Here is a 228,384-nt window from a genome sequence, read left to right as displayed (position 1 = left end):
TTCAGGGCCTGCTGGATCACGACGGCGATCACCGCGGCGAGCACGAGGAGTCCGCCGAGCGTGAGGAGCGTGACGGTCGTGAGGATCTGGCCGATCGTCGAGACGAGCTCCGAGGTCGGCATCCCGACGGCGTACGGCACGCTGGACGGCCCGCCGGGGACGCGGATGCGGTAATCGCCGACGCCCTCCACGGTCGCGTCGCCCCAGCCCTCGCGGTCGACGGTGTTCCCGATGCTCGTCAGCACGTCGCGCACCTCGTCGTCGGTGAGCGCGATCGCGGTGTCGTCGTTGCCGACGTAGGCGCCGGTCATGCCCGAGAAGTTGTTCAGGATGAGGAGCGTCCCGACTTCCTGGCGCCCTTCGTTGAGCACGTCGGAGGCGGTGCCGGTGGGGCTCAGGTGCACACGCTCGGCCGCCGAGGTGACCTGTGCGTCGAGGTTCTCGAGCATGATCGAGCGGAGGATCGTGCCGGTCGCGAAGCCGATCGCGACGAGGATGAGCGCGACCAGCGAGACGACGGCCACGATCAGGCGGGTCTGCAGGCTCCAGCGGCTTCGCGCCCGAATCGGGGGAGCGGCGGCGGCCGGTGCGTGGGTCTCCGAGGTCATCACTGGGGGGCTTTGATCATGTAGCCGACGCCCCTCACCGTGTGGATGAGGGGATCGCGCCCGGCGTCGATCTTCTTCCGGAGGTAGGAGATGTAGAGCTCGACGACGCTGGAGCGCCCGCCGAAGTCGTAGTTCCACACCCGGTCGAGGATCTGCGCCTTCGACACGACGCGTCGCTGGTTGCGCATGAGGAAGCGGAGCAGCTCGAACTCGGTCGCCGTCAGCTCGATCTGCGCGTCGCCCCGCTCGACCTCGTGGGAGTCCTCGTTGAGGGTCAGATCGCCCACGCGCAGGATCGGATCGGCGCCGCCTGCCGTCGCGGCCCCCGCGCGCCTCATCAGGCCGCGCAGACGCGCTACGACCTCTTCCAGGCTGAACGGCTTGGTGACGTAGTCGTCGCCGCCCGCCGTGAGCCCGGCGACGCGGTCAGCCACGGCATCCTTCGCCGTGAGGAAGAGGACGGGCACGTCGTTGCCCGCGTGCCGCAGCCGCTGGAGCACCGACATGCCGTCGAGGTCGGGCATCATGATGTCCAGCACCAGCGCGTCGGGGTCGAAGTCACGCGTGACCGCGAGGGCGTCGTAGCCCGAGCCGGCGGTGCGCACGTCCCACCCCTCCATCCGCAGCGCCATCGACAGCAGGTCGGTGAGCATCTGCTCGTCGTCGACGACGAGCACGCGCAGGGGGGAGCCGTCGGGGCGGCGCAGAGCGGGAGTGGCGGCAGGAGCGGTCATGGCATCCATTGTGGACCCGCAGCTATGCGGTTCCTATGGGGTGAGCTATGCGTGCTCTGTGAAAACGGGCCGGTACCGACGGGCCGCGCGACATGAGCGGCCGGTGGACGCTCATAGCGTCTCCATAACGCAGCCCGAACTCTCTCAGAAGCGTCGTCCCTAGCGTCGGGATGCCGGCGACCGCCCCAGACCACGGAAATCCATCCCGCGGGCGCGACGCCGAGAAGGAGACCCATGTATTGGACGTATCTGCGCCGCGAGCTCTCGGGGCGCAAGAAGCAGACGGCGATCGTCGCGACGGGCTTGGCCATCGCGATCGCGCTCGTCATCATCGTGAACGCGCTCTCGGCGGGCGTGCGCGACGCACAGGCGCAGGCGCTGGAGTCGGTGTACGGCGTCGGCACCGACCTCACGGTGTCGGGCGCGCAGACCGAGCCCGGGGAGGGCGGCGGCCGCGGCGGCCCGCAGTTCGACTTCGGCGACGACGACGGGGCGACCGACGACGACGGCACGACGAGCCTCAGCCAGTCGCGGCTGATGACCGACTTCCTCCGCGGCACGATCGACGCGGCGACCCTCGAGACGGTGACCTCGATCGACGGTGTCGCGGCTGCTTCGGGCGCGCTCAGCCTCACCAACACGACGTTCGACGGGGAACTGCCGCAGCGGCCGACGGACTCGGGTGACACCGGGACGGATGCCGGTGCCGCCGACGGCGGCCAGATGCCGGGGCAGGGTGGAGAGGGCGGCGGCTTCGGCGGCGGCTCGTTCAACGTCGACTCCTTCAGTGTTCTCGGCGTCGAGGCCGCCGACACCACGGTGGGTCCGCTGTCGGCCGTCTCGGTCACCGAGGGTCGCGCACTGGCCGACACCGACGCCGGTGCCTTCGTCGCCGTGCTCGACGCGTCGTATGCGTCCAGCGCGGAGCTCGCCGTGGGTGACACGATCGACGTGGGCGGCACGGCGTTCGAGGTGATCGGAGTCGTCGCGTCCACGTCGGCGGAGGCCGACACCGCCGCGAACGTCTACATCCCCCTCGATGTCGCGCAGGACCTCTCCGGCGCCGGCGACGTCGTCTCGACGGTGTACGTGCAGGCCGCGTCGAGCGATCAGATCGGTGCGGTGCAGGCGGCGCTGGAAGACGCCCTTCCGGACGCGACGGTGAGCTCTCAGTCCGATCTGGCCTCGTCGGTCTCGGGGTCGCTTGCCAGCGCCTCGTCGCTCATCACGAGCCTCGGCACGTGGCTGTCGATCATCGTGCTGGCGGTCGCCGTGGCCCTCGCGGTGCTCTTCACGATCTCCGGCATCTCCCGCCGCACCCGCGAGATCGGCACGCTGAAGGCGATCGGCTGGTCCAACGGCCGCGTCGTCGGGCAGGTCGCCGGCGAGTCCGTCGTGCAGGCGCTCCTCGGCGGCGTCATCGGCGTCGCCCTCGGTCTTGCCGGCGTGCTCGCCGTCAACCTCATCTCGCCGACGATCTCCTCCGCTCCGGCGAGCGACGTGACGACCGGCCCCGGTGGTGGCGGACGCGGCGGCATGGGGGGTTTCGGCGCCCAGCTCGCCCAGTCCACCACGGATGTGGTCCTCAGCGCTCCGCTGTCGGTGTGGATCGTGCTGCTCGCGCTTCTGCTCGCCGTCGCCGGCGGCCTCGTCGCGGGTGCCTTCGGCGGCTGGCGCGCCGCCCGACTCAGCCCGGCCGAGGCCCTCCGTGCCGTCGGCTGACCGGCCCTACCCGACCTCACTCACCCAAGGAGAGACAGACATGACCATCGTGGAGCAGAACACCCCGGATGCCGTTCCGGCCGAGACCGTTCCCGCCTACCGGCTCACCGGGATCACCAAGACGTACACGCAGAAGGGGCGCGTGGTGCAGGCGCTCAAGGGCGTCGACGTCGAGATCGACGCGGGTGACTTCGTGACGATCCAGGGACCGACGGGAGGGGGGAAGTCGACCCTGCTACAGCTGCTGGGCGCGCTCGACAAGCCCACCGAGGGTCATCTGATGATCGGCGACACCGACCTCGCGCAGGGGTCGTCCGCCGATCTCGAGCGGGTGCGGGCGCGGGAGATCGGATTCGTGTTCCAGGCGTTCAACCTCATTCCGACCCTCACGGCAGCGGAGAACGTCGACATGGGCCTGGAACCGCTCGGGCTCCCTCGCGCCGAACGCGACGTGCGCGTGACCGATGCGCTGGAGCGGGTGGGACTCGCCGAGCGCGCCGATCACCGCCCGGGCGAGCTGTCGGGAGGTCAGCAGCAGCGCGTCGCGATCGCCCGCGCGATCGCGAAGCGCCCGCGCGTGCTCCTGGCCGACGAGCCGACCGGCAACCTCGACGAGTCGATGCGCGATGACATCCTCGCGGTGCTCGAAGAGCTGAATGCCGAGGGACTCACGCTCATCGTCGTGACACACGACTCGGCGGTGGCCCACCGCGCGCGCCGTCGCCTGCGACTGGACAAGGGCACGATCCGCGACATCACCCGCTGACGCCGCGGGAGGACGCGCCCCCGGTGATCAGCGCCGGGGGCGCGACGGCGCCAGCAGGAAAGCCAGCAGCAGCATGAGCAGCATCCCGACGATCGCGCCGAGCGTGTTCGCGGCGAGGTCGCGGACGTCGGCGACCCGCGAGTCGAGGAACAGTGCCTGTGCGGCTTCGATCACGCCGCTGGCGAGGAGGCCCAGCAGCGGGGCGGTCCACCAGCCGCGCACGCCGAACCACAGCACCGCGAACACGCCGAGCGGCACGAACATCGCCACGTTCGCGGCGAACTCCACCCGGTCGAACGTGATCCAGGCGGTCGACGGGCGCTCCGCGAACCACGCCAGAAGGCGATCGAGGGCGTAGGAGATGTCGGAGCCGTAGGGTCGCACACGCAACGTCATCCACGCGACCGCCCAGAGGTACACGCCCGAAAGGACGGCCAGCACGACGCGTGCCGCCGTGCGGTGCACGCGCAGCGCGGCCGACTCTCGCGACGCCGGCGCGACGTCGGAGCTCAGTGCGTGTCCTCGGCCTCGACCTCGCTGCGATCGCCCGACCACAGCGTGTGGAACGTGCCGGCCTTGTCGGTGCGACGGTAGGTGTGGGCGCCGAAGAAGTCGCGCTGACCCTGGATGAGGGCGGCGGGCAGACGCTCCGCACGCAGGCCGTCGTAGTAGGCGAGCGACGACGAGAAAGCGGGGGCGGGGATGCCGGCACCCGCGGAGATCTGGACGATCTCGCGCCACGCGTCCTGGGCGCGTCCGAGCGCCTCGACGAAGTAGGGCGCCGTGAGGAGCACGGGGAGCTCGGGCGCGGCGTCGTAGGCGTCGGCGATGCGGTTCAGGAACTGCGCGCGGATGATGCACCCGCCACGCCAGATCTTCGAGACGGCGCCGAGGTCGATGTTCCAGCCGTACTGGGCCGCGCCCGCACGGATCTCGTCGAAGCCCTGCGAGTAGGCGACGATCTTGGAGGCGTAGAGCGCCAGGCGCACCTGCTCGATGAAGGCATCCACGTCGGCGACGGTGAAGTCGTCGGAGGACGGACCGGGAAGTGCGCCGGATACGTCGCGCTGCTCGCGGTGGCTCGAGAGCGAGCGGGCGAAGGTCGCCTCCGCGATGCCCGAGACCGGGACGCCGAGGTCGAGCGCGGTCTGCACGGTCCACGCGCCGGTGCCCTTCGCGCCCGCCTCGTCGACGATGACATCGACGAGCGGGAGGCCGGTCGCGGCATCCGTCTGGCGGAGCACCTCGGCGGTGATCTCGATGAGGTACGACTCCAGCTCGCCGCGGTTCCACTCGGCGAAGATGTCGGCGATCTCGGCGGGCGACTTGCCCGTGCCGCGACGGATGAGGTCGTACGCCTCGGCGATCAGCTGCATGTCGGCGTACTCGATGCCGTTGTGGACCATCTTCACGAAGTGGCCGGCGCCGTCGTGACCGACGTGCGTGACGCACGGCTCACCCTCGGCGACGGCGGCGATCGACTTCAGGATCGGGCCGAGGGTGACCCAGGCCGCGTCGGGTCCGCCGGGCATGAGCGAGGGGCCGAGGAGGGCACCTTCCTCACCGCCCGAGACTCCCATGCCGACGAAGTTGAAGCCGGCTTCTCCGACGGCCTTCTCGCGACGGATCGTGTCGGTGAACAGCGAGTTGCCGCCGTCGATGATGATGTCGCCCGGCTCGAAGACGGACATGAGCGAGTCGATCACCGCGTCGGTGGGGCCGCCGGCCTTCACCATGATGATCGCGGTGCGCGGCTTCTGCAGCGACGCCGCGAATTCCTCATACGAGAAGGCCGGGACGAACTCCGCTTCGGGGTGCGCGGCGATCAGCTCGTCGGTCTTGGATCGACTGCGGTTGAACACCGCCACGGTGTTGCCCTCGCGGGAGGCGAGGTTGCGGGCGAGGTTCGACCCCATGACGGCGAGTCCCACGACTCCGATGTTGGCTGCGGGCTGCACGGCTTCTGACACAGGGGACTCCTCGGAGAAACGGGGGAGGGGATTTCACCTCCCAGCGTAGTCCGATGCGGCGCGTGGCGTCGCCGCGTGACGACGACCGCCATAGGGTCGAAACGGATGCCGCCGCCGGCGGCGCAGGACGGAGCGGCCGTGAGCAGGATCGTGGTGATGGGCCCGAGCGGATCGGGCAAGTCGCTCGTGGGGGCGGCGCTGGCCGCCCGGCTGCGCTCGCACTTCATCGACGGCGACGACCTGCACCCGCGCGCCAATGTCGCGAAGATGGCCGCGGGCACGCCTCTGACGGACGAGGACCGTGCGCCCTGGCTCGATGCCGTCGCCCATGCCCTCGTGCACCAGGCACCCGTCGTCGTGGCGTGCTCGGCGCTGCGTCGCGGGTACCGCGACCGCATCCGCGCATCCTGCGCCGACGCCTGGTTCGTCGAACTCGTCGTGCCGCAGACCGAACTGCGCGAGCGGATGTCGCGTCGCGACCACTTCATGCCCGCGTCGCTGCTGGATTCACAGCTCGCGACGCTCGAGCCGCTCGCGACCGACGAGGCCGGCATCCGCGTCGCCAACGACGCCCATCTGGAGTCCGTGGTCGCGCGGATCGCGGGAGTGCGGGACGCTCAGTCCCTGCGGTAGCCGGCGCGCCCGAGCGACCACAGCGCTCCGACGGCGCCGAGGGTCGCGCCCACCGACATGAGACCGATCAGCCACAGGAGTGCGTGCGACATCCAGCCGTAGTCCATGGGTCCTCCTCGTTCGGGGAAAGGGCGCGTCACCATGCTACCGGTGGCGCTGGTAGACTCGGGCACGTACTTCGGCGAGGGATGCTCCCGGCATCCGTGATCGACGCGGTGATACGGCTCCGAGATTCTGCCTGGCGGCTTCCGCCGGTGGTCCGTGGCTTTCCTCACGCGCCGGCGTTCGAGTCGAATCCACAGACCCCACACCCGAGCCCCTCCGGGCTCTTCGCAAGGAGAATCATCATGTCGACCGAAATCGACTCCAAGGTCATCGCCGAGGCGCGCGAGAACTTCGGCAAGGGCTTCGCCCGCCGTCTGCGCGCTGCGGGCAAGATCCCCGCCGTGCTCTACGGTCACGGCACCACGCCCGTGCACGTCGCGCTCCCGGGCCACCAGGTCTCGCTGCTCGTCCGCCGCGCCAACGCGCTGCTCGAGCTGCAGATCGACGGCAAGGAGCAGCTCGCACTGGTCAAGGACGTCCAGAAGGACCCGGTGCACCAGATCATCGAGCACATCGACCTCCTCGTCGTGAAGAAGGGCGAGAAGATCCAGGTCGACGTCCCCGTTCTCGTCGAGGGCGAGCCGTTCCCCGGCACGATCGTCAACCTCGACAGCACCACCGTGTCGCTCGAGGTCGAGGCCACCCACATCCCGCAGCACGTCGTCGTCGACGTCGAGGGTCTCGAGGAGGGCACGCACATCACGGCCGCCGACCTCACGCTCCCCAAGGGCGCGTCGCTGGTCACCGAGGGCGACGTGCTCATCGTCGCGATCTCCGTGCCGGCGGCGACCATCGCCGAGGTCGACGAGATCGAGGCCGCTGACGAGGCTGTCGCCGAGGAGCAGGCCGAGGCGACCGAAGAGTCCGAGTAAGACTCGCGACCGCGCGCACGTCGCCGGTCTGTGAACACTCAACGCGACGCCCGTCGCCGCCGATACTGGTGGTGGCGGGCATCGTCGTCGGAAGGGACACCCATGGCAGAGACCTGGCTGGTGGTCGGCCTCGGCAACCCCGGGCCGCGCTACGAGGCGACGCGGCACAACGTCGGTCAGATGGTGATCGCCGAGCTCGCCGCGCGGCGGTCGGAGAGCCTGCGCGCCCACAAGGCGAATGCGCGCGTCGCGGAGGCCTGGCTGCGACCGGGTGGGCCGAAGCTCGTGCTGGCGACGCCGAACTCGTTCATGAACGTGTCGGGTGGCCCGGTGTCGTCCCTCGCCCGCTTCTACGACGTGCCGGCCGAGCGCGTCGTGATCGTGCACGACGAGCTCGACATCCCCTTCGACACCGTCAAGCTGAAGACCGGAGGCGGTCACGGCGGCCACAACGGCGTCCGCGACGTCGCGAAGGCGTTGAACACCCCCGACTTCCCGCGCGTGCGCGTCGGCATCGGCCGTCCGCCGGGCCGTCAAGACCCGGCCGACTGGGTGCTCGACCCGTTCTCGGCCGCCGAGCGAACGACCCTGCCGAGCCTCATCGGAGACGCTGCGGATGCCGTCGAGCTGCTCGTCGGCGAAGGTCTCCTCGCCGCGCAGCAGCGCTGGCACGCACCGCGCGGCTAGCGGGCCGGCGGCGTCAGGGGCGGACGGCGATGCGCGTCGCCCCCGCAGCGGGCGCGTCGAGCGCGCGCGGCGCATCGGCGAACGCCAGCGTCGGGCCGACGAGTCCCGCGAGCAGGTCGTGGTCGGCGCGTTCGAGGAAGCGCACGGCATCCACGAGGTGTTCGGGCCGATAGCCGTCGACACCGCGGATCGTCACGAGGCGTTCCGCGAGCGACTCGGCCGAGACCGGCACCGGCGCGGCATCGGCTGCGCCACCCGTCACGATGACGACGCCGCCCGTGCCGGCAGAGGCGACGATGCTGCCCACCGCGTCCGTTTCGCCCGACAGCTCCAGCCCGACGCGGAACCCGCTCGGCGCGCGCCCGGGCGGGTGGGCGGCGGTGGCGCCGAAGGTGCGCGCGAGGTCGCGGCGACCCGGGTCGGCGTCGACCGCCACGACGCGCGCCCCGCGCTCGCTCGCCATCGCGATCGCGGTGAGGCCGAGCACGCCGCACCCCGACACGAGGACGGTCTCGACGGCGAGCGGACGGATGCCTTCAGCGGCGTCGATCACCGCTGCCGCGGTCGCCGTCGCACCTGACGCGGGGGCGAGGACGGCCGCCGGGATCCAGTCGCGCGCGCGGAGGATCGTCGTGCGGGCGAGCAGGTGGACGTGCGTCGCGAGACCGCCGGAGAGCTCCCACCCGCGCCGGACGCGTTCGTGGCCGTACCGCTGGGCGCGCTCGCACTTCTGCGGCAGCCCTTCCAGGCAGAGCGCGCATTCCCCGCAGTCGACCGTGGCCCCCCAGACGATGCGGTCGCCCACCGTGAGAGGGAGTCCGTCGTAGGTCATCGCGTGAGCGCCGGGGCCCTGCGCGACGATGCGCCCGACCTGTTCGTGGCCGAGGACGTGGGGCAGCTGAGCCCGATGCCCGAACGACGTGCGGAGGTCGCTCTCGCTCACGGTCGTGAGTTCCACCTCGACGAGAAGCTCGCCTTCGCGCAGGGTGACCTCCGTGACCGCGATGCACTGCACGGGCAGGTCGGCGCCGACGAACGCCCACGCCTCCGCGGCCGGGGCCAGGGCCACGCGGACACCCGCTGCGGTCTCGGTCATGGTTCGACGGCTCATGGGTGCGGGCTCTCGGTGGGAGGGGATGCGACGTGCAGGCCGCCGCGCCGCGCAGACCGCCACGGTAAACAGCGTGCGTGACCGCGCGGTGAACGCCGAGCGGATGCCGGGTGTCGCCCCGGGGACGACTGCACCGACCGCCCCGGCCGTAGACTGGACGGATGACAGTCGCCGGGATCGTTCGCGCCCTCGCACCGTCCGAACCCTTCGCTGCGGCCCTCCGCGGCAGTCGCCGCGACACCGACTTCTCGGTCGTCACGGGACTCGACGCCCCCCTCCTTGCCGGGCTCCTCGATGCGCGCCGCGCGCACGGGTCGCCGGAGTCGCTGCTCGTGGTGGCCCCGACGGGTCGTCGAGCCGAGAGCGTGGGCGCCGCGCTCGAATGCCTCATCCCCGACGCGGTCGTCGTGCAGTTCCCCGCGTGGGAGACGCTGCCGCACGAGCGGCTCAGTCCGAGCCCGGAGACGGTGGGTCGGCGCCTCGAGGTGCTGCGCCGCGCCGCCGCGTGGGACGGCTCGGCTCCGCTCGTGGTCGTCGCATCGGTGCGTGCCGCGCTGCAGCCGATTGCGGCAGGCCTGACCGATGCGGGGAGCGTCGAGCTCGTCGCGGGGGAGCGCGGACACGATCTGGATGCCGTTGTGCAACGACTCGTCGAGCTGGCCTATCACCGGGTCGACATGGTGTCGCGTCGCGGCGAGTTCGCGGTGCGCGGCGGCATCCTCGACGTCTTCCCGCCGGCGGCCGACCACCCGGTGCGCGTCGAGTTCTTCGGCGACGAGGTGGATCAGATCCGCGCCTTCTCCGTCGCCGACCAGCGCTCCCTGCCGGGCGAGGTGCGCGGGGTCACCCTGATCCCCAGCCGCGAGCTGCTGCTGACCCCCGACGTGCGGGAGCGCGCCGCCGCGCTCCGCGACCGGTTCCCGGGCCTGCGGGGCATGCTCGAGAAGATGAGCGAAGGCATCCCCGTCGAGGGGATGGAGTCGCTCCTTCCGGTGGTGGCAGACGGCGTCGTGCCGCTCGTGGACTACCTGCCCCGCGGCACCGCCACCGCGCTGCTCGACCCCGAGCGCGCCGTCACGCGCGCCATGACGCTGGGCGAGACCAACCAGGAGTTCCTCGAAGCCGCGTGGAGCGCGGCGACGGCGGGCGCCGACACGCCCGTCGACCTGGGCGCCGGCGACTTCCTGACCCTTCCGCAGCTGCACGAGGCGACCGCCGATCGTGACGGCGTGTGGTGGACCCTGAGTGCGTTCGACCCCGGGTTCCACGCCGCCGACGCCGACGTGTCCGACCTCGTGGAGGCGGCGGGCGTCGTGCGGGTCGAGGCCTCGCCGGTTCCCTCGTTCCACGGCAACGTCGACGGTGCGACGGGGCACGTCGCCGACCTCCTCGCAGGCGGCTGGCGCGTCGTCGTCGCCGCCGGCGGGGCGGGTCTCGTCGACCGGGCGCGCGACGTCCTCGCCGAACGGGGCCTCGCCGCGCGCACCGCCGACGGGCTCGACGACGCACCCGAACCGGGTGTCGCCGTCGCGGTCGTCGCGACCCTGGAGGCCGGATTCGAGGACGAGGCGGCGAAGCTCGCCGTCCTCACCGAGTCCGAGTTCTACGGTCGCACCATCGGCTCGGACTCCCGCGTCGTGAAGAAGCTCGCCTCACGCCGCCGCAACGTCGTCGATCCCCTGCAGCTCAAGCCGGGCGACGTCGTCGTGCATGCCACGCACGGCATCGGACGCTTCGTCGAGCTCGTGCAGCGCGAGGTGTCCACGGGCGGGCGGAACGCCGTGAAGACCCAGCGGGAGTACCTCGTGCTGGAGTACGCGCCCTCCAAGCGCGGCTACCCCGGCGACAAGCTCTTCGTCCCCACCGATCAGCTCGACCAGCTGTCCCGCTACGTCGGCGGCGAGGCGCCGACGCTGTCGAAGATGGGCGGAAGCGACTGGGCCGCAGCCAAGGGCAAGGCGCGCAAGGCGGTGCGCGACATCGCCGTCGAACTCGTCAAGCTGTACTCCGCCCGGATGGCGTCGAAGGGGTACGCCTTCGGCCCCGACACGCCGTGGCAGCGTGAGCTCGAAGAGGCGTTCCCGTTCGCCGAGACCCTCGACCAGTTGCAGACCGTCGAGGAGATCAAGGCCGACATGGAGCGGCCGATCCCGATGGACAGGCTCCTCAGCGGCGACGTGGGCTTCGGGAAGACCGAGGTCGCCGTGCGTGCGGCCTTCAAGGCCATCCAGGACGGCAAGCAGGTCGCGATGCTCGTTCCGACGACGCTCCTCGTCAAGCAGCACCTCGAGACGTTCACCGAGCGTTTCGCCGGCTTCCCCGTGAAGGTGCGGCCCCTGTCGCGGTTCCAGACCGACAAGCAGGCTCGCGACACGATCGCGGGCCTCCTCGACGGCACCGTCGACATGGTGATCGGCACCCATCGCATCCTCACCGAGAAGGTGATCTTCAAAGACCTCGGCCTCATGATCATCGACGAGGAGCAGCGCTTCGGCGTCGAGCACAAGGACCAGCTCAAGAAGCTCAAGACCAACGTCGACATCCTCGCGATGAGCGCGACCCCGATCCCGCGCACACTCGAGATGGCGGTCACCGGCATCCGCGAGATGTCGACGCTGCAGACGCCGCCGGAAGACCGGCATCCCATCCTCACGTACGTCGGTCCGCGCGGCGACAAGCAGGTCGCGGCCGCCATCCGACGCGAGCTCCTGCGCGAGGGCCAGGTGTTCTACGTCCACAACCGCGTGCAGTCGATCCAGCGCGTCGCGGCTCAACTGGCCGAGCTCGTCCCCGAGGCGCGCATCGCCGTCGCGCACGGTCAGATGGGGGAGCACGCCCTCGAAGAAGTCGTCGACGGCTTCTGGGAGCGACGGTTCGACGTGCTCGTCTCGACGACGATCATCGAGACCGGCCTCGACATCTCCAATGCGAACACGATCATCATCGATCGTGCCGACAAGTACGGCCTGAGCCAGCTGCACCAGCTGCGCGGTCGCGTCGGGCGCGGGCGCGAGCGCGCGTACGCCTACTTCCTGTACGACGAGATGAAGCCGCTGAGCGAGACTGCCGCCGACCGGCTGGAGACGATCGCGGTCAACAACGACCTCGGATCGGGGATGCAGGTCGCCCTCAAAGACCTCGAGCTCCGCGGCGCCGGCAACCTGCTCGGCGCGGAACAGGCCGGCCACATCGCCGGCGTCGGGTTCGATCTCTACCTCCGCATGATCGGTGAAGCCGTTGCGACCTTCCGCGGTGAAGAGACGGAAGGGCCCGCCGAACTGCGGCTCGAGCTGCCCGTCGACGCGCGCATCCCCGAGACGTACATCGACAGTGAGCGGCTGCGACTGGAGGCGTACCAGAAGCTGTCGGCCGCGGCATCCGTCACGGCGTCCGACGATGCCATCGACCTCGTGGCCGAGGAGCTCCACGACCGCTACGGCACGCCCCCGGCCGACGTCGAAGGGCTCTTCGCCGTGGCGAGGCTCCGCCGACGCGCGGCGCAGTCGGGCCTCACCGACGTCGTCGCCATGGGACCGAACCTGCGCGTCGCGCCCGCCCGACTCCCCGACTCGCTGCGGGTGCGACTGCAGCGGCTCTACCCGAAGTCGAAGGTCCTCTCCGGCGGCGAGGCGATGATCGTGCCGCTGCCCACGGCGGGTGGGGAGCCGGTCGCCGACGCCGACCTCCTGGCGTGGACCCGTCAGCTGCTCGATCAGCTGTTCCCGCTCCCCGAGAAGGCTGCTCCGGTCGACGCCTGACCCGGACGGGCCGTGGGGATACGCTGACGGCATGCGATTCGAGCACCTCGGGGCGCAGCCCCGCATCCACCCCGACGCCGTCGTCGCCGAGACGGCGGTCGTGTCGGGCGACGTGACGATCGGCGCCGGATGCCAGGTGCTCCACGGCGCGGTGATCACGGCCGACGGCGGGGCGGTCACCCTCGGCGAGCACGTCATCGTGATGGAGAACGCGCTCATCCGCGGGGCCGCGGCCCATCCCGTCCACATCGGATCGCACGTGCTCGTGGGTCCGATGGCGAGCATCTCCGGCGCGACGATCGACGACGAGGTGTTCCTCGCCACCGGCGTGCGCATCTTCAACGGCGCGCGGATCGGCACCCAAAGCGAAGTGCGCATCAACGCCGTCGTGCACCTGCGGACGGTGCTTCCGCCCGAAACCGTCGTCCCGATCGGCTGGGTCGCCGTCGGCGCTCCGGCGCAAGTGCTGGCCCCCGATCGTCACGACGAGATCTGGGCGCTGCAGCACGACCTCGACTTCCCGGGCTACGTGTTCGGGCTCGACCGCGCGACGCCCGACCTCATGGTGCAGCTCACCGAGCGGTACGGGTCGTCGCTGGCCCGCCACGCCGACGATCGACGCGTGGACTGACGCGCCGGTCGCTCAGCCCGTGTTCTGCAGGCCGGCCGCGACGCCGGACACCGAGAGCAGGAGCAGTCGCTGCCACTCCGGCGCCGAGGTCTCCTCCGAGCGCAGCACCCGAAGGGCGCGCAGCTGCAGGAGTGAGAGCGCATCGACGTAGGGGTCGCGCATCTTCACCGCGCGCTGCAACACGGGACGGTTCGACAGCAGCTCGTCGCCGCCCGTGATGCGGACCACCCACGAACGGGTGAGCTCCATCTCGGTCATGACCAGTTCGGCGAGGTCGTCCCGGTCGCCGAGGTCGAGATAGCGGCGGGCGATCCGGGTGTCCGCCTTCGCCAGGCTCATGCCGACGTTGTCGATCACGGTGCGCAGCAGCGGCCACTCCTCGTAGGCCTGCCGGAGCAGGTCGACGTCGCCGACGGCATCCAGTGCCGTCCCCAGCCCGAACCAGCCGGCGAGGTTGATGCGCGCCTGCGACCATGCGAACACCCACGGGATCGCGCGGAGGTCTTCCAGAGACTCCACCGACAGCCCGCGGCGGGCGGGACGTGACCCGAGCGCGAGCAGTCCGATCTCCTCCATGGGGGTGACCGTCGCGAACCACGGGGCGAAGCCGGGCGCCTTCACGAGGGAGAAGAAGCGCTCGCGCGACGCGGTGTCCATCGTCGCCGCGACGCCCGCGAAGCGTTCCGCGGCGTCGCTGTTGCGTCGCTCGATCGACGGGGCCGAGGCCAGCAGCACGGCGGCGGCGACCTGATCGATGTGGCGCATGGCGATCGCCGCGTCGCCGTAGCGGGCGAAGATGACCTCGCCCTGCTCCGTGAGCTTGAAGCGACCGTCCACCGAGTGCGGCGGCTGGGCGAGGATGGCGGAGTTGGCGGGACCGCCGCCGCGGCCGAGGGCGCCGCCACGACCGTGGAACAGCGTGAGACGGATGCCGACCTCCTGCGCCCACGCGGCGATCTCCGCCTGCGCTTCGTAGAGGGCGAGGTTGGCGGCGACGGGGCCGACGTCCTTCGACGAGTCGGAGTAGCCGAGCATGACTTCCAGGCGTCGGCCGGTGGCCTCCAGTCGTGCCGCGAACTCGGGCTGCTGGACGACTTCCGCCATGATCCCCGGTGCGGCCTGAAGGTCGGCGAACGTCTCGAACAGTGGGATGACGTCGAGCACCGGTGGGGTGCCCGACGGGCCGACGGCGTACCGCGCGAGGCGGTGCACCGCGGCGAGATCGGCGGTGGACTGCGTGAACGAGACGATGTACCGTCCCGCCGCGCGCGGACCGTAGCGCTCCTGCACGTGCGCGATCGTGCGGAACACTTCGAGCACCTCTTCGGCCTGCGTGCTCAGCGCCCCGCCGGACTCGCCGCTTTGGCCCGCTGCCTCGCACTCGGCGAGCACCTTCGCGTGCACGGCGGAGTGCTGCCGCACCTCCAGTTCGGCCAGGTGGAATCCGAACGTCTCGACCTGCCAGATGAGCTGCTGCAGGTGGCCATAGGCCTGGCGGGCGGCGTGGGCCGCGACGAGGGAGTCCTGGACGGTGCGCAGATCGGCCAGCAGGTGCTCGGGGTCCCGGTAGGCGAGGTCGGCATCGCGGCGGCGCGTCGCGACGAGGCGCCGCGTGATGAGCAGCATCGCCCGCTTGTGCGGTTCGCCGGTCGCGCGCTTGACGGCATCCGTCGCGCCCTCCTCGTCGGCGGCGGCCAGACGCTGGAGGAGTGCCTGAAGTGCCGGGCTCGGCGGCGTGGTGTCGGCGGCGAGGGTGAGACTGCGGGCGATGCGCTCGGCCGTGCGCTCGAGTCCGAGGAGGATGTGCTCGGCGGCGATGGCGGCCGCCTTCTTGGTGACGGATGCCGTGACGAACGGGTTGCCGTCGCGGTCGCCGCCGACCCAGGTACCCAAGCGCACGAAGGGGCGCACGACAGGCGCGCGGCTGCCGGCTCCCGGTCCCTGCAGCGCATCGTCGACGCGGCGGTACACGTGCGGCACGGCGGTGTAGAGGGTCTCGTCGAAGACGGCCATGATGGCGCGCACCTCGTCGACGGGGGTGGGCTTCTCCGCGCGCAGCGGTGCGGTGCGCCAGAGCGTGTCGACCTCTTCGATCATCCGGCGCTCGGCGCGACGTTCGTCGGCACCACCGCGGAGTGCGTCGTCGTGCTCGCCCAGCAGCGCGGCCAGGCGCCGGATGCTCGACGACACGGCGCGGCGTCGGGCTTCGGTCGGGTGAGCCGTGAAGACGGGGTGGAAGCGCATGTTCTGGAGGCGCTCGAGCGCCGTGTCGTCGCCCACTTCGGCGGCGAGGCGCACGAAGGCGGCGGCGACCGAATCGGTGACCTCCTCCTTTTCGGGACGCCCGTCGCGCTCCTTCAGCACCCGCACCCGCTGGTGCTCCTCGGCGAGGTTCACGAGGTGGAAGTAGACCGTGAAGGCGCGCGCGACCTCGTCGGCGCGCTCGACGGAGAACGACTCGGCGATGGCGGCGGCGCGCTCGAACGCCTCGGGGGAGTCGTCGGTGTAGGCGGCGATGGTCGCGAGGCGCAACCGCTCGACGTCTTCGAAGAGGCCCGGCGAACCGCTCTCGCGCAGCACCTGGCCGAGGAGTCCGCCGAGCAGGCGGACGTCGGCGCGCATCCGCTCGGGGAGTTCCTGTTCGGCCTCGCCACGTCCGACGAGGTCGATCGCTTCGGTCCGGGTGAGTTCACGCATGCATCCACGGTAACGGCACCACGTTTCGTGCTCGTCACGCGTTACGCTGGGAGAAGGTGTGCCGGGAAGTCTGGTCGGCTTCTGACCGTCGACCCCGAAGGAAGCTCTATGCGCCTGCTGCGTTCCGCCCGGTTCCCCGCCCTCCTGCTGCTCGTGGCCGCTGTGGTCGGTCTCGTGCTCGCGAATTCTCCGTGGGGGGATGCCGCGCAAGCGGTGAAGGGCACGTACCTCACGATTCCCGGTGTCGTCGAACTCTCCGTCGGTCACTGGATCTCCGACGGGCTGCTCGCGATCTTCTTCTTCGTCGCGGCTGTCGAACTGCAGTACGAACTCACGAGCGGCCGGCTGAACTCCCCGCGCACCGCCCTCCAGCCGGCGATCGCCGCCGCCGGCGGTGTGCTCGTCCCCATCGGGGTCTATCTGCTCGTGGCGGGCGGCACCGAGGCGGCGCGTGGCTGGCCGATCCCCACGGCCACCGACATCGCGTTCGCGCTCGGCGTGCTGGCGGTGTTCGGCAAGGGGCTCCCGGCCGGACTGCGCGTCTTCCTCCTCGCTCTCGCGATCCTCGACGACATCGTCGGCATCGTCTTCATCGCGGTGCTGTTCACCTCCGACGTGGATCTGCTGCGCCTCGTGCTCGCCGCCGTGGGGCTCGTGGTCTTCCGCCTCCTCAGCCGGGTCCTCGACACCTCGACCCGGCCCCTCCTCATCGTCGCCCTCGTGGTCGTCGCGATCCTCGTGTGGTGGCTCGTGCTCACGTCCGGTGTGCACGCGACCATCGCGGGCGTGGCCCTCGGCCTCGTGATGGCGCAGCAGCCCGCGCTGCGCGCGCGGCACGCGATCGAGCCCTGGGTGAACGCGATCGTGCTGCCCGTGTTCGCGCTGTCCGCCGCTCTCGTCGCCATCCCGGCGGTCTCGCCGACGCAGCTCTCGCCCGCCTTCTGGGCCGTGCTGCTCGCGCTGCCGGTCGGGAAGATCGTCGGCATCGCTCTCGCGGGTGCGATGGCCCAGCGCGTCGCGCACGTGCCAGGGGCGCCCCGACTCGCGTTCGGCGACCTCCTCGCCGCCGGAGCCCTCGGCGGCATCGGCTTCACGGTGTCGCTCCTGCTCTCCGAACTCTCGTTCGCGGGCGACGCCGCGGTGCGCGATCAGGCGACCCTCGGCGTGCTCGCCGGGTCGCTCGTGTCGCTCGTCCTCGCCGCGATCCTCGTATCGTGGCGGGCATGGCATCATCGTCGACTTTCGATCACGACCGTCTGAGCCCTGCCGATCCGCTGCGTGAAGCGGCCGAGACGATGCGCGCGGTGCGGGAGCGCTGCGTGTGGAGCGCGCGGATCACGCACGACGACCTCGTGCCGTACCTCGTCGAGGAGTCGGCCGAGCTGATCGACGCGGTGGAGGCCGGCTCGAGGGCCGACCTCCGCGAGGAGCTCGGCGACCTGCTGTGGCAGGTGCTGTTCCACGCGGCCGTGGCCTCTCAGGCCGAGGAGGAGCCGTTCGACATCGACGATGTCGCCCGCGGTCTCACCGAGAAGATGGTGCGACGGCATCCGCACGTCTTCGGGGATGCCGTGGCCACCACGCCCGAAGAGGTGCTCGTGCACTGGAACGCGGCCAAGGCGGCCGAGAAGCGCACGCGCACGAGCGTGCTCGACGGCGTGTCTTCGCACATGCCGTCGCTCGCCCTCGCCCAGAAGCTGCTGGGCCGGTCCGCCGCGGTGATCGAGCCGCCGGCGGCGCCGGTGGGCCCGCCGGCGTCGGAGGAGGAGCTCGGCGATGCCCTGCTCGGGCTCGTCGCCCAGGCGCGCGCGCAGGGATGGGACGCCGAACGGGCTCTGCGGCGGCGCCTGCGGGAGCTCGAGTCGGCGGTGCGCGCCGCCGAGGCCGATGCTCCCGGTCGGTAACTCCTTCGATATCGACGTTCCCGGCCCGAGAACGCCGCTTCCGGCGCCGTCCGCTTCCGTTTCGAAGGAGTTCGCCCCGCGCGTTCCCGGCGCCGACGATCCGGAACCCGGCATCGGACCTGGAACAATGGTCGGGTGGCATCCGTGAACCCGCCGCGCGGCATGCGCGACTTCCTTCCCGCCGACAAGGCTCGTCGCGAGCGTGTGCTCGCCGTCATCCGCGAGCGCTACCGCGCCCACGGCTTCGACGAGATCGAGACGCCCGTCGTCGAGGAGTATGCGCGGCTCCACGCCGGCATCGGCGGCGATAACGAGAAGCTCGCGTTCACCGTGCTCAAGCGAGGACTGGATGCCGACGGCATCCGCGCCGCCGCCGACGACCCCGCAGCGCTGTCCGATCTGGGGCTGCGGTACGACCTGACGGTTCCGCTCGCGCGCTTCTACGCGAGCCACCGCGCGGAGCTGCCGACGGTCTTCCGAGCCATCCAGATCGCCCCCGTGTGGCGCGCGGAGCGCCCGCAGAAGGGCCGCTACCGGCAGTTCGTCCAGTGCGACATCGACATCATCGGCGACGCGTCGGCGCGCGCGGAGGCCGAGCTCGTGACCGCGAGCCTCGACACCCTCGATGCGCTCGGGCTCGAGGGCGGGTGGCTGCGAATCAACGACCGGCGCCTGCTGGACTGGATGCTCGATTCCTTCGGTTTCACGGCGGAGGAGCGTCCCGGCGTTCTCATCACGATCGACAAGCTCGACAAGATCGGTCCCGAGGGGGTTGCTGAGGAGCTTCGTTCACGTGGCGCCGCCGACTCCGCCGTCGATGCGTTCGCGGCGTTCCTGCGGCGCCCCCGCACGCTGCAGCACCTGCCGTTCGGCGAGGCGCACGTGCGCGCCGAGCTGCCCGAGGGGGCGCCCGACGAGGTCGTCGCCCACCTCGTTGGCATCGGCGCCGCCGTGGCGGCAGCCCGTCACTCAGACGAGAAGGACGCCGCCGATGTCCCCTTGCGCTACGACCCGTTCCTCGTCCGCGGCATGGGCTACTACACGGGCACCATCTTCGAGCTCGCGCACCCGTCGGTCGACTACTCGCTCGGCGGCGGAGGGCGCTACGACGGCATGATCGGGCGCTTCCTCGGCCAGGAGGTTCCCGCGGTCGGCTTCTCGTTCGGCTTCGAGCGCTTGGTCGAGCTCGTGGACCTGCCGACGGATGCCGCGGCATCCGCCGTCGTCCTCGTTCACGATCGCGATGTGCCGGTCGTCGAGCTCCTCGCCCTGAAGGCGGACCTGCTGGCGGAGGGGTCGCGCGTGCGCCTCGAGCAGCGCACCAAGAACCTCAAGGCGCTCCTGGAGCGCTCGGCGGCCGACGGGTACACCGCGTTCGCGACGGTGGCCGCCGGTCAGGCGCGCGACGCCCTGGAGCTCAAGCCGCTGTCGTAGGCGGCGCCGCGGCCGCCGCGTGGACCCACCGAACGGTCGGTCCTTGACGGATGCCGCGCGCCTCGGAACGCTGGGGGGATGACCCACCGTGATCCCACGCCCGAGGCCTGGCGCGCCGTCGACCGCTACTTCACCGAGACCCTCGTGGGCCACGACGCGGCTCTCGACGCTGCCGTCGCCGATCAGGGAGCGGCTGGGCTCCCGGCGATCGAGGTGGCGCCCGTCAACGGGAAGCTCCTGCACCTGCTGGCGCGCATCAGCGGGGCACGGCGCGTGCTCGAGGTCGGCACGCTCGGGGGGTACTCCACGATCTGGCTGGCTCGCGGCATCCCCGACGGCGGCCGGGTGGTGACGATCGAGGCGGAGCCCGCCAACGCCGCGGTCGCGCGGGCCAACATCGACCGCGCCGGGGTGGGGGAGAAGGTCGACATCCGCGTGGGTCGCGGTGAGGACGTGCTTCCCGCGCTCACCGGCGAGAAGCCGTTCGATCTGGTCTTCATCGACGCCGACAAGGAGTCCAACACGCTGTACCTCGACTGGGCCGCTCGTCTCGGACGCGAGGGCACGGTGGTGGTCGTCGACAACGTCGGACGCGGCGGCGAGGTGGCCGATCGGGGAACGACGTCGTCGCAGGTGATCGGCACGCAGCGCGGGCTCGCGATGCTCGGCGACGATCCCCGGTTCGACGCGACGGCGCTCCAGACCCTGGATGCCAAGGGGTGGGACGGCGTCGCGCTCGCGGTGGTCGTGCGTCCGGGGGAGCGATGACCCGGCCCCGCAGGCGCTCGGCACGCTTTGATCCGGTGCCCCCCGTATGGCGGGGGTCTCGGCGTCACTAGACTCGGGAGCGGACCGACGACGCTCCGAGATCCATCTTCCACAAACAAGGAGTCCCCTGTGGCACTGATCGAGGCTGTAGGCGCACGCGAGATCCTGGATTCGCGTGGCAACCCGACCGTCGAGGTGGAGGTGCTGCTCGACGACGGGATCGTCCAGCGCGCCGCCGTCCCCTCCGGCGCATCCACCGGCGCCTTCGAGGCGTACGAACTGCGCGACGGCGACAAGAGCCGGTACAGCGGCAAGGGCGTGCTCAAGGCCGTCGCCGCCGTCATCGACGAGCTCGGCCCCGCCATCGAGGGTGTCGAGGCCAGCGAGCAGCGCATCGTCGACGAGATCCTCATCGAGACCGACGGCACCGAGAACAAGTCGCGCACGGGCGCGAACGCGATCCTCGGCGTGTCCCTCGCCGTCGCGAAGGCGGCCGCCGACAGCGCCGACCTTCCCCTCTTCCGCTACATCGGCGGCCCGAACGCGCACGTTCTGCCCGTGCCGCTCTTCAACGTCATCAACGGCGGCGAGCACGCCGACAACGGCATCGACTTCCAGGAGTACTTCCTCGCCCCGATCGGAGCGGACACCTACGCGGAGTCGCTGCGCTGGGGCACCGAGGTGTACCACGTCCTCAAGGGCGAGCTGAAGGCCGCCGGGTTCGCGACGGGTCTCGGCGACGAGGGCGGTTTCGCCCCCGACCTCCCGTCCAACCGCGAGGGTCTCGACTTCCTCATGAAGGCGATCGAGAAGGCCGGGTTCACCCCGGGCACGGACATCGCCGTCGGCCTCGACGTGGCCGCGACCGAGTTCTTCGACAACGGCGTGTACACCGTCGAGGGCAAGGCCTGGTCGGCCGACCAGCTCACCGAGTACTTCGCCGACCTCGTCGCGAACTACCCGATCGTCACGATCGAGGACGCGCTCGCCGAGGACGACTGGGACGCGTGGAAGAACCTCACCGACGCGCTCGGCTCGAAGGTGCAGCTCGTCGGCGACGATCTCTTCGTCACCAACCCCACCCGTCTGCAGAAGGGCATCGACCTCGGCGTCGGCAACGCGCTGCTGGTCAAGGTGAACCAGATCGGCACGCTGTCGGAGACGCTCGACGCGATCGCCGTGGCGACGCAGAACGGCTACCGCTCGATGCTGTCGCACCGTTCGGGTGAGACCGAGGACACCACGATCGCCGACCTCGCGGTGGCGGTCAACGCGGGTCAGATCAAGACCGGCGCACCGGCGCGCAGCGAGCGCGTCGCGAAGTACAACCAGCTCCTGCGCATCGAGGAGGAGCTCGGCGACGCCGCGGTCTTCGCCGGTCGCGGCGCCTTCCCGCGCTTCAAGGGCTGATCGCGACGGAGTGCCTGCCGTCGTCCGCGCACGCGCGACGTAGGCTGAACGCATGACGACAGAGGGAGCCGGACGCAGCACTGCGCCGGCTCCCTCTTCGCGTCGTGTCGACGTGCGCGATTGGGTCGGCGGTGTGCGCCTGTCTGCGTTCACGGGGATCATGCTGGGTCTCGTCGTGCTCGCGGCCTTCGTGCTCGTGCCGAGCGTCGGCACCTACCTCGATCAGCGCAATCAGATCGCCGCGCTGGAGCGCTCGGTGCAGGTCACGAAGGAAGAGGTCGTGGCGCTCGAGGCGGAGCGGGAGCGGTGGGCCGACCCCGCCTACATCACGTCGCAGGCCCGGGAGCGGCTGTACTACGTGCGTCCGGGCGAGGTGGTGTACCTCGTCGACGACGATCTTCCGGACAGCGCCATCCCGCCCGAGCAGGCTGCGGTCAGCGACGAGGTCCAGGAGACCCGCAACGACTGGATGTCGCAGCTGCTCCGGTCGGTCACCGGCGCGGGACTCGCGCAGACGGCGACGTCCGGCGATTGAGCCACCGCCGGACGTCTTCGGCGCCCGGCTCTTCTCGCCGGCCCGCGCCGACGCCTTCCGCGGGTGCGTCAGGGGTCGCCCAGCCGACTGCCGGTAGCCTGGTCGGGTGCCGCTGACTCCCGCAACCGACGCCGACCTCGCCACGATGCGCGAGCAGCTCGGCCGTCCCATGCGCGGTGTCCTCGGTATCGCGGCGCGCTGCGTCTGCGGCAATCCCACCGTCGTGGCGACCGAGCCGCGGTTGCCCGACGGCACACCGTTCCCGACCTTCTACTACCTCACGCACCCCGGCGCGACGGCGGCGATGAGCGCCCTCGAGGCCACGCAGGTGATGCGCGAGCTCTCCGAGATCCTCGCCGACGACGAAGACGTGGCATCCGCGTACGCCGCCGCCCACGCGGCGTACCTCGCCGACCGTTCGGTCTATGGCGACGTCGCCGAGATCGAAGGCATCTCGGCGGGCGGGATGCCGACCCGCGTGAAGTGTCTGCACGCCCTCGCGGCGCACGCCCTCGCGGCCGGGCCGGGGGTCAACCCCATCGGTGATCTCGCCCTCGAGCGAGGGGACTGGTCGCCGGCGGTGTGCACGTGCGCGGTGCCGGGGACGGCGGCATGAGCGCGAGCCCGACGAGCGAACCGACGGCGGGCAGCGCGTCGCCTCGGCGGACGCACGCGACGCGCACGGCTGCCGTCGTCGTCGCGATCGGGCTGATCATGCTCGGTTCGCCCGCAACGGCCGGAGCCGCCGTCCTCGAACACTCGGCGTCCGCTCCGCTACGTGCGACGTCTGCCCCGCGCGCGCCGGAGGACGTCCCCGCCGCGGAAGACGAGCCCGACCCCGCGCAGGATGCCGAGTACTGGCTCGACGACTACGGCATCCGCGAGGCCTGGAAGACGACGCGCGGCAAGGGTGTGACGATCGCCGTGATCGACACGGGTATCGGCAAGGGCCCGGTCGAGTTCGAGGGCGCGGTCGTCGGCGGAGCGGACTTCTCGGGCACCGGCACGCCCGACGGACGCAGTCCCGTCGGTGCGGTCGATTCGAACCACGGCAGCTGGGTGGGCTCCCTCGCTGCTTCCCGGGGGACCGGCGACGGCAAGGGCATGCTGGGGGTGGCCCCCGAGGCATCCCTCCTCTCGATCTCGGTCGGTTTCGGTGCGTCGGCGGCCGTGCCGTTCGTCGATCAGGTCGCTGACGCGATGAGGTGGGCCGTCGACAACGGCGCGGACGTCATCAACCTCTCCTTCACGACCAACACCCTCGAGTGGGATGCCAGCTGGGACAGCGCGTTCCTCTACGCGTTCGAGCACGACGTCGTCGTCGTCGTCGCCGCGGGCAACAAGGGGAGCGGCACCGACGAGGTCGGCGCACCCGCGACGATCCCCGGCGTGCTCACGGTCGGCGGCGTCGACCGCAGCGGCACAGCGAGCGTGGAGGCATCGACGCAGGGCATCGCGATCGGGATCATGGCGCCCAGCGAGCAGCTCCTCGGCGTCTCCGCCGACGGGCAGCTCATGATTTGGAACGGCACGAGCGGCGCAGCGCCCATCGTCGCTGGCGTGGCTGCGCTCGTGCGTGCGGCGCACCCCGAGTTGGATGCCGACAACGTGATCAACCGGCTGATCTCCACCGCCCGGTCCACCCCGGCGTCGCGAGCCCAGCCTGAGCTCTACGGGTACGGACTGATGGATGCCGCGGCGGCCGTCACCGAGGACGTGCCGCGCGTATCGGAGAACCCGATGGGGAGTCTTGCGGAGTGGATCCGCCTGTACCGTCGCGCCGAGGCCACCCCGCAGCCGACGCCCACGATCGCCCCGGCGGAGATCACGCCGCTGCCGGCGCCGGATGCCGCGACGAAGCCGGGGTCGCCGCTGCTGCCCAGTGCGGACACCCTCCGTTACGGCACCGTGCCGCTCGTGGGGGCCACACTGGCCGCTATACTGGTGGGGCTCGGCGTCACTGCTGCTGCCCGGCGAGTTAAATCTGCACGCACCCCTCGCGTGCCGAGCCGTTGATTCAAGGAGCATTCCTTCCTGTGACCAGCATTGCGACCAGCCCTGCGTCCAGCGCACCCTCCGAGACCGAGGGTGGTGGTGTGCCGAAGATCCTCATCGTCGGCGGCGGCTACGCCGGGTTCTACACCGCGTGGAAGCTCGAGAAGCACCTGCGCAAGGGCGAGGCCGAGGTCACCATGGTCGACCCGCTGCCCTACATGACCTACCAGCCGTTCCTTCCCGAGGTCGCCGCAGGCGAGATCGAGGCGCGCCACGTCATCGTCGGCCACCGCCGTCACCTCAAGAAGACGCGCGTCATCACCGCCAAGGTCACGGGCATCGACCACGCCAACCGCACCGCGACGATCACCCCCGCCGTGGGCGAGCCGTGGCAGGAGACCTACGACCAGATCGTGGTCACCGCCGGCGCGGTCTCTCGCACGTTCCCGATCCCGGGCATCGCCGACAACGCGATCGGCCTGAAGACGATCGAGGAGGCCGTCGCGATCCGCGACCGCATCCTCACCAACTTCGACCGCGCGGCGAACCTGCCCCCGGGGCCGGAGCGCGACCGCCTCCTCACCGTCGTCGTCGTCGGTGGCGGCTTCGCGGGCATCGAGGTGTTCGCCGAGACGCGCGCCCTGGCATCCTCGCTCCTGAAGGACTACCCGCAGCTGCGCTTCGAGGACACGCACTTCCACCTCATCGAGGCGATGGGTCGGATCATGCCCGAGGTGTCGCTCAAGACGAGCGAGTGGGTGCTGAAGGATCTCGCCAAGCGCGGCGCGAACGTTCACCTCGACACGCAGCTCACCGGTGCCGTCGACGGAAACGTCGAGCTGTCGACCGGTGAGGTCATTCCGACCGACCTCATCATCTGGACCGCCGGGGTCATGGCCAACCCCACGGTCGTGCGGGGCAGCGACCTCCTCGTGGAGGAGCGCGGCCGCATCCAGACCCGTCCCGATCTCCGCGTCGGCACCGCCGACGAGATCATCGACGGTGCCTGGGCCGCGGGCGATGTGTCGGCCGTCCCCGACCTCACGGGCAAGGGCGTCGGCGGCTACTGCGTTCCCAACGCGCAGCACGCCGTCCGTCAGGCGAAGCTGCTCGCGAAGAACCTGGTCGCGGTGCTCCGCGGCGAGGTGCCCCGCGAGTACATCCACCACAACCTGGGCGCGGTGGCCGGTCTCGGCCTCTACAACGGCGTCTTCCAGTCGGGCAACATCGCCCTCAAGGGGTTCGTGGCCTGGGTCGCGCACCGCGGCTACCACGGTATGGCGATGCCTTCGTGGGAGCGCAAGTGGCGCGTCATCGGCGACTGGTGGCACAACTTCTGGCTCAACCGCGACAACGTGACGCTGCAGGCGGTGCAGAACCCGCGGTACGTCTTCGAGGAGTTCGCGGCGCGTCCGCGTCCGGCGGTGACCGAGGCTCCGGCGTCGGCCCCGATCGACCCGAAGAGCATCGCCGCGGAGAAGAAGCCGGTGGCCGAGAAGCCGGTGGCCGAGAAGCCGGTGGCCGAGAAGAAGCCGGCCGCGAAGAAGCCGGCCGCGAAGAAGCCCGCCGCCAAGAAGGCCACGGCGACCGAGTCCGCCGCGGGCTGACGCCCCGGCTATCGTGGGTTCGGGTGATGCACCCGAGCCCCCGTAGCCCAATGGCAGAGGCAGGCGACTTAAAATCGCTTCAGTCTGGGTTCGAGTCCCAGCGGGGGTACCGCCGAAGCGGCACCTCAAGGCATCCTGGACGCCATGACGCCGCGCGATGACGACACCGAGTGGTTCCGCTCTTCCACGTGGAACGATCAGGTGGCCGCGGCGTTCGAGGTCAAGCTTCGTCGCGCCCGGGCGGGGAGCCGCGCCCAGTACCTCCACATCCAAGGCCTGCACCTCGTCGATCAGGACGACGAGTCTGCCCAGACTGTTGGCCTGGCGCTGCTTCGACGTGTCATCGACGAGCACGGCGCATCCGATCCGATGCGGGCCCTGTGGGCCCGCCAAGATCTCGCCCTGTCGCTGGTGCGGCGAGGGCGATCCGATGAAGCGGAGCCGCTTCTGAGAGATCTGCTCGAGGACCGTCATTCGAACCCCGACGGCTGGCGGGGCGATTACGGAGTCCTGGAGTTGGCGCTGGCGGAACTGCTCCAGCACCGGGGTACCGCCGATGAACTCGAGGAGGCGGAGGCATGGCTCGATCTCGGCGAAGCAGACATCGCTGCGAGCGGGTTCCTCCGCGATCTCGTCCTGAGATTCCTGGTCGCGAGGGCACGCGTCGCCCGGGATCGCGGCGATCTCGATCGCGCGGGGGTGTTCGCCGCTGAGGCCCTCGCGGTCGGCGACGAGTCGTCCCCGCCGCTCTCACGGCATCCAGCCGTCGGCCGGGTTGAGCTGCACGCGGACCTCCGCCGCGAATTGGAGTCGATTCGCCCCGTATGACGGTGCGGCGATCTCCGCCCGGAATCGATTCCGAGTCTCACGCGGGGGAACACTCGGTCTCGCTCTAGGCTGGGGGCAGCGTTGCGAAGGAGCCCGGATGACCCTCGATCTGCTCGACATTCCCGCGCCGGCCGGTAGACCCTGGACGGACGCCGCGGCCTACTGGTCCGCGCGCACGGAAGCCATCGCGTCCGTGTCGGGGCCGGTCGCCTCCATCGACCTCAGCGCGCTGCGCTTCAACGCTCTCGACCTCGTCGTCCGGTCGAGCGGCGTGCCGATCCGGGTCGCGAGCAAGTCGATACGTGTGCGCGAAGTGCTCGACGCCTCCCTCGCCCTGGCGGGCTACCGCGGCATCCTCGCCTTCACGCTGCCGGAGGCGCTGTGGCTCGCCGAGACGCGTGACGACGTCGTCCTCGGCTATCCCACGGCCGACCGCGATGCCCTCGCTCGGCTCCTGGCCGACGAGGAGGCGGCCGCGCGCATCACGCTCATGGTCGACGACCTCGCTCAGCTCGACCTCGTCGACGCCGTTGCGCGTCCGGGGTCGCGTCCGCCAGTGCGGGTCGCGATCGACGCGGATGCCTCGTGGCGGGCCCCCCTCCTCGGTCACATCGGCGTCCGCCGCTCCCCGGTGCATGAGCCCGCCGAGGTGGAGCGGCTCGCGCGCGGCATCGTCTCCCGCGACGGCTTCCGGCTCGTGGGACTCATGATGTACGAGGCGCAGATCGCCGGTCAGCCCGACGACACGGGATCGGGGGATGCCGTCATCCGCTGGATGCAGTCGCGCAGTCGTGAAGAGCTCGCCGAGCGTCGCGGCCGCATCGTCGCCGCCGTGGGACGGGTCGCTGAGCTCGAATTCGTCAACGGGGGAGGGACGGGCTCGCTGGAGTTCACCGCGAGCGACCTGTCGGTCACCGAGACCACAGCCGGCAGCGGACTGCTCGCCGGGCATCTCTTCGACGGCTACCGCGCGTTCGAGCCCGCACCCGCCGCGGCGTTCGCGCTCGAAGTCGTCCGCAAGCCGACCGCCGACATCGCGACGGTGCTCGGCGGGGGATGGGTGGCATCCGGTCCGCCCCTGGCGTCCCGTCAAGCGCGGCCGGTCTGGCCGGAAGGACTGCTCACCCTCGACCGCGAGGGCACAGGCGAGGTGCAGACTCCGCTCCAGGGTGCGGCGGCGAAGTCGTTGCGCGTCGGTGACCGCGTGTGGTTCCGGCATGCGAAGAGCGGTGAGCTCGCCGAACGTGTCGATCGCTACCTGCTGACCTCCGGCGCAGAGCTCGTCGGCGACACCCCCACGTATCGAGGCGAAGGGAAGAGCTTCCTGTGACCCGACCCGGCGGCCTCTGGCAGAACTGGTCCCGCACCGAGCGCGTGCGTCCGCAACGCGTCGAGTACCCGCCCACGGTGGCCGCCGTCCGCCGCTCGGTGGCGGCAGCCGCAGCGCGCGGCCTTCCGATCAAGGCGGTGGGCGCGGGCCACAGTTTCACCGGCATCGCGGTCTCGCCGGGGGTGCTCCTCGAACTCGACGATCTGTCCGGTCTCGTCTCGGTCGATCGCGAGCGGTCGCGGGTGCGGATTCTCGCGGGGACACGACTCCACCGCATCCCCGCGCTCCTCGCGCCGTACGGGCTTGCGATGGAGAACCTCGGCGACATCGACCGGCAGTCCATCGCCGGTGCGATCTCGACCGGCACCCACGGAACGGGCAGCCGCTTCGGCGGCATCGCGACGCAGATCGTCGGGGCCACGCTGGTGACCGCCGACGGTGACCTGCTGACGGTCGATGACGAGGAGAACCCGGAGCTCCTGCCGGCGGTGGCGCTGGGGCTCGGGGCGCTCGGCATCCTCGTCGACGTCACGATCCAGTGCGTGCCGGCGTTCGTCGTGCAGGCGGTGGAGCGGCCGGAGCCTCTCGACGACGTGCTCGCGCACCTCGAACGGCGTTTCGCGGACGCCGATCACTTCGAGTTCTACTGGTTCCCGCACACCGATGTCGCGCTCACCAAGACGAACACCCGACTCCCCGCCGACACCGTCACCGCTCCGCAGCCGCTCCTGGCGCGCTGGGTCGATGACATCCTCGTGGGCAACGGCGTCCATCAGGCTGTCTGCTCGGTCGGTCGCACCGCTCCGGCCGCGGTGCCCGCGATCAATCGGCTCTCCGCGAAGGTGTGGGGCGACCGCTCGTTCTCCGATGCCTCGCACCGCGTCTTCGCGACCGCGCGCGGTGTGCGCTTCCGCGAGATGGAGTACGCGGTGCCTGTCGAGAGGCTGGGCGACGCGTTCCGCGGCCTCCAGCGCGTCGTGGAGGAGCACGGCCGGCCCATCGAGTTCCCCGTCGAGGTCCGCACCGCGGCCGCGGACGATCGCTGGATGTCGACGGCCTACGGCCGGGCGAGCGGCTACATCGCCGTGCACAGGTACTGGCGAGCCGACCCGACCGCGTACTTCGCCGCCGTCGAAGAGGTCATGCGCGCTCACGGGGGTCGGCCTCACTGGGGGAAGATGCACACACAGGATGCCGCGAGCCTCCGCGCGCTGTATCCGCGCTTCGACGACTTCGTCGCGCTCCGCGACCGCCTCGATCCGCAGCGTCGGTTCCGCAACGCCTATCTCGACCGAGTGCTCGGTGGGTAAGGCCTGGGAGTGGGGTCCACGCGCGCCGGAGGCCCTCGCGACCCCGGCTAGGATGAGCACACACTGATGGGAGCCGTATGGAAATCCTGATCCCCGTATTGATCGTCGTCGGTCTCGCCGTGATCGTCGGGATCTACCTCTGGGCCACGTACAACTCGCTCGTCGCGCTCAATGTGCGCGTCGACGAGGCCTGGAGCGACATCACGGTGCAGCTGAAGCGGCGCGCAGATCTCCTGCCCAACCTCATCGAGGCGGTCAAGGGGTACGCGGCGCACGAGAAGGCGGTCTTCGAGAACGTCACGCGGGCTCGAGCCGAGACGATCACGGCGTCGACGCCGGTGGATGCCGGTGTCGCCGAAGGACACATGCAGCAGGCGCTGAAGTCGCTGTTCGCGGTCGCCGAGGCATACCCGCAACTGCAGGCGAGCCAGAACTTCCTGCAGTTGCAGCAGTCTGTCGTCGACACCGAGGACAAGATCCAGGCTTCCCGCCGGTTCTACAACGGCGGCGTGCGCGAGTTGAACACGAAGATCAAGGTGTTCCCCAACAACCTGTTCGCGCGGAACCTGGGCTTCTCGGAGCGCGAGTTCTTCGAGGTCGTCGACGGTGCGGCCATCGCCGAACCGCCGCGCATCCAGTTCTGAGACCCCTCGCGACGTCGCCCGGGTGCCGGTCTCTCTCCGTGCCCTCTCGGGCATACAGCGGGTCGTAGACTGACGAGATGACCGATCCGAAGCCGCGCGGGTCCCTCCTCGATTCGCTCCGCTCACGGACCGTGTCGACGGAGATCGGCGGTTCGTTGCCCCGAGGGCTGCGAGTCGCGACGGCATATGCGTGGCGCTTCGTCGTGATCGCGGCGGCGGCCGCGATCTTCATCTGGATCGTCATCCAGCTGAAGCTGCTCGTCATTCCGCTGCTGATCGCCCTGCTCGTCACGGCCCTCGTGTGGCCGGCGTTCACGTGGATGCTGCGGCGCCGCTTTCCGCGATGGCTCGCGCTCATCGTGAGCGTGGTGGGCACGATAGCCGTCGTGTCAGGCCTCCTGTACCTCGCGATCTGGCAGATCACCCGGGAGTGGGCGTCGGTGCGATCGCGCACGGTCGAGTCGGTGGCGCAGCTGCGCCAGTACCTCATCGACGGACCGTTGCACCTCACGGCCGAGCAGATCGACGGCCTGCTCGCTCAAGGCTGGACTCTCGTGCAGCAGCAGGCGGAGCTCCTGCTGTCGGGGGCGCTCGTGATTGGTTCCACCCTGGGTCACGTCGTGACGGGTGCGCTGCTCACGCTGTTCATCCTGCTGTGCACGCTGGCCGACGGCGGCGGCATCTGGCGGTGGGTCGTGCGGCTCTTCCCGTCGCGTGCCCGCACCGCTGTCGACGGGGCCGGCCGCTCCGGGTGGGTCACGGTCGTCACCTACGCGCGCACGCAGTTGTTCGTCGCGACGATCGACGCGATCGGTATCGGACTCGGCGCCTTCCTCCTCGGCGTGCCGCTCGCCATCCCCGTGGCGGTGCTCGTCTTCCTCGGATCGTTCATCCCCTTCGTCGGTGCTGTCGTGACCGGGGCTCTCGCGGTCTTCCTCGCCCTCGTCTACAACGGCCCGTGGGTGGCGCTGTGGATGCTGTTCGTCGTCCTCGGCGTCCAGCAGCTCGAAGGCCACGTCCTGCAGCCGCTCATGATGGGCGCCGCGGTGAAGGTGCACCCTCTCGCTGTCGTCCTCGTGGTCGCGGGCGGTGCGATGATCGCCGGCATCCCCGGAGCCCTCTTCGCTGTGCCGCTCGCCGCATTCATCAACGTCGTCGCCCTGTATCTGTCGCGACGGCAATGGGAGACCGGCGGCATGCCCGGACCCGAAGATCTCATCTGGAGCACCGTGCCCCGCCCGAGGAGGACGCCCGCGTGATGGAGTCGACGCAGCTCACCCACCCCACCCTGACGGAGTTCGAGGATGCCGCCGCCTTCCTGCGGGACGTCGCCGTGCGCACGCCGATCGACCTCTCTGAGCATCTGAGTGATGTGCTGGGTACGACGGTCCACCTGAAGCTCGAGAACCTCCAGCGCACAGGATCTTTCAAGATCCGCGGTGCCGCGTATCGCTTGTCACGCCTCACGGCGGAGGAGCGGGCACGGGGAGTCGTCGCGGCTTCGGCGGGCAACCACGCGCAGGGAGTGGCCCGCGCCGCGCAGAAGCTCGGCATCGCGGCGACCATCTTCATGCCGCTCGGCGTTCCCGTGCCCAAGCTCCTCGCCACCCGCGGTTACGGCGCAGATGTGATCCTCGAGGGCGAGACGGTGGAGACGCCGCTGCGCTTGGCGGCTGAGTTCGCCGCCCGCACCGGCGCCGTGCTCATCCACCCCTTCGACCACCGTGACGTCATCATCGGTCAGGGCACGCTGGGGCTGGAGATCTACGACGACGTGCCCGACCTCGACACCGTCGTGCTCGGCATCGGCGGCGGGGGCCTCATCGCCGGTGTCGCCGCCGCGGTCAAGGCTCGAGCAGCCGCCGATGGCCGCACCGTTCGGGTGATCGGCGTGCAGGCCGCCAATTCGGCCGCGTATCCGTCGTCGCTCGCGGCAGGGCAACCGCTGACGGTCGAGACCACGCCCACGATCGCCGACGGCATCGCCGTGGCCCGGCCGGGCGATGTGCCGTTCGAAGTGATCCGCGACCTCGTCGACGAGGTGGTGACGGTCACGGACGACGACATCGCACGCGCGCTCCTCGTGCTGCTCGAACGCGCGAAGCAGGTCGTCGAGCCTGCAGGAGCCGTCGGAGTCGCAGCGATCCTCGCCGGGAAGGTTGCCGCGACCGGGACCACCGTGGCCGTCCTCTCCGGCGGAAACATCGACCCGCTCCTGCTTCAGCGCGTGGTCGCACACGGGCTCGCGGCATCCGGTCGCTACATGACGCTACAGATCCCGCTGCCCGACCGGCCGGGCCAGTTGGCGCGCGTGTCCGAGCTCCTGTCCATCGCCGGTGCGAACGTCACCGAGGTGCTGCACACGCGGCACGGTCAGGGCCTTCAGATCAGCGAGGTGATCCTGCAGCTGAGCGTCGAGACGAGGGGCGAGGAGCACCGCGCCCACGTCATCTCGGTGCTCGAGGGCGCGGGCTTCCAGCCGCGGGTCATGCCCGACTGACGCGACCAGATCTCCGGCTCACTGGCCCGCGTAGGTCTCGACCTTCACGACCTCGACAGCGATCTCCCGGCCGTTCGGCGCGGTGTACGAGGTCTTCTCGCCCTCACGGAGGCCGAGGATCGCGGAGCCCAGCGGAGAAGCTTCGCTGTAGACGTCGAGTTCGGAGTTGGCGGCGATCTCCCGGTTGCCGAGGAGGAAGACCTCTTCGCCGCCCGCGACGATCGCGGTGACGACCGTGCCGGACTGCACGGTGCCGTCGGACTCGGGTGCTTCGCCCACCTGCGCGTCCTTCAGGAGATGCTGGAGGGTGCGGATGCGCGCCTCCTGCTTGCCCTGCTCGTCCTTCGCGGCGTGGTAGCCGCCGTTCTCCTTGAGGTCGCCCTCTTCGCGGGCGGCCTCGATGCGCTTGGCGATCTCCTCGCGTCCCGTCGTGGAGAGGTGCTCGAGCTCGGCGACGAGCCGGTCGTAGGCGTCTTGGGTGAGGAAGGTCACGGTGCTGTCGCTGGACACGTCGACTCCTTGGTGTTCGTGTTCGGTGGTAAACCGAACGCCCCGGCGAACGTGCCGGGGCGTGAAAGGTGTCGGATCAGACTACGGGATCCAGCAGGAGGTCACCAAACCGGTGGTGGCCAGCGCCGTCGTGGGGATCGTCTCGCTGAAGCGGCGTGTGTGGGCCGGGTCGGCGGGGTACTCGACGATCCGCCAGCCGACGATCCCGTGTTCGGTGTCCTGCGCCTCCAGCGCACAGGCGACTGGCTCTCCCGCGCGCAGCGTCACCTGGAAGTCCACGGCGATGCCGTGTGGGTCGACGGAGTGGAATCCGGTGGTGTCGACGTCGACCGAATCCATGGTGCGTGCGACAGTCGTCCAACCGAAGTACCCGATCACGGCGGCCGCCAGCACGCCACCCACGATCCAGCGTGTGCGACGGACTCGCGGCGACACGCGGCCGTACCGATCGTCGAGCAAGGAGGTGGTTTCGGGGGAGGTCATCTCGGCATCCGTGACGTTCTAGGCTGGACTTCCAGGCTATGCGCTCTGCGCGCGGAACGAGGACAGATGCAGCCGCTCACGTGGATAGCGACCAACACTCCTTTCGTGCCGTCGCCGTCACCGTCTGTGAACCCCGACAACGTGACACCGGGTGTGGCGGGCTTCATCGCAATCGCCGTCATCGCGCTGGCCGTGGTCTTCCTGCTCATCGACATGATCCGCCGCATCCGCCGCGGCCGGTATCGCGCGGAGATCGCGGAACAGCTCGACGCGGAAGAGGCCGAGGAGGCCGCCGCACGTGCCGCGGAGGAGGCCGCCGCTGTCGACGGCGACGCGACCGGCGACGACGTCACCCCGGAAGACCCAGCGAAGGGCTGAACGGCCCCAGCGCGATCAGCAGGCACGCCGTCCAGTGGCAGAGGAACGCCAGGACCGTGCAGACGTGGAAGATCTCGTGGAACCCGAAGTGGCCCGGCCACGGATTGGGACGCTTGAGCGCGTAGACGATCGCGCCGCCGGTGTACAGGAGACCGCCGACGATGACGAGCACCATCATCGCGGCGTTGGCGTTCAGCAGGTCCACGAGGTACATCACCGCCGCCCACCCGAGCAGCAGGTAGAGCGCGACGTAGAGCCAGCGCGGCGCGTGGATCCAGAAGACCCGGAACAGGATGCCGACCAGCGCCCCCGACCACACCAGGATCAGGAGCAGCGTGCCCTTCTCCGGAACGAGCGCGAGCACGGCCAGGGGGGTGTAGGTGCCCGCGATCAGCAAGAGGATGTTGGCGTGGTCGATCCGCTTCAGGACGGCTTTGGTCCTCGGCCCCCAGTCGAACCGGTGGTACAGCGCCGAGTTGCCGAACAGGAGGAGAGAGGTCGCCATGAAGACGGCGCTCGCCCACTTCGCGGTCGCGCCCTCGGCCACGACGATCAGCACGATCCCGGCAGCGATCGCCACGGGGAACGTGGCCGCGTGGATCCAGCCCCGCCAGGTCGGCTTCAACTCGACGTGGGCACTCGCGGAGGCCGCGTCGATCAGAGGGAGCTGGGGCATCTCGGCCCCGTCATCGGTGGCGGTCACGCCTTCGAGCCTACGCCGCGCGGTATGCCGCGTCTCACATACGGGACAGAGGTTGCGAGCGGTAGCGTAGAGCCGTGACGGCGAACCGCGCGGGTGAGGGCAAAGGGCTGCTCTACCGTCTCTACAGTTCGCGTCTCCGACGGCGACTCACACCCCAGACGGTGCCGCATCATGTCGCGATGATGATCGACGGCAATCGCCGGTGGGCCCGGCAGGCCGGGTACGCGACGGTCGCCCACGGACACCGCGCGGGCGCCGCGAAGATGCGGGAGTTCCTTCGATGGTGTGACGATCTCGGCATCCGCGTCGTGTCGCTCTACCTCCTGTCGACCGACAATCTCTCCAAGCGCGACTCGGAAGAGCTCGCCGATCTCATCGAGATCATCGCCGAGCTCGCCGACGCGATCTCCCACGAACCCGACTGGCGTGTCCAGCACGTGGGCCGCGCCGAGATGCTGCCCGCGGATCTGGCGCGCGCGCTGCGCACCGCGGAGGAACGGACGGCCGGGAACACGGGTCTGCACGTCAACCTCGCGGTCGCGTACGGCGGCCGGAGCGAGATCGTGGATGCCGTCCGCCGCATCATCGGCAAGCATCAGGAACGCGGCGGTTCCCTCGAGGAACTCGCGGCGAGTCTCACCCCCGAGCAGATCGGTGAGCACCTGTACACCGGCGGTCAAGCCGATCCGGACCTCGTCATCCGGACGTCGGGGGAGCAGCGGCTCAGCGACTTCCTGCTGTGGCAGTCGGCGCACTCGGAGTTCTACTTCGTGGAGGCGCTCGGGCCCGACCTGCGCGAGGTGGACTTCCTCCGGGCGATCCGCGACTTCGCGTCGCGAGACCGCCGATTCGGCAGCTGACCGGACCCGCGGTGCAGCTGACACCTCCATGACAGACTGGAGGGGTGATCGAGTTGGAGTCGTACCTCGAGACGTTCGACGAGGAGCCGGGGTATCTCGACTGGGCGGCGTTCGGACCCCTGTCGCCCGCGGTGCAGGTGGAGGCTGCCGCCGATGCGGAACTCCTCGCCACGGGACGTCGATCGGGCATCGGTCTCGTGAACGGCCGTGTCGACGAGGCGCGGACGCTCGTCGCCGAACTCCTCGACGCGGCGGTCGACGAGGTCACCCTCCAGCCCTCCACCTCGATCGGCCTCCTGCACGCCTTCTTCGGGCTCACCGGAGACGTCCTCGTGTCGCCCGCGGAGTTCCCCGCTCTCACCGTCGCGGCGCGTCGGGCGCAGGACGCACTCGGGAAGCTGCGGGTGTGCGACCTGCCCGCCGATTTCGTGACGCCGGAAACCGTGCGCGACGCGCTCTCCGACGAAGTGACCGCCGTCGCGCTGAGCCTGGTCGACTACCGCACGGGGCACGTGGCCGACCTCACCGCGATCCGCGACGTCATCGGTGACCGCCTGCTCATCGTCGACGCCATTCAGGGGTTCGGGGTCACGGAAGCCGACTACGCGGCGGCCGACGTCGTCTGCGGACACGGGTACAAGTGGCTGCGGGCCGGGCGAGGGACCGGGTTCGCCCGCTTCTCGGCTCGGGCACGCGAGCGGATCGCTCCCGTACTGTCGGGCATCTCCGGATCGGACGACGACATCGGAGCACCAGGAACGCCGGTACCGGCGGCGGGTTCCGGTGCCTACGAGATCTCCCGCGCCGATCCGCTCGCGGCATCCCGGCTCGCGGCTGCCCTGCGCGAGATTCGTGACGTCGGCGTCACGGACATCGCCGCCACCGTGCGCGATCGAGCGCGGCACATGATGGCGCTCGCCGACCGCTACGGCGTGCCGGTGCTCACCCCGCGTGACAGCCACGCGGGGATCGTCTCCCTCGTTCCCGAGGGCCCGGATGCCAGCGCGATCGCCGCGGCACTGGCCAATCACGGGGTGACCGCGACGGCGCGCGGCGGGATCGTCCGCGTGAGCGCCCACGCGGGCACCGTCTCCGACACGCTGCGGCTCTTCGGCGACGCGCTGGCCGATGTTGCAGGACACCGCCTGACGCCCACCGCCCTCGCGGTCGTCGAGAGTTAACGCATCGGACACATCGCGCGGCGTGTCGCGGACCGTACGCGACACAGCGGCGACGTACGGTCATCACATCGGGCAAGGCGCCCGTTCGAGTCGGCCATCCACGACTCGTGGCCCCTGGTCGACTCGTGACAGCCGGGTGAACACCACCCGGGGCGGGAGTGGGTTGTGACCACACGAGCACCAGAGCAGCAGCGCCGCGTCAGCACCGGCGGGAACACCGCCGCCGAACAGGATCTGAGGACCTACATCCTCGACACTTCCGTCCTGCTGAGCGACCCGCGTGCGTTCTTCCGATTCGCGGAGCACTCCGTCGTCGTCCCCGTGGTGGTCATCACGGAACTCGAGGGCAAGCGCCACGATCCCGAGCTCGGCTACTTCGCCCGTCAGGCGCTCCGGCACCTCGACGAGTTGCGCATCGAGCACGGCCGACTCGACTTCCCGGTCGCGGTCGGAGACGGCGGAACTCTTCGCGTCGAGCTGACCAACACCGACCCCACGATCCTGCCGGCCGGCATGCGCCTGGGCGACAACGACACCCGCATCCTCGCAGTCGCGATGCACCTCGCGCAGGAGGGTCACGAGGTGACCGTCGTTTCGAAGGATCTTCCGATGCGCGTCAAGGCCGCCTCCCTCGGCATCTACGCCGAGGAGTACCTGGCCGAGCAGGCGATCGACTCCGGCTGGACCGGGATCGCGTCGATCGACGTGTCCGGAGACGACGTCAGCGACCTCTACGAGAGCGAGGTGGCCCTCAGCGAGGACGTGCGCGGGCTTCCCGTCAACACGGGCCTCGTCATCCACTCCGAGCGAGGCTCTGCGCTGGGCCGCGTGACCGGCGACGGCGAGTTCCGGCTCGTGCGCGGGGACCGCGACGTGTTCGGGTTGCACGGCCGTTCGGCCGAGCAGCGCATCGCCATCGACCTCCTGCTCGACCCCGAGGTGGGGATCGTGTCGCTCGGCGGGCGGGCCGGCACCGGCAAGTCGGCGCTCGCGCTGTGCGCGGGCCTCGAGTCGGTGCTCGAGCGTCAGCAGCAAAAGAAGATCATCGTGTTCCGGCCGCTGTTCGCCGTCGGCGGCCAGGAACTCGGCTACCTTCCCGGAGACCAGTCCGAGAAGATGAACCCCTGGGGCCAGGCGGTCTTCGACACCCTCGGTTCGGTCGTCTCCGGCAACGTTCTCGAGGAGGTCGTCGAGCGAGGGATGCTCGAGGTGCTGCCGCTGACGCACATCCGTGGCCGGTCGCTGCACGACGCCTTCGTGATCGTGGACGAGGCCCAGTCGCTCGAACGCAACGTGCTGCTGACGGTTCTCAGCCGCATGGGGCAGAACTCCCGCGTGGTCCTCACCCATGACGTCGGACAGCGTGACAACCTCCGCGTCGGACGCCACGACGGGGTGGCGAGCGTCATCGAGACGCTCAAGGGACACGATCTCTTCGGGCACGTGACCCTCATGCGCTCCGAGCGCTCGGCGATCGCCGCTCTCGTCACCGATCTGCTGGAACAGGGCGAACTCAGCTGAGAAACGAAACGGCCCGGCGGCATCGGTGGCAACCGACACCGCCGGGCCGTCGTTCGCAGGGAGGACGGTGTAAGTCCCGCGCGCGTCAGTGCAAATCGCGAAGAGTGACCCGCGTGACCATCTCGAGTTCCAGGCCGCCCTCGACCTCGTTCGTGCGGAGCTCGACGGCGACGGCCTCGATCTCCGCGAGAGAGGCGAGGTGCGTGCCCCCGCACGGGATGGACACGTCGCCGTCGGGGAGAGCGCATACCCAGGTGCGGCGCGCGGACAGGTCCTCGGCCGCGCGATCGATGCGCACGGCGCCACCGTGTCCGATCCAGACCGCCAACTGCGCATCGACCTTTGCGGCGATCGGCGCGAGGTCCGCGAGCACGCTCGGGTCGAATCCCTTCCGGCGCAGCGACTTGCCGATCCGGTAGGTGTCCACCGAGCCGCCCGTCACGATGCGGGAGCGCTGGATGGCCAACTGATCGAACGCGGGCACCCCTCTCGCGTCGAGCGGTGGTGACTTCGTCCACGCTCCCGCCAAGGCGGCATCCAGCGCGAGGGATGCCAGATGGCATCCGGTGTGCCCGGCCGACAGCGCGCGGCGGTGGGCGGCGTCGACCTCGACCGTGACGACACGGCCGACATCGGGAGCGTCGCCCTCGACGACGTGGGCGACGACGAACGTCCACCCCTCCGTTCCGCCGCGGACGGGGAGGTCGGCGCCGACATGGAGCGCCTCGTCATGGATGCCGCCCGTGAGGCCGTCGAGGACGGGCCAGACGTCGTCACCGTCGCGGAGGACGCCGCGGTCGGTGGGCTGATCGGGCCAGGCCGTGTCGACGGGATGGAACGCCGTGCGGTCGAGGAGGACGGCGGAACGTCCCTCGCCGAGGCTCTCGACGTGGACCACGGTGCCCGTCGAGGTCGTGGCTCCATCGGGGTAGGTCACGAGGGTGTCGTGTCGGGGGAGCGTCACCGGTTCAATCCCAGCGGTAGCCCTCGCCACGTACGGTGACGATGTTGTCGGGCCCCAGCTTGGCGCGCAGATAGCGCACGTACACGTCGACGACATTGGAGCCCGGGTCGAAGTCCATGCCCCATACGCGGCTCAGCAGCACCTCGCGCGTGAGCACCTCGCCCGGATGCCGGAGGAACTGCTCCGCCAGCGCGAACTCCCGGGCCGACAGGTCGACCTCGCGGTCGGCGACCGTCACGCGGCGGGCGAGGACGTCGAGCGAGACGTCGCCCCGCGTCAGCAGGACGGGAGCCGTCGAGGACTCCCGCAAGCGCGAACGCACGCGGGCGAGGAGCTCGGCGACCGCGAAGGGCTTCGCCACGTAGTCGCTCGCCCCGGCATCCAGGCCTTCGATCGTGTCGCTCGTGCCGCTGCGCGCCGTGAGCATGATCACGGGGATCGCACTGCCGCGGGCGCGCAGGTGACGGAGCACCTCGAAGCCGTCCATGGAGGGGAGTCCCACGTCGAGGACGACGAGGGCGATGTCGGGCTCGAGAGCGCGCTCCAACGCCTCCGCACCGTCTTCCGCGACGACGGTCTCGTAGCCGTCGGCGTGCAGACTGCGCGTGACGAGGGAGACGATGTGGGGTTCGTCGTCGACGACGAGGATGCGTGTCATCCGGTGGCCTCTCGTTGCATCAGGACATCGCCGGCGCGCACCGGCGAGGGAACAGGGGCCTTGGTGCCGACCGGGATCTCCAGGGTGAACGTCGCGCCGCCGCCGGGGGTGTCGGCGATCGCGCAGTGGCCGCGGTGCGCTTTCGCGATCGCATCGACGATCGCGAGGCCCAGGCCCGAACCCCCGACCGAGCGTTTGCCCGTCCCGCGATCGAAGCGACGGAAGATGCGATGGCGAAGGGCGGGAGGGATGCCGGGGCCGTGATCGCGCACCCACAGCTGCACGCCGCCCGCGTGGACGGCGCTCCCCACCTCGATCGCGCTTCCCGCCGGCGTGTACTTCGCCGCGTTGTCGGCCAATTGCAGCCACGCCTGGAGGAGGCGGTCGCCATCGCCGCGGATCACGGCATCCGCGGTCTGCTCGACACTCCACGCGTGGTCGGGGATGACCGTCACGAGCTCGCCGACGCGCTGCGTGAGCTGGGCGAGGTCGACCTCGGACATCGTGAACTTGTCGGTCTCCACCGCCGCGAGCAGGTCGATGTCGCCGATGAGCCGCGTCATGCGGTCGAGTTCGGCCATACCGAGATCGCGGATCGCTGCGGCATCGGCCGGATCGTTCGGGTCCATCACCTCGAGGTGGCCTCGAACGATCGTGATCGGGGTCTTCAGCTCGTGCCGCACGTCGTCCAGGAGCCGTCGTTGCGCTTCGTAGGCCGTCTCGTCGCGGTCGCTCGAGAGGTGCTCGGCAGGGACGGTCGGGAGGATGGTCCAGCCGACGATGCCGATCACGAGAAGCGTGGCGACCGAGACCGTCGCGTAGACGGGGATGGCCGCCCACGGGAGCGGCTGAGCGGTGACGACGTGCACGAGCACGACGCCGAGGGCGGCCAGGGCGAACCCGGCCGCGACGACGGCGACCAAGAGTCCGAGGGTGCGCGTACGGCGGGAGTGCACGCTAGTCGCCCGATTCACTCTCCGATTATCAACCCGCGTGGGTCATCGACAGGAGATCGAGTTTCTCGTCGAGCTGCGCTTCGGTCAGCTCACCGCGCTCCACGTATCCCAGGTCGATGACGGCCTCGCGCACCGTGATGCCCTTGGCGACGGAGTGCTTGGCGATCTTTGCCGCCGCCTCGTAGCCGATGAGCTTGTTGAGCGGCGTCACGATCGACGGCGACATACCGGCGTAGGCTGCCGCGCGTTCCGTGTTGGCCTGCAGGCCGTCGATCGTCTTGTCGGCCAGCACGCGCATGGCGTTCGACAGCAGGCGGATCGATTCCAGCAGCGCCGTTCCCATGACCGGGATCGCCACGTTGAGCTCGAACGAGCCGGAGGCGCCCGCCCACGCGACCGTCGCGTCGTTTCCGATGACCCGCGCGCACACCATGAGCGTGGCTTCGGGGACGACGGGGTTGACCTTGCCCGGCATGATCGAGGACCCGGGCTGGAGATCGGGGATGTGCAGTTCGGCGAGGCCGGTGTTGGGCCCGGAGCCCATCCATCGGATGTCGTTGTTGATCTTGGTGAGCGACACCGCGATCGTGCGCAGGGCCCCGGATGCCTCGACGAGGCCGTCGCGGTTGGCCTGGGCCTCGAAGTGGTCCTTGGCCTCCGTGATGGGAAGCTCCGTCTCGGCCTGGAGCAGCGCGATGACCTTCTGCGGGAAGCCCAGCGGCGTGTTGATGCCCGTGCCGACAGCTGTGCCGCCGAGCGGCACCTCGCCCACGCGGGGGAGGACGGCCTGCACCCGTTCGATGCCGAGACGCATCTGCCGGGCGTAGCCGCCGAACTCCTGGCCGAGCGTGACGGGCGTGGCGTCCATCAAGTGGGTGCGACCCGACTTGACGGCGTCCTTCCAGAGCTCCGCCTTGGCCTCCAGGGCGACCGCGAGGTGGTCGAGCGCGGGGATGAGATCGTCGATGAGCGCCTGGGTCACCGCGATGTGCACCGAGGTCGGGAACACGTCGTTGGACGACTGCGACGCGTTGACGTGGTCGTTGGGGTGCACCGGCGCGCCGAGGTGACGCGTCGCGAGGGTGGCGAGCACCTCGTTCATGTTCATGTTCGATGACGTGCCGGAGCCGGTCTGATACGTGTCGACGGGGAATTCGCCGTCGTACCGCCCCGTGATGACCTCATCGGCGGCCCAGGCGATCGCTTCGGCGATGGCTCCGTCGAGCGTGCCCAGCTCCTTGTTCGCCAGTGCCGCAGCCTTCTTGATGCGGGCGAGCGCGGCGATCTGCGTCGACTCCAGTCCGCTCCCCGAGATCGGGAAGTTCTCGACGGCACGCTGCGTCTGCGCGGCGTACAGCGCGTCTTTCGGCACGCGGACCTCGCCCATCGTGTCGTGCTCGATGCGGTACTCGGTGTCGGTCATGGCGGTCACGTCCTCGTTTCCTGTGGCTGTCGCTGAGTTGTCGGTGGAGATCAGTCGTCGAGTCCGACGCTGACCTGCGGCACGGCGGTTCCCTCGCCGAGTCGGTAGTTCGCCCCGACGATCGCGAGCCGCCCCTCGGCCACGGCGTCGGCGATGAGGCGGGAGGATGCCAGGAGCTCGTCGACCGTGCCGCGCAGGTGCTCGGCGCCGACGGCCTCGGCATCCACCGTCTCCGCCGTCGCGTCGGGCGCGGTGCGCAGGACGCGCTTGACGGCCGGGACGATCTTGGCGATGAGGCGCCAGATGTGCGGCGGCAGTTCCGGGGCGTCGAGAGCGGTGGAGTCGATGGCGGCGCGGACCGCCCCGCACTGGTCGTGGGCGAGCACGATGATGAGGGAGACGTCGAGCACCGCGACGGCGTATTCGATACTGGCGATCGCCGAGTCCGACACGACCTGGCCGGCGTTGCGGACGACGAACAGATCACCAAGGCCCTTGTCGAAGATGATCTCGGCCGCGAGGCGCGAGTCCGAGCAGCCGAAGAGCACCGCGCGCGGCTTCTGGGCGCTCGCGAGCTCGTGGCGCCGCTCGACGTCCTGGCGGGGATGACGCGGCTCGCCGGCGACGAAGCGCGCGTTGCCGCGGCGCATCTCGTCCCAGACGGTCGTCGGAGTGGGTCGTTCGTCGCTCACGGTGTCTCCTCCCGAAGGGTGCGGATCTGGTCGGCCAGCCCGGCGGCGGCCGCTTTGGCGGTCTCCGCCGACATGGAACCGTAGACGGCCACCGTGTCGGCACCGGCATCCGTCACGAGCGCGTAGCGGATGCCCGCGTCGCCGGGGAGGTCGTAGACGTCCCAGGTGATGCCGTCGACGGTCGTCGTGCCCGTCGGCGCGTAGCCGCCCAGCAGTGTCGTCGGCCAGTCCTCGGCGGCATCGAAGCCCTGCGCGATGCGCACGAATCCCTTCGGCGGCGCGTAGACGACCGTCCAGGCGCCGTCCTCGACGCGTGCCGCGTTCGCACGCCAGGATGCCGGTACCTCCGGCTCGACGACGGTACGGCCCCGATCGCTCGACACGACGGAGGCCGCGGCCGAGACATCGACGGGCTCGGGGGCGGGCGGAGTGCCGCGAGGGACGCCGAAGTAGACGACGGCGACGACGGCGACCGTGGCGATGAGCGCCGCGATGAGATTGCGGAAGGTCTGACTCGATCGGTAGACGCGCGAGGACTCCGCCTTGCGGGCGGCGGTCTCGTCGGGGGTCTCGGGGCGACCCAGCTCGGCGACGATCCGAGGACCGGATGCCATCACGACTCCGTGTCGGCGGAGCGGGCCGCGTCGAGGCGGCGCTTGGCGCCCAGCAGCCACTCCTCGCACCGCGCCGCGAGCGCCTCGCCCCGCGTCCAGAGGGTCAGCGAGTCTTCGAGCGTAGGAGCGCCCTGTTCGAGCTCGGCGACGACTCGCACGAGCTCGTCGCGCGCCTGCTCGAACGACAGGTTCGCGACGTCGGTGGCGCTGTCGCTCGTCATGATTCCATCCTACGGTCCTGCGGTGTCGTCTCCGGGGTCGCTGCGGCCCGCTCTGTGCCAGGGTCGGCGGCCAGCTCGCCGTCGGAGCGCGTCGTGAACGATCCACGGGAGACCGTGACGACGACCTCGGTGCCGGCCGGTGCCTGCGCCGCGTCGCGCACGATCACGCCCTCGCCGACGTGAGCGATGGCGTATCCCCGCGCCAGGGTCGCTCCGGGTGAGAGCGCGCGAAGGCCGGCGCGCAGCTCGGCGGTGGCGGTGGCGGCGGCATCCATCCGGCGGCGCACGAGTTCCCGCCCGCGCGACTGGAGGGTCCAGACGTCCTGCGCCCTGCCGGTGAGAAGCGACTCGGGATCGCGCAGCACCGGGCGTGAGCGCAGCTGTTCGAGCTGGGCGACGTCGTGGGAGACGCGCTGGGTGAGCCGGGTGCGCGCGCGGCTGCGCAGCTGCTGGACGAGGGCCCGTTGCTCGGCGACGTCGGGCACCACCCGTTTCGCCGCGTCGGTGGGGGTGGACGCGCGGAGATCGGCGACGTCGTCGAGAAGAGGGTGGTCGTTCTCGTGGCCGATGGCGGAGACGACGGGAGTCGTGGCAGCCGCCACAGCGCGCAGCAGGCGTTCGTCACTGAAGCCCAGGAGCGTCTGCGGGTCGCCGCCGCCGCGCGCGATGACGATGACATCGACGTCGGGATCCGCGTCGAGCGCCTTCAGCGCCGCAATCGTCTCGGGCACGCAGCGGTCGCCCTGCACGGCGGCATGGATCGTCCGGAACCTCACCTGCGGCCAGCGGAGCTCCGCGTTGCGGTGGACGTCCTTCTCGGCGTCGCTGCGCTCACCGGTGATCAGGCCGATGACGTGGGGGAGGAAGGGCACCGCGCGCTTGCGCGCCGCGTCGAACAGCCCCTCTGCCCGCAGTTGTGCGCGCAGGCGTTCGAGCCGCTCCAACTGGTCGCCAAGGCCCGTGTGCCGCATCGAAGAGACGGTGAACGTGAAGTCGCCGCTCTTGACGAAGTAGTCGGGTTTGACGCACGCGACCACGCGGTCGCCGACCTGCATCTGTTCGGGCAGGCGCTGAAGCGTCGAAGACCAGAGTCGGAACGAGATGGCGGCGTCGCCCGAGGCATCCTTCAATCGTCCGAAGACGTGACCGCCGCGCACATTCCAGGAAGTCACCTCGCCCTCCACCCAGACCGAGTTCCACCGCTGCACGAAGTCGCGGATGGTCTCGTTCAGCCGGGAGACGGACGTCGGGACCTGCGCCGAGGAGTCCCGCGGATGCACCGAATCGGGCGGCGGTGTCTGGCCCTCGGCCGGCTCGAACGACGTCACACACTCTCCTTCGGCGGGCGCTCAGGCCGCTGCCATCCAGCGCCTCGTAGAATCGGAGGGTGAGTGCCTCCGTCGTGTCCCTGCCCCTGCCCCGCATACCGGGGCCGCGTGGGCGGCTCCAGGATAACCCGGTGTCCGGACAGAAGCGGGTGCTCCTCGCATCCCCGCGCGGCTACTGCGCCGGTGTCGACCGCGCCGTGATCGCTGTGGAGAAGGCGCTGGAGCGCTACGGCGCCCCCGTGTACGTGCGCAAGCAGATCGTGCACAACATCCACGTCGTGACCGAGCTCGAGGCGCAGGGTGCGATCTTCGTCGAGGAGGTCGACGAAGTCCCCGAGGGGGCGAACGTCGTCTTCAGCGCGCACGGCGTCTCGCCCGCGGTGGTCTCGGCCGCGGCGGATCGCGGACTGCACGCGATCGACGCGACGTGCCCCCTCGTGACCAAGGTGCACCGCGAGGCGGTGCGCTTCGCTCGCAGCGACCACGAGATCCTCCTCATCGGCCACGAAGGGCACGAAGAGGTCGAAGGCACGGCGGGGGAGGCTCCCGACCACGTCACGGTCGTGAACTCTCCGGAGGAAGCCGACACCGTCGTCGTGAAGGACCCCTCGCGCGTCGTCTGGCTCTCGCAGACCACGCTCTCGGTCGACGAGACGATGGAGACCGTGCGCCGGCTCCGCGAGCGCTTCCCGCAGTTGCAGGACCCGCCCTCCGACGACATCTGCTACGCCACGCAGAACCGACAGGTGGCGATCAAGAAGGTCGCGAAGGATGCCGATCTGGTCATCGTCGTGGGCTCGGCCAACTCGTCCAACAGCGTGCGTCTCGTGGAGGTGGCGCTCGAGTACGGCGCCAAGGCCGCGTATCGCGTCGATTACGCGCACGAGATCGAGCAGTCCTGGCTCGACGACGTCGAGACGGTCGGGGTGACCTCGGGTGCGTCGGTGCCGGAGGTGCTCGTCCAGGAGGTGCTCTCCGAGCTGGCCGGTGCCGGCTACCGCGACGTCGAGCAGGTGCGCACGGCCGAGGAAGACCTCATGTTCTCGCTGCCCAAGGAGCTGCGCCAGGATGCCAGCGGGCGTCGCGACGATCGTGCCCTCGGCGGTCGGTCGAGCTCGTGACAGGGGAGCCTCGCCCGGCACCGCAGTACGGCGAGTACGCGACGCCGGAGGAGCAGCAGGAGATCATCCGACGCTCGGGCGGCACACCTGTTCTCCCGGTCGCGCCGACGCCTGAGCCGGTCGCGACTCCCACGGCATCCGCCTCTGCCGTGCCGGACGCCGCCACGCCGACCCGACGCCGGGACCGCTTCATCACCGTCGCGCTCCTCGCGTACGGTCTGTTCACCGTCGTGACGACCATCCCGCAACTGATCGACTACTCCTCGTTCGCCGACATGTGGCTGCAGATGGCGGGGATCGACGCGTCGTTCACGGCGACCGCCGTGGGGCGCGCGTGGGGCACGGCGGCCGCGCTCATCTTCGCGGCGGGCTGGATCGCCTCCGCCCTGCTCTCGTGGTGGGCCATCGTGCGAGGCGCCCTGTCCTGGTGGATCCCGCTCGCCGGCGCTGTCGTGACGTTCACCCTGGTGAGCCTGTGCCTGAGCGTTCCCCTGCTGAGTGACCCCGCGGTCATGGAGGGCGTGCTCCGAGCGGGTTGACGCCGGTTGCCCTTTCGGCGACGTGGTCGAATCACATTCGTCTCGGCACGTCACTTCAGTCACTTCAGTCACATCTGGTACCGTGACGCTGCGCCTGCGGCGCGCCCCCGACACCCCCCGGGAGGGAGCCAGTGATGCCACGTGCCCTCCCTCGGCGTGCCGTGGCGGTGCTGACCGGGATCGCCCTGGTGATCGCCGGCGCGGTCGCCGTCTCGCCCGCGACAGCGGCGCCACGACCGCAGAGTGCGGTGAGCCCGTCACCGACCGCTACCCCGACTCCGACACCCTCTCCCGCGCCGACGAAGTCGTTCACCACGGTAGGAAAGCCCACCGTGTCGGGGTCGCCGACGGTCGGCCGCACCCTCACCGCGGCGCCCGGCAGTTGGGCGCCCACACCCTCATCCGTCCGCTATCAGTGGCTCCGTGCGGGTGTCGCGATCACCGGCGCGACCTCGGTCACCTACGTGGCGACGAGTGACGACATCGATCAGGAAGTGGCGGTGCGCGTCACCGCGACGCGATCGGGCTACACGACCACCCGGGCCACGAGCTCCGCCGTCATCGTGCTGCGAGGCTTCGCGTCGGCGCCGACCCCTTCGATCAGCGGGACTATCGCCGTGGGGCGGACCGTCACGGCCGCCCATGAGTCGTGGGCGCCCACGCCGACGACCCTCTCCTACCAGTGGTATCGCGGCAGCAAGGCCATCACCGGAGCGACCAGCCGCACCTACAAGCTGACGTCGACGGACGCCGGCGCCTCCGTCACGGTGAGAGTCACGGCGGCCAAGGCCGGCTACACGACGACCAGGAGGACGAGCCCGGCGGTGAAGGTGCCGCGTGTGCTCACCGTTCCGTCCCGCGTGGCTATCAGCGGAACTCCCACCGTCGGCTCCACCTTGACGGCGTCTCCGGGAACCTGGGGACCGTCGCCGGTGACCCTGCGCTACCAGTGGCTGCGCGACGGGGTCGCGATCACGGGCGCGACCGCCAAGACCCGCACCCTCGTGACGGCCGACGCGGGCCATGAGATCTCCGTCCGCGTGTCGGGGTCGAAGTCCGGATACACATCGGTCGTTCGGACCAGCACCGCCGTGGATGCCAAGTACGGCTTCACGTCGGCGCCGACCCCGACGGTGAGCGGAAGCGTCGCGGCCGGACGCACACTCACGGCCGTCATCGGCACGTGGGCTCCGACCCCCAAGCTCGCTTACCAGTGGCGCGTCGACGGCGCGGTCGTGGCAGGCGCCACCGCGGCGACGTGGAAGGTGCCGGAGTGGGCGGCCGGTCGGACGATCACCGTCACCGTCACCGCGACCCGCAGCGGCTACCTGACCGTCACTCGCACGTCGCCCAAGCGCACGGCATCCTGGTCCCTCGGTTCGACCCTCCGGCCCGGGGTGCCGATGCGCACCGGTACCTACCTGGCCTCACCGAACGGTGTCTACCGCTTCACGGTGCAGGGCGACGGGAACGTCGTGCTCAGCAAGAACGGTGTGCCCCAGCGCACGACGCGCACGACGGGAACCATCGACTCGATCCTTCTGCTCCGCGAAGACGGTGCACTGGGCGTGTACTCGTCGGGGAGGACGACGCCGGAGTGGAGCGCGGGTACCGCCGGATACGCGGTGGTCGCTCTGACGCTCGACAACGCGGGTGCGCTGCGGCTCGTCGAGGTCGACGGGGTGTCCACCTGGACCGGGAAGAAGCTCGCCGCGTTCTCCGACACGTCGGCGGCGACGGCGAGTGTGCCGGGCAAGTACGGGTGGGCGTTCCCCATCCGTCCGTCGGCGAGCATGACGACCTATTCCGGCCACAGCGGCGACGACTTCGCCGCGCGCACCGGCACACCGGTGTACGCCATGCGCGGTGGCAAGGTCACCGTGCAGGAGATCTGGATCACGTCAGGCTGCCCGTCGTGGGCGCCGAACAACACGCGCCAGAAGCAGGTGCTCGTCGAGACGAAGATCGACGGCACCACGTTCGTGCTCACCTACGCCCACCTGAGTGCGTTCTCCGTGAAGAACGGACAGACGGTGAAAGCCGGCCAAAAGATCGGCGAGGTCGGGTCCACGGGATGTTCCACGGGCCCGCACCTGCATCTGGCGATGAAGGTCGACGGGGTCGCGAAACTGCTCTACCCGCGCGACGTGCTGCTCGGCGCGACGTACTGAACCAGGGCACCGAGCCGGGCGCGACGGGCAGGGCCGCAAGGACTTCGCTCGCTCAACAGCACGGCGCCCCGTGTCGTCGCGGGGACGAGACGGGGCGCCGTGGTGAAGCTCAGGACTGCGACTTGCCGTGCGAGCCGAGCTGCTTGGTCGCCTCGACCACGCGGGCGGCCATCGCCGACTCGGCGATCTTGCCCCAGGCGCGCGGGTCGTAGGCCTTCTTGTTGCCGACCTCGCCGTCGACCTTGAGCACGCCGTCGTAGTTCTGGAACATGAAGCCCGCCACCGAGCGGGTGAACGCATACTGCGTGTCGGTGTCGATGTTCATCTTGACGACGCCGTTGGCGACCGCGAGGGCGATCTCCTCGTCGGTCGAGCCCGAGCCGCCGTGGAAGACGAGGTCGAGGGGCTTGGGGCCGGTGCCGAACTGCGACGCGATGCCCTCCTGGATCTCGCCGAGGAGTTCCGGACGGAGCTTGACGTTGCCCGGCTTGTACACGCCGTGGACGTTGCCGAAGGTGAGTGCGGCGATCCAGCGGCCCTGGTCGCCCAGGCCGAGAGCCTCGACGGCCTTCGCCACGTCGGCGGTCGTCGTGTACAGCGCGTCGTTGGAGCCTTCGTGCTTGACCCCGTCCTCCTCGCCGCCGACGACGCCGATCTCCACCTCGAGGATGGCGTTGATCGCCTTGATGCGGGGGAGGAGTTCCTTGGCGATGTCGATGTTCTCGTCGAGCGGCACGGCCGAGCCGTCCCACATGTGCGACTGGAAGATGGGCTGTCCGCCATCGGCGACGACCGCCTCGGAAGCCGCGATCAGGGGAAGCACGAAGTCTTCGAGAGCGGGCTTCGGGCAGTGGTCGGTGTGGAGCGCGACCGTGATGGGGTAGCTCATGGCAACCTCGTGCACGTACGCGGCGAAGGCGAGGGCGCCGGTCGCGCGGGCCTTGACCGTGTGTCCTGCGAAGTAGTCGGCACCTCCCGTGGTGACCTGCAGGATGCCGTCGGAACCGGCTTCGGTGAGACCTTGCAGGACGGCGTTGACCGACTGCGAGCTGGCGGCGTTGATCGCCGGGTAGGCGAATCCACCGGCCTTCGCGCGATCCAGCATTTCTGCGTACTGCTCAGGGGTGGCGACGGGCATGACAGCTCCTAGCGATGTGTCTGTTCGGCGGTGATTCCATCGGCCACTTTATCGAAGCGAGGCGGGAGGGGTGCGGTCGGTGACCGGGAAAAGGCGTGGGGGCACCATGCCCTTCCGCTGTGGCAAGAATCGCGTTTCCTTCGCCCCGGAAGGCCCGAAAGTCGCGGCGGCGGTCGGCATCCGCGCGTAGTCTGGCGACATGGTGAGTCTGACCGCGGATATGAGCCCGCTGCATCCCGATCGCAACCTGGCCCTCGAGCTCGTCCGCGCCACCGAGGCGGCGGCGATCCGCTCGGTGCCCTTCATCGGACGGGGCCAGAAGGAGCTCGCCGACGGGGCGGCCGTCGATGCGATGCGCGCGTTTCTCTCGACGGTGAACTTCGACGGCGTCATCGTCATCGGGGAGGGCGAGAAGGACAACGCCCCCATGCTGTTCAACGGCGAGCATGTGGGCACGGGGCGCGGGCCGCAGTGCGACATCGCGGTCGATCCCATCGACGGCACGACGCTGACAGCGGAGGGGCGCAACAACGCGCTGTCCGTGCTCGCCGTGGCCGACCGCGGCGCGATGCTCGACGCGTCGTCGGTGTTCTACATGGACAAGATCGTCACTGGTCCTGCCGGGGTCGGCGTCGTCGACATCCGGCTGCCCGTCGCCGAGAACATCCGGCGCCTTGCGTCTGCGCTCGGCAAGCCGGTCGACGAGCTCGTCGTGTCGGTGCTCAACCGCCCGCGCCACGCCCGGCTGATCGAGGAGATCCGCGAGGCCGGAGCAGGGACGCGCCTCATGAGCGACGGCGATGTGGCCGGGGGCATCAACGCGGCGCGCCACAACGCCCGCACGGACATGTGTATCGGCATCGGCGGCAGTCCCGAGGGCATCGTCACGGCGTGCGCCATCAAGGCGCTGGGCGGGCACATCCAGGGGCGGCTCTGGCCGCGCGACGACGAGGAGAAGCAGCGCGGACTCGACGCGGGCCTCAAGGTCGACGATCACGTGTACGAGGCCGACGACATGGTGAAGGGCAAGAATACGATTTTCGTGGCCACCGGCGTCACCAACGGCGAGCTCGTGGCCGGAGTCCGACGAGACGGCGACTTCATCTACACCGAGTCGGTGGTGCTGCGAGGTGCATCCGGAACGCTGCGACGGATCTCGTCGGAGCACCTGACGTCCAAGTGGCTGTGATTCGCGGGGCGTGACCTGATCGAGACGGTCTCCTGCGTGGCGACACCTTCGAAGTGTGACCGCATCTGGCAGAATGGACCGCGGTGTCACCGGCGACACGTCGCCGTCTACACAGCCCAGGAGTCGTGATGTCCGCAGCAACGAACAGTCCGAAGACCGGTCAGATCGCGGTTCCCATCGACCCTGCTCGTCGGCCCGACGTGCTGCTTCGTCGTCGTGCGCCGGAAGGGCATCAGGTGAGCGCCTGGTGGATGATCGGCGCCTTCGTCGCCGTGTCGCTCGCCGTCGTCAGCGCGATGAGCCTCCTTCCTGGCGGTTGACCCTTCGCTTCACCGCGTCTACAGCCGATCTCGGAGGTCTCCGACGTCGGCGCCGAGCTCCGGGCTGAGGAACTCTGTCGCCGTGAGCGGACGCGGTGCACTCTCGATGACCTGCGGAGGAGCAACCGCGTCGAGCTTCGTCTCGTCGATACCGGGGAATCGTCGCGCGCTGACGAGCACTCGGGATTCGAGCGCACCGGCGAAGCGGTTGTAACTCGCGACCGTGCGCTCGATCGCCCGCCGAAGATCATCGGTGTGCCGCGCGAGCCCACCGAGGCGGTGATACAGCTCGTTCCCCAACTCGAACAGCGTGCGAGCCTCGTCGGAGACGTCCTGCTGCGTCCAGGTGTAGGCCACGGTCTTCAGTACCGCCCACAGGTTCACCGGTGACGCGAGAGCCACCCGCCGACCGAACGCATAGTCCAGCAGGGAAGGGTCTTCCTCGAGCGCCGCGGCCAGCAGAGACTCGCTCGGGATGAAACAGACAACGAACTCGGGACTGGCGCTCAGGCCGGCCCAGTACGACTTCTTGGCCAACGCGTCGACGTGCGCACGCACGGCCTTGACGTGGCGGTCCAGGAGCAGCTTGCGCCGCGCGCCCTCCTCGCCCGTGGCGGTCACGGGGATGGCACTGGCCTCCAGATACGCATCGAGCGGCACTTTCGCGTCTACGGCGAGAGCCTTGTCTCCCGGCAGTCGGACGACGAGATCCGGTCGGCCGGCCCCGGCATCCGACACCACGGAGGTCTGCGTGTCGAAGTCGACATAGCGCGTGAGGCCCGCCGATTCCACGATGCGCCGCAACTGTGTCTCGCCCCACACGCCGCGAGCAGAGTTGGAGCGGAGGGCCCCTGCGAGCGCCTCGGTCGTCGAACGCAACGACTCGCTCTGCGTGTGCGCCTGGCGCAGCTGCTCGGCGATGGTGCCGTATTGCTGGCGGCGGTCGCGCTCCAGTTCGTCGACCTTGGCCTGCATCGCCTGCAGTGAGTCCTGCACGGGTGCCAGCGCGCGCAGCACCTGTTGCTCGCGTCGCTCTCGTTCGTCGCGGAGCGCCTGGTCGTTACGCGCCTGCGCGGCCATTTCTCGCGTCAGCGTGCGCTGTTGCTCCAGCTGGGCGGCCAGCGCGGCACCCTCGGCCTCCGCGGCCGCCAGTCGCGCTCCGAGCGCCGCTCGCGCAGCCGACGCTCTTTCCGCGGTGCGCGCGGCGGCGGCGAACCAGCCGGCGAGCAGCCCGGCGAACAGACACGCGACTGCGGTCGCGGTGACGAAGAGGAGATCCATGCCGTCAGGATGCCGGTGACCACCGACATCGGCGGACCGAGCGCGCTCAGGCGACGGCGACCGCCTCGATGACAGGGGCGGGCAGCGGTACCTGCGGGATGCGAAGCCCCAGCAGCATGGCGAGCTCGACGGCATCCTGGGCGCCGTGGCGGGCGGCCGCATCGATGACGATGTGCGCGCAGGCCAGCGCGTCGGCGGATGCGTCGTGATGCGCGAAGTCGAGATGCCCGACCGCGGCGGCCACCACGGGCAGCCGGTACGACTCCAGGTCGTAGGTCTTGCGCGCGACCTGCAGACTGCACAGGTACCGGTACGACGGGTAGGCGTCGCCGGTCACCTCGCACGCGCGGCGAAGCACCGTCATGTCGAATCCGGCGTTGTGCGCGACGAGGATGTCGTCTCCCGCGAAGGCGAAGAGGTCGGCGAGCTGCGCCGACCAGCCGGCCGCGTGCGCCACGTCGTCCTCCCGGATGCCGTGGATGCCGACGTTGAGCTCGAAGAACCGGTCGTGACCCGCGGGCGGGCGGATCAGCCATCCCGCCGTGGCGACGACCTTGCCATCGCGGACGCGGGCGAGGCCGACGGCGCACGCGGACGCGCTCGAGGAGTTCGCCGTTTCGAAGTCGATCGCGGTGAAGTCCAGGGGCACGTCCTCAGACTCACCCGGAGGGTGGTGACGGTTGCGGAGGCGCGCCGCACACCGGCGAAGGCGCGGGCGTAGGGTCGGATCATGGTCGATGCGCAGAAGCTCTCCCGATCGTTCGGTCGCGCCGCCGCCGTCTACGAGGCCGGCCGCCCGGGTTACCCCGAGGAAGCGGTGAGGTGGCTGCTGGAGCCGGTCTCGCGTGCCATGGGCGTTCGCGTCGCCGATGTCGGCGCCGGCACGGGGAAGCTGACACACGCGCTTCTGGCCGTCGGCGCCGAGACGGTTGCCGTCGATCCCGATCCCGACATGCTGAGGGCCCTCCACGCGACCCTTCCCGCGGTTCCGACGTTCGTCGGCACGGCGGAGGATCTGCCGTTGCCCTCCGCCGCCCTCGACGCGGTCGTCCTCGGCCAGGCCTGGCACTGGGTCGATCCGGAATCGGGCTCTGCGGAGGCGGCGCGCGTACTGCGACCCGGCGGGATGCTCGGACTGGTCTGGAACCTCCGTGACGAATCCGTGCCGTGGGTCGCCCGGCTCACGAGCGCGATGAAGGGCAGCCACGCGGAGAAGATGCTCGCGGAGGACGGCCCCGACGTGCGGGCGCCGTTCGGGGCGCTCGAGGAGCGGCGATGGAGATGGGAACGTCCCGTCACGCGCGAGACGCTCACCGCGATGGTCCACTCTCGCAGCTACGTCATCACCGCCGATGCCGTCGAGCGCGCCCGCATCGAGGAGGAGACCGCCGCGCTCTTCGACGAGATCGGGGCCGTGGGGGATGCCGAGGTGAGTCTGCCGTACATCACTCGCGCCTATCGAACAGTGAGGCCCTGACATGCGGACCCTGACGGTCTGCAACTTCACCACGGTCGACGGCGTCTACGAGGACGATGCCCACGACATCGGCTCGTTGTTCGAGTATTGGCACCCCGACTATCACGGCAGCGACACGTTCGACTTCCTCAACACCGAGCTGCTCCAGGCTTCCGGCACGCTGCTCCTCGCGGGCAAGCGCTCCTTCCTGGGCCAGGTCGCGTACTGGTCGAGCGTGCGCGGGAACCCGGATGCCACGGCGATCCGCCGCGCGTTCGCGGAGCGGTTCTTCGAGATCGACAAGGTCGTCGTGTCCGACACGCTCCACGAGAGCGACCTCGTGGATGCTCCCCGCACCCGGATCGTGCGGCTCGCGGACAGCCGCGAGGTCGTCCGCGAGCTCAAGGCGCAGAGCGGCGGTGGCGTCCTGGTCATCGCGGGGAGGCTCCTGTGGAACGACCTCATGCACGCGGGCCTCGTGGACGAGCTCATCCTCGTCACCTTCCCGCTCATCGGCGGTCGAGGAGTGCGACTGTTCGACGAGCGTCCGCCGGTCGCCCTCAAGCTTCTCGCCACGCGGGTCTGGGAGGAGTCCGGGCACGTCATGATGCGCTGGCGCGTGGACCCGGTGTGACGGGGTGTGCGTGATCACGATTAGGTGACTACACCGTGTGGTCGTGGCCAGGGCTCGACTTCGGGAGCATGGTCGAGACGCCCGAGGGCAAGTCTCGTGCGGAATACAACGCTCCGGCGTGGGTGAGGTTCTCGGCCAATGAGGTGGGGGCGTGGACGTGATCGCAGAGTTCGACCTCGCCATCGGAATGAGCGTTGACGAGGTACGGGCGTCCGGTCCCGACGAAGAGTTCGCGTCGCCCTATGAGAACGGCCCGCGGTTCATCTTCGCCGACGACCGCTCCTTCACCTCGGAGGACGACCCGCAGCCGCAACAGGTCAGTGTCATCGTCGACGCCGACGACGATGCCGGAGTCGTCACGATCGCGTACCAGTACGCCTCGAAGCTCTGAGGACCCGTCGCCGCGTGACGAGGCGGCGGGCGCGGCGGGCCACGTAGACTGACATCCCGTGGCTCTTACCATCGGAATCGTCGGTCTCCCCAACGTCGGCAAGTCGACGCTCTTCAACGCGCTGACCAAGAATCAGGTGCTCGCGGCGAACTATCCCTTCGCGACGATCGAACCGAACGTCGGCGTCGTGAACCTCCCCGACCCGCGTCTCCACACGCTCGCGGAGATCTTCCACTCCGAGCGCATCCTCCCGGCCGCGGTGTCGTTCGTCGACATCGCCGGCATCGTCCGCGGCGCCAGCGAAGGCGAAGGCCTCGGCAATAAGTTCCTCGCTAACATCCGCGAGGCCGACGCGATCGCCCAGGTCGTCCGCGGCTTCGCCGACGGTGACGTCGTCCACGTCGACGGCAAGGTCGATCCCGCCTCCGACATGGAGACCATCAACGCCGAGCTGCAGCTCGCCGACCTCGAGACGCTCGAGAAGGCGATCACCCGCTACGAGAAGGAGGTGCGTGGCAAGAAGCTCGACCCCGCCGTGCTCTCGACCGCCGAAGCCGCCCGCGACGCTCTCCAGCGCGGGGAGCTGCTCTCCGCATCCGCCATCGATCTCTCGCCCATCAAGGAGCTCGGCCTGCTGACGGCAAAGCCGTTCATCTTCGTCTTCAACGTCGACGAGGCCGTACTCACCGATGCGGCGAAGAAGGCGGAGCTCGAGGCGCTCGTCGCGCCCGCCAAGGCCGTCTTCCTCGACGCAAAGATCGAGTCCGAACTGATCGATCTCGACCCCGAGGATGCCGCGGAGCTCCTCGCCTCGACCGGCCAGGAGGAATCGGGACTCGACCAGCTCGCCCGGATCGGCTTCGACACCCTCGGGCTGCAGACCTACCTCACGGCGGGGCCCAAGGAGGCCCGGGCGTGGACGATCGGCAAGGGATGGAAGGCGCCTCAGGCGGCCGGTGTGATCCACACCGACTTCGAGAAGGGCTTCATCAAGGCCGAGGTGATCTCCTTCGACGACCTTGTTGCCACCGGCTCCGTCATCGAGGCCCGCGCGAAGGGCAAGGCCCGCCTCGAAGGCAAGGACTACGTCATGCAGGATGGCGACGTCGTGGAGTTCCGCTTCAACAACTGACCGATCGCGGCGCTGCGCTCATCGACGCCCGCGGTGACGTGAACAGGGCGAACGGTCGCGAGGGCGTCTCGACGCAGGCTGCGGGCCTGATTCCCCTGTTTCCGTCACCGGATTCCTCGCGTCACCGGCTCCGTCGCGTCAGGTGGTCTGCTCCGAGTGGGGGCCTTCGGCGATCTCCTCGACCACCTTCGCGTTGAACGCCGGCAGATCGTCGGGCGTGCGGCTCGAGACGAGCCCGGCATCCACCACGACCTCCGTATCGACCCACGTGGCGCCCGCATTGCGCAGATCGGTCTGCAGGCTGGGGTAGCTCGTCAGCGTGCGGCCGTCGAGCACGTCGGCCTCGGCGAGGATCCAGGCCGCATGGCAGATCGCTGCGACGGGCTTGTGCTGTGCGAAGAAGTCGCGCGTGAAGTCCACCGCGGCCGTGTCCATACGCAGGTGGTCGGCATTGACGACGCCACCCGGAAGGACCAGGGCGTCGAAGTCCGAGGCGTCGACGGCATCCGTCGTGGCGTCGACCGACTGCTCGTGCCCGTTCTTGCCCGTGATGGCCTCCGACGACGGTGCGATCATGATCGCTGTCGCACCGGCCTCCGTCACCGCCTGCCAGGGCGACGTGAGCTCGCTGTCTTCGAATCCATCGGTCGCGAGGAACGCGATCTTCTTTCCCGTGAGAGTAGCCATGAAGTGAGGCTACGGATCGTCGATGCCGACACGGAGGGGGTTGACAGCCCCGCTGCGAACAGGCGGCGTAGGATGCTGTCATGGCCACCTCGAACCTCCCGACCCCGCAGCTGCAGCCCGTCTCCGACGACAAGAACCTCATCGAGGTCGTCTCGGAAGGCGCCTCCTGCTGCGGCGGCGGCTGCTGCAGCTGACGCTCGCGCACCCTCACTTCTTCACACAGCCACACGGTCGACCTAGGTCACGCATAGTCGCGCCGCCTTCAGTAGAGGGATGTCGTCCCTCAGAACCCGCACAGTCCGCTCGCTCCTGATCGCCGGTGTAGCCATCGGTGCTCTCACCGGCTGCGCTGTCGTCTCCGCGTCGACTCCGACCGCGACGTCATCCACCGCGGCCGCTGCATCGGAAGCAGACGCCGCGTCGTCCCTGTGGGACTCTTCCTCGGTGCACGACATCTCCGTCGACTATGAGCAGAGCGAATACGACGCGGCGATAGCCGAGTATCTCGACTCGGGCGAGAAGGTGTGGATCTCCGCGACCGTGACGATCGACGGCGACACCTTCGAGAATGTCGGCCTCAAGCTGAAGGGGAACTCCTCGTTGCGGTCGCTGTCGGCTTCCGACGACGCGGCGGATCTGCCCTGGATCATCCGCCTGGACAAGTACGTCGACGGTCAGAACCTCGACGGCACGACGGAACTCGTCGTCCGGGGCAACAGTTCGCAGACCTCGCTCAACGAAGCGCTCGCCCTCGATCTCCTCGATGCGTCTGGTCTCGCCGCGGAGCAGGCGGTCGCGGTACGTTTCAGCGCTGGAGGCTCGGAGCCGACGCTGCGGCTGGTCGTGGAGAATCCGGGCGACGAATGGGCGGAGCGCGAGCTCGGAGATGTGCTGTTGTACAAGGCGGAGGCCGGCGGCGACTACAGCTATCGAGGCGATGAGGAGGCTGCGTACACCGATGTGTTCGACCAGGAGGCGGGGGAGGATGACCTGACGCCGCTCATCGGATTCTTGGAATGGATCAACGAGTCGGACGACGAGACGTTCGCGGTCGAACTCGACGAGCATCTCGACGTCGACGCCTTCGCGACCTACCTCGCTTTCCAAGAGGTCGTCGACAACTTCGACGACATCGACGGGCCCGGCAACAACTCCTACCTCTCCTACGATCCGACGACGGGACTCATGACCGTCGTCACGTGGGATCTCAACCTCGCATTCGGGGCGAGCCCGACGGGCGGGGGAGGTGGTCGGGCTGGGGGAGGCGGCGGGGAGCGCCCCGACCAGCCGAGGGATGCCGAGACGACGGATGCCGGATCGACCGATGCCGCAGGGACAGCGGGAACTCAGGATGTGGCGGTTCGCGGCGGAGGTGGTCCGGGCGGCTCGAACATCCTCGCGGAGCGCTTCCTCGCCGTCGATGCCTTCGCGGATCTTTACGAGTCAGAGATCACGCGTCTCCGCGCGGAGCTCATCGAGTCGGGCGAAGCGGCATCCCTTCTGGACGCGTGGTCGGAGGTGTTGTCGTCGCAGGCGAGCGACCTCGTCTCGGCCGCGACGATCACAGAGGAGGCCGAGGCGCTCGCGGGCAAGCTGGACGGCTGATCACGGCCGCGGGGCCTCGTTCCGTCAGTCGTTCAGGGGTGACAGGAGCGCCTCGCGCAGTCGCGGCGACAATCCGACGAGTTCTGTCTCGACCGGCACCGCGAGCGCTTGCAGCGCGCGACTGAAGTAGTTGCGCGCCGCCGCCGCCAGCGTGATGTCGACGATCTGCCGGTCGTCGAACCCGACATCGCGCAGCGCCTGACTGTCGGCGTCGGTCATCGCGTACGCGGCCGTGGACACCTTCCGCGCGTGTCGCATCACCGCTCGGTCGGCATCGGACAGACCGGCGATGTCGACCCGCTCCCCGGCCCGGGCGACCGCCTCGAGCTGATCCTCGTCGAGGGCTCCGGCCCGCAGCGCCTTGCGCCCGTGGGCCAGCAGACAGTGGGGCGACTGCAGGGCGGCGGCAGCAGCCAGCGTCGCGAGCTCGTAGGTGCGGACGCCTATCGAGGGCACGATGGCATGGATGAGCGCCTCGAAGGCGGCGAGGGCCTCGGGGTTCGCCGCCATGGCGCGCGTGTGGCTGAAGACGAAACCGTCGTCTTCGAGGTCGCCGCGATAGAGCTCTGCGACGTAGCCCTCGGCAGACTGCGGATCGGGGGTCTGGATGATCATGCGGTGCCCTCCTGGTGCCGGCTGCTACCGGCCTACTCCCAGGAGGGCCGCCGCGCCACCCCAGATACCTCGCTAGTGGCCCGCGGGCATCCCTTCGCCCGCAGGTGCGTCGGCGGGCTTCTTGATGAGGAACGCGCCGATCAGCAGCGGAAGCGAGATGATCGCGGCCAGCAGGAACGCCGAATGGGCGCCCTGCGCTTCCGCCACCGCTTCCGTCGCGCCGCCGTCTTGAGCGGATGCGGAGACCGCCGACATGATCGCGATCATCACCGCGATGCCCGCGGCGCCGGCCACCTGCTGCACGGTGCCGAGGACCGCGGACCCGTAGGAGTAGAACCGCGGCTGGAGAGAGCCCAGCGAGGCGGTGAACAGCGGTGTGAAGGAGAGCGCGAGGCCCAGCGACAGGAAGACCTGCGCGATGACGATGAACCACAGCGGGGTGTCGATGGTGAACGTTGCTGAGAATAGCCACAGCACCGAGACGGCGAGAATGGCGCCCGGCACCAGGAGCACGCGCGTACCGCGAGCGTCGTAGATGCGCCCGATGAAGGGCCCCGCGAGCCCCATGAGGAGCGATCCCGGCAGCACGGCGAGGCCCGTCTCGAGGGCGGTGTGACCGAGAGCGCGCTGCATGTAGAGCGGCAGGACGGTGATCGTTCCGAAGAACGCGAGCGACAGCAGCGCCATCTGGCCGATCGCGAGCGAGAAGTTGCGGTCGCGGAAGACGCGCAGGTCGAGCAGGGCGTCGTCAGCCTTCTGCAGGCGAACCTGACGCCAGAGGAAGAGACCGAGAGCGACGAGACCGACCACGAACGACACGACGAGCGCGACGGTCGAACTGCTCTGCGCCGCCGAGTCCGCGGCAGTGGTGCCGTGGGCCGCCGCCCCGCCGATCTGACTCAGCCCGTACACGATGCCGCCGAACCCGAAGGCCGACAGGACGATCGACAGCACATCGATGGGCGCGCGGGTGGATTCGCCGATGTTGTGGATCCACCGGGCTCCCATACCGAGGGCGAGGAGAGCGATCGGCAGGACGATCCCGAAGATCCATCGCCAGTTCAGTGTTTCGAGGAGAACCCCCGAAAGGGTCGGTCCGATCGCGGGGGCCAGCGACATGACGATGGAGACACGACCCATCATCCGGCCGCGCGACTGCGGGGGGACGATCGTCATGAGCGTCGTCATGAGCAACGGCATCATGATCGCCGTGCCCATCGCCTGGACGACCCGGGCCACCAGCAGCACGGAGAATCCCGGCGCGAGCAGAGCGATGAGCGTCCCGAGCGAGAACAGGCTCATCGCGGTGATGAAGACCTGCCTGGTGGTGAACCGACGCAGCAGGAACCCGGTGATCGGGATGACGACCGCCATCGTGAGCATGAAGGCGGTCGTGAGCCACTGCGCCGAGAGGGCCGTGATGCCGAGGTCGTCGATGAGGTGCGGGATCGCGACGCCCATCGTCGTCTCGTTGAGGATCGCGACGAACGCGGCTGCCAGCAGGAGCCAGACGATGCGGCTCTCGGCGGGACCCAACAGCGGGGCGGCGGTGCGCGTGGTCGTCGCAGACGTCATGGGGCTCCTCGAGGAAGGGAAGGGGCATGGAAGGCGGAAGCGCCCGCACGAGGGGGCGCTTGCTCGACTGTAACCACGTCCCCCGACACGGCATTCCTGATCCGTGGAACGATATCGCTCATGGCCACCCCGCACCACACCCGCGCCCGAGTGCGTGAAGCGGCGGCGGTGCTCTCCGGAGCCCTCGTCGCAGCGGTGGCGACGGCGCCGCTCGGACTGGCCGGCGGGCTCTTGGCCGGGTGGGCCGCGCTCGCGCTCGTAGACGTCGTGTGGGTGCTCTCGGTGATCTGGCGGATGGATGCCGCGCAGACGCGAGCGCACGCCCTCATCGAGGATCCCGGTCGCCCCGTGGCGCGGATCGTCGCGGTTTTGGGAAGTGTCGCGAGCCTCGGCGCCGTCGCGGTCGTCCTTCTTCAGACGAGGGATGCCGATGAGCTGACGGCCTTCGTCTTGGCGGGGGTGGCGGTGGTGGCGGTAGCGTCGTCGTGGGCCCTCATCCAGGTGGACTACCTGCTGCGCTATGCGCGGCTGTACTACACGGAGCCGCAGGGCGGGATCGACTTCAACCAGTCCGAGCCCCCCGTGTACACGGACTTCGCTTACTTCTCGCTCGGGCTCGGAATGACCTATCAAGTTGCCGATACGAATGTCACCCGGGGCGAGGTGCGCCGGGTGGTGATCGCCCAGACGCTCCTGGCCTACCTGTTCGGAGCGGTCATCCTCGCGACCGTCATCAACCTCGTCACCTCCCTCGGCTGACACCCCGGGTTGTCTCCCCCCAGCCGACCCCGGTGTCCACGCGCGTGGTTAGGCTGAGCGGATGAGCATGGGCGGCATGGGCGGCCGCGGCGGGTTCCGCGGGGTCGACGAGGAAGCCCAGCGACGGCTCAACGCCGAAGCGCCGCACGTACGCGATCTCGGGCGTCGCGTCGTGGCGCTGTTCCGTCCCTACCGCGGGCGTATCGCCGTGACCGGCATCCTCGTCGTGCTCGGTGCCGCGATCGCGGTGATCCCGCCACTGCTCGTGCAGCGCGTCTTCGACGACGCGCTGTTCCCCGTCGACGGCTCCGGGCCTGACCTCTCGCTGCTGGGCGTCCTCGTCGGGGGCATGATCGGCCTCTTCCTGCTGTCGGCCGCTCTGGGCGTGCTGCAGACCTGGCTCACGTCGACCGTCGGCAACGAGGTCACGGGCGACTTGCGCGTGCGCCTCTTCGAGCATCTGCAATCGATGGAGCTGGGCTTCTTCACGCGCACCAAGACCGGCGTGATCCAGTCGCGCCTGCAGAACGACGTCGGAGGCGTCTCGGGTGTCCTGACGAACACGGTGACGAGCATCCTCGGCAACGCGGTGACGGTCGTCTCCGCACTCGTGGCGATGATCCTCATCGATTGGCGTCTCACGGTCATCGCCGTCGTCCTCATGCCGATCCTCGTGGTCGTCCAGCGCCGCGTCGGCCAGGTGAGGGCCCGTATCGCCGGGCAGACGCAGGAGTCGCTCTCCGAGTTGACGTCGATCACCCAGGAGACGCTGTCGGTGTCCGGCATCCTCCTGTCGAAGGCGTTCAACCGGCAGCGCACCGAGTCGTCGAGGTATCAGGAGGAGAACCGCAACCAGGTCGTGCTGCAGGTGCGCCGCGCGATGAGCGGGCAGGGGTTCTTCGCCGTCGTCCAGGTGCTCATGGCATCCGTCCCCGCGGTCATCTACCTGGTGTCCGGCTACCTCATCGCGGGCCAGGCGGGCGTGCTCACGGCCGGTACCGTCGTCGCCTTCACGACGGTGCAGGCGCGCCTTCTTCAGCCCCTCATGGGTCTCATGCGCGTCGCCCTCGACCTGCAGACCTCGCGTGCCCTCTTCGCGCGCATCTTCGAGTACCTCGACCTCACTCCGGCCATCGTCGACGCACCGGGCGCGCGCGATGTCGCCGATGCCCCGGGGCCCATCGGACGCATCGAGTTCCGCGACGTGGTCTTCCGCTACCCCGACGCGGCATCCGACAGCCGCCCGACGCTCGGCGGGGTGAGCTTCGTCGCCGAACCCGGTCGCCACGTCGCGTTCGTCGGACCCTCCGGCGCGGGCAAGACGACCATCCTCTACCTCGCTCCGCGCCTGTACGAGGCGTCGGAGGGCACCGTCCTGTTCGCGGGGGAGGACGTGCGGCACCTCACGCAGGAGTCGATCGTCGATCGAGTGGGGATCGTGTCGCAGGAGACCTACCTGTTCCACGCGACCATCCGCGAGAACCTGCGGTACGCCAAACCCGACGCGACCGATGCCGAGCTGGAGGCCGCGTGCACGGCCGCGAACATCCACCACATCATCACGGGCTTCGAGCGCGGATACGACACCGTGGTGGGGGAGCGCGGCTATCGGCTGTCGGGCGGGGAGAAGCAGCGCATCGCGATCGCGCGGGTGCTGCTGAAAGACCCGCCGATCCTCCTGCTCGACGAGGCGACCTCGGCACTGGACACCGTGTCGGAGCGGGTCGTGCAGGAGGCGCTGGACAACGTGGCGAAGGGACGCACCACCCTCACGATCGCCCATCGCCTGTCGACGATCATCGGCGCCGACGTCATCCACGTGCTCGACGGCGGACTCATCACCGAATCGGGCACGCACGCCGAGCTCATCGCCGGCGGCGGGCTCTACGCGGAGCTGGCCGCGCAGCAGATGGCGGCGGCCCGCATCGAAGGCATCGACGAGGACCAGCCGCCCGCCGATCACCCGGAACGCCGAGCCGACCGATCGCCCTGAGCCCGACACGGCGCCCGGGCTGCGACGTCACCAGAGCTTCGCGGCGGCGAGCAGGGACGCGGATGCCGGGTCGAGGCGGATGCCGTCGGCCTCCGCGCGCGCCGTGAACTCGCGGACGAACTCTCCGAGCGCGCGCCGGTACGCGTCGTCGGGGTGCTCCTGCGCGATTCTGACGAGGGGAGGCGTGTCCATGTCCAGCACGAGCCGTACCCGCGCGCTCGCCGCCTGGCGCTGCGAGGCCGCGTCGAGAACGGCGACGCCGCCCCGCAGGGCATCGAGGTAGTCGGTGAGCACCGGGACGGCATCCTTGTGCTGCGTGATCGACGACCCGTCGGCTCGTTCCCGCCAGCGCACGATGACGTCGGGGACGACGTCGATCGCCCGCGCGAGGGCGTACATCCGCTGCGCGACGACCTGGTCCTCGTAGAGCTTCCCTTCGGGGAAGCGGAGGCCGTGCCGGCGCCACAGCTCGATGCGGCTCACCTTGGACCACGCGACGATGTTGCCCGACACCTCGGGGTGCTCGGCCAGCGAGGTGCCGCGTCGTTCCGGATCGGTGGCGGCGGCGACCCACGGCTGGACGATGCCCTCCGTGTAGGTCACGCTGCCGTCGGCGCCGCGCTCGGGGCGCAGGCGTACGTAGGCGCCGACGACGAGATCGCTCCCGGTGGCATCGATCGTGCCCACCAGCCGAGCCAGGGCATCGGGGGTCAGCTCGTCGTCGGCATCGAGGAATCCGACGAGCGGTGTCTCGACGAGGTCGAGCGCCGTGTTGCGCGCCGCGCCCAGACCCCGTGACTGCGCGTGCCGGATCACCGTGAAGCGCGCGTCGTCGGCTGCCGCGCGATGGAAGATGTCGGTCGTCGCGTCGGTCGAGCCGTCGTCGACGAGGATGGCCCGCCAGTGTGGAAGCGACTGCGCGCGGAGCGAGTCGAGCGCCTGCTCGGCGTAGGGCGCCACATCGCGGCCGGGGACGATGACGGTGACGACGGGCGTGCTCACTCGCCCGATCGTACCGCCGCGAAGGATGCCGCGACCGCCTCGGCCACGGCGAGAAGATCCGCATCGACGGCGTGGCCGAAGGTGAACCTCACCGATGTACCCGCGATCTCCGGCGCGATGCCGAGCGCGATCAGCACGTGCGAGGGTTCGTCGCTGCCCGCGGCGCACGCCGATCCGCTGGAGGAGACCACCCCGCGTCGCTCGAGTTCGAGCAGGATCGCCTCTCCGGAGACTCCCTCGAACGTGAAGCTCGCCGTTCCGGGGAGTCGATGAATCGGGTCGCCCGTCAGCCGTGCGGCGGGCACGAGGTCGAGGACGCGTGCGATGAAGGCGTCGCGAAGAGCAGTGACACGTTCGGCGGTGGCGCTCCGCTCCGTCTCGGCGAGTTCCAGCGCCAGCGCGAAGCCGACGGCGCCGGCGACGTTCTCGGTGCCGCTGCGACGGTCGCGCTCCTGCCCGCCGCCGTGCAGGAGGGGCTCGAGCGGCAGCCGGCCGCGGACGGCGAGCACCCCGGTGCCCTGCGGGGCGCCGACCTTGTGCCCGGCGATCGAGATCGCGTCGGCGCCGGTTCCCGCAAGCGCGAGCCAGCCCGCGGCCTGCACCGCGTCGAGGTGGAGGGGAACGCCGGCGGCGGCGCAGGTCGCCGCGATCGACGCGGCATCCTGGACCGTGCCGATCTCGTTGTTCGCGTAGCCGACGGTCACGAGAGCGGGAGCCGGTGCGTCGCCGCCGTCTGCGTTGCCGGCGAGCACGTGGGCCAGTTCCTCGGGGTCGAGGAGACCCGTGGGCGAGACCGGCATGCGGGTCACGGCGAACCCGTGCACGCGTTCGAGGTAGTCGCACGAGGCGAGGATCGACTCGTGCTCGATCTGCGTCGTGACGACGCGGACCGGCTCGCCGCGGCGAAGCGACGCGCCGAGGGCGAGACCCTTGACCGCCAGATTGTTGGCCTCGGTGCCGCCCGAGGTGAACACGATGTCGGAGGCGCGCATGCCGACGATCGCGGCGACGCGACGCCGCGCGTCGTCGAGCACCCGCGCCGCGTCTTCGCCGACCGTGTGATGGCTGGACGGATTGCCGAAGCGCGCGCCCAGGTGGGGGAGCATCGCCTCGACGACTTCGGGACGCACGGGGGTGGTCGCGGCGTGATCGAGGTAGAGCACGTCAGCGACCCGCCGTGGGCGCGTCGCCCGCGGGAGCGGCGTCGTGCGTGATGCGGACATCGAGTCCGAGATCGAGTGCGGGCGCCGAGTGGGTCAGGGCGCCCACCGAGATGACGTCCACCCCGGTCTCCGCGATCGCCCGCACGGTCGTCAGGTTCACGCCGCCGGAGGCTTCGACCGTCGCCGCGCCGGCGATCCGCGCGACGCCGGCGCGGAGGTCGTCGAGCGAGAAGTTGTCGAGCATGATGGTGCCCACCCCCGCAGCCAGGACCGCGTCGATCTGGTCCAGCCGGTCGACCTCGACCTCGACGTGCGTCGTGTGCGGCAGGCGCGCGATCGCGGCACGAAGAGCGTCGGTGACCGGCATCCCCGAGGTCTGTCCGGCCGTGAGCACGGCGAGATGGTTGTCCTTGGCCATGACGGCGTCCGACAGGGAGAACCGATGATTGTGGCCGCCGCCGCTGCGCACCGCGTGCCGCTCGAACGCCCGCAGCCCCGGGGTCGTCTTCCGGGTGTCGGCGATCCGCGCGCCGGTGTGCGCGACCTCGGCGACGTAGCGGGACGTCAGCGTGGCGATGCCGGTCATGCGCTGGACGAAGTTCAGACCGATCCGCTCCGCCGTGAGCACCCCGCGCGCGGGGCCCGAGACCGTCGCCAACCGCGCACCCGCAGCGAAGGCCTCGCCGTCCGACGCGAGGACGGCGACCTCGATGCGGGGGTCGGTGAGGCGGAAGGCGGCCGCGAACACGTCGCCGCCGCTGAAGACACCCGCTTCGCGCGCGACGAGATCCGCCGTCGCCACCGCCGACGCGGGGAGCAGGTATTCGCTCGTGAGATCGCCCCAGGGCGCGTCCTCCTCGAGAGCGGCCGAGACGACACGGTCGATGTGAGCGGAGGAGAGCATCAGGCGGGGACCTTCCGGGAACCGTCGGCGGCACCGCGACGAGCGGAGGTGCCGGAGGGGAAAGCGACGCGGTGGTCGATGGTGTGCGACGCGTGAGACGCCGGTGAAGCGGCAGTCACCCCGACGGCATCCGACCCAACGGCATCCAAGCGGTAATGCGCGCCGACGGAGTCCCGACGGGCCAGGGCGGCCGCCACGAGGTGACGGGCCACCAGCAGCAGGTTCGCATCCTCGATCTCGGAGGCGGTCACCGCCGGCCTGCTCGCCGCGCTCCACGCGGACAGCACGGAGGCCGCCGCCGTGAGGCCGTCCCCGTCGCGCACGAGCCCCGCATGCGTCCACAGAAGGTCTTGGAGGGCGCGGCGGCTGAACGGCGGTGCCGCAGGCTCGGCGGCGACGTCCGGAAGCGAAGGCGCGGATGCCGTGGGCCGCACGGGCCAATCGCCACGGCCGACGTCGGCCCGAATCGTCGCTCCCACCCGGGCGCCGAAGACCGCCCCCTCCAGCAGCGAGTTCGACGCGAGGCGGTTGGCGCCGTGGGCACCGGTGCGCGCGGTCTCGCCGGCGGCGTACAGCCTCGGGAGGGTCGATCGACCGGAAAGGTCGGTGGTGACCCCGCCCATCAGATAGTGCGCGGCGGGGGTGACCGGGATCGACCGGCGGGACCAGTCCAGCCCGCGCTCGCGGACCGTGCGGTCGATCGTGGGGAAGCGGTCGGTGAGGAAGGCGGCGGTGTTCGGCGCGCCGAGCCCGGTTGCATCCAACAGCACCGGCCGGCCACCGTCCCGCGCCATCTGCACGGCGATCGCGCGTGCGACGACATCGCGCGGTGCGAGTTCGCCGTCCGGGTGCACACCGGGCATGAACCGGTGGCCTGCGGCATCCCGCAGCACGGCCCCCTCGCCCCGCACGGCCTCGGACACCAGGAAGGAGGCGTGCTCCCCGTCTGCCGGCAGCACCGTCGGATGGAACTGGAAGAACTCCAGGTCGCGCACGTCGGCACCGGCGCGCAGTGCCGCAGCGATGCCGTCGCCGGTCGCGACCGTGGGATTGGTCGTATGGGCGAACAGCTGGCCGGCGCCGCCGGTCGCGAGGACGACGGCATCGGCCGACAACCGCGTGCGCTCCCCGCTCGCGGAGTCGCCGCGCAGGATGTCGACACCGCACACGACGCCGCCGCGGACCACGAGCTCGAGCAGGAGCGTGTGTTCAAGGACGACGGCGTCCGTGCGGCGGAGCTGCCGCACGAGCGCCTCCTCGATCGCAGCCCCGGTCGCGTCGCCACCGGCATGCAGGACGCGGGGGAAGGAGTGCGCCGCTTCCAGTCCGCGGCGGAGATTACCGCTCTCGTCGCGGTCGAACGCGACCCCGAGGTCGATCAGGTCGCGGATGCGGTCGGGACCCTCGCCGACGAGGACGTCGACGGCATCCGGGTCGGACAGCCCCGCACCGGCCGTGAGGGTGTCGCGCGCGTGGTCGGCGACGTCGTCCTCGTCGAACATCACCCCCGCGATGCCGCCCTGCGCGTACCGCGTGTTGGATTCGGGGAGGGCGGACTTCGTGACGAGGGTGACGCGGCATCCGTCCTCGATCGCGTGTCGCGCGGCGGTGAGGCCGGCGATGCCGGAGCCGACGATGACGACGTGGACCCGGTCCTCGGTCACGGGCGTGCCGCCAGCATGCGCTCGAGCGCGACCCGGGCGGGCTCGGCGACGTCGGGGGAGACCGTGATGCGGTTGCGCACCTCGCCCGCGACGAGCCCTTCGAGCACCCACGCGAGGTAGCCCGGGTGGATGCGGTACATGGTGGAGCAGGGGCAGACGACCGGATCGAGGCAGAAGATCTCGTGCTGCGGGTTCTCGGCGGCGAGCCGCTGGACGAGGTTGATCTCCGTGCCGATCGCGAACGTCGTCGGTTCGGTCGCGCCCTGGATGGCTTTGCGGATGAGGTCGGTCGACCCGGCCTCGTCGGCTGCATCGACGACGTCCATGGGGCACTCGGGGTGGACGATCACACGCACCCCGGGGTAGTCGGCCCGTGCCTGCTCGATCTGCGCCACGGTGAAGCGACGGTGGACGGAGCAGAACCCGTGCCACAGCACGACCCGGGCGTCGCGGAGCTCGTCCTCGGTCGAGCCGCCGAGGGGTCGGCGCGGGTTCCACATCGGCATCTGCTCCAGGGGCACCCCCATGGCCTTGGCGGTGTTGCGCCCCAGGTGCTGGTCGGGGAAGAACAGCACGCGACGGCCGCGCGCGAAGGCCCACTCCAGTACGGTGCGGGCGTTCGAGGACGTGCAGACGATGCCCTGGTGGCGTCCGACGAAGCCCTTGATGGCAGCGGAGGAGTTCATGTACGTGACCGGGATCACGGGGAGGAGGCCCTCGGCATCCGGGGTGTCGAGATCGCCGTAGACCTCCGCGAGCTGCTCCCAGCACTCCTCGACCTGGTCGATGTCGGCCATGTCGGCCATCGAGCACCCTGCCGCGAGGTTCGGGAGGATCACCGACTGCTCCGGGCGTGACAGGAGATCGGCGGTCTCGGCCATGAAGTGGACGCCGCAGAACACGATCGCCTCGGCGTCGGGGTGGGCCAGTGCCGCATTGGCGAGCTGGAACGAGTCGCCGACGTAGTCCGCGTGCGTCACGACCTCTTCCCGCTGGTAGAAGTGCCCGAGCACCACGACACGATCCCCGAGTGTCGCCTTGGCGGCGCGGATGCGGTCCGCCAGCTCCGACTCGGATGCCGTCCGGTACTCCTCGGGCAACTCCCCCTGCCGCGGCGCGCCGGTGGGGATGACGTCGCCCATCGACGAGCCGGGACCGTAGCCCGGCCGGCTGTCGAAGGTCCAGGGGGCGGCGGCGAGATCAGTGTTGCAGGTCTCCGCCGCCAGCTCACCCGACACGATCGCCTGGATCTCGTGATCGACGCTGGGATCGATGCCGGTGGGGCGGACGGGGATCGTGAGAAGCGTGGCAGCCATACGTCAGTCCTTCGCTGTTCGGCGCTGGGGGAGCGGGCCGCGATCGGCGAGCTCCACCTCGTGGTTGTAGTGGTAGAGCCGCGCGGGCCGGTGACTGCCGGTGCGGAACTCGTCGGTCGGGATGAGGGTGTCGGAGTTCTCGACCTGGCGTCGGAAGTTCGCGGGGTCGAGCCGGCGTCCGAGGATCGCTTCGTACACCTCGCGCAGTTCGGCGAGCGTGAAGGCCTCGGGGAGGAGGCCGTGGGCGATGCGGCTGTAGCCCACCTTGTTGCGCAGCCGCCACAGGGCGTAGTCGATGATGTGGGCGTGGTCGAAGGCGAGCGCCGGCAGATTCTCCGTGTCGAACCAGGCGACGTTGTGTTGCTCCGAGCCGAGGGAGACGTCTTCGCGGACGAGGGCCCAGTACACGATGGAGACCACGCGGCTGGGTGAGCGGTCGACATCGCCGAAGGCGTAGAGCTGCTCCAGGTAGCTCGGCGCCAGGGTCGTCGTCTCGGCCAGCGTGCGCGACGCGGCCTCCTCGAGGTTCTCGTCTTCGTCGAGCCACCCGCCCGGAAGCGCCCACAATCCCTCGTACGGATCGCGGGTGCGTCGGACGAGGGGAAGGACGACGCGCGGGCGCTCGCCGTCGACGCCCCGGCGGAGACTGAAGATCACCGTCGAGACGGCGACGCGGAGCGCGTCGCCGGGGGTGCGTGTTCTTGTCATGATGACCATAACCTCACCTGCATCTTATAGTCGCCCTGACCCGAAGGGCAAACCGCGCGGGCCGGGCAATCAGGGATGCCGCAGCCGCACCAGGTAGCGTGGCCCGTCGGGAGGTCGTCATGCCGATCGTCGACATCATCGCCGTCGTCGCGCTGCTGGGCGCCTTCATCACCGGCATCGCGCGCGGATTCTTCGCGAGTCTCGGCACCATCGTCGGCATGGTCGCCGGCGCCTTCCTCGCGCTGTGGCTCGTGCCGGTGGTCACCCCCGCGATCTCCTCCGTCATCCCCGTCGGGCTCTGGCGGAGCGTCGCGCTCGCCGCCGTTGCGATCGGCATCCTGCTGGCCGTGACGGCGCTCGGCACCGCGATCGGGGCGTGGGTGCGCAGCGGCGTCGACCGCACGCGACTGCGATGGGTGGAACGCCTCCTGGGTGGGCTGGTCAGCACCGCGGCGACCGCGCTCGTGCTCCTCATGGTCGCCGCCGGCGTGACGGCATCCGGCACTCCCGTCGTGTCCTCCGCCGTCGCGTCCTCACAGGTCCTGCTGGCGCTCGACCGCCTCACACCGGCTCCGCTCGACGACGCCCTCGCCCAGGTGCGCGGCTTCGTCGTGACCGACACGCTGCCGCGCCTGGGCACCGTGATCGGCACCGTCGTCACGCCCACAGGCCCTCCGGTCGAGCTGGACGATCCCGAGCTCCAGGCGGCATCGGCATCCGTCGCACGCATCAGCGGCACCGCGTACTCGTGCGGCGTGTCGATGACGGGGTCCGGGTTCGTCGCCGGGGAAGACCTCGTCGTGACGAATGCGCACGTGGTGGCGGGAGTCGATGCGCCGGTCGTGGAGCTCCCGGGCGGCCGGGTCCGCGAGGGCAGGATCGTGTACCTCGACCCCGAAGACGACCTCGCGGTGATCGCGGTCGACGGGCTGGACGGTGCGCCGCTTGTGATCGCCGACCCGGTCGATCCGGGCACGCAGGCCGCGGTCCAGGGCTATCCGCTCGGCGGTCCGTTCACGAGTTCGACCGCCGCCGTCGTCTCGGTAGGAGAGGTTCCCGTGCCGGACATCTACGAGTCGTCGACCCACCTGCGCGACGTGTACGCCCTCGACGCTGACGTGCGGCCAGGCAACTCCGGCGGTCCGCTCCTCGACGAGGACGGGCGCGTCATCGGCGTCGTCTTCGCCCGGGGCGCCGACGGCGAAGGCCGCGGTTACGCCATGACCACCCGTGAGCTGCGTCCCGTGCTCGACGCGGTGGGCGCCGACGACGCCACCGTCTCGTCGGGTCGATGCGCCGCCTGAACCGAAGCCCGCCGCGGGCCGCGCTATGCTGGCCCTGCAACTGAAGACAGGCCGCATGACGTGTGCGGGAGAGCTCCGGGCGGCGACGTCCGGGCACCGAAGGAGCAAGCCTCCCCGCCAATCTCTCAGGTCCGCGTACCGCTCGCGTCCGGCCGCTCTGGAAAACGTCCCTCGACGGGGCGTGCCGACGGTGAAAACCCGCCGAGCGCCTCGGCGCCGCGGGTGAAACTCTCAGGCCAATGACAGAGGGGGAGTTCACGGATGCCGGGTCCCCGGCATCCGCCTGCCCGAGCACGGGAGAACTCATGACCGATCCTGCCCTTCCCCGCGGATCCGCGGTGCCCCGCGAGACGCCCCTCGCCGCGCGACACCGCGCGCTCGGCGCCTCGTTCACCGACTTCGGCGGATGGTCGATGCCGGTGCGCTACACGTCGGACCTCGCCGAGCACCACGCGGTCCGCACGGCGGCCGGCCTCTTCGACATCTCGCATATGGCCGAGTTCACGGTCGTCGGCGCGGACGCAGGAGCCTTCCTCGATCATGCGCTGGCCGGCCGGCTCTCGACGCTCCCGGTCGGGAAGGCGAAGTACAGCCTCCTGCTCGCGGAGTCCGGCGGTATCGTCGACGACCTGATCGTGTACCGCCTCGGCGACGAGGAGTTCTTCGTGGTCGCCAACGCGGGCAACCGCGGCCCGGTGTCGGCGGCGCTCTTCGAGCGGGCAGAAGGCTTCGAGGTCACGGTCACCGACGACACCGACGCGTTCGCGCTCATCGCGGTGCAAGGCCCGGTCGCGCGCAGCGTGCTCGGCGCGACGCACGGTCTCGGCGAGGAGGAGCGGCCTCTGGAGGAGCTGCCGTACTACGCCGCGACGCGCGCGCGGTTCGACGGCGCACCCGTGCTCATCGCCCGCACCGGGTACACCGGCGAAGACGGATACGAGCTGTACGTCGGCAACGATCGCGCCGACGATCTGTGGGAAGCGCTCACGGCGGCCGGCGCGCCGCTCGGGCTCGTTCCCGCCGGCCTCGCCGCGCGGGACACGCTGCGTCTGGAGGCGGGGATGCCGCTGTACGGACACGAGCTCTCCCTCGACATCGTGCCGGCGCAGGCGGGCCTCGGCCGCGTCGTCGCCGTCGACAAGGACGACTTCGTCGGCAAGGCGGCGCTGGAGTCGGTCGTCGCGACCGAGGCGCCCGTGCTCGTCGGACTCGTCTCCGAAGGGCGTCGTGCCGGTCGTGCCGGCTATGCCGTGCTCGGTCCCGACGGCGAGGTCGTGGGGGAGGTCACGAGCGGCGCGCTGAGCCCCACGCTGGGCCACCCCATCGCTCTGGCCTTCGTCGCCCCCGCTCTTTCCGCCGTCGGCACCGAGCTCGCGCTCGATGTCCGCGGCACCCGCATTCCCGCAACCGTGAGCCCGCTGCCTTTCTACCGGAGGACGAAGTGACCGATCTCGACAGCCTGAAGTACACCGACGAGCACGAGTGGATCGCCCTGGAGGGCGACGTCGCCACCGTCGGCATCACCGACTACGCCGCCGACAAGCTGGGCGACGTCGTCTACGTCGACCTCCCCGCCGTCGGCTCGACCGTCAGCGCGGGCGATGTCTGCGGCGAGATCGAGTCCACCAAGTCGGTGGGTGAGCTGTACGCGCCCCTGACGGGCGAGGTGCTCGAGGTGAACGAGGATGTCGTCGCGGATCCCTCGCTCGTGAATGCCGACGCTTTCGCCGGATGGCTCGTGCGCCTGCGGGTGACGGCATCCGACGTCGACGGCCTGCTCGACCGTGCCGCGTACGTGGCGCTCACGGGCGGCGAGGAGTGAGCGTCCCGTTCACCCAGCGCCACATCGGCACCGACGCGTCGGCCCAGGAGCGGATGCTCGGCGTCCTCGGGTACGACAGTGTCGACGCGCTCGTCGAACGGGCCGTGCCGGCCTCGATCCACGCCGCGCCGCTCGGCGACGCATCGGTCATCCCGCCCGCGGCGACCGAGGCGGAGACCCTCGCCGAACTGCGCGACCTCGCGGCGCAGAACCGTACGGCCCGGTCGTTCATCGGCCTCGGCTATTACGACACGCTGACGCCCTCGGTCATCGCGCGGAACGTGCTCGAGAACCCGTCGTGGTACACCGCGTACACGCCGTACCAGCCGGAGATCTCGCAGGGGCGCCTCGAAGCGCTCATCAACTTCCAGACGATGGTCACCGACCTGACGGGCTTGCAGACGGCCAATGCGTCGATGCTCGACGAGTCGACCGCCGTCGTCGAGGGCATGCTCGTCGCTCGCCGGGCCTCACGCAGCCGCTCCCAGGTGTTCCTCGTGGATGCCGATGCGCTCCCGCAGACCAAGGCCCTCCTCGCGCATCGTGCCGCCGCGCTCGGCATCGAGATTCACGAGACGGCCTACGACGTGTCGCCGCCGTCCGACCTCGATGTCTTCGGGGCGTTCGTCCAGTACCCCGGCGCGTCGGGTCGGGTCTGGGACCCCTCCGAGGTCATCGGTGCGGTGCAGGCCCAGGGCGGCCTCGTCGTCGTCGCCGCCGACCTCCTCGCCCTGACGCTGCTGCGATCGCCCGGCTCCCTCGGGGCGGACATCGCGGTCGGCACGACCCAGCGCTTCGGCGTACCGATGGGCTTCGGCGGGCCCCACGCCGGGTACATGGCTGTACGCGCGGGCCTTGAGCGACAGCTTCCGGGGCGCCTCGTCGGCGTGTCGCAGGATGCCGTCGGCCACCCGGCCTATCGCCTGTCCCTTCAGACGCGCGAGCAGCACATCCGGCGAGAGAAGGCCACGAGCAACATCTGCACCGCGCAGGTGCTGCTGGCGGTCATGGCATCCATGTATGCCGTCTACCACGGGCCGGACGGGTTGTCGCGGATCGCGACGACCGTCGCGGGTCAGGCGGCACTGCTGCGCGACTGGATCGTCGAGGCCGGGGCCGAAGTTCTCCACGAGCACTTCTTCGACACCCTGGTGGTCCGCACGCCCGGCCGGGCGGAGGAGATCGTGGCCGCGGCGCGCGCCCGGGGGATGCAGCTGTGGTTCCGCGACACCGACTCGGTGGGCGTCTCCGTCGACGAGACGACGACCGTCTCCGAGCTGCATGCGCTCGCGCAGGTGTTCGGCGGACCGGAGAGCCGCGCGTTCGCCTTCGTGCCGCGCGGGCTCGGTGCGCAGGTGCCGGAGTCGCTCGTGCGGGAGGACGAGTTCCTCACGCATCCGGTCTTCCACACGCACCGCTCCGAGACGGCGATGATGCGCTACCTCAAGCAGCTGGCCGACCGCGACTACGCGCTCGATCGGGGCATGATCCCGCTCGGCTCGTGCACGATGAAGCTGAACGCGGCGACGGAGATGGCCGCCGTGTCGTGGCCCGAGTTCGCCCGCGTGCACCCGTTCGCGCCCGCCGACGACGTCGCCGGGTACCTCGTGCTGATCGACCAGCTCGAGGCGTGGCTGGCGGAAGTCACCGGGTACGACGCGGTGTCCCTGCAGCCCAACGCAGGTTCGCAGGGCGAGCTCGCCGGTCTCCTCGCGATCCGCGGCTACCACCACGCCAACGGCGACGTCCACCGCGACGTCTGCCTCATCCCGTCGTCGGCACACGGCACGAACGCCGCCTCCGCCGTCCTCGCCGGCATGAAGGTCGTCGTCGTCGCGTGCGACGAGGCGGGCAACGTCGACCTCGACGACCTGCGCGCCAAGATCGCCGCCCACGCCGACGCCCTCGCGGCGCTCATGATCACCTACCCCTCGACGCACGGCGTGTACGAGCACGACGTGGTCGAGATCACGGATGCCGTGCACGCCGCCGGCGGTCAGGTGTACGTCGACGGCGCCAACCTGAATGCGCTCCTGGGCTTCGCCCGGTTCGGCGACCTCGGTGGCGACGTGTCGCATCTGAACCTCCACAAGACGTTCGCCATTCCGCACGGCGGTGGCGGTCCGGGTGTAGGTCCGGTCGCGGCGAAGGCGCACCTCGCGCCGTTCCTGCCCTCGCACCCGCTCGCGCAGCGTGCCGAGCACGCCGGCGGGTTCGTCTTCGACGGCGGGCCGATCTCGGCGGCGCCGTACGGTTCGGCATCCATCCTCCCCATCTCGTGGGCCTACGTCCGCATGATGGGCGCCCAGGGCCTGCGGGAGGCTACGGGGGCCGCGGTCCTCGCGGCGAACTACGTCGCGCACCGCCTCAAGGATCACTATCCGGTGCTCTACGCCGGGGAGGGCGGGCTCGTCGCCCACGAGTGCATCCTCGATCTGCGTCCCCTGAAGGAGGAGACGGGCATCTCCGTCGACGACGTCGCGAAGCGGCTCATCGACTACGGCTTCCACGCGCCGACGATGTCGTTCCCGGTCGCGGGCACCCTCATGGTCGAGCCGACCGAGTCGGAGGACATCGGCGAGCTCGATCGGTTCGTGGAGGCGATGATCGCCATCCGCGCCGAGGCGGCTCGCGTGCAGGCCGGTGATTGGCCGGCATCCGACAACCCGCTCGTGAACGCGCCGCACTCCGCGGAGGCCGTCGTCGTGGGGGAGTGGGAGCACTCCTACACGCGGGAGGAGGCCGTGTACCCGGTGCGCAGCCTCGTCCGCACGAAGTACTGGCCGCCGGTGCGTCGTATCGACAACGCCTTCGGCGACCGCAACCTCGTGTGCGCCTGCCCGCCCGTGGAGGCCTTCGCCTAGAACAGTCTTCGCGCTAGAACAGGTCCGGCCACCACGCGGCGGCGAGCGGGTATCCGACGAACGCGATCACGTCGATCACGACGTGGGCGATGACGAGCGGCATGACGCGTCCCCACCGGTGGTAGACCCACCCGAACACGAGGCCCATCGCGACGTTGCCGACGATCGATCCGAAGCCCTGGTACGCGTGGTACGCGCCGCGGAGCGCTGCCGTGGAGAGGATGATCGTCCACGTGCTCCAGCCGAGGCGGCGCAGGCGGTCGAAGAGGTACCCGAGGAAGATGACCTCCTCCGTGAGCCCCGCGCGAAGCGCCGCGAGCAGGAGGAGCGGGATCGTCCACCACGAGGAGTCCAGCGGCGCGGCGTCCACCTGCACCGTGATCCCGAGCGCGCGCCCCGCGGCGTAGAGGCCGAGACCCGGGATGCCGATGACCGCCACGAGCAGCAGTCCTGCGCCGACGTCGCGCCCGAACATCCGGAAGTCGAGACCGATCCGGCGGAACGCGGAGCGCCCGGGTTCCCACAGGAAGTAGATCGCGAGGGCGACGGGTACGAGAGCGAAGAACTGGGAAAGGAATTGGTACAGCACGTCCCAGAACTGCTGCGCGTTCGCACCGGGGTTGAGCGAGGTCGTCTGGTCGCCGAGTGCCTCCTCGCGAGTCAGCGCCTGGAGGAGCGACAGCACGGAGTACAGCGCAGAGCGCCCGACCGACAGCGCGAGCACCAACGCGATCTCCCACCACAATCGCGCGGACGAGTGAGCAGAACTGGGCGAAAATTCAGCGCGTGTGTCGGTCACGTTGTCAGATTGTCACAGGCATGTTGATTTCAGTAAAGGATCTGTAACGGTTCCCCGAGTCGGTTTGTCCGGTGCCGGGGCGCGTGCTTATGGTGTGTCGTATCCGTGCCCAGGGCTTTCTCAGGCTGGGCACATCACCTTTGCACAGGAGGAAATGTGAAGATCGCACGTCTCGCGGCGGGCGTGGGCGTTGTAGCGGTAGGAGCACTCGTGCTCTCCGGCTGCGGCAACCCGTACCAGTCGGACGTTCAGGAAGGCACCGAGATCTTCGTTGCCTACAACGAGGGCTTCATGGCCTTCAACTCGAGCAGCAGCGCGGGCAACAACACCGCCAACTCGAACGTGAAGTACATCACCGACTCGGCGTCGTCGTGGGGCTACTACGACAACACGCCGAAGTGGGTCCGCAACACGGACTTCGGTACGTACGAGAAGACGAGCGACGACCCGCTGACCGTCGACTACAAGATCACGGCCGACGCTGTCTGGTCCGACGGCGTGCCGATCGACGAGGCCGACATGCTCATGGCATGGGCCGCGCTCTCGGGCAACGTCGAGGGTGGCTGGGCTCCGGCCGCCACCACCGGCTACGCGCTGATCACCAAGACGCCCGTCACCGGTGAGAAGGAGATCACCCTCCAGTACGACGAGCCCTACGTGGACTGGGAGCTCATCCAGCCTCTCACCGTCTCGGCTCACGGCACGTACGCCCTCGCGTACCCCGACGAGTACGCAGACGTCCAGGCGGCGTGGGACACCTACAAGTCCGACGACTCCGACGACAACTTCACGAAGTACACCGACGCGGCGAAGAAGTTCGCCGAGGGCGCCAAGGAGAAGGTCATCTCGGCCATCACCGACGGCGACACCGAGGTGCTCACGGCGCTGGCGACCGCGTGGAACGACGCGTACGTCTACACCGAGATGCCCGACAGCCCCGCTGCGTTCCTGACCGCCGGTCAGTACAACCTGCTGGACACGAAGGAAGACGAGTACACCACGCTCGTCGCCAACCCGCTGTTCACGTGGGGCGAGTCGCCGCAGTACGAGAAGATCACGATCCGCGCGATCGCCGACTCGACCACGGCGCTGCAGGCCCTCCAGTCGGGTGAGCTCGACATCTGGACCGGTCAGCCGACGTCCGACATCCTCGAGCTCGCCAACGGCATCGAGAACGCGAACGTGCAGACCGGTGTCCAGGCCTCGCACGAGCACGTCGACCTGACGTTCAACAACGGTGGTCCCTTCGACCCCGCCACGTACGACGGAGACGCGGACAAGGCGCTCAAGGTTCGCCAGGCGTTCCTGAAGACCATCCCGCGCCAGGAGATCGTCGACAAGATCATCAAGCCGCTGAACCCGGACGCCACCGTCCGCAACACGCACCTGGTGAGCGCGTCCGACACGGTCCGCTACCCGATCCTCTCGGAGTCCAACGGCTCGGCCGACTACGCCGAGGTGGACATCGACGGTGCGAAGGCTCTCCTCGAAGAGGCCGGCGTGACCGGTGAGGTCGAGGTCGGCTTCTGGTACCCCGAGGGCAACGTCCGTCGTGCCCAGGAGTTCGAGCTGATCGCCGCGTCGGCCGCGAAGGCGGGCTTCAAGCTCGTCGACGAGAGCGAGCCGAACTGGGTCTTCACCGACCCGTCGCAGGAGCCCATCAACCCGCACGACGCGACGATCTTCGCCTGGTCGCAGACCTCGCTCGCCGTGGGTGGCTCGGACCAGATCTACGCCTGCTACGACGACCCGATGGCCAAGGGTGGAAACTACAACGGTTTCTGCAACGACGCCACGACCGAGGCGCTCAAGACGCTCAACACGACGTCTGACGCCGACCAGCAGACCGAGCTCCTGAAGACGGCCGAGGCCGGCATCTGGGCCGACGCTGCGTCCATCCCGATCTACCAGTTCCCCGGCCTGCTCGTCTCGAGCGACCGCGTGACCGGTGTCAAGATCATGCCGCTGAGCCCCGACTACTTCTGGAACTTCTGGGAGTGGGCGCCGGCCGGCGCTGCATCGGAGTGATCTCGAGCTCCGGGTGGGCGGCAAGCCCGCCCACCCGGAGCCTCCGCTCTGACAGATGACTGTGGGTGCCGAGGTGACCCCTCGGCACCCACAGTCGTGTCGGCGCCCGGGCACGTCGATCGTGTCCTCCGCACCGACGCGTAGTACTTTTGAGGCTTACCCGCCTCGTTGCGAATGGAATTACCCATGTCCTCAGCCACCCCACTGAGAGGCTGCACGTGCTGACCTTCATCCTGCGTCGGCTCGGCGCCATCCTGTTGGTTCTGCTCGTCGCCTCGTTCATCGTCTACACCCTGACGTCGATCGGGTCCGATCCGCTCAGCGATCTGCGCGGTAGCAATGCGCCGAACCGCGAAGAGCAGATCGCTCAGCGGATCGAGAAGCTCAGCCTCAACACGCCGGTCGTCATCCGCTACTTCCTGTGGCTCGGCGGAGCGTCGAAGTGCCTCATCGGGCAGTGCGACCTCGGCATCGCGTTCAGCCGCAGCGACCAGCCGGTCACCGAGGCCGTGGCCAACGCCGCCAACTCGACGATCCAGCTCGTCACCGCCGCGACGATCATCGCGATCATCGTGGGTCTCACGATCGGCATCCTGACGGCCCTTCGGCAGTACAGCGGTTTCGACTACACCGTGACGTTCCTCACATTCATCGTGTACTCGCTCCCCATCTTCTGGATCGCGGTGCTCCTCAAGGAGTTCGGCGCCATCCAGTTCAACCAGTTCCTGGCGAATCCTAATATCCCGATACCCGTGATGCTCGTCACGGGCCTGGTCGTGGGCTTCATCTTCATGAGCATCCTCGGAGGAGGCGCAAGGAAGCGTCTCATCACCTTCGGTTCGGCCTTCGCCGCGACCGCGCTGCTCCTGGCCTTCCTCCAGATCACGAACTGGTTCGCCTCCCCGTCGATCGGCATCGTCGGCGTCATCATCACGGGCCTCGCCGCGGCCGTCGGTGTGACCGCGATCTCGACGGGCCTCGCGAACCGTCGCACCCTGTACTCCGCCCTGATCGTCGTGGCCGTGTGGGCCGCGCTCTACCAGCCGCTGCAGTACCTCTTCTTCTTCGTCCCGCAGGGCTGGATGCTCCTGGCGCTCTACGTCGTCGCGATCGGCGTCGGCGTCGGCGTGGGCCTCCTCGTGGGTGGCGATGGAAAGAAGGAGGCCGCGCGGACGGCGGCGATCGTGAGCTTCATCACCGTCTTCACGATGGTGATCGACCGCACGATGCTCGTCTACGAGGACTACCTCCGGAAGATCCCGCAGTCCGGCGCGATCGCGACGATCGGTTCGCAGACCCCGAACCTCTCGGGCGACATGTGGTTCCAGATCATGGACGGCTTCACGCACCTGCTTCTGCCGACGATCGCGCTCGCGCTCGTCTCGATCGCGGCGTACACCCGCTACGCGCGATCGAGCCTCCTGGAGGTCATGAACCAGGACTACGTGCGCACGGCGCGCGCGAAGGGCCTCAGCGAGCGCACGGTCATCGTGCGCCACGCCCTCCGGAACGCTCTGATCCCCATCGCGACGATCATCGCGTTCGACATCGGCGCCCTCATCGGCGGCGCGGTCATCACCGAGACGATCTTCGCCTGGAAGGGCATGGGCTCGCTCTTCGTGGACGGCCTGCGTCGGGGTGACGTCAACCTCGTCATGGGATTCTTCCTCGTCACCGGCGTTCTCGCCGTCGTCTTCAACCTCGTCGCGGACCTCTTGTACTCCGCCCTCGACCCCCGGATTCGGGTGAGCTGACATGTCGACCACACCACTTCCCACCGACGCTCCTCAGGACCGCGGCTCGGAGCAGTCCCTCGAGCAGAAGGCCCTCGCCGGCCTCAGCCAGGGGCAGCTCGTCCGCCGGCGGTTCTTCCGTCACAAGGGCGCGATGATCGCGCTCGTCGTGCTGATCCTCACGATCCTCCTCGCGTTCACGTCCGTCGGCACCGTCGTCGGCGGAACGGGGAACCTGGAGGCAGGTCCGGACGGCGCCCTCCGGGTCAACGGATTCCGTATCGCCGGCTGGTGGCCGCGGGACTGGTTCACGACGTACCCCATCGTCAACGGCGGCCTGCCGACGCTGAACCTCTTCCCGTTCTCGATCGGGGAGCACCCCTTCGGACAGGACACGCTCGGCAAGGACGTGTTCGCGCAGGTCATGCGCGGCACGCAGCAGTCCATCACGGTCATGTTCATCGTCGGCATCGTCTCGCTCGTGCTCGGCGTGCTGATCGGTGCTCTCTCGGGATTCTTCCGCGGGTGGGTCGACGCCCTCCTCATGCGGTTCACCGACGTCGTGATCATCATCCCGATCATCGTTCTCGGATCGATCATCGGAAAGCTGCTCGGCGGCGCGAACGCCTGGGTGTTCGGGCTCTTCCTCGGCATCCTGAGCTGGACGGGTCTCGCACGACTCGTGCGCGGCGAGTTCCTCGCCCTCCGCGAGCGCGAGTTCGTCGATGCGGCCCGGGTCGCGGGCGCCTCCAACGGGCGCGTGATCTTCCGGCACATCCTGCCCAACGCGGTCGGCATCATCATCGTCAACACGACGCTGCTCATGAGCGCCGCCGTGCTGACCGAAGCCGCTCTCGCGTTCATCGGCTTCGGCATCCAGTACCCCGACGTGTCGCTGGGTCAGATCATCTCGGAGTACCGAGAGGCCTTCCGCACGCGTCCGTGGCTGTTCTGGTGGCCGGGTCTGTTCATCATCATCCTGGCGCTGTGCATCAACTTCATCGGCGACGGACTGCGTGATGCGTTCGACCCGCGGCAGCAGTCGAAGGTCAGCAAGCGCAAGGCGGCCCGCGCCGTGGCGGCGATCCCGTCGGCTCAGGCTCCGATCTTCGTCGAGGGTCCGACGAGTGCCGACGACCCCGAGGGCGTGGCATCCGACGATCCGGCCGCCGCGGCCCGCGAGCGGGGCGATCAGCCGTGAGCGACCGCTTGCGCCAGACTCACGACGGCCGCCGCGACCAGCGCGACGGTCACGAGGAGCGGAACGATCGCCCACGTCGACACGGTGCCGCCGGGAAGGTGCGGCGCGCCACTGCGGCGGTACTGCTCCAGCCCACGGAGCACGAGCGCGGTCGCGTCACCCGAATCGGTGCCCTCGGCATCCGACGGTCGGTGCGTCTCGCCCTCGCCGGGAGCGCGGCGCACGTCTTCGCGACGGGTGCTGAGCGCCTGACGGGCACCCGGTGCGGGAGCGGCCCACGCCCGGACGGTGCGCTTGTCGTGGGTGGTGACGGTGAGCGCGTAGCGCGACTCGACGTCGAACACATCGCCCCACGGCACACGGTGCGTGCGCACGGGATTGACGACCTCGATGAATCCGTCGGTGAGCGTGACGCTCGGGCGGATGTACAGCAACCAGGCGAGCCACGCGATCGCGATGACCGGCCAGCCCCAGGCCAGCAGGCCCAGCATGCCGTCGGTCACGACGATCGAGACGAGCACCGCGAGGCACAGGACGATAGCGACGACGGCGAGAATCACGCCGCCGCGCGGACGGAAGACAACCGGGTGGGGCATCTGCCCATCCTGACACGGGAGGCACGGCGATGACTGCCGAAGACAACCCTCAGACGGCGCCGACGACCGGCTCCATCGCCCACGGGCGCAACTCGCTGCGCACCTACGTCCCGGGTGAGAAGTACGACGGGCCCGCCCTGTCGGTGTCCGACCTGAACGTCGAGTTCTGGGTCGGCGCGAAGTGGGCCGCCGCGGCGAAGCACGTGTCGTACGACCTTCACCCGGGCAAGGTGCTCGCGATCGTCGGCGAGTCGGGCTCCGGCAAGAGCACGAGCTCGATGGCGATCATGGGCTTGCTCCCGCAGAACGCGCGGGTCACCGGCAGCGCGCGGCTGGCGGGCCACGAGCTCATCGGCACATCGCCCGAGCAGCTGCGTCGTGTGCGCGGCGAGGGGATCGCGGCGATCTTCCAGGAGCCGATGACGGCGCTCAACCCCGTCTACACGATCGGGTTCCAGATCGGCGAGACGCTGCAGACGCACCGTCCCGGCATGACGCGCAAGCAGGCCAAGGCGCGGGCGATCGAGCTTCTCGGCCTGGTCGAGATGCCCGACCCCGTCAAGGCGCACAACTCCTACCCGCACCAGCTGTCGGGCGGTCAGCGCCAGCGCGCGATGATCGCGCAGGCGATCGCTCTCGACCCGCGCGTGCTCATCGCCGACGAGCCGACGACCGCGCTCGACGTGACCGTGCAGGCGGAGATCCTCGACCTGCTGCGCAACCTGCACCAGAAGCTCGACTCGGCGATCATCCTCATCACGCACGATATGGGCGTCGTGGCCGACATGGCCGACGACGTCATGGTGATGAAGGACGGCGACGTCGTCGAGCACGGACCGGTCGCACAGATCTTCGGGGGAGCGAAGCACCCCTACACGCAGGCGCTGATGGCATCCGTGCCGCACCTCGGACTCGGCGAGGCGACGCCCGACATCGACCGCATCAGCGAGGACGCCACGGCGGCGCTCTTCCTCGACGGCGTGTCGATCGAGTACCCGAAGCGGGGCCGCGTCCCCGCCTTCAAGGCCGTCGAGAACGCGTCGATCAAGATCCAGCCCGGTGAGGTGCTGGGACTGGTGGGCGAGTCGGGCTCGGGCAAGACGACGATCGCCCGCGCGATCGTCGGACTCGTCCCGATCTCCGAGGGCGCGTTGCGTGTCGCCGGCCAGGAGATGGTGGGAGTGGATGCCAAGCAGCTGCGCGCCGTGCGCCGCAAGCTCGGCATCGTCTTCCAGGATCCCGGTTCCTCGCTGAACCCGCGGTGGCCCGTCGGCATCTCGATCGGTGAGCCCCTCGAGCTTGCCGGCTGGGAACGCAGCAAGATCGGCAAGCGCGTCGAGGAGCTGCTCGACATGGTCGAGCTGCCCCGCGAGTTCCGCAACCGCTACCCGCACGAGCTCTCCGGTGGTCAGCGTCAGCGCATCGGCATCGCCCGCGCGCTCGCCCTCGATCCCGAGGTGCTCGTCGCCGACGAGCCCACGAGCGCGCTCGACGTGTCGGTGCAGGCGCGCGTGCTGGAGCTGCTGCAGAACATCCAGAAGGAGAAGCAGTTCGCGACGCTGTTCGTGACGCACGACCTCGCCGTCGTCGACCTGCTCGCCGACCGGATCGCGGTCATGCAGCACGGCAAGATCGTCGAACAGGGCTCGAAGGAGCAGATCCTCCGCAACCCGCAGGACCCGTACACGCAGCGACTCATCGCGGCCGTGCCCGTGCCGGATCCGGGCGAGCAGCGCCAGCGCCGCGAGGCGCGCGCGGCGCTCCTGGCGACCCAGGAGAAGTACCGTCCGGCCAGCTGAGACCGCCCCGGACGCGGTTCACAGCCGCGGCTTGTAGAATGGGATGCACCCGACTCCGGGTGCATCCCCTTCTTCTTTCAAGGAATCCCATGGCGCGCGCCCTTCGTCCCGACCTCCGAAACGTCGCGATCGTCGCGCACGTCGACCACGGCAAGACCACGCTGGTCGATGCGATGCTGCGGCAGACGGGCTCGTTCGGCGAGCACGCGCACGTCGAAGAGCGCGCGATGGACTCGAACGACCTCGAGCGTGAGAAGGGCATCACGATCCTCGCGAAGAACACCGCGATCACCTACAACGGCGCCCACACCGACGTTCCGGTGACGATCAACGTCATCGACACCCCCGGCCACGCCGACTTCGGCGGCGAAGTCGAGCGCGGTCTGTCCATGGTCGACGGCGTTGTGCTGCTCGTCGACGCGAGCGAGGGGCCCCTCCCGCAGACGCGCTTCGTGCTGCGCAAGGCCCTCGAGGCGAAGCTGCCCGTCATCCTGCTCGTCAACAAGACCGACCGTCCCGACGCGCGCATCGTCGAGGTCGAGGAGGAGGCCCACGACCTGCTGCTGGGCCTGGCATCCGACCTCGTCGACGACGTGCCCGACCTCGACGTCGACGCCCTGCTCGACGTTCCGGTCGTCTACGCGTCCGGTCGCGCCGGCGCCGCGTCGCGCACGCGGCCCGACAACGGCTCGCTGCCCGACAACGACGACCTCGAGCCGCTTTTCGAGGCGATCCTCCAGCACGTTCCCGCGCCGTCCTACGACGACGAGGCGCCGCTGCAGGCCTGGGTCACCAACCTCGACTCGTCCCCCTTCCTCGGCCGCCTCGCGCTGCTCCGCGTCTTCAACGGCACCCTCAAGAAGGGCCAGACGGTCGCGTGGGTGCGTCACGACGGAACGCACAGCAACGCGCGCATCACCGAGCTGCTCAAGACGCGCGCGCTGGAGCGCTACCCGGCCGAGTCGGCGGGCCCCGGCGACATCGTCGCGATCGCCGGCATCGAGGAGATCACGATCGGCGAGACGATCGCCGACCCCGAAGACGTGCGCCCGCTCCCGGCGATCACGGTCGACGACCCCGCCATCTCGATGACCATCGGCACGAACACGTCGCCTCTCATGGGCAAGGTGAAGGGCCACAAGCTGACAGCGCGCATGGTGAAGGACCGCCTCGACCGCGAGCTCATCGGCAACGTGTCGCTGAAAGTCGTCGACATCGGGCGCCCCGACGCGTGGGAGGTGCAGGGCCGCGGTGAGCTGGCCCTCGCGATCCTCGTCGAGAACATGCGCCGCGAAGGCTTCGAGCTGACCGTCGGCAAGCCGCAGGTCGTCACGAAGAAGGTCGACGGCAAGACGTACGAGCCGTTCGAGCACCTCACGATCGACGCGCCCGAAGAGTACCTCGGCGCCATCACACAGCTGCTCGCGTCCCGCAAGGGCCGCATGGAGACGATGACCAACCACGGCACCGGATGGGTGCGCATGGAGTTCGTCGTGCCGTCGCGCGGCCTGATCGGCTTCCGCACCGAGTTCCTGACCACCACGCGCGGCACGGGCATCGCCAACGCGATCTCGCACGGCTACGAGCCCTGGGCGGGGCACATCACGACGCGTCAGAACGGTTCGATCGTCGCCGACCGCTCGGGTGTCGTGACGCCCTTCGCGATCATCGCGCTCCAGGAGCGGATGTCGTTCTTCGTGCAGCCCACGGAAGAGGTCTACGAGGGCATGGTGATCGGTGAGAACTCGCGCGCCGACGACATGGACGTGAACATCACCAAGGAGAAGAAGCTCACCAACATGCGCTCTTCCACCTCGGACTCGTTCGAGTCGATGACGCCGCCGCGCACCCTGTCGCTGGAGGAGTCGCTGGAATTCGCCCGCGACGACGAATGCGTCGAGGTCACGCCGGAGAAGGTTCGCATCCGCAAGGTCGTGCTCGACGCGACCGAGCGAGGCCGCGCGACTGCTCGCCTGAAGCGCCAGGACGCCAACGGCTGACGGCTTCCGCGTCGTCAGGAGCGGAGGATCTTCTCCATCGCTTTGCCGCGGGCCAGTTCGTCGACGAGCTTGTCGAGGTAGCGGACCCTGCGCAGGAAGGGGTCCTCGATCTCCTCGACACGGATGCCGCAGATGACACCCGTGATCAGCGAGGCATTCTCATGGAGCTCGGCCCCCGCGAAGAAGTCCTCGAAGGTCGTCCCGGCATCCAGGTGTCGCCGTAGTTCTTCGGCCTCGTAGCCGGTGAGCCACGTGATGACGGTGTCGACCTCGGCTTGCGAGCGCCCTTTGCGCTCCGCTTTCTGTACGTACAGCGGGTAGACCGACGAGAACGGCATGCGCGCGATCCGGCTCATGCCGGCAGGCTATCGCGTCAGCGCACCTCTGACACGAGCACCGCGGCGGTGTCGGGTTCGAGGGCCTCGAACACGTGCGGCGCGTCGCCGGCGTAGCGGAGGTAGTCGCCCGGCGTCAGCTCGTACGGTTCGTCCAACGGACCGACGATTGCACGCCCGGTGACGAGGACGACGTGTTCGACCGTGCCCGCCAGGTGGGGGAGCGAACGTCGGGGCTCGCCCGGCTCAGCACGCAGGAGGTAGAGATCGCTCCGCGCCTGCGGCGCGCCGGCCGCGAGCAGCAGCGCTTCGTACGGCGACTCGGCGGAGCGGATGCCGCTGCGGTCGGTGGCGCGGATGAGCTGCGGGCCTTCGCGGCGGTCCTCCACGAAGACGGAGAACGGCACATCCAGCGCGGTCGCGATGGCCCACAGCGTCTCGACGCTCGGATTGCCGCTCCCTGACTCGAGCTGCGACACGGTCGCCTTGGAGACCCCGGCCCGGCGTGCGAGCTCCGACGCGCCCAGTCCCGCGCGTTCGCGCTCGCGGCGCAGGGCGACGGCGATTCGCGGTCCGAGTGCATCCATGTGGTTCATTGTTTCAAACGTGCGGCCGATTTGACGAACGCGCGCGACATCGTTCATCATTTCGACCATGCGTTCATCGAATCAGCCAGCTGCCGATTCCGATGACCGGGACATGCGCCGCGCCTGGCGCGACGGCGTCGGGGTGACGCTCGCGACGAGTGCCTACGGCGTGTCGTTCGGGGCGCTCTCCGTGGCATCCGGGCTCGATGTGTGGCAGACCTGCGTGCTGAGCCTCCTCATGTTCACGGGTGGATCGCAGTTCGCCTTCGTGGGGGTCATCGGCGCCGGCGGTATCGCCGCCGCGCCGGCGGCCATCGCCTCTGCGGGCCTCCTCGGCGCGCGCAACGTCGCGTACGGGCTGCGCGTCTCGCCGATGATCGGTGCCGGCGGGTGGCGGCGTGCGGCGGCGGCCCACTTCACGATCGACGAGTCGACGGCGGTCGGGCTGGCCCAGGCGACGCCACGCGCCCGACGAGTGGGCTTCTGGGTCACGGGCGTCGGCATCTGGATCGGCTGGAACATCACGACGCTGGCCGGTGCGCTCCTGGGCGACGTGCTCGGGGATCCGAGAGCATATGGACTGGATGCCGCGGCGGCTGCCGCCTTCCTCGCGCTGCTGTGGCCCCGACTGCGTCGTCGCCAGGCGATCGCCGTCGGCGCGGGCGCGGCAGTGGTCGCGACCGTGCTCACTCCCACGCTGATGCCCGGCATTCCCGTGCTCGTCGCGGCGCTCGTCGCCGTCGTCGTCGGCTGGACGAACTGGTTCGGCGCTCGCACGTTGGAGGAGGCCTCGTGAACCTTTGGAACGCCGTGCTCATCGCCTCGATCGTGTGCGTGGGGCTCAAGGGGCTCGGCTACCTGATCCCGCCGCGATGGTTCGATGCGCCGACGCCATCGCGCATCACTGACCTCCTGACCGTCGCGCTGTTGGCGGCCCTCGTCGCCGTTCAGACGCTGGGGGCCGGCCAGAATGTGGTCGTCGATGCCCGCGTCCCGGCACTGCTCGTGGCGGCGGGACTCCTCCTGATCCGCGCGCCCTTCCTCGTCGTCGTGGTCGCCGCGGCCGCCGTTGCCGCGCTGCTGCGGCTGGCGGGTATCGCCGCGTGACCTCTCGGCGTTCGCTCTGCGCTGCGGCCTCCACCGCGGCCTAGACTGACGCGGTGAGTATGACGCTTTCCCGGGCCGGCACCTGGTTCGTCGCGCTGATCATCGGATTCGTCTTCGGGGTAGCCGGCACCGTGGGCCAGTCGGCGACGTGGGGATGGTTCCCGGTCGGTCTCCTCGTCGCGATCGTCGGGGCCGCGGCGATCGTCCTCGCGGTCCGGCTCCTGACGGCCGACCGCTGGGCGTCGCTGTCGACGGCGCTCGGCGTCATGATCGCGACGCTGCTCTTCTCGGGACGCGGTCCGGGTGGTTCGGTCATCGTCCCCGCTCCCGACGACGGCCAGATCTCGACGGGGCTGGTGTGGACGGTCGTGGTCCCGCTCGTCGCGGCGATCATCGTCGCGTGGCCCAGCGTGACGCGTCCGGCATCCGCCGCGCCCGACTCCGCCGCGCCGGAATCCGCCGAGCCGACTGCGCCCGTCGGCGGACCTCACGCGGAGTGACGAACTAGACTCGAAGGCGTGACGTATGTGATCGCCCTGCCCTGTGTGGATGTGAAGGACCGTGCGTGCATCGACGAGTGCCCCGTCGACTGCATCTACGAGGGTGAGCGCTCCCTGTACATCCACCCCGACGAGTGCGTCGACTGCGGGGCGTGCGAACCGGTCTGCCCCGTCGAGGCGATCTACTACGAAGACGACCTCCCGGACGAGTGGCAGGACTACTACTCCGCGAACGTCGAGTTCTTCGACGACATCGGCTCGCCCGGTGGCGCCGCCAAGATCGGTGTCCTCGCGAAGGATCACCCGCTGATCGCCGCCCTGCCTCCGCAGTCGCACTGATGGGCGTCAGCGACCTCGCCGACTACCCCTGGGATGCGGTGGCCCCGTTCGCGGCCACCGCTCGTGCGCACCCCGGCGGCATCGTCGACCTCTCCATCGGATCGCCCGTCGATCCCACTCCCGACGTCGTCGCCGACGCGCTGCGTGAGGCGACCGACGCACACGCCTACCCGCAGACGGTCGGCTCTCCGCTCCTTCGAGAAGCCATCGTCGAGTGGTACGCCCGCCGGCGGGGAGTAGCAGGCCTCACCGTCGACCAGGTACTCCCGACGGTCGGCTCCAAGGAGTTGGTGGCCCTGCTGCCGCTCCTGCTCGACGTGCGACCCGGCGATGTCGTCGTGCATCCGCGGGCCGCCTACCCGACGTACGAGGTCGGTGCCCGGCTCGTCGGCGCGACGCCGCTGGCCGCCGACGACCCCGACGCGTGGCCGGAGGGCACTCGTCTGGTGTGGATCAACTCGCCGGGGAACCCCGACGGCCGCGTGCTCGACGTCACCGCACTCCGCCGCGCGGTCGCGCGCGCCCGTGAGCTCGGTGCCGTGCTGGCATCCGACGAGTGCTACGCGGAACTCGGCTGGGACGGCGCATGGGCGGCCGAGCCCGTCCCGAGCGTGCTGGATCCACGCGTCACCGAGGGCGACCTTGAGGGACTGCTGTCCGTCTACTCGCTGAGCAAGCAGTCCAATCTCGCGGGTTACCGCGCCGCCTTCCTGGCCGGAGACGCCTCGATCGTCGCGCGATTGCTGACGGCCCGCAAACACCTCGGTCTCATGCTTCCCTCACCGGTCCAGGCGGCCATGGTCGCCGCTCTCGGCGACGACGCGCATGTCGCGGCGCAACGCGAGCTGTACCGCGCGCGGCGCGCCGTGCTGAAGCCGGCTCTGGAGCGCGCGGGCTTCCGCATCGACCACAGCGAGGGCGGCCTCTATCTGTGGGCGACGGCGGGGGAGGACGCGTGGGAGACGATGCGTCGACTGGCAGACCTCGGCATCCTGGCCGGTCCGGGACACTTCTACGGGACGCACTTCCCGCAGCACGTCCGCTTCTCCCTGACGGCGACCGACGAACGCATCGCGGCAGCGGCGGATCGCCTCACAGTGGTCCAAGAGTCGCGCAAGCTCTCGTAGACTTCCTCCTACGGATGCCGTGATCCTTTGGCGCCGATCGGAGTAGGCCGTGAGGGCCAGTAGGCTGTAGAGACCGCCTAGATCGACCGCAAGGAGGCTTCGTGAGCGAGTCGGGCACCCCCCAGCAGGCCACCGTCACCGTCGGAGACCGGACGGCGCAGCTGCCGATCCTCACCGGCACCGAAGGTATCCCCGCCGTCGATTTCTCGACGTTCACGAAGCAGACGGGCCACACGGCGCTCGACTACGGCTTCGTCAACACGGCCGCCACGAAGTCCGCGATCACCTACATCGACGGCGACGAGGGCATCCTTCGCTATCGGGGCTACCCGATCGAGCAGCTCGCGACGAACAGCACCTACCTCGAGGTCGCGTGGCTGCTCCTGTACGGCGACCTGCCGACCGCAGATCAGCTGGGCGAGTGGGACGACAAGATCCGTCGCCACACGCTGCTGCACGAAGACCTCAAGCGCTTCTTCTCCGCCCTGCCGCACACGGCGCACCCGATGTCGATGCTCTCTGCCGCCACGGCGGCGCTGTCGACGTACTACGAGGGTCAGTCCGATCCCAACAATCCCGATCACGTCGAGCTCAACACGATCCGGCTGCTCGCGAAGCTGCCCGTCATCGCGGCGTACGCGCACAAGAAGAGCATCGGACAGGCCTTCCTCTACCCGGACAACTCGCTGAGCTTCGTCGACAACTTCCTGAAGCTCAACTTCGGGGTCCTCGCTGAGCTCTACGAGGTGAATCCCGTGACCTCGCGCGCACTGGAGCGGCTCCTCATCCTTCACGAAGACCACGAGCAGAACGCGTCGACGTCCACGGTCCGCCTGGTCGGGTCGACCGGCGCGAACCAGTTCTCCTCCATCTCCGCGGGCATCAACGCGCTCTACGGGCCGCTCCACGGCGGGGCGAACGAGGCCGTCCTCGACATGCTGGCGCGGATCCGCGATTCGGGTGAGACCGTGCAGCGTTTCGTCGAGCGCGTCAAGAACAAGGAAGACGGCGTGAAGCTCATGGGCTTCGGTCACCGCGTCTACAAGAACTACGACCCCCGCGCCAAGCTCGTGAAGGAGTCCGCCGACGAGGTGCTGGAGGAGTTGGGCGTGCACGATCCGCTCCTCGACCTCGCCAAGGAGCTCGAGGACATCGCGCTGAACGACGACTATTTCAAGGAGCGTCGTCTCTACCCGAACGTCGACTTCTACACGGGCGTCATCTACAAGGCGATGGGCTTCCCGACCCGCATGTTCACGCCCCTGTTCGCGATCGGCCGTCTTCCGGGCTGGCTCGCGCACTGGCGCGAGATGCAGCTCGACCCGCAGACGAAGATCGGGCGGCCTCAGCAGCTCTACACCGGGTCGCCGCAGCGGGACTACCCCGGCATCTGACCCCGACTCCGCCAGCGCTCTCCGGCATCCCCGCGGGTCGTCGCACACCCCGATAAGGTCGAGGGATGCCACGACTTCTCGTCCGTCGACCCTCCTCCCACCTGGCCTACGGCGAGCTCACGCATCTCGAACGCGTGCCCGTTGACGTCGAGCTCGCGCGCACCCAGTGGGAGGGCTATGTGGACGCCTTCCGGAGGCGCGGCTGGGAGATCGTGGAGGTCCCCGCGGACGATGCTCAGCCCGACGGCGTGTTCGTCGAGGACGCGCTCATCGTCTTCGGTGACCTGATCGTGCTCGCCCGCGCGGGCGCCGAGGCTCGACGCGGCGAGGCGCCGACCGCGCGGGCGGCGGCGGAGCGGCTCGGGCTGGAGGTGGTGTCGGTGGACGCCCCTGGCACGCTCGACGGCGGCGACGTGCTCAAGGTGGACCGCACCGTCTACGTCGGCGCGTCGTCGCGGACGAACGCGGCCGGGATCCTTCAGTTGCGTGGCCTGCTGGAGCCCCGTGGGTGGGATGTCGTCGAGGTTCCGGTGACCCGCGTGCTGCACCTCAAATCGGGGGTCACCGCGCTGCCGGACGGGACCGTCGTCGGGTATGCGCCACTGGTCGACGACCCCGACGCCTTTCCCGCCTTCCTCCCCGTACCGGAGGAGCACGGCACCGCGGTCGTCGTGCTCGATCCCGGCACCGTACTCATGTCGGCCGACGCGCCGGCGACGGCCGCGCTGTACCGCGACAGAGGGCTGGAGGTCGTCACGGTGCCGGTGACGGAGTTCGAGAAGCTCGAGGGGTGCGTCACCTGCCTGTCGGTGCGCGTCCGCGACTGATCTCACCCGTAACGTCGCGTTGTCGACGGCAATGCGGACGACCCGCTACGCATGTGGACATGCGCGCTACGCTGTGGACATGCGCGCCGCGGAGTTGATCGACGACATCATCATCGAGCCGGTCGACCCGACCATGGGCGCCTCAGCGAGCTTCGCGGGCTTCTTCGGCGTGGTCATCTTCCTCATGGTGATCGGGCTGATCTTCAGCGCCGTCATCGGTTACCGGAAGTACCGCATCCTGAGGGATGCGGGAACCGACCCGTTCACCGTCGATGCCGCCGTGGCCGCGAAGGTGCTCAAGAGCGACGTCCTCGCCGCACCCGCTCCCGCCCGTTCGATGGAGGAGCGGCTGCGCGAACTCGACGATCTGCTCGCGCGCGGGGTGATCACCGCCGACGAGCATCGTGAGGCGCGAGCCGCCGCGCTCCGGGACTGAGGCCCGCTTCTCGAATCAGGCGTGCAGCGCCTCGTTGAGCGTGACGCCGACGCCGCGTCGGCGCACGGCTTCGATCGCGCCGGTGAGCGAGTTGCGGCGGAACAGGATGCCGTCGCGCCCCGACAGCTCGGCACCCTTGACCGACGGCCGGGAGCCGTCGGCACGCGTGGGCTCGTCGGCCAGCACGATCTTCGACCCCGCCGTGACGTACAGACCCGCCTCCACGACGCAATCGTCACCCAGGGAGATGCCGATTCCCGCGTTGGCCCCGAGGAGGGTGCGGGAGCCGATCGACACTCGGTGGCTGCCGCCACCCGACAGCGTGCCCATGATCGAGGCGCCACCGCCGATGTCGCTGCCGTCGCCGACCACGACGCCCTGCGAGATGCGTCCCTCGACCATCGATGCGCCGAGGGTGCCCGCGTTGAAGTTCACGAAGCCCTCGTGCATGACCGTCGTTCCCGGCGCGAGGTGCGCACCGAGGCGCACGCGCGAGGCGTCGGCGATCCGCACCCCGGGCGGGGCGACGTAGTCGAGCAGCCGCGGGAACTTGTCGAGACCCTGCACCTGGATGCCGGCGCGCTGCAGGCGCGGACGGAGGCGGGTCAGCGCGTCGGGGTGCACCGGACCGGCGTTCGTCCACGCCACGTTCGGGAGGTGGGCGAAAATGCCGGTCAGATCGAGTTCGTTCGGGGCGACGAGGCGGTGCGAGAGCGCATGCAGCCGGAGATAGGCATCGGAGGTGCTGGCGGGGGCGGCATCCAGATCGATCTCGACGACGACGGACTCGATGGTCACGTCGCGACGCTCGTCCTCTCCGACTCCGTCGGCGACGAGCGCAAGGTCCGGCCGCTCGGGGGCGCGCCCGTGTGCAGGTGCGGGAAACCACGTGTCGAGGACGACGCCGCCGTTATCCACCGTCGCCAGCCCGACACCCCATACCCACCGCTGCTCGCTCATACCCCCAGGCTATCCGGCCGGCCGCGGCCCTCTGAACGCGGTGGTCATCCTGCGTCTCGGTAGAATCGGCCTCATGCCCACGCTCGATCTGACCGTCTCCGCGCTCGAGCTCACGCGTGCGATCTGCGACATCCCCAGCGTCTCCGATGACGAGACGACACTCGCCGACGCCATCCACGCGGCCGTCAGCGCCTACCCTCATCTCCATGTCGAGCGCGACGGTGACACGATCATCGCCCGCACACGTCTCGGGCGGGCGCAGCGCGTGGCGATCGCGGGGCATATCGACACGGTGCCGATCAACGAGAACCTGCCCACGCGGGACATCGAGATCGACGGCGAGCCCTATCTGTGGGGGCGCGGCACCGTCGACATGAAGGCCGGTGTCGCGGTGCAGTTGAAGCTCGCCGCCGAGCTCGTCGAACCGCGCGTCGACCTCACCTGGATCTGGTACGACCACGAAGAGGTGGATTCCGATCGCAACGCGCTCACGCGGCTCGTCGCGACCCGTCCCGATATCTTCGAGGCCGACTTCGCCATTCTCGGCGAGCCGTCGAACGGGCAGGTCGAGGGCGGGTGCAACGGCACGCTGCGCGCTGTCGTGCGCACCCACGGGGTCCGTGCCCACAGCGCCCGTTCGTGGATCGGCGAGAACGCGATCCACAAGGCGGCCCCGATTCTCGCGCGTCTGGCGGAGTACCGCACGCGCGACCTCGAAGTCGACGGCCTGGTGTACCGCGAGGGACTGAACGCGGTGGGCGTCCGTGGCGGCATCGCCGGGAACGTCATCCCCGATGTCTGCGAGGTGGAGGTGAACTACCGGTTCGCACCTCGCCGAAGCGGCGAGGAAGCCGCGGCGCACGTACGCGATGTCTTCGCCGGCTTCGAGGTCGAGATTCTCGACGTCGCACCCGGAGCGCGGCCGGGGCTTGACGCGCCGCTCGCGCAGGAGTTCCTGGCGGCCGTGGGCGCCGAGCCGCGCCCGAAGTACGGCTGGACCGACGTGGCCCGCTTCTCCGAGCTGGGTGTTCCCGCCGTCAACTACGGGCCCGGCGACCCTCACCTCGCCCACCATGACGAGGAACGCGTCGCGGTCGCCCAGATCGACGACGTCGAGCGGGGCCTTCGGGCGTGGCTGACGGCGCCCTGACGCGCCCGCACGCGCAGTCGGTCCTCTCCCGCCTGTCGCCGGCGCTGCAGATCGCGATCGTCTATGTGCTGGCCCGGGCGGTCACGACCGTCTTCCTGCTCATCGCGGCGGAGCTGTCCGGCGAGGGCTCCCGCTTCGGGCCCGACGCCACCATCGGTTCGTTCGTGATGGGCTGGGATGCCGAGTGGTACTCGTTCATCGCGGGTTTCGGCTATCCGAGCGATCTGCCGCGCGACGAGACCGGCGAGGTCACCACCAACCAGTGGGCGTTCATGCCGCTCTACCCCGTGCTCGCCACGCTCGTCGGCTTCGGCAACTACGGCCTCGGCGCGTTGATCGTCTCCCTCGTCGCCGGATACCTGTCTGCGCTGGTGCTCTACCGGCTGCTTCGCGACCGCATAGATGCGTCCGCCGCGATGTGGGCGGTGGTCTTCTTCGTGAGCGGACCGCTCGCGGCGTTGTTCCAGATCGGATACGCCGAGGCGCTGTTCCTCCTGTGGCTGTTCTGCGCACTGTGGTGCGTGCAGCGCCGCCGGTTCGTGCCGTTGTACCTCCTCATCCCGCTCATGGGCTACACGCGACCGGGGGTGCTGGCGTTCTCGCTGTTCCTCGCGCTCTACGGGATCTGGCGCTGGTTCCGCCGTGAGAATGATCCGCTGTCGGCACGCGAGGTGGTTCACATCGTGGTCCTGGGGCTGTGGGCCGCCGCCGTCGGGTTCTCCTGGCAGATCATCGCGGGTCTGGTCACCGGCGACCCGTCGGGCTACCTCGAGACCGAGCTCAGCTGGCGTCGGTCGTGGACCGGAGAAGCGGGCGTGTTCGTACCCTTCGACGGCTTCGTGCAGGCCGCCGCCATCTGGTTCCGGCTATGGGGTCTCGACCCGGTCTGGGGATATGTGGCGCTGGGCGTAGGGGTCGTGGCGGCTGCCGCCGTCCTCCTCTTCGTGCCGCAGGTGCGCCGGCTCGGGGCGGAGGTGCGACTGTGGTCGGCGAGCTACCTCGTCTACTTGCTGGCCGTGTTCTTCCCGCAGTCCAGTCTCTTCCGGCTGCTCGTGCCTCTCGCACCGTTGTCGGGCGCGCTCGCTCTCCCGCGATCGCTCGCCTGGCGCGTCGGGGTGCTCGCAGCATGCCTCGTCGGCCAATGGGTGTGGATCCTCAACATGTTCGCCCTCGCGAGCACGTACTACCAGATTCCCTGAGGGTGTCGTCGGCGTGTGTTGCGCTTCGTTCCGGTGCCTGCGGAACGCGCTATCCGCGCAGACGGGTAAACTTGTCGGGTACTCAACGAAAAGGAGCCGCAATGGCAGCCATGAAGCCGCGAACCGGTGACGGACCGATGGAGGCCGTGAAGGAGGGACGCCTCATCATCGTGCGCGTGCCTCTCGAAGGCGGCGGCCGTCTGGTCGTCTCGGTGAACGACGACGAGGCCAAGGAACTCCACAGCGTTCTGGGCGAGGTCGTCGGCGCCGCCTGACCTCACGACAGACGAGGGGCCGGTCTTCGGACCGGCCCCTCGTCGTATGCTCGCGACGAGGACGTCAGCGTCCGTCGCTCTGCGTCGTCGTGAGCTGGAGCAGTCCCTCTCCGACGATGGAGAGGGCGCCGAGGACGGCGGGGGAGGACTGCGTCTCCTGGATGAGCGAACGATAGGCGCTCGTCACGGCATTCCGCTTCACCGGATCGGCGACGGCGCCGCCGGCCAGCACGCGAGGAACCAGAACCGTGCCGCCCGCACGCACCAGGCGCAGGCCGTGTTCGACGTATTCGATGGCGCCCTCGGCGTCGGCGTCGACGAGCACGATGTCGTAGGACGCCTCGTTCATCCGGGGGAGCACATCGGCTGCCCGCCCCGCGATGAAGCGGGCGCGCGCCGGGGGGATCTTCGCTTCGGCGAAGGCACCGCGCGCGGCGGCGAGGTGTTCGGGCTCGACGTCGATGGTCGTGAGGGTCGCGCGGGGGGAGCCGCGGAGCAGCCACAGGCCCGAGACGCCCCCACCCGTGCCGATCTCGACGATGTTCAATGCCGCGGTCGCCGCGGCGATGACGGCGCACTGCGCCCCGACGGGTGCGCTGACCGGATCGGCGCCCAGTTCGAGCGCGTGCGCCCGGGCGCGAGCGATCGCCTCCGGTTCGACCGTCGCCTCATCCGCGAACCGGCGGATCGCCTCGAAATCGCGGTTGGACTCGTTGTCACGCATGTGCTGGACCTCCTCTGCCAGCGTAGGCCGCGCGGGCGCCGTGGACACCGAGGCGCACGGGTAACCTTGAGCCATGTTCTTCGGGATCGACATGGAGAAGATCGTCATCATCCTCGTGGTGGCGGCGCTTCTGCTCGGCCCGGAGAAGCTGCCGCACTACGCGGAGCTGCTGGCGAAGTTCACCGTTCGCGCACGCGACTGGCTCCAGGGGGCGCGCTCGCGCGTCAAGGACGAGATGGGCGAGGACTTCGACGACATCGAGTGGCGCAAGCTCGATCCCCGACAATACGACCCGCGTCGGATCATCCGCGATGCGCTGCTGGACGACACTCCGCCGCCGGCACGCGCCGCCGCCATCGCACCGGCGATCGTGGCTCCCGTGGCATCCGCTGCGGAGGCTGTCGAGAGCGAGAGCGAGAGCGAGAGCGGGAGCCCGAAGGCGCCTCGACGGCGCGCCGCCGACGAGCCCGTGCCGTTCGACTCCGAAGCGACCTGACCGTCTCAGGCAGGCGCGAAGGGGAGGGAACGGCCCGACAGCCCGCGCGGCCTCGCCGCAAGCGCGGCGGCGATCTCGGTGAGCATCCGTGCGGCCGGGTCGTCCGGATCGGCGATCACGACGGGCACGCCCTGATCCGCACTCGTGCGCAGCGGCGCGCTCAACGGAATGGAGCCCAGCAGCGGCACCGTGGTGTCGGCGCTGAGGGCCGCCGCGACGGCTTCGCCGCCACCGCTGCCGAACAGGTCGAGGGTCGTGCCGTCGGGAAGCGTGAGAGCCGCCATGTTCTCGATGACGCCGGTCACCCGCTGCCCCGTCTGACGGGCGACGAGGCCGCTGCGCACAGCCACCTCGGCCGCCGCCGCCTGGGGCGTAGTGACCACCAGCACCTCGGCATGCGGGAGGAGCTGCCCCACGGAGATCGCGATGTCTCCCGTTCCGGGCGGCATGTCCAGCAGCAGCACATCGAGGTCGCCGAAGTAGACGTCCGTGAGGAACTGCTGCACGGTGCGATGCAGCATCGGCCCGCGCCAGGCCACGGCGCCCGCGGTGGGGGAGTCGCGCGGGAGGAACATGCCGATCGAGATCGTCTTCACGTCATACGCGACCGGCGGGAGCATGAGGTCGTCGACTCGTGTCGGCGCCGGCGGGAGCCCATCGGGGCCGACGAGACCCAGCAGGCCGGGGATGGAGAATCCGTGGACGTCGGCGTCGATCAGCCCGACGGCGAGGCCCTGCTGGGCCAACGCGACGGCGAGGTTCGCGGTGACGGTGGACTTGCCGACGCCCCCCTTGCCGCTCGTGACGGCGATGACGCGGGTGAGCGAGTCGGGACCGAACGGCATCCGTCGTGGTCCGCCCCGCAGGCGCCCGGTCAGCGCCGATCGCTCGGCGGGCGTCATGACACCCACTGAGACGACGACGTCGTTCACGCCGGGAACGGATGCCGCGGCCTCTCGCACGTCACGTACGATGCGGTCGGCGGCCGGGCAGCCGACGATCGTCAGCGCGATCGAGACACGGGCCTGCTCGCCCTCGACGACGATGTCGCGCACCATGTCGAGTTCGCCGATCGGACGGCGCAGTTCAGGATCGGCGACGCCCGAGACCGCGCGGCGCACGGCGTCTGTGATCGATGCGTCGCTCACAGGCGGGCGTCGTCGGTCGCCGCTGCGTCGCGCGCGTCGAGCTGTTCCACGACGCGGGTGAGTTCCTGACGCAGCGTCTCTCTCGTGACCAGCTCTCCCGTGAGGTCGGTGAGAGCCATCCGCAGCGCCACGACCTCGCGCGCGAGGTACTCGGTGTCGGCGAGGTTGCGCTCGGCCCGCTGACGGTCCTGCTCGATCTGCACCCGGTCGCGGTCGTCCTGACGGTTCTGCGCCAACAGGATGAGCGGGGCGGCATACGACGCCTGCAACGACAGGACGAGGGTGAGGACGGTGAACCCGTACTCCTGGGAGTCGAACCGCAGCCACTCGGGCATGAGTGTGTTCCACGAGATCCAGCCGACGCAGAACAGCGACAGGATGAGCAGGAACATCGGCGTGCCCATGGCCCGCGCGATCCACTCGGTGAAGCGACCGAACCGATCACGCGACGGCTGCGGAGCGCGTCGCGTCGTGCGGCCGAGGGGTGCGTCGAGCGACGCCTGACGGGTCGTGCGCGCCATCATCGCCTCCTCGCCGTGAAGGTCGGGGCTGCCTGCCGCGGGGCGGGAGCGTCGTCACCGTCGTCATGGGAGCGCCAGTCCTCCGGCAGGAGGTAGTCCAGCACGTCGTCGACGCTCACGACGCCCACGAGCCGGTGTGCGGCGTCGACGACGGGCAGGGAGACGAGGTTGTAGCTCGCGAGCAGTCGCGCGACCTCGGCGGCGGAGCCCGTGACCGGAACCGCATCGACGGTGTCGTCGATGATGGCACCCAGCCGCTCGTGCGGTGGGTAGCGCAGCATACGCTGGAAATGGACGGTACCCAGGAGGCGCCCGGTCGGGGTCTCGTACGGGGGCAGGGTGACGAAGACGGCCGCCGCCAGTGCGGGATGGAGTTCGTGGCGACGAATGAGCGCCAGTGCCTCCGCGACGGTCGCGTCGGCCGACAGCACGATGGGCTCGCTCGTCATCAGACCACCGGCCGTGTCGGAGCCGTACTTGAGCAGCTCTCGTACGTCCTCGGCCTCTTCGGGCTCCATGAGCTCCAGCAGTTCTTCACGCTGCTGTTCGGGAAGCTGGGCGAGGACGTCCGCGGCGTCGTCGGGCTCCATCTGGTCCAGGATGTCGGCCGCGCGCTCATCGCCGAGCGCCTCGAGAATGTGGACCTGCTCGTCTTCGGGCATCTCTTCGAGAGCGTCGGCGAGACGGTCGTCCGGCAGTTCCTCGGCGACCTCCAGCAGGCGCTCCTCGGGGAGGTCGAGCAGGGTGTTCGCCAGGTCGGCGGCCTTCAGCTCGGAGTAGCTCGCCACGAGCTGCTCGGCGGATTGCGCCTCACCGGGGGTGGACTGCTCACGTACATCGCTCCACTGGGCGAACGTCGTCGGCCCCTTGGCGAAGGGAGACGCGCTCGTCTTGGGCTTGCGCAGGAAGAGCTGCCCGATATCCCACTCGCCGAGGCGATTGCGCTCGATCGCGGCATCCTCGATGACCGCCTCGCCCGATCCGTCACGAAAGAAGATGCGGCGTCCGAGCAGTTCAGCCATGACGCGCACTTCACCGCCGCGCTGCTGGAAGCGACGGACGTTGATGAGGCCCGTCGTGATGACCTGTCCCGTCGCGATCGATGTGACACGCCCGATCGAGAGGAACACGTGACGGCGGCCGGGAATCTCCACCACGAGTCCCACGACGCGCGGCGGATCGTCTTTTCGGAAGATGACGACGACATCCCGGACCCTGCCGAGCCGGTCGCCGGCGGGGTCGAAGACGGCGCACCCGACCAGGCGCGCGACGAAAACCCGCTGCGTACTCACTCGTCCAGCGTAGTCCGCGACCGCCGCGAAAGCGGTGACCGCACCGGCTACTCCGGAGCCGGGCATGACAAGATGGAGAACGTGAGCATGATGGGCGGCACTCCGCAGGAGCACGGCGAGACGATCGCCGAGTACTCGTCGTACGAGGGCGCCCAGAAGACGGTGTCGCGCCTCATCGCCGCAGAGATCCCGGCGAAGGACATCGCGATCGTCGGTCGCGGACTGCGATCGGTCGAGACCGTCACGGGCCGGCTGGGGTACGCCGCCGCCGCGCGCTCGGGTGCCATCAACGGCATCCTGTTGGGTCTTCTCTTCTCCGCCATCTTCGTGCTCGGCACCCCGAATGCGGCCATCCAGCTCTTCGTGGGAGTGATGCTCGTGGGCATCGCGATCGGCATGCTGATGAGCATCATCACCTACTCGGTGCTGCGCCGTCGCCGTGACTACACCTCGATCACACAGCTCATCGCCGACCACTACGACGTGACCGTCCTGCCGAGGTCGCTCGCACGTGCACGGGAGATCGCCGGCGTCGCGACAGCCCCGGCCGCGCCGGCGACGCCGATCATCGACTCCCGCGTTCCGCCTCAGTACGGGGAGCGCATCGATCCGGCCCCCGAACAGACGCCGGAGACGCGTCCCGCCGACCCGGACTCGCCGACGGCGGAGACTCCCTCGGGGTCGTGACCGGCTTCGAGGTCGACCTGCCGGCGGGATCTACCCGCGTCTCTGCCCTCGTCCAAGCGCCGGCCGACCCGGTCGCGGTCATCCTCCTCGCGCACGGTGCGGGCGCCGGCATGGGCCACCCGTTCCTCACCGGTCTCGCCGATGCGCTGGTGCAGGCACGCTTCGCGGTCGAGCGCTTCGTCTTCCCCTATCTCGAGGCCGGTCGACGGATGCCGGGTCCTGCGGCCCACGCCATGGCGACGTGGACTGCGGCGATGCGGGATGCCGAGCAACGCTTCCCCGGGGTGCCGGTGATCGCGGCCGGGAAGTCGTACGGCGGACGCATGGCGTCGATGGCGGCCGCCGAGGGGCTGATCGCGCCCGCGGGGCTCGTCTACCTGGGGTACCCGCTGCATCCCCCGGGCGCCCCCGAGAAGCTCCGCGCGGCACACCTCCCCGCGATCACCGCGCCGCAGCTGTTCGTCGAGGGCACGCGCGACCCCTTCATCCAGCCTCTGGAGCAGTTCGCCGAGGTCGTTGCGACCTGTCAGCGCGCCGAGGTGGCGTGGGTCGACGGAGGCGGACACTCCTTCGACGTCGCGGGAACGAAGCGTCCTGCCCACGAGGTCGGAGCGTCGTTGGCCGACCCCGTTGCGGAGTGGGTGGCACGCCGGGGCATCACCTCGTCAGCGTCCGGCGGCGTACCCGGACATTCCTCGGGCGTTCGCCGCGGCCCACAGGACCGGGGCTCCTGAGGCCAGGAGCCGTCGGCGATCGATGCCGACCGCCGACAGTCTGCCGAGCGTCCAGTCGCCCGCGCGCAGCACGTCGTGACCGCGTTCGACGAGCCCGGCGATGATGTCGTCCCCGAGGCGATCCTCCGCGACCACTCCGGCCGGATTCCACGTGCGCGGCCAGAACGAGTCGATGAGCGCGGTGGTGTGCAGGGTCGGTGCGTCGATCGCCTCCTGCGCGGTATAGCCGCCGACGAGCATCCGCAGCAGCAGGGGGAGCTGCCACTGATCCTGCTGATCGCCTCCGGGAGTGCCGAGGGCGGCGACGGGGAGCCCGTCTTCCAGGAGGAGCGTCGGAGTGAGCGTCGTCCGCGGGCGCGCGCCGGGCCGCAGCGCGGAGGGCGAATCCGGGTCGAGCCAGCACATCTGCAGGCGCGTGCCCAGGCAGAAGCCGAGTTCGGGAACTGTCGGCGACGACTGGAGCCACCCGCCCGAGGGTGTGACGGCGACGATGTTCCCCCAGCGGTCCACGACGTCGATGTGACAGGTGTCGCCCCGGGTCTGGCCGCTCGCCGACACCGTGGGCTCACCCGTGCCCGAGTCGGCAGCGGATGCCGTGAACAGCGGCGGGCGGTGAGGCGGCTCACCCGTGGGGGAGCCGGGACGCCACTCCCGTGAGGCCCGTGCTCCGAGGAGACCGCGCCGACCGTCCACATACGCATCGTCGAGCAGCGGGCTCGGGTCGACGCCGTCGCCGAAGTGCGCGTCTCGATCGGCCAGCGCGAGCTTGAGCACTTCGATGATGGTGTGGGCGCCCTCGACGGTGGACGGGTCGAGGCGGTCGTCGGGCATCGGCTCCAGGAGGCGCAGCGCTTGCAGCAGCGCCGGACCCTGCGTCCACGTCCCCGCCTTCGCGATCGTGCGGCCGCGGAAGGTCGCCGTGACCGCCGGCTCGTACGAGGCGGCGAGGGAGTCGACGTCCGCATCGGCGAGGACGGCGGCGTGATCGGTCCCGGTGGAGTGCCGATGGGGGTGCGCGAGGAAGGCGACGGCGGCGTGCAGGATCCTCTGCCAGCGCGCGCGGGCGGCGTCGATGCGAGCAGCCCGATCGCCCCCTGCCTCCGCGGACGCGTGGACGAGGTCCTGCAGGACGTCGGCGTAAGCGGGGTTGCGCACGAGGTCGCCGCCGCGGGGCGCGGTGCCTTCCGGCATCCACAGCGCAGCGGAGGTCGGCCAGTGCGCACGGAAGAGATCGGCCACCCGTCCGATGGTCGCCGCCGCTGCCGGGAGGAGCGGGTGCCCCTCGCGTGCGTAGGTGATCGCGGCGCCCAGCACGTCGTCGAGGTCGAGGGTGCCGTGGTCGCGCAGAAGCAGGAGCCACGCGTCGACGGCGAGCGGAACGGCGGCCGCGAGGCCACCCGCGCCGGGCACGAGCTCGAGGCCCTGCGCGCGGAAGTGCGCGATCGTCGCACCGCGGGGAGCGGGGCCTTGACCCATGAGGACCGTCGGAGCGGTCGCGCCGGCAGTCTGGAAGATTCCGACCAGATCCCCGCCGGGTCCGTTGAGGTGCGGCTCCACGACGTGCAGCACGAACCCGCCCGCCACGACCGCGTCGAACGCGTTCCCGCCGCGTTCGAGCACCGCCTGTGCTGCACCGGTGGCGAGCCAGTGCGTCGAAGCGGCGAAGCCGTGGACGCCCTCCAGCTGAGGGCGCGTCGTCGTCGACGGCGGAGGGGTGTAGGTCACGCGGTGAGCCGCGCGATCCAGGCCTCGACCTCGTCGGCGGTGCGAGGGATGCCGGCGGAGAGGTTCTCGGGGCCGTCGGCCGTCATGAGGATGTCGTCCTCGATGCGCACCCCGATTCCGCGGAACTCCTCGGGGACGGTCAGGTCGTCGATCTGGAAGTAGAGACCGGGCTCGATCGTGAACACCATGCCCGCTTCCAGGATGCCGTCGTAGTACATCTCCCGGCGGGCCTGGGCGCAGTCGTGCACGTCGATCCCGAGGTGGTGGCTCGTGCCGTGCACCATGTAGCGACGGTGCTGGCCGCCGTTATCGGCATCCAACGCCTCTTCGGCCGTGACGGGGAGCAGACCCCATTCCGCGACGCGTGCCGCGATCACGCGCATGGCCGCCTCGTGGACCGAACGGAAGGTCACGCCGGGGCGCGCGGCCGCGAACGCGGCGTCTGCGGCCTCCCGGACCGCTTCGTAGATCTTCCGCTGGGTCGGCGTGAACGTGCCCGACACCGGGAGTGTGCGGGTGATGTCGGCGGTGTAGAGGCTGTCGACCTCGGCGCCGGCGTCGATGAGGATCAGGTCTCCGGCGACGACGGGACCGTCGTTGCGCGTCCAGTGCAGGTAGCACGCGTGCGGTCCGGAGGCGGCGATCGTGTCGTATCCCTCGCCGTTGCCCTCGACCCGTGCCCGGTGGTGGAAGATTCCCTCGACGGCACGCTCGCCGCGCGGTGTCTGGGCGATGCGCGGAAGGTCGGCGACGATGTCGTCGAATCCTCGCGCGGTCACCGCGACGGCCTGCCGCATCTGCTCGATCTCGTACGCGTCCTTCACGAGCCGCAGCTCCGAGACATACCGGGTGAGATCCGCGTCGGCATCCAGCACGACATCGCCCGGGGCCGGTGCGAAATCGGCGAGGTGCGCCGTCGCGATGCCGAGGTCGGCTGCCACGCCGGCCAGCGCCGGACGCGGGCCGATCCAGAACTCGCCGACCGTGGCATCCGCGTAGAACTCGGCCGTCGTGCGGTCCGCGCGCTCACGCAGGTACACCGTCGCGGTGTGACCGTCGTCGAAGGGGTCGAAGACGAGGACCGAGTCGGGGACGGCGTCGGACCCCCAGCCCGTGAGGTGGGCGAACGCGGAGTGCGCACGGAACGGATAGTCCGTGTCGTTGGAGCGCTGCTTGAGCGAGCCGGCAGGGATCACGAGGCGCCGACCCGGGAACGCCGCCGAGACGGCGCGACGGCGCGCGGCGGCGAAAGAAGCCTGCGCGCGCTCCACCGGCGCGGCGTCGGGCCGCTCGGCCCATCCCGTCGAGATCGTGTCGAGGAAGCCCTTCGGGAAGGGCTGCTTGCGGTTCGCGTTCTCCTGCGGCTCTGCCGTGGCGGGGGTGTCGGCGATCGTGTCGCTGTCGCTCGTGCTCATGGCATCCAGTCTCGCACTTCGCCGTCGGTCAGTCACCGCCGACGCGTTCGAACTGCACGATGACCGGGCGATGGTCGCTTCCGGCGTCGTCGAGGGTGCCGAGGACGACGGATGCCACGGGCTTCCACCGGTCGGTCGCCATGACGTGATCGATCGGCGTCCCCAGCAATGCGGGCCACGCCGTCGACCAGGTGCCGATTGCTCCGCTGCCGGTCGCACTGGTCGCATCGTGGCACCTGCCGAGCGTTCCTCCGTCGGTGCCCAGGCGATCCATGTGGTCGACGGTGGCGTTGAAGTCGCCGGCGAGGATGACATCGTCGGCCGCACACTGGTCGGCGATCCACTGGAGATCGCCACGCCACGCATCCATCGCGTCCTGCCGGGGAGCGACGGCGTGCACGGCGACGACGATCGGACCGTCGCCTTCCACGGGCATCGCGACGACGCTCGGGACGGCGGACGTGTTGCTCGTGCCGTCGGAGGAGGACTCGACCACCGCGTAATCGCCGAGATCCGGCGAGATGAGCAGCGTCGTCGAGTTGGCATCCCAGTCGGGGTAGTCCTCGCGGTCGCCGAAGTCCTCGTGGTGCGCCCACATCGGGTGCCCCATCTCTCGCATCGCGACGGCGACGTCCTCACCGGTCTCGATCGTCGTCTCCGGCAGCGCGACGATGTCGGCCTGCATGGCCACGGCGGTTCGGGCGATGATCGCCGGGTCGGTCGCCGCGCCCGCCGTGTTCCAGGTCATGACGCGCAGCGACGCCTCCGTCTTGTCCGGGAGCGTGGCCGAGCCGGTGCCGCGCGTCACCATGATCGCCGCGTTCGCGCCGGACGCGACGAGCGCCACGATCAACACCGACACGGCGAATCCTCGCGCCGTGCGCGCCAGGCACAGGAGCAGCGCGAGCAGGCCGATGATGCCGAAAGCGAGCACGAGGGGCCCGCGCAGCGACACGATCTGGGCGAACGGGAAGGCGCGCTCGAGGCGGAAGAACTGGGGCCAGGTGACGATTGCGGCAGAGATCGCGAAAACCACCGTCACGAGGATCCCGAGCAACCGCAGCACGGCCCCGACTCTAGGACAGCAGGCTGGGAGTTCCCGCCATCGCGCTACGCTCGTGGTCATGTCGGAAAGCGGTGAACCCCGGGTCGATGCGGCCCGCGCGCACCGCCGCTTCGCCGGCCCGAGCGATCTGCACCTGCACTCCGATCACTCCGACGGAACGGAGCCGCCGGCCACCGTCATGGCCGCCGCTCACCGCCACGGCCTTCGCACCGTGGCCCTGACCGACCACGACACGACATCCGGGTGGGCCGAGGCGGCCGAGGCGACGGCATCGCTCGGGATGACCTTCCTGCCGGGTATGGAGCTCTCCGCGAGGCACGAGTGGCGCAGCGTGCACGTGCTGGCCTACCTGTTCGACCCCGACGATCCGACCCTTCGGGCACTCACCGAACGCATCCGCGACTCGCGGCTGACGCGGGCGCGGGGAATGGCCGACCGCATCTCACGCGACTACGACCTGCACTGGGACGACATCGTCGCTCAGACCGCGACCGGGGCCACCGTCGGGCGGCCGCACATCGCGGACGCCCTCGTGGCGAAAGGACTCGCTCGTGATCGCGGCGACGCCTTCGCCGGCATCCTGCATCCCGCCAGCGACTATTACATCGCCCTGTATGCGCCCGATCCGGTCACGGCGGTCTCTGCGGTGACCCGAGCCGGGGGAGTCGCGATCATCGCCCACCCGGCAGGTCGCGCCGGACTTCTGCCTGCGCGACTCACACGAGACATGCTCGACGCGGGTCTCGCCGGATACGAGCTCGGGCATCGGGAGAACCAGGAGCCCGCGCTGGCGCGGCTGCGCTCCCTCGTCGCCGAACGCGACCTGATCGTCACCGGCTCCAGTGACTACCACGGATTGGGCAAGCCCAACCTGCCGGGGGAGAACACGACCTCCGACGACATGGTCGCAAGGATCGTGGACCTCGGCTCGGGTAGCGACCCGGTCTACCCCTGACGGGGCAGGCGTCAGGCGCCGGCGACGGCCGCGCCGCCACCGGATCCGCCCCGACGCCGGCGCCGACGCCGGGCGGCGGCGGGCTTGCCGTCGTGGTGCTCCTTGCCGGACCCGTCATGCGTTCCCGCGCCGTCGGCGTCGCGCCCGCTGCCTGCATCGACGGCGACCGAGGCCTCGTTGCGTGAGGATGATGCCGCTTCTTCCGCGAAGGTGGAGCCGACGCGCGACTGGTCGGAGCCGGCGCGGCGGCGACGGCGACGGCGCGTTCCCCCCTCGCTGGTGCCCTCGGCTGCGGCCTCCGCGGCCCGCGCGGGCTGCGTCGTGCGGATCGTCTGGGTCTTCGGCGCGGTCGCGATGCGGCCCTTCGTACCCGCGGGGATGTCGAGCTCCTCGAACAGGTGCGGGCTCGACGAGTACGTCTCGACGGGCTCGGGCTGCCCGAACTCGAGGGCACGGTTGATGAGGGCCCACTTGTGCAGGTCCTCCCAGTCCACGAACGTCACCGCGATGCCGGTCTTTCCAGCGCGGCCGGTGCGTCCGGCGCGGTGGAGGTAGGTCTTCTCGTCGTCGGGGATCGTGTGGTTGATGACGTGCGTGACGTCGTCCACGTCGATCCCGCGCGCGGCCACATCGGTCGCGATGAGGATGTCCTTCTTGCCGGCCTTGAAGGCCGCCATCGAGCGCTCGCGGGACTCCTGGCTCATGTCGCCGTGCACGGCGCCGGCGTTGAACCCGCGGTCGTTGAGTTCGTCGACGAGACGCTGAGCGGCGCGCTTGGTGCGGGTGAAGACGACGGTCTTGCCACGGCCTTCGGCCTGAAGGATGCGGGCGATGACCTCGTCCTTGTCGAGCGAGTGGGCCCGGTACACGAGGTGGCGGATGTTGGCCTGCGTGAGGCCCTCGTCGGGATCGGTCGCCCGGATGTGGATGGGGTTCGACATGAACCGGCGGGCGAGTGCGACGATCGGACCGGGCATCGTGGCCGAGAACAGCTGCGTGTGCCGGACGGGAGCGACCTTCGAGAAGATCTTCTCGATGTCGGGCAGGAATCCGAGGTCGAGCATCTTGTCGGCCTCGTCGAGCACGACTTCGGTCGCATTCGAGAGGTCGAGGAGCCGCTGGTTGTTGAGGTCGATGAGGCGGCCCGGCGTGCCGACGACGATCTGCGCCCCCGCCTTCAGCTGGTCGATCTGACCTTCGTAGGCCTTGCCTCCGTAGATGGCGACGACGCTGGTGGCCCGGTTGGACGTCAGCATGTCCATGTCTTCGTAGACCTGAACCGCGAGTTCGCGCGTGGGGACGACGATCAGCGCCTTGACGCCCGGCGCGGGGTCGATGCCCAGGCGCTGCACGACGGGGATGCCGAAGCCGAAGGTCTTGCCGGTACCGGTCTTCGCCTGCCCGATGATGTCCTGGCCGGGGAGGCCGAGCGGGATCGTCTGCTCCTGGATGGGGAACGCGTCAACGATCCCCTTGGCGGAGAGGGCATCCACGATGTCCTGGTCGACGCCGAGTTCGACGAATGTCGTCACTTTTCCGTGCCTGTCTGGCGGTGAGAAGCCGCCGGGTGATGAGGTCCACGCCCTTCACTCAGCCACAGGCGCGGGGGTCCCGATCCGACGCCGGGACCAGCCCAGCCTATCCCAGGGGGTCGCCGCCTCACGCGGGCGCCTCCCGCGTGGCGCGTGGCTTCGGCCTAGGCTGTACCCGTGGTGAGGTGGTTCTGGCAGCGCGGGCACGCCCCCGAGCGCACGCTGCGCGTGCGTTCGCGCGGCGATCACGGTGACGTGTCCCGCGTCGACTTCGAGGAGCTCGCCCCCGACGTCGACACCTTCCTCGGGCAGGCCGCGTACCTGCAGCTGGGGTACTTCGAGACCCTGAGCGAGCTCATCGCGCCGACCCCCGACCTCACTCACAAGGAGTCGCTCTCTCTCGCGGCGGGGTCGGCCCTGCTGAAGCACCGGGCACTCGTGGAGGTCATCCGCGACCGCGGCGACGATCCGCTGGATCTGATGCTGCCCTTCCGCGAGCCGCTCGACGCGTTCCGTCGGGCCACGCACGGGGCCCGTCCGCTGGAGACGATGCTCTCCGTGCACATCACGGCGGGGATGCTCGACGACTTCTACCGCTCGCTGTCGGCCAGTTACGCCTCGACGGGGCGCCGCGTGGCGGACATCCTCGATCGCGACGACGACCGTGACGCGCTCGTCCAGATCATCACGGCTGCGATCGCCGCCGATGCAGAGTGGAAGTCCCTGCTCGCGCTGTGGGGGCGACGGCTGGTCGGCGACACGCTGCTCATCGCGCGCGGTGCACTGCGTCCGCAGGCGCTCGATGCGGCCGAGGAGAAGCGCGTGGAGCCCGTCTTCACGGAGCTGCTGGGTGCGCACTCGCGCCGCATGGCGCACATGGGCTTGGACGCCTGACGGCATCCCTCGCGATCAAGCGATACCGAGGCGCACGCGCTCCCGGGCATCGTGCGCGGCGCGCGCACGCGTGAGCAGGAGCAGCGTGAGCGGCACGACGACGAGGGGTGCGGCGAACGACACGAGCCACAGCCACGGACTCAGCGTCGTCACGCCGGCCCAGGTGAGGACGAGCCAGACCAGGCCGCCGGTGAGGGCCCCCAGCAACGGTGCCAGGGCGACGCCGCGCGCATCGCGCCCCGACTGCACGAAGTGCAGCAGGCCGCCGACCGCCGCGCCGAAGACCAGCGCGATGATGATCTGCATGTCAGGCGACGAAGCCGACGCGACGGGACTGGTCGGTGCCGACCTCGACGAAGGTGATCGCGGCCGTCGGCACGACGAAGGAGTTGCCCTTCGAGTCGGTGAAGGAGAGGTGGCTCGTTCCCGCCTCGAGCGCGTCGGTCACGGCGCTCTTGACGGCGTCCGCCGACTCGTCGGACTCGAAGCTGAGCTCTCGCGGGGTGTTCGCGAGGCCGATGCGGATCTCCACGGTGACTGCCTTTCCGGCACGTGATCTCACGCGCCACTTCGACTCTACGACACCGCCGAGTGTCGGGCGCTGCGGCTAGCGTGGATGCCATGCCGCTCCTCTCCGTCCGGGCCGTCGACGACGCCCAGCGCACGGTCGTGGAGCTGCCGCCCGAGGCCTCCGGTGTCGTGGCGGGGGCGGCGGGCGCCGGGAAGACGTCGACGATCCTCACGCGCACGGCGCATCTGATCTCCGAGGGAGTCGTCACGCCCGAGGAGCTCGTCGTGCTGACCCCGACCCGCCCCGCGGCGACGGCGCTGCGCGACGATCTGGCGCTCGCGGTGGGCGTCGCGACGGCGGGACCGTTGGCGAAGTCGGTGGCGGCCCTCGCCTTCCAGATCGTCCGATCGGTGCTCGTCGCCGCCGACGCCGACCCGCCCCAGCTGCTCACCGGTCCCGACGAAGACCGGATCGTGCAGGACCTGCTCGCGGGCGACGCCGAAGACGAGGCGACCGGGCCCTCGCGATGGCCGTCGTGGCTCCCCGCCGAGGTGCGCGCGACGCGTGGATTCCGGGCCGAAGTGCGTGCGTTCCTCGCGGAGATGACGACGCTGGGAATCGACGCGCCCGCGCTTGCGCGGCGCGCCGCTGACGACGACGTCGAGATCTGGCGCTCGCTGGCCGGCTTCGCCGCCGAGTACCACGACGTACGCGCGCGGATGCGCGGCGCGCACCGGGATGCCGCGGGCCTCCTGCGTGAGGCGGTCCGGCTCCTGCGTTCGCTGCCGTCCGATGCGCGGGAGCTCGGCGCCGTGTCGCGGCTGCGGGTCGTTCTCGTCGACGATGCGCAGGAGCTGACCAGGGGGGGCGTAGAGCTTCTCGAGGCGCTGCGCGATCGGGGGGCGAGCGTGCTCGCCTTCGGCGACCCCGACATCAGCTCGGGGTCTTTCCGCGGGGCCTCGCCCGAGAACTTCGCGCGCCTCGCCGCGGCGCTTCCGGTGCACGTTCTGCGGAAGGTGCACCGCGGTACGGGCGTGCATCGCGACCTCGTGGCGGAGGTGACCTCTCGCATCGGTGCCGGCGGCATCGTCTCGCATCGGCGCCCGCCCAGCGGGGAGGATCACTCCACCGACGAGCGTGCGTCGGTCCGTGTCCACGCGCTGCGTTCGACGGCCGAGGAGTACGACACGATCGCGCGCCTGCTGCGCGAACGCCACGTGCACGAGGGTGTCCCGTGGGCGCAGTGCGCCGTCATCGCGCACGACGCACGTCAGGTCGCCGCGCTCGAGGACGAACTGGCCGCGCGCGACGTGCCGACCGGTGCGACGGGTCCCACACGCACGCTCGCGTCCTCGGCCGCCGTGCGCGACCTGCTCGTCCTCGTCGAGCTCGCCGCCGTCGATCCCGACGCGTGGGAGCCCGACGACGTCGTCGACGTTCTGCGCGCTTCGGGGCTGGACACGGTCGAGCTGCGTCGGCTGCGCACGGCGCTGCGACACGACGCACTGCGACGGGACGACCCCGACGAGTCGGCGCCGCGGGAGCTGCTGCTGGCGGCGATGCGGCATCCGCTCGAGTTCGAGCTCCTCGACACGCGGGAGGGGCGTCGCGCGGCTCGCGCGGCCGAGACGCTCGGACTGGTCCGCGCGCAGATCGCCGAGGGCGCCACGGCCCACGAGCTGCTGTGGACGGTGTGGGAGCGTTCGGGCCGCGAGCGCGCGTGGCACGAGATGTCGCGCGGGCACGGCCCGCTCGCCGAGCAGGCGGGTCGCGACCTGGATGCCGTCGTCGCGCTCTTCCAGGCCGCGAAGCGGCACGGCGAGCGTGAAGACGGCACGTCGCCCCTGGACTTCCTGCGCGGCGTGCGCGACTCGGACGTCGCGGAAGACCGTTTGAGTGCGCCTCTGCCGCCCCACGCGGTGCGTGTCATGACCCCCGCCGGCGCTCTCGGCGCGGAGTTCGACACCGTCGTGGTGGCGGGAGTGCAGGAAGGCGTCTGGCCCAACCTGCGCGTGCGGGGGAGCCTCCTGGAGACATGGCGGCTCGGGCTCGCGGCCGGCATCGACCCTGCCACCGTGGACCGTCGACGCGGTGTGCTCCACGACGAGCTGAGACTCTTCGCCCGTGCGGTGTCGCGGGCACGGTCCCTGCTGATCGTGACCGCGGTCGACGACGACGACACCGGACCGAGCGCCCTGTTCGAGCTTCTTCCGCCCGCGTTGCCGGCTCCGGCATCCGCGGAGCATCCGCTCTCGTTGCGAGGGCTCGTCGCCCAGCATCGCCGCGCGCTCACGGCCGACGGCGTGCCGCCCGCGATCCGGCGCGACGCGGCCGGTCAGCTCGCCCTCCTGGCTGACGCCGGGGTGCCGGGCGCGCCGCCGGAGCACTGGTACGGACTCGCTCCGCCGTCGACGAACACACCGCTCTACGACCTCGAGACGGAGCCTGCGCGCATCTCGCCGTCGAAGCTCGAGGCGATCGACGAGTGCCAGCTCAATTGGGTGATCAGCGACCTCGGCGGCGACGGTGCGAGCGTCACCGCTGGTCTCGGCACGTTGATCCACGCGGCGTTGGAGCACGCCGAAGGCGGCGACGACGCGGCGCTCTGGGCGCTCGTGGAGGAGCGGTGGAGCGAGCTGGAGTTCGAGGCGGCCTGGATCGAACGCGCCGAACGCGCCCGCGCCCGTGACCTCATCTCGCGGCTGGCCCGCTATCTGCGTGACCGAGAGGCCGACGGCACCCGTCTCCTGGGCGCCGAGCCCCACTTCGAGCTCGAGGTGCCCGTCGAGGGTGCGGCGATGCCGGCGGTCATCAGTGGGACGGTCGACCGGGTCGAGCTCACGCCGTCAGGCACGGTCGTCATCGTCGACCTGAAGACCGGGCGCACGCAGGCGACCGGCCCAGGAGCCGCGGCAACCCATCCCCAGTTGAGCGCCTACCAGCTCGCTCAGGAGCGGGGCGCGATCGCGGCGGCGGCGGGGATGCCTGCGGGCGGCGCGAAACTCCTGGTGCTCCGGCAGACCCGCAGCACGCCCTACGCCACGCCCACGCAGCCGCCGTTCGACGACGAGACCCGCGAGGCCTTCCTCGCCCGCATCCGCGATGCGGTCCAGGTGATCGGCGCGCGCGAGTTCCTCGCGCCCTACGAAGCCCACTGCCGTGACGATCACACCCGCGGCCTGTGCCGCATCCACACCGTCGGGGCGGTGAGCGCGACGTGACGGCATCCGCGCCCCTCCTCTCTCCGCGCGTCATCGCCGCGGCACTCGGACAGTTCCCGCCGACCGACGAGCAGGCTGCCGTGATCGCGGCGCCTCTCACGCCCGCGCTCGTCGTGGCCGGTGCGGGCAGCGGCAAGACCGAGACGATGGCGGGCCGCGTCGTCTGGCTCGTCGCCAACGGTCTCGTGCGTCGCGATCAGGTGCTGGGTCTGACGTTCACGCGGAAGGCGGCGGGCGAGTTGGCCGAGCGCATCCATCGCCGGCTTCAGCGGTTGGCGGAGTTCGAGCAGCGCGGCATGCTGTCGATGCTTCCGGAGCTCCACGCCGAAGGCCGCCTGGACGTGTTCGCGCAGATCGAGCGTGCGGGAGCGGGGGATGCCGCGCGTCGGGCGGCGCTCGAAGCCCTCGCGCCGGGTCTCGCCGTCGAGCCGGATCCCGATGCGCTCCTGCACCGGCCGACCGTCGCGACCTACAACAGCTTCGCCGACGCCATCGTGCGCGAGAACGCCGTGCGCGTGGGCCGCGATGCGGAGGCCGTCGTCCTCAGCGAATCCGCCGCCTGGCTTCTCATGCGTCGTGTCGTGCACGATGCCGACGATCCGCGCCTGGACGGGATCGAGTACCGACCCTCGACCATCATCGATGCCGCTCTGCGCATCGCTCGCGACGCGGCCGACAATCTCGTCGATCTCAACGAGCTCGCCGAGTTCCCGGTGGGACTCGCCGAGGTCCGCGACCGGCCGTCGGCGCGCCGTGGCCAGGGGGTGTACGCCGAGGTGGAGAAGGCCCTCGGCGCGATAGGCGGACTGGGCGCGCTCACGGGGCTCGCCCGCGAGTATGCGCGTCAGAAGCAGCGTCGCGGGGTGATCGACTTCTCGGATCAGGTCGCGGGAGCGCTCGAGATCGCTCAGGGGCACCCCGCCGTGGTGACGGACCTGCGCGATAGGTTCCGGGTCGTGCTCCTCGACGAGTATCAGGACACGTCCGTCGTGCAGAGCGATCTCCTCGCGACGCTGTTCGCTGGCACCGCGGTCATGGCCGTCGGCGACCCTCACCAGTCGATCTACGGCTGGCGTGGCGCGAGTGCGGGGAATCTCGGTGGCTTCCGGGCCGCGTTCGCCGCGGAAGGGGAGTCGTCGGAGTACTCGCTACTGACGAGCTGGCGCAACAGCGAGGCGGTGCTGGTCGCGGCGAACGCCGTGCTGTCCCCCTTGTCCGAGCGGTCGCCCATACGGGTCGACGCGCTCCGCGCACGTCCCGAGGCTCCCGCCGGGCAGGTCGAGGTCGCGTTCGAGGAGGATGTCGACGCGGAGGCGGAGCGCGTCGCGGCGTGGTTCGAGAACCTCCGGTCGACCCGATCGCAGACGGGGCGTGCGACGACGGGGGCCGTGCTGTTCCGCGCCAAGAAGCACATGGTGCGCTTCGCGGACGCCCTTGCGCGTCGGGGGATTCCCCATCGCATCCTCGGGCTCGGTGGTCTGCTGTCCACTCCCGAAGTGGTCGACGTGGTCTCGGCCCTCCGCGTGATCAGTGACCCGACGGCCGGCTCGGCGCTGATCCGACTGCTCTCGGGGCCACGGTGGGCGATCGGGCTCGCCGATCTACGGGCCCTCGCGAGCCTTGCCCGGCGGCTCGTCCGGCACGACACCGCTCTGCAGCCCCTCGACGCCGAGGTCGCGTCGCTCATGCGTGGCACGGATGCCGCGTCTCTCGTCGACGCACTCGACTGGATCGTTCGGCAGCCGGCCGGTCACGGCTGGCTCAACGGGTTCAGCGATGAGGGCGTCGAGCGTCTGCGCGACGCCGGCGCTGTGTTCGCAGGACTGCGGCGAGCGATCGGAGTACCGGTGCCCGATCTCGTGCGACTGATCGAGATCGAACTGCGTCTGGACATCGAGCTGGCCGCCAACGAAGCGCGCGGCCCGGCGCGGATCGCCAGCGACCAACTGCGCGCCTTCGTCGACGAACTGCACGGGTTCCTCGCCACCGATGACTCCGGCTCACTGTCCGCGTTGCTTGCCTGGCTCGATCGGGCGGAGCGACTGGACGAGTTCGCACCACGCACGGAGCCGCCCGAAGAAGACGTGGTCCAGCTGCTCACGATCCACGGTTCGAAGGGATTGGAGTGGGATGCCGTGGCGGTCGTCCGATGCGTCGAGGAGGAACTGCCCGCGAAGGCACGAGACGGCTTGGGCTGGCTCAGATTCGGTGTGCTGCCCTACCCTTTCCGTGGCGACCGCGCCTGGCTCCCGCGCCTGCGGTGGTCCCTCGACGATGCGCCGACGCAGCAGGACGTGCGCGACGAGCTCTCCGCGTTCCGCGCGGAACTCGAAGAGCGGCGCCAAGACGAGGAGCGACGGCTCGCGTACGTCGCGGCGACGCGAGCTCGCGATCATCTCCTCCTGACGGGCGCCTCGTGGTCGGGCACCCGCTCGGCGCGCGGCGCCAGCCGCTATCTGATCGAGATCGCCGATGCGCTCGACCTCCCGCTGGAGCTGCCCGAAGACACGGGTGAGAACCCCTACCTCGACCAGCGGCGTCTGCTCGCCTGGCCGATGGACCCGCTGGGCTCGCGGCGGCCCCGAGTGCAGGCCGCCGCGGATGCGGTCGCCCGTGTCCAGGCAGGTCCGCGCCCTGCCCCTTCGCGTGATCTGTCACTCCTGCTGGCGGAGCGCGAGGCGCGGCGGGTCGGTGCGACCCCGTCCGCGCCGACACGAATTCCGGCGTCGCGCTTCAAGGACTTCGTCGGCGACTACGCGGCCGCCGCGGCGGCTGCTGCGCGTCCGCTGCCGGAGCGCCCCTACCGGCAGACGCGTCTGGGCACCCTGTTCCACGCCTGGGTGGAACAGCGCTCGGGCATCAGCGGTGCCGGTCCGTCCGACGACGACGGCCTGTGGGAGCAGGACGACGATGCGGTGATCGGCTCCTCCGCCGATCACCGCGCTCTCGCCGACTTGAAGGAACGGTTCCTGGCATCCGAGTGGGCGGACCTGCAACCGATCGAGGTGGAGACCGAGATCGACTTCACCGCCGACGATCTGCTCGACGACGGTGCTCCGCACGTCGTGATCTGCAAGCTCGACGCGGTGTACGAGCGCGACGGTCGCATCGAGATCGTGGACTGGAAGACGGGTCGCCCACCTCGCACGGCAGCCGAGCGCGCTGAGCGCATGGTGCAGCTGGAGCTGTACCGCCGGGCCTATCACGCAAAGCACGGAATCGCGCTCTCCGATATCGACGTCGTCCTCTACTACGTGGCCGACGACCTCATTCTGCGCGGCTAGCGCGCGGTATCAGGCCGTCTCGGTCCAGCGGCGCAGGGCGTTGCGGGCCGCCGCTTCGGGGTCGTCGTCGTCCGCGCGCACGTCCGTGACGTCGTCGCCGGGGGGCTCGGGCCGCATCCAGTCCGATAGCTCGAGGGGAGCGGTCTCGTCTTCCGTCGGCGTCGATGACACGGTCTCGTCCGTCGTGTACTCGGAGAGCGCGTCGGCGTCGTACGTGTCGGTCTGCATCGACGTGTCGACGGCGGCGGCCTGCGGTACGCGCCCAATGGCGGCGAACGCGTCGTCGATCGTCACGGAGTCTTGCGCGAGCGGGGGAGCGTCCCGGACGCTCTCATCGAGCGCCTCGAGCAGGGCGACGGCGTCGGCGACGACGCTTTCCGAACCTGCCGCGTGGCCGTGCACGAGCCAGGACGCGAACTCGAGTTCGGCATGGAGTCGCGCGCGCTCGGACAGCGCTCCGTCAACGGCGCGGGGGGAGGAGGCGGCGTAGGCGTCGAGCACGTCGGTGCGTGCATCCGGAGCGGAGGCGAGCCACCGGAGATCGACGGCGGGGTCGCCGACCGACAGTCCGCCCCACTGCAGAAGGCCCGTGATGCGGGGCACGTCGTCGGCATCGTCTTCGAACAGGAAGGATGCCGGGTCGACGCCGCCGAGGACGACGGTGGTCTCGAATCGCCAGAGGTCGTCGGCGGCGACCGCAGCGCTCCAACGTCGCAACAGGCCGAACGGGAGCGACCCGGTGGCCTCGGCGCGGTCGAGCAGTCGCTCGGCCTCCGCACGCACCTGGGCGGCATCGAGCGCCGGCAGCCCGCTGTCGCGGACGACCGAGGTGGGCAGGGCGTGCACGGCGGCGATGGCGGCAGCGAGTTCCGTTGCGACTCCGGGGCCGGAGGGCACGTGGCCCGCGTCGACGCGGTAGCCGGGCAGCCACGAATGCACGACCACCGGACGCGCGTCGAGCACCGTGTCGCCCAGGATGACGGGCGCGGCCAGCGGCAGCACCGCGCGCACCCCCGCGGTGAGAGCCTGCAGCGCGCGCGCCTCCCCGCGGAGGTCGCGGTCGGCGTCGGCATCGGTGGGCACACGGACGACAACCTGGCGACCGTCGTCGAGCGTGACCAGCGCGCTGTCGTACCGCCCGGCGGCGTTCTCGGAGAGGGCGGCGGCGCTCACGACGCCCGCCCGAGGCAGAGCGGACGTCACCGACGCGGCTAGAGTGAGAGGTGAGCGTGCCATGCCCCCCAGGGTAGGCGGGGCACGTCTCGGCGCCTCCGCGCCACGCCCGCAAGAGAGGTCCTCGATGTCGCCGAAGGACACCCCGCACACGCCTCCGTTGGCGCGCGCACCGCATGATCGTGCCGCCGACGAGCGCCTGGTTCCCGATCTCGTGCCGACGCTGCGCGCGGATTCGGCGAGCCGCGTGCTGGTGGTGTGGGGGGACCGGGCCCCGCTCTCGCCCACCGGGTCGCTCGCGTTCGTCGCGCCCGATGCCGTTGCGGGAGACGCGGGGTGGGCCTTTCTCGGCAGGGATGCCGGGGGCTCCGCTCTGCTCGTCGCCGCGTTCGACGCCGACGCCGACGCTCCCCTCCCGGCACCGGAGTGGGGGGCGTTGCGCGCGGTGGGCGGCGACCTGCCGCCGGAAGAGGCATCCGTATTCGTGAGCGCGTTGGCGCTCGGCCGATGGCTGCTCGACTCGCGGTACTGCCCGCGATGCGGCGGAAGCACGGAGCTGCGAGCGGCGGGATGGTCGCGTCGTTGCACGGTGTGCGGGCGTGAGCATTTCCCCCGCACCGACCCCGCCGTGATCGTGGCCGTCACCGATGCGTCCGGCGATCGCCTGCTTCTCGGCAAGAATGCCCGCTGGGCGCAGCGCAACGTGTACTCCGCCTTCGCCGGCTTCGTGGAGGCGGGCGAGTCGCTCGAGTCCGCTATCGTGCGCGAGATCGCCGAGGAATCGGGGGTGGCCGTGCGCGGCATCCGCTACCGCGGCTCGCAGGCATGGCCCTATCCTCGTTCGCTCATGCTCGGGTTCCACGCGGTCGCCGCCGATCCGGATGCCGCCCGGCCGGACGGCGAGGAGATCGTCGACGTGCGGTGGTTCACCCGTTCCGAGCTGCGCGCGGCGTTCGCTGGCGACGGCGATGTACACCTGCCGGGCGCGGCCTCGATCGCTCACCGCTTGATCCGCGACTGGATCGACGGCGACGAGGATCGGCCGTGACGACGGATCCGCTCGACGGACTCGACGACGCGCAGCGGGAGGCGGCGTCGACATTGCGCGGGCCCGTGTGCGTGCTGGCAGGTGCCGGTACCGGCAAGACACGCGTCATCACGCATCGCATCGCTCACGGGGTCGACACCGGCGCTTACTCCCCGACGCGGGTGATGGCGGTCACGTTCACGGCGAAGGCCGCGGGCGAGATGCGCGGGAGGCTGCGCGCTCTGGGCGTGGCGGGTGTCGCGGCGCGGACGTTCCACGCGGCGGCGTTGGCCCAGCTCAATCACTTCTGGCCACAGGTCGCCGGTGACGTCGCCCCCACGATCCTGTCGGGCAAGGTGAAGATGCTCGGTCAGGCAGCGGATGGCTTGGGCCTCCGTCTCGACGGCGCGACGCTGCGCGATGTCGCCGCGCGGATCGAGTGGCGAAAGGTCACGCTCAGGTCGATCGAGCAGGCGGCGCGCGATCGACCCGACGCAGTCGGTGGGGTCGGCATCCAGGCGCTCGTCGACCTTCAGCACGCGTACGAGAAGCTCAAGGACGAGCGACGCCAGCTCGACTTCGAAGACGTTCTGCTCGCCTGTGCGGGGATGCTGGAGGCCGAGCCGCGCGTGGCGGCGCAGGTGCGCGAGCAGTATCGGCACTTCACGGTGGACGAGTACCAGGACGTTTCGCCCCTGCAGAACCGATTGCTCGAGCTGTGGCTCGGCGACCGACGCGACCTGTGCGTGGTCGGCGATGCGAGCCAGACCATCTACTCCTTCGCGGGAGCCGACCCGCGGTATCTGCTCGGCTTCGGCGACCGCTACGCCGACGCCACCGTCGTGCGACTCGAGCGCAACTACCGCTCCGATCCCGGCATCCTCGATGTCGCGAACGAGCTCATGCGCGGGCGGCCCGGCGCGTTGCGACTGCACTCGGATGCCGAGCCCACGGCGGCTCCCGAGGTCACCGCCTACCCCGACGACGTCGCAGAGGCCCGCGGCGTGGCGGCGCGGATCGCCGGGCTCCTCGCAGCCGGCGAGGATCCCGGAGACATCGCGGTCCTGTATCGGGCGAACGCTCAGTCTGCGGAACTTCTCGCCGCGCTCGCGGCCCGTGGCATCCCGGCTTCCGTCCTCGGCGGAACCCGCTTCTTCGACCTCCCCGAGGTGCGCCAGGCGCTACTGGCGCTGCGCGGAGCGTCGGTCGCGCCCACCGAGGGGGGATTCGTCGCGGCGGTGAGGGACGTGCTGCGCTCGCTCGGACTGACCGACGAACCCCCGGCCGCGGGGGGTGCGCTGCGGGAGGCGTGGGAAGCCCGCTCGGCGCTGCTGCGCCTGGCCGAGGAGGCTCCGGAGGGGATGACACTCCGTCGGTTCACCGACGGCTTGCAGGCCCGTGCCAAGGATCAGCACGAGCCGACGCTGCGCACGGTCACCCTGGCGACGTTGCACGCCGCGAAGGGACTGGAGTGGCCGCACGTCCATCTCGTCGGGTTGTCGGAGGGGCTCCTGCCGATCTCCTACGCGACGACGTTCGAAGCGGTCGACGAGGAGAGGCGACTCGCCTACGTCGGGATCACGCGGGCTGCGCGAACGCTGTCGCTGTCGTGGGCTCAGGCGGCGGGGCATCGAGAGCGGCAGCGCTCGCGGTTCCTTCAGGAGATCGGCACAAGCACTCTGCGTGCGGGCGATGCGAGCGCCAGGTCCGGCGCACGCTCGAAGACGACACGCTGACCGAGTGCGACACGTCGTGCGGTAGTCCGTCGGGCGGCCCGACCAGTGACCCGCCCCGCAGCATCCGGGCGGCGAGGAGAGCCGACTCCTGGAGCAGCGCGGGATCGGTGGGTGTCGGGGTGCGCGACAGGAGCTGCGCCGCGATGACCGGCCACCGGGAGTCGGCGTCGCGCCGGTGCGCATGCCGACACGCTTCGCACGCTGTGCGACCGGGCACGACGAGCGGACCGACAGTGATCCGGTCGCCCGAGAGCTCGACGGGCAGGTGCACGATGTCGGCACGGATGAGCTGGGCTGCTCGGCGGGGGTCGAGCAGGCGGTGGGCAACGACGACGACGGGGAGGCGGTCGTCGTCATGCGGCCAACGGCGCACGTCGACGTCGAACCCGGCGGCGACCAGCGCCCCCGCGAACGTCGTCCCCTCGCCGTGGCTCAGCTTCTCCGGCAGTTCGAGCGCCACCCGCTCCGGGCGGTGTGAGCCGACGAGCGCGGGGCGGATCTGATCCAGGAAGTGCTCGACCGCTCCGCGCTCGGCGCCGAGGTTCTCAGCGAGCGGAGCGACCATCGCGTCGGGGATGCCGTCGACGAGCGCGTCGAGGAGGTGTTCCTGCCACGGGGCGATGTCATCTACGTGAACGACGGCATCGACGCCGAACTGCACCGAGGTGGGCGATCGCCACAGGGGCACGTAAGAGGGAGCGAGCCGCAGCATCCAACGATTGTCGACGCACCCGGGCGTGCGCTGCGGGAACTGTCCACAGACGAGCGTCGGCGTGACGCGGGGCTCAGACGGGGCGCGGACCTTCCGGGCCGTCGTCGTCGGCGGAGTCGCCCGGCGCGGCGCCGTCTGCGCCCTGCTCGGCCTCCGCGAGCAGCGCGTCGAGCGCATCGTCCATCGCGTCGCGGGCGGGAGCATCGCCGCGGGCATGAGCGCGCAGCCGCTCCACGAGCACGGCGGGGTCGTCGATGTCTTCGGCGGACGGCATGAGGTCGGGGTAGTCCCACAGCGCGTCGCGCTCGGCCGTGCCCACGGCGTCGGTCACTGCGCGCCACATGGCGGCGGCCTCGCGCAAGCGCCTCGGACGCAGCTCGAGTCCGACCAGCGACCCCATGGCCCGCTCGGCCGGCCCGCCCACGGCACGGCGGCGCCGCACCGCCTCGGCGATACGGTCGGCGGCGGGGAGGCGGTTCGTGGCATCCGCCGTCACGACATCGACCCATCCTTCGATCGTCGCCAGGAGGTTCTCCAGCCGCGCGAGCGCAGCGGTCTGAGCCTCGGAACGCGCGGGGAGGAGCGCACCGGACTCGAGAGCCTGGCGCAGCTCTTCCGGCGCCGAGGGGTCGAAGCGCGACGCGAGCTCCTCGAGAGCGTCGGTGTCGACGTGCAGTCCACGCGCGAACTCGGTCACCTGCGAGATGACGTGGAGTCGCAACCAGCGCGCGTGGCGGAAGAGGCGGGCGTGCGCCAGTTCACGGGTTGCCAGGTACAGCGCGAGCTGATCGTCGTCGATCTCGAGATCACGCCCGAAGTCCGCGAAGTTCTGCGGCAGGATGGCGGCTTGCCCGTCGGGCATCACCGGGATGCCGACATCGCCCCCCGACACCACCTCCTGTGACAGGCCGCCGATCACCGCCCCGAGCTGTGCGGCGAAGAGCGAGCCGCCGACCGTGCGCATGAGGCGGCCGGCCCCGGCCGCGACGTCACGCATCTCCTCCGGAAGCTGCGTGCCGATGGCCTCGGTCATCGCATCCGCGATGGAGGTGGCCACCGGCTCGGCGAGCTCCTGCCACACGGGAAGGGTCGCCTCGACCCACTGTCCGCGGGTGAGCGCCCGAGCGGGCGTCGGCAGATCGGAGATAGCCGTCGCCTCACTGAGCCACAGGGTCGCGAGGCCGAACGCCTGATCGAAGTCCTGACGGTCGCCGGTCGTGATCCCCAGCCCGTCCTTGTTGGCCAGGTGCAGCGCCTGCGTGCGCGCCGACGCCCAGTCGATCCCGCCGTCGCCGCCGGCGGCGAAAGCTCCCTGGAGCTGACGCATCATCTGCTGGGCCATCGCCGGGTCGATCCCCAACCCGCGCAGCTGCTCGAGCTGCTCGGGGTCGAACCCGCCCTGCCCGCCGAGGAGATTGCGGAGGATCTCCGCGAAGTCGTCGGGGTCGGGTCGCTCGTCGTCGGTCATGTCAGGCGCCTTTCAGCAGGATGATGACATCGCGTTCTACGCTAGTCGCACGTGTTCGCGGCCCGTCCGGCTCGGACCCGTCTCGTGTACGCCGGCGGCGAACGTCCGGCCAGGAAGGTCAGACGTGGCACTGTTCGATGAACGCGACGACATCGTGCGCGCCCCTCGCCGGCGGATGCCGCGCACCACGATCGCGGGCATCTGGGCGGTCACCGTCGCCCTCGTCGCCCTTCTCGCTCTCACCGTCCTGCCCACGTCGTTCGTCGTCCAGCAGCCCGGCCCCGTCTTCAACACGCTCGGGACGGCGGAGGGACCCGACGGCACCCAGGTGCCGCTGATCTCGGTGGCCGGCGCCGACACCTTCGAGACGAGCGGTTCGCTCGACCTCCTCACAGTGCAGGTCGTCGGCAACCGCGATCGCACGCCGTCGTGGTTCGAACTCGCGCTGGCGTGGTTCGACCCTTCCCGCGCGGTCCTTCCCCTCGACGACATCTTCCCGGCCGATCAGACCACCGAGGAGCGCAACGAGCAGAGTGCGGCCATGATGGTCGACTCGCAGAAGGAGGCGACGGCCGCAGCGCTCACCGAGCTCGGCTACGACGTGAAGCCGATGGTCCGCGTCTACTCGCTCACCGAGGACTCCGCGGCGACCGGCATCCTCGAGCCCGACGACATCATCCGTGCCGTCGACGGCACCGCCGTCACCGATACCGGCGCGCTCCGCGATCTCATCAATGCGGCCGACGGCGCGCCCGTCCGGCTGACGATCGAGCGCGGCGACAAGACGGAGGACGTCGAGATCCAACCCCGGCGCACCGACATCGACGGCGAGCAGCTCTGGCTCATCGGCGTGACGACGCTGCACGACTACGTCTTCCCCATCGACGTGACCATTCAGCTCGACAACGTCGGCGGCCCGAGTGCCGGGATGATGTTCGCGCTCGGAATCATCGACACCCTCAGCGAGGGGGAGCTCAACGGAGGCCTCGACGTCGCGGGAACCGGAACGATCGACTCGGCGGGGACGGTCGGTCCGATCGGCGGCATCCGTCAGAAGCTCTACGGCGCCGCGGGTGCGGGCGCGGACTTCTTCCTCGCTCCCGAGAGCAATTGCAACGAGGTCGTGGGTCATGTGCCCGCCGGACTCCGTGTCTTCTCGGTCACCACTCTGGACGATGCGCTCGACGTGCTGTCGACGCTGCGAGACGGGGGCGACCTCGACTCGCTCCCCACCTGTCGCTGACTCGCGCGCGCACCGCCCTCGGTGGCGACGCGGCGCTGGGAGAAGTCGAGGAATCCCCACGGCATCCACCCAGAATGCACGCGCCTAGGATGGAGGGGTGACCACGACCTCAGCGCCGAACCAGGCCACGCCCAGTCCGCTCCGCCGCGCCGTCGGCATCACCCTCGCGGTGATCGCCGCCCTCGTGGTGGCGTTCTTCACCTTCGCGAGCCTCTTCGCCGACTGGCTGTGGTACGAGCAGCTCGGGTTCGACAGCGTCCTCGTGACGCAGTGGACCGCGCGCGTGACCATGTTCGTCATCGGCTTCGCAGCCATGGCGATCCCCGTCTTCGTGGCCATCCAGCTCGCCTATCGACTGCGGCCCGTGTACGCACGGCTCACCTCGCAGCTCGACCACTACCAGGAGGTCGTGGAGCCGCTGCGCAGGCTCGCGATGTGGGGAATCCCCGTGTTCTTTGGGTTCTTCTCCGGCTTCGCGGCGGCGGCCCAGTGGGAGACGGTGTGGCTGTGGCTGAACCGGGTCCCCACGGGGGAGGCCGACCCGCAATTCGGTCTGGACACCGGCTTCTATCTCTTCGAGCTCCCGTTCTACAGCTCCGTTCTCGGCTTCGCGTCCGCTGTCCTGCTCGTGTGTCTGGCGGTCACCGCCGTCGTCGCCTACCTCTACGGTGCCGTGCGCATCGGCCAGCGGGAGCTTCGGATCTCGAAGTCTGCGCGTATCCAGCTCGCCGTGCTGGCGGGTCTCTATCTCGCCGTGCAGGCGGTGAGCATCTGGCTCGACCGCTATAAGACGCTCCTTGCCCAGAACGATCGCATCACCGGTGCCGGATACACCGACGTGAACGCGATCATCCCCGGACTGGCCATCCTCTCGATCGTCGCGGCCATCGTCGCCGCGCTGTTCTTCGTGACGGCGATCATCGGTCGCTGGCGCTTCCCGCTCATCGCGACCGGTCTTCTCATCGTGTCGTCGCTCGTCGTGGGCGTCGCGTACCCGTGGTTCGTCAACCAGTTCCAGGTGATCCCCAACCAGGAGCGCCTCGAGAGCACCTACTACCAGCGCAACATCGACGCGACGAAGGCCGCCTACGGCATCGATGGCCTTGAGAAGAGGGACTACACCGCGCGCACCACGGTGGAGTCCGGCCAGTTGCGCCAGGACGCCGAGACCACCTCGTCGATCCGCATCATGGACCCGGCGATCATTCCGCCGACGGTGCGGCAGCTGGAGCAGTACCGCTCGTACTACCAGTTCCCCGAGGCGCTCGACGTCGACCGGTACGAGATCGACGGGAAGTCGCAGGACACGGTCATGGCCGTGCGTGAGCTCAACCTCTCCCAGCTCGGTCAGGCGGCATCGTGGTACAACACGACGCTCGTCTACACCCACGGCTACGGCATGGTCGCGGCCAAGGGCAACGACCGCACGCCTGACGGCGACCCCGTCTTCCTCGAGCGCGGAATTCCGGCCTCGGGCGTGCTGACGTCGCAGGAGAAGTACGAGCCGCGCATCTACTTCGGCGAGTACTCGCCCACGTACTCGATCGTCGGTGCGCCCGAGGGCACGGACGACATCGAGCTGGACTACCCGCGTGGCACGGACGAGGGCGCGGCGCAGACGAAGACGACGTTCTCGGGCGACGGTGGCCCGGAGATCGGTGGCATCTTCAACCGGCTCATCTACTCCCTCAAGTTCCAGTCGACCGACATCCTCTTCTCGGATGCCGTCAACGAGAAGTCGCAGATCCTCTACGACCGCGACCCGCTGACGCGCGTGCAGAAGGCGGCACCGTACCTCGAGCTCGACAACGACCCGTACCCGTCGATCGTGGACGGCCGGATCGTCTGGATCGTCGACGGGTACACGCTGAGCGCGAACTACCCCTACTCGTCGATCGTGAGCCTCCGTCAGGCGATCAGCGACACGACGACCAACGCCGCGCGCGTCGCACTCGACGACATCAACTACATCCGCAACTCCGTGAAGGCGACCGTCGATGCGTACGACGGTTCCGTGACGCTCTATGCGTGGGACGAGACCGACCCGCTCCTCAAGGCGTGGCAGAAGGTCTATCCGAACACACTCAAGCCCATCTCGGAGATGTCCGGCGACCTGATGAGCCACGTGCGCTACCCGAGCGATCTCTTCAAGGTGCAGCGCGCCATGCTCGGCACGTACCATGTCGACGATGCCGCGTCGTTCTACGCGCGTGACAACGCCTGGAAGACGCCGAACGACCCGGTGTCCAACCGCGACGTGCTCCAGCCTCCGTACTACCTCACGATGCAGATGCCGGGGCAGGACGCACCGTCGTACTCGATGTTCTCGTCGTTCATCCCCGCCTCGGAGGGCGAGGGATCGAGGAACGTGCTGATGGGCTACTTGGCCGTCGATGCGAACGCCGGGTCGGAGAAGGGCGTGAAGAGCGAGGGGTACGGAAAGCTGCGGATGCTGGAGATCAGCGCCGACGTGAGCGTGCCGGGCCCGGGTCAGGTGCAGAACACCTTCAACTCGAACCAGGAGATCTCCTCGCAGGTGAACCTGCTGAAGCAGGGACAGTCCGAGGTGCTCAACGGCAACCTGCTGACGCTGCCGGTCGGCGGTGGCCTGCTGTACGTGCAGCCCGTCTTCGTGCAGGCCTCCAGCGGGACCCAGCTGCCGGCGCTCCGGAAGATCCTCGTCGCCTTCGGTGACAAGGTCGCGTTCGAAGACACTCTGCAGGAGGCGCTGGACGAGATCTTCGGCGGAGATTCCGGTGCCAGCACCGGTGACGGAGACGTGACGCCCACGCCGACGCCGACCCCGTCGCCGAGCGAAACGCCGGGCACCGATCCCGGCACCGGCGGCCAGAACGGCGACTCGCTCGAGCAGGCACTGGCCGACGCCCGTACAGCGATGGAGGCGCGCGATGCGGCCCTGAAGGCCGGAGACCTCACCGCCTTCGCCGAGGCCGACAAGAAACTCACGGATGCCGTCGAGCGGCTGCTCGACCTGAGCGGCGACTGACGCTCCACCACGATCCGACGGGCGGTTTCCTCCACGGGAACCCGCCCGTCGGCGTCTGTGCCGCTACGGCGTCAGTGCCGCTACGGCGTCATGCGACGAACCACCACCAGATGAGCAGGAGGGTCACTCCGAAGCCCGTCAGCTGATTGATCCACAGGAAGCGGCGCCACCCCGTCGTCGCCTCAGCGCAGTCCTCGTCGGCGAGATGACGGTACGGCCACACGGCCACGAGGTAGGGGATCACCAGCAGGGCCGCGAACGGGCCGGGCCACGCCGCGCCGAGGACGACGAGCCCGGCGGCGGCGTAGCATCCGAGCGCGAGTCGAACGGTCGGTCGTGCCCCGAGGACCGTGGCGATCGAGGCGATGCCCGCCTCCCGGTCGGCGACGATGTCCTGCACCGCACCGAACGCGTGGGATGCCACACCCCACAGCGCGAAAGCGGCGATCACCGCAACGAGCGGCCAGGTCCAGGTCGCGTCGGCGAGCACGAGGGCGTAGACGGCGGGGGAGAAGAAGTGGATGCTGCTCGTGATCGAGTCGGCTACGGGACGCTCTTTGAGCCGCAACGGGGGAGCGGAGTAGAACACGACGAAGAACAGGCTGAGTGCGAGGACGAGCCACGACAGCGGTGAGCCGACGACGGCGAGGAAGACGACGAACGGCAAGGACGCGATCGCAGAGGCCCACAGGGTGACGCGATGGAAGCGACGGTCAAGAACCGACCCTTGTGCGCCACCCTTGCGGGGGTTGCGGAGATCGGATTCGTAGTCGAACACGTCGTTGATGCCGTACATCGCGAGGTTGTAGGGCACGAGGAAGAAGAGCGTGCCCACGACGAGCGTGACGTCGATCTCTCGGGTGGTGAGCAGGTACGCCGCCGCGAACGGATACGCGGTGTTGATCCAGCTGACAGGCCTCGATGCGAGGAGGAGCTGCCGCAGGGTTCCGGTCATGAGACGCGCCGCCGTTCGAGGAGAGTACGCACCGCGGGCACGAGGAACGCGGCGCAGAGCGGGTAGGAGAAGTCTTCGATGGGTGCGAGGCCGATGCGCACCCCGCTGATGAGATGCTCCGGGTAGGTGAAGAGGCCTGCCGCGATCATCACATTGTCGAAGACGGCGGTGAGTATCAGCAGCACGGCCGCAGCGATCCCGGACGCCGCCATGCGAGCGGGGAAGTGGGGCATCCGCAGGGTGGCGAGGGTTACGGCGATCGTCACCGCGACGAACGGCAGCACAATGAGGCCGTACATCACGCGTTCTCGTCCGCGACCCGCGTCCGCTCCTGACGACGGCTCACGGCCCCGTGCACGAGGAGGGCCAGATAGCAGAGGAACGCCAGGAAGACCGGTTCCTCCACCGGAAGGTGAGCGGCGAGATCCCAACCGAGCAGGAGAGGGCTGTCGCCCTTGACGAACACGCCTGTGGCGATGCCGACGGCATCCCAGGCGAGGAAGAAGGCCGTTCCGAGGGCGATCGCCACCGCCGCGCGCCCGGCGCCCGCCGACCACAGTACGAGCCGGAAGCGCGCGTCGAGCAGCGCGAGCCCGGTGGCCGACAGCAGCAGGCACGCCAGGTACAGTCCGGGCACGTCAGTCCTCCGCCCGAGCCGGCACGGGAAGCCGGCCGGCTCCGCGGTCGCCGCGGAGGCGCTTGACCACGAGTTCCGCCGAGATGAGGCACATCGGAAGCCCGATGCCGGGCAGCACCGTCGAGCCGGCGTAGTACAGATCGGCGACCTTCGGCGACGCGTTGCGCGGGCGGAAGATCGCGCTCTGGGTGAGCGTGTGCGACAGTCCGAGAGCCCCGCCGCGCCACGCATGCAGATCCTGCTCGAAGTCGGCGGGCATGATCGTGCGACGCACGCGGACGCGGGCGGCGAGATCGGGGATGCCGGTCCACTGCGCGATCTGGTCGATCACCCGATCGGCCATCTCCTCCACGCGCGCGTCGCCGCCACGATCGACGCCGCCGTGACCGAGAGCGGGGTCGGCGGGAATCGGAACGAGGACGAACAGATTCTCCGATCCCGAAGGTGCCACGGTGTCGTCGGTCGCCGACGGACGGCACACGTACAGGGATGCCGGTTCGGGAATACGCGTCTGCGCACCGTAGATGTCGCCGAAGTTCGTCTCCCAGTCGCGGGCGAACAACAACGTGTGGTGTTCCAGCTCCGGGAGGCTCCCGTCGACGCCGAGAAGGAGCAGCAGGGCGCCGGGGCCGGGCTTGCGGCGTCGCCACCACCGTTCGGGGTAGGCGCGGTGCGCAGCGGGCAGGAGGGCCGTCTCGGTGTGGTGGAGGTCGGCGCCCGAGACGACGATGTCGGAGAGGTGCACGTACCCGTCGGCGAGCCTGACCCCCGTCGCCGTACCGTTCTCGACGAGGATCTCGTCGACTGCGGCGTTCGTGCGGATGTCGACACCGCGGGCGCGAGCCAACCGCTCAATCGCCGCGATCACCTCCGTGAAGCCACCGCGAGGGTACTGCACGCCGTCATCGAGATCGAGGTGCGACATCAGGTGGTAGAGACTCGGCGCGTCGAACGGCGAGGCACCCAGGAAGACCGCCGGGTAGCCCAGGATCTGGCGCAGCACGGGGTCGGAGAAGAACCGAGCGACGTGCGACGCGAGGGGACGCAGCAGCAGCGGTGCGAGGCGCCCCAACTGCGAGAGCACCCGCCGATCGCGCAGGCCCTCGGTAGATGCGTAGGTGTCGTAGAGGAACTGCGACACCGCCAGCTCGTAGGCATCCGCCGCGGAGTCGAGATACGCGTCCAGACGCGGACCCGACCCCGGCTCGCGGGCCTCGAACAGCTCGCGTACGGCATCCCTGCCCGTGACGACGTCGACGCGGTCGCCTGGGCCTTCGCCGTCGGGCTGCGCGTACACGCGGTATGCGGGGGTCAGGGGCACGAGATCGAGCTCGGCCTCCGAGCTCGTGCCCAGCAGGGCGAAGAAGTGATCGAACACCTCGGGCATGAGGTACCAGCTCGGGCCGGTGTCGAAGCGGAATCCATCGCGCGTCCAGCTGCCCGCGCGCCCGCCGACCTCGTCGCGGGCCTCGAAGAGCGTGACCGACCAGCCGTCCTCCGCGAGAAGGGCGGCGGTCGCGAGCCCCGCGATTCCACCGCCGATGATCGTCGCTGTGCGGCTCATGGGGTAGACCTCCGGGGTGCGCGGCCCGCGATCGCCTGAGCGGCGATCCGTGCCTTGACGGTGCGGGGAACGCTGACGCGCACGTTCTCGTCGGAGTTCCGGAGACGTACCGCGAGTTCCCGGAACAGGCCGTGCGCCGTCGTGACGGCACGTCGGCAGTCCCGCGGGAGATCGGGGATCACGGCGGCCGCGGCGTCGAGGTCGCGATCGATGCGCTCCAGGACGGTGGCTCGGTCGGTGGCCCCGCCGATCCCGAGGTAATCCCGCCCCAGCCGCTCGGAGTCGTCCGCCTGGTCACGCAGGAAGTTGATGTCCTGGAAGGCGGCTCCCAGTCGTCTGGCGCCTTCGACGAGACGTGCATCGGGGATGCGCGGTGCCGGATGGCCGGCGTTGACGAACACCTGCAGACACATGAGACCGACCACTTCGGCGGAGCCGTAGACGTAGGACTCGTGGGATGCCGCGTCGTGCGCGGCGAGGTCGAGATCGGTGCGCATGGACGCGAAGAACGGGCGGATGAGGTCTTCGCCGATGCCGCATGCGCGAGCCGTCGTGGCGAACGCGTGCACGATGAGGTCGACACTGAATCCGCGGTCGATGGCCGCGAGAGTCTCGATCTCCAGGGAGTCCAGGAGCACGCGTTGCTGGTCGCGGTCGAGCCCGGCGGCCTCAGCGGCACCGTCGACGATCTCGTCGGCCACGCGGACCAGAGCGTAGATCTCGCGCACCTGGGGTCGGACGCGCGGTCCGAGGAGCCGTGTCGCGAGTGCGAAGGACGTCGAGTAGTTCGCGATGACGGCCGCGGCGGCATCGCGCGCACAGCGGTCGTACAGCTCGCCCCCCGTCACGGGATACGCCGCTCGATGGCATCCGCGATCCCCGCGAGGAGCATGACGGCGGGGGGCGGCAGCTCGGGGGAGGCCGCGTGGGCCCGGGCCCGGCGGAGGTTGGCGCGCACGAGCTCTTCGACTCCCGCACGTGCGCCGCTCGCCTCGATCTCGCGCTGCGCGCGGCGCACGGCGATCGGTCCCGTATGGGCCTCGGCCAGAGCGTCGCTCACGCGGGACCACGACTCGCTCTGCCGTGCCAGCGCGATCAGCGGCGTGCGCTTGGCCTCGCGCAGATCGGCGCCGGGGTCTCGCCCGGCTTGGCTGCGGGAGCCGAAGGTGCCGATCAGGTCGTCGACGAGCTGGAACGCGAGCCCGAGCGCCGCCGCCGCGTCGGCGAGGGCGGGGTGCGAGGCGGCGCCGGCGAGGATGGCGCCGGCGCGCAGCGGTGCACGGAAGGAGTACACGGCCGTCTTGTCGTGTGCCGCGGTCAGCAGCGCTTCGGCGTCGGGCAGATCGGCCCGAGCCGCGTGCTCGGCGTCGGCCAGTTCGCCGACCGCCGACACGAGGAGCGCTTCGTCGAGCACCGCGAACAGCTGGTCGCGCTCGACGTCGGTGAGCGCGGCCGTCGCGACCAGACGCGTGGCCTCGAACAGCAGGAGATCCCCGGCGAGCACCGCCGCGGCATCCGCGACGACGGCGGTCCCGTGCGCATCGGCTCCGAAGCTCTGGGCCCGTGCGCGGAATCGCCCCGAGACGTTGGGGATGCCGCGACGCTCGTCGTCGCGGTCGATCAGGTCGTCGTGGACCAGGAGTGCCGTGTGGAGGATCTCGAAAGCGGCGGCGACGTCCCACAGTGCCGGGACGGCATCCGTGTCTCCGCCGTATGCCGTGAAGGCGGCGACGACCAGTGCCGGACGCAGCCGTTTGCCGTCGGACGCCGCAGCGTGAACAGCCGAGGTGAGTGCTTGGGCCGACTCGCCGTGGGGCTGAGCCCGTGCGGCCAGTCGGGTCAGGGCGCGATCGATGGCACCGTCGACGCTCTCGCGGTGCTCGGGAGCGAGCTCGATCACGAAGCTCTCCGCTCCTGCCCGTTGGAGAGCACGTCGAGCTGTTCTGCCTGGAGGACGAGCCACGGGCTGAAGGCCCACGGGGTCACACGCAGGCCGGTGGCCAGTTCCATCGGATCGACCCAGCGCGCCTCGGCGACCTCACGCGGATTGAGATCGGGCTCGTCGTCGGTCACCGCGATGTAGACGGGGCACACTTCGTGCTCCACGATGCCGCTGGCGTCGACGGCGCGGTAGCGGAAGAGGGGGAGGGCGAGGCGTACGTCACGCAGGGTGATCCCCAGCTCGTGCTCGGCGCGCCGGTGGACGGCGTCGATGACGGGCTCAGCGGGACGCGGGTGGCCGCAGAAGGAATTGCTCCACACACCGGGCCAGGTGCCCTTGTCGAGCGCGCGCCGCGTGACGAGGGTCTCGCCCCGTGCGTTGTACACGTGGCAGGAGAATGCGAGGTGCAGCGCCGTGTCGGTCCCGTGCACACTGGCCTTCGGGGCCGTGCCGATCTCCCGTCCGTCGTCATCGAGTAGGACGACGAGCTCTGTCGGCGACATGCGGTTCCCTCCATTGCTAGTTTATCTAGCGATTTTCAGCGATACTACCTACTCGGAGAGGAGGTGTCCACACGGTGCAGGAGCGGTGGGTACCCACGACGCCCCGCGACGGGCTCGTACTCGAGGCGATGCGCGCCGTCCGGGCATTCTCCGACGCGATGGACCGTATGCACGGAACTCTACGCGGCGACATGGACATGAACGCGAGCGACCTCGCCGCCCTGCGCATGCTCATCGTGCGGGAGCAGCGCGGGCACTGGGTGTCGCCTCACGACATCGCCTCTCACCTCGCGATCTCCACCGCCTCCACCACGAAGCTGCTCGATCGGCTGACTCGGAGCGGGCACCTCGAACGTCGACCGCACCCGCACGATCGACGCGCGCGGGTCGTCGTGCTGTCGGAGGCTGCCCGCACGGAGTTCTACCGGCATCTCGGCGCGCGAATGACGAAGATGCGCGTCGCGGCGGAGTCCTACAGTGACGACGAACTGCGCGCGATCGTCCGTTTTCTCGGCGACATGGAGGAGGCGCTGACACCGGCGCCAGACGCGAACCGTCCTGCCGACGAGTGACAAAAGGCCGGTCCGCGACCAAAAAGAAGAAGGCGCCCCGTGCGGGACGCCTTCTTCATCTGTTGCGGGGACAGGATTTGAACCTGCGACCTCTGGGTTATGAGCCCAGCGAGCTACCGAGCTGCTCCACCCCGCGGCACAAGAAGCGAGCCTAGCACGGATTCGAGGCGGCGTCGAACCGGAGCGGTGCGTGCGAGTGTCCTGTTGTCTCAGGCGAGTGCGGCGAGCGAGGATGGCGGCATGGCATCCACAGGGGCTTCACCCGCCGGCGACCCGCCCCCCGACGCCCGTCCGGGAGACGGGCGCGAGGAGACGGCCAACGAGCGTGCGGACCGCAACTGGAACGAGGTCCTGCAGGAGCTTCGGGTGCTGCAGACCGGGACGCAGATCCTGACGGGTTTTCTGCTGGCGCTCGCGTTCCAGCCGGCGTTCGCCGACCTGTCGTCGGGGCAGCGCACGTTCTACCTCGTGCTCGTCGTTCTCGCGGCTCTCAGTGCGATCATCGCGCTCGCGCCTGTGGCCCTCCACCGTCTGCTCTTCCGGCGCGGCGTCAAGCCGACCATCGTCGCCTACGGCCATGCCTCGCTGCTGACCGCGCTGCTGACGGTGTCCGCCATGATGGTGGGTGTGGTGGCATTCGTGTTCGACATCGTGGTGGGTGACGCCGCCGCCTGGGTGACGGGCGGCGTGATGGCCCTCGTCATCGTCCTCCTCTGGATCGTGATGCCCGCCCTCGTGCGCTCGCGACGCATCGAAGCGGCCAGCCGATGAGCCGGGATGCCGTCGCCGTCGCGGTTGCGCAGTTCGCTCCGACGGCCGATGAGGACGCTAATCTCGCGGCCATCGGCGAGCTCACCGAACGCGCCGCAGCGCGGGGTGCGCGCGTCGTCCTGTTTCCGGAGTACGCGAGCTACTTCCTCGATCCGTTCGACGACTCGCTCGTCGAGCACGCCCAGGAGATCGACGGCCCGTTCGCCGGTGCCCTCCGCGAGCTCGCGCAGCGCCACAGCGTCACGGTGGTGGCCGGTCTCCTCGAGCGCGGGGGCGGACGGCGGGTGCGGAACGCCGTCATCGCCGTCGACGGTTCCGGCGTGCGGGCCGTCTACCGGAAACTGCACCTCTACGACGCCTTCGGTCAGCGGGAGTCGGATTGGGTCGAGCCGGGAGAGATCGGCGAGCCCCAGACGTTCGAGGTCGACGGCATCCGCTTCGCCCTGATGACCTGCTACGACGTGCGCTTCCCGGAAGTGGCGCGACTGCTCGCCGACACGGGCGCTCAGGTCGTGCTCGTGGCGGCGGACTGGGTGCGCGGTCCGCTCAAGGAGCACCACTGGCGCACGCTCCTGCACGCGCGCGCCATCGAGAACACCCTCTTCGTCGCGGCGGCGGATCATCCGCCGCCTCTCGGTGTCGGCGCCTCCATGATCGTCGACCCTCAGGGGGTCGAGATCGCGGCGGTGGGGACCGCTCGGGATGTCGCGGTGGCGCACCTCGACCCCGAGGCGGTCGATCGTGTGCGCCGCGTCAACCCCGCACTGCGGCTACGGCGGTTCGCCGTCACACCGCGCACGGGAACACCGGCCCCCGACGCGACGCGCAGCTGAGCGGCGTCAGCGGCCGAGGGCGGCGAGCCGCGCCGATGCCTCTTCGATGACGTCGACCCGCTTGCACGCCGCGAATCGCACGAGCGTGGCGTAGTCCTGGCGATGCTCCGGCGTGACGAACGCGGTCAGCGGGATCGCGGCGACCCCCGCGCGGGCGGGCATCAGACGGCAGAGGGCGTCGGCATCCGCAACACCCAGTCGATCGCAGAGATCCGCTGCATCCGCGACCGTGAAGTAGCCGCCACGCGGCGGGATTACATCGAAGCCCGCGGCGCGAAGGCCGGCAGCGAGCACCTCGTGCTTGTCGGCGAGCGTGGAGGCGAGACCGGCGAAGAACCCGTCGTCCAGGTGCAACCCCACCGCGATCGCCGGCTGGAACGGTCCGCCGTTGACGTACGTGAGCCACTGCTTCACCGCGAGCACCGCGTCGACGAGCTCCGCCGGGCCGGTCACCCAGCCGATCTTCCAGCCCGTCGTGGAGAACGTCTTCCCTCCGGACGAGATCGTGAGCGTGCGCTCCCGTGCCTCCTCGCGGCGCGCGATGGGCGCGTGGGTCGCGCCGAACACCAGGTGCTCGTAGACCTCGTCGGTCACGATGACCGCGTCGTGACGCGCCGCCAGGCGCACCACCTCGTCCAGGACCTCTTCGGTCAGTACTGCGCCGGTGGGGTTGTGCGGGTCGTTGACGAGGATGACGCGCGTGCGATCGGTCACGGCGCGGCGGAGGTCGTCCGCGTCCGGCTGGAAGTCGGGCCGTCGCAGCGGCACCGTCACGAGGCGCGCACCGGCGAGGGCGACACACGCGGCGTACGCGTCGTAGTAGGGCTCGAAGACCACGACCTCGTCGTCCGGACCGTCGATGAGCGCGAGCAGCGTGGCGGCGAGCGCTTCGGTGGCCCCGGCGGTCACGAGCACCTCTCGGTCGGGATCCACGGGGATGCCGTAGAAGCGGGCTTGGTGCTCGGAGATCGCCGCGCGCAGGTCGGGGGTCCCGCGTCCCGGCGGATACTGGTTGCCTCCGGAGGCGATCGCGGCACGAGCCGCTTCGAGGACGACGGCCGGGCCGTCCTCGTCGGGGAACCCCTGACCGAGGTTGATCGCTCCGTGTTCGACCGCGAGGGCGCTCATCTCGGCGAAGATGGTGGGGATGCCGGTGCCGTCGGGACCGAGGAGGCCCGCTCCGCGGGCAGCGCGGGACCAGGCTCCGGGGACGTGTCGCATCGGCCTCACGCTACACGCATAGCGACATCGGGGTGCGGGCATAAGGAACGCACAGAAACCGGGGCCATGCTGAAGTCGTCTTGGAAAGAAGGAAACGCCATGAGCACCACATCATCCCCCGAGAACGACCCGACTCCCGCTGACTCGGAGCGCTCCGAGTCGGTCGCCGGCGCGCCGGTGCCCGGTCCTGAGGTCACTGCGCCCGCGTCCGACGAGGTCGAGCAGCCCGCGCCGGTCGGGCAGACCGCCCCGGTTGAGCAGCCTGCTCCGTTCGAACAGGTCGTGCCGCCTCGTCCGCCCCTGCCGACGGCAGCGCCCCAAGGCCCGTCCTACGGTTCGGCGTTCCACCACCAGCCGACCCAGCCGACCGCGCCTCTCGGGGCCTTCGCCCAGGGCGGGCACGCTTCGACCTCGACCGGTGTCGCGGAGGAGCCGGAGGCGTCGGGACGCGTCGGTGCCGGGAAGATCGTCGCGATCATGGTCGCGGCCGCTCTCGTCGGCGGTGCGGCCGGGCTCGGCGGTTCGGCAGCCGGGGCCTCGCTTTTCGGCGCCGCCGGATCGACCGTCGTGACCGCGGCTCCGTCCACCGTCACCGTCAACAACACCGACTCCGTGACCCAGACCACGGCGATCGCCGCGAAGGTGCTCCCGAGCGTCGTCACGATCTCGGCGACCTCCTCGTCGTCGGGGGGAACCGGATCGGGTGTCGTACTCACGAGCGACGGCTACGTCGTGACCAACACGCACGTCGTCACCCTCGACGGTGCGACCGGGAGCGCGGACATCACCGTCACGACCTCCGACGGCAAGGTGTACAAGGCGACCGTCGTGGGCACCGACCCCACCTACGACCTTGCGGTGATCAAGCTGGAGGACGCGTCGGGCCTCACTCCCATCGAGTTCGCCGACTCGGGGGCGCTCAACGTGGGCGACCAGACGGTGGCGGTGGGAGCGCCGCTCGGCCTCTCCAACACCGTGACCACGGGCATCGTGAGTGCGCTGAACCGCTCGATCCAGATCGCCAGCTCGGCTGCACCCGAGGGGCAGGACGAGGACCAGCAGCAGGGTGAGGGCGAGTCGCCCTTCCAGTTCGACTTCGGGCAGGGGCAGCAGCAGTCGTCGTCCAACAGCTCCATCTCGATCGCGGTCATCCAGACCGACGCCGCCATCAACCCGGGCAACTCCGGTGGAGCCCTCGTGGACTCCGACGGCGCGCTCATCGGCATCAACGTCGCGATCGCCTCGACGGGCGGGTCGAGCTCGAGCCAGTCGGGATCGATCGGCGTCGGCTTCTCGATTCCCTCCAACGTCGTCAAGCGGATCACCGACGAGCTGATCGACAAGGGCGAGGCGACCCACGGTCTCCTCGGCGCGATGGTCGGCGACGCCGCCTCCCAGGAGGATGCGACCGTCGCGGGCGCCTACATCAGCGAAGTGACGCAGGGCGGGGCCGCCGCAGAGGCGGGGCTCAAGGCCGGTGACGTGGTGACCTCGTTCAACGGCCTCCCCATCACCGATGCGACCGACCTCACCGCCCAGGTCCGCGCGCTGGCGGCGGGCGCGAAGGCCACGGTCGTCTACCAGCGTGACGGCCAGACGGCATCCGTCGAGGTGACCCTCGGCGCCCTCACGCAGTAACCCGCCCGACGCCCCTGCGACCGGGCGCCGCCACGGAAGACAGGACGCCACCCCGCGATAGGCTCGCGGGGTGGCGTCCTTCTCTTTCCCTGCGGGAAACGCCGCCCAGTTGGCGCGTATCCCGCTCTACGCGATCGGACGCCTCGTGACAGCGATCGTTCCCCGCGCGCACGACGCCTGGGTGTTCGGCTGTGCGGTGGGCGTCGCTGACGGTGCGCTCGCGCTCTGGCAGGTCGCGACCCGCGAGGGAGCGCGCGCGGTGTGGCTGACCGCCGACGAGCGACAGGATGCCGAGGCCGCCGCGCGCGGCATCCCCACCGTCCGCAAAGGGTCGCTGCGCGGCTTCTGGCGCACGGCACGCGCCGAGGTCATCGTGGTCACCCACGGGTTCGGCGACGTCAACCGCTATGCGACGGGTGGGGGACTGCTCGTGCAGCTCTGGCACGGCATCCCGCTCAAGCGGATCGGACTGGACTCTCCCGCCACCGTTCGCGCCCCGTTTCCCCTTCTCCGGCCGCTGATCGCCGCGCTGTATCGCGCGACGCAGCGACGCATCGCTCTGCTGCCCGCCGCGTCGCACGTCGTCCGCGGACGCCTCGAATCCGCCTTCGCGCTGTCCGATGAGCGGGTGCCGGTGACGGGAGAACCCCGAGTCGACGTGCTGTCACAGGGGACGGGCGAGGATCGATCTGCACGGGCGCGGGCGGCGGTCGTCGCCGCCGTCGGTGACGTCGGGGATCGGCGTCTCGTGCTCTATGCACCCACCTGGCGTGACGGCGCGCCCGATCCCGCAGTCCCCACGGAGGCCGACTGGGTGCGCATCCACGGGGCGCTGGAGGCGACCGACGCCGTGCTGCTCGTCCGGTCGCATCCGCTCGGCGCGGGGGACTACACGCGGGGCCTGGGGGAGCGCGTGAGGCTGCTCGGAAGCGATCTCGTCGCCGACGTGACTCCGCTCCTCCCGGCGATGAGCCTTCTGCTGACCGACTACTCGTCGCTCATCTTCGATGCCTCCCTCGTGCCGCTGCCGGTGGTCTTCCTCGCCCCTGACGCCGTCGCCTACGCGAGGGAGCGGGGGTTCTACGGCCGCTACGCCGACGTGACGCACGACTCCGAGGCGCCCACCTGGAGCGAGGCCGTCGCGCAGCTGGAGCAGGTCCTCTCCGACGCCGACGAGCACGAGCGTCGCCTCGCGCGCGCCGTTGCTCTCGACCGGGCGGTCCACGCCCATCGGGACGGCGGCAACACCGAACGCGTGCATCGTCGCATCCGCGCGCTGCAGGACGCGCGGGGCCGCACACGTCGTGGCCGGAGAGGAACGACGACATGATTCGCGCTCGATTCGCCGATGGACCGGTGCTGGAACTTCACGGCACGGGTGCCAGACCTGCCGTGGAACTGCGAGGACCCCGAGCGACCGTATCGGGGGTCGTGACCGGTCGTGGCAAGACGTGGCGCGCCGTCGTGCCGTTGCGGGCCGCACGTTGGGGCAGCGACCCGTTGCCGCTGCCCGCCGGCAGGTACGTCCTCCAGGTGACCGCCGAAGACGGCGCACCGCTCCCCGTCGACGTCGACCTCCCGCTTGCACAGCTCGGACAGCTGCGCGCCTCGCTGCACGACGGCCACGTCGAGATCGGGCCGCCGATCGACCCGGCCTATGACTCGGGCGAGGGCCAGGACGCGCTGGAGCGCCGGTACGCCACGCGTCCGCTGGGGCTCGAGGAGGCTGTGTTCTTCGAGAGCTTCTACGGGCGCAATGCGAGCTGCAACCCGCTCGCCATCGATCGAGAGCTCACCCGCATCCTGCCGGGGCTGGTGCGCTACTGGAGCGTCGCCGATCTCTCCGTCGCCGTTCCCGAGGGTGCGACACCCGTCGTGGAGGGCAGTCCGGAATGGTGGCGTGCGCGAGGGGCCGCGCGACTGCTCGTGGTCAACGACTGGTTGCGGCGTCGTTTCGTTCGCCGCCCCGGTCAGGTGGTCCTCCAGACGTGGCATGGGACGCCGCTCAAGCGTCTGGCGCTCCACCGACCCGGGTTCCATCTTCGACGTGCGGTGGCGGTGCTGCGCGAGGCGCGGCGGTGGAACGTGCTCCTCGCCCAGAACCCGTACGCCGCCGGGATCCTCCGGGGGGCGTATGCGTTCCGCCGTCGCCCCGTCTGGGTCGAGGGATACCCCCGCAACGACGTGCTCGTCACGGGTGACGGCGCCGCCGTCCGCGATCAGCTGGGGCTCGGTTCGCAGGAGCGCGTCCTCCTCTACGCTCCGACGTGGCGTGACGACAGAGATCAGGTCGTCGACTTCCTCGACCTCCAGCGTCTCGCCGCGGTCACGGGCACGGTCGTGCTCGTGCGCGGCCACTCTCGCACCCTCTCCGCCGGGCAGGACGCGGCGAGCCGTGACGGAGGTGCTCGGGATGCCGGTGAGCGAACCCGACCGCGCGTCATCGACGTCACCTCGTATCCCGATGTCTCCCGGCTGCTGCTGGTCGCCGACATGCTCGTGACGGACTACTCCTCGGTCATGTTCGACTTCACGGTCACGGGCAAGCCGATCTACTTCTTCGCCCCCGACCTCGATCATTACCGGGGCGAGTTGCGCGGCTTCTACTTCGACCTCGAGCGTCACGCGCCCGGGCCGCTCACAGCGACGCAGGAGCAGCTCGAGGCCGCGATCCTCGACGACGGCGTCGAGCAGCTTTACCGTGACCGCTACGCGTCGTGGCGTGAGCGCTTCAATGCACGCGACGACGGACACGCCGCCGAGCGTGTCGTCGCGCGGCTTCTGGATCAGGGCTATTTGACGCGCTGACCTTGCCCTCTGTCGCCACACGCGTCGGTGCGGCCGCCGGTGAAGATGTTCGATCCCTACGGATGAGCGACACACCGCCCAGGACGTGACCGTTGTCAGGGCAGGGGTGTGTTGCGGTGCAGACGCGACGTGTCGACGGTGTCACGCGCACCGCGAGCCACGCCGCGGAGAAAGCCCGTGCCCCACGCGACGTGCATGGAGGGGATCACCGCGAGGCTCCAGAGGCGTTCTCGCAGCGTGCGGCGCGGCATCCCGCTCGATGAAGGAAGACCGGCCACGACCACGAGTAGCGCTGCGTAGGCCGCCACGGGGATGTGGACCAGCCATGCCCAGGCGGCGACGGGGCCTCGAAGCGCGCCGATCGCCTGGAGGATGCCGACGACGAGCGACACGACGAGGGCGAGCGCGAGCGCCGGGGGCGCGAAGAACCGCACGGAGTTGCGACGTCCGTAGCGGCGCACGAGCTCGCCTCGCCAGATGCCGGTCGCGTGGAACTGTCGGACGAGTCTCAGCCAGCTCTCTCGCGGCCAGTACGTCACGGACAGGCTCGGATCGAACCACACCCGGTAACCGGCCCTGCGGATGCGGAGGTTCAGCTCCCAGTCCTCGCCCCGACGGATCGACTCGTCGAAGCCGCCGACCTCCTCCAACACGCTGCGCCGCACGACTCCCAGATACGCGGACTCGGCCTCGCCCGCCGTGTGGCCACCGTGGTACGCGCCTCCGCCGAGCCCGATGGGCGAGTTGTAGGCCCAGGCCACGGCGCGCTGGAAGGCGGTTCGACCTTCCGCGCGCATGACGCCCCCCACGTTGGCCGCGCGCCTCTCGGCGAGCGTGTCGAGGGCTCGTCGGGTGTACCCGGGAGCGAGCTCGGAGTGCGCGTCGACGCGCACGATCGTGGGGAAGCTGCCGGCCGCGATCGCGAGGTTGAGGCCGATGGGGATGTCGGCGGCGGGGTTGTGGACGAGGCGGATGCGGGAGTCCTGTGCCGCCAGCTCCTCCGCGAGGCGGCTCGTTCCATCGGTAGACGGACCGAGCGCGAGGACGAGCTCACTCGGGCCGTCGACCTCCTGAGCGAGGACCGTGCGAACGGCTCGCTCCAGATAGTTCCGCTCGTTCAGCACAGGCATGACGAAAGTGACGCCGGCTCCGGCGGGAGGGACGGCGGCGTCGCGGGTCATGCCGTCGATGATCCCGGATCCGGCATCAGTGTGTCGAACTGGGCCAGCACCTCCGCCGTGTACTCAGCGACGTCGAGGCTCGTGGGAGGGACGTCGCCGTCGAGGAACGCGCGCATTCCCGACGCCAGAGCATCGTCGTCACGCGGCACGATGTGCATGGCGTCGCCAGGGAGGGCGCCCTCCGCAGACCCGAAAGCCGTCGAGACGATGGGGAGGCCGAGCTGGGCTGCTTCGATCAGCACCATCGGCTGGCCTTCGTAGTCGCTCGACAGGACGAAGCAGTCGCTGCGGCGCATGATCGACAGCGGGTCGTCCTGTGGTCCGGTGAGGAACACCGCGGCATCCAGCCCCGACTGCTCCACTTGCTCGCGAAGCATCCCGGCGAGCGGGCCTCCGCCGACGATGAACAGCTGTGTGTGCGGCGCATCGGCGTGCACGCGCGCGAAGGAGCGGATGAGGCGCGCGTGGTTCTTCTCCGTCGACAGGCGCCCGACCGTCACGAAGCGCCGACGATCCGGCTCCGCGAGGGCCGTGCGCCAGCCCTCAACGAGGCCGTGCTCCGAATCGTCGGACTGACGCGGAGCCGGCGAGGGGGCCCCGACGGCGTCGGGAAGGTTGCGCAGCGTGCGGAAGCGATCGGCCGGAGCGTACGCCGCGAGCTCATCGCGATTGAGTGCCGTGAGAGCGGGTGACACCGACACGAGCTGGTCGTAGGCACGGTACATCGCGAACACGCGACCCAGGGAGTGCCGGAACGGCTGCCGTCCGCCCACGGTGCGCTCCCGGTCCGCCGCCATCTCGTTGTGCAGCCAGATGGCGCGCACGGCGCGCGGGGAGTGGAGCATGAGGTGCGCCCAGAACGGGCTGTAGCCACTGAAGTCGGCCACCCAGTCGAACTTCGCCGAACCGAAGATGCGCGTCCACTCGTCGTGCCACAGCGTGCGGTGCCCAAGGCGGCGGTGTGCCCGCAGCGGATCGGTGCTGACGTCGGCGACGCGCCGTGCGAGCTGGCGGACCTTCAGGCCGTTCATGCCGCCGATGCGGAACACCTGGCGGATGCCGGGATGCAACCGTTGCTGGTTTCGACGGGTCGTCTCCCCGCGCGGCAGGGCCATGAGCGCCGTCACGTCGTAGCGTTCGGGGTCGAGCGAGTTCAGCAGGTTGACCGCCGAGGTCGTGATCCCGTTCATCCGGATGCCACCGAGGTAGAAGAGCAGGCGCGTGCGGCCGTCGCGCGTGGCCGTGCGCACCCGACGGCCCTCCGTACGCCCCCGGAACACGACGTCTATGACGCGCGCGGTGGCCCCGCCGTCTTCGTAGGGGGTGAAACGCTCGGCCCACTCGTCGTAGCGCGGGTGACGCGCGGCATCGGGTGCCATGAGGGATGCCAGGGCGGAGCCCAATGCCGCGGGATCTGTGTGCACCGGACCCGGAAGCTCATCCAGCGGAAGGTAGGTGCCGCGTTCGGCCGCGTACGCGTCGCCGTCCGGGACGAGGAAGCCGATGGGTCGCCCGGTGGCGAGGTAGTCGAAGAAGATCGAGGAGTAGTCGGTCACGAGGGCGTCGGCTACGCCCAGCAGAACGTTCGTCGGCAGCGTCTGAGGGAGGAGCAGCCGCTGCAGTGACGGGATGCGGCGTGCCAGCTCGTGCACGACCTGGTGCGTCTTCACGAGCACGATCGCGTCGTCGCCGAGTTCACTCTGCAGTCGCTCGGCCTGATCCGCGAGGTGCGCCAGATCGGCGTCGGGGGACTGGAACGAGGACCCTCTCCAGGTCGGCGCGAACACGACCAGTCGACGGTCTGCGAGCGGCATCCGCATGCTTCGGGCGAGTTCGGCCCGTACGAGGCTCGCTTCGGCATCCGTCATGCGCTGCCGATCGATGCGGGGATAGCCCTCCTCGACGATGGAACCCCGATAGACGTTGCGCAACTGGTACGCGCCTTCGTACATGACCTCGGTCATGAAGGGGTTCGCCGCGAGGAGGTAGTCGGCGGCGAGCAGGTTGCGGAGAGTGTTGGCGGACTCGATCGCGCCGCCGGGCATATCGAACCCCATGAGTTTCAGCGGCGTGCCGTGCCACGTGTTGAGGTAGACCTGTCCGCTCCGCTTGCCGAACGCGGGTGGGAAGGTCGCGTTGTTCACGAGGTAGCCGGCGGTGGAGAGGGCGCGCCAATAGGCGGCACCACCGCGCCGCACGATCCGCACGTTGCGAACTCCTCGGAACTCGCGGCGCAGAGCGGAGATGGCGTGCGGTTCGCTCAGCGCCCACACGTGCTGAAGGTCCGCGAAATCGGGATCGGCGAGGAGGGCTCGGAAGATCGCCTCCGGGTTGCACAGCGCACCGTTTCCCGCGAACGACTCGTAGAGAACGGTGCGGGGTTGGATAGGGCGCAGGCGAGAGAGCGCGATCTGCTCGGCGGCGAGAATACGGCCCGCGCGTCGGAGCGCTGTGCGGGCGGCTGCGGGCAGACGGATGGGCATGACGGTGGGAGGCTCTCGTTGCGAACGGTCAGGGCGCGACTTCGCCGGCGCGACGGTTCGCGCGAGCGGCGACGGCGCGGTGCACGCGGCGCGCGGCCTGATGGATTCTAGCTTCGACCGCCTGATAGAACGCCCAGGCGACCAGGAGGCTCAGCGGGATCCCGATGATGCCGATCAGGGGCCACTGGTCGGAACCGAGGGCGAATGCGAGCGTTGCGAGCACGGGGACGTGCACGAGGTAGAGGCTGAAGGAGATCTTCCCCAGCCACTGCAGAGGCCGCGTTTCGAGGAAGCGGATCGCCGGCGCCCACGCCAGGCTCACGACGACGATGCCTGCCGCTCCCGGCGCCGCCAGCGCCCACAGCACGTGGCTCAGTTCGCTCCCGCTCGGAGCGATCGGTCGCGCGAGCCAGCTCGCAATCAGCATGACGACGCTCGCCGCGGCGAACGTCGGCATGAACCAGCGCGCGCGTGGGCGCTCGACCCACGCGAGCAGGTCGGGCATCCGGGCCGCCATGATGGTGCCGATCAGGAAGATCGGGAAGTACAGGAGCTCGCTCTGCTCGAACACGCGCCCTACGAGGCTGATGGCACAGCACACGATCACCGCGGTCAGTGCCCACCGGCGCACCAACAGGGCGAGAGCGGTGGCAAAGGGGAGCAGGATGGAATACAGGAGCTCCCAGTGGAGCGACCACAGCGGGTTGTTGAGGGGATACTGACGCGGCACGAGGGATGCCTGGAAGAGGAAGCTCTGCCACGTCACCTCCGTGGCGTGGGTCTCCGCCATCCACGAGCCCTCAGGCATCGTGGAGCGGTCACGTGGCACCAGGTAGATGAGTGCGACGCTCAGGGCGAGGGCGGCGATCACTGGCCCGTACAACCGGACGATGCGCGCGGAGAGGAAACCCATCCACGAGAAGCCGGGTCGGAACACGGGCAGGACCACGACCAGGCCTGACAGGACGAAGAAGACCAGCACCGCCTCGTTGCCGGCGGTGAGGAGCTTGACGGGGGACTGCGAGATGATCGCCCAGCTCAGGCTCCCCTCCAGCAGCGGCCGCGCGATGAGGAGCCAGTGGTGGAGGAGGACGATGGTCGCAGCGAGCCCGCGGAGGCCGTCGAGGCTCGCGATGCGGCCGGCGACCCGAGGCGTGGGACTGGACATCCTCTCCAGGGTATCTATTCGGAGGTCGCGGAGGGGGACACCGTCGCCCCGCGCGCCACGAGTCGGTCGATCGCCGCGAGTGGGATGTCCAGCCACTCCGGTCGATTGCGGCTTTCATAGATCGCCTCGTACACGGCCTTGTCCAGTTCGAAAGCGTCGAGCAGGGGGCCCGTGGCGGGGAGGCCACTGCGTGCGTGATATCCGCTGAGGAAGGCCCGTCGCGCTTCCTCCGCCCAAGCGTGGCTCGGGGGCGGTGTCCCTCGCGCCATGCTCAGCGAGCCGGCGACGTAGTCGAACGACCGCAGCATGCCGGCGATGTCGCGAAGCGGCGAATCCGGGCGACGGCGTTCGGTCATCGGGCGCATCGGCTCTCCTTCGAAGTCCAGCAGGATCCACCCCCTGCCCTTCGCGTGCAGCACTTGGCCGAGGTGGTAGTCGCCGTGGATGCGCTGCAGTGGCTCCCACACAGCGTCAGAGGCGCGCGCATACACCGCGGCGATCGACTCGCGGTGGCGGGTCAGAGCAGGCACCTCGGAAGTGGCGATATCCAGGCGACGGCGCCATGCGGCACCGATCGCTTCCCTCGCTTGGGGGTCAGCAGCGGCGGTCGGCAGCACGCGGGCAAGGCTCAGGTGCACGTCCGCCGTGGCGGCACCGAGAGCATGTGCGGATGCAGCGAACGACTCGCCCGATTCCGCGGCATGCCGCGCCACCCGCCACGCATCCGACACGTCGGGAAGAAACTCCTGTGCGAAAGCGAGCGAACCCTCCGTGGGTCCCGACCCGTCCGGTGATGCCCACGTTGCGGCCACCGATCCCCGGGAGCGCGGCACGTGCCGGGAGCCGGCGTCGGCCAGCGCCGTCTGGAGCTCGATGTCGGGGTTGATCCCCGGATGCAGCTGACGGAACACCTTGCAGATGACCGGAGGGGCGCCTTCGGGTTCGAAGATGACGGAGGTGTTCGACTGCTCGCCCGTGAGCAAGCGGGCGCGCGGGGCAGGCGCGGTCATGTCGGCGGTCGAGGCCGAGTCACCGAGCGCCGTGTGGAGCTCTATCCACAGTGCGTCGGTGTAGGCGCGGTCTCGAGGGCCGTCGATCAGGACGATGCCGTCGTCCGTCGTAGCGATGATCGATGCCGCATCGGACGGCGGCAGGGTTCGCAGCACAAGGGGCACCTGATAGACCACCGTGACCGCGGCGCCCTCGTCGGCGACGATGAGCGTGCGCACGCGAGCAGAGGGGTCGTCAGACGGCCACTCGAGCGTCGTGAGAAGACGCAGGAGGGGGGAGCGGCCCTTCGAGGAGTACCAGCGCTGGCGCGGCATCCATTCGGCGAGGCACGCCAGCGTGCTGTCCATGACGCGAGCGTATTGCCGTGGTCGCGATGCTGTCGAGCAGCGCGCGGGGGACGGCGAATCCTACGCATCAAAGCCCATGCATGAAACCCGCCTGACAAAGAGCGCGATGCCCGGAGGCTGGATGCATGGCTGAAGCACGCTCCCGCGCATCCGCACACGTCGGACGCCTCGTGCGGTCTCTCCGCGATGAGCAGACGATCAGCCGCAAGACGCTCGCCGAGCGCGCCGACCTCGACGTCTCCCACCTCGCGCGGATAGAGAACGGTCAGGGCAACCCGACGCTGTATGTGCTCATCCAGCTGGCGACGGCGCTCGACGTCAAAGCCGAGGAGTTCGTCGCGGGACTCGGGGCGGACGATCTGCCGCCCGACCTCACTCCCTACTCCGAGGCCGACTTCCGTCGTGAGCTTCGACGTCGCGAGTCGGTCGGCTGAACCGGACGTCTCGCACGACGCACGCTCAATCCGCGTCGTCTGAGCCGTTTTCAGGGGCTCCCTGGGGCTGCATCCACGATTCCGTCGTGCCGTCGGGCGCAGCGGCATAGGCGATCGTCGTACGGGAGGGGATGTCGCCGAACAGCGGGATCTCCGTCACGGAGGCGGCCACACCGCCAGGCTCCTCGAGGAGGTCGGCGGGTCCGCGCGGCTCCCACGGTTCTGCGGGGAGGCCCGCCCACTCGCTCGGTTCCTCCGGTCGTTGCTGGAACAGTCCCATTCCTCCATTGTGCGCCGAGCCGCCGCGTCGTGCCATCGCAGCGGCAGGATCCATCGGGTCACATCACGAAGCGCCATGCGTACTCCACTCCGGTGGAACGCCGGAACCAGCACAGGGTGACGATCACGGTGTCGAGATCCGCATCGCACAGGCATACGTCGAGCGTCTCGCCCGGTGCGAGGCTGCCCCAGTGCGCAGTACTGCCATCCGATCGGAAGACGCGCACGGCTTCGGCGGGCTCGGAGCCGGAGTTCACGACGAGCGGATGGCTGTCGCTCACGCGCTCGACCCGCCACGGGACGGGGTAGGCCGTGGACACATCGGGTTCCCTGGTGCGCATCATCCCTCCACCGTAGAAACCGAGTCCGACGTCCGGGGTCTCCTCTCAGGGCTCCCCGTGGGGCGCTGGGGAGAACACCGCGACTCACCTCGTTGGGGAGGAGACGCGAGGGGTGCGACGCGTCATTCTTCGTGCCGGTCGTCGCTCTCGGCCGCGGCGGAATCGACTGCGTGGTCGGCGGACGTGACGCCTTTTCGCGAGGACGGTGTCGCGCGCCGCGGAGTGGCGGCGCGCACGACGGCATCCGACATGGCGCGTCCCGCACCTGCCACTCTGCCGCCGGCATGGCGGGCGGCGCGGATCATCGAGTGCTCCATCCGCTCTGCGCCCGGCTGCGGCTCCAACGCGGCAGGGTATGTCGTGGGCGGGATGCCGAAGGCGCGTCGCGCATGGACGATCACCCGGCGTCCGAGCAGGTGATTGCCGGTGCCTCCGACGGCCGCGCCGATGCCGAACGGCAGCGCCTTCCCGAGGATCGATGCCCCTCCCTTGGCGGCGAACTGCCGGACGAAGGCGGTCTTGAGGCGATCGACGAGCGGACCCATGGCCGCTCGCGGGAGCGACTTCGTCACGAGTTCGCCCCAGTACTTGTCACGGGAGCCGCCACGCCCCGATGCCTGTCGCGCCCACTGCGAGACGAGATCGACGCCTTCGGAGCCGAGCATGAGCGTGAGGACGAGCGCTCGCGCGCGGTCGGGGTCATCGACGCGGATGCCGTGCAGTTCGGCCATGGACTGCGCGAAGAGCGCCGTCGCCTCGAGAAACACGACGGTCTCGGCGCCGCTGAGCGCGAGCGTCATTCCGGTGCCGATGCCTGGCACGACCGCGGTGGCACCGACAGCGGCGCCTCCCGTCGTCACTGCGGCCAGATAACGACGCTCGAGCATTCGCGCTATCTGCCCGGCGTCGGCGTCGGGGTGGCGCAGGCGGATGCTGCGGAGATGCGCGATGACGGCGGGGCGCTGCACGGCCAGCACGCGGTCGAGCATGCGCACGACCCGCGGGTGCTCGGGGGAGCCCTCGGGGGGCATCCCGCCGTCCCAGGGCGCGTCGTCGGGCAGGGAGTGGATGCGGTGGACCTCGGCCATGTCGGGTCGATCCTAAGAGCCCTCGCTGGGCGGGCCCTGAGGACGGCGGCGCGTCGTCAGGCCCGCGAGCCCGCGTCAGACGAACTGATTGGCGCGCTCGAGGTCTTCGGCGAAGTCGATCTCGACGGCGTAGAGGTCGGAGATGTCGAGGGGCTCGACGCGAAGTCCGTTCTCGGCGATCGCCTTCTCGATGCCCCGCTCGAAGTAGTCCTGGTCGTCGACCTGGGACAGGTGTGCGATCAGCGTGCGCTTATCCGCGGCGGAGATGAAGTTGATGCCGACGGCTTCGCCGACGCCTCCCACGACGGTCTTGGACAGCTCATCGATGTGCCCCTCGGGCGTGACGGTGTACTTGACCTCTTCGTCGCTCACCTTGGCGGTGTTGACGGCGACGAACGACTGGCCGCGCTCCACGAGTGCGATGGCACGACCCAGCACGCGCGGGTCGAAGACGACGTCACCGTTCATCCACAGCACCCCGCCCTTGCCCGTCGCGCGGAGTGCGCGCAGCAGGCTCTTGGACGTGTTGGTCTGGTCGTAGCGGTCGTTGTAGACGTAGTCGGCTTCGGGGAAGGCGTCGACGATGGTCTCGGCCCGGTAGCCGACCACCGTGGTGATGCGCGCGTCGGACCCGAAGGCGGCACGGATGTTGTCGTGCTGCTGCTGCATGATCGTGCGACCGTCGGAGAGCTCGGTCAGCGGCTTGGGCAGGCTGCGGCCCAGGCGCGAGCCCATACCGGCTGCGAGGATGACGATCTGAAGAGTCACGATGATGCTCCTGAAGGTGTTCACTGTCTATTCGACAAGGAGACACGCCTTCGTGCCGCGTCCGATGCTATCGAAGTCGCCTGAGAACCCGCAGAATATGCCCGGCTCGTTGCTCTTTCGTGATATCCATCCCTCCGTGAGGCGGAGTGTGGCGTCGCGCGTCGGGTCCGTGGGTGGGGTCCGGCGGACTTGCTAGGTTGGTTGGGTGACAGCCTCTCTCCCGCCGTCGCAGGAAGATCCGTTCGAGATCGCGGATGCTTCTTCGGCCACTCCACCGGTTCCGAAGACCCCCTCTGACGAGGTCGCGGCGCCCGCTCCGGCGAAGCCGCGGACTCCTCGGGCTCCTCGCGCGTCATCCCCGACGTCGTCGCGCGCGGCCACGGCGAAGGGAACAGCGGCGAAAGGCACGAAGGCCGAACCGAAGGCCACGAAAGCCGCGCCGAAAGCCGCCAAGGCGGCCGCCGGCTCGAAAAGCGCGAAGCGTCCGGCCGGTGGAACCTCCCGGCAGGCGGGCACGGCGAAGTCGACGAAGGCGCGGCCCGCTTCCCAGGTCGACGTCGACGCGTCTCCCGCGGTCGATCCGTCTCCTGTCGCCCCGCCCACCCCGCCCAAGCCGCGCGTGTCGGCGGTCGATGCGGCCGCACGATTCACGGCGGACGACGGTGAATCCGCAGCCGATACCGCAGATCACGACAGCGCGGGGGCCGAACCGGCGACTGAGCCGGCAATCACCGGCGAGTCGGAAGCGTCCGCGGCCGCCGTTTCCGATCCCGCCGCCGCTCTCTCGCAGGAGGCCCTCGATCTCGAACCGGAGCGCGATCCCGAACCGGAGCGCGAGCCCGAACCGGAGAGCGAACCCGAGTCGGAGAACGAACCCACCTCGGAGAACAAACTCGAGCCGGAGAGCCAACCCGAGGTACGGGACGATGTCGACCCGACCCCTGAGCCCGCGACCGATGAGCACACGACGGCGGCGATCGACCCGGCAACACCGTCGGAGGCGGCATCCGCCGGCGCGGATGCGGCTCCGGATGCAGATGTCATCGTGCCCGTCGCGGACGGCGGGGGAGACGCGCCCGCGGTGCGCCTGCGAAACATCGCGAAGTCGTTCGGTGAGACGCGTGCGGTCGACGACATCGACCTGTCGATCCCCGCAGGGACGTTCTACGGCATCGTCGGGCCCAACGGTGCCGGAAAGACGACGACGTTGTCCATGATCGCGGGGCTCCTCCGACCCGACCGGGGTTCGGTCGAGATCGCGGGCGTGGACCTCGCAGCCGAGCCCGCGCGGGCGAAGCGGATGATGGGCATCCTCCCCGATCGGCTTCGCACGTTCGACCGGCTGACGGGACGCCAGCTGCTCCACTACTACGGCGTCCTGCGCGGTCTGGCGCCCGCCGTCGTGGAGAGTCGGGTGGCCGACCTGGCACGAGCCTTCGATCTCACGGACGCGCTCGGCCGCACCGTCGCCGACTACTCCGCGGGAATGACGAAGAAGGTCATGCTCGCCGGAGCGATGATCCACTCTCCTCGGGTTCTCGTGCTCGACGAGCCGTTCGAGGCCGTCGACCCCGTGTCCAGCGCCGTCATCCTCGACATCCTCACCGCGTACGTCTCCCACGGCGGTACCGTGCTGCTCTCCTCCCACGGCATGGACCTCGTAGAGCGCGTGTGCTCGGGCGTCGCGGTGATCGTCGCCGGGCAGGTGCTCGCCGAAGGAACGGTCGACGCGGTGCGCGGCGAGCTGACTCTCGAACAGCGGTTCGTCGAGCTCGCCGGTGGTCTGAGCGACGTGGAGGGCCTCGAGTGGCTGCACACGTTCTCCGGCTGAGGCTCGATCTCCTGCTCGGTGCCTTCCGGGGTGACTCGCGTCACATCGCGAAGACCGTCGGGATGCTCGTCGCCCTCCTCGTCGCCTTGGGCGCCGTGGTGTGGGGTGTGCTCCGCCTTCGTTCCGCCCCCGAAGACGTCGCCGAGGTCGTGGCGATCATCGGCGGGGCCGCCGTCACCATCGGGTTCTTCGTCACGCCCCTCATCGGAGGCCCCGACGACCCGCTCGATCCCCGGCGGTTCGCCGTCTTCGGGGTCGCTCCGGCGCCCTTGGCGGGTTCGGTGCTGCTGGCCAGCATCGTCAGCGCCCCCGTTCTCTCCCTCTCGGTCGTTGCGGCCGCGATGGTGGGCCTGTGGAGCGGACACGGCATCCCTCCGGTGATCGGCGTCCTGGCCGCCGTCCTCGGCGTGCTCACGTGCGCGCTCTTCGGGAAGGTCTCGGCGGCCGTCGCGGGCCGCGTGCTGCGCCATCGGCGTTCCCGCGAGCTCACCGGACTGTTCCTTCTCGCCGTCCTCGTCGTCGTGCTGCCGGTGGTCGTCTTCCTCGCGTCTCTCGAGTGGGAGGGAGACATCCCCACCCAACTGGTCGAAGCCGTCGACATCCTGGCGCTCACGCCCTGGGGCGCGGCGTGGGCGTTGCCTTGGCGGGCGCACGCGGGGGCAGCCGGGCCGGTACTGGCGATGGCGCTCCTCACCGTGCTCGGGCTCGCCGCCGCGTGGTGGGGGCTGGTTCGATGGCTGCTGTCGACGACGGAGCGTCCGCTCAGCACACGCGCCCAGCGCGGACTCGGCTGGTTCGCGATCACTCCGGGCACGCCTGCGGGAGCGATCGCGGCCCGCAGCCTCATCTATTGGCTGCGCGATCCGCGCTACATCGTCAACTTCGTCATCGTGCCCGTGTCGGCCGTGCTCACCATGGTGCCGCTCCTCGTCGTGGGGGTTCCGCTGTCCGTGGCGGTGCTCCTCCCGGCGCCGCTCATCGCGCTCTTCCTCGGCTGGGTGGCCCACAACGACCTCGCCTACGACTCCACCGCTCTGTGGATGCACGTGGCGGCAGCCGTGCGCGGCGCGGCCGATCGCCTCGGCCGCCTCGTGCCGGTCACGCTCATCGCGGTTCCGCTGCTGGCTGTCGCGGTGCCTGTCACGGTCGGCTTGCACGGGCGGTGGGCGATCCTGCCGGCGATGGTGGGCGTGTGTGCGAGCCTCTTCCTCGCAGGCCTCGGCCTGTCGTCGCTGTCGTCGGTGCTCGCACCGTACCCGGCCTCGCGGCCGGGCGACGGTCCCTTCCAGCAACCGCAACGGACGGGGGGAGCCTTGTCGCAGGCTGTGGTGCTGCTCGGGGCGGTTGCGCTCAGTGCTCCACCGCTGTGGTGGGCGTGGCTCGCGCTGACCGACCAGGATTCTTTCGCGTGGCTCGCGTTCTGGGGCGGTATCGGAGTCGGCGTCCTCACGCTGCTCGTCGGGGTGCTCCTCGGCGGCTGGTTCTTCGATCGGCGCGGCGGCCGCCTCATGGAGTTCGCCGAGTCCGCATGACGGGTATCGCTCTCGGCCGTCCCTGGAGAGGCGTCCGCGGCTAGACTCGCTCTCCATGAGCACGCCACTGGACAGTCCCGACCAGGGAGGCCTTGCCACCCTCGATCGCGAGCTCGAGGAGCTCATCCGGGAAGAGAGCATCGAACCCGGTGACCACGAGCGCTTCTCCCATTACGTCAAGAAGGAGAAGATCCTCGAGTCGGCCCTGACCGGCAAGCCGGTGCGCGCACTCTGCGGCAAGAAGTGGACCCCTGGCCGGGACCCGGACAAGTTCCCCGTGTGCCCCACCTGCAAAGAGATCTACGAGTCGCTCATCGGCTGAGCCCGCCCTCAGTCCACCTCGCGGAAGACCGTCGGCAGCGCGGGGTCGGACCGGCTGAGGGCCAGGGCGCGCACCGGGAGCTCCTCGCGCACCCGGGAGTGGTGCTCGCGAGCTGCGTGAACGCCCGCGGCGCCGAGATACGCCGCGTCGGCTTCGCCGCTCTGCATCAGCGTGACCTGGAGAGGGCGCGCGTCAGGGTGTTCGGCGGCGTTGCCCAGCGGTTCGAAGCCGTCGGACACCGTGATGAGCTCTGTGGTCGCCTTGCCGCGCTCCAACTCGCGGAACGCCGCCTTCCTTCCACCGCGAGAGCCCTTGTCGGTCGACGTCTTCGCCACGGAGACCCACGATCCGTCACCGCCTTGTCGGGCGACCAGTTTGTAGACCATGCCCGCGGTGGGAGAGCCGGAGCCGGTGACGACCGAGGTGCCGACACCGTAGGCGTCGACGGGGGATGCCGCGAGCGCCGCGATCGCGAACTCGTCGAGGTCGCTCGTGACGGTGATCCGCGTGGCGGTGGCGCCGAGCTCATCGAGCTGTGCGCGCACTTCTGCGGCGACGGTGGGGAGGTCGCCCGAATCGATGCGCACGCCACCCAGGCCGGTGCCGGCCACGCGTACCGCCGTAGCCACGCCCTCGCGGATGTCGTAGGTGTCGATGAGGAGCGTCGTGTCGGTACCGTGCGCTTCGATCTGGCTGCGGAACGCTGCTTCCTCGCTGTCGTGCAGCAAGGTCCATGAATGGGCCGCCGTCCCCATCGTGGGGATGCCCCAGCGCCGTCCGGCTTCGAGGTTGCTGGTGGCGCCGAAACCGGTGATGTACGCCGCACGGGCCGCAGCCACCGCGGATCGTTCCCCCGCTCGCCGCGATCCCATCTCTGCGAGGGGGCGGTCGCCCGCGGCGATGCTCATCCGCGCGGCAGCGTTGGCGACCGCGGAGTCGTGATTGAGGATGCTGAGCGCGAGCGTCTCCAGGACCACCGCTTCGGCGAAGGTCGACTCCACGGTGAGCACCGGGGAGCCGGGGAAGTAGAGCTCACCTTCGGCGTATCCCGTGATCGTCCCCCGGAAGCGGAAGCCCTCGAGGAAGCGCAGGGTCTCCGGACCCACGATGCGTTCGTCGCGGAGATAGCGCAGTTCGTCGTCGCCGAAGCGGAAGCGACCCACTGCTTCGAGGAGGCGTCCGGTGCCGGCGACGACCCCGAACCTGCGCGCGCCGGGGAGCCGGCGTGCAAAGAGTTCGAAGACGCACGGGCGGTCGGCCGTGCCGTCGCGCAGGGCGGCGTCGAGCATCGTGAGTTCGTAGCGATCGGTGAGGAGGGCGGTGCTCGCGGGGGAGCTCGGCGCGGCGCTCATGCCGTCACTCTATCGACGGCGGCCGACGGTGCGGGACGGGAGGGCGGGTAGGCTGGGTGATCGTGAATGACGCGCCGATCGGGATCTTCGATTCAGGGGTCGGCGGCCTCACCGTCGCGCGAGCGGTATCGCAGCTGTTGCCGCGCGAGTCGCTGCTGTACATCGGCGACACGGCCCACTCCCCGTATGGTCCGCAGCCGATCGCGGACGTGCGCCGGTACGCGCTCGAGGTGCTCGACACCCTGGTGGACCAGGGCGTGAAGATGCTCGTGATCGCGTGCAACACGGCATCCGCGGCCATGCTGCGCGATGCGCGGGAGCGCTACGACGTGCCGGTCGTCGAGGTGATCGGACCTGCTGTCCGCACCGCCATGTCTACGACCAGGAACGGCCGGGTGGGCGTCATCGGCACTGCCGGGACGATCGGATCGGGCGTGTACCAGGACATGCTGGGCGTCAACGAGCGCCTGAGCGTGTTCGCGCAGGCGTGCCCTCGGTTCGTCGAGTTCGTCGAGGCCGGGGTCACCGACAGTGCCGACGTGCTCGCCGTCGCCGAGGACTACCTGGCTCCGCTGCGGCACGCGGGAGTCGACACCCTGGTGCTCGGGTGCACGCACTATCCGTTCCTCGAAGGCGCGATCAGCTACGTCATGGGATCGGACGTGTCGCTCGTCTCCAGCGACACCGAGACCGCGAAGGACGTGTACCGGCAGCTGGTCTCCCGCGACCTCCTCGCGGGTCCGGATGCCGTGGCGACCCACGTCTACGAAGCCACCGGCGACTCCGCCGACGAATTCCTGAGCCTCGCCCACCGGCTGATGGGGCGCGGCGTGGCCAGCGTCCGCCTCGTGCAGACCGGAGCAATCGACCTTCCGAAGGGAACCCCATGACCGACATCGTCCGCGCCGACGGCCGCACCATCGATCAGCTTCGACAGGTGGTAATCGAGCGAGGGTGGAGCGCGCATGCAGAGGGCTCCGCGCTGATCTCGTTCGGGGGAACGAAGGTGCTGTGCACGGCGTCGTTCACCGGCGGCGTGCCGCGATGGCTCACCGGCAAGGGCAAGGGATGGGTCACGGCCGAGTACGCCATGCTTCCCCGCGCGACGAACTCGCGCAACGACCGCGAATCGATCAAGGGCAAGGTCGGCGGTCGTACCCATGAGATCTCGCGCCTGATCGGCAGGGCCCTGCGCGCCGTCGTCGATACGAAGGCCCTGGGCGAGAATACGATCGTCATCGACTGCGATGTGCTGCAGGCCGACGGAGGCACGCGCACGGCGGCGATCACGGGCGCCTACGTGGCGCTGGCCGATGCGATCGAGTGGGGCCGGCGGAAGGGCCTCGTCGCGAAGAAGGCCGAGGTGCTGCTCGATTCGGTGTCGGCGATCTCCGTCGGCATCATCGATGGCGAGCCGATGCTCGACCTCGCGTACGTCGAGGATGTCCGCGCCGAGACCGACATGAACGTCGTCGTCACCGGTCGTGGCCTCTTCGTGGAGGTTCAGGGAACCGCTGAAGGGGCGCCCTTCGACAAGGCCGAGCTCGACACGCTTCTCGAGCTCGGAGTCGCCGGGTGCGCGTCGCTCCGGGAGCAGCAGGCGGCCGCGCTGGCCGACGAGGCGGCGGAGGCCTGATGGCATCCCGCGTCGTCCTCGCGACCCACAACCCCCACAAGGTCGAGGAGTTCGGTCACATCGTCGCGGCGACCCGCCCCGATCTCGAGGTCGTGGGCTACGACGGTCCGGAGCCTGTCGAGGACGGCGTGACCTTCGCCGAGAACGCTCTGATCAAGGCGCGCGCCGCTGCGGCGCATACGGGGCTGCCGGCTCTGGCGGATGACTCGGGGATCTGCGTCGACGCCCTCGGTGGCGCGCCCGGTGCGTTCTCCGCGTATTGGGCGGGTCACCGCAAAGATGCCGCGGCGAATCTCGACCTGCTGCTCGATCAGCTGTCCGACATCGCCGACCCGCGGCGCACGGCGCACTTCACCTCTGTGATCGCGCTGGTCGTGCCGGGCGGGGGTGAGCACGTCGTCGAGGGCCTGTGGCCGGGGCGGCTCGCGACGCAGGCGAGGGGTGCCGGCGGATTCGGCTACGACCCGATCTTCATCCCCGATGGTCAGAGCGGCGCGGAGCGCACCGCGGGCGAACTGACGGCGGCGGAGAAGAACGCGCAGTCACACCGGGCGCGGGCCTTCCGCGCGCTGGCGCCGCTGCTGCGCGACCTATAACCGTTCTCATTCCCGACTGCGGCGGAAAGGGCATCCGGGCACCTCGCCGGTCGTAGCCTCGTCGTATGCACGATCACGCGCACGGCCCCGGCATCCGAGCGGCGAGCAACCGCCGTCTGCTCGCGATCTCGCTCGGCCTCACGGGCGTCGTCTTCGTCGTGCAGGTGGTCGGTGCCGTGCTGTCGGGGTCGCTGGCGCTCCTGGCTGACTCCGCCCACATGCTGACGGATGCCACGGGCCTCGTGATCGCTTTGGTCGCGAGCGTCGTGGCAGCTCGTCCGGCCAACGATCGCCGTACGTACGGCTACCAGCGAGCGGAGGTCTTCGGGGCGCTCGTGAACGGGATCGTGCTCGTCGTGCTCGCGACGGTGATCGCCGTCGAGGGTGTCCGGCGGCTGATCGCGCCCGAGGGAGGTGAGGTCGCGGGCGGAGTCATGCTGGTGGTCGCCATCGTCGGTCTCGTCGCGAACGCCGTGGCCCTGTGGCTCCTGTCGAGCGCGCAGAAGCGCAGCATCAATGTGCGCGGCGCCTACTTGGAAGTGCTCGGCGATCTGCTGGGGTCGGTCGCGGTCATCGTCGCGGCCATCGTCATTGTGACGACCGGATGGGTGACAGCGGATGCGATCGCCTCTCTCCTCATCGCGGCGATGATCGTGCCGCGCGCCGTCTCGCTCCTCAGAGAGGTGGTGTCGGTGCTGGCGGAGTCGGCGCCCGCGGGCACCCAGGTAGCCGAGATCCGCACGCATCTGCTGAGCAAGCCGGGTGTGGTGGAGGTGCACGACGTCCACGTGTGGCAGTTGACGCGCGGCGCCCCCGTCTTCACGGCGCACGTGGTGGTCGATCCCGACGTCCTCGCCGACGGTCGTGCAGCGGCGCTGCTGTCGAGCCTCCAGTCGTGCCTGTCGGAGCACTTCGACGTGGAGCACTCTACGTTCCAGGTGGAACCCGCGGGGCACGTCGAGCACGAGGCGCACTGACGGCCGGGGGTACGAGCCTCAGCGCGCGACGTCGGCGGGGTCGATGTCGGGTCGGAGGCCTCGCCAGCGCGCGTGGCGGAGAGTGCCGGACGGGGTGAACTCGGCGAACTCCACCTCCGCGACCACGGTGGGACGCACCCATTCGGCGTCGGAGGCGTCGGCGGCCGGCACGCCGACGAACGGGTCCTCGTCGGTGCGCAGCGGGTCGAGCAGCCGCTCCAGCCGGTCGATCGTGGCGTCGCTGAAGCCGGAGCCCACCCGGCCGACGTACTGGAGGCCTTGGGAACTCGGGATGCCGAGGAGCAGCGACCCGATTCGCCCCGCACGCCCGCCCTTGCCGGGACGGATGCCGCCGATGATCACGTCCTGCGTGAGGGTGAGTTTGACCTTGAACCACTGCTCGCTGCGCGCTCCGGGTCGGTAGGGCGAGCGCGGGTCCTTCACCACGATGCCCTCGAGTGAGAGTTCGCGCGCGGTCGCGAGGGCTGCCTCGACGTCGGGCACGACGGGCGGCACGACGATCGTATCGACGGCGTCGGCGGCCGCGTCTTCGAGAAGCGCGCGGCGGTTGCGGAGCGGGAGGCGGGTGGCATCCATTCCGCCGTGTCCGAGGAGGTCGAAGAGGAAGTAGGCGATCGGCGTGCGCACCGTCTCCCGCTGGATCTCGGCGGCGTTGGTCAGGTGCATGCGGTTCTGCAGGCGGCTGAAGCTGGGTCTTCCTGCCGCGTCGAGCGCGACGATCTCCCCGTCGACGACGCACGGTTCGCTGCCGAGACCGGCGTCGCCCGCGGTGAGTTCTGGGTAGCGGTCGGTGATGTCGGTGCCGCTGCGCGCGTGCAGTCGCAGGCGGTGTCCGTCCCATGTGCCGAGGGCCCGGATACCGTCCCATTTGAACTCGGCCCAGGCGCTCTCACCGCCCCGAGCCCATCGGTCGGCCGCCTGCGTCGCCTGAGCGGGCGTCGCGAGCGTGGCCAGCATGGGGGAGACGGGCGACGCGGAGGTGGCGGGCCCCGTCTCGAGGGGACGGGCGACCGCACGCCGGGGACGCGGGGGAGAAGCGGGGGTGTGGGCGGTGTCCGTCTTCATGCGGTGGAGCAGCCACTGCGACTTCTCCCCATCGCCGGAGGTGCGGATGAGCGCGAGCCTCACCCGGCCGAGCGGCCCGTCGGCTGCGCCCGAGAGGGTGAAGATCACTTCGTCGTCGCGCCACTTCTCGAGGTCGTAGGTGCCGGTGTCCCACACCGTCATCGTGCCCGCGCCGTACTCTCCGCGGGGGATCTCGCCGTGGAAGGCGAGGTACTCCAGGGGGTGGGGCTCGGTCATCACCGCCAGGTGGTTGGTGGCGGGGGTCGCCGGCACACCCCGGGGCACCGCCCAGCTGACGAGCACGCCGTCGCGTTCGAGCCGGAGGTCGTAGTGGAGCCGGGACGCGTGATGCTCTTGGATCACGAAGCGCGGCGCGTCGCTGACGGCATCCCGTTCGGCCCCGGGCGATGTCGGCGTCGACGCGGGGAGGTCGGTGGGCATCGGCTCGGGAGTGCGATCGGCGGACCGCTTCGCGAGGTAGGGCGCGAGCGCTGCAGCGGCGACCGAGGGTGTCTTCCCGGCCGGTGCTGCGACGTTCAGGGGCTGCAGTGGGTCGTCGGCACCGTGCAGCACCGCATCGGCCCGGGCGAGCACCGCGTCGAAGAGGAGGTGACGAAGCTCCGGGTCGTCGAGTTCCTCCCACGACCGGGGCGCCGCGACCGTCGGCTCCTCGCGTCCGCGCAGCGAGTAGGGCGCGATGGTCGTCTTCGACCCGTTGTTCTGGCTCCAGTCCAGGAACACCTTCCCCGGCCGCGCGCTCTTGCTCATCTGGCTGACAACGAGGTCGGGATGATCGGCTTCGAGTGCGCGGGCGAGCTCCTTCGCGAAGGCGGAGATCTCGTCGCTGGTGCGATCGCCCTCCAGTGCCGCATAGAGGTGGATGCCCTTGCTGCCGCTCGTGACGGGAACGGGATCGAGGCCGAGGTCTCTGAGGATCGTGCGGCACCAGCGTGCGACCTCGGCGCATTCGGCCAGCCCCACCCCGGGGCCGGGATCGAGATCGAGCACGAGGCGATCCGGTGCCTGTCGCTCTCCGTTCTTCCCGAACCGCCACTGCGGCGTGTGCAGCTCGAGGCTCGCGACCTGCGCCAGGTAGACGAGGGCGGCAGTCTCGGTGACGAGGGGATAGTCCTTCGCCCCCGAGGAGTGTTCGATGGGCAGCCGCGGAAGCCACGACGGCGCACCCTGCTCGAGCGCCTTGGCGAAGAACGGCGGCTGGTCCACGCCCTCCGGCCAACGTTTCCGGGTGACCGGCCGGCCCGCGAGAACCGGCAGGAGGAGCGGAGCTATGCGGGCGTAATAGTCGATCACCTCGCCCTTGGTTGTCCCGGTGGCCGGGTACAGCACCTTGTCGAGATTGCTGACGCGCAGGCGCCTTCCGCCGATCTCGACCGTCTGCGCTCCGGATGCCATGGCGCAAGGCTAATCGGCAACCCCTGGCATGCGGGGCGGGAGGCGGTGTGTACTGGGGGAATGAGATCCATCTGGAAGGGTGCCCTGACCTTCGGCCTTGTGAACGTGCCCGTGAAGGTGTATTCGGCGACGGAGGATCACGACGTGCCGTTGCACCAGGTGCATGCGGCAGACGGTGGACGCATCCGCTACCAGCGGATCTGCGAGATCGACGGCGAAGTGGTGCCGTTCGCCGACATCGACAAGGCCTACGACGACGGGGAGCGGACCGTCGTGCTCACGAAGGACGACATCGCATCGCTTCCCGCCGAACGGAGCCGCGAGATCGACGTCGTCGAGTTCGTGCCCTCGGAGCAGATCGATCTGCTCACACTCGACCGGGCCTACTACCTCGAGCCGGACTCGAAGTCGCCCAAGGCCTACGTGCTGCTCCGCAAGACGCTGGAGCAGACCGACCGCACCGCGATCGTGCGCTTCTCGCTGCGTCAGAAGACGCGGCTGGCGGCGCTCCGAGTGCGAGGTGACGTGCTGGTGCTGCAGACGCTCCTGTGGGCCGACGAGGTGCGCGAAGCAGCGTTCTCGGGGCTGGATGAGCCGGTCAAGATCTCCGCCAAGGAGTTGGAGCTGTCGGCATCCCTCGTCGAGAGCTTCTCGAACGACTTCGACCCGACCGCCTTCACCGACGAGTACCAGGAGGAACTGCGCACGCTCATCGACGCGAAACTCGAGAAGGGCGATGCGCTCGACACGTCGGAGACCTTCGGGCGGACCGAGGATGCCGAGAGCGGCGGCGAAGTCATCGACCTCATGGCCGCGCTGCGCGCGAGCGTCGAACGCAGTCGTGCGGCCCGCGGAGCGTCGGACGACGCGAAGGAGCCGAGCGAGTCCGCGCCGGAGAAGAAGAAGCCCGCGAAGAAGGCGTCGAAAGCGTCCTGAGCGACTGCCGCTCGGGCTGCCGCCGGGGTGGCCTCAGTCTCGCGGACGGTCCTCACCGTCGTGACCGCCGAGGTCGGGCTCGCGATCGAACACCTCGGGGTCGAGGACGAGTTCCTGAGCCTCGGCCGCGTCGACCACGACGTCGCCGCCGGCAGCCGCTTCCTTGCGCACCTTGCGGCGCTCGCTGAAGTAGTGCCAGAGCGTGACGAGCGCGGTGCCGCCGACGGCCACGAGGAGGATGATGTCGATGTACTCGGTGACGATGTGGGCGACCCACGGGATGTACCCGACGAGGAAGCCGACCATCGTGAGCCCGAAGCCCCAGATCATCGCGCCGATGAAGTTGTAGAGGCTGTAGCGCCGCCACGGCATGTGACCGACGCCCGCGGCGACGGGAGCGAACGTGCGGACGATGGGCACGAATCGCGCGAGGATGATCGTGAGGCCGCCGTAGCGCTCGAAGAACGCGTTGGTGCGTTCGACGTTCTTGCGGCTGAAGAGGCCCGATTCCTTCCGCTCGAAGATCGCCGGTCCGCCCTTGTGGCCGATGAGATAGCCCACTTCACCGCCGACGAAGGCGGCGAGGGCGATCAGCAGCGAGACGACCCAGATGTTGACGCCGAAGATCTCGTTCGTGTGCGTGAGCAGGCCCGAGATGATGAGCAGAGTGTCGCCCGGCAGGAGGAAGCCGACCAGCAGGCCCGTCTCGGCGAAGACGATGAAGCACACCACGAGCAGTGCCCACGGGCCGGCGGCCTCGATGATGGCGGTCGGGTCGAGCCAGGGGATGAGAGCGATGGAGTGCACGAGAGTCCCGTCGGTCGGTCGTCGGTCGGCGGATAGGTGTCCGGGGTGCCGTGAGGGAACTCTCGACGCCGTCGGCCGTGCGGAAGGTGGGACTTGAACCCACACGCCTTTCGGCACAGGAACCTAAATCCTGCGTGTCTGCCAGTTTCACCACTCCCGCGGGCCGCTTCAGTCTACCGACGGGAACCTCCGAATCCGCGCCGAGTCGAGGTGTGAAGCTCAGTGCAGAGTCGACGCCGCGGGCGCGCCGGGAGCGTCGACGCGGGCGCGGCGAGGGGAGCCGCCGACGACCCAGTACGCGACGCCCACGAACAGGCCGCCGCCGACGAGGTTGCCGAGTCCCACCCACAGCACGTTCGTCGCGAACAGCGCGACTGTGGCATCCGCGTAACCGCCGAAGAGCCCGATGCCGTAGGTCGTCATGTTGGCGACGACGTGCTCGAAGCCGGAGCTGATGAAGGCGAGGATCGCGGCGAAGATGAGCACGATCTTCGCGATCTCGGTGGTGACGCGCGACGCCATCCAGATGGCGAGGCAGACGAGCAGGTTGCACAGGATGCCGCGGACGAAAAGCTCCGCCGGGCCCTCGTGGGCTTTGGCGGTGAGCATGTCCTGCAGCATGGCTCCGGCGGGCGCGTTGCTGTGGAGCACGCCGGACACGACGATGAGGGCCGCGAACAGCAGGGCTCCGACGAGGTTCGCCGCGACGGTGGCCAGGAGCGTACCGAGCGCGGGCCAGGGGCGGATGGCGCGCATGAGGGCTCCCTGGGGGAGCACCATCATCGCGGACGTGGCGAGGTCGCCGCCGGCGAAGACGACGAGCGTGAGCGCGACGCCGAAGACGACCCCGCTCACGAGCTTGCCGAGGCCGGTTCCCGCTTCGATGAGCGGCCCGGCGGTCGCCACCATGAGCACGACGCCGATGCCGATGTAGGCACCGGCGAGCATGCCGGACACGAGGAACCGTCCGGGGGAACCGACCGCCTCGACCTTGTGGACGGCGGCATCCGCCTGCACGTCGAGCGCTTCGGGGATGCTGAGCATCGCACCCGCTCCTTCCGCGGATCCGCGTCCGCCGAGGCGAATCTACCGGGCGCGCACGACGCCCTGCCGACGTCCGGGCAGGGAAAATGGGTCCGGCCACTGTTCGGAACGCGTTCATGCACATGTACGTAGAGCGGAGCATGAATGCGTTGTGGACAAGTCGCACGTCAATGCGTCCACGGCGGCGAGGATGCCAGGCATGCCCTCTGCCCTCGACGCTGCCGATGCCGTGACACGCGAGGTCGCGGCCCGGGTTCAGGACCGGCTCCGGGCCGAGCAGATCGATCCCTCGCGTGATCCGGCACGTGCGACGCAGCTCGTCACCGCGGAGGTCCGCCGACACAACGACTTCGCCCCGGCGCGCGGAGATGCGCTCATCCTGGACGAGGACGTCGTCGCCCGCGAGGTGCTCGCGGTGATCGCCGGTCTCGGCCCTCTCCAACACCTTCTGGAAGATCCGTCGGTCGAGGAGATCTGGATCAACGCCCCCGACCGCGTGTTCTGCGCGCGCGACGGGCGCAGCGAGCGAGTGCCGGTCACCCTCACCACCGAAGCAGTCCGCGACCTCGTCGAGCGGATGCTGCACACCACCGGTCGTCGCGTCGATCTCAGCCATCCGTTCGTCGACGCATCGCTCCCCGACGGCTCGCGCCTGCACGTCGTGATCCCCGACATCACCCGGGCGCACTGGTCCGTCAATATCCGCAAGTTCGTGCCGCATCGCCGCACGCTCGCCGATCTCGTCGAGGCCGGATCCCTGCCCTCCGACGTGGCACACCTCCTCGTCTCCGCGATGGCGGCCGGTCGAAGCGTCCTCGTCTCCGGCGCCACCCATGCGGGCAAGACGACTCTGCTGTCGGCGCTGCTCGGAGCGTGTCCAGCTCATCAGCGGATCGTGACGGTCGAGGAGACCTTCGAACTCGCCGTCGGGGCGCTCGACACCGTTGCGCTGCAGGGGCGCCAGCCCAGCCTGGAGGGCACGGGGGAGGTGACGCTGCGACGCCTCGTCAAGGAGGCGTTGCGCATGCGGCCGGATCGGCTCGTGATCGGCGAGGTACGCGACGCGGAAGCACTCGATCTCCTCCTGGCGCTGAACACCGGTATTCCGGGTGCCGCGACGATCCACGCGAACTCTGCGGCGGAAGCGATCCGCAAACTCGCCGCCCTTCCGCTACTGGCGGGGCGGAACATCGACACCGGCTTCGTGCTGCCCGCCATCGCGGCATCCGTCGACCTCGTCGTCCACTGCCATCGGCTCGCGGACGGGCGGAGGGTCGTGGCCGAGGTCGCGGAGGTCACCGGTGAGGTGCAGACGGGGACCGTCTCGACGCGTCCGCTCTACGGAAGAGGACGCGGATGATCCCTCTCGCGGGGGCGATGCTCGCCGGCGGAATCCTGCTGTCGCTGGCTCCGTGGCTGTGGCCGGCGGGTGTGTCGCAGCGTGGCGGACGACGCGAAGGGCGGCTGCGCAAGCTCCTCGACGCGGCGGGATTCGCCCACGCCCCGACGGCCCGATTGCCGATTGTCGCGGGACTCAGTTCGCTCGCGTGCGGCGCGGTCGTCTGGCTCGCGACGGGCCTCGTCGTCGTCGCAGGGCTCGCCATGCTGGTCGGGGTCGCCGCTCCCTTCTCCTGGGTGCGCACGCGAGCGCGGCGGCTGCGTCGGGCGCGCAGACTGCTCTGGCCAGACGTGTGCGAACTCCTCGTGGCATCCGTCCGGGCGGGGATGTCGCTTCCTGAGGCCGTGTCGGCGCTCGCTGTCGCCGGACCGCCTCCGCTCCGGCCCGCATTCGCCCGCTTCGCCTCCGACATCTCCGCATCGGGACACTTCGACTCCGCCGCCCTGCGCCTGAAGTCGGCGCTGGGTGATCCGGTGGCCGACCGGATCGTGGAGACCTTGCGGATGGCGCGTCAGGTCGGCGGCACGGAACTCACACCCGTACTTCGGGCGTTGGCCGCATCAGTTCGGGCAGATTCCGCGGTGCGCGGTGAGGTGGAGGCGCGGCAGTCCTGGATCAGAGGGGCGGCCGTCCTGGGCGTCGTCGCGCCGTGGGTGGTGCTGGGCCTCTTGGCCACGAGACCGGAGGGGATGCAGGCCTATGCGTCCGCGGAAGGCATGGTCCTCGTCGTCTCGGGGGCAGCCGTGTCGGTGGTCGCGTATCGCCTGATGATGCGGTGGGGTCGTCTTCCCGAACCGCAGAGGTGGTTCGGGTGAGTGTGCTGTCCGATCTCGCCGTCGCGATCGTCGCGGGTGTCGCGTTGGCGGGCGGCGTGCTCCTCCTGACCTCTCGTCACGCGCGCTGGGCGGCGCCGGCCCTGGCGAACCGCATTGCCCCGTATGTCCGCGACGTCAGCGATCCTCGTGGACTCACCCCGCCCGCCCGCCTCCCCGGTCGTGGTCTGCGCGCGCTCGTCCTCCATCTGCTCGGCGCCCGGGCCAGCGGAGTAGAGCGCCGGCTGGCGCACGCGGGGCGGACGTACGGTGCCGTCACTCACCGGGCGCACGCTCTCGGGTGGGCGGTCGGTGGGCTCGTGGGAGGGGCCCTCGCCGCGCTCGTGCTGGCAGTGCTTTCCGGCGTGACCGCGGCCACTGCCCTCCTCCCGCTCGCGTGTGCGGTCTGCGCCGTCGTGGCGCACGACGCTCATCTGACGCGCGCCGTCCGGCGCCGTCGGCGGCGCATCGAGGAGGAGCTTCCCACCGTGCTGGAGTTCCTCGCTCTCTGCCTGGCGGCAGGCGAGGGCCTGCGCGACGCGCTACGACGGGTGGGCGATGTCGGCACGGGTGAGTTGACCGCCGAGCTGCGCCGCGCCGTGCTCGAGAGCGGCACAGGGTCGAGCCTCGCGGAGGCGCTCCAGTCGGTGAGTGCCCGCCTCGACTCGCCTGCGCTCGCGCGCTCGATCGATCATGTCGTCGCCGCGATCGACCGGGGTGCGCCGCTCGCTCAGGTATTGCAGGAGCAAGCGGGCGACGCCCGCGACGAGGCCAAGCGGGCACTGATCGAACTCGCCGGACGCAAGGAGATCGTGATGCTCCTCCCGCTCGTCTTCCTGCTGCTTCCGCTCTCCGTCCTGTTCGCCGTGTTCCCCGGGGTTGTCATGCTCCGACTCGGCACGCCCTGATCCATCCCATCGAAAGGAAAGAGAATGACGTCCCATCTGACGCCCCGAGCGCGCACAGGCCGAACCCTGATCCGCGATGAGCGAGGCGATGTGCCCGGTTGGGTGCTGGTGACCCTCATGACGGCGGGACTCGTCGTGGCGATCTGGGCGCTCGCGGGTCCCGCGCTGGCGCAGCTCTTCGAGCAGGCCATCGGGCGCGTCTCGGGCTTCTGACGGTGCGTGGTCTGCTGCGCGAGGATCGCGGATCGAGCGCTGTCGAGTTCCTCCTCGTGGGACTTCTGCTCACCGCGCTGACCCTGGGAGTGCTGCAGTTCGCTCTCACCGTGTACCTCCGAAATGTCGTTCACGACGCCGCGGTGGAGGGTGCGTTCCACGCGGCTCTGGCCGATGTGGACGTCCGCGAAGGCGCCACACGTGCCGTCGCCGTCGTGGAACGTGCGATCGGAGACGGGTACGGCGTCGCGGCATCCGCTGCGCTGGTCGGAGCCGAGGGGCGCGAAGAAGTCGAAGTGTCGGTGACGGCGACCCTCCCTCTCGTCGGCATCTTCGGCGTCCCTGCCGGATGGGAGGTGACCGCCCGTGCGCCGCGCGAAAGCCTGGCGGGATGACGGGGGAGCGGCAGCGGTGGAGTTCCTCCTCGTCGGCTTGATCCTCTTGGTGCCGATCGTCTATCTCGTGATCGCACTCGGGCAGATCCAATCCGGGTCGTTCGCTGCCGAGACGGCGTCACGCCAGATCGCGCGCGGGGTGGCCGCGGCCCAGGACGCGGAGCAGGCCCGCGAGCGCGCCGAGCAGACGGCGCGGACGGTCGCCGCCGAATACGGCATCGACCGACAGGAGCTGGAGGTCGACATCGCTTGTCGACCGACGACGGCGCGATGCCCGTCCGCGGGCGCGACCCTCGTCGTCACGGTCAGGGTGCGCGTTGCCCTCCCGCTCGTGCCCGACGTGTTCGGAGCGCGGGAACAGGCCAGGGTCGCTGTGGAGGCGACGAGCGTTCAGAAGATGTTGAGGCTGTGGAGCGCGGGGTGAAGACTGCGCGGCGCGTCGTGAGCGGCGAAGACGGCACGGCGCTCCTGCTCACGCTCGGCTACGCAGTGCTGGCGCTGGTGCTCGTCCTGATCTGCGCGGATGCCACGAGTCTCTATCTCGCGCAGAAGCGTGCGGATGCCGCCGCCGACGCCGCGGCGCTCGCGGGCGCCGACGGATTCGCCCTCACGGTGGTGGGCGGCGAGCCGGTCGCGCGGCTGACCGATGCGAACGTTCACGAACAAGCGGCGGCGCTCGTCGGAGAGCTGCCGGGGGTGACGCTCGTCGATGCGGGAACCCCCGACGGGGTGTCGGCGCGCGTCACGGTGCGACTGCAGTGGCGACCGCCCGTCGTCACGCTGTTCGTCCCCGACGGGCTGCCGGTCGAGGCGACGGCGACGTCGCGCACGGCGCTCGGATGACGGCCGGCTCCCGGAGATCAGCTAGCTCCGCGGCACGAACCTCGGCACCCAGCGCGCGAACGCGGCGGCGCCGAGCAGTCCGACGGCGCCCATGAGCCCCGTGGCGATCGAGAGGGAGAACACCGCGGCGACCGCCGACACGAGGAGCGGGGCCAGGGCACCTCCCGCATCCGTGAGCGTGCGCCACGACCCGAGGAATGCGGCCGGATCCGATTGCGGGGCGGCATCGGCGCCGAGCGTGAGCAGGATGCCGCTCGACAGCCCGTTCCCGACCCCGAGCACGGCGGCGAAGAGAGCGAACCACATCGCCGCCTGGTCGCCGTCGTGGGTGAACGACAGCGCGATGAAACCGAGGCCCATCAGCAGCATTGCCGGCAGCGCCGCCCACAACCGGCCGAAGCGGTCCATCACCTGACCGCTCGCATAGAACAGGGCGAAGTCGATCGCCCCCGACACACCCACGACGAGCGCGATCGTCTGCGCGTCGAGCCCGATCGACACGCCCCACAGCGGCAGCACCACCTGACGGGCCGACCGCACCGCCGACAGCGACGCCGCGGCGACCCCGAGCCGAGACAGCACGCCCCGATGCCGCCACATCGTCCGGATCACGCCCGTCCCCGGCTCTCGCCGCGTGGGGATCGCGCCGGTCACGGGCTCTCCCGTGTCCTCGCGCTCCTCGACGTCGCGGTTGGCGCGCGCGGCCGACCGGCTCGCAGCGGCAGCCTCGACCTCCGGATCGGGTCCGAGGAGGACGAGCGCGATCGTCGCCACGAGGCATCCGCCGAAGAACCAGATCGTCGCGCGCAGGTCACCGAAGACGCCCAGCAGAGCGGCGGCCAGGAACGGACCGACGAACATGCCGAGGCGGAACGTGCCGCCCAGGAGCGACAGAGACCGCGCCCGGAACGTCAGCGGCACACGCGTCGTCATGAAGGAGTGACGCGCGAGGCCGAAAGCGGCCGCGCTCAGCCCGATGACGAAAACGGATGCCGCGAGCACCGCGAGATTGGGGGCGAACGCGAGGCCCGCGGCGCCGAGGAGCGCCACCGCGCCGCCGATCGCCATCGTCACGCGCTCACCGATGCGTGCGACCGCCCAGCCGGCGGGGAGGTTGCCGCACAGCTGACCGACGACGAGAGCGGATGCCACGAGGGCGGCGGTCGGCACGTCCGCGCCGAGAGCCGCCGCCAGCACCGGCAGTAGGGGGATCACGGCGCCCTCGCCGACCGCGAACAGCACGGTGGGTCCGTAGATCATCGGCGCGAGGCGCCACAGCATCCGTCCGATCGGGGCCTCTCCGGGATCGGGGGAGGCGTCGGGGGTCACCCTTCCACGTTAGTCTGGGGATGCCATGCTCGAACTCGATCTGTCCGCCGACATCCAGGCCCTCCGCTCCACCTTCGCCGACATCCAGGCGGTGGTCGACGTCGACGCGCTCCGCTCGGAGATCGAGCGACTCTCCGAAGAGGCCGGCGCCCCCGACCTCTGGGACGACCCCGAGAAGGCGCAGAAGGTCACCAGCGCCCTCAGCCACCGTCAGTCGGAGCTGAAGCGCATCAGCGACGTCGGTCAGCGACTCGACGACCTCGACGTGCTCATCGAACTCGCCAACGAGATGGAGGACGAGGACTCCGCCGCCGAGGCGCGTGCCGAACTCGCGAGCCTCCAGGAGACGATCGGCCAGCTCGAGGTGCAGACGCTCCTCGACGGCGAGTACGACGCGCGTGCCGCGGTCGTCACGATCCGCTCGGGCGCCGGCGGCGACGACGCCACCGACTTCGCCGACATGCTGCTGCGCATGTACCTGCGTTGGGCCGAGCGCCACAAGTACCCCGTCAAGGTCATGGACACCTCCTACGCCGAAGGCGCGGGCATCAAGTCGGCCACGTTCGAGATCGACGCCCCGTACGCGTACGGCACGCTCTCCGTGGAAGCCGGTACGCATCGCCTGGCCCGCATCAGCCCGTTCGGCTCCGCCGACAAGCGCCAGACGAGCTTCGCGGCCGTCGAGGTCATCCCCGTGATGGAGGAGGCCCAGGAGGTCGAAGTCCCCGAGGGCGACATCCGCGTCGACGTCTTCCGCAGCTCCGGTCCCGGCGGCCAGTCGGTCAACACCACCGACTCGGCCGTGCGCATCACCCACATCCCCACGGGGATCGTCGTCTCGATGCAGAACGAGAAGAGCCAGATCCAGAACCGCGCCGCCGCCATGCGCGTGCTCCAGACGCGCCTCATGCTGCTCCAGAAGGAAGAGGAAGCAGCGAAGAAGAAGGAACTCGCCGGCGTCATCACCGCGAGCTGGGGCGACCAGATGCGGTCGTACTTCCTCTACGGCCAGCAGCTCGTGAAGGACCTCCGCACCGGCTACGAAGTGGGAAACCCCGCGTCGGTGTTCGACGGTGATCTCGACGGTCTGATCGCGGCCGGCATCCGCTGGCGCAAGCGCAAAAGCGACGACTGACCCTCTTTCCTCGATGCGCTGAAGAATTTCTTCGACCGGCTGCATCCATCTCCGAGTATTCGCACGAATACATCCATGACGACGCGATCGGCGCGTCGCACGGAAGGAGAAGGACATGCGATCCAGGATTCTCGTCGGCCTCGCCGTCGCAGGGCTCGCGGCGGTGACCGTCGCTGCTCCCGCTACCGCAGCAACTTCGGACGACGCCACTCTGTCGGTGCTGCACGGCATCCCCGACACCCCCGTGGATGTCTACGTCAACGGTGACCTCACGCTCGATGACTTCCAGCCGGGCGACCTCGCCGGGCCGCTGGAATTGCCCGCGGGGGACTACGACGTGGCCCTCACCGCGACGGACGCCGCCGACGACTCCGACCCTGTGCTCGGACCAATCACCCTGACGCTCGAAGGCGGCATGTCCTACACGGCGGTCGCGCACCTCACCGAAGACGGCGAGCCCACGGCCAAGCTGTTCACGAACGACACCTCCGAGACCGCCGCCGGCGAAGGCCGCCTGACGGTCCGTCACGTGGCGGCCGCTCCCGCCGTGGACGTGCTCGCCGGTGACAGCCCCGTGATCGAGGGCCTGGTGAACCCTGACGAGGCGACGCTCGACCTGCCTGCCGGCACCGTGTCGGCGTCGGTCGCCCTGGCCGGGACCACCGACCCCGTGCTCGGACCCACAGACGTCGAGATCGCCGACGGCACCCTGACGATCGTCTACGCGTGGGGCAGCGCCGAAGACGGCAACCTCGCGATCGCCGCACAGACGATCGACGGTCTCCACTCCAACCCCGACGGGGTGAACACCGGTTCGGCCGGACTCGCCGCGGAGAACCGCGGAGACGTGTGGATGCCGGTCGTCCTCGGTGGTGCGGGCCTGCTGCTCGCCGCCCTCGTCATCGTCGCCGTGCGCCGCGCCGCGGTGAACCGCTCCCGATGAACCGCCGCGGCACGAGTGGGGCGATCGCCATCGGCGTCGTCGTGATCGTGTCGCTGCTCACCGCCTGCTCCCCCGCCGCCCCCACGGCGGGGGAGCAGGCGGTCGGGGGAGCGGGCGTCCCCCAGGCAGTGGCGACGGAGCGGCCGACACCCGCCGTCGACGTGCCGGTTGCGCAGGCGACGCTCGCACCCGTCGACGCGTCGGCCCGGCCGGTCGAGCTCCGTATCCCCGCTATCGATGCGGACCTCCGGGTGAAGCCGGTGGGAGTGCAGGACGACGGCTCCATGGAGATCCCCGAGAACCCGGCCGTCGCCGGCTGGTACCGCTACGGCCCGACCCCCGGCGCCGACGAGGGCTCCGCGGTGATCGCCGCCCACGTCGACTCGCGCGTGCTCGGCATCGGTCCGCTGGCACAGCTCCGCGACCTCGACGAGGGCGCGAAGGTGCAGGTGCGCGATGAGGACGGCGAGACGACCGACTTCACCGTCGTCTCCGTCCGCTACATCCCGCGCGCGGAACTGCCCGTCGAAGACCTCTTCTCGCGCTCCGGCGAGTCCTCCCTCGTGATCATCACGTGCGGCGGCTCGTTCGATGAGGCCACGAGGACGTACAGTGACAACGTGGTCGCGGTCGCCCGCCCCGAGGGGTGAGACCGATGACCCTCGTATACACAGAGCCCCGGGAGGAGAGCGTCATCGACGACGCAGAGGAGCAGCACCTCGGGTTCGTGTTCGCGACGGCGGACGAGCGGGTGCTGAAGCAGGTGTACGACCGGTGGTCGCGTCTCGTCTACACGATCGCGCTCCGTTCGCTGGGCGACGTCTCCGAAGCGGAGGACGTGACCCAATGGACGTTCGTGTCCGCGTGGCGCGCCCGCAGCACCTTCGACCCCGCCAAGGCGTCGCTCCCGACGTGGCTCGTCGCGATCGCCCGCCGGCGGATCGCCGACGCGCACCGTCGACGGGCCCGGGACCATCGTGTGCTCGACGCGCTCAAGGCGCATGCCGATCCCGAGATCGAGCCCGCCCCCGATCCCACGGATGCCATCATGGTGGCGCACGAGATCGAGCAACTCGAACCCGACGCCCAGGCGGTCGTGAGACTCGCCTTCTATGATGACCTCACCCACGCCCAGATCGCGGAGCGGCTGGACATGCCGCTGGGAACCGTGAAAAGCCACGTGAGAAGAAGCCTCCAAAGACTGCGGAAGAGATGGGAGGGCACCCATGTCGCATATTGACCCCGACGACCTGGCCATGGCCGCCCTCGGCGACCTCGCTCTGGATGCCGACGCCGCTGCACACCTGTCGCAGTGCGCGACGTGCGCCGACGAACTCGCCGCTCTCGAGCAGACCGTGACGGTCGCCCGCGGGGCGCACCGCGCCGGGCTGGCTACGCCCGCCGCCCACGTGTGGGATGCGGTGGCCCGTGAGATCGCCGCCGACCGGACCGATGCCGACCCGACCGACCCCCGCCTCGACCGCGACGAAGGGCGAGGCCGCGTGCACCGCGCACCACGGCGCGCGCGACTGTCCCGTCGCCTCGCGGTGCTCGCGGGAGGACTCGTGGCCACGGCGGCCGTGGTCGTGCTCGTTGTCACGCTCATCACTCCGCGACCGATCGATATCGCGACGGCGACCCTCGACGCGTTCCCCGATCATCCCGGGGCGCGCGGAAGTGCGACCCTCGAGCGCGAGTCCGACGGAGTGGAGCGCGTCATCGTCGACCTCGACGCGGACCTCGCCGACACCGGCCACCGCGAAGTGTGGCTGCTCACGCCCGACGGGTCCGATCTCGTGAGTCTCGGCATCCTCGATGGCACGACCGGGTCGTTCACCATCCCTGCCGATGTCGATACGGCGCGTTTCAGTGTCGTCGACATCTCGCAGGAGCCCGACGACGGCGACCACACCCACTCAGGCGATTCCATCGTGCGAGGGCAGCTCGAGAGTTCGTGAGCCGGCGTTCCGCGCGCGTGGGGGTGTCGTATCCGGCATCCTCACCCGCCGCGCTTAGGCTCGACGGGTCATGATCCGGTTCGAGCACGTCACCAAGAAGTACCGCGGGACGAACAAGCCGGCGCTGAACGACGTCGGTTTCGAGGTCCAGCGCGGCGAATTCGTCTTCCTCGTGGGCGCGTCCGGCTCGGGGAAGTCCTCGTGTCTCCGGCTCATCCTGCGGGAGGACAGTCCGAGCGACGGTCGCGTCGTCGTGCTCGGGCGCGACCTGCGCACCCTGTCCACGCGGAAGGTGCCGTACTTCCGTCGGCACGTCGGGTCGGTCTTCCAGGACTTCCGGCTCCTCCCCGGCAAGACCGTGTTCCAGAACGTCGCCTTCACGCTCCAGGTCATCGGATCGTCGCGCGCGTTCATCCAGCAGACCGTGCCCGAGGTTCTCGCGCTCGTCGGGCTCGAGGGCAAGGACAAGCGGCTGCCGCACGAGCTCTCCGGCGGTGAGCAGCAGCGCGTCGCGATCGCACGGGCGCTCGTGAACCGGCCGCAGATCCTGCTGGCCGACGAGCCGACGGGAAACCTCGACCCGGCGACCTCGGTCGACATCATGCAACTGCTCGCGCGGATCAACGCCGGTGGCACGACCGTCGTCATGGCTACCCACGAGGCAGGCTTCGTGAACGAGATGCAGCGCCGCGTCATCGAGCTTCGCGGCGGCGTGCTCGTGCGCGACGACCGCCACGGCGGGTACGGCGACACCTCGGCGATCCCCAGCCTCGCACCTCAGGAGGAGAGGGGCGCCGCCGCGACAGCCGCTCTCACCGCCGTCCTGCAGTTGCAGCGTGAGATCGCCGCGCAGCCCGCCCCGGCGCCGATGCCCGATCCGGTCGCCGAGCGACCGGCGGCTGCGGCGGAACTGACGACGCCGGCTGCGGCGGAACCCGACCCGTCCACGCGCCCCATTCAGATCGCCGCCCCCGAGGTCGACCTCTCCGAGCTCGGACTCGGGGGAGGACTCGGAGCGGCGGACCGACTCGGCCTCGCAGACGAGCCGGACGACGAAGTGGGGCCCACGACGTGAGAGTCGGACTGATCCTCGGCGAGGCGCTCACGGGGCTGCGACGCAACGCGTCCATGGTGATCTCGGTCATCCTCGTGACGTTCGTATCGTTGACCTTCGTCGGTGCGGCGATGCTCATGCAGATGCAGATCGTCAAGATGCAGGGCTACTGGGTCGAGCGTGCTCAGGTCGCCGTGTTCCTCTGCAGCTCGATCTCCTCGGGCCCGAACTGCACCGACGGCGTCGCGAGCGACGATCAGATCCTCGCTGTCAAGGAGAAACTCGACAGCCCGGCGCTGCAGACGGTCGTGCGCAGCTACGACTTCGAGTCGCGCGAACAGGCCTATCAGGCGGTGCTCGACCTCTACGGCGAGGATTACGCCGAGTTCGTCACGGAAGACCAGATGAACGAGGCGTTCCGCATCAACCTGGTCGACCCCACACGCGCCGATGTGATCGAGGAGGCGTTCCGCAGCATGGCGGGCGTCGATGCTGTCCAGAACCAGATGCAGTACCTCGATCCGCTGTTCTCCGCGCTCACCGTCGCCACCTACATCGCGATCGGCATCGCCGTCCTCATGCTGATCGCCGCCGTCCTCCTGATCGCCACCACGATCCGCCTTTCCGCGTACGCGCGACGCCGAGAGCTCGGCATCATGCGACTCGTCGGCGCCTCCAACCGCTTCATCCAGACGCCGTTCATCCTGGAGGGCATGTTCGCGGCGCTCATCGGGTCGGTGCTGGCGAGCCTGGCGATCGTCGCCGGCATCCATTTCGGGATCAACGGGTACCTCCGCGATCGCGTCGACTTCATCACGTCGTGGGTGGGGATGCGGGATGCCGCGGTCGTGATCCCTTCGCTCATCATCATCGGCCTCGTGCTCGCCGCCGCATCCGCCGGTTTCGCGATCCGCCGCTGGTTGCGCGCGTGAGATAGTCTGGACGGCTGCCGTCTTCCTCTCGAGGACACTGCACGGCATCCGATCACGAGGAGAACGTCATGCCCAGGGAACGCGGGGAGAAGGTCATCGCGACCAACCGTCGCGCGCGCCACGAGTACGCCATCGAGAAGACCTACGAGGCGGGGCTCGTGCTCACCGGCACCGAAGTGAAATCGCTGCGGCAGGGGCGGGCGAACCTCAGCGACGGCTACGCGTACATCGACGGGGGGCAGGCCTACCTGGATGCCGTGAACATCCCGGAGTACTCGCAGGGGCACTGGACGAATCACTCCGCCAAGCGCACGCGCAAGCTGCTGCTCCACAAGGACGAGATCGTCAAGCTCTCCCACGCGATCAGCGCGGGCGGCTACACCCTCGTCCCGCTGAAGCTCTACTTCAGCGACGGTCGCGCGAAGGTCGAGATCGCTGTCGCGAAGGGCAAGCGCGAGTTCGAGAAGCGGCAGACGATTCGCGAGCGTGAGGACAAGCGCGAGGCCGAGCGGGCCATGCGCACGAAGAACCGCCTCGGCGACTGACCGTCAACTCGCGCGGAAGCGCGCTTCGACGGCGGCGGACACGACGATATCGTCGGGCTGGAAGTCGACGGCGGGTCCGCCCGCGGCATCCATCGCCATCGCAGCCTTCGCGTACATGCGAGGGGCGGGAGAGGATTCGGCGCCGCCCGTGAGAAGGCCGAGGTCGGCGATCTCGAGGGGCGCGACCGTGCGCAGGCCCAGAGCCGCGGCGTACGCACCGGCGCGTTCGACCGCGACCGACACGGCTGCCGTCGCCACGTCGCGTTCCACCCGCGCCCGCGTCTCGGGGGACAGCAGCCACTCCACCGCGCCCACCTGCAGTCCGTCGCGGGCGGCGACGTCGTTGAGCCAGTCGGACAGCACCGTGAAGTCGGTGAACGTCGCCGTGATCTCGAGCGAAGCGTGGTGCACGAGGTCGAGCTGTTTCCCGTCGCTGTTCCACGGCCGATCCGACCACACCGAGACGCGTTGACTCGACCAGTCCGCGACTGTGCCGGCATCCTTGCCTCGAGCGAGGTCGTCGCGCACCGGCGTGGCCAGGGCGGAGATGCGTTCGACGACGGCACCCCGGTGCGGTCCGTCGGCGGCGGCGGAGACGTGGGCGACGGCCCGTTCGGGTGCGACGCGGCTCTCGTTCTCGCCGCGGACGGTGATGATCACTTCGCTCATGGCGCCGACTCTACGGGGGAATGGTGAGGGATGAGGGGATGTTGTAGGCTGTAATGCTCGGGTGCTCGCACCCGGGTGACAACTCCACAGGGTGACAGTGGTCTGCCTCACGGCGCTCCGGGGATGATCGGTTTCGACATCGCCTGCGTTGCTGCGGGAAGCGGGCCGAGGATGCAGGGTTATCTCGTAAACGATCTCTGCGAAACAATAACTGCCGAAAAGAAGCAGTCCGACTTCGCCCTCGCTGCCTGAGCAGCGAGCCCGAGTCCGTCAGTGCGTGACTGATCCCGTCACGTTCCCTGGCGTCATCTAAGGGATCTTGCTGCGCGACGGCGTCCGGACGTCGCGTGGGACTCTTCCCGGACTGGGCTCGTCAACTCGGGTGTCTGTGACCAAGGGTTGGGGCCGAGCAGAACGAACTTCACAGACTGCGCCCGGAGAAGACGCCGCTTTTCAGCGATGGACGGGGGTTCGATTCCCCCCATCTCCACGATTCACTGTCACCGCAAGAGGCCCGAGGCCGCGCCCACGCGCGGTGCTCGGGCCTCTGTCGTTGCGGCGTGCCCGCCGCCTCGTGCGGAGGTAGTTCATCGCTCGGCACCGGACGCGGATCGAGCCCTCGCGCAGAAGGAGGCGAGGGCTCGAGCGGGTCCGCGCGACTGGGGGGTGTCGCTGAGTGGGGGACTGGTACCCGTGAAAAGGAAGTTAGCCTAACTAGCGACTTTTCGCTAGAGCATGCGCTTACCGTGTCGAAATGAGTGACACGCCGAGGCGGCGGGGCCCGATGTGAGCAGTGTGCTCAGTGTGAGCTCCAGAGCCCCTCGATCGGCACATTACGACCCGCGATGCGAGAGGCCGCACGGTGGCCCGACATCATCGCCGCGGTCACCGTTGCCGGGTCGTCGGTCCATGTCGCCTCGCCGGCCAGATGCAGCACGCCGCCCACCGGCGTTGCGAGGGCATCGTGGTCGTCGGTGGTCGAACCGACGGTCATGTAGGCGTAGGAACCGTGACTGAACGGATCGTCCTGCCAGTCGGTGACGACGACGGCATCCGGTTCCACCGCACGTTCGCCGTACAGCCGACGCAGCTGCACCATCACTGCCGCCGCGACCTCCGCTTCGCTCCGGTCGCGGAACTCCCGCGCGGTCGGACCCGCCGCGAACGTGAGCAGGGTCGGGATGCCGTGGAGAGCCGTCAGGTCGTACCACGAGTGCCAGGCGCGGCTGTCGGCGCCCTGCTGGCGGATCGCGTACACGTCGTCGTCCCAGAACGTCTCGGGGAAGGAGAGGAAGACCTTCTCGAACGCGTTCATTCGCAGCCGCGAGAGGGGCTGGGCGACCTCGTCGGGCAGCGAGGGGACGATCTCCAGGGCGCCCGACTGCAGGACGCCCACGGGGACGGTGACCACGGCGGTGGCCGCCGAAAAGTCGGTGCCGCCGACGCGCACCGTGACGCCGTCCTCCGACCAGGCGATGCGCGTCACGACGCTGCGCAGCCGCACGTCGAGACCGTCCGCGAGGGCAGCGGGAAGGCGATCGTACCCGTCGGGGAAGACGACCTCGTCCCCGTCGATCTCGTCGTCGTCCAGTCCGTGGGCCGCGAGGTCCTCGATCCAGGCGCCGTACTGCTCCTCGCTGCGGTGCTCGAGGTACTCCCGCACGCGCTGGAGGCGTTCGGCATCCCACGGCTGCTGCGCGAGCGCGGTCTCCGTGACATCGCGGTACGAGGCATCGTCCGGCGATTCGGCGATCACCCGCGCGAGAGTCTCGTCGACGGCGTGGATGTCGGCGATGTGCTGCTGTGCGGCCGCGTCGGACAGCCGTCGCCCGTCGGGACCGTAGTAGGCGATGGGGCGGCTGTCGGGCTGGTACCCGCCGACCGTGAACTCCATCGTCCGCATGCCGAAGGCATCCGCTGCCGCCGCCACCGGGCTGTCCGTGATCCCGTGGATCCACGACGCACCGCGGTCGATGACCTGCGACCCCGTGCGGTCGCTCCACACGCGACCCCCGACGCGGTCCCGTGCCTCGAGGACGAGAACGTGTCGGCCCTCCGCGACGAGGAGCCTCGCCGCTGTCAGGCCGGCCACCCCCGCGCCCACGACGACCGTGTCGTAGCGCTCCATGATTCCCGCTTTCGTCGTCAGGCGCCCGGGCGCTCGATGAGGATCAGTCCCTGCTTGGTGTCGGAGACGGTGACCCACCCGTCGCCGAAGAGGTAGGTCATACCGTACCCGTCCTCGTCGACGGCGATCGCCTGAGACGGATCCTCCGTGAGGTAGACGCCCTCTGTGCCCTCTTCGCGTAGCCATCCCTCGGACTCGAGCGCGGCCTGCACGGAGGACGCCTCGTCCGCGGTGATGGGCGACCAGCCGAAGAGCAGCAGGTCGTCGCCGGTGGCCTGCTCGAAGTCGCCCCACGTGCACGACGTGCCGTCGGCCAGTTCCAGATCGCCGATGATGAACGGGTCTTCGCGCGGCGTCCATCCCTGGTCGGTGAGCTCTTCGACCAGGTCGGCGCCGATCAGGTTCTCGCACGTGACGTCGGCGGGGTCGACGGCGGGCACGGTGACCGTGGGCGTCGGCGTCGAACCCGGTTCGGTGGGGCCCGCGGGAGCCGACGGCTGTGCACCCGGGTCGGCCGGGGTTCCAGAGGGCGTCGGCGCGCACCCGGCCGCGGCGAACGCGACGGTGAGAGTGAGCAGGGTCGTCAGGGCGAGGCGGGGCGAGCGACGAACGGTCAAGGCGTGCTCCGGGTCAGCGGGGGCGGATGAGGGAGAGGAAATCTTCGTGGAGGATGCCGTTGGTGGCCAACGACGACCGGGAGGTCAGAGAGTCTGCGCCGTCGATGTCGGTGAAACGGCCGCCGGCCTCCGTGACGATGGGAACGAGCGCGGCGATGTCGTACTCCTTGACATCGAACTCGGCGACGAATTCCAGCCGTCCCTCGGCGAGCAGCATGTACGGCCACGCATCTCCGTAGCCCCGATCGCGCCACGCCGCCCGGGTGAGGCGCAGGAGATCGTCGACGCGCCCGACGTCGTCCCACTGCGTGATGCTCTGGAAGCTCACGCTCGCCGAGGCGATGTCCGAGACGGTCGACACCCGCAGCCGGCGCGGACCCGACGGCGTGTCCGTCCACGCGCCGAGACCGGATGCCGCCCACCAGCGGCGGCCGAGGGCGGGCTGGCTGGCGACGCCCACGCGGGGGACACCGTCGATCGCGAGGGCGATCAGCGTCGTCCACATGGGGATGCCCTTGAGGTAGTTCGCGGTGCCGTCGATCGGATCGACGATCCACTGCCGGCGATTCGCCCCGCTCGATCCGAACTCCTCACCCAGCACGCCGTCGTCGGGGCGCTCCGCGCCGAGGATCGCGCGGATCGCCTCCTCGGTCGTGAGATCGGCCTCGGTCACGTGGGTGTCGTCGGCCTTCACGCGCACGTCGAGATCGCGCGCATCGAACCGTGCCATGGCTGCCGCGTCGGCCGCGTCGGCCAGCCGCAGGGCGAGCGCCAGATCGTCGGACAAGTCCCCGGTGTACGGCGCGTTCCAGGAGGGCGTCGAAGTGGGGGAGGTCACGGCATCCAGGATACGCGGCGTTCCCGCCTCGATTGGCGAGAGACGGCATCGGGATGGTAACGTTGACCCTCGGTTCGCCTCATGGCGAGCAGCCTGCACCTCTAGCTCAATCGGCAGAGCAACTGACTCTTAATCAGTGGGTTCTGGGTTCGAGTCCCAGGGGGTGCACAGGCGGAAGGCCCCGGAGAAATCCGGGGCCTTCGTTATGTGCCCGGAGGAGTCCGGAGCCTTCGTCGCGTGCGCAGTCCGTCAGGACGCGTCGCCCACGAGGATCGACGCCGCCTCGTCGCCCAGGTCGGCTTCGCGCGCGTCGACGCGACGGAGTGCGCGGCGCCCGAGCGCGATGACGCCGGCGGAGACGAGCACGGATGCCGCGGCGAACACGAACGGCACGGCCGCACCGTAGGCGTGCCACAGGAGAGCAGCGAGGGGCGGCGCCGCTGCTCCGCCGAGGAATCGCACCGCCGAGTAGGCGGAGCTGGCGACCGAGCGGGGGAGGTCGGTCGCCTCCATGACCGATTCCGTGAGGATCGTGTTCATCAGGCCGAGGAGGAGTCCTCCGATCACGATGCAGACGACGAGCCCTGTGGGGTTGTCGACGACGAGCGCCGCCGCGATGAGATCGAGCGCCAGAAGCGGCAGGACGACGAGCATGGCTGTCGTCCGCCGCCAACGCCGGAGCAGGAGCGGCGCGACCCAGACGCTCGTGATGGCCAGCGCCACGCCCCACCCGAAGAAGGTGAGTCCGATTCCCATCGCGCCGAAGCCCAGCGGGAACGGCGAGAAGGCGAGCAGCACGAAGAATCCGATGTTGTAGAACAGCGCCGCCACGGCGAGCACGGCGAGCGAAGGGATCCGCAGCGCACGGAGCGGTGCCGACAGCGGAATGGGCGTGCGCTTCTCCGGGGGCGTGCGCAGCAGCAGGCTCACGGCGATGAAGGCGATCGCCATGAGCGCGACGACGCCGAAGAACGGGCCGCGCCAGCTGATCTCGCCGAGAAATCCGCCCAGGAGCGGACCGATGGCGATGCCGAGGCCGAGCGCCGCCTCGTAGAGCACGATCGCCGCCGCGCTTCCCCCCGACGCCGCGCCGACGATGGTCGCGAGAGCAGTCGAGATGAAGAGCGCGTTGCCGAGGCCCCATCCGGCCCGGAAGCCGATGACGGCATCCACAGACCCCGAGAGCGCGCACAGGAGCGCGAAGACGACGATGAGCGCGAGCCCGGCGAGCATCGTGGCCTTCGCCCCGATGCGGCTGGAGATCCAGCTCGTGACGAGCATGGCGAGGCCGGTGACGACGAGGTAGCTCGTGAAGAGGAGCTCGGTCTCGACGGGGCTCGCCTCCAGCGACTCCGCGATGGCGGGGAGGATCGGGTCGACGAGTCCGATGCCCATGAAGGCGACGACGCTCGCGAACGCGACGGCCCACACCTGGGCGGGCTGCCGCCAGACGCTTCCGACGCTGGTGCTTGCGCTCATCGGGTGACCGCCAGCGGTGCGGCGACGGCGGTGAGGATGTCGGCGGCGCGGCGGAGCACGGCGCGATCCTCCTCGCCGAGTGCGTCGAAGCGGGGCGCGAGGGTCTCCCCGAGGAGCGTCAGCCAGGCATCGAGTGCCGCGGCGCCCGCCGGCGTGAGCGAGAGGATGCTCACCCGCGAGTCGTGCGCGTCGGCGGAGCGCGCGATGAGACCGGCATCCGCCATCTGCGTCGCCAACCGCGTCATGCCGGGCTGCGTGACCCTGCTCAGCGTGGCGAGGTCGCCGAGACGTTGCGGCCCGTGGTCGCGAAGGAGCGCGAGGGTGCGCCACTGGGCAGCGGGAGCGTCGCTCTTCGTCTCGAGCGACGCGATGCGCGTCAGCGCGTGGGCGCCCAGGAGCAGGCGCAGGAGGTCGTCCGTCTGTTGCATACCTGAAGTATATACCGATGGTATATAAACGGACGCGTTGACATCGTCGGTGCGCAGCGCACAGCATGGCACCGGCGGAATCGCCGCAACCAGCGCAGAACAGGAGACGGGGATGCCGGAGACCACTCGAGGAGACGACCTCGCCGGTCGGACGGCCCTCGTGACCGGGGGAGCGAGCGGTATCGGGCTGGCCATCGCCCGCGAGTTCGCCGCGCGCGGTGCGGAGGTCACGGTCGCCGACCTCCAGGCCGAAGCCGCGCAGGCGGCCGCTGACGGAATCGGCGGGAAGGCGTGGACCGTCGACCTCTCTGACACCGCTGCCCTGGAGGATCTCCGCCTGGACGTCGACATCCTCGTGAACAATGCGGGAGTGCAGACGGTCGCGCCACTCGAGGATTTCGATCCCGACCGCTGGCGCTTCATGCATCGCTTGATGGTGGAGTCGCCGTTCCTCCTCATTCGGTCGGCGCTTCCGGCGATGTACGAGCGGGGATGGGGACGCATCATCAACATCTCGAGCGCACACGGCTTGCGCGCGAGCCCGTTCAAGTCGGCATATGTCTCCGCCAAGCACGCGCTGGAGGGGCTGTCCAAGACCGCAGCCCTGGAGGGTGGCCCCCACGGCGTCACGAGCAACTGCATCAACCCCGCGTACGTGCGCACGCCGCTGGTCGAGCAGCAGATCGCCGACCAGGCGGCCGTGCACGGCATCCCCGAGTCCGACGTCGTCACCCGCATCATGCTGACGGAGTCGGCCGTGAAGCGGCTCATCGAACCCGAAGAAGTCGCCGCCCTGGCCGCGTGGCTGGCCTCCGACCGATCCGGGATGGTGACCGGAGCGAGCTACACGATGGACGGCGGTTGGACGGCTCGCTGAGCCGCGCGCCCTCGCCTGTGCGGGCGCTCGTGAGCCCGTCTCACCGCAGGTCTCGCAACCGCGCTCCGATTCCCTCGGCCTCGCCGGCGCGCCGTTCGTACGAGACCGCGATGATCAGGAGGACGGCACCGACGACCGCGAGTGTGATCCACCACGGCATCGACGCGATCCCTCGGCCGATCTGCACCGCGAACGCCGAGACGTTCTCGATGGGCAGCACGGCGATGCCGAGGAGGAACGGCGCCGACAGGCGCCACCGAGCGCCGACCAGGATCGCGGCGAGCGCCATCACGATGACGAGGATCGCCCGCCACGTGAGCGGATCCGTGAAGGTCGCCAGGATCGACGCGCTCATGATCGTGAGGAGTCCCGGCGCGAGCAGCGGCCACGAGCCGACCCAGCGGGCGGGCCAGGAGGTCCACGTTCCGCGCTCCGGTACGGGCGCACGGTCCAGGTGCACGGCCCCGGCTACCAGGAGAGCCGCCCCGAGGGGCAGCGAGAACCACTCGACGCGCAGCTCCCGAGGGCTCCACGCGACGACCGCGGTCGTGAACGCGAGGGCGAAGAGGAACCAAATGGGAGGCAGGATGCCGGCCGGGCTCCGGCGCACGCGGATTGCGACGCCGACGACGCCGACGAGGATGGCGAGGAGCAGCGCCCACATCGCCCAGATCGACAGCCAGTCCTCGGAGATGAGGGGCCATGCCCCACCGGTGACGAAGAGCGCCGCGGGGGCGAGAACCCATCGCTCGCGCCACCGTCGCTCGTCCGGAATCTCCCGCGCGAGCGATCGCCCCGCGACGAGGGCGAGAAGGCCGCCGGCCATCGAGAGGCCGAAACCGAGCACGACCGGATGCCAGCCCGTCGGCACGGCGTCGAGTCCCGCACCGAGCCGGACCGACCCGACGGGGCCGGAGGCGGCAGCCAGCAGCGCGCCGGCGAGAAGGGGCACGCGGAGCGCGGACAGGCGCGCCGTGCCGCGGGCACGCTCGGCGGCGAGGTACAGGGCGATCGCCGCGGCGAGGAGCCCCGACATTCGCCAGCCCGCTCCACTCACGGCGAGCGCGATGAGGCTCGGCGCAATCGCGACGCCGATGCCGCTCGCCACGAGGGCCACCGCCGGACGCCCGCGGGCCGTGAGGATCGTGCCGACGAGCACCGCGCCGAGTGCCGGTGGCAGTACGTAGGGCTCGAGGAGGTCGATCTCCGCGATGCGCCACACCGACCACATCGCCCCCGTGGCCGCCGCGGCGGCGACCCACCACAGCCGGACGTGGCGCGTGGTGAGGGCGCCCGCAGCCGCCCCCGCGGCGAGGATGACGAGCACCGCGACCGCGGTGGGGAGGCCCGCGGCATCCCGGACGAGCGCGAGCGCGACAGCCAGAGCGCCGGTGAGCAGGGCGGACGCTTCGATGGCGACGCGGACGAGCGTCGCCTCGACGGCGGCCATGCCTCGGCGGACGAGCAGGGCGGCGGCCATGTCGGTCGTCGGCAGGGTGAGGGCGACGACGACGGCGATCACGGGGAGCGTGATGGGCGACGCGCTCACACTCAGCACCTGGGCGCCCAGACAGATCACGACGACCGACAGCGACGGCACGAGGAGGGCGGCGCACGCGGCGCGGAGACCGGCGACGAGTCCGGGTCGCCGCGTGACCACCAGTGCCAACGCGAGGAGGAAGATGAGTCCGGTCGACAGCGCGGTCCATCCGCTGCGCTCTCGCACGACCTGAAGGATGCCGATCGCGAACGGAACGGAGGTGACCGCGAGAATCGTCCACCAGGTGCGCACGGGCACGACGCGCAGGAACGTCGACACGATCGCGATCACCGCTCCGACGGACGTCGTGAGACTCAGCACCGCCGTGTCGGGCAGGCCCAGCAGATCGAAGCCGGCAGCGGCGACGGTCAGCGCGTACGCATACCCGGCGCCGACGTAGACCCACCGCGCGGATGCCGGCACGGTGCGGGCGAACAGGGTGAGGGCCCCGAGCACGCCCGCCGCGAGCGTGACGGCGAGCAGGGACGAGTGCCACGACGCGATCGCGCCTAGGACGAGCGCCCCGTGACCGCCCAGCAGGAGCGGAACCCGCGTGGTCGGGACGAGCATCCGCCGCGAGGCCTTCACGGCGAGAGCGACGGTCGCCGCGACACCGAGGGCGACCGCCGCGGTGATTGCGGCATCCGTGAAGGGCAGGCCGGCGACGGCGACGACCCCTGCGGCAGCGATCCAGGCCGCGACGACCGTCGACCAGTGAGCGCCGACGCGCGCGGTCGCCGTCGCCCTTGCGTGGACGAGGAAGCCCGCGGCCGCCACACCCAGGCCGACGACGGCCCCGACGGCTGCGCCCAGTGCTCTGCCGCTGCCGCCATCCGGGAGGCCCGCGCGGAAGGCTGGGATGACCGACGCCGCGGTGAGAAGGGTCGAGGTCGCCGCGGACGACGCGACGGCGAGCACCGCCGGGACGACGACCACCAGGGAGCCCGCCGTGCCCGCGGTGCGTCGCCGTCGCGAGCGCGGGGGTCGCGCCGCCGTCACGAACAGGAAGCCCGCGACCGGGCCGCCGGTGAGGAAGGCGGGAGAGAGGGCGTCGGGAAGCGCGAGAGGTTCGAGGAGCGCGAGGGCTGTCGCCGTCGCCGCGATCGTGGCGGCGCCGCCGAAGAGGAACGACCACAGTGCGGGTGCGACACGCTGCGCCGAGAGTCGCGCCACCGCGGCGCCGGCTGCGGCGGCGCCCGCCGCGAGCCACAGGAACGATGTGATGCCCATGACCCCTGCGGAGAAGACAGTGAGCGCACTCGCCGCGAGCGCGATGAGCTGGACGACGGTGAGCGCCCGACGCTCTGCCCGCAGGGGCCGACGCATCGACGGTTCGAGACGGCGTGACACGCGCACGAGCGCGAGTCCGGCGGCCATGGTCGCCAGCCAGCCCGCGACGCGCGCGACGGCATCGGACTCCGCCGCTCCGAGCATGGCGGGTGCGAAGGCCAGCCCGAGCAGAGCGACGGCCACCCAGCTGCGGATGCCCACGCGGGCACCGACGGCGATCATGACGAGGGCGGCGACGATCGTGCCGACGCCCGCGAACACCCACCCGCTCACGTGCGCGGGAGCGAAGCCGGCGAACGCGTACACGTCGAGCGCGACGAACACCATTCCGAGGGCTCCGACCGCTTCGGCAGAGGCGCGGAGTCGGTGCCGCGCCAGCATCCGGGCGCCGACGAGGAAGACGGCGGTCACGACGAGGGTGACGATACTGCGCGTCGCGTGGTCGCGCAGATCGGGGTTGAAGAAGGTGAACACGATGGCAGCCACGGCGAACAGTCCGGCGCCGGCGATCGCCAGCAACGACTGCACCGATGTATTGCCGCGGGGGGCGCCCTGCGGCACGGCGATCCCGGCGGGTCGCGGCGACGACACCCCCGCGGAGGCACGCGCGACGTCCGTCGTTCTGACGAGCGGCGCCTGTGCGTGAGCGACCGGCGTTCGCGGTACTCGGCGGCGCAGGTCCTCCCTGCGGGCGAGCGCATCGGCGGCGGCCAGGGAGGCGTTCCACAGGTCGGTTCCGAGGGCTGTGGAGAGCTCTGCGCCGCACGCCGGGCACCTCCCGGCGCTGAGCCGACCGAGCCCGCACACCGGACAGGTCGCGGCATCCCGCAATCGCGTGACGGCGATCTCGCTCCAGGACGGCGTCGTAGAACCTGCGACGCTCATTCGTCCCCCTCCGGAACCCATTGCAGGATGTCGCCGGGTTGGCACTCCAGCACCCGGCAGATGGCGTCGAGGGTCGTGAACCGCACGGCTTTCGCGCGGCCGTTCTTGAGGACCGAGACGTTGGCGGGCGTGATGTCGATGGCGGCGGCGAAGTCTCCGACGGACATCTTCTTCTTTGCGAGCTCGACGTCGAGGTTGATGATGATGGGCATCACACCACCTCCGACAGGTCGTGCTGCAGTTCCAGGGCTTTCCGCAGGAGCGCACGGAGCACCGCGACCAGCAGCGCGAGGGCGGCCCCGACGACGATGCCGAAGCATCCGAGGAGCAGGATCGAGGGGTTCGCTGCGTTTCCCGCGGTCAGGAGCGCGACGGCGACGACCAGGAGGAGGTCGGCGGCGACGATGGCGGCGATGATGATCGTGATGAATCGCAGCGCGCGAGCGCTGAACGGATCGTCCGCGTCGATGAGCGTCAGCATGCGCCACAGGCAGACCAGCACGATCTGGACGCACACGATGAAGGCGATCGCGATGACGAGTCCGGGTGCACGCAGCCAGGCCAGCTCCGGGTAGAGCGTCGCCCACGTGCTGGCCGTCGTCGGGAGGGCGACGACCTGCGCGACGACCAGGAGGACGAGCGTGATCGCGAGGAGCGTGCGGAGAGTAAGAGTGGTGGCGCGATTCATCACAGTACCTATCGATAAACGACATACAGACATCGTTAATCAAGGCATAAGCATTGTTTCTCGGCAAGTCTGCAGGGGCTCTCCGGGCGGATTCCCAGGCATGGCTCACCGAGCGGGCGCGCCTCAGGTACGCCGAGCGCTCAGGCGCGACGTGAGCTGGTGCGCATGCGCGAGAAGTGTCCTGCCGAGCATCGGCAGTCGCTCGGGTCCGTAGCGGAACTCGACCCCGGTGAGACTGAGCGCCCATTCGGGACGCCCCGCACTGTCGAACACGGCGGCGCCCATGCCCCACGAGCCGGTGACGATCAGCCCCGGATTCACGGCGTAGCCGCGGTCCCTCGTCTCGGCGAGGCGGGTGCGGAGGGCGCCCGCATCATGGGATGCGCCCCAGCGCTGGGGCAGTTCCGGATGCCGCTCGAGGTAGGCGTCGATCTCTGCTTCGGGTAGGAAGGACAGGATGGCCAGCCCCGCCGAAGCAACGCCCAGCGGGAATCGCACACCCTCGCTCAGCACGAACGAGCGGATCGGGAAGGCGCCCTCCTCGCGCACGAGACACACCGTCTCGTCGCCGCGTCGGACGGACAGGAACGCGCTCTCCTCCGTCGTCACCGCGAGCGATCGCACGATGTCCCGGGCGCGGTGCGTGACGTCGTAGCGGGTGGCGGCGGCCGATCCCATCAGAAACAGCTCGGGTCCGGGCAGCCAGCGCAGCGACCGTGCGTCCTGATCGACGAGACCCTCTGCTCGGAGGGCGGTCAGGAGCCGATGTGCCGTCGACCGCGACAGGTCGGCACCCCGTGCCAGCTCTTGCAGGGCACGGCCCGCCTCGCCTCCCGCACTCACGAGCCGCAGCAGCGTGGCGGCGCGTGCCACGGCCTGCGCGCCCGGCACGGAGCGGTTCCTGGATTCCACATAGTGGACGCTATGTCGAGGAACTCCCACATGGCAAGCGTCGCCCTTGTCCGCCGGCGTGAGGACGGTCACGCTGGTCGGACGAGCGGCAAACCGGAACGAAGAGGTGCGGTGTGATCGACAAGAGGTGGGCGTCCCCCGAGGATGCCGTCGCCGAAATTCCCGACGGCGCTTCCCTCGCGGTGGGTGGTTTCGGGCTCTCCGGGAACCCGATGCTCCTCATCGAGGCGCTCCATCGGCGGGGCGTCAGCGACCTTCGCGTGGTCAGCAACAACTGCGGCGTCGACGACTGGGGCCTCGGCATCCTCCTCGCCGACCGCCGCATCGCCAAGATGACCTCGTCGTACGTGGGTGAGAACAAGGAGTTCGAGAGGCAGTTTCTCTCCGGCGAACTCGAACTCGAACTCACTCCGCAGGGAACGCTGGCGGAGAAGCTCCGCGCCGGGGGCTCCGGCATCGCGGCGTTCTTCACGCAGACCGGAGTCGGGACGCAGGTCGCCGAGGGCGGGCTTCCGCAGCGCTACGACGGCGCAGGAGGCGTCGCCGTCGCCTCGGCGCGCAAAGACGTGCGGCTCTTCGACGTCGACGGCCGCGAGCGCGAGTACGTCCTGGAGGAAGCAATCGTCACCGACTTCGCGCTCGTTCATGCCGCTGTCGCCGATACCCACGGAAACCTCGTATTCCGGAAGGCGGCGCGGAACTTCAATCCGCTCGCCGCCATGGCGGGACGGATCTGCATCGCACAGGCCGAACGCGTCGTGCCCGCGGGGGAGCTCGACCCCGACCACGTCCACCTTCCGGGCGTGTACGTCCACCGTCTGGTCGAGGTGGGCCCTGACATCGAGAAGCGCATCGAGCGCCGGACGGTGGCCGCCGCGGGCCCGATGGGAGACTGAGATGGCCCTCACCCGCGATCAGATGGCGGCCCGTGCGGCCGCGGAACTCACCGACGGCTCGTACGTGAACCTCGGGATCGGGCTCCCGACCCTCGTTCCCAACCACGTGCCCGACGGCGTCACCGTGGTGCTGCAGTCGGAGAACGGCATCCTCGGCGTCGGACCCTATCCGGCGGATGCCGATGTCGATCCCGACCTCATCAACGCGGGCAAGGAGACGGTCACCGTGCGTGCCGGCGCCGCCTACTTCGACTCGGCGACGAGCTTCGGGATGATCCGAGGCGGGAAGATCGACGCCGCGATCCTCGGTGCCATGCAGGTGTCGGGTTCCGGCGACCTCGCGAACTGGATGATCCCCGGCAAGATGGTCAAAGGTCCCGGCGGGGCGATGGACCTCGTGCACGGCGCCGCGCGAGTGATCGTCCTCATGGAACACGTCGCGAAGGACGGCACGCCCAAGATCGTCGTCGCCTGCACCCTCCCGCTGACGGGACGACGCGTCGTCGACAGGATCATCACCGATCTGGCGGTCATCGACGTCACGCCCGACGGCCTCGTCCTCGTGGAGACGGCGCCCGGCGTCACGGTAGCCGAGGTCATCGCCGCCACGGAGCCCCCACTCATCGTTCCATCCGACAAGGAGAACCCCGCATGAGCACCGACGACATCGTCATCGTCGCCGCCGCCCGCACCCCCCAGGGTCGCCTCCGAGGCCGGCTCGCCGCGTTCAGCGCCCCGCAGCTCGGCGGCTTCGCGATCGCCGGCGCCCTCGGCAAGGGCGGCATCCCGGCATCCGCCGTCGACGCCGTCATCATGGGGCAGGTGCTTCCCGCCGGGTCCGGGCAGAACCCGGCGCGTCAGGCGTCGCTGGCCGCGGGTATCGGCTGGGACGTGCCGGCATCCTCGGTCAACAAGGTCTGCCTCTCGGGGCTGACTGCCGTCATCGACGGTGCGCGGATGATCGCGACCGGCGACGCGACCGTGGTGGTCGCGGGCGGCATGGAGTCGATGACTCGCGCGCCCCACCTCCTCATGGGATCGCGCGACGGCTGGGCGTACGGGTCGGTGGAGGTGCTCGACCACATGGCGTACGACGGCCTCACGGACGCGTACGACCGCGAGAGCATGGGGGCCTCCACGGAGCGGCTGAACCCGCGCTTCGACATCACCCGAGAGGCACAGGATGCCGTGGCCGCCCGCTCGCATCAGCGGGCTGCGGCCGCCGCACACGAGGGCCGTTTCGACGCGGAGATCGTGCCCGTCTCGGTGCCGCAGCGTCGCGGCGAGCCCCTCGTCGTCACTGCCGACGAAGGGGTGCGGCCCGACACGACGCCTGAGACCCTCGCCGCTCTCCGCCCCGCGTTCCATCCCGAGGGCACGATCACGGCGGGCAACGCGTCGCAGATCTCCGACGGCGCTGCCGCGGTCGTCCTCACGACCCGTGCGCACGCGGATGAGAACGGCTGGGCCGTGCTGGCCGTGGTCGGCGCGTCGGGTCAGGTGGCGGGCCCCGACAACTCGCTGCACGAGCAGCCGTCCCGCGCCATCCAGTGCGCTCTCGAAAAGGAGGGGCTCACGGCATCCGCTCTCGATCTCGTTGAGATCAACGAGGCGTTCGGCGCGGTCGTCGCCCGATCGCAAGCGCAGCTCGGGCTCTCCGACGACGTGGTCAACCCGGACGGGGGAGGCATCGCGCTCGGGCATCCGATCGGAGCGAGCGGATGCCGGCTGGTCGTCCACGCCGTGCACGAACTGGTTCGCCGGGGTGCGGGCGTCGCCGCGGTCGGGCTGTGCGGTGGCGGTGGTCAGGGGGAGGCGCTGATCCTCCGCCGGTGACAGCCGGTAGCCTGGGAGGACGCGCGCCGGGGCGGCGCGTCGTGACCGAGGAGCCCTCATGTGTTCACCCGTGCGCTGCGCGAACTGCGGTAAGACCACCTGGCAGGGCTGTGGCCTGCACGTCGATGAAGCCCTCGCGGGGGTCGCGGCGGCCGACTGCTGCGACTGCCCGCGCTGAGACCGCTCAGCTGCCCCGCACGCGACGGCGCAGTAGCTTCTGCTCCTTGCCGGCGATCGGGGAGTTGTGGGCGATGAGACCGCCGCGCGATGCGCGGTAGGTGTCGACGATCGATCCGATCGCGAGGGCGAACGTGATGCCCCAGCTGAGCCACGCGAGTGCGGTGCGCCAATTGAACGGCGCATCGTCGCGCGCGGAGCGCAACAGGGTGAGTCCGCCGGTGACGGCGGAGAGGAGCCCGGTGCCGAACAGGTACTTGCGCATATCACCACGCTACCCGGCCTGACAAGGAAGGGCGGGGGGTTGCGCGTCGGTTGTTAGCCTGGCTAGACACCCGCCCCCTGAGAGGAACGTCGTGCCCCCTGCCGCCGAACTCGTGGTCGTCGCCAATCGTCTCCCCGTCGACAGAGGTGAGGACGACTCTTCCTGGCGGCGTTCTCCCGGCGGGCTCGTGACGGCTCTCGAGCCGGTCGTCCAGCGCACGGGCGGCGCCTGGGTCGGCTGGGCCGGTCAGCCCGACCTGGAGGTGGAGCCGTTCGACTTCGACGGGGTGCACCTCGTGCCCGTGACATTGTCGACGGACGACGTCGCTCAGTACTACGAAGGCTTCTCCAACGACACGATCTGGCCGCTCTACCACGACGTGATCGCGGCCCCGACGTACCACCGCGCCTGGTGGGACGCGTACGTGCGCGTCAACCGCAGGTTCGCGGAAGCCGCCGCCGCGGCAGCCGGCGAGGGAGCGACCGTCTGGGTGCACGACTACCAGCTCCAACTGGTGCCGCGCATGCTGCGCGAGATGCGTCCCGACCTCGTCATCGGCTACTTCCATCACATCCCGTTCCCGGCATACGGCATCTACTCGCAGCTGCCGTGGCGTTCGCAGGTGCTCGAAGGTCTTCTCGGCGCGGATGTGATCGGGTTCCAGCGCGTCGCGGATGCCGGCAACTTCGCCCGCGCCGTCCGCCGCCGGTTCGGCTACGACACGCGGGCGGGGGCGATCACCGTGCCCACGGGTGACGGCGGCCAGCGCACGGCGATCGCGAAGGCGTATCCCATCTCGATCGACACCGCCTCGTACGAGGAGCTCGCGCAGCGACCGGAGATCCAAGCTCGTGCCGCCGAGATCCGCGCGGAGCTCGGCAACCCCGACACCGTGCTCCTGGGCGTCGACCGACTGGACTACACGAAGGGCATCCGCCACCGGCTGAAAGCGGTCGGCGAGCTGTTCGACGATGGCCGCCTCGGTACGGGTGATGCAACGCTCGTGCAGGTCGCGAGCCCGAGCCGCGAGCGCGTGGCCGCGTACGTGCAGCTGCGCGACGAGATCGAGCTGGCCGTCGGGCGCATCAACGGCGACCACGACACGATCGGCTTCACCGCCGTCCGCTATCTGCACCACTCCTACCCGCGTGAGGAGATGGTGGCCCTCTATCTCGCCGCCGACGTCATGCTCGTCACCGCGCTGCGCGACGGCATGAACCTCGTCGCCAAGGAGTACGTGGCCAGCCGCGTCGACGGACGAGGTGTGCTGGTGCTCAGCGAGTTCGCCGGAGCGGCGGACGAGCTCACGCAGGCACTGCGGGTCAACCCTCATGACATCGAAGGGCTCAAGGATGCCGTCATGACGGCGGTGTCGATGCCCGTCGAGGAGCAGCGCCGACGGATGCGGGCCCTGCGACGCCGTGTGCGGGACAACGACGTGTCGGCGTGGTCGGCGAGGTTCCTCGGCGACCTGCGGGCCGTGCGGGGCGGCGACGCGTGAGCCTCGACGACCTCGCTCTCACGCCGCGCCTCCTCGTGGCGCTCGACTTCGACGGGACGCTCGCGCCCCTCGTCGACGAGCCGCTGACGGCGCGCATGCTCCCGGAGGCGACCGACGCGGTGGCGGCCCTCGTGGCAGCGCCGGAGACCACCGTCGCCTTCGTCTCGGGCCGCTCGCTCGCGGATCTTCGGCACATCGCCGAGCACGACGACGAGTCCGCCATCGTGCTGGCCGGTTCCCACGGCGCGCAGTGGTGGCATCCGCGCGGCATGGTGCAGGACGAGGCGGAGGATGCCGTCGGCGCCGACGCAGTCGCGACCCCCACTCTCGCCGAAGAGACGCTCCGCGATGAGCTGCGGGAGGCCGCGGAAGCGGCGGTGGCCGGCATCGACGGCGCGTGGATCGAACCCAAGACATTCGGGTTCGGCGTGCACTCCCGCCTCGTCGACCCGGCGCGAGCGGCGGACGCGCACGCGCGCGTCGACGCGCTCATCGCCGACCGCGCTCCCGGCTGGCGCCGACGGGTCGGACACTCCATCACGGAGTACGCCTTCCGCGACGAGGGCAAGGACACCGCCGTGGCGCGGCTGCGGGCGCTCACCCACGCGACCGGCGTGCTCTTCGCCGGGGACGACGTGACGGACGAGGACGCGCTGCGCAGCCTCGAGCCGGGCGACGTCGGCATCCGGGTCGGCGCGGGGGAGACGGCGGCCACCGTGCGGGTCGCGGACGAGCGAGAACTGGCGGGCGTTCTGCGCGCGCTCGCGCACCGGCGCACCTCCGCGCGGGAATAGACTTCGAGAATGCCTGCGCCCGACAACACCATCGACATCAAGCCCCGCAGTCGCGTCGTCACCGACGGCATCGAGGCCACGACCTCCCGAGGCATGCTGCGTGCCGTCGGGATGGGTGACGAGGACTGGGACAAGCCCCAGATCGGCATCGCATCCAGCTGGAACGAGATCACCCCCTGCAACCTGAGCCTGGACCGGCTCGCACAGGGAGCCAAGGAGGGTGTGCACTCCGGGGGTGGTTACCCGCTGCAGTTCGGCACCATCTCCGTCTCCGACGGCATCTCGATGGGCCACGAGGGCATGCACTTCTCGCTCGTCAGCCGTGAGGTCATCGCCGACTCCGTCGAGACGGTGATCATGGCCGAGCGCCTCGACGGGTCGGTGCTGCTCGCGGGCTGCGACAAGTCGATCCCCGGCATGCTCATGGCATCCGCGCGGCTCGACCTGTCGAGCGTGTTCCTCTACGCGGGTTCGATCGCGCCGGGCTGGGTGAAGCTGTCCGACGGCACCGAGAAGGATGTCACGATCATCGACTCCTTCGAGGCCGTCGGCGCGTGCCTGGCGGGCAAGATGAGCGAGGAAGACCTCAAGCGCATCGAGTGCGCGATCGCTCCGGGCGAAGGTGCCTGTGGCGGAATGTACACCGCCAACACCATGGCCTCCGTGGCCGAGGCGCTGGGGCTGAGCCTCCCCGGCTCTGCCGCGCCGCCGTCGGCCGACCGTCGCCGCGACTACTACGCGCACCGCTCGGGGGAGGCGGTCGTGAACCTGCTCCGTCAGGGCATCACGACGCGTGACATCCTCACCAAGGAGGCGTTCGAGAACGCGATCGCCCTCGCGATGGCGCTCGGCGGCTCCACCAACGTCGTGCTGCACCTCCTCGCGATCGCACGTGAGGCCGAGGTCGACCTGAGCCTCCACGACTTCAACCGCATCGGCGATAAGGTCCCGCACGTCGCGGACATGAAGCCCTTCGGCAAGTACGTCATGAACGACGTCGACCGCCACGGCGGCATCCCGGTCATCATGAAGGCCATGCTCGACGAAGGCCTCCTGCACGGCGACGCGCTCACGGTCACCGGCAAGACTCTTGCCGAGAACCTCGCCGACCTGAACCCCGACCCGATCGACGGCACCGTCATCCACACCTTCGACAACCCCATCCACGCCACGGGAGGGCTCACGATCCTGCACGGCACCCTGGCGCCCGAGGGCGCCGTGGTGAAGACCGCCGGTTTCGACGCGGCCGTCTTCGAAGGGCCGGCTCGCGTCTTCGAGCGCGAGCGCGGTGCGATCGATGCGCTCGCGGCGGGCGAGATCGAGGCGGGCAGCGTCGTCGTGATCCGCTACGAGGGCCCCAAGGGCGGCCCGGGCATGCGGGAGATGCTCGCCATCACCGCCGCCATCAAGGGCGCGGGTCTCGGAAAAGATGTACTACTCTTGACGGACGGCAGATTCTCAGGCGGCACAACCGGCCTGTGCATCGGCCACATAGCACCCGAAGCGGTGGACGCTGGTCCCATCGCCTTCGTGCGCGATGGTGATCTGATACGGGTCGATATCGCGGCTCGCACTCTCGACCTACTCGTCGACGAGGCTGAGCTGAGCTCCCGCCGCGAAGGCTGGGAGCCCCTTCCTCCGCGCTATACCCGTGGCGTCCTGGCCAAGTACTCGAAGCTCGTGCGCTCCGCTGCGGAGGGCGCGACGACAGGCTGAGGCCTTTCCGACTGCGTCGACTCCACCATTCGAGGTTCACCCATGTCATCCGACACCGCTGCGGCCGTTCCCCGGCCGCCCGCCCGAAACCAGTCCGCTCCCGTGCTGACGGGTGCCGAGGCCGTCGTCCGCTCGCTCGAGCTGCTCGGCGTCACCGACGTCTTCGGCCTTCCCGGCGGCGCGATCCTGCCCGTCTACGACCCGCTCATGGACTCGTCCGCGCTGCGGCACATCCTGGTGCGCCACGAGCAGGGTGCCGGCCACGCTGCGGAGGGCTACGCCGCCGCGTCGAACAAGGTGGGCGTCGCGATCGCCACGAGCGGTCCCGGCGCGACCAACCTCGTGACGGCGATCGCCGACGCCTACATGGACTCGGTGCCGATCGTCTGCATCACGGGTCAGGTGTTCTCCAACCTGATGGGGACCGACGCGTTCCAGGAGGCGGACATCGTCGGCATCACGATGCCGATCACGAAGCACTCCTTCCTCGTGAAGGATGCCGCCGAGATCCCCGGCGCGATCGCCGCCGCCTATGAGATCGCCGGCACGGGTCGTCCCGGCCCGGTGCTCGTGGACATCACGAAGGACGCCCAGCAGGCGGAGGCGCCCTTCATCTGGCCGCCGAAGATCGATCTGCCCGGCTACCGCCCGGTGACGAAGGCGCACGGAAAGCAGATCCAGGCGGCCGCGCAGCTGCTCTCGGAGGCGAAGAAGCCCGTGCTCTACGTCGGCGGCGGCGTGATCCGTTCGCAGGCGTCGGCCGAACTCCTCGCCCTCGCCGAGGCGACCGGCGCGCCCGTCGTCACGACGCTCATGGCGCGCGGCGCGTTCCCCGACTCGCACGCGCAGCACCTCGGCATGCCGGGTATGCACGGCACGGTCCCGGCGGTCCTGGCGCTCCAGGAATCCGACCTGCTCGTGTCGCTCGGTGCGCGATTCGATGACCGCGTCACCGGGAAGGCGGCGCTGTTCGCCCCGCACGCGAAGGTCGTGCACGTCGACATCGACCCCGCCGAGATCTCGAAGATCCGCACGGCCGACGTGCCGATCGTGGGCGATCTACGCGATGTGCTCATCGACCTCGGCTCGGCCTTCCAGGGGCTCACCGGCGGTGCGGCCCCCGACATCTCCGAGTGGTGGGCCTTCCTCGACGGCCTCCGCGACGAGTTCCCGCTGGGGTATACCCAGCCCTCCGACGGTCTCCTTTCTCCGCAGCACGTCATCTCCCGGATCGGCGAGCTCACCGGGCCCGAGGGCGTCTTCGCCGCGGGCGTGGGCCAGCACCAGATGTGGGCGGCGCAGTTCATCAAGTACGAGCGTCCGAACGCGTGGCTGAACTCCGGCGGCGCGGGCACGATGGGCTACTCGGTGCCGGCGGCCATGGGCGCGAAGGTCGCCGAGCCCGAGCGTGTCGTGTGGGCGATCGACGGCGACGGCTGCTTCCAGATGACGAACCAGGAGCTCGCGACCTGCGCCATCAACAACATCCCCATCAAGGTCGCGATCATCAACAACTCGTCGCTCGGGATGGTGCGGCAGTGGCAGACCCTGTTCTACGACGGGCGCTACTCCAACACCGACCTCAACACGGGCCATGACACGATCCGCATCCCCGACTTCGTGAAGCTCGCGGAAGCCTATGGCTGCCTCGCGCTCCGCGTGGAGAAGGAGGAAGACGTGGATGCCGCGATCCGCACCGCTCTCGAAACGAACGATCGCCCCGTGGTGATCGACTTCGTCGTCAGTGCCGATGCGATGGTGTGGCCGATGGTCCCGCAGGGCGTGAGCAACAGCTACATCCAATACGCGCGCGACCACGCGCCGAAGTTTGACGAGGAGGCCTGAGAATGAGTCGTCATGTGCTGAGCCTCCTCGTGGAGAACAAGCCCGGTCTGCTGACCCGTGTCGCGGGGCTCTTCGCGCGCCGCGGCTTCAACATCGAGTCGCTCGCCGTGGGCGTCACCGAGGTCCCCGGCCTGTCGCGGATCACGGTCGTCGTCGATGTCGACGAGCTGCCCCTGGAACAGGTGACGAAGCAGCTCAACAAGCTCATCAACGTCATCAAGATCGTCGAGCTCGACGCGTCGTCGTCGGTGCAGCGCGATCACATGCTGATCAAGGTGCGCGCCGACAACCAGACCCGATCGAACGTCATCGAGGTCGTCAACCTCTTCCGTGCGTCGATCGTCGACTACGCGACCGACGCGCTCGTGGTGGAAGTCACCGGCGACCGCGGCAAGATCGAGGCGATCCTGCGCGCCCTGGAGCCCTTCGGCATCAAGGAGCTCGCCCAGTCCGGCCTCCTCGCCATCGGGCGCGGCGGCAAGTCCATCACCGAACGCGTCCTGCGCGGCTGAACCCCTTTCGAACACAAGGAGAAACACACCCATGGCCGAGATCTTCTACGACTCCGACGCCGACCTGTCCCTCATCCAGGGCAAGAAGGTCGCCATCGTCGGCTACGGCTCGCAGGGTCACGCGCACGCGCTGAACCTCCGCGACTCGGGCGTCGAGGTCGTCATCGCGCTCAAGGACGGCTCGAAGTCGGCGCCGAAGGCTCAGGAGGAGGGCTTCGAGGTCAAGTCGGTCGCCGACGCGACCCAGTGGGCCGACCTCATCATGATCCTCGCGCCCGATCAGCACCAGCGCGGCATCTACAACGACCACATCAAGCCGAACCTCAGCGAGGGCAAGACGCTCGCCTTCGCACACGGCTTCAACATCCGCTTCGGCTACATCGACGCCCCCGAGGGTGTCGACGTGATCCTCGTCGCCCCCAAGGCGCCCGGGCACACGGTGCGTCGCGAGTTCGTCGCCGGTCGTGGCATCCCCGACATCATCGCCGTTGAGAAGGACGCCTCCGGCTCGGCGTGGCAGACCGCGCTGGCGTACGCGAAGGCCATCGGCGGCACCCGTGCCGGTGTCATCAAGACGACCTTCACCGAGGAGACCGAGACCGACTTGTTCGGTGAGCAGGCCGTCCTGTGCGGTGGCGTGTCGCAGCTCGTCCAGTACGGCTTCGAGACGCTGACCGAGGCCGGCTACCAGCCGCAGATCGCCTACTTCGAGGTGCTCCACGAGCTCAAGCTCATCGTCGACCTCATGTGGGAGGGCGGCATCGCCAAGCAGCGGTGGTCGGTCTCCGACACGGCCGAGTACGGCGACTACGTCTCGGGCCCGCGTGTCATCGACCCGCGCGTCAAGGAGAACATGCAGGGCGTGCTCGCCGACATCCAGTCGGGAGCTTTCGCGGAGCGTTTCATCGGCGACCAGGATGCCGGTGCGCCCGAGTTCCAGGAGCTCCGCGCCAAGGCTGCCGCCCACCCCATCGAGGCCGTCGGCAAGGAGCTGCGCGCCCTGTTCGCCTGGAAGCAGCAGGACGCCGACTACACCGAGGGTTCCGCCGCCCGCTGACCCTCCGTCGCGCCATCCGGTGCGTCCAGTCCCTCGGCTCACCCGCCGAGTACGGCTTCTCGCAAGCCAGACGAGCCCGTTTCCTTACAAGGAAGCGGGCTCGTCGTCATCCACGGCACGACCGCGCCACCCGGGTACGCTGAAGCGGTGAGCCGAGACGACGACGCGCTGTCCTGGGGAGGCGACGACGACCCGACGCTGGACGTCGGCGGTTCGCGCCCCGTCGAGAACCACCCTCCGCGGCTGCCCGAGGGCTTCGTGGCGGTCGGTCGCGGCAGTGAGGACGTGGCTTCCTCCGACGAGGCGACCGATGACGAGGGTGACGAGGTCGCCGACGAGACCGGTCCGCAACTGGGTAACGTCGCGCTCGTGGCCCTCGGGCTGCTCGGCGGCGTGTACCTCCTCTTCACCGTCGGCTGGATCATCGGCGGCCTGCGGCTTCAGGAGATCGCACCGTTCCTCAATCTGATCCCTGCGGCGTACGTGCCCGCGTTCTGGCTGGCCGTCGCGGCCCCCGCGATCTGGTTCGTCGCCAGCCTCGCGCTCACGCGGGGTCGCGCGACGTGGGTGCGGTTCGTCTGGCTCGTCGCCGGAGCGGTGCTGCTGGTGCCGTGGCCGTTCATCATGATCGGAGCGGTGGGGCAATGAGCGAGCTACGAGTGAAGACTCCTCGAGTCATGCCGACCTGGGTCATCGCGACGATCGGCGGCGCGTTCGGCCTGTTCTACGCCTACGCGGTGTGGAACGCGGTGGGGCTGCTCATCGGTCAGGCGAGCGGCCAGTTCGGGCTCAATGCGCTCGGGTGGGGGCTGCTGCTGTTCACGGCGGCGTTCCCGATCCTCGTGTTCGCCGCAGCGTTCGCCCTGGGCTCTCGCCGGCGTGCGGGGGAGTTCGCCCTCCTGATGCTCACCGGGCTCGCGCTGGTGGCGGTGTTCTGGCTGAACGTCGTCGCCTACGCCCTCTCGAGCAGCGGCGGGACGCTCCTGGGCGCATGACGTCATGCGGTCGGTGACGACCTGTCGTGAGCGGTAGGCTGGTCGGGCCCCGCCCCGACGGTGTGCGGCGTGGCATCCCACCCATCGCTCCTCGCTCCCGCGACGCCCCTGAAGGTTGCCCAGCGTGTCCAAGCCCGTCGTGCTCATCGCCGAAGAACTCTCTCCCGCCACGATCGATGCCCTCGGGCCGGATTTCGAGATCCGCCACGTCGACGGCGCCGACCGCGCTGCGCTCCTGCCGGCGCTTGCCGATGCGCACGCGGTGCTGATCCGCTCGGCGACGAAGATGGATGCCGAGGCGATCGCCGCGGCCCCCGCGCTGAAGGTCATCGCGCGCGCCGGCGTCGGTCTCGACAACGTCGACATCAAGGCGGCGACGACGGCCGGCGTCATGGTGGTCAACGCGCCGACCTCGAACATCATCTCGGCCGCCGAGCTCACCGTCGCCCACATCCTCGGGCTCGCGCGCCGGCTGCCGGCCGCGCACGCGTCGCTGTCGGTCGGTCAGTGGAAGCGCAGCGCCTACACGGGCGTCGAGTTGTTCGAGAAGACCCTCGGCATCATCGGTCTCGGTCGTATCGGCGCGCTGATCGCCGCGCGCCTGCAGGCGTTCGGCATGTCGGTGGTCGCCTACGACCCCTACGTCACGAGTGCGCGCGCGCAGCAGCTGGGCGTGCAGCTGGTCACGCTCGACGAGCTTCTCGAGCAGAGCGACTTCGTCACGATCCACATGCCCAAGACTCCCGAGACGACGGGCATGATCTCGACCGAGCAGTTCTCGCGCATGAAGCAGACGGCGTACGTCGTGAACGTCGCGCGCGGTGGCCTCATCGACGAGGTCGCTCTGCACACGGCGCTGACGACGGGCGAGATCGCCGGGGCGGGACTCGACGTGTTCACGAGCGAGCCGCCGAAGGAGGACGGCACGGCGTTCCCGCTGCTGGAACTCCCCAACGTCCTCGTCACCCCGCACCTGGGCGCCTCCACCGATGAGGCGCAGGAGAAGGCGGGCGTGTCGGTCGCGAAGTCGGTGCGTCTCGCGCTCGGCGGCGAACTCGTCCCGGATGCCGTCAACGTCGCCGGTGGCGTCATCGACCCGTACGTGCGCCCCGGCATCCCGCTCGTGGAGAAGCTCGGGCAGATTTTCTCGGCGCTCGCCCACTCGCCGCTGACGAGCCTCGACGTGGAAGTGCACGGAGAGCTCAGCCAGTACGACGTCAAGGTGCTCAAGCTCGCGGCCCTGAAAGGCGTCTTCACGAACGTCGTCAGTGAGACGGTGTCGTACGTGAACGCACCGCTGCTGGCGGAGCAGCGCGGCATCGAGTCGCGCCTCCTCGTCGACGACCAGTCCGACGAGTACCGCAACGTCATCACGCTCCGCGGGGCGCTCTCGGACGGCTCGCAGCTCTCGGTGTCGGGCACGCTCACGGGGACGAAGCAGACCGAGAAGCTCGTGGGCATCAACGGGCACCCGCTGGAGCTGCCCATCGAGAAGCACCACATCGTCATGATCTACACCGACCGCCCCGGCATCGTCGCGGTGTACGGCCAGAAGTTCGGCGAGGCGGGCATCAACATCGCGGGCATGCAGATCGCGCGCACGCAGGCCGGTGGCCAGGCGTTGTCGGTGCTGACCGTCGACTCGCCGGTGCCCGATGAGCTGCTCGACGAGGTGCGCTCCGCGATCCAGGCGGACCTGTTCCGTCAGATCGAGATCACCGAGTCCTGAGGCGCGATCTCACGCGCGGGTAGCGCGCTCGACGAGGGCGATGAGTGCGTCCATCTCGGCGCCCTGCGGCACGGGGCCGGGGACGGTGCCCTGGTCGAGGGCATTGTTGAAGTACAGCCCATCGCTCACGAGCAGCACGAGGTGGAGGGCGGTCTCGTCGCGCGTGTGGGGTCGCAGCGCATCCTCCCACTGCTGCCGCACGCGGCGCAGCGCGAGCGCGGCATCCGCATTGCCTGCCTGGGCGAGTTTCGACACGGCGATGAGCGCGCGGTCGACGGGGGAGTCGTTCATGACCGACGTGCGTACGAACGCGGCGACGAGCCCCGAAGGATCGGCGCGCATCTCCTCGACGTCGTCGTGCACGCGCACCTCCATGCGTGCCAGGAGCGCCGCTTCGAGGGCTTCCTTCGAGGCGAAGTGGTAGAGCAGGCCGCCCTTGGAGACGCCGGCGGCGCGCGCCGTGGCCTCCATCGTGGCCGCGCGCTCGCCCTCGGCGATGAGCAGCGCCTCGAAGGCGTCGAGGACGCTCTCTCGGGCGTGCGGAGGTCTGCTCATGGTTCCGATCGTATCGACCGGCGGGGCCCGGAATCTGTTACTATACCGGCTGGACGGTATAGAAAATGACTTTGACAGAAGAGATCTCCCTGGCCGACGCCGCCGGGCGGCGTGTGGGCTGGCGCGGCTGGGCCGCGTTGGTCGTGCTCATGCTTCCCGTGCTGCTCGTCTCGGTGGACAACACGGTGCTGAGCTTCGCGCTGCCCGACATCGCCCTCGACCTGGCGCCCTCCAGTGCGCAGCAGCTGTGGATCATCGACGCGTACCCGCTCGTCCTCGCCGGCCTGCTCGTGACGATGGGAACGCTGGGCGACCGCTACGGCCGGCGGAAGCTGCTGCTCATCGGAGCCGTCGGATTCGCCGCAGTGTCGGTGCTCGCCGCCTTCGCGACGTCGGCAGGCATGCTCATCGCGGCGCGCGCGGCGATGGGCGTGTTCGGGGCGATGCTCATGCCCTCCACGCTGTCGTTGCTGCGCAGCATCTTCACCCACCGCGACCAGCGCCGCCTCGCCATCGCCGTCTGGGCCTCGATGTTCTCGGCAGGTGCCGCGCTCGGACCGATCGTCGGCGGCATCCTGCTGGAGCACTTCTCGTGGGGATCCGTGTTCCTGCTGTCGGTGCCCGTGCTCGTTCCGCTGCTGGTGTTCGCGCCGCTCCTCGTGCCGGAGAGTCGGGATCCGCGCCCCGGGCGCATCGATCCCGTGAGCATCGCGTTGTCGATGCTCACGATGATCCCTGTCGTGTACGCGATCAAGGAGGTCGCGGTGCACGGCGTGGGGTGGCTGCCTCTCGTGCTCGTCATCGCCGGAGTGGGTTTCGGGGTGGTCTTCGTCCGCCGTCAACTCGCCGCCGAGGTGCCGATGCTCGACATGCGGCTCTTCGGGCGGGGAACCTTCAGCGGTGCGCTCCTGGTCAACCTCCTGAGCGTGATCGCCCTCGTCGGCTTCCTGTACTTCGTTGCGCAGCATCTCCAGCTGATCGTCGGCCTCTCGCCGATGCAGGCAGGTTTCGCGCTCGTGCCGGGCATGCTCGCGATGATCGTCGCGGGTCTCCTCGTGGTGCCCGTGTCGCGTCGGGTCGCCCCGCGCATCGTGGTTCCGGCGGCGCTCCTCTTCTCGGTGCTGGCGTACCTGCTGGTCCCGCTCGCGGTGGGCGACGGCGCGTTGTCGCTGCTCGTCGGCGCTTTCACCCTCCTAGGCGTCGGCATCGGTGCGGCAGAGACGGTCTCCAACGACCTCATCCTCGCGAGCGCGCCTCCCGCGAAGGCCGGCGCGGCCAGTGCGGTGTCGGAGACGGCCTACGAGCTCGGCGCGGTGCTGGGCACGGCGGTGCTCGGTGGCATCCTCACGGCCGCCTACCGTACGGGGATCGTGATCCCCCCGGGTGTGGATGGCGCGGCAGCCGACGCCGCCCGCGAGACGCTGGCCGGCGCCGTCGCGGTGTCCTCCGAGCTGGAGGCCGGCGCGGGGGAGGCGCTGCGGCAGGCCGCGGCGCACGCCTTCGACGCGGGAGTGGGCATCACCGCCGTCATCGGAGCCGTGCTCGTCGGCATCGCCGCGCTCATCGCGGCCGCTACGCTGGGAGGCACCCGCAGCGCGTCGACCGACCACTGAGCGCGCCCCGCGGATCCCCAGCCACGAGGAGAGCAATGTCGCGCGCGAACGCCGAACGCACCGTCCGCCTGGCCTTGATTCCGGGAGACGGAATCGGCCCCGAGGTCATCGCCGAGGCGGAGAAGGTCCTGGATGCCGTGACGGCCGACTCGGCCGTGCAGTTCGCGATCACGCGCTTCTCCCTCGGCGCGGCGCGTTACCTCGAGACCGGCGACACGCTGACCGACGACGACCTGGCCGCGATCGCCGGTCACGACGCGATTCTGCTCGGCGCCGTCGGCGGGCAGCCCGGCGATCCGCGGCTGGCGGGCGCCAACATCGAACGCGGACTGCTCCTCAAGCTGCGCTTCGCGCTCGACCATTACGTCAACCTGCGCCCGTCCAAGCTGTACCCGGGGGTGCCGGGTCCGCTGGAGGCGCCGGGGGATATCGATTTCGTCGTCGTGCGCGAGGGGACCGAGGGTCCCTACGTCGGCAACGGCGGCTCGATCCGCACCGGCACACCCCACGAGGTGGCCAACGAGACGAGCGTCAACACCGCCTACGGCATCGAGCGGGTCGTGCGGTTCGCGTTCGCGCAGGCCGCGCGGCGCCGCGGGAAGCTCACTCTCGTGCACAAGACGAACGTGCTCGTCCATGCCGGCGGCATGTGGAAGCGCATCGTCGATGCGGTGGCGGCAGAGCACCCCGAGGTGACCGTAGACTATCTCCACGTCGACGCGGCGACGATCTTCCTGGTCACAAACCCGGGCCGCTTCGACGTGATCGTCACCGACAACCTCTTCGGCGACATCCTCACCGACTTGGCCGGCGCCGTCACCGGAGGCATCGGCCTCGCCGCATCGGGGAACATCAACCCCGACGGCGCGTTCCCCTCGATGTTCGAGCCCGTGCACGGCTCGGCCCCGGACATCGCGGGACAGCAGAAGGCCGATCCCACGGCCGCGATCCTCTCCACGGCGCTGCTGCTCGATCATCTCGGGCTCGCCGCCGAAGCTCAGCGCGTCACCCGCGCTGTCGAGGAGGACATCGCGTCGCGGGGGGCCACCGCACGCACGACCGCGCAGGTCGGCGACGCCATCGTCTCCCGTCTCCAGGCGTAACCTGGTGACGAACCCGGCATCCGTCGCCTCCGCGCAGGGAACAGGACACATCATGACCCTCACCGACCCCCAGACCGCGACCGCTCCGCTCGCTTTCGCGGTCACCCGGAATCTCGCCGCGAAGTCGGCCGCCGAGCGCGAGGACCTCCTGCGCGACCCCGTCTTCGGCACGACGTTCACCGACCACATGGTCGACATCTGCTGGTCCGCCCGCGGAGGATGGCACCGTCCGCGCGTTCAGCCTTACGGCCCGATCTCGCTCGACCCCGCCGCCGCGGTGCTCCACTACGGCCAGGAGATCTTCGAGGGCATCAAGGCCTACCGCCACGCCGACGGTTCAATCCACACCTTCCGTCCCGACCAGAACGGGGCGAGGCTGCAGCGCAGCGCACGACGGCTGGCCCTCCCCGAACTGCCCGTCGAGTACTTCATCCAATCGTTGCGCGAGCTCATCGCCGTCGACGGGGAGTGGGTGCCGTCCGGTGCCGACCAGAGCCTGTACCTGCGTCCGTTCATGTTCGCCAAGGAGGCGTTCCTCGGAGTGCGCCCGGCCGCGAAGGTCGCGTACTACCTGATCGCCAGTCCCGTGGCCGCCTACTTCAAGGGCGGCGCGAAGCCGGTGTCGATCTGGCTGAGCGAGGACTACTCCCGCGCCGGCAAGGGGGGCACCGGAGCGGCGAAGACCGGAGGCAACTACGCCGCCAGCCTGCTCCCGCAGGCAGAGGCGTACGAGCAGGGATGCGACCAGGTGGTCTTCCTCGACCAGGACGGCAACGTCGAGGAACTCGGCGGCATGAACATCGTCTTCGTCTACAAGGACGGCACGATCGTCACCCCCCAGTCGGACTCGATCCTCGAGGGCATCACCCGCGATTCGCTGCTGCAGCTGGCGCGCGACCGTGGACACGTCGTCGAGCAGCGCCACGTGTCGCTGCAGGAGTGGCGCGACGGGGTCGCGTCCGGGGACATCGTCGAGGTGTTCGCGTGCGGAACGGCCGCCGTGGTCGCTCCCATCGGCGTGCTGAAGGCCAAGGGCTTCGAAGACGTGCAGCCGACGGGCTCCCTCGCGCTGGAGCTCCGGCAGCACCTCACCGACATCCAGTACGGTCGCGCAGAGGACCCCCACGGCTGGCTGCTGCGGTTGGACGAGCCCACGGATGCCGAGGACGCCCGGTGAAGATCGCGCGCTTCCGCCACGACGATGCGATCCGCTTCGGCATCCTCGACGACGGCGACCTCGTGGTCCTTGCGGGCGATCCGCTGTTCGCGGGCTTCGAGACCACGGGGGAGCGGGTCGCCCTCGCAGACGCCGTCCTGCTGGCGCCGGTGATCCCGCGGTCGAAGGTCGTGTGCGTCGGCAAGAACTATCGCGACCACGCGGCCGAGATGGGTGGGGAGGCGCCGGCCGAGCCGCTGCTGTTCCTCAAGCCCAATACGTCGGTGATCGGCCCGGGCGACGTGATCGTGCGCCCGCGTCAGTCCGAGCGCACCGACTTCGAGGGCGAGCTCGCCGTCGTGATCGGGCGGGTCGCGAAGGACGTCTCCGCGGTCGACGCGGACTCCTACATCTTCGGCTACACGGTCGCCAACGACGTCACGGCGCGCGACCTCCAGCGCTCCGACGGGCAGTGGGCACGCGCGAAGGGCTTCGACACCTTCTGCCCGCTCGGTCCCGTGATCGAGACGGAGTTCGACCTCGATGGCGGCCATCGGATCGTGTCGCGCGTGAACGGCGAAGTCCGCCAGGACGGCCCGCTGAGCGACATGGTGCATTCGGTCGCGGACATCATCGCGTACGCCTCGGCCGCATTCACCCTGCTCCCGGGCGACGTCGTCCTGACGGGCACGCCCGCGGGCATCGGACCGTTCGAGGCGGGCGACACCGTGGAGGTGGAAATCTCGGGGATCGGCGTGCTGCGCACCACGGCACGTGATGCCTGACACCGTCCTCGACAGTCCCGTGGAGATCGCCGCCCTTCAGCGGCGCACCGTCCGGGTGCTCGCCGCGGGCCAGGTGCTCGGCGGCATCGCGTTCGGAGCGACCGTATCGCTCGGCGCGCTGCTGGCCGCCGATCTGTCCGGCGACGAGTCGCTGTCCGGCCTCGCCACAGCTTCGGTCACCCTGGGTGCGTCGCTGTGCGCTATTCCGCTGGCCCGGCTCGCCTCCCGCCGAGGGCGACGGCTCGCGCTGACGCTCGGGAACCTCTTCGCCCTCGTGGGCATCGCGGTCGTGCTGGTGGCTGCGGCATCCCGGGCATTCCCGCTTCTGATCGTCGGCGTCGTGCTGATCGGCGCCGGGAACGCGGGAAACCTCCAATCGCGGTTCGCTGCCACCGATCTGGCGACGTCGAGCCGCCGCGGCCGAGACCTCGGAACGGTCGTGTGGGCGACGACGGTCGGCGGGGTGCTCGGTCCGTTGATGCTGACTCCCGGTGAGGCGGTCGGACAGGCCATCGGGATGCCACCGCTCACGGGTGCGTACGCGTTCTCCATCGTCGCGCAGGTGTGCGCCTTCGTGCTGTACGTCATCGCGCTGCGGCCCGACCCGCTCCTGGTGGCGCAGCGGCTGGCCCGCACGGGCGCCGCCCCGGGCGGGGTCGTTGTCACAGAGGACCGCCCGCGGTCGGCGCGGTATGCGATCTTCGCGGTGACCGGATCCCATGTCGTCATGGCATCCGTCATGGCGATGACGCCGGTGCACCTGTCCCATCTGGCCCCCGATCACGTGACACTCATCGTGGGCACGACCATCGCTCTGCACGTCTTCGGCATGTACGGGCTGTCGCCGCTCTTCGGTGCGGCCGCCGACCGCTGGGGCCGTATCCCGGTGATCCTCCTCGGGCAGGGCGTCCTCGCCGCCTCGCTCGTGGTGGCGGCCGTCGCCCCTCGGAATCAGTGGGCGGTTCTCGTCGCGCTGCTGTTGCTGGGTCTCGGGTGGAGCGCGGCGACGGTGGCAGGCGCGTCGTTGCTCACCGAGAGCAGCGCAACGGCCCTCCGGCCGCGCCGTCAGGGACTCTCCGACACCGTGATGACTCTGAGCGCCGCTGTCGGCGCCGTGCTGGCCGGAGTCGTGCTCGGCTGGATCGGCTACGGCGGACTTGCTCTCGTGGCGCTCGTCATCGTCATCGCCGTCACGGTCCTGTCGCCCTTCGCTCGGCGATGAGCGGGACTCTCCGCGAGGCGGCGCCGGACGACGGGATCAGACGGTCAGCGCGCGCACGGCGTCGTCCACATCGTGGTCGTCGTTGAAGACGTGGAACGCGACGCGCGTGCGTCCACGTCGCCCCGAGGCCACGATGCCCGCGTGAGATAGCCGAGCCAGATCGTCACCGTCGGGGTCCGGCCACGACACGATCGCGCCCGTTCCGCGCAGGCCGCGCGCGGTGCGGAATCGATCGGCCAGCCGTGTGGTCTCACGCTCGACGGCGGGCATGTCGGCGTCGGCGAAGAGGCGCAGTGCGGGCTCGGCTCCCACGAACGCCTGCCACGCGGGAGACACGTCGAACCGTCGCGCATCGGATGCCAGTACCGCGTCGCCGCCGTAGCACGATGCCCAGGGGTCGTCGCCCGCGTACCAGCCGGCGTGGATCGGACGCAGGGTCTCGCCGAACTCCGCCGAGACCGCGAGGAACGCGACGCCGCGGGGAGCGCACAGCCACTTGTAGGCGTGGCAGACGACGGCGTCGAAGAGCGAGCCGTCGACCGGCATCCATCCCGCGGCCTGGGTCGCGTCGCAGAGCGTGCGCGCACCGACGGCGCGTGCGGCGGCGGCGATGGCCACCGTGTCGGCGACCTCGCCGCACGCCGACTGCACGAGGGAGAACGCGACGAGTGCGGTGCCGGGGCGGACGGCGTCGGCGAGCTCGGCCAGGGGGGCGAAGCGGACGCGGAGATCGCGGCCCGAGTGGACGAAGGGGAGCACGAGTGACGAGAAATCACCCTCGGCGCACAGCACCTCGGCGCCGATCGGGAGGGATGCGGCGATCATTCCGACGGTGACGGAGGTCTGCGATGCGATCGCGACGCGACCGGGCTCGGTGCCGAGCAAACGGGCGGCGGAGGCTCGCGAGGACTCGACGGCGAGCGAATAGCGTGCGGGGTCGGGGCGCGCGTCCAGGTCGGCACGCACCGCGGCGCGCGTGGCGAGCGGGGGCAGGCCCGCGGTGCAGGCGGCGAGATATCCTCGCGCGCCCGGGAACTCGCGACGCAGCGACGCAACGTCGGTCGTCTGCGGCGCGGGCGGGGCGGCGATGATGGTGGCGGGCATGCGACCAGCCTCGCGACTGACAGACTATTGCACCAGAGCAGGTATTGCATGAAAAACATGCCGTGTGCTTATGTGAAGACATGACCGAGGCTGATTCACCGATTGACGCGCAGACTCTGCGACTCGTGAAGGCCATCGCCGACACCGGGTCGCTGACGGCGGCCGCTCAAGCGCTCGGGTTCAGCCAGCCGGCGGTGAGCCAGCAGATGCGGCGCGTGGAGGCCCGCCTGGGTCTTCCCCTCGTGGAGCGTGTCGGTCGTGGGGTGCGCCTGACGGAGGCGGGAAGGGTGCTGGCCCGCCATGCGCCCGCTGTCGCCACCGCGCTGGAAGCCGTCGCGGGCGAGCTCGACGAGCTTCGTGGCCTCCGCACGGCCACGGTGCGCATCGTGGGTTTCCCGTCCGCGACGCCGACGATTCTGCCGCGGGTTCTCGCCACGCTCACGGCGAGCCATCCCGGCATCACGATCACCTACGTCGAAGCCGAGCCGCCCGAAGCGGTCACGGCGGTGCGTGAGGATCGCGCCGACATCGCGCTGACCTTTTCGTATCCCGGCGACCGTGACGACCCGCACGGGGCCAGTGCCCGTGGACTGGCCGTGCGTCGGGTGGGCACTGACGAGCTGCTCGTGGTGCTGCCCGACGGGCATCCCGCGGCGGACGAGGACGTCGTCCACCCCGCGGTGCTCGCGAGCGAGAACTGGATCGCCGGATGTCCTCGCTGCCGGGGTCACCTTCTGGAGCTGTGCGGTCGAGCGGGCTTCGAGCCGCACATCGGCTTCGAGACCGACAATGTGGTCGCCGTCGAGGGGCTCGTGGCGCAAGGGATCGGTGTGGCGACTCTTCCCGCACTCGGGGTCGCCTCCTTCCCGCCGCTGCCGGGTGTCGTCACTCGGCGACTGCCGCCGGGAGAGGAGCGGACGATCCACGCCGTCACGGCCCACGGGGCGGAGCGGGTTCCCGCGGTCGCGGTGGTGCTGTCGGTGCTCGCGCGCGCCGTCGCGGTCGCCACGTCGGGAGCCGCGCCGGCGACGGAGCGAACGGCGTTGCAGAACTAGACTGGTGCCGATGTCTGCCGCGATCGATCCTCGTACCACCACCGCCTCCGGAACCGATGTCCGCGTGCGGTTCTGCCCGTCGCCGACGGGGCTCCCGCACGTCGGCATGATCCGCACTGCGCTCTACAACTGGGCCTACGCGCGTCACACCGGGGGCAAGCTCGTGTTCCGCGTCGAAGACACCGACGCCGCCCGCGACAGCGAGGAAAGCTATCGTCAGCTCGTCGACGCGCTGACCTGGTTGAAGATCGACTGGGACGAGGGCGTGGAGAAGGGCGGACCGCACGGGCCGTACCGGCAGTCGCAGCGTTCCGAGATCTATGCGGGCGTGCTCGACACGCTCATCGCGGCCGGAGCGGTCTACGAGTCGTACTCGACGGCGGAGGAGATCGACGCGCGCAACGAGGCGAACGGTCGCGCGAAGCAGCTGGGCTACGACAACCACGACCGGTATCTCACCGACGAGGAGCGCGCCGCTTTCCGGGCGGAAGGTCGCGAGCCGGCATGGCGCCTGCGGGTTCCCGATCACGACCTGACGTATGTCGACCTGATCCGCGGCGAGGTGACGTTCCCGGCCGGATCGTTCCCCGACTTCGTCGTCGTCCGCGCCGGTGGACAGGCGCTGTACACGTTCACCAACCCCGTCGACGACGCCCTCATGGGGATCACCCACGTCATCCGCGGCGAAGACCTCATGCCGTCCACCGCTCGTCAGCTCGCGCTGTATGCGGCGCTGATCGACGCGGGCGTCACGACCTTCGTTCCGCGCTTCGGACACATGCCCCTCGTGCTGGGCGAGACCGGGAACAAGAAGCTGTCCAAGCGCGACCCGCAGGCCGATCTGTTCCTGCAGCGCGAGAAGGGCTTCATCCACGAGGGGCTCTTGAACTACCTGGCGCTCCTCGGCTGGTCGATCGCGGCCGACCGTGACGTGTTCTCCCTCGACGAGTTCACGGCGGCCTTCGACATCGCCGACGTGAACCCGAACCCCGCCCGCTTCGACCAGAAGAAGGCGGAGTCGATCAACGGCGACCACATCCGCATGCTGGCGCCCGACGACTTCGCCGCCCGCCTCGTGCCGTACCTCGCGGCGGCGAACCTGGTGGCCGAGCCGCCCACCGCCGAGCAGCAACGCCTGCTGGATGCCGCGGCCCCGCTCGTCCAGGAGCGCATGCAGTTGCTGGGGGAGGCGCCCGGACTTCTGGGCTTCCTCTTCCGCGACGAGGTCGCCTACGACGACGACGCCCTCGGCGGCCTTCCCGCCAACGCGAACGAGGTGCTGACGGCATCCGCTGCCGCCCTCGAGCCGCTCAGCGAGTCGGACTTCCAGGCGGCGCCCATTCAGGAGGCACTGTCGGCGGCGCTCATCGACGGCCTCGGCCTCAAGCCCCGCGTCGCGTACGGACCGCTCCGGGTCGCGCTCAGCGGCCGGCGCGTGTCGCCGCCGCTGTTCGAGTCGATGGAACTGCTCGGGAAGACCGAGACGCTCCGACGGCTGCGAGCGCTCGCCTCGCGCGACGCGTGAGCGCGAAACGCCCGGCGCCGTTCCGGTTTGGAGAGGCTCCCGGCGTCGGGTAGACTCGATCCTCGGTGCGACTCACGTCGGACAGCCCTTGGGGTATGGTGTAATTGGCAACACGGCTGATTCTGGTTCAGTTGTTCTTGGTTCGAGTCCAGGTACCCCAGCCAGAGTGTCCTTGTTCAAACCAAGGAACGAAAGAACTTAATTTTCGGAGTTCAACGACAAGCTCCCCGCTGCCGCACGTGCAGCGCATGATCAACGAGCGAGCGCTGCCAGCAGTCCGGTCATTCTGGAAGCAGGTGCGTGGGCAGGGGAGCGAATCCGCTCAGACTGACGCGGACGAGGCAAGCGTTGTCGTCGCGCAGACACCACTCGCACATGAGGACGCAGCGGCACCCGGAACCGACGTCGCCGTCGCGAAGCCGCAGATGAGTCCGGAGGAGTGGTACGCCCGCTTCCGGGCAATGTTCGAGGCGCGGAAGTTCGCTGGCGAGCAGTGGAAGCTCCTATCGTCGGTGCAGGTCGCAGACGACGAAACAATCGCCGAGCTGCAGCGCGAGATGGCGCGCAACCGTCCGGAGGCTGTCGTTCAACAGGTGACGCTGATGCTCGAGGCGGCGCCGGAGATCGATGCGGAAGCCACAGCCGAGCCGGTGCCAATCAAGGTCGAGCGCGGCCCCATGCAGCGCCCCTGAGCGATCGCTATTCACCAAAATCCCAGTTCAAGATATACCTAAGGCAGTTGTCGGCATCAGGTTGAGGCGCGTTGCCTCCCGGCCGGAACGCGACACGAAGTCTCACCTGAGGTTTCCTCGGCTCGAATGTCATAGTCGGCCGATACCGTGGGATCAAGGACCCGAGACCATTAATCTGCGCCCTGATCGGCGTTAAGGAGACCGCAACACGCCATGGCAGGACGAACCGCAAAGCCGAAACCAACGAAGACGCTGGAGCAGCGACTGTGGGACGCTGCCGACAAGCTGCGCGGGAATCAGGAGCCGAGCGAGTACAAGCACGTCGTGCTCGGGCTTGTGTTTCTGAAGTACATCTCAGACCGTTTCGAGGAGCGCCGCGGCTCGCTGGAGTCAGAGCTCCTGGCAGATGGGATCAAGCCGGAGCGCGTTGCGTCTTTCCTCGAGGATCGCGACGAGTACACCAGCCAGAACGTCTTCTGGGTGCCCGAGGACGCTCGCTGGAGCCACGTGCAGTCGCGCGCGAAACTATCGACTGTCGGTCAGGACATCGACACCGCGATGGATCTCATCGAGAAGGAGAACCCGTCTGTTCGAGGCGTGCTCCCGCGCAACTACGGGCGTGATGGTCTCGACAAGAGGCGCCTCGGCGAGCTCGTCGACCTAATCGGCGGCATCGGCTTCACCAGTACAGATGACCATGGTGCCGACGACGTGCTTGGGCGCGTCTACGAGTATTTCCTCGGGCAATTCGCGGGCAAGGAAACCGGCAAGGACGCTGGCGCGTTTTATACGCCACGAAGCGTGGTGAAGACGCTGGTCGAGATGCTCGAGCCATACAAGGGACGCGTCTACGACCCGGCCGCAGGCTCAGGCGGCATGTTCGTGCAGTCCGCGGAGTTCGTGAAGGCGCATGGCGGCAAGCGCACCGACATCTCGGTCTACGGGCAGGAGTACACGGACACGACGTGGAAGCTCGCCAAGATGAACCTCGCGTTGCGGGGTATCGAAGCTGATCTTGGCCCGAAGTCAGCCGACACCTTCACAGAAGATCTTCACCCCGACCTACGGGCAGACTTCATCATCGCGAACCCGCCATTTAACGTCTCCGACTGGTGGGACGGGAAGCTCGCGGATGATCCACGTTGGAAGTACGGAACGCCGCCACAAGGCAACGCGAACTTCGCATGGGTGCAGCACTTCATCCATCACTTGAGCCCGAAGGGCACAGCCGGGTTCGTGCTGGCAAATGGCTCACTGTCCTCCAAGAGCGGTGGCGAGGACGAGATTAGACGCAAGCTTGTCGAGGCAGACCTTGTGGACTGCATCGTGGCGATGCCCGACAAACTCTTCTTCAACACCGGCATCCCGGTGTCGCTCTGGTTCATCAGTAAGGAACGTCACGGCAACGGGCACCGCGAGCGGCGAGGCGAGGTGTTGTTTATCGACGCTCGGAAGCTCGGCAAGATGGAGTCACGTCGGCTGCGAACTCTTGACGACTCCGACATTTCGACGATTGCTGACACTTACCATTCGTGGCGTAATCACGATGGCGAGTACGCGGACGTGCCTGGTTTTGCGAAGGCCGCGAAGCATGACGAGATAGCGAAGCACCACTTCGTGCTGACTCCCGGACGGTACGTCGGGGCTGCCGAAGCCGAAGCGGACAGTGAGCCAATCGACGAGAAGATCGAGCGCCTAACGAACGATCTGGTGGCGGAGTTCGTCCGGGGCCGCGAGTTGGAGAACGAGGTTCGGCTCCGGCTGGGAGCTTTCGAGTGATGAGCCAGTGGGAGCCAAAGACGCTCGGAGATCTCGAGCGCGAGTCGGGCGGAACAATCCAGACCGGACCGTTCGGTAGTCAGCTGCACATGAGCGACTACTCGAGCGAGGGCACCCCCGTAGTTATGCCGACCAACATCCGGAATCTGCGAGTCGACCCGGCTGGAATTGCTCGAGTTGGTGATGAGCATGTCGCACGTCTGTCACGGCACAAGCTCAGGGTTGGCGATATTGTCTACAGCCGTCGAGGTGATGTCGAAAAGTGTGCGCTCATTACCGATGCTGAAGCTGGATGGTTGTGCGGCACGGGGTGCCTCCTTGTTCGAGTCCAGGGGCCCGATCTAGATGCCAGATTCCTCTCATACCTGCTGTCGCAACCTGAAACACGGGCCTGGATAAGCCAGCACGCCGTGGGCGCGACAATGCCGAATCTGAACACAGAGATACTTCGCAGCGTTCCGGTTGAGGTTCCGGACATCAATGCGCAGCACGCCATAGCTGCGGCGCTTGGTGCGCTCGACGACAAGATCGAGTCGAACCGTCGACAGCGTGGCCTCCTTCGAGACCTTGGGTCGGCATACTTTTTGCGTTCGGTGAGCGGAGCCGAGACGCGGACGATCAAGCTCGCGGCCTGCGTACTGTCGATCGCACGCGGTATCTCGCCAAAATATGCCGACAGCGATCCCGGAGCACCGCTCGTGCTGAACCAACGTTGTATTCGGGACGGGTGGGCGTCGATCGCGCAGGCTCGTCGCATGGTTGATCGAACAGTGAAACCTGAAAAGCGCGCAACCCGGGGGGATCTCTTGGTCAACTCGACTGGAGTTGGCACTCTAGGTCGCGTCGCACGCTGGCATGGCGAAGACGTTTACGTGGATAGCCACGTCTCCGTTGTTCGACCGGACGCAACTGTCGTCCCACCTGTCGTTCTCGCATACGCATTGCTCGGGCGCGAAGCGGATATTGAGCGCCTCGGGATTGGGAGCACCGGACAGACTGAACTCAGCCCAAGTCGACTTGGGGAGCTTCGGGTCGCACTTCCAGCGGAAGTTTTGTGTGCGGAGCTTGAGACGCTTCTGCTAGCCATTGAGGATCGCGCGGAACAACTCGAGTCCGAGACGATGCGACTCGAGTCACTCCGTGACGCGCTTCTTCCCGAGCTGATGTCGGGTCGGATTTCTCCGGCGGAGTTGGAAGGTCAACCCGCGTGAACGGTTGGCCGGAGTGGCCTGTGACGGCCTGGGCTGCGATTATTTGCGGCGCGGTATTCGCGATCCTCGTGGGTTGGATGCTCATGGGGTCTCTCAAGCGGCGCTCTGGCGCCGATTCGGAACCATGGTTGCTAAGAGCCCCACTCTTGAGGCTCGTTCTCGCCGTTGTCTCTGGGTTGATCGCGCTCTACTCGCTCTTGTTGCTGCTGGCCTTCGGAGCCGAAGACTTTTCGCTGCCGGACAAAGCAAATATCGCGAGCCCAGTGATCGTCGCTGCGACATTGATCGCTGGTGTGCTGACCGCAGCCTACGCAGTACTCAAGTTCCGTGCCCATCTGCTGTCTGAAGCTCGAGGGAAGATCGATGCTCAGGAGGACCAGCGCGCGGGTGACAAGCATCGTGCCGATCAAGAGTTCGCGCTCATTGAGCGCTTCTCCAAGGCAGTCGGCTTGCTCGCGGCGGAGCAGCCGATCTCTCGCATCGCGGGGGCCCATCTGGTGCTCGCGCTCGGCGACGAATGGACGTCCGGCACGCAGCGCTGCTTCGACGTGCTGACGTCACATTTGCGAGCGCTAGGCGAGAACAAGGCAATCGAAGACGACTCACTTTTCGGCCCGGGGGTGAGGGAAGAGATTCGACTCATCACAGCAGAGCTAGCTGTACTGCCCAGGCAGGTTGTTTGAGATCCGGCTGATGGGCGGGAGCTTCCCGATCGCAGTGTGGGGCCTGTGGTGATTGTAGAAGTGCAGCCAGGCGGGCAGGGCTGCGCGGCGGGCTGATTCGCTGTTGTAGTGCTTCACGTAGGCCCAACCGTCGGCCATAGTGCGATGGAATCGCTCGATCTTCCCGTTCGTCTGCGGACGGTAAGGACGTGTGCGCTTGGGTGTGATGGCGAGCTCGGCGCAGACGCGTCGCCAGGCGTGGGAGCGGTAGGCGGGGCCGTTGTCCGAGAGGACCCGTTCGACGCGGACGCCGCGGTCGGCGAACCAGGACACGGCCCGTTGCAGGACGCCGATCGCGGTCTCGGCGCGTTCGTCGTCGTGGATCTCGGCGTAAGCGACGCGGGAGTGGTCGTCGATGACGGTGTGGACGTAGGCGGTGCCGGTGACCATGTCGCCGGCGATGCCTCGCTTTCCGGTGCGCTTGGCCGTGACTGCTCGGTTGCGGTCGCCTTGGGACCGTCCGACGTAGCGCCAGCCGCCGCCGTCGGGGATGTTGCCGAGCTTCTTCACGTCGACATGGATCAGCGCGCCGGGCTTGTCGTGCTCGTACCGGCGGGCGGGTTCCCCGGTCTTCACATCGACATGCGAGAGCCGGTTCAGTCGACACCGTTTCAGCACCGCGTGGACGGTCGAGGCCGGCATCCCGACGCGGTCGGCGATCTGGACCGGCCCCAGGCGCTTGCGGATCCGCAGGTGCACGATCTTCTTCACACGGTGCGTCGGGGTCTTGTTCGGATGCGCATGCGGGCGCGAGGACCGGTCGGCCATCCCCGCTTCACCGAGCTCTACGTAGCGTCGCGCCCATTTCGCGGCGGTGGGCCAGGAGACACGGAAGTAGTCCGCCGCCGCGGCGACCGTCCACTCCTCGTCGACGATCTTCTGTGCAAGACGGAGCCTTTGGCGCGGGGTGAGCGCCGCGTTAGCGTGAGACACGAGAACCTCCTGGTTCAGAGCGGATGCGGTAGCAGCTCCACTCTGCCGGGAGGTTCTCGTCACATCAGGGAAGCCAGATCAAACAACCTCCCTGGGCAGTACAGCTGATATGTAGTGCCTTCTTGTCAAGAGGGCATGGTGAGGCGCCGTCCGGATTCGTTCCGGGCGGCGCCTCTTGCTTCGCGATCGGGCTGTCGGTGAGCGTGTCGTTGCGACGCGCGGTCAGTCTGATATTCGCGGGTTGGTTACCGCAGGACGGTTCTTCGGCAGGAGCGGGACCGCGTGTCTAGGAACGAGCGTCGCCGGCCTGTGGCTGGCTGCTCATAGTTGTGTCGCGGGTCGCTCCTCGCGCTGCCACCGACCGTGGGATCACGAAGCAGCTCGAAGGGTCAGTCGTCCATCACGGCCAATGACCAGCACCAGCCGGCCAGTTCACGGGCGATGGCGATGTTCGCGATCGTGGGGCGTTTGCGGCGCTCAAGGAATCGCACCCACCGTTCATGCAGGCGACGGTTGCCGAGGTCGCCGCGAGCACGCGCCGCCGCAGATGCCTGTTCCCATCGCCCCTGCATGACGGCGCCGACGTGGTAGCGGGGTCGGTGATGCCAGGCCGCTTCGACGAGCAGGCGACGGGCGTGGCCGTTGCCGGTCTTCGTGATCGGCCCCTGGGTTCGGGACTGACCGGAGGAGAACTCACTGGGCACCAGTCCGACGAACGAGCCGATGCTGTTCCCGGTGAACCTCGTCCAGTCGCCGATCTCCACGGCCAGAGCGAACCCGGTCAGGGTGCTCACCCCGCGCAGACACCCGAGCCTTCGCACGAGCGGGGTGAACTCGCTGTCCGCGGCGAGGCCCTCGATGGCACGGTCGAGCCGGTCACGTCGGGCCTTGACCTGCAGCACCGTCTCATACTCGGCATCGAACGCTGCCTGCGCCGCCGCTCCGGCCAGGTGCTGCTGCAGCAGCCACCGGTCGTGCTTGTTCGTCCATGCTTGGCCGTCGTCGTAGACGATTCCGTGCCGCAGCAGAAGCTTGCTCAGCCGATGCCGGGCGCGCATCAGATCCCCACGACAGTCCTCCCGCGCCCGGACCAGGTCCCGGGCCGCCTCTTGATCCGCCGTCGGAACGGAGACCGGGGTGACCTCGTCCAGCCGCAGCAACCGTGCCAGATGCACCGCATCCCGCGCGTCGGTCTTCACCCGATCGCCAGAGGGACGCTGCAGCTTCGACGGCGCTGCGACCACGGATCGCATCCCGGCCGCGGTCAATGCTCGATGCAGACCGAACCCGGTCGGGCCGGCCTCGTAGACGACGGCGACCGGTCCCGGCAGAGTCCGCACCCAGTCCAGGATCCGGTCGTTTCCGGGCGGCAGCTTCTTCTGAAACAGCTCGCCAGTCACGCCATCGATCGCCGCTCCCGCGACGGATCGTGCGTGCACATCGAGCCCAACACTCGTACGCTCAGTGAACACGGGGCCTCCCACAACTGTCGGATAGGCCGGGCGGACCACCTCCACCCGGTAACCCACGAGCTTTGTGAGTGAGGCCCCGTCCCGCGACCCCCTCACCAGAAGGCGGCCACTACATACCGTCTAGCGCGACGGCTCACGGGCGCGGAAGCGGCGTGGAGTATCGCATCGTGGGACTTCCGCGGTACTGTCCTGGGCGATCTCGATCTCGTTATCGAGGGGGAACTGGAGTCCGTCGACTTCACGGGTGCCCGGGTGCTCGGGGATCTAACACTGACACGCCGCGCGGACTCCGTCGTCCCCGTCCTCTCAGGCATTGAGTGCGATGGCGACCTCGCCTTGAACTGGGAGTACGACATGGCGAACCGGCCGTTGGATGAGGTGAAGGAGCCACTCGTCCTCTCTTCGGCACGCGTGGGTGGATCGCTGTCGGTAGCGGGGCACATCCTCGACTACGACCTGCGCGCGACTGATTCCGAAGTCGGCGGGGAGGTGTCGCTCGCTTTCGAAGAGTTCACGGCGAGTGTTTACCTCGACCAGATGGTGATTGGAGGGGAGGCTCGAATCGGATCTGACACACTGAAGACATCCTTCACTCAACCGGCGAGGGAGGATGGTTCGCGTCCCGCAACTTCATTCACGGTCGCGGACTCGACCTTCGGTGGTCTGCGTCTACGTAACGCTGTTCGAGGCCCCCAGCTGGACTTGAGCGGAGCTGTCGGTTACGTCGATCTTTCCAATTCGCGCTTCCCATCCGAGGTAGACGCCAACGATTTGGATGCATCATCTGGACTGAATCTTCGGCGGGCGCGGTTTGACGCAACGTTGCTCCTTGATGGGGCGACGCTGCCAGAGGCAATGGAAATCGAGGGGCTACAGCTTTCGCAGCAGGCAAAGAATGGTCTGGAGTCTTCAGACTTCCCATTCTTGGACGTTCTGTTTGAATCAGCCGAGGCGGATACGGCGCCTGCGGTCCCGGTTGTAGCGAGCAAGGTGTTCGATTGGCGAGCCGTCGTAGCTCCCCTGCGTGATGCGTATCCGGCGAGCTTTTTCGAGCAGCTGGAGAGACGACTTGAACGCCTTGAGACCGATCTACCTGTCGACTGGCAGGCGCGGGACACCTTCGCTGCCGGCGTTATGAGCGCGGTCTCGCGCGCAGCAGCCGTCGCCGATCTGGCTAACTCCGATACTGCGAAAGTTCAAGCTGCCTTGCGAAGCGGCCTGGGGTTGGCAGCCGAAGGGGAGATGTCATGATGAGCGCTTTCAACGAGAACGTCGTCGAACTGGCCGCACTCGAGTATTTCGCCGAACTCGGTTATCAGGCGCTGCACGGCCCGAGCCTCGCACCTGGCGAAGCTATTGCTGAGCGTGAGTCCTACAAGGAAGTCTTCCTGTGGGATCGGCTCCGCGACACCGTTCGACTCCTCAACCCCGGTCTCGACAACGATGCGGTCGCTGAGACCATCAAGCGCGTGCGCCGGGCCGAGTCGCAGAGCGCTATCGACGAGAACTACCGGCTTCACAAGCTCGTCACTGAAGGCGTGCCCGTCGAGCAGCGTGGCTCCGACGGCATCCTCCGGACGCGCACGATTAGCCTGATCGACTTCGAGCACCCCGAGCGCAATGACTGGGTCGCGCTGAACCAGTTCACGATTATCGAGAACAGCAAGAACCGCCGTCCCGACGTGCTGGTGTTCGTCAACGGAATCCCGCTGGCGCTCCTGGAGCTCAAGAGCCCGGCTGCCGAACACGCAACGCTCAAGTCGGCCTGGAATCAGGTGCAGACGTATCGGAAGGACATCCCATCGGTGTTCCTGGCGAACGCCGTGACGGTCATCTCCGACGGAACCTCTGCCGCGATGAGTAGCTACAGCGGCGCGTTCGAGCACTACGCCCCATGGAAGACCATGGACGGTAGGACGGTCATCACCGATCGTCCGGCACTTGAGGTGCTCATCAAGGGCGTCTTCGATAAGACCCGCTTCCTCGATCTGCTCCGCAACTTCGTTGTCTTCAGCCGTGAGACGGTGACCGACAAGGTTACGAAGCAGAAGACTTCTGTTCTTGTCAAGCGCGTTGCGAAGTACCACCAGTACTGGGCTGTGAACGCTGCAGTCGAGTCGACCATCCAAGCCTCGAGCCCGTCCGGCGACCGACGCGGTGGTGTCGTCTGGCACACTCAGGGCTCCGGCAAGAGCTTTGAGATGGTGTTCTACGCCGCGAAGGTGATGCGCGATGCGCGGATGGCTAACCCGACGCTCGTGTTCATCACGGATCGCAACGACCTAGATAACCAGCTCTTTGAAGAGGTCTTTGCGCCCGCGCACATCTTGCCGGAGTCGCCGGTCCAGGCCGAGACCCGCAAGGATCTGCGAACGAGGTTGACCCGGGGCTCGGGCGGCATCGTCTTCACGACTATCCAGAAGTTCGCACCGGGCGAGGATGGCGATGCGAACGTCGTGCTCGCGGATCGCCGCAACGTCATCGTTATCGCGGACGAGGCGCATCGCTCGCAGTACGGCTTCAGCGAGTACCTCGACCGCAGCGGACGACTCAAGGCCGGGCTCGCCAAGCACATGCGCGACGCATTGCCGGGAGCCACCTATCTCGGCTTCACCGGCACGCCGATCGACTCGGCAGACAAGTCGACGCGCTCCGTGTTCGGCGACTACGTCGACGTCTACGACCTGACGCGTGCGGTCGAGGACGGCGCGACTGTCCGTATCTTCTACGAATCTCGCCTCGCCAAGGTCGATCTGTCAGCTGAGGACTACGCCGCACTCGACGAACTCGTCGAGGAAGTTACCGAGCGGGTCGAAGAGGACGCTGCCACCGCGGCGAAGTCGCGGTGGTCGCGGCTCGAAGCGATTGTCGGCGCCGATGCGCGTCTCGACATGGTGGCTGCAGACATCGTTGAGCACTGGCAGAAGCGACGCGAGTCGATCCTCGGCAAGGGCATGATCGTCACGATGAGCCGCCGCATCGCTGTGCGCCTCTACGAGAAGATCGTGGCGCTGCGACCAGAGTGGCACTCGGACGCTCCCGCAAAGGGCAAGATCAAGGTCGTCATGACCGGCTCGGCGGCAGACCCGGCAGAGTTCCAGCCGCACATCCACTCTAAGGACGTGCGCAAGGATCTCAAGGCACGTGCGAAGAACGCCGACGATCCGCTCGAGCTGGTCATCGTGCGTGACATGTGGCTCACGGGCTTCGACGCTCCGTCGATGCACACCATGTACGTCGACAAGACCATGCAGGGCGCAGGGCTCATGCAGGCGATCGCGCGCGTGAACCGAACGTTCCGGGACAAGCCAGGTGGGCTGATCGTCGACTACATCGGCATCTTTGACAACCTGCAGAGCGCGCTGAGCGAGTACTCGCCGTCCGACCGTGATCAGGCTGGTGTGCCGATCGAGGACATGGTCAACATCATGCTCGAGAAGCACGACGTCGTGCGGGGACTACTTCACGGCGTGAGCTACGACGCGTCCCCGGCGCTGTCACCATCGCAGCGCCTCGCGGAGTACGCCAAGGTGCTCGACTTCGTGATGGCCGATCCAGATCGAACGAGCCGCTTCAACGATCAGGTATTGGCGCTCGCGAAGGCATTTGCACTGGCCGGCGCACGCGATGAAGCAGCGGCCATTCGGAACGACGTTCGCTTGTTCACTGACGTACGCGCAGCGATCCTTAAGATCCAGAACCCTGATTCGGGACGTGGTGGTAGCGGCAGCGTCGAGATCGACACCGCGCTTGGACAACTTCTGAACGAGGCCGTGTCGGCAAATCAGGTGATCGACGTCTATCAGTTGGCCGGCGTCGAGACTCCTGAGCTGTCACTGCTGTCCGAGGAGTTCCTCGACTCACTCGCCGAGAAGGAGAAGCCCAACCTGCAGATGGGGCTGCTTCGAAGGTTGCTCAACGACCAGATCCGCACAGTGCAGCGGACGAATGTGGTGCAGGCGCGGAAGTTCTCGGAACAGCTCGAAGAGGCGATCAACCAGTACACGAACCGGTCGCTGACGACGGCAGAGATCATTGCGGAGCTCGTGAAGCTCGCCAAGACGATGCGCGCCGAGGACGCGCGCCACAAGTCGCTCGGACTGCGTGAAGACGAGGCCGCGTTCTATGACGCTGTCCGGATCAACGATGCCGCGGTACTTGAGCTGGGAGACGACACACTCAAGAAGATCGCGCAGGAGCTAGTTACGGCGGTTCGGGCATCAGCCACCATCGACTGGAATCTGAAGGACTCAGTGCGCGCTGCGATGCGCACGAAGGTTCGGCGCTTGCTGGCGAAGTACGACTACCCGCCAGACGCGGAAGCCAAGGCAATCGAGCTCGTACTCGAGCAGGCTGAGGTATTGGCAGGCAGCGAGGCGCAGCGATGATCACTTATCGAGCCGTCGCCTCGGCGCAATCTTCCTTGGGGGTGCGCGTAGTCATGCGTTTCTCGGAGCACTTCGGCGTCACTCCGACAGCTGATGACGACTGGCTCGACCCCCATCTGACGGTCGATACCAAGCTGTTCATCGATCCGTTCTCGTTCCTTGAAGAAGGGGAGTGTGTCAGTGCTCACGAGCAGACTCAGCACTTTGAGGGAGGCCACCGAAGCCGCTCTTCGACGCTCATGGATCGCAATCTTCCCGATTGGCGACTGCGCGGAGATGGACTGAACAGGTCGCCGCTCGACGAAGAGGAGTGGGACGCATAGTGGCTGCCATGCGGGCCCCAAGAAACAGCGCGAAGGGCACCTCCGGGCAGAGCTTTGTCAAAGGGCAGTTCGAGGAACTGGGATGGGGCGCCATCCCGAACCTCGAGCACGACGTAGGCACCGACCTATTCGTCATGGCTCGGGACGCGCGCCGCTTCGACCTGGGAGCTCTTGTAGGCGCGCAGGTCAAGAACTGGGCTCTTGAGTTCGATGCGCCTGCGACTTACGAGGGCCGGGAGGGCTGGTGGTACGCCGACGATGAGGAACACTTCGACTACTGGACAACTCACCGAGTCCCACACATCCTCGTTTTCTATGACAAGGACGCCAAGGTCTCTTATTGGGTCCACATCGTCGAGGACGCAGTCATCTCGACGGGCAAGGGGCGGAAGGTCTTCATCCCGAAGACGCAGACCGTAGATCTAGATCATTTGGAGGCTTTGCTCAAAGTCGCCCTCAGCAGCTCGACTGGGAAGACCTGGGAAGGAAGCGCTTGGACCCCTGGGCAGGAGATTCCGAATAGCTCGCAGTTGAGATATGCGCTCCTTGCCCCCAGGCTCATCGCACCCCACGGCAACGCCTCGACCGATACGGTGACCGCTGCGCAAGCGGTCGCTCTCGTGTCCTCGGTTCGTCTCTTCGAGGTCCACAGGCACTACAAGGAAAAGCAGCTGCTTCTTGATCCCAAGGTGAGCGCCGCCGACGATGACTTCGAGTGGCGACTGTACGCCGCGCTCCTCACCTGGGTGGAGAAGGGCGAGCGCGCTGCGCTCGAGGAGCTAATCACGGCAGAAGCGACCCCTGAGCAGCGCGCCGCTATCGCAGTGATAAACGCATCCGCTCTGTTCGAGGACGGGAAGGTGCGTTCCGCTATCAAGCTCCTTGAGAGGTCACTCGAAGAACGCGATGACTACAACCCGGTCGATCACGCATGGCTGAGACTGCATCTCGCGCGAAACTTGCTCCTGGACGGTTCGCTTCGGCGGGCTCGAAGCATCGCCCTTGAGGTCGCCATGATCGGACAGACTGCGCCCGAGGATCCAACGGCTCGCTTCTTGTCTGGAACGGCTGCAGACATGCTGTTCACGCTGAGCGGCTGGGCAGCTACTGACCTCGAGCAGATGATCAAGGCGCGCGATAACGCTGCTTCGTGGTGGCGCGGACAGAAAATGTCCGTGGGTCTTGGCAAGCATCTCGAGAACGCCTTCAAGACGTGGGCGAACGATAAGTCGATCACTATCGGCGGCTCCGACGAAACCTGGACCAACATCCGTGCCGCGATGCTCATCTCTAGCTTCGGTGGCGATACCTCTTCGTGGCGCTACGAGGCGTGCCAGCTTGCACGCCACATGCTTATGACCTCGCGCGAGGTGGGCTCGGTGAGCAGTGCCCTCGAGCTCTTCTTGCTCGCGGGTTCGAAGAGCGACATCAAACATGCGGTAACTCGATTGCTCGATATCGGTCCGGTGGTTGCGCTCGTGAACGTCGCGGAGCACGTAGATCTGCGGCGATCTACGCGAGACTCACTCCACGCGGACCTCGAGCTGCTTGGGCTGGCTGGCAAGGTCCTTCCAATGGCCGTGGCCGATCGCGCTGCCCGAATGCTGCTTTCCGAGCTCGCAGATCCGGGTAGGCGGATCAAGCGACTTCGCCCGTCGAACCCTCACTACGAGGAGCCGCTCGCGTTGGCGCTTGCGCGGACGTTCGTGGCTTGTTCCAAGGAGATTCAGGCGGAGGTTCGATCGTGGGTCTGCAGCTTGCCACCGGTGGGCGACGAGCTGATCGCTCGCGGATATGCATTGCTGGTTCGCAATGTTCGTGACCTCGATTGGTCCGAGGCGGAGCTGAACAAACTTCGTGCTAGGCCGGGCGGAGATGCAGCCGTGCTTGCCAGTGCGATTGAAGCTCTACTCGCGGGCCGTGATCTTGAGCTCCGAGCCGGTCTTATTGACCGCATTGCGCAGGGCGACACGTCCGCTCTGGCCAGCTGGGGCAACGTTACCGAACTACCTGAACGGGCAGCATCGGGGATGATCGAGAGCTCCGCCAAGGCCCTGCGCAGCATCATCGACTCCGCACACAAAGGCATGTATGGCTATGGCAGTTCTAACGACGCTCTGCACACGCTCGTACTGCTCAATCTGTGGCATCCGGCCGCCGCCGACTGGGACGTCTGCGTGGCCGCGATATCCGACGAGCAATCATCCCCAGATCATCTCGCTTCCGGTATCAATCTGTTGATCCGGCTTGCAGAGAAGATCCCCGATGCGGTGCACGAGCAGCTTCGCGAGCCCCTGGCGCGACTGGCGTCACGAACGCCAGATCCGACCCACAACATGGGCTTCTTCAGTAGGGCGGATATTCGAGGCGACGCGCTTCTTCTTCTCAATCTCATCTCGCCCGACGAGGCGTCCGACAACACGGTAAGTGAACTGCTGAGCGGTGCTCCGGATCAGATCCGGGCCGGTATCCGGCTGATTGCGATGCGGCGAGAGCCGAGCCAGCTGGGCGCGCTGGCCGCACTATCAACCCACAGCGACCTCGAGATCCGTTCCGCGGTGGCTGGCGCCCTCGCGGAATGGGTGGCACTGGATGTGGCTGGTGAACAAAGTCACCGCCTATTGACTCAACTGCTGAGTGAGCCGGGTGTCGAGCTGGCAACGCGAGTGTCGCGCACGTTGTTCCAGACGGGCCGCTCTGCAAGTGCGGAAGTGCTCGCTAACGAGCTCGCATCCCACCCCTCAGCAGTGGTTCGAGCGCATGTGATCGAGCTTCGGCGCGCGTGGGACCGCGATGAAGCCGAGGACGTCGGGGGGTGACAGCAAATGAGTCTCCGAGACCGTCTGCATAAATGTGATTCGTTAGCCGTGATGGAAACCTCGCTCGGTGGACTGCACCTTGTCCATATTCAGCGACGTTATCTAAATGAGAATCTTCGCGTGGCACTGGGGCTGGCGCGCAGAGAAGGGGAAGCAGCATGAAGCTGTCGAGGTTGAAAGTTGAGAACTACAAGCGTCTGCAGGACCTAGATATCGAGGTTCGGGATCACCTCGTGCTGGTCGGCGCGAACGATGTCGGGAAGTCCTCGCTTCTTCGGTGCCTGGATCTCGTTCTCGGGGCGAGCACAGCTCAGCTGTACTCCAACCTCGGCGTAGATGACCTCAGAGACGCCGAGCAGCCTCTCGTGGTTGAGGTGACGCTGGTCGACTTCTCCAGCGACGAGCAAGCCTTGTTCGCGGACGAGATCGAAGTTGACGCCCAAACGGGTGATCTCTCCCTGCTCGTTCGCCTCACCGTCGATGCAGACGAGAACGAGTCGATCTCGATCACGCGCACTGCTCCAGCGGGCGGGACCAGTCGGCAACTCTCGCGAGATCAGCTTGAAGGGTTGGGCTGGAAGTTCCTCAGTGCGACAGCTCAGACGAGAGATCTACGCGATGGGCGTCGATCGGCCGTTGACGACTTGCTTGCCAACGTCGCACTTGGGGGAGAAGCTTCTGCGTTCGAGGCCGCGGCGAAGGAGTTTCAGGCCGCTCTCGATGGCTCCGGGGTGCTCGGCGGCCTCCGGGCCGATCTGTCCGGCCAGCTGTCACGCGCCCTGCCGAAAGAGGTAGAGCCAGCCGATCTGAGCTTCGTGAGTTCCGCATCGGCCACTGAGGACGTATTCAGCGACGTGCGCCTTCAGGTACTGAAAGACGGGGTACCGCACAACCTCTCCGAGCAATCCGACGGTACGCGCGCCCTGTACGCCATCGCGCTGTACGACCTCATGAGCGTCGGCTCGAATCTGGTCGGTATCGATGAGCCCGAAGTGCACCTCCACCCGACGAGCCAACGGAGCCTCGCACGCCTGCTGCGCGAGGGGGCTAATCAGAAAATCATCGCGACTCATTCACCTGACATCGTGGGCGCCTTCGATCCCGACTCAATTGTCGTCGTGAAGGCCGGGGGCACCGTCGTTCAGCCAAAGAGCGGCTTCATGTCTGGCGATGAGCGAATGTTCGTCCGCTGGTGGGTTCGCGACAAGCTCGAGCCGTTGACCGCGCAGCGCGTCGTCGCAGTTGAGGGTATCTCGGACCGAATCATCCTCGAGCGATCTGCAGAACTCACGAACCGATCGCTCGATCGACTCGGTATTTCTGTCCTCGAGGTAGGCGGCGCGGGCGAAATGGGGCCCGTGGACAAGCTGTTCGGACCAAACGGGTTCGACGTACCGATGACGCTCTTGATCGACGACGATGCGGCTGTAGACACCGCAGCGAAACTCGGGGTCGATGTGGCCGATCTGGCGGACCATTCTGTATGGGTGTCTGTTGCGGACCTGGAGGACGAGTACGTGCAGGCGCTCGGCCACGAGCGAGTGTGGAAGGCGCTCGAGACGTGCGGGCAGTTCAGTCGAGCCCATCTCGCGAACTGTGCGGCGACCGGCGACGGGGGCGTGCGCACCGCGGCGGACGTTGCCGCATTCTGTCGTCGGAAGAGTGACTACAAGGTACGGGCGGCTTTGTCGGTTGCAGCGGTTCTCAAGAAGGAAGACGTCGCGGCGATCCAAAGCATCGAGAAGTTGCTGACGGAGATCGCCTCGTGACGATCACTCCGACCGAAGCACAGAAACGAATCAGAGACGCGACAGCTCCGGACCTCCTTGTGATCGCCCCAGCTGGCTGTGGCAAAACGGAGGCGCTCGCGCTGCGCATCGAAGGTCTTCTGCGCCGTGGCGACGTTGCAGAACCGAAGAAGGTTCTTGTGACCACGTTCTCGAACCGGGCCCGCGACAACATTCGCGAACGACTCCAGGCGTACCTTCCTGCTGCAGTACTCCGTGATCGAGTGAGCGTCGCCAACTTCCATGGCGTCGCAGCCCGGCTCATCCGAGCTCACGGGAATGTCATCGGGATAGCTGACGACATCGAGTTCCCGGAGAACGACTGGGTGGGGCAACGGTGTCGAGAGCTCAACTTCGACTTCAACACGTCAGCCGAGGTGCAGCGCACACTCCGTATCGCGAAGCAAGACCCACGAACTGACGCGCAGGTAGTCGAGTACCTGGAGGCGCCTGGTCGCGAGGCACCACTGCGTATCGAGCAAGAGCGTTTGGCGGCCGGAAGGCTGACTTACGATGATCTCCCGCGTCTGGCAGAGCTAATCCTTGCGAACGAGCAA

212 protein-coding genes, 5 tRNA genes, 1 other RNA gene and 2 riboswitches (2 of these 220 only partly in view) are annotated in these 228,384 nt (G+C 69.4%); of the genes, 133 read left to right on the top strand and 85 right to left on the bottom strand.

Features of this window, described 5'->3' with window-relative positions; all coding sequences use genetic code 11:
* Positions 1-608: the 5' end (the start) of a sensor histidine kinase gene (locus ACSQ18_RS09160; protein ID WP_436036904.1), read on the bottom strand. Its footprint begins 919 nt before the window's first position; 608 of the gene's 1,527 nt are visible here — the first part of the coding sequence; the start codon lies at positions 606-608; the stop codon falls past the left edge of the window.
* Positions 608-1,342 carry a response regulator transcription factor gene (locus tag ACSQ18_RS09155; RefSeq protein ID WP_144808319.1) on the bottom strand — a complete coding sequence of 245 codons (735 nt, stop codon included), beginning with the start codon at positions 1,340-1,342 and terminating at the stop codon, positions 608-610. Before ACSQ18_RS09155 ends, ACSQ18_RS09160 begins: the two co-directional genes overlap by 1 nt.
* 234 nt (positions 1,343-1,576) lie before the next feature.
* Here ACSQ18_RS09155 and ACSQ18_RS09150 point away from each other — a divergent pair, with 234 nt between their 5' ends.
* Together ACSQ18_RS09150 and ACSQ18_RS09145 are read left to right on the top strand one after the other, a co-directional pair.
* Positions 1,577-3,064 carry an ABC transporter permease gene (locus ACSQ18_RS09150; RefSeq protein ID WP_436036902.1) on the top strand — a complete coding sequence of 496 codons (1,488 nt, stop codon included), beginning with the start codon at positions 1,577-1,579 and terminating at the stop codon, positions 3,062-3,064.
* A 40-nt stretch (positions 3,065-3,104) separates the two neighbouring features.
* The gene (locus ACSQ18_RS09145; RefSeq protein ID WP_436036900.1) at positions 3,105-3,830 is read left to right on the top strand and encodes an ABC transporter ATP-binding protein; all 726 of its coding nucleotides are present in this window, start codon (positions 3,105-3,107) and stop codon (positions 3,828-3,830) included.
* Between the two features lie 27 nt (positions 3,831-3,857).
* Here ACSQ18_RS09145 and ACSQ18_RS09140 read toward each other — a convergent pair whose 3' ends face one another.
* Positions 3,858-4,295 (bottom strand): VanZ family protein, encoded by a 438-nt coding sequence (locus ACSQ18_RS09140; protein ID WP_436036898.1) that lies wholly within the window; start codon positions 4,293-4,295, stop codon positions 3,858-3,860.
* Positions 4,296-4,339: 44 nt separating this feature from the next.
* On the bottom strand, positions 4,340-5,800 hold the full coding sequence (gene gndA, locus ACSQ18_RS09135) for an NADP-dependent phosphogluconate dehydrogenase (RefSeq protein WP_436036896.1): 1,461 nt from the start codon (positions 5,798-5,800) through the stop codon (positions 4,340-4,342).
* 105 nt (positions 5,801-5,905) lie between these two features.
* On the opposite strand from gndA, the gene ACSQ18_RS09130 reads away from it, so the two are divergent.
* Entirely contained in the window at positions 5,906-6,433 is a 528-nt protein-coding gene (locus ACSQ18_RS09130) for a gluconokinase (RefSeq protein ID WP_436036894.1), read from the top strand.
* Here ACSQ18_RS09130 and ACSQ18_RS09125 read toward each other — a convergent pair.
* On the bottom strand, positions 6,418-6,540 hold the full coding sequence (locus ACSQ18_RS09125; protein WP_436036892.1) for a hypothetical protein: 123 nt from the start codon (positions 6,538-6,540) through the stop codon (positions 6,418-6,420). The genes ACSQ18_RS09130 and ACSQ18_RS09125 overlap by 16 nt on opposite strands.
* A 240-nt stretch (positions 6,541-6,780) precedes the next feature.
* Here ACSQ18_RS09125 and ACSQ18_RS09120 point away from each other — a divergent pair, with 240 nt between their 5' ends.
* Together ACSQ18_RS09120 and pth are read left to right on the top strand one after the other, a co-directional pair.
* Positions 6,781-7,410 (top strand): 50S ribosomal protein L25/general stress protein Ctc, encoded by a 630-nt coding sequence (locus ACSQ18_RS09120; RefSeq protein ID WP_436036890.1) that lies wholly within the window; start codon positions 6,781-6,783, stop codon positions 7,408-7,410.
* Positions 7,411-7,512: 102 nt separating this feature from the next.
* Positions 7,513-8,097: an aminoacyl-tRNA hydrolase gene (gene pth, locus ACSQ18_RS09115; RefSeq protein WP_436036888.1), complete on the top strand. Its 585-nt coding sequence runs from the start codon at positions 7,513-7,515 to the stop codon at positions 8,095-8,097.
* A 13-nt stretch (positions 8,098-8,110) separates the two neighbouring features.
* Here the strand turns inward: pth and ACSQ18_RS09110 are convergent, their stop codons facing one another.
* Entirely contained in the window at positions 8,111-9,193 is a 1,083-nt protein-coding gene (locus ACSQ18_RS09110) for an alcohol dehydrogenase catalytic domain-containing protein (RefSeq protein ID WP_436036886.1), read from the bottom strand.
* 176 nt (positions 9,194-9,369) lie between these two features.
* On the opposite strand from ACSQ18_RS09110, the gene mfd reads away from it, so the two are divergent.
* Entirely contained in the window at positions 9,370-12,966 is a 3,597-nt protein-coding gene (gene mfd, locus ACSQ18_RS09105; RefSeq protein ID WP_436036884.1) for a transcription-repair coupling factor, read from the top strand.
* A gap of 31 nt (positions 12,967-12,997) precedes the next feature.
* Positions 12,998-13,597, top strand: coding sequence for a gamma carbonic anhydrase family protein (locus ACSQ18_RS09100; RefSeq protein ID WP_436036882.1), 600 nt, complete (start codon positions 12,998-13,000; stop codon positions 13,595-13,597).
* 12 nt (positions 13,598-13,609) lie between these two features.
* Here ACSQ18_RS09100 and ACSQ18_RS09095 read toward each other — a convergent pair whose 3' ends face one another.
* The gene (locus ACSQ18_RS09095; protein ID WP_436036880.1) at positions 13,610-16,294 is read right to left on the bottom strand and encodes a phosphoenolpyruvate carboxylase; all 2,685 of its coding nucleotides are present in this window, start codon (positions 16,292-16,294) and stop codon (positions 13,610-13,612) included.
* A 108-nt stretch (positions 16,295-16,402) separates the two neighbouring features.
* Between ACSQ18_RS09095 and ACSQ18_RS09090 the strand changes: the two genes are divergently transcribed.
* From ACSQ18_RS09090 to ilvA, 16 genes are all read left to right on the top strand, one after another.
* A complete protein-coding gene (locus tag ACSQ18_RS09090; RefSeq protein ID WP_436036878.1) occupies positions 16,403-17,554 on the top strand; it encodes a Na+/H+ antiporter NhaA in 1,152 nt (383 codons plus the stop codon).
* Entirely contained in the window at positions 17,518-18,198 is a 681-nt protein-coding gene (locus ACSQ18_RS09085; RefSeq protein WP_436036877.1) for a MazG family protein, read from the top strand. The genes ACSQ18_RS09090 and ACSQ18_RS09085 overlap by 37 nt, the downstream gene beginning before the upstream one ends.
* A 162-nt stretch (positions 18,199-18,360) precedes the next feature.
* Entirely contained in the window at positions 18,361-19,632 is a 1,272-nt protein-coding gene (gene hisS, locus ACSQ18_RS09080) for a histidine--tRNA ligase (RefSeq protein ID WP_436038418.1), read from the top strand.
* Positions 19,633-19,710: 78 nt separating this feature from the next.
* The gene (locus ACSQ18_RS09075; protein WP_436036875.1) at positions 19,711-20,400 is read left to right on the top strand and encodes an O-methyltransferase; all 690 of its coding nucleotides are present in this window, start codon (positions 19,711-19,713) and stop codon (positions 20,398-20,400) included.
* 129 nt (positions 20,401-20,529) lie between these two features.
* The gene (gene eno, locus ACSQ18_RS09070; RefSeq protein WP_301040409.1) at positions 20,530-21,810 is read left to right on the top strand and encodes a phosphopyruvate hydratase; all 1,281 of its coding nucleotides are present in this window, start codon (positions 20,530-20,532) and stop codon (positions 21,808-21,810) included.
* A gap of 52 nt (positions 21,811-21,862) precedes the next feature.
* The gene (locus tag ACSQ18_RS09065) at positions 21,863-22,345 is read left to right on the top strand and encodes an FtsB family cell division protein (RefSeq protein ID WP_436036874.1); all 483 of its coding nucleotides are present in this window, start codon (positions 21,863-21,865) and stop codon (positions 22,343-22,345) included.
* Between the two features lie 145 nt (positions 22,346-22,490).
* The gene (locus ACSQ18_RS09060) at positions 22,491-22,961 is read left to right on the top strand and encodes a DUF501 domain-containing protein (RefSeq protein ID WP_436038417.1); all 471 of its coding nucleotides are present in this window, start codon (positions 22,491-22,493) and stop codon (positions 22,959-22,961) included.
* Complete coding sequence (locus ACSQ18_RS09055; protein ID WP_436036872.1) at positions 22,958-24,361, top strand: S8 family peptidase; 1,404 nt, start codon at positions 22,958-22,960, stop codon at positions 24,359-24,361. The genes ACSQ18_RS09060 and ACSQ18_RS09055 overlap by 4 nt, the downstream gene beginning before the upstream one ends.
* 80 nt (positions 24,362-24,441) lie before the next feature.
* On the top strand, positions 24,442-25,947 hold the full coding sequence (locus ACSQ18_RS09050; RefSeq protein ID WP_436038416.1) for an NAD(P)/FAD-dependent oxidoreductase: 1,506 nt from the start codon (positions 24,442-24,444) through the stop codon (positions 25,945-25,947).
* A 36-nt stretch (positions 25,948-25,983) separates the two neighbouring features.
* Positions 25,984-26,056: transfer RNA gene (locus tag ACSQ18_RS09045), tRNA-Leu, on the top strand.
* A 35-nt stretch (positions 26,057-26,091) separates the two neighbouring features.
* Complete coding sequence (locus ACSQ18_RS09040) at positions 26,092-26,775, top strand: hypothetical protein (protein ID WP_436036870.1); 684 nt, start codon at positions 26,092-26,094, stop codon at positions 26,773-26,775.
* A 97-nt stretch (positions 26,776-26,872) separates the two neighbouring features.
* Positions 26,873-28,105, top strand: a complete 1,233-nt coding sequence (locus tag ACSQ18_RS09035) for an alanine racemase (protein WP_436036869.1) — start codon at positions 26,873-26,875, stop codon at positions 28,103-28,105.
* Positions 28,102-29,415, top strand: a complete 1,314-nt coding sequence (locus ACSQ18_RS09030; protein WP_436036868.1) for a D-arabinono-1,4-lactone oxidase — start codon at positions 28,102-28,104, stop codon at positions 29,413-29,415. The genes ACSQ18_RS09035 and ACSQ18_RS09030 overlap by 4 nt, the downstream gene beginning before the upstream one ends.
* Positions 29,416-29,492: 77 nt before the next feature.
* Positions 29,493-30,059 carry a LemA family protein gene (locus ACSQ18_RS09025; RefSeq protein WP_144808240.1) on the top strand — a complete coding sequence of 189 codons (567 nt, stop codon included), beginning with the start codon at positions 29,493-29,495 and terminating at the stop codon, positions 30,057-30,059.
* A gap of 77 nt (positions 30,060-30,136) precedes the next feature.
* Positions 30,137-31,318, top strand: a complete 1,182-nt coding sequence (locus ACSQ18_RS09020; protein ID WP_436036865.1) for an AI-2E family transporter — start codon at positions 30,137-30,139, stop codon at positions 31,316-31,318.
* Positions 31,318-32,559 carry a threonine ammonia-lyase gene (gene ilvA / locus ACSQ18_RS09015; RefSeq protein ID WP_436038415.1) on the top strand — a complete coding sequence of 414 codons (1,242 nt, stop codon included), beginning with the start codon at positions 31,318-31,320 and terminating at the stop codon, positions 32,557-32,559. Before ACSQ18_RS09020 ends, ilvA begins: the two co-directional genes overlap by 1 nt.
* An 18-nt stretch (positions 32,560-32,577) precedes the next feature.
* On the opposite strand, the gene greA is transcribed toward ilvA, so the two are convergent.
* Both greA and ACSQ18_RS09005 read right to left on the bottom strand, forming a co-directional pair.
* Positions 32,578-33,069, bottom strand: a complete 492-nt coding sequence (gene greA, locus ACSQ18_RS09010; RefSeq protein WP_144808237.1) for a transcription elongation factor GreA — start codon at positions 33,067-33,069, stop codon at positions 32,578-32,580.
* 81 nt (positions 33,070-33,150) lie between these two features.
* Positions 33,151-33,552, bottom strand: a complete 402-nt coding sequence (locus ACSQ18_RS09005; protein ID WP_436036864.1) for a DUF4307 domain-containing protein — start codon at positions 33,550-33,552, stop codon at positions 33,151-33,153.
* A 66-nt stretch (positions 33,553-33,618) separates the two neighbouring features.
* Between ACSQ18_RS09005 and ACSQ18_RS09000 the strand changes: the two genes are divergently transcribed.
* Positions 33,619-33,930: a hypothetical protein gene (locus ACSQ18_RS09000; RefSeq protein ID WP_436036863.1), complete on the top strand. Its 312-nt coding sequence runs from the start codon at positions 33,619-33,621 to the stop codon at positions 33,928-33,930.
* Here ACSQ18_RS09000 and trhA read toward each other — a convergent pair.
* Entirely contained in the window at positions 33,902-34,606 is a 705-nt protein-coding gene (gene trhA, locus ACSQ18_RS08995) for a PAQR family membrane homeostasis protein TrhA (protein WP_436038414.1), read from the bottom strand. The genes ACSQ18_RS09000 and trhA overlap by 29 nt on opposite strands.
* Before the next feature lie 101 nt (positions 34,607-34,707).
* Here trhA and ACSQ18_RS08990 point away from each other — a divergent pair, with 101 nt between their 5' ends.
* From ACSQ18_RS08990 to ACSQ18_RS08980, 3 genes are all read left to right on the top strand, one after another.
* A complete protein-coding gene (locus tag ACSQ18_RS08990) occupies positions 34,708-35,493 on the top strand; it encodes an isoprenyl transferase (protein ID WP_301040393.1) in 786 nt (261 codons plus the stop codon).
* Positions 35,494-35,537: 44 nt separating this feature from the next.
* Positions 35,538-36,674, top strand: a complete 1,137-nt coding sequence (locus ACSQ18_RS08985) for an aminotransferase class V-fold PLP-dependent enzyme (protein WP_436036862.1) — start codon at positions 35,538-35,540, stop codon at positions 36,672-36,674.
* Positions 36,675-36,839: 165 nt separating this feature from the next.
* Positions 36,840-38,195: a PhoH family protein gene (locus ACSQ18_RS08980; RefSeq protein WP_436036860.1), complete on the top strand. Its 1,356-nt coding sequence runs from the start codon at positions 36,840-36,842 to the stop codon at positions 38,193-38,195.
* An 85-nt stretch (positions 38,196-38,280) separates the two neighbouring features.
* On the opposite strand, the gene ACSQ18_RS08975 is transcribed toward ACSQ18_RS08980, so the two are convergent.
* Genes ACSQ18_RS08975 through xseA form a run of 8 tightly spaced genes read right to left on the bottom strand, consistent with a single transcriptional unit; the run spans position 38,281 to position 45,003 of the window.
* The gene (locus ACSQ18_RS08975; protein ID WP_436036859.1) at positions 38,281-39,159 is read right to left on the bottom strand and encodes a metal-dependent hydrolase; all 879 of its coding nucleotides are present in this window, start codon (positions 39,157-39,159) and stop codon (positions 38,281-38,283) included.
* 4 nt (positions 39,160-39,163) lie between these two features.
* Positions 39,164-39,817 (bottom strand): response regulator transcription factor, encoded by a 654-nt coding sequence (locus ACSQ18_RS08970; protein ID WP_144808223.1) that lies wholly within the window; start codon positions 39,815-39,817, stop codon positions 39,164-39,166.
* Entirely contained in the window at positions 39,814-40,791 is a 978-nt protein-coding gene (locus tag ACSQ18_RS08965) for a sensor histidine kinase (RefSeq protein WP_436036857.1), read from the bottom strand. The genes ACSQ18_RS08970 and ACSQ18_RS08965 overlap by 4 nt, the downstream gene beginning before the upstream one ends.
* A gap of 10 nt (positions 40,792-40,801) precedes the next feature.
* Positions 40,802-42,196 (bottom strand): class II fumarate hydratase, encoded by a 1,395-nt coding sequence (locus ACSQ18_RS08960; RefSeq protein WP_144809350.1) that lies wholly within the window; start codon positions 42,194-42,196, stop codon positions 40,802-40,804.
* A gap of 50 nt (positions 42,197-42,246) precedes the next feature.
* Positions 42,247-42,846 (bottom strand): carbonic anhydrase, encoded by a 600-nt coding sequence (locus ACSQ18_RS08955; protein WP_144809347.1) that lies wholly within the window; start codon positions 42,844-42,846, stop codon positions 42,247-42,249.
* Between the two features lie 38 nt (positions 42,847-42,884).
* Entirely contained in the window at positions 42,885-43,502 is a 618-nt protein-coding gene (locus ACSQ18_RS08950) for a DUF4245 family protein (RefSeq protein ID WP_436036855.1), read from the bottom strand.
* Positions 43,502-43,723, bottom strand: coding sequence for an exodeoxyribonuclease VII small subunit (locus ACSQ18_RS08945; RefSeq protein WP_144808217.1), 222 nt, complete (start codon positions 43,721-43,723; stop codon positions 43,502-43,504). Before ACSQ18_RS08945 ends, ACSQ18_RS08950 begins: the two co-directional genes overlap by 1 nt.
* Positions 43,720-45,003 carry an exodeoxyribonuclease VII large subunit gene (gene xseA, locus ACSQ18_RS08940; RefSeq protein WP_436038413.1) on the bottom strand — a complete coding sequence of 428 codons (1,284 nt, stop codon included), beginning with the start codon at positions 45,001-45,003 and terminating at the stop codon, positions 43,720-43,722. The genes ACSQ18_RS08945 and xseA overlap by 4 nt, the downstream gene beginning before the upstream one ends.
* 134 nt (positions 45,004-45,137) lie before the next feature.
* Between xseA and ACSQ18_RS08935 the strand changes: the two genes are divergently transcribed.
* From ACSQ18_RS08935 to ACSQ18_RS08925, 3 genes are all read left to right on the top strand, one after another.
* Positions 45,138-46,172 (top strand): 4-hydroxy-3-methylbut-2-enyl diphosphate reductase, encoded by a 1,035-nt coding sequence (locus tag ACSQ18_RS08935; protein ID WP_144809345.1) that lies wholly within the window; start codon positions 45,138-45,140, stop codon positions 46,170-46,172.
* Positions 46,169-46,711, top strand: coding sequence for a DUF6264 family protein (locus ACSQ18_RS08930; protein ID WP_436036853.1), 543 nt, complete (start codon positions 46,169-46,171; stop codon positions 46,709-46,711). The genes ACSQ18_RS08935 and ACSQ18_RS08930 overlap by 4 nt, the downstream gene beginning before the upstream one ends.
* A gap of 134 nt (positions 46,712-46,845) precedes the next feature.
* Positions 46,846-48,882: a peptidoglycan DD-metalloendopeptidase family protein gene (locus ACSQ18_RS08925; RefSeq protein ID WP_436036851.1), complete on the top strand. Its 2,037-nt coding sequence runs from the start codon at positions 46,846-46,848 to the stop codon at positions 48,880-48,882.
* A 109-nt stretch (positions 48,883-48,991) separates the two neighbouring features.
* On the opposite strand, the gene fbaA is transcribed toward ACSQ18_RS08925, so the two are convergent.
* The gene (gene fbaA / locus ACSQ18_RS08920; RefSeq protein ID WP_436036849.1) at positions 48,992-50,020 is read right to left on the bottom strand and encodes a class II fructose-bisphosphate aldolase; all 1,029 of its coding nucleotides are present in this window, start codon (positions 50,018-50,020) and stop codon (positions 48,992-48,994) included.
* Between the two features lie 199 nt (positions 50,021-50,219).
* Here fbaA and glpX point away from each other — a divergent pair, with 199 nt between their 5' ends.
* Both glpX and ACSQ18_RS08910 read left to right on the top strand, forming a co-directional pair.
* Positions 50,220-51,209 (top strand): class II fructose-bisphosphatase, encoded by a 990-nt coding sequence (glpX, locus tag ACSQ18_RS08915; RefSeq protein WP_436036847.1) that lies wholly within the window; start codon positions 50,220-50,222, stop codon positions 51,207-51,209.
* A gap of 128 nt (positions 51,210-51,337) precedes the next feature.
* Complete coding sequence (locus ACSQ18_RS08910; protein WP_144808205.1) at positions 51,338-51,529, top strand: UDP-N-acetylmuramyl pentapeptide phosphotransferase; 192 nt, start codon at positions 51,338-51,340, stop codon at positions 51,527-51,529.
* 18 nt (positions 51,530-51,547) lie between these two features.
* Here ACSQ18_RS08910 and ACSQ18_RS08905 read toward each other — a convergent pair whose 3' ends face one another.
* Complete coding sequence (locus ACSQ18_RS08905; protein WP_436036845.1) at positions 51,548-52,810, bottom strand: DNA recombination protein RmuC; 1,263 nt, start codon at positions 52,808-52,810, stop codon at positions 51,548-51,550.
* A 46-nt stretch (positions 52,811-52,856) separates the two neighbouring features.
* The gene (locus ACSQ18_RS08900; RefSeq protein ID WP_436036843.1) at positions 52,857-53,459 is read right to left on the bottom strand and encodes an exonuclease domain-containing protein; all 603 of its coding nucleotides are present in this window, start codon (positions 53,457-53,459) and stop codon (positions 52,857-52,859) included.
* A gap of 81 nt (positions 53,460-53,540) precedes the next feature.
* Here ACSQ18_RS08900 and ACSQ18_RS08895 point away from each other — a divergent pair, with 81 nt between their 5' ends.
* From ACSQ18_RS08895 to ychF, 4 genes are all read left to right on the top strand, one after another.
* Positions 53,541-54,287: a class I SAM-dependent methyltransferase gene (locus ACSQ18_RS08895; RefSeq protein WP_436036841.1), complete on the top strand. Its 747-nt coding sequence runs from the start codon at positions 53,541-53,543 to the stop codon at positions 54,285-54,287.
* Between the two features lies 1 nt (position 54,288).
* Positions 54,289-54,900 carry a dihydrofolate reductase family protein gene (locus ACSQ18_RS08890; protein ID WP_436036839.1) on the top strand — a complete coding sequence of 204 codons (612 nt, stop codon included), beginning with the start codon at positions 54,289-54,291 and terminating at the stop codon, positions 54,898-54,900.
* Positions 54,901-55,051: 151 nt separating this feature from the next.
* Positions 55,052-55,291 (top strand): hypothetical protein, encoded by a 240-nt coding sequence (locus ACSQ18_RS08885; RefSeq protein WP_436036837.1) that lies wholly within the window; start codon positions 55,052-55,054, stop codon positions 55,289-55,291.
* A gap of 58 nt (positions 55,292-55,349) precedes the next feature.
* Positions 55,350-56,423, top strand: a complete 1,074-nt coding sequence (gene ychF / locus ACSQ18_RS08880) for a redox-regulated ATPase YchF (RefSeq protein ID WP_436036835.1) — start codon at positions 55,350-55,352, stop codon at positions 56,421-56,423.
* A gap of 138 nt (positions 56,424-56,561) precedes the next feature.
* Here the strand turns inward: ychF and ACSQ18_RS08875 are convergent, their stop codons facing one another.
* Positions 56,562-57,110, bottom strand: coding sequence for a type 1 glutamine amidotransferase domain-containing protein (locus ACSQ18_RS08875; RefSeq protein ID WP_436036833.1), 549 nt, complete (start codon positions 57,108-57,110; stop codon positions 56,562-56,564).
* 273 nt (positions 57,111-57,383) lie between these two features.
* Here ACSQ18_RS08875 and ACSQ18_RS08870 point away from each other — a divergent pair, with 273 nt between their 5' ends.
* Positions 57,384-58,715, top strand: coding sequence for a CotH kinase family protein (locus ACSQ18_RS08870; RefSeq protein ID WP_436036832.1), 1,332 nt, complete (start codon positions 57,384-57,386; stop codon positions 58,713-58,715).
* A gap of 24 nt (positions 58,716-58,739) precedes the next feature.
* On the opposite strand, the gene ACSQ18_RS08865 is transcribed toward ACSQ18_RS08870, so the two are convergent.
* A complete protein-coding gene (locus tag ACSQ18_RS08865) occupies positions 58,740-59,330 on the bottom strand; it encodes a carboxymuconolactone decarboxylase family protein (protein WP_436036830.1) in 591 nt (196 codons plus the stop codon).
* Between the two features lie 72 nt (positions 59,331-59,402).
* Positions 59,403-60,905: an MDR family MFS transporter gene (locus ACSQ18_RS08860; protein ID WP_436036828.1), complete on the bottom strand. Its 1,503-nt coding sequence runs from the start codon at positions 60,903-60,905 to the stop codon at positions 59,403-59,405.
* A 120-nt stretch (positions 60,906-61,025) separates the two neighbouring features.
* Between ACSQ18_RS08860 and ACSQ18_RS08855 the strand changes: the two genes are divergently transcribed.
* Together ACSQ18_RS08855 and ACSQ18_RS08850 are read left to right on the top strand one after the other, a co-directional pair.
* Positions 61,026-61,664 (top strand): DUF1345 domain-containing protein, encoded by a 639-nt coding sequence (locus tag ACSQ18_RS08855; RefSeq protein ID WP_436036826.1) that lies wholly within the window; start codon positions 61,026-61,028, stop codon positions 61,662-61,664.
* A 67-nt stretch (positions 61,665-61,731) separates the two neighbouring features.
* Entirely contained in the window at positions 61,732-63,657 is a 1,926-nt protein-coding gene (locus ACSQ18_RS08850; protein WP_436038412.1) for an ABC transporter ATP-binding protein, read from the top strand.
* Between the two features lie 27 nt (positions 63,658-63,684).
* On the opposite strand, the gene ACSQ18_RS08845 is transcribed toward ACSQ18_RS08850, so the two are convergent.
* From ACSQ18_RS08845 to ACSQ18_RS08820, 6 genes are read right to left on the bottom strand one after another with little or no spacing between them, the layout of a single operon-like run.
* Entirely contained in the window at positions 63,685-64,659 is a 975-nt protein-coding gene (locus ACSQ18_RS08845) for a glycosyltransferase family 2 protein (protein WP_436036824.1), read from the bottom strand.
* Positions 64,656-65,822, bottom strand: a complete 1,167-nt coding sequence (locus tag ACSQ18_RS08840; protein WP_436036822.1) for a cysteine desulfurase family protein — start codon at positions 65,820-65,822, stop codon at positions 64,656-64,658. Before ACSQ18_RS08840 ends, ACSQ18_RS08845 begins: the two co-directional genes overlap by 4 nt.
* Position 65,823: 1 nt before the next feature.
* The gene (gene nadC / locus ACSQ18_RS08835; RefSeq protein ID WP_436036821.1) at positions 65,824-66,726 is read right to left on the bottom strand and encodes a carboxylating nicotinate-nucleotide diphosphorylase; all 903 of its coding nucleotides are present in this window, start codon (positions 66,724-66,726) and stop codon (positions 65,824-65,826) included.
* The gene (nadB, locus tag ACSQ18_RS08830) at positions 66,726-68,390 is read right to left on the bottom strand and encodes an L-aspartate oxidase (RefSeq protein ID WP_436036820.1); all 1,665 of its coding nucleotides are present in this window, start codon (positions 68,388-68,390) and stop codon (positions 66,726-66,728) included. The genes nadC and nadB overlap by 1 nt, the downstream gene beginning before the upstream one ends.
* The gene (gene nadA / locus ACSQ18_RS08825; protein WP_436036818.1) at positions 68,387-69,706 is read right to left on the bottom strand and encodes a quinolinate synthase NadA; all 1,320 of its coding nucleotides are present in this window, start codon (positions 69,704-69,706) and stop codon (positions 68,387-68,389) included. Before nadA ends, nadB begins: the two co-directional genes overlap by 4 nt.
* 3 nt (positions 69,707-69,709) lie before the next feature.
* Positions 69,710-70,414 (bottom strand): NUDIX hydrolase, encoded by a 705-nt coding sequence (locus ACSQ18_RS08820; RefSeq protein ID WP_436036816.1) that lies wholly within the window; start codon positions 70,412-70,414, stop codon positions 69,710-69,712.
* Positions 70,415-70,533: 119 nt separating this feature from the next.
* Here ACSQ18_RS08820 and ACSQ18_RS08815 point away from each other — a divergent pair, with 119 nt between their 5' ends.
* From ACSQ18_RS08815 to gcvP, 4 genes are all read left to right on the top strand, one after another.
* Positions 70,534-71,718: a MarP family serine protease gene (locus tag ACSQ18_RS08815; RefSeq protein ID WP_436036815.1), complete on the top strand. Its 1,185-nt coding sequence runs from the start codon at positions 70,534-70,536 to the stop codon at positions 71,716-71,718.
* A 55-nt stretch (positions 71,719-71,773) separates the two neighbouring features.
* Positions 71,774-71,869: riboswitch (glycine riboswitch) on the top strand.
* Between the two features lies 1 nt (position 71,870).
* Positions 71,871-71,971, top strand: a riboswitch (glycine riboswitch).
* 52 nt (positions 71,972-72,023) lie between these two features.
* Positions 72,024-73,163, top strand: coding sequence for a glycine cleavage system aminomethyltransferase GcvT (gcvT, locus tag ACSQ18_RS08810; RefSeq protein ID WP_436038411.1), 1,140 nt, complete (start codon positions 72,024-72,026; stop codon positions 73,161-73,163).
* Entirely contained in the window at positions 73,160-73,540 is a 381-nt protein-coding gene (gene gcvH / locus ACSQ18_RS08805) for a glycine cleavage system protein GcvH (protein ID WP_436036814.1), read from the top strand. Before gcvT ends, gcvH begins: the two co-directional genes overlap by 4 nt.
* Before the next feature lie 53 nt (positions 73,541-73,593).
* Positions 73,594-76,404, top strand: a complete 2,811-nt coding sequence (gene gcvP / locus ACSQ18_RS08800) for an aminomethyl-transferring glycine dehydrogenase (RefSeq protein WP_436038410.1) — start codon at positions 73,594-73,596, stop codon at positions 76,402-76,404.
* Positions 76,405-76,417: 13 nt separating this feature from the next.
* On the opposite strand, the gene ACSQ18_RS08795 is transcribed toward gcvP, so the two are convergent.
* Positions 76,418-77,203, bottom strand: coding sequence for a CPBP family intramembrane glutamic endopeptidase (locus tag ACSQ18_RS08795; RefSeq protein ID WP_436036813.1), 786 nt, complete (start codon positions 77,201-77,203; stop codon positions 76,418-76,420).
* Positions 77,204-77,359: 156 nt separating this feature from the next.
* Between ACSQ18_RS08795 and ACSQ18_RS08790 the strand changes: the two genes are divergently transcribed.
* The 3 genes from ACSQ18_RS08790 to ACSQ18_RS08780 all read left to right on the top strand — a co-directional run bounded on the left by ACSQ18_RS08790 (position 77,360) and on the right by ACSQ18_RS08780 (position 82,165).
* Positions 77,360-79,231, top strand: coding sequence for an ABC transporter family substrate-binding protein (locus ACSQ18_RS08790; RefSeq protein WP_436036811.1), 1,872 nt, complete (start codon positions 77,360-77,362; stop codon positions 79,229-79,231).
* A 218-nt stretch (positions 79,232-79,449) separates the two neighbouring features.
* Positions 79,450-80,985, top strand: coding sequence for an ABC transporter permease (locus ACSQ18_RS08785; protein ID WP_436036809.1), 1,536 nt, complete (start codon positions 79,450-79,452; stop codon positions 80,983-80,985).
* 1 nt (position 80,986) lies between these two features.
* Positions 80,987-82,165: an ABC transporter permease gene (locus ACSQ18_RS08780; protein WP_436036807.1), complete on the top strand. Its 1,179-nt coding sequence runs from the start codon at positions 80,987-80,989 to the stop codon at positions 82,163-82,165.
* On the opposite strand, the gene ACSQ18_RS08775 is transcribed toward ACSQ18_RS08780, so the two are convergent.
* A complete protein-coding gene (locus ACSQ18_RS08775) occupies positions 82,156-82,761 on the bottom strand; it encodes a PH domain-containing protein (protein WP_436036805.1) in 606 nt (201 codons plus the stop codon). The genes ACSQ18_RS08780 and ACSQ18_RS08775 overlap by 10 nt on opposite strands.
* Before the next feature lie 29 nt (positions 82,762-82,790).
* Between ACSQ18_RS08775 and ACSQ18_RS08770 the strand changes: the two genes are divergently transcribed.
* Positions 82,791-84,560, top strand: a complete 1,770-nt coding sequence (locus ACSQ18_RS08770; protein WP_436036803.1) for an ABC transporter ATP-binding protein — start codon at positions 82,791-82,793, stop codon at positions 84,558-84,560.
* 89 nt (positions 84,561-84,649) lie between these two features.
* On the top strand, positions 84,650-86,560 hold the full coding sequence (gene typA / locus ACSQ18_RS08765; RefSeq protein ID WP_436036801.1) for a translational GTPase TypA: 1,911 nt from the start codon (positions 84,650-84,652) through the stop codon (positions 86,558-86,560).
* Between the two features lie 14 nt (positions 86,561-86,574).
* On the opposite strand, the gene ACSQ18_RS08760 is transcribed toward typA, so the two are convergent.
* Both ACSQ18_RS08760 and ACSQ18_RS08755 read right to left on the bottom strand, forming a co-directional pair.
* Positions 86,575-86,916, bottom strand: a complete 342-nt coding sequence (locus tag ACSQ18_RS08760) for a DUF2200 domain-containing protein (RefSeq protein WP_436036799.1) — start codon at positions 86,914-86,916, stop codon at positions 86,575-86,577.
* 17 nt (positions 86,917-86,933) lie between these two features.
* Positions 86,934-87,482, bottom strand: coding sequence for a helix-turn-helix domain-containing protein (locus ACSQ18_RS08755; protein ID WP_436036797.1), 549 nt, complete (start codon positions 87,480-87,482; stop codon positions 86,934-86,936).
* 112 nt (positions 87,483-87,594) lie between these two features.
* On the opposite strand from ACSQ18_RS08755, the gene ACSQ18_RS08750 reads away from it, so the two are divergent.
* The 8 genes from ACSQ18_RS08750 to ACSQ18_RS08715 all read left to right on the top strand — a co-directional run bounded on the left by ACSQ18_RS08750 (position 87,595) and on the right by ACSQ18_RS08715 (position 93,212).
* Positions 87,595-88,278, top strand: coding sequence for an AzlC family ABC transporter permease (locus ACSQ18_RS08750; protein ID WP_436036796.1), 684 nt, complete (start codon positions 87,595-87,597; stop codon positions 88,276-88,278).
* On the top strand, positions 88,275-88,589 hold the full coding sequence (locus tag ACSQ18_RS08745; protein ID WP_436036795.1) for an AzlD domain-containing protein: 315 nt from the start codon (positions 88,275-88,277) through the stop codon (positions 88,587-88,589). Before ACSQ18_RS08750 ends, ACSQ18_RS08745 begins: the two co-directional genes overlap by 4 nt.
* 59 nt (positions 88,590-88,648) lie before the next feature.
* The gene (locus ACSQ18_RS08740; RefSeq protein WP_436038409.1) at positions 88,649-89,089 is read left to right on the top strand and encodes a DUF6113 family protein; all 441 of its coding nucleotides are present in this window, start codon (positions 88,649-88,651) and stop codon (positions 89,087-89,089) included.
* An 18-nt stretch (positions 89,090-89,107) separates the two neighbouring features.
* Complete coding sequence (gene fdxA / locus ACSQ18_RS08735) at positions 89,108-89,428, top strand: ferredoxin (RefSeq protein ID WP_144808159.1); 321 nt, start codon at positions 89,108-89,110, stop codon at positions 89,426-89,428.
* Entirely contained in the window at positions 89,428-90,555 is a 1,128-nt protein-coding gene (gene dapC, locus ACSQ18_RS08730) for a succinyldiaminopimelate transaminase (protein WP_436036794.1), read from the top strand. The genes fdxA and dapC overlap by 1 nt, the downstream gene beginning before the upstream one ends.
* A gap of 101 nt (positions 90,556-90,656) precedes the next feature.
* Positions 90,657-91,949 (top strand): citrate synthase, encoded by a 1,293-nt coding sequence (locus ACSQ18_RS08725; RefSeq protein ID WP_436036793.1) that lies wholly within the window; start codon positions 90,657-90,659, stop codon positions 91,947-91,949.
* Between the two features lie 65 nt (positions 91,950-92,014).
* Positions 92,015-92,776 (top strand): dimethylargininase, encoded by a 762-nt coding sequence (gene ddaH / locus ACSQ18_RS08720; protein ID WP_436036792.1) that lies wholly within the window; start codon positions 92,015-92,017, stop codon positions 92,774-92,776.
* A gap of 79 nt (positions 92,777-92,855) precedes the next feature.
* Positions 92,856-93,212, top strand: coding sequence for an SHOCT domain-containing protein (locus ACSQ18_RS08715; protein WP_436036791.1), 357 nt, complete (start codon positions 92,856-92,858; stop codon positions 93,210-93,212).
* Between the two features lie 15 nt (positions 93,213-93,227).
* On the opposite strand, the gene dapD is transcribed toward ACSQ18_RS08715, so the two are convergent.
* Positions 93,228-94,172 (bottom strand): 2,3,4,5-tetrahydropyridine-2,6-dicarboxylate N-succinyltransferase, encoded by a 945-nt coding sequence (gene dapD, locus ACSQ18_RS08710; RefSeq protein WP_436036790.1) that lies wholly within the window; start codon positions 94,170-94,172, stop codon positions 93,228-93,230.
* Between the two features lie 73 nt (positions 94,173-94,245).
* Between dapD and dapE the strand changes: the two genes are divergently transcribed.
* From dapE to ACSQ18_RS08695, 3 genes are all read left to right on the top strand, one after another.
* Complete coding sequence (gene dapE / locus ACSQ18_RS08705) at positions 94,246-95,322, top strand: succinyl-diaminopimelate desuccinylase (RefSeq protein ID WP_436036789.1); 1,077 nt, start codon at positions 94,246-94,248, stop codon at positions 95,320-95,322.
* Positions 95,304-96,521, top strand: coding sequence for a hypothetical protein (locus tag ACSQ18_RS08700; RefSeq protein ID WP_436036788.1), 1,218 nt, complete (start codon positions 95,304-95,306; stop codon positions 96,519-96,521). Before dapE ends, ACSQ18_RS08700 begins: the two co-directional genes overlap by 19 nt.
* A 101-nt stretch (positions 96,522-96,622) precedes the next feature.
* The gene (locus ACSQ18_RS08695) at positions 96,623-96,796 is read left to right on the top strand and encodes a DUF3117 domain-containing protein (RefSeq protein ID WP_082406089.1); all 174 of its coding nucleotides are present in this window, start codon (positions 96,623-96,625) and stop codon (positions 96,794-96,796) included.
* A gap of 64 nt (positions 96,797-96,860) precedes the next feature.
* Here ACSQ18_RS08695 and ACSQ18_RS08690 read toward each other — a convergent pair whose 3' ends face one another.
* Positions 96,861-97,520 (bottom strand): O-methyltransferase, encoded by a 660-nt coding sequence (locus ACSQ18_RS08690; protein WP_436036787.1) that lies wholly within the window; start codon positions 97,518-97,520, stop codon positions 96,861-96,863.
* Positions 97,521-97,593: 73 nt separating this feature from the next.
* Between ACSQ18_RS08690 and ACSQ18_RS08685 the strand changes: the two genes are divergently transcribed.
* Entirely contained in the window at positions 97,594-98,016 is a 423-nt protein-coding gene (locus tag ACSQ18_RS08685) for a Sec-independent protein translocase TatB (RefSeq protein ID WP_436036785.1), read from the top strand.
* A 5-nt stretch (positions 98,017-98,021) separates the two neighbouring features.
* Here ACSQ18_RS08685 and ACSQ18_RS08680 read toward each other — a convergent pair whose 3' ends face one another.
* From ACSQ18_RS08680 to ACSQ18_RS08670, 3 genes are read right to left on the bottom strand one after another with little or no spacing between them, the layout of a single operon-like run.
* On the bottom strand, positions 98,022-99,164 hold the full coding sequence (locus ACSQ18_RS08680) for an Mrp/NBP35 family ATP-binding protein (RefSeq protein ID WP_436036784.1): 1,143 nt from the start codon (positions 99,162-99,164) through the stop codon (positions 98,022-98,024).
* On the bottom strand, positions 99,161-99,685 hold the full coding sequence (locus ACSQ18_RS08675) for a DUF1003 domain-containing protein (protein ID WP_436036782.1): 525 nt from the start codon (positions 99,683-99,685) through the stop codon (positions 99,161-99,163). The genes ACSQ18_RS08680 and ACSQ18_RS08675 overlap by 4 nt, the downstream gene beginning before the upstream one ends.
* Positions 99,685-100,977 carry a magnesium transporter MgtE N-terminal domain-containing protein gene (locus ACSQ18_RS08670; protein WP_436036781.1) on the bottom strand — a complete coding sequence of 431 codons (1,293 nt, stop codon included), beginning with the start codon at positions 100,975-100,977 and terminating at the stop codon, positions 99,685-99,687. The genes ACSQ18_RS08675 and ACSQ18_RS08670 overlap by 1 nt, the downstream gene beginning before the upstream one ends.
* 72 nt (positions 100,978-101,049) lie before the next feature.
* Between ACSQ18_RS08670 and ACSQ18_RS08665 the strand changes: the two genes are divergently transcribed.
* Together ACSQ18_RS08665 and ACSQ18_RS08660 are read left to right on the top strand one after the other, a co-directional pair.
* Positions 101,050-101,664 (top strand): general stress protein, encoded by a 615-nt coding sequence (locus ACSQ18_RS08665; RefSeq protein WP_436036780.1) that lies wholly within the window; start codon positions 101,050-101,052, stop codon positions 101,662-101,664.
* Complete coding sequence (locus tag ACSQ18_RS08660) at positions 101,661-102,398, top strand: alpha/beta hydrolase family protein (protein WP_436036779.1); 738 nt, start codon at positions 101,661-101,663, stop codon at positions 102,396-102,398. Before ACSQ18_RS08665 ends, ACSQ18_RS08660 begins: the two co-directional genes overlap by 4 nt.
* Here ACSQ18_RS08660 and ACSQ18_RS08655 read toward each other — a convergent pair.
* Genes ACSQ18_RS08655 through ACSQ18_RS08645 form a run of 3 tightly spaced genes read right to left on the bottom strand, consistent with a single transcriptional unit; the run spans position 102,330 to position 106,604 of the window.
* On the bottom strand, positions 102,330-104,123 hold the full coding sequence (locus tag ACSQ18_RS08655; RefSeq protein WP_436036778.1) for a gamma-glutamyltransferase family protein: 1,794 nt from the start codon (positions 104,121-104,123) through the stop codon (positions 102,330-102,332). The genes ACSQ18_RS08660 and ACSQ18_RS08655 overlap by 69 nt on opposite strands.
* Positions 104,120-105,538, bottom strand: coding sequence for an aminopeptidase P family protein (locus ACSQ18_RS08650; RefSeq protein WP_436036777.1), 1,419 nt, complete (start codon positions 105,536-105,538; stop codon positions 104,120-104,122). The genes ACSQ18_RS08655 and ACSQ18_RS08650 overlap by 4 nt, the downstream gene beginning before the upstream one ends.
* A gap of 28 nt (positions 105,539-105,566) precedes the next feature.
* The gene (locus tag ACSQ18_RS08645) at positions 105,567-106,604 is read right to left on the bottom strand and encodes an endonuclease/exonuclease/phosphatase family protein (protein WP_436036776.1); all 1,038 of its coding nucleotides are present in this window, start codon (positions 106,602-106,604) and stop codon (positions 105,567-105,569) included.
* A 58-nt stretch (positions 106,605-106,662) separates the two neighbouring features.
* Here ACSQ18_RS08645 and ACSQ18_RS08640 point away from each other — a divergent pair, with 58 nt between their 5' ends.
* A complete protein-coding gene (locus ACSQ18_RS08640) occupies positions 106,663-107,559 on the top strand; it encodes a PHP domain-containing protein (RefSeq protein WP_436036774.1) in 897 nt (298 codons plus the stop codon).
* A gap of 11 nt (positions 107,560-107,570) precedes the next feature.
* On the opposite strand, the gene ACSQ18_RS08635 is transcribed toward ACSQ18_RS08640, so the two are convergent.
* A complete protein-coding gene (locus ACSQ18_RS08635) occupies positions 107,571-109,091 on the bottom strand; it encodes a DEAD/DEAH box helicase (protein WP_436036773.1) in 1,521 nt (506 codons plus the stop codon).
* A gap of 177 nt (positions 109,092-109,268) precedes the next feature.
* Here ACSQ18_RS08635 and ACSQ18_RS08630 point away from each other — a divergent pair, with 177 nt between their 5' ends.
* A complete protein-coding gene (locus ACSQ18_RS08630; RefSeq protein ID WP_436036772.1) occupies positions 109,269-109,985 on the top strand; it encodes a ferritin-like fold-containing protein in 717 nt (238 codons plus the stop codon).
* A gap of 15 nt (positions 109,986-110,000) precedes the next feature.
* Here the strand turns inward: ACSQ18_RS08630 and ACSQ18_RS08625 are convergent, their stop codons facing one another.
* Complete coding sequence (locus ACSQ18_RS08625) at positions 110,001-110,291, bottom strand: GlsB/YeaQ/YmgE family stress response membrane protein (protein WP_436036771.1); 291 nt, start codon at positions 110,289-110,291, stop codon at positions 110,001-110,003.
* Between the two features lies 1 nt (position 110,292).
* Positions 110,293-110,517 (bottom strand): DUF3107 domain-containing protein, encoded by a 225-nt coding sequence (locus ACSQ18_RS08620; RefSeq protein ID WP_436036770.1) that lies wholly within the window; start codon positions 110,515-110,517, stop codon positions 110,293-110,295.
* Between the two features lie 89 nt (positions 110,518-110,606).
* Between ACSQ18_RS08620 and ACSQ18_RS08615 the strand changes: the two genes are divergently transcribed.
* Both ACSQ18_RS08615 and ACSQ18_RS08610 read left to right on the top strand, forming a co-directional pair.
* On the top strand, positions 110,607-113,717 hold the full coding sequence (locus ACSQ18_RS08615; protein ID WP_436036769.1) for an ATP-dependent helicase: 3,111 nt from the start codon (positions 110,607-110,609) through the stop codon (positions 113,715-113,717).
* Positions 113,678-117,001, top strand: coding sequence for an ATP-dependent DNA helicase (locus ACSQ18_RS08610; protein WP_436036768.1), 3,324 nt, complete (start codon positions 113,678-113,680; stop codon positions 116,999-117,001). The genes ACSQ18_RS08615 and ACSQ18_RS08610 overlap by 40 nt, the downstream gene beginning before the upstream one ends.
* Positions 117,002-117,010: 9 nt before the next feature.
* Here ACSQ18_RS08610 and ACSQ18_RS08605 read toward each other — a convergent pair whose 3' ends face one another.
* Positions 117,011-118,237, bottom strand: a complete 1,227-nt coding sequence (locus ACSQ18_RS08605; RefSeq protein ID WP_436036767.1) for a phosphotransferase — start codon at positions 118,235-118,237, stop codon at positions 117,011-117,013.
* Positions 118,238-118,301: 64 nt separating this feature from the next.
* On the opposite strand from ACSQ18_RS08605, the gene nudC reads away from it, so the two are divergent.
* Together nudC and ACSQ18_RS08595 are read left to right on the top strand one after the other, a co-directional pair.
* Positions 118,302-119,222, top strand: a complete 921-nt coding sequence (nudC, locus tag ACSQ18_RS08600) for an NAD(+) diphosphatase (RefSeq protein ID WP_436036766.1) — start codon at positions 118,302-118,304, stop codon at positions 119,220-119,222.
* On the top strand, positions 119,219-120,937 hold the full coding sequence (locus ACSQ18_RS08595) for an ATP-dependent helicase (protein WP_436036765.1): 1,719 nt from the start codon (positions 119,219-119,221) through the stop codon (positions 120,935-120,937). The genes nudC and ACSQ18_RS08595 overlap by 4 nt, the downstream gene beginning before the upstream one ends.
* Before the next feature lie 785 nt (positions 120,938-121,722).
* On the opposite strand, the gene ACSQ18_RS08590 is transcribed toward ACSQ18_RS08595, so the two are convergent.
* Positions 121,723-123,117: a zinc-dependent metalloprotease gene (locus tag ACSQ18_RS08590; RefSeq protein ID WP_436036764.1), complete on the bottom strand. Its 1,395-nt coding sequence runs from the start codon at positions 123,115-123,117 to the stop codon at positions 121,723-121,725.
* A 124-nt stretch (positions 123,118-123,241) separates the two neighbouring features.
* Between ACSQ18_RS08590 and ACSQ18_RS08585 the strand changes: the two genes are divergently transcribed.
* Both ACSQ18_RS08585 and ACSQ18_RS08580 read left to right on the top strand, forming a co-directional pair.
* Entirely contained in the window at positions 123,242-124,360 is a 1,119-nt protein-coding gene (locus tag ACSQ18_RS08585; protein WP_436036763.1) for a YlbL family protein, read from the top strand.
* A 97-nt stretch (positions 124,361-124,457) separates the two neighbouring features.
* Positions 124,458-127,367: a UPF0182 family membrane protein gene (locus ACSQ18_RS08580; RefSeq protein ID WP_436036762.1), complete on the top strand. Its 2,910-nt coding sequence runs from the start codon at positions 124,458-124,460 to the stop codon at positions 127,365-127,367.
* An 88-nt stretch (positions 127,368-127,455) separates the two neighbouring features.
* Here the strand turns inward: ACSQ18_RS08580 and ACSQ18_RS08575 are convergent, their stop codons facing one another.
* The 7 genes from ACSQ18_RS08575 to idi are packed head-to-tail and all read right to left on the bottom strand — an operon-like array spanning position 127,456 to position 132,968.
* Entirely contained in the window at positions 127,456-128,322 is an 867-nt protein-coding gene (locus ACSQ18_RS08575; protein ID WP_436036761.1) for a prenyltransferase, read from the bottom strand.
* Positions 128,319-128,624 carry a lycopene cyclase domain-containing protein gene (locus ACSQ18_RS08570; protein ID WP_436036760.1) on the bottom strand — a complete coding sequence of 102 codons (306 nt, stop codon included), beginning with the start codon at positions 128,622-128,624 and terminating at the stop codon, positions 128,319-128,321. The genes ACSQ18_RS08575 and ACSQ18_RS08570 overlap by 4 nt, the downstream gene beginning before the upstream one ends.
* On the bottom strand, positions 128,621-128,959 hold the full coding sequence (locus ACSQ18_RS08565; protein WP_436036759.1) for a lycopene cyclase domain-containing protein: 339 nt from the start codon (positions 128,957-128,959) through the stop codon (positions 128,621-128,623). The genes ACSQ18_RS08570 and ACSQ18_RS08565 overlap by 4 nt, the downstream gene beginning before the upstream one ends.
* Position 128,960: 1 nt before the next feature.
* On the bottom strand, positions 128,961-130,523 hold the full coding sequence (gene crtI, locus ACSQ18_RS08560; protein ID WP_436036757.1) for a phytoene desaturase family protein: 1,563 nt from the start codon (positions 130,521-130,523) through the stop codon (positions 128,961-128,963).
* Positions 130,520-131,371, bottom strand: coding sequence for a phytoene/squalene synthase family protein (locus ACSQ18_RS08555; protein WP_436036756.1), 852 nt, complete (start codon positions 131,369-131,371; stop codon positions 130,520-130,522). Before ACSQ18_RS08555 ends, crtI begins: the two co-directional genes overlap by 4 nt.
* Positions 131,368-132,423 carry a polyprenyl synthetase family protein gene (locus ACSQ18_RS08550; protein WP_436036755.1) on the bottom strand — a complete coding sequence of 352 codons (1,056 nt, stop codon included), beginning with the start codon at positions 132,421-132,423 and terminating at the stop codon, positions 131,368-131,370. Before ACSQ18_RS08550 ends, ACSQ18_RS08555 begins: the two co-directional genes overlap by 4 nt.
* Positions 132,420-132,968 (bottom strand): isopentenyl-diphosphate Delta-isomerase, encoded by a 549-nt coding sequence (gene idi, locus ACSQ18_RS08545; protein ID WP_436036754.1) that lies wholly within the window; start codon positions 132,966-132,968, stop codon positions 132,420-132,422. The genes ACSQ18_RS08550 and idi overlap by 4 nt, the downstream gene beginning before the upstream one ends.
* Positions 132,969-133,159: 191 nt before the next feature.
* Between idi and ACSQ18_RS08540 the strand changes: the two genes are divergently transcribed.
* Positions 133,160-133,540 (top strand): MarR family winged helix-turn-helix transcriptional regulator, encoded by a 381-nt coding sequence (locus ACSQ18_RS08540; RefSeq protein WP_436036753.1) that lies wholly within the window; start codon positions 133,160-133,162, stop codon positions 133,538-133,540.
* 62 nt (positions 133,541-133,602) lie between these two features.
* On the opposite strand, the gene ACSQ18_RS08535 is transcribed toward ACSQ18_RS08540, so the two are convergent.
* Positions 133,603-133,676 (bottom strand) — tRNA-Met (locus ACSQ18_RS08535).
* 104 nt (positions 133,677-133,780) lie between these two features.
* On the opposite strand from ACSQ18_RS08535, the gene ACSQ18_RS08530 reads away from it, so the two are divergent.
* Positions 133,781-134,311, top strand: coding sequence for a DUF6328 family protein (locus tag ACSQ18_RS08530; RefSeq protein ID WP_436036752.1), 531 nt, complete (start codon positions 133,781-133,783; stop codon positions 134,309-134,311).
* Positions 134,308-135,144 carry a carbon-nitrogen hydrolase family protein gene (locus ACSQ18_RS08525; RefSeq protein WP_436036751.1) on the top strand — a complete coding sequence of 279 codons (837 nt, stop codon included), beginning with the start codon at positions 134,308-134,310 and terminating at the stop codon, positions 135,142-135,144. Before ACSQ18_RS08530 ends, ACSQ18_RS08525 begins: the two co-directional genes overlap by 4 nt.
* Before the next feature lie 6 nt (positions 135,145-135,150).
* Here ACSQ18_RS08525 and ACSQ18_RS08520 read toward each other — a convergent pair whose 3' ends face one another.
* Positions 135,151-136,365 (bottom strand): aminotransferase class I/II-fold pyridoxal phosphate-dependent enzyme, encoded by a 1,215-nt coding sequence (locus ACSQ18_RS08520; RefSeq protein WP_436036749.1) that lies wholly within the window; start codon positions 136,363-136,365, stop codon positions 135,151-135,153.
* A 99-nt stretch (positions 136,366-136,464) separates the two neighbouring features.
* On the opposite strand from ACSQ18_RS08520, the gene ACSQ18_RS08515 reads away from it, so the two are divergent.
* From ACSQ18_RS08515 to ACSQ18_RS08505, 3 genes are all read left to right on the top strand, one after another.
* Positions 136,465-138,003 (top strand): trypsin-like peptidase domain-containing protein, encoded by a 1,539-nt coding sequence (locus ACSQ18_RS08515; protein ID WP_436036748.1) that lies wholly within the window; start codon positions 136,465-136,467, stop codon positions 138,001-138,003.
* A gap of 70 nt (positions 138,004-138,073) precedes the next feature.
* Positions 138,074-139,333, top strand: coding sequence for a CDP-glycerol glycerophosphotransferase family protein (locus ACSQ18_RS08510; protein ID WP_436036747.1), 1,260 nt, complete (start codon positions 138,074-138,076; stop codon positions 139,331-139,333).
* Positions 139,330-140,811: a CDP-glycerol glycerophosphotransferase family protein gene (locus tag ACSQ18_RS08505; RefSeq protein WP_436036746.1), complete on the top strand. Its 1,482-nt coding sequence runs from the start codon at positions 139,330-139,332 to the stop codon at positions 140,809-140,811. The genes ACSQ18_RS08510 and ACSQ18_RS08505 overlap by 4 nt, the downstream gene beginning before the upstream one ends.
* 95 nt (positions 140,812-140,906) lie before the next feature.
* On the opposite strand, the gene ACSQ18_RS08500 is transcribed toward ACSQ18_RS08505, so the two are convergent.
* The 4 genes from ACSQ18_RS08500 to ACSQ18_RS08485 are packed head-to-tail and all read right to left on the bottom strand — an operon-like array spanning position 140,907 to position 147,001.
* Positions 140,907-141,992, bottom strand: coding sequence for a glycosyltransferase (locus tag ACSQ18_RS08500; protein ID WP_436036745.1), 1,086 nt, complete (start codon positions 141,990-141,992; stop codon positions 140,907-140,909).
* Entirely contained in the window at positions 141,989-144,475 is a 2,487-nt protein-coding gene (locus ACSQ18_RS08495) for a CDP-glycerol glycerophosphotransferase family protein (protein ID WP_436036744.1), read from the bottom strand. Before ACSQ18_RS08495 ends, ACSQ18_RS08500 begins: the two co-directional genes overlap by 4 nt.
* Positions 144,476-144,503: 28 nt before the next feature.
* Positions 144,504-145,643: an acyltransferase family protein gene (locus ACSQ18_RS08490; protein WP_436036742.1), complete on the bottom strand. Its 1,140-nt coding sequence runs from the start codon at positions 145,641-145,643 to the stop codon at positions 144,504-144,506.
* A 14-nt stretch (positions 145,644-145,657) separates the two neighbouring features.
* Complete coding sequence (locus ACSQ18_RS08485) at positions 145,658-147,001, bottom strand: maltokinase N-terminal cap-like domain-containing protein (RefSeq protein ID WP_436036741.1); 1,344 nt, start codon at positions 146,999-147,001, stop codon at positions 145,658-145,660.
* Between the two features lie 125 nt (positions 147,002-147,126).
* Between ACSQ18_RS08485 and ACSQ18_RS08480 the strand changes: the two genes are divergently transcribed.
* Positions 147,127-147,435: a helix-turn-helix domain-containing protein gene (locus ACSQ18_RS08480; protein ID WP_301040273.1), complete on the top strand. Its 309-nt coding sequence runs from the start codon at positions 147,127-147,129 to the stop codon at positions 147,433-147,435.
* 25 nt (positions 147,436-147,460) lie between these two features.
* Here the strand turns inward: ACSQ18_RS08480 and ACSQ18_RS08475 are convergent, their stop codons facing one another.
* The 4 genes from ACSQ18_RS08475 to ACSQ18_RS08460 form a co-directional block, all read right to left on the bottom strand.
* Entirely contained in the window at positions 147,461-147,715 is a 255-nt protein-coding gene (locus tag ACSQ18_RS08475) for a hypothetical protein (protein ID WP_436036740.1), read from the bottom strand.
* 58 nt (positions 147,716-147,773) lie between these two features.
* Positions 147,774-148,058: a hypothetical protein gene (locus ACSQ18_RS08470; RefSeq protein ID WP_436036739.1), complete on the bottom strand. Its 285-nt coding sequence runs from the start codon at positions 148,056-148,058 to the stop codon at positions 147,774-147,776.
* Between the two features lie 119 nt (positions 148,059-148,177).
* Entirely contained in the window at positions 148,178-149,143 is a 966-nt protein-coding gene (locus ACSQ18_RS08465) for a hypothetical protein (RefSeq protein WP_436036738.1), read from the bottom strand.
* A gap of 75 nt (positions 149,144-149,218) precedes the next feature.
* Entirely contained in the window at positions 149,219-149,911 is a 693-nt protein-coding gene (locus ACSQ18_RS08460; protein ID WP_436036737.1) for an NTP transferase domain-containing protein, read from the bottom strand.
* A 205-nt stretch (positions 149,912-150,116) separates the two neighbouring features.
* Between ACSQ18_RS08460 and ACSQ18_RS08455 the strand changes: the two genes are divergently transcribed.
* From ACSQ18_RS08455 to ACSQ18_RS08445, 3 genes are read left to right on the top strand one after another with little or no spacing between them, the layout of a single operon-like run.
* Complete coding sequence (locus tag ACSQ18_RS08455; RefSeq protein WP_436036736.1) at positions 150,117-151,742, top strand: ABC transporter ATP-binding protein; 1,626 nt, start codon at positions 150,117-150,119, stop codon at positions 151,740-151,742.
* Positions 151,718-153,274: a hypothetical protein gene (locus ACSQ18_RS08450; protein ID WP_436036735.1), complete on the top strand. Its 1,557-nt coding sequence runs from the start codon at positions 151,718-151,720 to the stop codon at positions 153,272-153,274. The genes ACSQ18_RS08455 and ACSQ18_RS08450 overlap by 25 nt, the downstream gene beginning before the upstream one ends.
* A gap of 55 nt (positions 153,275-153,329) precedes the next feature.
* Positions 153,330-153,596, top strand: a complete 267-nt coding sequence (locus tag ACSQ18_RS08445) for a DUF3039 domain-containing protein (protein ID WP_144808107.1) — start codon at positions 153,330-153,332, stop codon at positions 153,594-153,596.
* An 8-nt stretch (positions 153,597-153,604) separates the two neighbouring features.
* On the opposite strand, the gene ACSQ18_RS08440 is transcribed toward ACSQ18_RS08445, so the two are convergent.
* A complete protein-coding gene (locus tag ACSQ18_RS08440; protein ID WP_436036734.1) occupies positions 153,605-154,948 on the bottom strand; it encodes a nicotinate phosphoribosyltransferase in 1,344 nt (447 codons plus the stop codon).
* 62 nt (positions 154,949-155,010) lie between these two features.
* Between ACSQ18_RS08440 and murI the strand changes: the two genes are divergently transcribed.
* The 4 genes from murI to ACSQ18_RS08420 all read left to right on the top strand — a co-directional run bounded on the left by murI (position 155,011) and on the right by ACSQ18_RS08420 (position 158,157).
* The gene (gene murI, locus ACSQ18_RS08435; protein ID WP_436036732.1) at positions 155,011-155,838 is read left to right on the top strand and encodes a glutamate racemase; all 828 of its coding nucleotides are present in this window, start codon (positions 155,011-155,013) and stop codon (positions 155,836-155,838) included.
* A complete protein-coding gene (rph, locus tag ACSQ18_RS08430) occupies positions 155,835-156,584 on the top strand; it encodes a ribonuclease PH (RefSeq protein ID WP_436036731.1) in 750 nt (249 codons plus the stop codon). The genes murI and rph overlap by 4 nt, the downstream gene beginning before the upstream one ends.
* On the top strand, positions 156,584-157,180 hold the full coding sequence (gene rdgB / locus ACSQ18_RS08425) for an RdgB/HAM1 family non-canonical purine NTP pyrophosphatase (RefSeq protein ID WP_436036730.1): 597 nt from the start codon (positions 156,584-156,586) through the stop codon (positions 157,178-157,180). Before rph ends, rdgB begins: the two co-directional genes overlap by 1 nt.
* 65 nt (positions 157,181-157,245) lie before the next feature.
* Positions 157,246-158,157: a cation diffusion facilitator family transporter gene (locus ACSQ18_RS08420; protein WP_436036729.1), complete on the top strand. Its 912-nt coding sequence runs from the start codon at positions 157,246-157,248 to the stop codon at positions 158,155-158,157.
* Positions 158,158-158,175: 18 nt separating this feature from the next.
* On the opposite strand, the gene ACSQ18_RS08415 is transcribed toward ACSQ18_RS08420, so the two are convergent.
* Positions 158,176-160,656 carry an ATP-dependent DNA ligase gene (locus ACSQ18_RS08415; protein WP_436036728.1) on the bottom strand — a complete coding sequence of 827 codons (2,481 nt, stop codon included), beginning with the start codon at positions 160,654-160,656 and terminating at the stop codon, positions 158,176-158,178.
* A 60-nt stretch (positions 160,657-160,716) separates the two neighbouring features.
* Between ACSQ18_RS08415 and ACSQ18_RS08410 the strand changes: the two genes are divergently transcribed.
* Positions 160,717-161,592 (top strand): Ku protein, encoded by an 876-nt coding sequence (locus ACSQ18_RS08410; protein WP_436036727.1) that lies wholly within the window; start codon positions 160,717-160,719, stop codon positions 161,590-161,592.
* A 33-nt stretch (positions 161,593-161,625) separates the two neighbouring features.
* Here the strand turns inward: ACSQ18_RS08410 and ACSQ18_RS08405 are convergent, their stop codons facing one another.
* From ACSQ18_RS08405 to ACSQ18_RS08395, 3 genes are all read right to left on the bottom strand, one after another.
* Positions 161,626-162,399 (bottom strand): DedA family protein, encoded by a 774-nt coding sequence (locus ACSQ18_RS08405; protein WP_436036726.1) that lies wholly within the window; start codon positions 162,397-162,399, stop codon positions 161,626-161,628.
* A 78-nt stretch (positions 162,400-162,477) separates the two neighbouring features.
* A tRNA-Leu gene (locus ACSQ18_RS08400) sits at positions 162,478-162,559 on the bottom strand.
* Between the two features lie 59 nt (positions 162,560-162,618).
* Complete coding sequence (locus tag ACSQ18_RS08395; RefSeq protein ID WP_436036725.1) at positions 162,619-163,443, bottom strand: formate/nitrite transporter family protein; 825 nt, start codon at positions 163,441-163,443, stop codon at positions 162,619-162,621.
* A 199-nt stretch (positions 163,444-163,642) separates the two neighbouring features.
* Between ACSQ18_RS08395 and ACSQ18_RS08390 the strand changes: the two genes are divergently transcribed.
* From ACSQ18_RS08390 to ACSQ18_RS08360, 7 genes are read left to right on the top strand one after another with little or no spacing between them, the layout of a single operon-like run.
* On the top strand, positions 163,643-164,803 hold the full coding sequence (locus tag ACSQ18_RS08390; protein ID WP_436036724.1) for a CpaF family protein: 1,161 nt from the start codon (positions 163,643-163,645) through the stop codon (positions 164,801-164,803).
* The gene (locus tag ACSQ18_RS08385; RefSeq protein ID WP_436036723.1) at positions 164,800-165,657 is read left to right on the top strand and encodes a type II secretion system F family protein; all 858 of its coding nucleotides are present in this window, start codon (positions 164,800-164,802) and stop codon (positions 165,655-165,657) included. Before ACSQ18_RS08390 ends, ACSQ18_RS08385 begins: the two co-directional genes overlap by 4 nt.
* Positions 165,654-166,562, top strand: coding sequence for a type II secretion system F family protein (locus ACSQ18_RS08380; RefSeq protein WP_436036722.1), 909 nt, complete (start codon positions 165,654-165,656; stop codon positions 166,560-166,562). Before ACSQ18_RS08385 ends, ACSQ18_RS08380 begins: the two co-directional genes overlap by 4 nt.
* Positions 166,563-166,586: 24 nt before the next feature.
* Positions 166,587-166,775 carry a hypothetical protein gene (locus ACSQ18_RS08375; protein WP_436036721.1) on the top strand — a complete coding sequence of 63 codons (189 nt, stop codon included), beginning with the start codon at positions 166,587-166,589 and terminating at the stop codon, positions 166,773-166,775.
* A gap of 2 nt (positions 166,776-166,777) precedes the next feature.
* Positions 166,778-167,170 (top strand): TadE/TadG family type IV pilus assembly protein, encoded by a 393-nt coding sequence (locus ACSQ18_RS08370; protein WP_436036720.1) that lies wholly within the window; start codon positions 166,778-166,780, stop codon positions 167,168-167,170.
* Positions 167,142-167,594 (top strand): TadE/TadG family type IV pilus assembly protein, encoded by a 453-nt coding sequence (locus tag ACSQ18_RS08365; RefSeq protein ID WP_436036719.1) that lies wholly within the window; start codon positions 167,142-167,144, stop codon positions 167,592-167,594. The genes ACSQ18_RS08370 and ACSQ18_RS08365 overlap by 29 nt, the downstream gene beginning before the upstream one ends.
* Positions 167,591-168,013 carry a pilus assembly protein TadG-related protein gene (locus ACSQ18_RS08360; RefSeq protein ID WP_436036718.1) on the top strand — a complete coding sequence of 141 codons (423 nt, stop codon included), beginning with the start codon at positions 167,591-167,593 and terminating at the stop codon, positions 168,011-168,013. Before ACSQ18_RS08365 ends, ACSQ18_RS08360 begins: the two co-directional genes overlap by 4 nt.
* A 21-nt stretch (positions 168,014-168,034) precedes the next feature.
* On the opposite strand, the gene ACSQ18_RS08355 is transcribed toward ACSQ18_RS08360, so the two are convergent.
* Positions 168,035-169,294 (bottom strand): MFS transporter, encoded by a 1,260-nt coding sequence (locus tag ACSQ18_RS08355; protein WP_436038408.1) that lies wholly within the window; start codon positions 169,292-169,294, stop codon positions 168,035-168,037.
* Positions 169,295-169,367: 73 nt separating this feature from the next.
* On the opposite strand from ACSQ18_RS08355, the gene prfB reads away from it, so the two are divergent.
* The 8 genes from prfB to smpB all read left to right on the top strand — a co-directional run bounded on the left by prfB (position 169,368) and on the right by smpB (position 175,909).
* Positions 169,368-170,477 carry a peptide chain release factor 2 gene (gene prfB / locus ACSQ18_RS08350; protein WP_144808082.1) on the top strand — a complete coding sequence of 370 codons (1,110 nt, stop codon included), beginning with the start codon at positions 169,368-169,370 and terminating at the stop codon, positions 170,475-170,477.
* Positions 170,478-170,592: 115 nt separating this feature from the next.
* On the top strand, positions 170,593-171,420 hold the full coding sequence (locus ACSQ18_RS08345) for a DUF4397 domain-containing protein (protein ID WP_436036717.1): 828 nt from the start codon (positions 170,593-170,595) through the stop codon (positions 171,418-171,420).
* Positions 171,417-172,070, top strand: a complete 654-nt coding sequence (locus ACSQ18_RS08340; protein ID WP_436036716.1) for a class F sortase — start codon at positions 171,417-171,419, stop codon at positions 172,068-172,070. Before ACSQ18_RS08345 ends, ACSQ18_RS08340 begins: the two co-directional genes overlap by 4 nt.
* A gap of 5 nt (positions 172,071-172,075) precedes the next feature.
* A complete protein-coding gene (locus tag ACSQ18_RS08335; RefSeq protein WP_436036715.1) occupies positions 172,076-172,660 on the top strand; it encodes an RNA polymerase sigma factor in 585 nt (194 codons plus the stop codon).
* Positions 172,647-173,378 (top strand): anti-sigma factor domain-containing protein, encoded by a 732-nt coding sequence (locus tag ACSQ18_RS08330; protein WP_436036714.1) that lies wholly within the window; start codon positions 172,647-172,649, stop codon positions 173,376-173,378. The genes ACSQ18_RS08335 and ACSQ18_RS08330 overlap by 14 nt, the downstream gene beginning before the upstream one ends.
* Positions 173,379-173,448: 70 nt before the next feature.
* Positions 173,449-174,453 (top strand): cell division ATP-binding protein FtsE, encoded by a 1,005-nt coding sequence (ftsE, locus tag ACSQ18_RS08325; RefSeq protein WP_436036713.1) that lies wholly within the window; start codon positions 173,449-173,451, stop codon positions 174,451-174,453.
* Entirely contained in the window at positions 174,450-175,364 is a 915-nt protein-coding gene (gene ftsX, locus ACSQ18_RS08320) for a permease-like cell division protein FtsX (RefSeq protein ID WP_436036711.1), read from the top strand. Before ftsE ends, ftsX begins: the two co-directional genes overlap by 4 nt.
* A 68-nt stretch (positions 175,365-175,432) precedes the next feature.
* On the top strand, positions 175,433-175,909 hold the full coding sequence (smpB, locus tag ACSQ18_RS08315) for an SsrA-binding protein SmpB (RefSeq protein WP_301040243.1): 477 nt from the start codon (positions 175,433-175,435) through the stop codon (positions 175,907-175,909).
* A 3-nt stretch (positions 175,910-175,912) separates the two neighbouring features.
* Here the strand turns inward: smpB and ACSQ18_RS08310 are convergent, their stop codons facing one another.
* Entirely contained in the window at positions 175,913-176,578 is a 666-nt protein-coding gene (locus ACSQ18_RS08310) for an SIMPL domain-containing protein (protein ID WP_436036710.1), read from the bottom strand.
* Positions 176,579-176,697: 119 nt separating this feature from the next.
* On the opposite strand from ACSQ18_RS08310, the gene ssrA reads away from it, so the two are divergent.
* Positions 176,698-177,071, top strand: a transfer-messenger RNA (tmRNA) gene (gene ssrA, locus ACSQ18_RS08305).
* Positions 177,072-177,377: 306 nt separating this feature from the next.
* Here the strand turns inward: ssrA and ACSQ18_RS08300 are convergent.
* The 3 genes from ACSQ18_RS08300 to ACSQ18_RS08290 are packed head-to-tail and all read right to left on the bottom strand — an operon-like array spanning position 177,378 to position 180,161.
* On the bottom strand, positions 177,378-178,706 hold the full coding sequence (locus ACSQ18_RS08300) for a flavin monoamine oxidase family protein (RefSeq protein ID WP_436036709.1): 1,329 nt from the start codon (positions 178,704-178,706) through the stop codon (positions 177,378-177,380).
* Between the two features lie 17 nt (positions 178,707-178,723).
* Positions 178,724-179,323, bottom strand: a complete 600-nt coding sequence (locus tag ACSQ18_RS08295; RefSeq protein WP_436036708.1) for a hypothetical protein — start codon at positions 179,321-179,323, stop codon at positions 178,724-178,726.
* Positions 179,324-179,336: 13 nt separating this feature from the next.
* Positions 179,337-180,161, bottom strand: a complete 825-nt coding sequence (locus ACSQ18_RS08290; protein ID WP_436036707.1) for an inositol monophosphatase family protein — start codon at positions 180,159-180,161, stop codon at positions 179,337-179,339.
* Between the two features lie 95 nt (positions 180,162-180,256).
* Between ACSQ18_RS08290 and ACSQ18_RS08285 the strand changes: the two genes are divergently transcribed.
* Positions 180,257-180,329 (top strand) — tRNA-Lys (locus ACSQ18_RS08285).
* Between the two features lie 81 nt (positions 180,330-180,410).
* Here ACSQ18_RS08285 and ACSQ18_RS08280 read toward each other — a convergent pair.
* A complete protein-coding gene (locus tag ACSQ18_RS08280) occupies positions 180,411-181,640 on the bottom strand; it encodes an MFS transporter (RefSeq protein WP_436036706.1) in 1,230 nt (409 codons plus the stop codon).
* A complete protein-coding gene (locus ACSQ18_RS08275) occupies positions 181,637-182,068 on the bottom strand; it encodes a MarR family winged helix-turn-helix transcriptional regulator (RefSeq protein WP_436036705.1) in 432 nt (143 codons plus the stop codon). The genes ACSQ18_RS08280 and ACSQ18_RS08275 overlap by 4 nt, the downstream gene beginning before the upstream one ends.
* A gap of 112 nt (positions 182,069-182,180) precedes the next feature.
* Here ACSQ18_RS08275 and ACSQ18_RS08270 point away from each other — a divergent pair, with 112 nt between their 5' ends.
* Positions 182,181-182,945: a 3-hydroxybutyrate dehydrogenase gene (locus ACSQ18_RS08270; RefSeq protein ID WP_436036704.1), complete on the top strand. Its 765-nt coding sequence runs from the start codon at positions 182,181-182,183 to the stop codon at positions 182,943-182,945.
* A gap of 40 nt (positions 182,946-182,985) precedes the next feature.
* Here the strand turns inward: ACSQ18_RS08270 and ACSQ18_RS08265 are convergent, their stop codons facing one another.
* From ACSQ18_RS08265 to ACSQ18_RS08250, 4 genes are all read right to left on the bottom strand, one after another.
* Positions 182,986-186,660, bottom strand: a complete 3,675-nt coding sequence (locus ACSQ18_RS08265; protein WP_436036703.1) for an SCO7613 C-terminal domain-containing membrane protein — start codon at positions 186,658-186,660, stop codon at positions 182,986-182,988.
* Positions 186,657-186,872: a helix-turn-helix domain-containing protein gene (locus ACSQ18_RS08260; protein ID WP_144808066.1), complete on the bottom strand. Its 216-nt coding sequence runs from the start codon at positions 186,870-186,872 to the stop codon at positions 186,657-186,659. The genes ACSQ18_RS08265 and ACSQ18_RS08260 overlap by 4 nt, the downstream gene beginning before the upstream one ends.
* Positions 186,872-187,348: a DUF2975 domain-containing protein gene (locus ACSQ18_RS08255; RefSeq protein ID WP_436036702.1), complete on the bottom strand. Its 477-nt coding sequence runs from the start codon at positions 187,346-187,348 to the stop codon at positions 186,872-186,874. Before ACSQ18_RS08255 ends, ACSQ18_RS08260 begins: the two co-directional genes overlap by 1 nt.
* Positions 187,349-187,471: 123 nt before the next feature.
* Complete coding sequence (locus ACSQ18_RS08250; RefSeq protein WP_436036701.1) at positions 187,472-188,260, bottom strand: IclR family transcriptional regulator; 789 nt, start codon at positions 188,258-188,260, stop codon at positions 187,472-187,474.
* Positions 188,261-188,373: 113 nt separating this feature from the next.
* On the opposite strand from ACSQ18_RS08250, the gene ACSQ18_RS08245 reads away from it, so the two are divergent.
* From ACSQ18_RS08245 to ACSQ18_RS08235, 3 genes are read left to right on the top strand one after another with little or no spacing between them, the layout of a single operon-like run.
* Positions 188,374-189,156 (top strand): CoA transferase subunit A, encoded by a 783-nt coding sequence (locus ACSQ18_RS08245; protein WP_436036700.1) that lies wholly within the window; start codon positions 188,374-188,376, stop codon positions 189,154-189,156.
* Between the two features lies 1 nt (position 189,157).
* The gene (locus tag ACSQ18_RS08240; protein ID WP_436036699.1) at positions 189,158-189,811 is read left to right on the top strand and encodes a 3-oxoacid CoA-transferase subunit B; all 654 of its coding nucleotides are present in this window, start codon (positions 189,158-189,160) and stop codon (positions 189,809-189,811) included.
* Positions 189,808-190,992 carry an acetyl-CoA C-acetyltransferase gene (locus ACSQ18_RS08235; RefSeq protein ID WP_436036698.1) on the top strand — a complete coding sequence of 395 codons (1,185 nt, stop codon included), beginning with the start codon at positions 189,808-189,810 and terminating at the stop codon, positions 190,990-190,992. The genes ACSQ18_RS08240 and ACSQ18_RS08235 overlap by 4 nt, the downstream gene beginning before the upstream one ends.
* Positions 190,993-191,176: 184 nt before the next feature.
* On the opposite strand, the gene ACSQ18_RS08230 is transcribed toward ACSQ18_RS08235, so the two are convergent.
* Positions 191,177-191,434 (bottom strand): hypothetical protein, encoded by a 258-nt coding sequence (locus ACSQ18_RS08230; RefSeq protein ID WP_301040228.1) that lies wholly within the window; start codon positions 191,432-191,434, stop codon positions 191,177-191,179.
* A gap of 58 nt (positions 191,435-191,492) precedes the next feature.
* Here ACSQ18_RS08230 and ACSQ18_RS08225 point away from each other — a divergent pair, with 58 nt between their 5' ends.
* From ACSQ18_RS08225 to serA, 9 genes are all read left to right on the top strand, one after another.
* Positions 191,493-192,935, top strand: a complete 1,443-nt coding sequence (locus ACSQ18_RS08225) for an alpha,alpha-trehalose-phosphate synthase (UDP-forming) (protein ID WP_436038407.1) — start codon at positions 191,493-191,495, stop codon at positions 192,933-192,935.
* Positions 192,932-193,729, top strand: a complete 798-nt coding sequence (otsB, locus tag ACSQ18_RS08220) for a trehalose-phosphatase (RefSeq protein WP_436036696.1) — start codon at positions 192,932-192,934, stop codon at positions 193,727-193,729. The genes ACSQ18_RS08225 and otsB overlap by 4 nt, the downstream gene beginning before the upstream one ends.
* 9 nt (positions 193,730-193,738) lie before the next feature.
* On the top strand, positions 193,739-195,445 hold the full coding sequence (gene ilvD, locus ACSQ18_RS08215) for a dihydroxy-acid dehydratase (RefSeq protein ID WP_436036694.1): 1,707 nt from the start codon (positions 193,739-193,741) through the stop codon (positions 195,443-195,445).
* A gap of 42 nt (positions 195,446-195,487) precedes the next feature.
* On the top strand, positions 195,488-197,290 hold the full coding sequence (locus tag ACSQ18_RS08210; protein WP_436036692.1) for an acetolactate synthase large subunit: 1,803 nt from the start codon (positions 195,488-195,490) through the stop codon (positions 197,288-197,290).
* A gap of 2 nt (positions 197,291-197,292) precedes the next feature.
* Positions 197,293-197,802: an acetolactate synthase small subunit gene (ilvN, locus tag ACSQ18_RS08205; protein ID WP_144808056.1), complete on the top strand. Its 510-nt coding sequence runs from the start codon at positions 197,293-197,295 to the stop codon at positions 197,800-197,802.
* 31 nt (positions 197,803-197,833) lie between these two features.
* Positions 197,834-198,859, top strand: coding sequence for a ketol-acid reductoisomerase (gene ilvC / locus ACSQ18_RS08200; RefSeq protein WP_301040224.1), 1,026 nt, complete (start codon positions 197,834-197,836; stop codon positions 198,857-198,859).
* A 147-nt stretch (positions 198,860-199,006) separates the two neighbouring features.
* Complete coding sequence (locus tag ACSQ18_RS08195) at positions 199,007-199,507, top strand: DNA polymerase III subunit gamma/tau (RefSeq protein ID WP_436036690.1); 501 nt, start codon at positions 199,007-199,009, stop codon at positions 199,505-199,507.
* A gap of 29 nt (positions 199,508-199,536) precedes the next feature.
* Positions 199,537-199,854, top strand: coding sequence for a bacitracin resistance protein (locus tag ACSQ18_RS08190; protein WP_174236336.1), 318 nt, complete (start codon positions 199,537-199,539; stop codon positions 199,852-199,854).
* A gap of 124 nt (positions 199,855-199,978) precedes the next feature.
* The gene (gene serA / locus ACSQ18_RS08185) at positions 199,979-201,583 is read left to right on the top strand and encodes a phosphoglycerate dehydrogenase (protein WP_436036688.1); all 1,605 of its coding nucleotides are present in this window, start codon (positions 199,979-199,981) and stop codon (positions 201,581-201,583) included.
* Positions 201,584-201,592: 9 nt separating this feature from the next.
* Here the strand turns inward: serA and ACSQ18_RS08180 are convergent, their stop codons facing one another.
* Positions 201,593-202,138, bottom strand: coding sequence for a TetR/AcrR family transcriptional regulator (locus ACSQ18_RS08180; RefSeq protein ID WP_436036686.1), 546 nt, complete (start codon positions 202,136-202,138; stop codon positions 201,593-201,595).
* 65 nt (positions 202,139-202,203) lie between these two features.
* Here ACSQ18_RS08180 and ACSQ18_RS08175 point away from each other — a divergent pair, with 65 nt between their 5' ends.
* The 5 genes from ACSQ18_RS08175 to ACSQ18_RS08155 are packed head-to-tail and all read left to right on the top strand — an operon-like array spanning position 202,204 to position 208,017.
* Entirely contained in the window at positions 202,204-203,751 is a 1,548-nt protein-coding gene (locus ACSQ18_RS08175; protein ID WP_436036684.1) for an MFS transporter, read from the top strand.
* A 35-nt stretch (positions 203,752-203,786) separates the two neighbouring features.
* Entirely contained in the window at positions 203,787-204,854 is a 1,068-nt protein-coding gene (locus ACSQ18_RS08170; RefSeq protein WP_436036682.1) for a 3-isopropylmalate dehydrogenase, read from the top strand.
* Between the two features lie 52 nt (positions 204,855-204,906).
* The gene (locus ACSQ18_RS08165; RefSeq protein ID WP_436038406.1) at positions 204,907-206,031 is read left to right on the top strand and encodes a branched-chain amino acid aminotransferase; all 1,125 of its coding nucleotides are present in this window, start codon (positions 204,907-204,909) and stop codon (positions 206,029-206,031) included.
* Positions 206,028-206,795 (top strand): fumarylacetoacetate hydrolase family protein, encoded by a 768-nt coding sequence (locus tag ACSQ18_RS08160; protein WP_436036680.1) that lies wholly within the window; start codon positions 206,028-206,030, stop codon positions 206,793-206,795. The genes ACSQ18_RS08165 and ACSQ18_RS08160 overlap by 4 nt, the downstream gene beginning before the upstream one ends.
* Positions 206,788-208,017, top strand: coding sequence for an MFS transporter (locus tag ACSQ18_RS08155; protein ID WP_436036679.1), 1,230 nt, complete (start codon positions 206,788-206,790; stop codon positions 208,015-208,017). Before ACSQ18_RS08160 ends, ACSQ18_RS08155 begins: the two co-directional genes overlap by 8 nt.
* A 36-nt stretch (positions 208,018-208,053) precedes the next feature.
* On the opposite strand, the gene ACSQ18_RS08150 is transcribed toward ACSQ18_RS08155, so the two are convergent.
* Positions 208,054-209,121, bottom strand: coding sequence for an aminotransferase class V-fold PLP-dependent enzyme (locus ACSQ18_RS08150; RefSeq protein WP_436036677.1), 1,068 nt, complete (start codon positions 209,119-209,121; stop codon positions 208,054-208,056).
* Between the two features lie 80 nt (positions 209,122-209,201).
* On the opposite strand from ACSQ18_RS08150, the gene ACSQ18_RS08145 reads away from it, so the two are divergent.
* The 7 genes from ACSQ18_RS08145 (at position 209,202) to ACSQ18_RS08115 (ending at position 216,066) form a co-directional block, all read left to right on the top strand.
* Positions 209,202-210,176, top strand: coding sequence for a LysR family transcriptional regulator (locus ACSQ18_RS08145; RefSeq protein WP_436036675.1), 975 nt, complete (start codon positions 209,202-209,204; stop codon positions 210,174-210,176).
* A gap of 10 nt (positions 210,177-210,186) precedes the next feature.
* Positions 210,187-211,701, top strand: a complete 1,515-nt coding sequence (gene gltX / locus ACSQ18_RS08140) for a glutamate--tRNA ligase (RefSeq protein ID WP_436036673.1) — start codon at positions 210,187-210,189, stop codon at positions 211,699-211,701.
* An 89-nt stretch (positions 211,702-211,790) separates the two neighbouring features.
* Positions 211,791-211,865, top strand: a tRNA-Gln gene (locus tag ACSQ18_RS08135).
* A gap of 84 nt (positions 211,866-211,949) precedes the next feature.
* The gene (locus tag ACSQ18_RS08130) at positions 211,950-212,393 is read left to right on the top strand and encodes a hypothetical protein (protein WP_436036672.1); all 444 of its coding nucleotides are present in this window, start codon (positions 211,950-211,952) and stop codon (positions 212,391-212,393) included.
* A 213-nt stretch (positions 212,394-212,606) separates the two neighbouring features.
* Entirely contained in the window at positions 212,607-214,172 is a 1,566-nt protein-coding gene (locus tag ACSQ18_RS08125) for a type I restriction-modification system subunit M (RefSeq protein WP_436036670.1), read from the top strand.
* Positions 214,172-215,383, top strand: coding sequence for a restriction endonuclease subunit S (locus ACSQ18_RS08120; RefSeq protein ID WP_436036669.1), 1,212 nt, complete (start codon positions 214,172-214,174; stop codon positions 215,381-215,383). Before ACSQ18_RS08125 ends, ACSQ18_RS08120 begins: the two co-directional genes overlap by 1 nt.
* Before the next feature lie 20 nt (positions 215,384-215,403).
* On the top strand, positions 215,404-216,066 hold the full coding sequence (locus tag ACSQ18_RS08115; protein ID WP_436036668.1) for a hypothetical protein: 663 nt from the start codon (positions 215,404-215,406) through the stop codon (positions 216,064-216,066).
* Here the strand turns inward: ACSQ18_RS08115 and ACSQ18_RS08110 are convergent.
* The gene (locus ACSQ18_RS08110) at positions 216,037-217,038 is read right to left on the bottom strand and encodes an IS481 family transposase (protein ID WP_195691665.1); all 1,002 of its coding nucleotides are present in this window, start codon (positions 217,036-217,038) and stop codon (positions 216,037-216,039) included. The genes ACSQ18_RS08115 and ACSQ18_RS08110 overlap by 30 nt on opposite strands.
* Positions 217,039-217,427: 389 nt before the next feature.
* Positions 217,428-218,510 (bottom strand): IS110 family transposase, encoded by a 1,083-nt coding sequence (locus ACSQ18_RS08105; RefSeq protein ID WP_436038405.1) that lies wholly within the window; start codon positions 218,508-218,510, stop codon positions 217,428-217,430.
* 354 nt (positions 218,511-218,864) lie between these two features.
* On the opposite strand from ACSQ18_RS08105, the gene ACSQ18_RS08100 reads away from it, so the two are divergent.
* The 6 genes from ACSQ18_RS08100 to ACSQ18_RS08075 all read left to right on the top strand — a co-directional run.
* Positions 218,865-219,761, top strand: coding sequence for a hypothetical protein (locus tag ACSQ18_RS08100; protein WP_436036665.1), 897 nt, complete (start codon positions 218,865-218,867; stop codon positions 219,759-219,761).
* Positions 219,761-222,898, top strand: a complete 3,138-nt coding sequence (locus ACSQ18_RS08095; RefSeq protein WP_436038404.1) for a type I restriction endonuclease subunit R — start codon at positions 219,761-219,763, stop codon at positions 222,896-222,898. Before ACSQ18_RS08100 ends, ACSQ18_RS08095 begins: the two co-directional genes overlap by 1 nt.
* On the top strand, positions 222,895-223,221 hold the full coding sequence (locus tag ACSQ18_RS08090) for a hypothetical protein (RefSeq protein WP_436036663.1): 327 nt from the start codon (positions 222,895-222,897) through the stop codon (positions 223,219-223,221). Before ACSQ18_RS08095 ends, ACSQ18_RS08090 begins: the two co-directional genes overlap by 4 nt.
* A gap of 8 nt (positions 223,222-223,229) precedes the next feature.
* Positions 223,230-226,040 carry a DUF4365 domain-containing protein gene (locus tag ACSQ18_RS08085; protein ID WP_436038403.1) on the top strand — a complete coding sequence of 937 codons (2,811 nt, stop codon included), beginning with the start codon at positions 223,230-223,232 and terminating at the stop codon, positions 226,038-226,040.
* A gap of 158 nt (positions 226,041-226,198) precedes the next feature.
* Entirely contained in the window at positions 226,199-227,809 is a 1,611-nt protein-coding gene (locus ACSQ18_RS08080; protein WP_436036661.1) for an ATP-dependent nuclease, read from the top strand.
* Positions 227,806-228,384, top strand: the 5' portion of a protein-coding gene (locus tag ACSQ18_RS08075; protein WP_436036659.1) for a UvrD-helicase domain-containing protein. The gene runs 1,101 nt beyond the window's last position; 579 of the gene's 1,680 nt are visible here — the first part of the coding sequence; it begins with the start codon at positions 227,806-227,808; the stop codon falls past the right edge of the window. Before ACSQ18_RS08080 ends, ACSQ18_RS08075 begins: the two co-directional genes overlap by 4 nt.

Origin of the sequence: Microbacterium sp. LjRoot45, assembly GCF_964253325.1 — a bacterium.
Classification (GTDB): domain Bacteria; phylum Actinomycetota; class Actinomycetes; order Actinomycetales; family Microbacteriaceae; genus Microbacterium.
Note: the sequence above shows the minus strand (reverse complement) of the source record. Positions and strands in the feature narration are given on the sequence as shown.

Coding starts and splice junctions, on each gene's coding strand:
- ACSQ18_RS09155 (WP_144808319.1), bottom strand. CDS start 1,342: ATGACCGCTCCTGCCGCCACTCCCGCTCTGCGCCGCCCCGACGGCTCC.
- ACSQ18_RS09150 (WP_436036902.1), top strand. CDS start 1,577: ATGTATTGGACGTATCTGCGCCGCGAGCTCTCGGGGCGCAAGAAGCAG.
- ACSQ18_RS09145 (WP_436036900.1), top strand. CDS start 3,105: ATGACCATCGTGGAGCAGAACACCCCGGATGCCGTTCCGGCCGAGACC.
- ACSQ18_RS09130 (WP_436036894.1), top strand. CDS start 5,906: ATGCCGCCGCCGGCGGCGCAGGACGGAGCGGCCGTGAGCAGGATCGTG.
- ACSQ18_RS09125 (WP_436036892.1), bottom strand. CDS start 6,540: ATGGACTACGGCTGGATGTCGCACGCACTCCTGTGGCTGATCGGTCTC.
- ACSQ18_RS09120 (WP_436036890.1), top strand. CDS start 6,781: ATGTCGACCGAAATCGACTCCAAGGTCATCGCCGAGGCGCGCGAGAAC.
- pth (WP_436036888.1), top strand. CDS start 7,513: ATGGCAGAGACCTGGCTGGTGGTCGGCCTCGGCAACCCCGGGCCGCGC.
- ACSQ18_RS09110 (WP_436036886.1), bottom strand. CDS start 9,193: ATGACCGAGACCGCAGCGGGTGTCCGCGTGGCCCTGGCCCCGGCCGCG.
- mfd (WP_436036884.1), top strand. CDS start 9,370: ATGACAGTCGCCGGGATCGTTCGCGCCCTCGCACCGTCCGAACCCTTC.
- ACSQ18_RS09100 (WP_436036882.1), top strand. CDS start 12,998: ATGCGATTCGAGCACCTCGGGGCGCAGCCCCGCATCCACCCCGACGCC.
- ACSQ18_RS09095 (WP_436036880.1), bottom strand. CDS start 16,294: ATGCGTGAACTCACCCGGACCGAAGCGATCGACCTCGTCGGACGTGGC.
- ACSQ18_RS09090 (WP_436036878.1), top strand. CDS start 16,403: ATGCGCCTGCTGCGTTCCGCCCGGTTCCCCGCCCTCCTGCTGCTCGTG.
- ACSQ18_RS09085 (WP_436036877.1), top strand. CDS start 17,518: ATGGCATCATCGTCGACTTTCGATCACGACCGTCTGAGCCCTGCCGAT.
- hisS (WP_436038418.1), top strand. CDS start 18,361: ATGCGCGACTTCCTTCCCGCCGACAAGGCTCGTCGCGAGCGTGTGCTC.
- ACSQ18_RS09075 (WP_436036875.1), top strand. CDS start 19,711: ATGACCCACCGTGATCCCACGCCCGAGGCCTGGCGCGCCGTCGACCGC.
- ACSQ18_RS09065 (WP_436036874.1), top strand. CDS start 21,863: ATGACGACAGAGGGAGCCGGACGCAGCACTGCGCCGGCTCCCTCTTCG.
- ACSQ18_RS09060 (WP_436038417.1), top strand. CDS start 22,491: ATGCGCGAGCAGCTCGGCCGTCCCATGCGCGGTGTCCTCGGTATCGCG.
- ACSQ18_RS09055 (WP_436036872.1), top strand. CDS start 22,958: ATGAGCGCGAGCCCGACGAGCGAACCGACGGCGGGCAGCGCGTCGCCT.
- ACSQ18_RS09040 (WP_436036870.1), top strand. CDS start 26,092: ATGACGCCGCGCGATGACGACACCGAGTGGTTCCGCTCTTCCACGTGG.
- ACSQ18_RS09035 (WP_436036869.1), top strand. CDS start 26,873: ATGACCCTCGATCTGCTCGACATTCCCGCGCCGGCCGGTAGACCCTGG.
- ACSQ18_RS09025 (WP_144808240.1), top strand. CDS start 29,493: ATGGAAATCCTGATCCCCGTATTGATCGTCGTCGGTCTCGCCGTGATC.
- ACSQ18_RS09020 (WP_436036865.1), top strand. CDS start 30,137: ATGACCGATCCGAAGCCGCGCGGGTCCCTCCTCGATTCGCTCCGCTCA.
- ilvA (WP_436038415.1), top strand. CDS start 31,318: ATGGAGTCGACGCAGCTCACCCACCCCACCCTGACGGAGTTCGAGGAT.
- ACSQ18_RS09005 (WP_436036864.1), bottom strand. CDS start 33,552: ATGACCTCCCCCGAAACCACCTCCTTGCTCGACGATCGGTACGGCCGC.
- ACSQ18_RS09000 (WP_436036863.1), top strand. CDS start 33,619: ATGCAGCCGCTCACGTGGATAGCGACCAACACTCCTTTCGTGCCGTCG.
- trhA (WP_436038414.1), bottom strand. CDS start 34,606: ATGCCCCAGCTCCCTCTGATCGACGCGGCCTCCGCGAGTGCCCACGTC.
- ACSQ18_RS08970 (WP_144808223.1), bottom strand. CDS start 39,817: ATGACACGCATCCTCGTCGTCGACGACGAACCCCACATCGTCTCCCTC.
- ACSQ18_RS08960 (WP_144809350.1), bottom strand. CDS start 42,196: ATGACCGACACCGAGTACCGCATCGAGCACGACACGATGGGCGAGGTC.
- ACSQ18_RS08955 (WP_144809347.1), bottom strand. CDS start 42,846: ATGCGCCGCGGCAACGCGCGCTTCGTCGCCGGCGAGCCGCGTCATCCC.
- ACSQ18_RS08950 (WP_436036855.1), bottom strand. CDS start 43,502: ATGGCATCCGGTCCTCGGATCGTCGCCGAGCTGGGTCGCCCCGAGACC.
- ACSQ18_RS08945 (WP_144808217.1), bottom strand. CDS start 43,723: ATGACGAGCGACAGCGCCACCGACGTCGCGAACCTGTCGTTCGAGCAG.
- ACSQ18_RS08925 (WP_436036851.1), top strand. CDS start 46,846: ATGCCACGTGCCCTCCCTCGGCGTGCCGTGGCGGTGCTGACCGGGATC.
- fbaA (WP_436036849.1), bottom strand. CDS start 50,020: ATGCCCGTCGCCACCCCTGAGCAGTACGCAGAAATGCTGGATCGCGCG.
- glpX (WP_436036847.1), top strand. CDS start 50,220: ATGGTGAGTCTGACCGCGGATATGAGCCCGCTGCATCCCGATCGCAAC.
- ACSQ18_RS08910 (WP_144808205.1), top strand. CDS start 51,338: ATGTCCGCAGCAACGAACAGTCCGAAGACCGGTCAGATCGCGGTTCCC.
- ACSQ18_RS08905 (WP_436036845.1), bottom strand. CDS start 52,810: ATGGATCTCCTCTTCGTCACCGCGACCGCAGTCGCGTGTCTGTTCGCC.
- ACSQ18_RS08895 (WP_436036841.1), top strand. CDS start 53,541: ATGGTCGATGCGCAGAAGCTCTCCCGATCGTTCGGTCGCGCCGCCGCC.
- ACSQ18_RS08890 (WP_436036839.1), top strand. CDS start 54,289: ATGCGGACCCTGACGGTCTGCAACTTCACCACGGTCGACGGCGTCTAC.
- ACSQ18_RS08875 (WP_436036833.1), bottom strand. CDS start 57,110: ATGGCTACTCTCACGGGAAAGAAGATCGCGTTCCTCGCGACCGATGGA.
- ACSQ18_RS08870 (WP_436036832.1), top strand. CDS start 57,384: ATGTCGTCCCTCAGAACCCGCACAGTCCGCTCGCTCCTGATCGCCGGT.
- ACSQ18_RS08865 (WP_436036830.1), bottom strand. CDS start 59,330: ATGATCATCCAGACCCCCGATCCGCAGTCTGCCGAGGGCTACGTCGCA.
- ACSQ18_RS08860 (WP_436036828.1), bottom strand. CDS start 60,905: ATGACGTCTGCGACGACCACGCGCACCGCCGCCCCGCTGTTGGGTCCC.
- ACSQ18_RS08855 (WP_436036826.1), top strand. CDS start 61,026: ATGGCCACCCCGCACCACACCCGCGCCCGAGTGCGTGAAGCGGCGGCG.
- ACSQ18_RS08850 (WP_436038412.1), top strand. CDS start 61,732: ATGGGCGGCATGGGCGGCCGCGGCGGGTTCCGCGGGGTCGACGAGGAA.
- nadC (WP_436036821.1), bottom strand. CDS start 66,726: ATGCTCTCCTCCGCTCACATCGACCGTGTCGTCTCGGCCGCTCTCGAG.
- nadA (WP_436036818.1), bottom strand. CDS start 69,706: ATGGCTGCCACGCTTCTCACGATCCCCGTCCGCCCCACCGGCATCGAT.
- ACSQ18_RS08820 (WP_436036816.1), bottom strand. CDS start 70,414: ATGACAAGAACACGCACCCCCGGCGACGCGCTCCGCGTCGCCGTCTCG.
- ACSQ18_RS08815 (WP_436036815.1), top strand. CDS start 70,534: ATGCCGATCGTCGACATCATCGCCGTCGTCGCGCTGCTGGGCGCCTTC.
- gcvT (WP_436038411.1), top strand. CDS start 72,024: ATGACCGATCCTGCCCTTCCCCGCGGATCCGCGGTGCCCCGCGAGACG.
- gcvP (WP_436038410.1), top strand. CDS start 73,594: ATGCTCGGCGTCCTCGGGTACGACAGTGTCGACGCGCTCGTCGAACGG.
- ACSQ18_RS08780 (WP_436036807.1), top strand. CDS start 80,987: ATGTCGACCACACCACTTCCCACCGACGCTCCTCAGGACCGCGGCTCG.
- ACSQ18_RS08775 (WP_436036805.1), bottom strand. CDS start 82,761: ATGCCCCACCCGGTTGTCTTCCGTCCGCGCGGCGGCGTGATTCTCGCC.
- ACSQ18_RS08770 (WP_436036803.1), top strand. CDS start 82,791: ATGACTGCCGAAGACAACCCTCAGACGGCGCCGACGACCGGCTCCATC.
- typA (WP_436036801.1), top strand. CDS start 84,650: ATGGCGCGCGCCCTTCGTCCCGACCTCCGAAACGTCGCGATCGTCGCG.
- ACSQ18_RS08760 (WP_436036799.1), bottom strand. CDS start 86,916: ATGAGCCGGATCGCGCGCATGCCGTTCTCGTCGGTCTACCCGCTGTAC.
- ACSQ18_RS08755 (WP_436036797.1), bottom strand. CDS start 87,482: ATGGATGCACTCGGACCGCGAATCGCCGTCGCCCTGCGCCGCGAGCGC.
- ACSQ18_RS08750 (WP_436036796.1), top strand. CDS start 87,595: ATGCGCCGCGCCTGGCGCGACGGCGTCGGGGTGACGCTCGCGACGAGT.
- ACSQ18_RS08740 (WP_436038409.1), top strand. CDS start 88,649: ATGACGCTTTCCCGGGCCGGCACCTGGTTCGTCGCGCTGATCATCGGA.
- dapC (WP_436036794.1), top strand. CDS start 89,428: ATGGGCGTCAGCGACCTCGCCGACTACCCCTGGGATGCGGTGGCCCCG.
- ddaH (WP_436036792.1), top strand. CDS start 92,015: ATGCCACGACTTCTCGTCCGTCGACCCTCCTCCCACCTGGCCTACGGC.
- ACSQ18_RS08715 (WP_436036791.1), top strand. CDS start 92,856: ATGCGCGCCGCGGAGTTGATCGACGACATCATCATCGAGCCGGTCGAC.
- dapD (WP_436036790.1), bottom strand. CDS start 94,172: ATGAGCGAGCAGCGGTGGGTATGGGGTGTCGGGCTGGCGACGGTGGAT.
- dapE (WP_436036789.1), top strand. CDS start 94,246: ATGCCCACGCTCGATCTGACCGTCTCCGCGCTCGAGCTCACGCGTGCG.
- ACSQ18_RS08695 (WP_082406089.1), top strand. CDS start 96,623: ATGGCAGCCATGAAGCCGCGAACCGGTGACGGACCGATGGAGGCCGTG.
- ACSQ18_RS08690 (WP_436036787.1), bottom strand. CDS start 97,520: ATGCGTGACAACGAGTCCAACCGCGATTTCGAGGCGATCCGCCGGTTC.
- ACSQ18_RS08685 (WP_436036785.1), top strand. CDS start 97,594: ATGTTCTTCGGGATCGACATGGAGAAGATCGTCATCATCCTCGTGGTG.
- ACSQ18_RS08675 (WP_436036782.1), bottom strand. CDS start 99,685: ATGGCGCGCACGACCCGTCAGGCGTCGCTCGACGCACCCCTCGGCCGC.
- ACSQ18_RS08665 (WP_436036780.1), top strand. CDS start 101,050: ATGGAGAACGTGAGCATGATGGGCGGCACTCCGCAGGAGCACGGCGAG.
- ACSQ18_RS08650 (WP_436036777.1), bottom strand. CDS start 105,538: ATGAGCACGAGCGACAGCGACACGATCGCCGACACCCCCGCCACGGCA.
- ACSQ18_RS08640 (WP_436036774.1), top strand. CDS start 106,663: ATGTCGGAAAGCGGTGAACCCCGGGTCGATGCGGCCCGCGCGCACCGC.
- ACSQ18_RS08625 (WP_436036771.1), bottom strand. CDS start 110,291: ATGCAGATCATCATCGCGCTGGTCTTCGGCGCGGCGGTCGGCGGCCTG.
- ACSQ18_RS08615 (WP_436036769.1), top strand. CDS start 110,607: ATGCCGCTCCTCTCCGTCCGGGCCGTCGACGACGCCCAGCGCACGGTC.
- ACSQ18_RS08605 (WP_436036767.1), bottom strand. CDS start 118,237: ATGGCACGCTCACCTCTCACTCTAGCCGCGTCGGTGACGTCCGCTCTG.
- nudC (WP_436036766.1), top strand. CDS start 118,302: ATGTCGCCGAAGGACACCCCGCACACGCCTCCGTTGGCGCGCGCACCG.
- ACSQ18_RS08590 (WP_436036764.1), bottom strand. CDS start 123,117: ATGACCGACGACGAGCGACCCGACCCCGACGACTTCGCGGAGATCCTC.
- ACSQ18_RS08575 (WP_436036761.1), bottom strand. CDS start 128,322: ATGACCGGAACCCTGCGGCAGCTCCTCCTCGCATCGAGGCCTGTCAGC.
- crtI (WP_436036757.1), bottom strand. CDS start 130,523: ATGAGCCGCACAGCGACGATCATCGGCGGTGGAATCGCGGGGCTCGCG.
- idi (WP_436036754.1), bottom strand. CDS start 132,968: ATGTCGCCGACAGAGCTCGTCGTCCTACTCGATGACGACGGACGGGAG.
- ACSQ18_RS08540 (WP_436036753.1), top strand. CDS start 133,160: ATGGACATGAACGCGAGCGACCTCGCCGCCCTGCGCATGCTCATCGTG.
- ACSQ18_RS08530 (WP_436036752.1), top strand. CDS start 133,781: ATGGCATCCACAGGGGCTTCACCCGCCGGCGACCCGCCCCCCGACGCC.
- ACSQ18_RS08525 (WP_436036751.1), top strand. CDS start 134,308: ATGAGCCGGGATGCCGTCGCCGTCGCGGTTGCGCAGTTCGCTCCGACG.
- ACSQ18_RS08520 (WP_436036749.1), bottom strand. CDS start 136,365: ATGCGACACGTCCCCGGAGCCTGGTCCCGCGCTGCCCGCGGAGCGGGC.
- ACSQ18_RS08515 (WP_436036748.1), top strand. CDS start 136,465: ATGAGCACCACATCATCCCCCGAGAACGACCCGACTCCCGCTGACTCG.
- ACSQ18_RS08505 (WP_436036746.1), top strand. CDS start 139,330: ATGATTCGCGCTCGATTCGCCGATGGACCGGTGCTGGAACTTCACGGC.
- ACSQ18_RS08500 (WP_436036745.1), bottom strand. CDS start 141,992: ATGACCCGCGACGCCGCCGTCCCTCCCGCCGGAGCCGGCGTCACTTTC.
- ACSQ18_RS08495 (WP_436036744.1), bottom strand. CDS start 144,475: ATGCCCATCCGTCTGCCCGCAGCCGCCCGCACAGCGCTCCGACGCGCG.
- ACSQ18_RS08490 (WP_436036742.1), bottom strand. CDS start 145,643: ATGTCCAGTCCCACGCCTCGGGTCGCCGGCCGCATCGCGAGCCTCGAC.
- ACSQ18_RS08485 (WP_436036741.1), bottom strand. CDS start 147,001: ATGGACAGCACGCTGGCGTGCCTCGCCGAATGGATGCCGCGCCAGCGC.
- ACSQ18_RS08480 (WP_301040273.1), top strand. CDS start 147,127: ATGGCTGAAGCACGCTCCCGCGCATCCGCACACGTCGGACGCCTCGTG.
- ACSQ18_RS08475 (WP_436036740.1), bottom strand. CDS start 147,715: ATGGGACTGTTCCAGCAACGACCGGAGGAACCGAGCGAGTGGGCGGGC.
- ACSQ18_RS08470 (WP_436036739.1), bottom strand. CDS start 148,058: ATGATGCGCACCAGGGAACCCGATGTGTCCACGGCCTACCCCGTCCCG.
- ACSQ18_RS08465 (WP_436036738.1), bottom strand. CDS start 149,143: ATGGCCGAGGTCCACCGCATCCACTCCCTGCCCGACGACGCGCCCTGG.
- ACSQ18_RS08445 (WP_144808107.1), top strand. CDS start 153,330: ATGAGCACGCCACTGGACAGTCCCGACCAGGGAGGCCTTGCCACCCTC.
- ACSQ18_RS08440 (WP_436036734.1), bottom strand. CDS start 154,948: ATGAGCGCCGCGCCGAGCTCCCCCGCGAGCACCGCCCTCCTCACCGAT.
- rph (WP_436036731.1), top strand. CDS start 155,835: ATGACCGACATCGTCCGCGCCGACGGCCGCACCATCGATCAGCTTCGA.
- rdgB (WP_436036730.1), top strand. CDS start 156,584: ATGGCATCCCGCGTCGTCCTCGCGACCCACAACCCCCACAAGGTCGAG.
- ACSQ18_RS08420 (WP_436036729.1), top strand. CDS start 157,246: ATGCACGATCACGCGCACGGCCCCGGCATCCGAGCGGCGAGCAACCGC.
- ACSQ18_RS08415 (WP_436036728.1), bottom strand. CDS start 160,656: ATGGCATCCGGAGCGCAGACGGTCGAGATCGGCGGAAGGCGCCTGCGC.
- ACSQ18_RS08410 (WP_436036727.1), top strand. CDS start 160,717: ATGAGATCCATCTGGAAGGGTGCCCTGACCTTCGGCCTTGTGAACGTG.
- ACSQ18_RS08395 (WP_436036725.1), bottom strand. CDS start 163,443: ATGCTCAGCATCCCCGAAGCGCTCGACGTGCAGGCGGATGCCGCCGTC.
- ACSQ18_RS08390 (WP_436036724.1), top strand. CDS start 163,643: ATGCCCTCTGCCCTCGACGCTGCCGATGCCGTGACACGCGAGGTCGCG.
- ACSQ18_RS08385 (WP_436036723.1), top strand. CDS start 164,800: ATGATCCCTCTCGCGGGGGCGATGCTCGCCGGCGGAATCCTGCTGTCG.
- ACSQ18_RS08375 (WP_436036721.1), top strand. CDS start 166,587: ATGACGTCCCATCTGACGCCCCGAGCGCGCACAGGCCGAACCCTGATC.
- ACSQ18_RS08355 (WP_436038408.1), bottom strand. CDS start 169,294: ATGCTGTGGCGCCTCGCGCCGATGATCTACGGACCCACCGTGCTGTTC.
- prfB (WP_144808082.1), top strand. CDS start 169,368: ATGCTCGAACTCGATCTGTCCGCCGACATCCAGGCCCTCCGCTCCACC.
- ACSQ18_RS08345 (WP_436036717.1), top strand. CDS start 170,593: ATGCGATCCAGGATTCTCGTCGGCCTCGCCGTCGCAGGGCTCGCGGCG.
- ACSQ18_RS08340 (WP_436036716.1), top strand. CDS start 171,417: ATGAACCGCCGCGGCACGAGTGGGGCGATCGCCATCGGCGTCGTCGTG.
- ACSQ18_RS08335 (WP_436036715.1), top strand. CDS start 172,076: ATGACCCTCGTATACACAGAGCCCCGGGAGGAGAGCGTCATCGACGAC.
- ACSQ18_RS08330 (WP_436036714.1), top strand. CDS start 172,647: ATGTCGCATATTGACCCCGACGACCTGGCCATGGCCGCCCTCGGCGAC.
- ftsE (WP_436036713.1), top strand. CDS start 173,449: ATGATCCGGTTCGAGCACGTCACCAAGAAGTACCGCGGGACGAACAAG.
- smpB (WP_301040243.1), top strand. CDS start 175,433: ATGCCCAGGGAACGCGGGGAGAAGGTCATCGCGACCAACCGTCGCGCG.
- ACSQ18_RS08310 (WP_436036710.1), bottom strand. CDS start 176,578: ATGAGCGAAGTGATCATCACCGTCCGCGGCGAGAACGAGAGCCGCGTC.
- ACSQ18_RS08300 (WP_436036709.1), bottom strand. CDS start 178,706: ATGGAGCGCTACGACACGGTCGTCGTGGGCGCGGGGGTGGCCGGCCTG.
- ACSQ18_RS08280 (WP_436036706.1), bottom strand. CDS start 181,640: ATGAGCGCAAGCACCAGCGTCGGAAGCGTCTGGCGGCAGCCCGCCCAG.
- ACSQ18_RS08275 (WP_436036705.1), bottom strand. CDS start 182,068: ATGCAACAGACGGACGACCTCCTGCGCCTGCTCCTGGGCGCCCACGCG.
- ACSQ18_RS08270 (WP_436036704.1), top strand. CDS start 182,181: ATGCCGGAGACCACTCGAGGAGACGACCTCGCCGGTCGGACGGCCCTC.
- ACSQ18_RS08265 (WP_436036703.1), bottom strand. CDS start 186,660: ATGAGCGTCGCAGGTTCTACGACGCCGTCCTGGAGCGAGATCGCCGTC.
- ACSQ18_RS08260 (WP_144808066.1), bottom strand. CDS start 186,872: ATGCCCATCATCATCAACCTCGACGTCGAGCTCGCAAAGAAGAAGATG.
- ACSQ18_RS08255 (WP_436036702.1), bottom strand. CDS start 187,348: ATGAATCGCGCCACCACTCTTACTCTCCGCACGCTCCTCGCGATCACG.
- ACSQ18_RS08240 (WP_436036699.1), top strand. CDS start 189,158: ATGGCCCTCACCCGCGATCAGATGGCGGCCCGTGCGGCCGCGGAACTC.
- ACSQ18_RS08235 (WP_436036698.1), top strand. CDS start 189,808: ATGAGCACCGACGACATCGTCATCGTCGCCGCCGCCCGCACCCCCCAG.
- ACSQ18_RS08230 (WP_301040228.1), bottom strand. CDS start 191,434: ATGCGCAAGTACCTGTTCGGCACCGGGCTCCTCTCCGCCGTCACCGGC.
- ilvD (WP_436036694.1), top strand. CDS start 193,739: ATGCCTGCGCCCGACAACACCATCGACATCAAGCCCCGCAGTCGCGTC.
- ACSQ18_RS08210 (WP_436036692.1), top strand. CDS start 195,488: ATGTCATCCGACACCGCTGCGGCCGTTCCCCGGCCGCCCGCCCGAAAC.
- ilvN (WP_144808056.1), top strand. CDS start 197,293: ATGAGTCGTCATGTGCTGAGCCTCCTCGTGGAGAACAAGCCCGGTCTG.
- ilvC (WP_301040224.1), top strand. CDS start 197,834: ATGGCCGAGATCTTCTACGACTCCGACGCCGACCTGTCCCTCATCCAG.
- ACSQ18_RS08190 (WP_174236336.1), top strand. CDS start 199,537: ATGCCGACCTGGGTCATCGCGACGATCGGCGGCGCGTTCGGCCTGTTC.
- ACSQ18_RS08180 (WP_436036686.1), bottom strand. CDS start 202,138: ATGAGCAGACCTCCGCACGCCCGAGAGAGCGTCCTCGACGCCTTCGAG.
- ACSQ18_RS08175 (WP_436036684.1), top strand. CDS start 202,204: ATGACTTTGACAGAAGAGATCTCCCTGGCCGACGCCGCCGGGCGGCGT.
- ACSQ18_RS08170 (WP_436036682.1), top strand. CDS start 203,787: ATGTCGCGCGCGAACGCCGAACGCACCGTCCGCCTGGCCTTGATTCCG.
- ACSQ18_RS08165 (WP_436038406.1), top strand. CDS start 204,907: ATGACCCTCACCGACCCCCAGACCGCGACCGCTCCGCTCGCTTTCGCG.
- ACSQ18_RS08155 (WP_436036679.1), top strand. CDS start 206,788: ATGCCTGACACCGTCCTCGACAGTCCCGTGGAGATCGCCGCCCTTCAG.
- ACSQ18_RS08150 (WP_436036677.1), bottom strand. CDS start 209,121: ATGCCCGCCACCATCATCGCCGCCCCGCCCGCGCCGCAGACGACCGAC.
- ACSQ18_RS08145 (WP_436036675.1), top strand. CDS start 209,202: ATGACCGAGGCTGATTCACCGATTGACGCGCAGACTCTGCGACTCGTG.
- gltX (WP_436036673.1), top strand. CDS start 210,187: ATGTCTGCCGCGATCGATCCTCGTACCACCACCGCCTCCGGAACCGAT.
- ACSQ18_RS08130 (WP_436036672.1), top strand. CDS start 211,950: ATGATCAACGAGCGAGCGCTGCCAGCAGTCCGGTCATTCTGGAAGCAG.
- ACSQ18_RS08125 (WP_436036670.1), top strand. CDS start 212,607: ATGGCAGGACGAACCGCAAAGCCGAAACCAACGAAGACGCTGGAGCAG.
- ACSQ18_RS08120 (WP_436036669.1), top strand. CDS start 214,172: ATGAGCCAGTGGGAGCCAAAGACGCTCGGAGATCTCGAGCGCGAGTCG.
- ACSQ18_RS08100 (WP_436036665.1), top strand. CDS start 218,865: ATGGCGAACCGGCCGTTGGATGAGGTGAAGGAGCCACTCGTCCTCTCT.
- ACSQ18_RS08095 (WP_436038404.1), top strand. CDS start 219,761: ATGAGCGCTTTCAACGAGAACGTCGTCGAACTGGCCGCACTCGAGTAT.
- ACSQ18_RS08090 (WP_436036663.1), top strand. CDS start 222,895: ATGATCACTTATCGAGCCGTCGCCTCGGCGCAATCTTCCTTGGGGGTG.
- ACSQ18_RS08085 (WP_436038403.1), top strand. CDS start 223,230: ATGCGGGCCCCAAGAAACAGCGCGAAGGGCACCTCCGGGCAGAGCTTT.
- ACSQ18_RS08080 (WP_436036661.1), top strand. CDS start 226,199: ATGAAGCTGTCGAGGTTGAAAGTTGAGAACTACAAGCGTCTGCAGGAC.